At 56.7% G+C, this 220614-nt stretch carries 235 protein-coding genes, 4 tRNA genes and 2 riboswitches; of the genes, 158 read left to right on the top strand and 81 right to left on the bottom strand.

Annotated elements, in window-relative coordinates; translation table 11 throughout:
• Window positions 1-83: 83 nt before the first annotated feature.
• On the bottom strand, window positions 84-1136 hold the full coding sequence (locus EYQ49_06820; protein ID HIG25582.1) for a hypothetical protein: 1053 nt from the start codon (window positions 1134-1136) through the stop codon (window positions 84-86).
• A gap of 141 nt (window positions 1137-1277) precedes the next feature.
• On the opposite strand from EYQ49_06820, the gene EYQ49_06825 reads away from it, so the two are divergent.
• Window positions 1278-2504 carry a hypothetical protein gene (locus EYQ49_06825; protein HIG25583.1) on the top strand — a complete coding sequence of 409 codons (1227 nt, stop codon included), beginning with the start codon at window positions 1278-1280 and terminating at the stop codon, window positions 2502-2504.
• Window positions 2505-2507: 3 nt separating this feature from the next.
• Here the strand turns inward: EYQ49_06825 and EYQ49_06830 are convergent, their stop codons facing one another.
• From EYQ49_06830 to EYQ49_06870, 9 genes are all read right to left on the bottom strand, one after another.
• Window positions 2508-3011 carry a GNAT family N-acetyltransferase gene (locus EYQ49_06830; GenBank protein ID HIG25584.1) on the bottom strand — a complete coding sequence of 168 codons (504 nt, stop codon included), beginning with the start codon at window positions 3009-3011 and terminating at the stop codon, window positions 2508-2510.
• A complete protein-coding gene (locus tag EYQ49_06835; protein HIG25585.1) occupies window positions 2981-3382 on the bottom strand; it encodes a hypothetical protein in 402 nt (133 codons plus the stop codon). Before EYQ49_06835 ends, EYQ49_06830 begins: the two co-directional genes overlap by 31 nt.
• 72 nt (window positions 3383-3454) lie before the next feature.
• The gene (locus EYQ49_06840; protein HIG25586.1) at window positions 3455-4441 is read right to left on the bottom strand and encodes a hypothetical protein; all 987 of its coding nucleotides are present in this window, start codon (window positions 4439-4441) and stop codon (window positions 3455-3457) included.
• Complete coding sequence (locus EYQ49_06845) at window positions 4441-6060, bottom strand: thymidylate synthase (protein ID HIG25587.1); 1620 nt, start codon at window positions 6058-6060, stop codon at window positions 4441-4443. The genes EYQ49_06840 and EYQ49_06845 overlap by 1 nt, the downstream gene beginning before the upstream one ends.
• A gap of 11 nt (window positions 6061-6071) precedes the next feature.
• Complete coding sequence (locus tag EYQ49_06850) at window positions 6072-7283, bottom strand: M20 family peptidase (GenBank protein ID HIG25588.1); 1212 nt, start codon at window positions 7281-7283, stop codon at window positions 6072-6074.
• A gap of 17 nt (window positions 7284-7300) precedes the next feature.
• Window positions 7301-7912 (bottom strand): hypothetical protein, encoded by a 612-nt coding sequence (locus EYQ49_06855; protein HIG25589.1) that lies wholly within the window; start codon window positions 7910-7912, stop codon window positions 7301-7303.
• A complete protein-coding gene (locus EYQ49_06860; protein ID HIG25590.1) occupies window positions 7902-10385 on the bottom strand; it encodes a DEAD/DEAH box helicase in 2484 nt (827 codons plus the stop codon). The genes EYQ49_06855 and EYQ49_06860 overlap by 11 nt, the downstream gene beginning before the upstream one ends.
• 6 nt (window positions 10386-10391) lie before the next feature.
• Window positions 10392-11153 carry a twin-arginine translocase subunit TatC gene (tatC, locus tag EYQ49_06865; GenBank protein ID HIG25591.1) on the bottom strand — a complete coding sequence of 254 codons (762 nt, stop codon included), beginning with the start codon at window positions 11151-11153 and terminating at the stop codon, window positions 10392-10394.
• 2 nt (window positions 11154-11155) lie between these two features.
• Window positions 11156-11476: a hypothetical protein gene (locus EYQ49_06870; protein ID HIG25592.1), complete on the bottom strand. Its 321-nt coding sequence runs from the start codon at window positions 11474-11476 to the stop codon at window positions 11156-11158.
• Between EYQ49_06870 and EYQ49_06875 the strand changes: the two genes are divergently transcribed.
• Window positions 11475-12257, top strand: coding sequence for a glycerophosphodiester phosphodiesterase (locus EYQ49_06875; GenBank protein ID HIG25593.1), 783 nt, complete (start codon window positions 11475-11477; stop codon window positions 12255-12257). The genes EYQ49_06870 and EYQ49_06875 overlap by 2 nt on opposite strands.
• On the opposite strand, the gene lepB is transcribed toward EYQ49_06875, so the two are convergent.
• Window positions 12254-13939 carry a signal peptidase I gene (gene lepB, locus EYQ49_06880; protein HIG25594.1) on the bottom strand — a complete coding sequence of 562 codons (1686 nt, stop codon included), beginning with the start codon at window positions 13937-13939 and terminating at the stop codon, window positions 12254-12256. The two genes, EYQ49_06875 and lepB, sit on opposite strands and share 4 nt — an antisense overlap.
• A 285-nt stretch (window positions 13940-14224) precedes the next feature.
• On the opposite strand from lepB, the gene EYQ49_06885 reads away from it, so the two are divergent.
• The 37 genes from EYQ49_06885 (at window position 14225) to alr (ending at window position 38140) form a co-directional block, all read left to right on the top strand.
• Entirely contained in the window at window positions 14225-14869 is a 645-nt protein-coding gene (locus tag EYQ49_06885; GenBank protein ID HIG25595.1) for a 50S ribosomal protein L3, read from the top strand.
• On the top strand, window positions 14866-15492 hold the full coding sequence (gene rplD / locus EYQ49_06890; protein HIG25596.1) for a 50S ribosomal protein L4: 627 nt from the start codon (window positions 14866-14868) through the stop codon (window positions 15490-15492). The genes EYQ49_06885 and rplD overlap by 4 nt, the downstream gene beginning before the upstream one ends.
• Window positions 15492-15782 carry a 50S ribosomal protein L23 gene (locus tag EYQ49_06895; GenBank protein HIG25597.1) on the top strand — a complete coding sequence of 97 codons (291 nt, stop codon included), beginning with the start codon at window positions 15492-15494 and terminating at the stop codon, window positions 15780-15782. The genes rplD and EYQ49_06895 overlap by 1 nt, the downstream gene beginning before the upstream one ends.
• Window positions 15783-15784: 2 nt before the next feature.
• The gene (gene rplB, locus EYQ49_06900; protein HIG25598.1) at window positions 15785-16621 is read left to right on the top strand and encodes a 50S ribosomal protein L2; all 837 of its coding nucleotides are present in this window, start codon (window positions 15785-15787) and stop codon (window positions 16619-16621) included.
• 5 nt (window positions 16622-16626) lie between these two features.
• A complete protein-coding gene (gene rpsS, locus EYQ49_06905; GenBank protein HIG25599.1) occupies window positions 16627-16905 on the top strand; it encodes a 30S ribosomal protein S19 in 279 nt (92 codons plus the stop codon).
• Entirely contained in the window at window positions 16905-17621 is a 717-nt protein-coding gene (locus EYQ49_06910) for a 50S ribosomal protein L22 (GenBank protein ID HIG25600.1), read from the top strand. The genes rpsS and EYQ49_06910 overlap by 1 nt, the downstream gene beginning before the upstream one ends.
• Complete coding sequence (gene rpsC / locus EYQ49_06915; GenBank protein ID HIG25601.1) at window positions 17621-18553, top strand: 30S ribosomal protein S3; 933 nt, start codon at window positions 17621-17623, stop codon at window positions 18551-18553. Before EYQ49_06910 ends, rpsC begins: the two co-directional genes overlap by 1 nt.
• Before the next feature lie 2 nt (window positions 18554-18555).
• Window positions 18556-18972, top strand: coding sequence for a 50S ribosomal protein L16 (rplP, locus tag EYQ49_06920; protein HIG25602.1), 417 nt, complete (start codon window positions 18556-18558; stop codon window positions 18970-18972).
• Between the two features lie 2 nt (window positions 18973-18974).
• Window positions 18975-19208 (top strand): 50S ribosomal protein L29, encoded by a 234-nt coding sequence (locus EYQ49_06925; GenBank protein HIG25603.1) that lies wholly within the window; start codon window positions 18975-18977, stop codon window positions 19206-19208.
• Window positions 19208-19486, top strand: a complete 279-nt coding sequence (rpsQ, locus tag EYQ49_06930; protein ID HIG25604.1) for a 30S ribosomal protein S17 — start codon at window positions 19208-19210, stop codon at window positions 19484-19486. Before EYQ49_06925 ends, rpsQ begins: the two co-directional genes overlap by 1 nt.
• On the top strand, window positions 19487-19855 hold the full coding sequence (rplN, locus tag EYQ49_06935; GenBank protein HIG25605.1) for a 50S ribosomal protein L14: 369 nt from the start codon (window positions 19487-19489) through the stop codon (window positions 19853-19855). It abuts the gene before it with no gap.
• Window positions 19856-20170, top strand: a complete 315-nt coding sequence (locus tag EYQ49_06940) for a 50S ribosomal protein L24 (protein ID HIG25606.1) — start codon at window positions 19856-19858, stop codon at window positions 20168-20170.
• Window positions 20163-20732 carry a 50S ribosomal protein L5 gene (gene rplE / locus EYQ49_06945; protein HIG25607.1) on the top strand — a complete coding sequence of 190 codons (570 nt, stop codon included), beginning with the start codon at window positions 20163-20165 and terminating at the stop codon, window positions 20730-20732. The genes EYQ49_06940 and rplE overlap by 8 nt, the downstream gene beginning before the upstream one ends.
• Window positions 20732-20917 (top strand): type Z 30S ribosomal protein S14, encoded by a 186-nt coding sequence (locus EYQ49_06950; GenBank protein ID HIG25608.1) that lies wholly within the window; start codon window positions 20732-20734, stop codon window positions 20915-20917. The genes rplE and EYQ49_06950 overlap by 1 nt, the downstream gene beginning before the upstream one ends.
• Window positions 20918-20931: 14 nt before the next feature.
• Window positions 20932-21336 carry a 30S ribosomal protein S8 gene (gene rpsH / locus EYQ49_06955; protein ID HIG25609.1) on the top strand — a complete coding sequence of 135 codons (405 nt, stop codon included), beginning with the start codon at window positions 20932-20934 and terminating at the stop codon, window positions 21334-21336.
• A 9-nt stretch (window positions 21337-21345) separates the two neighbouring features.
• On the top strand, window positions 21346-21885 hold the full coding sequence (locus EYQ49_06960) for a 50S ribosomal protein L6 (protein ID HIG25610.1): 540 nt from the start codon (window positions 21346-21348) through the stop codon (window positions 21883-21885).
• Window positions 21882-22244, top strand: a complete 363-nt coding sequence (locus EYQ49_06965) for a 50S ribosomal protein L18 (GenBank protein ID HIG25611.1) — start codon at window positions 21882-21884, stop codon at window positions 22242-22244. The genes EYQ49_06960 and EYQ49_06965 overlap by 4 nt, the downstream gene beginning before the upstream one ends.
• The gene (locus EYQ49_06970) at window positions 22244-22834 is read left to right on the top strand and encodes a 30S ribosomal protein S5 (protein HIG25612.1); all 591 of its coding nucleotides are present in this window, start codon (window positions 22244-22246) and stop codon (window positions 22832-22834) included. Before EYQ49_06965 ends, EYQ49_06970 begins: the two co-directional genes overlap by 1 nt.
• Window positions 22835-22836: 2 nt before the next feature.
• Window positions 22837-23025, top strand: a complete 189-nt coding sequence (gene rpmD, locus EYQ49_06975; protein HIG25613.1) for a 50S ribosomal protein L30 — start codon at window positions 22837-22839, stop codon at window positions 23023-23025.
• Window positions 23025-23510: a 50S ribosomal protein L15 gene (locus EYQ49_06980; GenBank protein HIG25614.1), complete on the top strand. Its 486-nt coding sequence runs from the start codon at window positions 23025-23027 to the stop codon at window positions 23508-23510. Before rpmD ends, EYQ49_06980 begins: the two co-directional genes overlap by 1 nt.
• A 28-nt stretch (window positions 23511-23538) precedes the next feature.
• Entirely contained in the window at window positions 23539-24870 is a 1332-nt protein-coding gene (gene secY / locus EYQ49_06985; GenBank protein ID HIG25615.1) for a preprotein translocase subunit SecY, read from the top strand.
• A gap of 35 nt (window positions 24871-24905) precedes the next feature.
• Window positions 24906-25478, top strand: coding sequence for an adenylate kinase (locus tag EYQ49_06990; GenBank protein ID HIG25616.1), 573 nt, complete (start codon window positions 24906-24908; stop codon window positions 25476-25478).
• A 132-nt stretch (window positions 25479-25610) separates the two neighbouring features.
• A complete protein-coding gene (infA, locus tag EYQ49_06995) occupies window positions 25611-25835 on the top strand; it encodes a translation initiation factor IF-1 (protein HIG25617.1) in 225 nt (74 codons plus the stop codon).
• A gap of 16 nt (window positions 25836-25851) precedes the next feature.
• Window positions 25852-25965, top strand: a complete 114-nt coding sequence (gene rpmJ / locus EYQ49_07000) for a 50S ribosomal protein L36 (protein HIG25618.1) — start codon at window positions 25852-25854, stop codon at window positions 25963-25965.
• A gap of 8 nt (window positions 25966-25973) precedes the next feature.
• Window positions 25974-26351: a 30S ribosomal protein S13 gene (gene rpsM, locus EYQ49_07005; GenBank protein ID HIG25619.1), complete on the top strand. Its 378-nt coding sequence runs from the start codon at window positions 25974-25976 to the stop codon at window positions 26349-26351.
• Window positions 26351-26749 (top strand): 30S ribosomal protein S11, encoded by a 399-nt coding sequence (gene rpsK / locus EYQ49_07010; GenBank protein ID HIG25620.1) that lies wholly within the window; start codon window positions 26351-26353, stop codon window positions 26747-26749. Before rpsM ends, rpsK begins: the two co-directional genes overlap by 1 nt.
• Window positions 26749-27366: a 30S ribosomal protein S4 gene (gene rpsD, locus EYQ49_07015; GenBank protein HIG25621.1), complete on the top strand. Its 618-nt coding sequence runs from the start codon at window positions 26749-26751 to the stop codon at window positions 27364-27366. The genes rpsK and rpsD overlap by 1 nt, the downstream gene beginning before the upstream one ends.
• A gap of 51 nt (window positions 27367-27417) precedes the next feature.
• Window positions 27418-28356, top strand: coding sequence for a DNA-directed RNA polymerase subunit alpha (locus EYQ49_07020; GenBank protein ID HIG25622.1), 939 nt, complete (start codon window positions 27418-27420; stop codon window positions 28354-28356).
• 12 nt (window positions 28357-28368) lie between these two features.
• Window positions 28369-28722 (top strand): 50S ribosomal protein L17, encoded by a 354-nt coding sequence (locus EYQ49_07025; GenBank protein ID HIG25623.1) that lies wholly within the window; start codon window positions 28369-28371, stop codon window positions 28720-28722.
• An 11-nt stretch (window positions 28723-28733) separates the two neighbouring features.
• A complete protein-coding gene (truA, locus tag EYQ49_07030; protein ID HIG25624.1) occupies window positions 28734-29534 on the top strand; it encodes a tRNA pseudouridine(38-40) synthase TruA in 801 nt (266 codons plus the stop codon).
• A gap of 107 nt (window positions 29535-29641) precedes the next feature.
• Window positions 29642-30094, top strand: a complete 453-nt coding sequence (gene rplM / locus EYQ49_07035) for a 50S ribosomal protein L13 (GenBank protein ID HIG25625.1) — start codon at window positions 29642-29644, stop codon at window positions 30092-30094.
• Between the two features lie 14 nt (window positions 30095-30108).
• Entirely contained in the window at window positions 30109-30507 is a 399-nt protein-coding gene (gene rpsI / locus EYQ49_07040; GenBank protein ID HIG25626.1) for a 30S ribosomal protein S9, read from the top strand.
• Window positions 30508-30551: 44 nt separating this feature from the next.
• Complete coding sequence (gene glmM, locus EYQ49_07045; protein HIG25627.1) at window positions 30552-31886, top strand: phosphoglucosamine mutase; 1335 nt, start codon at window positions 30552-30554, stop codon at window positions 31884-31886.
• A 39-nt stretch (window positions 31887-31925) separates the two neighbouring features.
• On the top strand, window positions 31926-35327 hold the full coding sequence (locus EYQ49_07050; GenBank protein HIG25628.1) for an SIS domain-containing protein: 3402 nt from the start codon (window positions 31926-31928) through the stop codon (window positions 35325-35327).
• A complete protein-coding gene (locus EYQ49_07055) occupies window positions 35324-35689 on the top strand; it encodes a holo-ACP synthase (GenBank protein HIG25629.1) in 366 nt (121 codons plus the stop codon). Before EYQ49_07050 ends, EYQ49_07055 begins: the two co-directional genes overlap by 4 nt.
• Window positions 35690-35696: 7 nt before the next feature.
• Window positions 35697-37034, top strand: a complete 1338-nt coding sequence (locus tag EYQ49_07060) for an NAD(P)H-hydrate dehydratase (protein ID HIG25630.1) — start codon at window positions 35697-35699, stop codon at window positions 37032-37034.
• Window positions 37031-38140: an alanine racemase gene (alr, locus tag EYQ49_07065; protein ID HIG25631.1), complete on the top strand. Its 1110-nt coding sequence runs from the start codon at window positions 37031-37033 to the stop codon at window positions 38138-38140. Before EYQ49_07060 ends, alr begins: the two co-directional genes overlap by 4 nt.
• On the opposite strand, the gene EYQ49_07070 is transcribed toward alr, so the two are convergent.
• The gene (locus tag EYQ49_07070; protein HIG25632.1) at window positions 38121-38864 is read right to left on the bottom strand and encodes a class I SAM-dependent methyltransferase; all 744 of its coding nucleotides are present in this window, start codon (window positions 38862-38864) and stop codon (window positions 38121-38123) included. The genes alr and EYQ49_07070 overlap by 20 nt on opposite strands.
• Here EYQ49_07070 and EYQ49_07075 point away from each other — a divergent pair.
• The 17 genes from EYQ49_07075 to EYQ49_07155 all read left to right on the top strand — a co-directional run bounded on the left by EYQ49_07075 (window position 38863) and on the right by EYQ49_07155 (window position 57711).
• Window positions 38863-40104, top strand: coding sequence for a glycosyltransferase family 1 protein (locus tag EYQ49_07075; GenBank protein HIG25633.1), 1242 nt, complete (start codon window positions 38863-38865; stop codon window positions 40102-40104). The two genes, EYQ49_07070 and EYQ49_07075, sit on opposite strands and share 2 nt — an antisense overlap.
• The gene (locus tag EYQ49_07080) at window positions 40101-44357 is read left to right on the top strand and encodes a DUF3367 domain-containing protein (protein HIG25634.1); all 4257 of its coding nucleotides are present in this window, start codon (window positions 40101-40103) and stop codon (window positions 44355-44357) included. The genes EYQ49_07075 and EYQ49_07080 overlap by 4 nt, the downstream gene beginning before the upstream one ends.
• Complete coding sequence (locus EYQ49_07085; protein HIG25635.1) at window positions 44354-45466, top strand: DUF3524 domain-containing protein; 1113 nt, start codon at window positions 44354-44356, stop codon at window positions 45464-45466. The genes EYQ49_07080 and EYQ49_07085 overlap by 4 nt, the downstream gene beginning before the upstream one ends.
• Window positions 45463-46323 carry a peptidase S58 family protein gene (locus tag EYQ49_07090; GenBank protein ID HIG25636.1) on the top strand — a complete coding sequence of 287 codons (861 nt, stop codon included), beginning with the start codon at window positions 45463-45465 and terminating at the stop codon, window positions 46321-46323. The genes EYQ49_07085 and EYQ49_07090 overlap by 4 nt, the downstream gene beginning before the upstream one ends.
• 24 nt (window positions 46324-46347) lie before the next feature.
• A complete protein-coding gene (locus tag EYQ49_07095) occupies window positions 46348-46911 on the top strand; it encodes a uracil-DNA glycosylase (GenBank protein ID HIG25637.1) in 564 nt (187 codons plus the stop codon).
• Window positions 46905-47390, top strand: a complete 486-nt coding sequence (gene tsaE, locus EYQ49_07100; GenBank protein HIG25638.1) for a tRNA (adenosine(37)-N6)-threonylcarbamoyltransferase complex ATPase subunit type 1 TsaE — start codon at window positions 46905-46907, stop codon at window positions 47388-47390. Before EYQ49_07095 ends, tsaE begins: the two co-directional genes overlap by 7 nt.
• On the top strand, window positions 47384-48085 hold the full coding sequence (gene tsaB / locus EYQ49_07105) for a tRNA (adenosine(37)-N6)-threonylcarbamoyltransferase complex dimerization subunit type 1 TsaB (protein HIG25639.1): 702 nt from the start codon (window positions 47384-47386) through the stop codon (window positions 48083-48085). The genes tsaE and tsaB overlap by 7 nt, the downstream gene beginning before the upstream one ends.
• Window positions 48082-48600 carry a ribosomal-protein-alanine N-acetyltransferase gene (gene rimI / locus EYQ49_07110; GenBank protein ID HIG25640.1) on the top strand — a complete coding sequence of 173 codons (519 nt, stop codon included), beginning with the start codon at window positions 48082-48084 and terminating at the stop codon, window positions 48598-48600. The genes tsaB and rimI overlap by 4 nt, the downstream gene beginning before the upstream one ends.
• The gene (gene tsaD, locus EYQ49_07115) at window positions 48593-49624 is read left to right on the top strand and encodes a tRNA (adenosine(37)-N6)-threonylcarbamoyltransferase complex transferase subunit TsaD (GenBank protein HIG25641.1); all 1032 of its coding nucleotides are present in this window, start codon (window positions 48593-48595) and stop codon (window positions 49622-49624) included. The genes rimI and tsaD overlap by 8 nt, the downstream gene beginning before the upstream one ends.
• A gap of 134 nt (window positions 49625-49758) precedes the next feature.
• A complete protein-coding gene (locus tag EYQ49_07120; GenBank protein HIG25642.1) occupies window positions 49759-50049 on the top strand; it encodes a co-chaperone GroES in 291 nt (96 codons plus the stop codon).
• 8 nt (window positions 50050-50057) lie between these two features.
• Window positions 50058-51701 carry a chaperonin GroEL gene (gene groL / locus EYQ49_07125; GenBank protein HIG25643.1) on the top strand — a complete coding sequence of 548 codons (1644 nt, stop codon included), beginning with the start codon at window positions 50058-50060 and terminating at the stop codon, window positions 51699-51701.
• Window positions 51702-51780: 79 nt separating this feature from the next.
• The gene (locus EYQ49_07130) at window positions 51781-52053 is read left to right on the top strand and encodes a hypothetical protein (protein HIG25644.1); all 273 of its coding nucleotides are present in this window, start codon (window positions 51781-51783) and stop codon (window positions 52051-52053) included.
• Window positions 52050-52739 carry a CoA pyrophosphatase gene (locus EYQ49_07135; GenBank protein HIG25645.1) on the top strand — a complete coding sequence of 230 codons (690 nt, stop codon included), beginning with the start codon at window positions 52050-52052 and terminating at the stop codon, window positions 52737-52739. Before EYQ49_07130 ends, EYQ49_07135 begins: the two co-directional genes overlap by 4 nt.
• A 196-nt stretch (window positions 52740-52935) precedes the next feature.
• Window positions 52936-54327, top strand: coding sequence for an aspartate aminotransferase family protein (locus EYQ49_07140; GenBank protein ID HIG25646.1), 1392 nt, complete (start codon window positions 52936-52938; stop codon window positions 54325-54327).
• A 77-nt stretch (window positions 54328-54404) separates the two neighbouring features.
• A complete protein-coding gene (locus EYQ49_07145) occupies window positions 54405-55568 on the top strand; it encodes a GuaB3 family IMP dehydrogenase-related protein (GenBank protein HIG25647.1) in 1164 nt (387 codons plus the stop codon).
• Between the two features lie 12 nt (window positions 55569-55580).
• On the top strand, window positions 55581-57146 hold the full coding sequence (gene guaA / locus EYQ49_07150) for a glutamine-hydrolyzing GMP synthase (GenBank protein ID HIG25648.1): 1566 nt from the start codon (window positions 55581-55583) through the stop codon (window positions 57144-57146).
• A gap of 4 nt (window positions 57147-57150) precedes the next feature.
• Entirely contained in the window at window positions 57151-57711 is a 561-nt protein-coding gene (locus EYQ49_07155; protein ID HIG25649.1) for a TIGR03086 family protein, read from the top strand.
• A gap of 2 nt (window positions 57712-57713) precedes the next feature.
• Here EYQ49_07155 and EYQ49_07160 read toward each other — a convergent pair whose 3' ends face one another.
• The gene (locus EYQ49_07160) at window positions 57714-58646 is read right to left on the bottom strand and encodes a TIGR03621 family F420-dependent LLM class oxidoreductase (GenBank protein HIG25650.1); all 933 of its coding nucleotides are present in this window, start codon (window positions 58644-58646) and stop codon (window positions 57714-57716) included.
• A 61-nt stretch (window positions 58647-58707) separates the two neighbouring features.
• Here EYQ49_07160 and pcrA point away from each other — a divergent pair, with 61 nt between their 5' ends.
• The 15 genes from pcrA to lysS all read left to right on the top strand — a co-directional run bounded on the left by pcrA (window position 58708) and on the right by lysS (window position 72374).
• A complete protein-coding gene (gene pcrA, locus EYQ49_07165) occupies window positions 58708-61026 on the top strand; it encodes a DNA helicase PcrA (protein ID HIG25651.1) in 2319 nt (772 codons plus the stop codon).
• Between the two features lie 55 nt (window positions 61027-61081).
• A tRNA-Thr gene (locus tag EYQ49_07170) sits at window positions 61082-61154 on the top strand.
• 199 nt (window positions 61155-61353) lie between these two features.
• A complete protein-coding gene (locus tag EYQ49_07175; protein ID HIG25652.1) occupies window positions 61354-62403 on the top strand; it encodes a hypothetical protein in 1050 nt (349 codons plus the stop codon).
• Window positions 62370-63299, top strand: a complete 930-nt coding sequence (tilS, locus tag EYQ49_07180; GenBank protein ID HIG25653.1) for a tRNA lysidine(34) synthetase TilS — start codon at window positions 62370-62372, stop codon at window positions 63297-63299. The genes EYQ49_07175 and tilS overlap by 34 nt, the downstream gene beginning before the upstream one ends.
• Window positions 63300-63308: 9 nt before the next feature.
• Window positions 63309-63872: a hypoxanthine phosphoribosyltransferase gene (gene hpt, locus EYQ49_07185; protein HIG25654.1), complete on the top strand. Its 564-nt coding sequence runs from the start codon at window positions 63309-63311 to the stop codon at window positions 63870-63872.
• Window positions 63872-64453, top strand: a complete 582-nt coding sequence (folE, locus tag EYQ49_07190) for a GTP cyclohydrolase I FolE (protein ID HIG25655.1) — start codon at window positions 63872-63874, stop codon at window positions 64451-64453. The genes hpt and folE overlap by 1 nt, the downstream gene beginning before the upstream one ends.
• Before the next feature lie 28 nt (window positions 64454-64481).
• The gene (folP, locus tag EYQ49_07195) at window positions 64482-65255 is read left to right on the top strand and encodes a dihydropteroate synthase (protein HIG25656.1); all 774 of its coding nucleotides are present in this window, start codon (window positions 64482-64484) and stop codon (window positions 65253-65255) included.
• Window positions 65256-65348: 93 nt separating this feature from the next.
• Window positions 65349-65867 carry a hypothetical protein gene (locus EYQ49_07200; GenBank protein ID HIG25657.1) on the top strand — a complete coding sequence of 173 codons (519 nt, stop codon included), beginning with the start codon at window positions 65349-65351 and terminating at the stop codon, window positions 65865-65867.
• On the top strand, window positions 65857-66219 hold the full coding sequence (gene folB, locus EYQ49_07205) for a dihydroneopterin aldolase (protein HIG25658.1): 363 nt from the start codon (window positions 65857-65859) through the stop codon (window positions 66217-66219). Before EYQ49_07200 ends, folB begins: the two co-directional genes overlap by 11 nt.
• Window positions 66216-66689, top strand: coding sequence for a 2-amino-4-hydroxy-6-hydroxymethyldihydropteridine diphosphokinase (gene folK / locus EYQ49_07210; GenBank protein HIG25659.1), 474 nt, complete (start codon window positions 66216-66218; stop codon window positions 66687-66689). Before folB ends, folK begins: the two co-directional genes overlap by 4 nt.
• A gap of 3 nt (window positions 66690-66692) precedes the next feature.
• Window positions 66693-67580, top strand: coding sequence for a pantoate--beta-alanine ligase (locus EYQ49_07215; protein ID HIG25660.1), 888 nt, complete (start codon window positions 66693-66695; stop codon window positions 67578-67580).
• Window positions 67567-69141, top strand: coding sequence for an L-aspartate oxidase (gene nadB, locus EYQ49_07220; protein HIG25661.1), 1575 nt, complete (start codon window positions 67567-67569; stop codon window positions 69139-69141). The genes EYQ49_07215 and nadB overlap by 14 nt, the downstream gene beginning before the upstream one ends.
• Window positions 69142-69194: 53 nt before the next feature.
• Entirely contained in the window at window positions 69195-70052 is an 858-nt protein-coding gene (gene nadC, locus EYQ49_07225; protein ID HIG25662.1) for a carboxylating nicotinate-nucleotide diphosphorylase, read from the top strand.
• 106 nt (window positions 70053-70158) lie between these two features.
• Window positions 70159-70953 (top strand): type III pantothenate kinase, encoded by a 795-nt coding sequence (locus EYQ49_07230; GenBank protein HIG25663.1) that lies wholly within the window; start codon window positions 70159-70161, stop codon window positions 70951-70953.
• Window positions 70953-72374 (top strand): lysine--tRNA ligase, encoded by a 1422-nt coding sequence (gene lysS, locus EYQ49_07235; protein ID HIG25664.1) that lies wholly within the window; start codon window positions 70953-70955, stop codon window positions 72372-72374. Before EYQ49_07230 ends, lysS begins: the two co-directional genes overlap by 1 nt.
• Here lysS and EYQ49_07240 read toward each other — a convergent pair.
• Window positions 72371-73411, bottom strand: coding sequence for a polyprenyl synthetase family protein (locus EYQ49_07240; protein ID HIG25665.1), 1041 nt, complete (start codon window positions 73409-73411; stop codon window positions 72371-72373). The genes lysS and EYQ49_07240 overlap by 4 nt on opposite strands.
• 98 nt (window positions 73412-73509) lie before the next feature.
• On the opposite strand from EYQ49_07240, the gene EYQ49_07245 reads away from it, so the two are divergent.
• From EYQ49_07245 to EYQ49_07260, 4 genes are read left to right on the top strand one after another with little or no spacing between them, the layout of a single operon-like run.
• Window positions 73510-76041 (top strand): ATP-dependent Clp protease ATP-binding subunit, encoded by a 2532-nt coding sequence (locus tag EYQ49_07245; protein HIG25666.1) that lies wholly within the window; start codon window positions 73510-73512, stop codon window positions 76039-76041.
• Window positions 75935-77656 carry a hypothetical protein gene (locus EYQ49_07250; protein HIG25667.1) on the top strand — a complete coding sequence of 574 codons (1722 nt, stop codon included), beginning with the start codon at window positions 75935-75937 and terminating at the stop codon, window positions 77654-77656. The genes EYQ49_07245 and EYQ49_07250 overlap by 107 nt, the downstream gene beginning before the upstream one ends.
• A gap of 40 nt (window positions 77657-77696) precedes the next feature.
• Entirely contained in the window at window positions 77697-79106 is a 1410-nt protein-coding gene (radA, locus tag EYQ49_07255) for a DNA repair protein RadA (GenBank protein HIG25668.1), read from the top strand.
• 7 nt (window positions 79107-79113) lie between these two features.
• The gene (locus tag EYQ49_07260) at window positions 79114-79776 is read left to right on the top strand and encodes a hypothetical protein (GenBank protein ID HIG25669.1); all 663 of its coding nucleotides are present in this window, start codon (window positions 79114-79116) and stop codon (window positions 79774-79776) included.
• A gap of 10 nt (window positions 79777-79786) precedes the next feature.
• Here the strand turns inward: EYQ49_07260 and EYQ49_07265 are convergent, their stop codons facing one another.
• On the bottom strand, window positions 79787-80446 hold the full coding sequence (locus EYQ49_07265) for a Crp/Fnr family transcriptional regulator (GenBank protein HIG25670.1): 660 nt from the start codon (window positions 80444-80446) through the stop codon (window positions 79787-79789).
• A 23-nt stretch (window positions 80447-80469) separates the two neighbouring features.
• Between EYQ49_07265 and EYQ49_07270 the strand changes: the two genes are divergently transcribed.
• Genes EYQ49_07270 through rlmB form a run of 3 tightly spaced genes read left to right on the top strand, consistent with a single transcriptional unit; the run spans window position 80470 to window position 82593 of the window.
• Window positions 80470-81159 carry a 2-C-methyl-D-erythritol 4-phosphate cytidylyltransferase gene (locus EYQ49_07270; GenBank protein HIG25671.1) on the top strand — a complete coding sequence of 230 codons (690 nt, stop codon included), beginning with the start codon at window positions 80470-80472 and terminating at the stop codon, window positions 81157-81159.
• The gene (ispF, locus tag EYQ49_07275) at window positions 81152-81628 is read left to right on the top strand and encodes a 2-C-methyl-D-erythritol 2,4-cyclodiphosphate synthase (protein HIG25672.1); all 477 of its coding nucleotides are present in this window, start codon (window positions 81152-81154) and stop codon (window positions 81626-81628) included. Before EYQ49_07270 ends, ispF begins: the two co-directional genes overlap by 8 nt.
• A complete protein-coding gene (rlmB, locus tag EYQ49_07280) occupies window positions 81625-82593 on the top strand; it encodes a 23S rRNA (guanosine(2251)-2'-O)-methyltransferase RlmB (GenBank protein ID HIG25673.1) in 969 nt (322 codons plus the stop codon). The genes ispF and rlmB overlap by 4 nt, the downstream gene beginning before the upstream one ends.
• On the opposite strand, the gene EYQ49_07285 is transcribed toward rlmB, so the two are convergent.
• Window positions 82562-82635 (bottom strand) — tRNA-Thr (locus tag EYQ49_07285). The genes rlmB and EYQ49_07285 overlap by 32 nt on opposite strands.
• A 239-nt stretch (window positions 82636-82874) precedes the next feature.
• On the opposite strand from EYQ49_07285, the gene EYQ49_07290 reads away from it, so the two are divergent.
• From EYQ49_07290 to EYQ49_07345, 12 genes are all read left to right on the top strand, one after another.
• Entirely contained in the window at window positions 82875-84011 is a 1137-nt protein-coding gene (locus EYQ49_07290; GenBank protein ID HIG25674.1) for a hypothetical protein, read from the top strand.
• Complete coding sequence (locus EYQ49_07295) at window positions 83998-85077, top strand: DUF1679 domain-containing protein (protein HIG25675.1); 1080 nt, start codon at window positions 83998-84000, stop codon at window positions 85075-85077. Before EYQ49_07290 ends, EYQ49_07295 begins: the two co-directional genes overlap by 14 nt.
• Window positions 85078-85232: 155 nt before the next feature.
• Window positions 85233-85517: a DUF3263 domain-containing protein gene (locus tag EYQ49_07300; protein ID HIG25676.1), complete on the top strand. Its 285-nt coding sequence runs from the start codon at window positions 85233-85235 to the stop codon at window positions 85515-85517.
• Window positions 85514-86134 carry a LytR family transcriptional regulator gene (locus tag EYQ49_07305; protein ID HIG25677.1) on the top strand — a complete coding sequence of 207 codons (621 nt, stop codon included), beginning with the start codon at window positions 85514-85516 and terminating at the stop codon, window positions 86132-86134. The genes EYQ49_07300 and EYQ49_07305 overlap by 4 nt, the downstream gene beginning before the upstream one ends.
• 9 nt (window positions 86135-86143) lie before the next feature.
• Window positions 86144-87133, top strand: a complete 990-nt coding sequence (locus EYQ49_07310; protein HIG25678.1) for a glycerate kinase — start codon at window positions 86144-86146, stop codon at window positions 87131-87133.
• A gap of 80 nt (window positions 87134-87213) precedes the next feature.
• On the top strand, window positions 87214-87489 hold the full coding sequence (locus tag EYQ49_07315; protein HIG25679.1) for a MoaD/ThiS family protein: 276 nt from the start codon (window positions 87214-87216) through the stop codon (window positions 87487-87489).
• Window positions 87490-87637: 148 nt separating this feature from the next.
• Complete coding sequence (gene groL, locus EYQ49_07320) at window positions 87638-89257, top strand: chaperonin GroEL (GenBank protein HIG25680.1); 1620 nt, start codon at window positions 87638-87640, stop codon at window positions 89255-89257.
• A 109-nt stretch (window positions 89258-89366) separates the two neighbouring features.
• The gene (gene fdhD / locus EYQ49_07325; GenBank protein ID HIG25681.1) at window positions 89367-90152 is read left to right on the top strand and encodes a formate dehydrogenase accessory sulfurtransferase FdhD; all 786 of its coding nucleotides are present in this window, start codon (window positions 89367-89369) and stop codon (window positions 90150-90152) included.
• A gap of 45 nt (window positions 90153-90197) precedes the next feature.
• Window positions 90198-90881: a chlorite dismutase gene (locus tag EYQ49_07330; protein HIG25682.1), complete on the top strand. Its 684-nt coding sequence runs from the start codon at window positions 90198-90200 to the stop codon at window positions 90879-90881.
• Window positions 90882-90895: 14 nt separating this feature from the next.
• The gene (larE, locus tag EYQ49_07335; protein HIG25683.1) at window positions 90896-91699 is read left to right on the top strand and encodes an ATP-dependent sacrificial sulfur transferase LarE; all 804 of its coding nucleotides are present in this window, start codon (window positions 90896-90898) and stop codon (window positions 91697-91699) included.
• A gap of 1 nt (window position 91700) precedes the next feature.
• Window positions 91701-93992 (top strand): [protein-PII] uridylyltransferase, encoded by a 2292-nt coding sequence (locus EYQ49_07340; GenBank protein ID HIG25684.1) that lies wholly within the window; start codon window positions 91701-91703, stop codon window positions 93990-93992.
• Entirely contained in the window at window positions 93989-94723 is a 735-nt protein-coding gene (locus tag EYQ49_07345; protein HIG25685.1) for an NUDIX domain-containing protein, read from the top strand. The genes EYQ49_07340 and EYQ49_07345 overlap by 4 nt, the downstream gene beginning before the upstream one ends.
• Here the strand turns inward: EYQ49_07345 and EYQ49_07350 are convergent.
• Window positions 94720-95589 carry a PAC2 family protein gene (locus EYQ49_07350; protein HIG25686.1) on the bottom strand — a complete coding sequence of 290 codons (870 nt, stop codon included), beginning with the start codon at window positions 95587-95589 and terminating at the stop codon, window positions 94720-94722. The two genes, EYQ49_07345 and EYQ49_07350, sit on opposite strands and share 4 nt — an antisense overlap.
• A gap of 131 nt (window positions 95590-95720) precedes the next feature.
• Between EYQ49_07350 and EYQ49_07355 the strand changes: the two genes are divergently transcribed.
• The 3 genes from EYQ49_07355 to EYQ49_07365 all read left to right on the top strand — a co-directional run bounded on the left by EYQ49_07355 (window position 95721) and on the right by EYQ49_07365 (window position 97552).
• Window positions 95721-96104 carry a GNAT family N-acetyltransferase gene (locus EYQ49_07355; protein ID HIG25687.1) on the top strand — a complete coding sequence of 128 codons (384 nt, stop codon included), beginning with the start codon at window positions 95721-95723 and terminating at the stop codon, window positions 96102-96104.
• A 345-nt stretch (window positions 96105-96449) separates the two neighbouring features.
• The gene (locus EYQ49_07360; GenBank protein HIG25688.1) at window positions 96450-96920 is read left to right on the top strand and encodes a hypothetical protein; all 471 of its coding nucleotides are present in this window, start codon (window positions 96450-96452) and stop codon (window positions 96918-96920) included.
• Window positions 96921-96922: 2 nt separating this feature from the next.
• Window positions 96923-97552, top strand: a complete 630-nt coding sequence (locus EYQ49_07365; GenBank protein ID HIG25689.1) for a class I SAM-dependent methyltransferase — start codon at window positions 96923-96925, stop codon at window positions 97550-97552.
• Between the two features lie 3 nt (window positions 97553-97555).
• On the opposite strand, the gene EYQ49_07370 is transcribed toward EYQ49_07365, so the two are convergent.
• The 3 genes from EYQ49_07370 to EYQ49_07380 are packed head-to-tail and all read right to left on the bottom strand — an operon-like array spanning window position 97556 to window position 100652.
• Complete coding sequence (locus EYQ49_07370) at window positions 97556-98632, bottom strand: prenyltransferase (protein HIG25690.1); 1077 nt, start codon at window positions 98630-98632, stop codon at window positions 97556-97558.
• Window positions 98619-99365, bottom strand: a complete 747-nt coding sequence (locus EYQ49_07375) for a class I SAM-dependent methyltransferase (GenBank protein ID HIG25691.1) — start codon at window positions 99363-99365, stop codon at window positions 98619-98621. The genes EYQ49_07370 and EYQ49_07375 overlap by 14 nt, the downstream gene beginning before the upstream one ends.
• Window positions 99366-100652, bottom strand: coding sequence for a glycosyltransferase family 1 protein (locus tag EYQ49_07380; protein ID HIG25692.1), 1287 nt, complete (start codon window positions 100650-100652; stop codon window positions 99366-99368).
• Between the two features lie 61 nt (window positions 100653-100713).
• On the opposite strand from EYQ49_07380, the gene EYQ49_07385 reads away from it, so the two are divergent.
• Together EYQ49_07385 and EYQ49_07390 are read left to right on the top strand one after the other, a co-directional pair.
• The gene (locus EYQ49_07385; GenBank protein HIG25693.1) at window positions 100714-101151 is read left to right on the top strand and encodes a D-tyrosyl-tRNA(Tyr) deacylase; all 438 of its coding nucleotides are present in this window, start codon (window positions 100714-100716) and stop codon (window positions 101149-101151) included.
• Between the two features lies 1 nt (window position 101152).
• Window positions 101153-101932 carry a class I SAM-dependent methyltransferase gene (locus EYQ49_07390; GenBank protein HIG25694.1) on the top strand — a complete coding sequence of 260 codons (780 nt, stop codon included), beginning with the start codon at window positions 101153-101155 and terminating at the stop codon, window positions 101930-101932.
• Here the strand turns inward: EYQ49_07390 and lnt are convergent.
• The 5 genes from lnt to EYQ49_07415 all read right to left on the bottom strand — a co-directional run bounded on the left by lnt (window position 101907) and on the right by EYQ49_07415 (window position 107429).
• On the bottom strand, window positions 101907-103415 hold the full coding sequence (gene lnt / locus EYQ49_07395; GenBank protein HIG25695.1) for an apolipoprotein N-acyltransferase: 1509 nt from the start codon (window positions 103413-103415) through the stop codon (window positions 101907-101909). The genes EYQ49_07390 and lnt overlap by 26 nt on opposite strands.
• A 5-nt stretch (window positions 103416-103420) precedes the next feature.
• Window positions 103421-103999 (bottom strand): adenylate/guanylate cyclase domain-containing protein, encoded by a 579-nt coding sequence (locus tag EYQ49_07400; GenBank protein HIG25696.1) that lies wholly within the window; start codon window positions 103997-103999, stop codon window positions 103421-103423.
• A gap of 63 nt (window positions 104000-104062) precedes the next feature.
• Window positions 104063-105421, bottom strand: coding sequence for a protoporphyrinogen oxidase (hemG, locus tag EYQ49_07405; GenBank protein HIG25697.1), 1359 nt, complete (start codon window positions 105419-105421; stop codon window positions 104063-104065).
• Complete coding sequence (gene hemE, locus EYQ49_07410) at window positions 105418-106467, bottom strand: uroporphyrinogen decarboxylase (GenBank protein ID HIG25698.1); 1050 nt, start codon at window positions 106465-106467, stop codon at window positions 105418-105420. The genes hemG and hemE overlap by 4 nt, the downstream gene beginning before the upstream one ends.
• Complete coding sequence (locus EYQ49_07415) at window positions 106464-107429, bottom strand: hypothetical protein (protein HIG25699.1); 966 nt, start codon at window positions 107427-107429, stop codon at window positions 106464-106466. Before EYQ49_07415 ends, hemE begins: the two co-directional genes overlap by 4 nt.
• 142 nt (window positions 107430-107571) lie before the next feature.
• On the opposite strand from EYQ49_07415, the gene EYQ49_07420 reads away from it, so the two are divergent.
• Window positions 107572-109638: an AAA family ATPase gene (locus tag EYQ49_07420; protein ID HIG25700.1), complete on the top strand. Its 2067-nt coding sequence runs from the start codon at window positions 107572-107574 to the stop codon at window positions 109636-109638.
• Window positions 109639-109686: 48 nt separating this feature from the next.
• Here EYQ49_07420 and EYQ49_07425 read toward each other — a convergent pair whose 3' ends face one another.
• Both EYQ49_07425 and EYQ49_07430 read right to left on the bottom strand, forming a co-directional pair.
• Entirely contained in the window at window positions 109687-112389 is a 2703-nt protein-coding gene (locus EYQ49_07425) for an FtsX-like permease family protein (protein HIG25701.1), read from the bottom strand.
• Window positions 112390-112392: 3 nt separating this feature from the next.
• Window positions 112393-113136: an ABC transporter ATP-binding protein gene (locus tag EYQ49_07430; GenBank protein ID HIG25702.1), complete on the bottom strand. Its 744-nt coding sequence runs from the start codon at window positions 113134-113136 to the stop codon at window positions 112393-112395.
• A gap of 17 nt (window positions 113137-113153) precedes the next feature.
• Here EYQ49_07430 and EYQ49_07435 point away from each other — a divergent pair, with 17 nt between their 5' ends.
• The 4 genes from EYQ49_07435 to EYQ49_07450 all read left to right on the top strand — a co-directional run bounded on the left by EYQ49_07435 (window position 113154) and on the right by EYQ49_07450 (window position 115439).
• Window positions 113154-113351, top strand: a complete 198-nt coding sequence (locus EYQ49_07435) for a hypothetical protein (GenBank protein HIG25703.1) — start codon at window positions 113154-113156, stop codon at window positions 113349-113351.
• Complete coding sequence (locus tag EYQ49_07440) at window positions 113351-113683, top strand: GNAT family N-acetyltransferase (protein ID HIG25704.1); 333 nt, start codon at window positions 113351-113353, stop codon at window positions 113681-113683. The genes EYQ49_07435 and EYQ49_07440 overlap by 1 nt, the downstream gene beginning before the upstream one ends.
• A 391-nt stretch (window positions 113684-114074) precedes the next feature.
• A complete protein-coding gene (locus EYQ49_07445; protein HIG25705.1) occupies window positions 114075-114569 on the top strand; it encodes a peptidylprolyl isomerase in 495 nt (164 codons plus the stop codon).
• A complete protein-coding gene (locus EYQ49_07450) occupies window positions 114570-115439 on the top strand; it encodes a 3-hydroxybutyryl-CoA dehydrogenase (protein HIG25706.1) in 870 nt (289 codons plus the stop codon).
• On the opposite strand, the gene EYQ49_07455 is transcribed toward EYQ49_07450, so the two are convergent.
• Window positions 115436-116842, bottom strand: a complete 1407-nt coding sequence (locus tag EYQ49_07455) for an MFS transporter (protein HIG25707.1) — start codon at window positions 116840-116842, stop codon at window positions 115436-115438. The two genes, EYQ49_07450 and EYQ49_07455, sit on opposite strands and share 4 nt — an antisense overlap.
• Between EYQ49_07455 and EYQ49_07460 the strand changes: the two genes are divergently transcribed.
• Window positions 116790-117968, top strand: a complete 1179-nt coding sequence (locus tag EYQ49_07460) for a hypothetical protein (protein ID HIG25708.1) — start codon at window positions 116790-116792, stop codon at window positions 117966-117968. The two genes, EYQ49_07455 and EYQ49_07460, sit on opposite strands and share 53 nt — an antisense overlap.
• Here EYQ49_07460 and EYQ49_07465 read toward each other — a convergent pair.
• Window positions 117945-118652, bottom strand: a complete 708-nt coding sequence (locus tag EYQ49_07465; GenBank protein HIG25709.1) for an HAD family hydrolase — start codon at window positions 118650-118652, stop codon at window positions 117945-117947. The two genes, EYQ49_07460 and EYQ49_07465, sit on opposite strands and share 24 nt — an antisense overlap.
• 76 nt (window positions 118653-118728) lie before the next feature.
• Here EYQ49_07465 and EYQ49_07470 point away from each other — a divergent pair, with 76 nt between their 5' ends.
• The 3 genes from EYQ49_07470 to EYQ49_07480 are packed head-to-tail and all read left to right on the top strand — an operon-like array spanning window position 118729 to window position 122102.
• The gene (locus EYQ49_07470; GenBank protein HIG25710.1) at window positions 118729-119253 is read left to right on the top strand and encodes a DUF3499 family protein; all 525 of its coding nucleotides are present in this window, start codon (window positions 118729-118731) and stop codon (window positions 119251-119253) included.
• 23 nt (window positions 119254-119276) lie between these two features.
• On the top strand, window positions 119277-120845 hold the full coding sequence (locus EYQ49_07475) for a hypothetical protein (GenBank protein HIG25711.1): 1569 nt from the start codon (window positions 119277-119279) through the stop codon (window positions 120843-120845).
• A 48-nt stretch (window positions 120846-120893) separates the two neighbouring features.
• On the top strand, window positions 120894-122102 hold the full coding sequence (locus EYQ49_07480) for an acyl-CoA dehydrogenase (GenBank protein HIG25712.1): 1209 nt from the start codon (window positions 120894-120896) through the stop codon (window positions 122100-122102).
• 94 nt (window positions 122103-122196) lie between these two features.
• On the opposite strand, the gene EYQ49_07485 is transcribed toward EYQ49_07480, so the two are convergent.
• The 5 genes from EYQ49_07485 to EYQ49_07505 form a co-directional block, all read right to left on the bottom strand.
• Complete coding sequence (locus EYQ49_07485; GenBank protein HIG25713.1) at window positions 122197-123570, bottom strand: cysteine--tRNA ligase; 1374 nt, start codon at window positions 123568-123570, stop codon at window positions 122197-122199.
• A gap of 16 nt (window positions 123571-123586) precedes the next feature.
• On the bottom strand, window positions 123587-124765 hold the full coding sequence (locus tag EYQ49_07490) for a cysteine--tRNA ligase (GenBank protein HIG25714.1): 1179 nt from the start codon (window positions 124763-124765) through the stop codon (window positions 123587-123589).
• Window positions 124766-124802: 37 nt separating this feature from the next.
• Window positions 124803-124879 (bottom strand) — tRNA-Arg (locus EYQ49_07495).
• 30 nt (window positions 124880-124909) lie between these two features.
• A complete protein-coding gene (locus tag EYQ49_07500; protein ID HIG25715.1) occupies window positions 124910-125182 on the bottom strand; it encodes a DUF167 domain-containing protein in 273 nt (90 codons plus the stop codon).
• Window positions 125175-126158: an LLM class F420-dependent oxidoreductase gene (locus EYQ49_07505; GenBank protein ID HIG25716.1), complete on the bottom strand. Its 984-nt coding sequence runs from the start codon at window positions 126156-126158 to the stop codon at window positions 125175-125177. Before EYQ49_07505 ends, EYQ49_07500 begins: the two co-directional genes overlap by 8 nt.
• A gap of 94 nt (window positions 126159-126252) precedes the next feature.
• On the opposite strand from EYQ49_07505, the gene paaA reads away from it, so the two are divergent.
• From paaA to paaI, 4 genes are read left to right on the top strand one after another with little or no spacing between them, the layout of a single operon-like run.
• Entirely contained in the window at window positions 126253-127167 is a 915-nt protein-coding gene (gene paaA / locus EYQ49_07510) for a 1,2-phenylacetyl-CoA epoxidase subunit A (GenBank protein ID HIG25717.1), read from the top strand.
• Entirely contained in the window at window positions 127164-127631 is a 468-nt protein-coding gene (locus EYQ49_07515) for a DUF59 domain-containing protein (protein HIG25718.1), read from the top strand. Before paaA ends, EYQ49_07515 begins: the two co-directional genes overlap by 4 nt.
• Before the next feature lie 2 nt (window positions 127632-127633).
• A complete protein-coding gene (paaB, locus tag EYQ49_07520; protein HIG25719.1) occupies window positions 127634-127909 on the top strand; it encodes a 1,2-phenylacetyl-CoA epoxidase subunit B in 276 nt (91 codons plus the stop codon).
• Window positions 127906-128631, top strand: coding sequence for a phenylacetate-CoA oxygenase subunit PaaI (gene paaI / locus EYQ49_07525; protein ID HIG25720.1), 726 nt, complete (start codon window positions 127906-127908; stop codon window positions 128629-128631). Before paaB ends, paaI begins: the two co-directional genes overlap by 4 nt.
• Here paaI and EYQ49_07530 read toward each other — a convergent pair.
• From EYQ49_07530 to EYQ49_07550, 5 genes are read right to left on the bottom strand one after another with little or no spacing between them, the layout of a single operon-like run.
• On the bottom strand, window positions 128615-129775 hold the full coding sequence (locus EYQ49_07530; GenBank protein ID HIG25721.1) for a cytochrome P450: 1161 nt from the start codon (window positions 129773-129775) through the stop codon (window positions 128615-128617). The two genes, paaI and EYQ49_07530, sit on opposite strands and share 17 nt — an antisense overlap.
• Window positions 129769-130188: a hypothetical protein gene (locus EYQ49_07535; protein ID HIG25722.1), complete on the bottom strand. Its 420-nt coding sequence runs from the start codon at window positions 130186-130188 to the stop codon at window positions 129769-129771. Before EYQ49_07535 ends, EYQ49_07530 begins: the two co-directional genes overlap by 7 nt.
• A 2-nt stretch (window positions 130189-130190) precedes the next feature.
• A complete protein-coding gene (locus EYQ49_07540) occupies window positions 130191-131492 on the bottom strand; it encodes an FAD-binding oxidoreductase (protein ID HIG25723.1) in 1302 nt (433 codons plus the stop codon).
• Window positions 131493-131527: 35 nt separating this feature from the next.
• The gene (locus tag EYQ49_07545; protein ID HIG25724.1) at window positions 131528-132436 is read right to left on the bottom strand and encodes a DUF2236 domain-containing protein; all 909 of its coding nucleotides are present in this window, start codon (window positions 132434-132436) and stop codon (window positions 131528-131530) included.
• Window positions 132436-133332, bottom strand: coding sequence for a BON domain-containing protein (locus tag EYQ49_07550; GenBank protein ID HIG25725.1), 897 nt, complete (start codon window positions 133330-133332; stop codon window positions 132436-132438). Before EYQ49_07550 ends, EYQ49_07545 begins: the two co-directional genes overlap by 1 nt.
• A gap of 72 nt (window positions 133333-133404) precedes the next feature.
• On the opposite strand from EYQ49_07550, the gene EYQ49_07555 reads away from it, so the two are divergent.
• From EYQ49_07555 to EYQ49_07575, 5 genes are all read left to right on the top strand, one after another.
• A complete protein-coding gene (locus tag EYQ49_07555; protein ID HIG25726.1) occupies window positions 133405-134169 on the top strand; it encodes an HDIG domain-containing protein in 765 nt (254 codons plus the stop codon).
• Window positions 134170-134213: 44 nt separating this feature from the next.
• On the top strand, window positions 134214-136766 hold the full coding sequence (locus EYQ49_07560; protein HIG25727.1) for a beta-glucosidase: 2553 nt from the start codon (window positions 134214-134216) through the stop codon (window positions 136764-136766).
• Between the two features lie 10 nt (window positions 136767-136776).
• A riboswitch (TPP riboswitch) is annotated at window positions 136777-136911 on the top strand.
• Window positions 136899-137945 (top strand): thiamine ABC transporter substrate-binding protein, encoded by a 1047-nt coding sequence (locus EYQ49_07565; protein HIG25728.1) that lies wholly within the window; start codon window positions 136899-136901, stop codon window positions 137943-137945. (Overlaps the previous riboswitch by 13 nt.)
• Complete coding sequence (locus EYQ49_07570) at window positions 137945-139552, top strand: iron ABC transporter permease (protein ID HIG25729.1); 1608 nt, start codon at window positions 137945-137947, stop codon at window positions 139550-139552. Before EYQ49_07565 ends, EYQ49_07570 begins: the two co-directional genes overlap by 1 nt.
• Window positions 139552-140538: an ABC transporter ATP-binding protein gene (locus EYQ49_07575; protein HIG25730.1), complete on the top strand. Its 987-nt coding sequence runs from the start codon at window positions 139552-139554 to the stop codon at window positions 140536-140538. Before EYQ49_07570 ends, EYQ49_07575 begins: the two co-directional genes overlap by 1 nt.
• Here the strand turns inward: EYQ49_07575 and EYQ49_07580 are convergent.
• The 6 genes from EYQ49_07580 to EYQ49_07605 are packed head-to-tail and all read right to left on the bottom strand — an operon-like array spanning window position 140535 to window position 147784.
• Window positions 140535-142091, bottom strand: a complete 1557-nt coding sequence (locus tag EYQ49_07580; protein HIG25731.1) for a long-chain fatty acid--CoA ligase — start codon at window positions 142089-142091, stop codon at window positions 140535-140537. The genes EYQ49_07575 and EYQ49_07580 overlap by 4 nt on opposite strands.
• On the bottom strand, window positions 142088-143584 hold the full coding sequence (locus EYQ49_07585; protein HIG25732.1) for a carboxylesterase/lipase family protein: 1497 nt from the start codon (window positions 143582-143584) through the stop codon (window positions 142088-142090). Before EYQ49_07585 ends, EYQ49_07580 begins: the two co-directional genes overlap by 4 nt.
• Window positions 143584-144762 (bottom strand): acetyl-CoA C-acyltransferase, encoded by a 1179-nt coding sequence (locus tag EYQ49_07590; protein ID HIG25733.1) that lies wholly within the window; start codon window positions 144760-144762, stop codon window positions 143584-143586. The genes EYQ49_07585 and EYQ49_07590 overlap by 1 nt, the downstream gene beginning before the upstream one ends.
• A 42-nt stretch (window positions 144763-144804) precedes the next feature.
• Complete coding sequence (locus EYQ49_07595) at window positions 144805-146697, bottom strand: ABC transporter ATP-binding protein (GenBank protein HIG25734.1); 1893 nt, start codon at window positions 146695-146697, stop codon at window positions 144805-144807.
• Window positions 146698-146706: 9 nt separating this feature from the next.
• Window positions 146707-147381 (bottom strand): methyltransferase domain-containing protein, encoded by a 675-nt coding sequence (locus EYQ49_07600; GenBank protein ID HIG25735.1) that lies wholly within the window; start codon window positions 147379-147381, stop codon window positions 146707-146709.
• Entirely contained in the window at window positions 147320-147784 is a 465-nt protein-coding gene (locus tag EYQ49_07605) for a MaoC family dehydratase (protein HIG25736.1), read from the bottom strand. The genes EYQ49_07600 and EYQ49_07605 overlap by 62 nt, the downstream gene beginning before the upstream one ends.
• A 121-nt stretch (window positions 147785-147905) precedes the next feature.
• On the opposite strand from EYQ49_07605, the gene EYQ49_07610 reads away from it, so the two are divergent.
• Both EYQ49_07610 and EYQ49_07615 read left to right on the top strand, forming a co-directional pair.
• Complete coding sequence (locus EYQ49_07610) at window positions 147906-149651, top strand: AMP-dependent synthetase (protein ID HIG25737.1); 1746 nt, start codon at window positions 147906-147908, stop codon at window positions 149649-149651.
• On the top strand, window positions 149648-150280 hold the full coding sequence (locus EYQ49_07615) for a TIGR03085 family protein (protein HIG25738.1): 633 nt from the start codon (window positions 149648-149650) through the stop codon (window positions 150278-150280). The genes EYQ49_07610 and EYQ49_07615 overlap by 4 nt, the downstream gene beginning before the upstream one ends.
• On the opposite strand, the gene EYQ49_07620 is transcribed toward EYQ49_07615, so the two are convergent.
• Window positions 150274-151194, bottom strand: coding sequence for a hypothetical protein (locus EYQ49_07620; GenBank protein ID HIG25739.1), 921 nt, complete (start codon window positions 151192-151194; stop codon window positions 150274-150276). The genes EYQ49_07615 and EYQ49_07620 overlap by 7 nt on opposite strands.
• On the opposite strand from EYQ49_07620, the gene EYQ49_07625 reads away from it, so the two are divergent.
• Both EYQ49_07625 and EYQ49_07630 read left to right on the top strand, forming a co-directional pair.
• The gene (locus tag EYQ49_07625; GenBank protein ID HIG25740.1) at window positions 151172-151429 is read left to right on the top strand and encodes a hypothetical protein; all 258 of its coding nucleotides are present in this window, start codon (window positions 151172-151174) and stop codon (window positions 151427-151429) included. The genes EYQ49_07620 and EYQ49_07625 overlap by 23 nt on opposite strands.
• Before the next feature lie 29 nt (window positions 151430-151458).
• Window positions 151459-152568 (top strand): class I SAM-dependent RNA methyltransferase, encoded by a 1110-nt coding sequence (locus tag EYQ49_07630; protein ID HIG25741.1) that lies wholly within the window; start codon window positions 151459-151461, stop codon window positions 152566-152568.
• Between the two features lie 15 nt (window positions 152569-152583).
• On the opposite strand, the gene EYQ49_07635 is transcribed toward EYQ49_07630, so the two are convergent.
• The gene (locus EYQ49_07635) at window positions 152584-153978 is read right to left on the bottom strand and encodes a hypothetical protein (GenBank protein ID HIG25742.1); all 1395 of its coding nucleotides are present in this window, start codon (window positions 153976-153978) and stop codon (window positions 152584-152586) included.
• Entirely contained in the window at window positions 153975-155246 is a 1272-nt protein-coding gene (locus EYQ49_07640) for an LLM class flavin-dependent oxidoreductase (GenBank protein ID HIG25743.1), read from the bottom strand. Before EYQ49_07640 ends, EYQ49_07635 begins: the two co-directional genes overlap by 4 nt.
• Before the next feature lie 156 nt (window positions 155247-155402).
• Between EYQ49_07640 and EYQ49_07645 the strand changes: the two genes are divergently transcribed.
• Genes EYQ49_07645 through EYQ49_07665 form a run of 5 tightly spaced genes read left to right on the top strand, consistent with a single transcriptional unit; the run spans window position 155403 to window position 158393 of the window.
• Window positions 155403-156164: an EF-hand domain-containing protein gene (locus EYQ49_07645; protein HIG25744.1), complete on the top strand. Its 762-nt coding sequence runs from the start codon at window positions 155403-155405 to the stop codon at window positions 156162-156164.
• A 53-nt stretch (window positions 156165-156217) separates the two neighbouring features.
• Complete coding sequence (locus EYQ49_07650; protein HIG25745.1) at window positions 156218-157012, top strand: YceI family protein; 795 nt, start codon at window positions 156218-156220, stop codon at window positions 157010-157012.
• Between the two features lie 55 nt (window positions 157013-157067).
• Window positions 157068-157313, top strand: a complete 246-nt coding sequence (locus tag EYQ49_07655) for a hypothetical protein (protein HIG25746.1) — start codon at window positions 157068-157070, stop codon at window positions 157311-157313.
• A complete protein-coding gene (locus EYQ49_07660; protein ID HIG25747.1) occupies window positions 157313-157690 on the top strand; it encodes a CBS domain-containing protein in 378 nt (125 codons plus the stop codon). The genes EYQ49_07655 and EYQ49_07660 overlap by 1 nt, the downstream gene beginning before the upstream one ends.
• A gap of 22 nt (window positions 157691-157712) precedes the next feature.
• Complete coding sequence (locus EYQ49_07665) at window positions 157713-158393, top strand: 1-acyl-sn-glycerol-3-phosphate acyltransferase (GenBank protein ID HIG25748.1); 681 nt, start codon at window positions 157713-157715, stop codon at window positions 158391-158393.
• On the opposite strand, the gene EYQ49_07670 is transcribed toward EYQ49_07665, so the two are convergent.
• Window positions 158385-159098, bottom strand: coding sequence for a hypothetical protein (locus EYQ49_07670; GenBank protein HIG25749.1), 714 nt, complete (start codon window positions 159096-159098; stop codon window positions 158385-158387). The two genes, EYQ49_07665 and EYQ49_07670, sit on opposite strands and share 9 nt — an antisense overlap.
• Window positions 159099-159170: 72 nt before the next feature.
• Here EYQ49_07670 and EYQ49_07675 point away from each other — a divergent pair, with 72 nt between their 5' ends.
• Window positions 159171-160040 (top strand): DMT family transporter, encoded by an 870-nt coding sequence (locus EYQ49_07675; protein HIG25750.1) that lies wholly within the window; start codon window positions 159171-159173, stop codon window positions 160038-160040.
• A complete protein-coding gene (gene rarD, locus EYQ49_07680) occupies window positions 160037-160918 on the top strand; it encodes an EamA family transporter RarD (protein HIG25751.1) in 882 nt (293 codons plus the stop codon). The genes EYQ49_07675 and rarD overlap by 4 nt, the downstream gene beginning before the upstream one ends.
• Here the strand turns inward: rarD and EYQ49_07685 are convergent.
• Genes EYQ49_07685 through EYQ49_07705 form a run of 5 tightly spaced genes read right to left on the bottom strand, consistent with a single transcriptional unit; the run spans window position 160907 to window position 165673 of the window.
• The gene (locus EYQ49_07685) at window positions 160907-161329 is read right to left on the bottom strand and encodes a hypothetical protein (protein HIG25752.1); all 423 of its coding nucleotides are present in this window, start codon (window positions 161327-161329) and stop codon (window positions 160907-160909) included. The two genes, rarD and EYQ49_07685, sit on opposite strands and share 12 nt — an antisense overlap.
• Before the next feature lie 31 nt (window positions 161330-161360).
• The gene (locus EYQ49_07690) at window positions 161361-161921 is read right to left on the bottom strand and encodes a hypothetical protein (protein ID HIG25753.1); all 561 of its coding nucleotides are present in this window, start codon (window positions 161919-161921) and stop codon (window positions 161361-161363) included.
• A gap of 41 nt (window positions 161922-161962) precedes the next feature.
• Entirely contained in the window at window positions 161963-162784 is an 822-nt protein-coding gene (gene surE, locus EYQ49_07695; protein HIG25754.1) for a 5'/3'-nucleotidase SurE, read from the bottom strand.
• Window positions 162785-162821: 37 nt separating this feature from the next.
• Window positions 162822-164729 carry an ABC transporter ATP-binding protein gene (locus tag EYQ49_07700; protein HIG25755.1) on the bottom strand — a complete coding sequence of 636 codons (1908 nt, stop codon included), beginning with the start codon at window positions 164727-164729 and terminating at the stop codon, window positions 162822-162824.
• 8 nt (window positions 164730-164737) lie between these two features.
• Window positions 164738-165673, bottom strand: a complete 936-nt coding sequence (locus EYQ49_07705; protein HIG25756.1) for a ketoacyl-ACP synthase III — start codon at window positions 165671-165673, stop codon at window positions 164738-164740.
• A 68-nt stretch (window positions 165674-165741) separates the two neighbouring features.
• Between EYQ49_07705 and EYQ49_07710 the strand changes: the two genes are divergently transcribed.
• The 4 genes from EYQ49_07710 (at window position 165742) to EYQ49_07725 (ending at window position 169478) form a co-directional block, all read left to right on the top strand.
• Window positions 165742-166482, top strand: a complete 741-nt coding sequence (locus EYQ49_07710) for a 3'(2'),5'-bisphosphate nucleotidase CysQ (GenBank protein HIG25757.1) — start codon at window positions 165742-165744, stop codon at window positions 166480-166482.
• A riboswitch (cobalamin riboswitch) is annotated at window positions 166477-166623 on the top strand. (Overlaps the previous gene by 6 nt.)
• Window positions 166624-166691: 68 nt before the next feature.
• Entirely contained in the window at window positions 166692-167618 is a 927-nt protein-coding gene (locus tag EYQ49_07715) for an ABC transporter substrate-binding protein (protein ID HIG25758.1), read from the top strand.
• A gap of 37 nt (window positions 167619-167655) precedes the next feature.
• Window positions 167656-168699: an iron ABC transporter permease gene (locus EYQ49_07720; protein ID HIG25759.1), complete on the top strand. Its 1044-nt coding sequence runs from the start codon at window positions 167656-167658 to the stop codon at window positions 168697-168699.
• Window positions 168696-169478, top strand: coding sequence for an ABC transporter ATP-binding protein (locus EYQ49_07725; protein HIG25760.1), 783 nt, complete (start codon window positions 168696-168698; stop codon window positions 169476-169478). Before EYQ49_07720 ends, EYQ49_07725 begins: the two co-directional genes overlap by 4 nt.
• On the opposite strand, the gene EYQ49_07730 is transcribed toward EYQ49_07725, so the two are convergent.
• Complete coding sequence (locus EYQ49_07730; GenBank protein ID HIG25761.1) at window positions 169475-170242, bottom strand: hypothetical protein; 768 nt, start codon at window positions 170240-170242, stop codon at window positions 169475-169477. The two genes, EYQ49_07725 and EYQ49_07730, sit on opposite strands and share 4 nt — an antisense overlap.
• 95 nt (window positions 170243-170337) lie before the next feature.
• Between EYQ49_07730 and yqeC the strand changes: the two genes are divergently transcribed.
• Window positions 170338-171060: a putative selenium-dependent hydroxylase accessory protein YqeC gene (gene yqeC, locus EYQ49_07735; protein ID HIG25762.1), complete on the top strand. Its 723-nt coding sequence runs from the start codon at window positions 170338-170340 to the stop codon at window positions 171058-171060.
• On the opposite strand, the gene EYQ49_07740 is transcribed toward yqeC, so the two are convergent.
• Together EYQ49_07740 and EYQ49_07745 are read right to left on the bottom strand one after the other, a co-directional pair.
• Window positions 171057-172706, bottom strand: a complete 1650-nt coding sequence (locus tag EYQ49_07740) for a fumarate hydratase (protein HIG25763.1) — start codon at window positions 172704-172706, stop codon at window positions 171057-171059. The two genes, yqeC and EYQ49_07740, sit on opposite strands and share 4 nt — an antisense overlap.
• 39 nt (window positions 172707-172745) lie before the next feature.
• Entirely contained in the window at window positions 172746-173768 is a 1023-nt protein-coding gene (locus tag EYQ49_07745; protein HIG25764.1) for an LLM class F420-dependent oxidoreductase, read from the bottom strand.
• A 47-nt stretch (window positions 173769-173815) separates the two neighbouring features.
• Here EYQ49_07745 and EYQ49_07750 point away from each other — a divergent pair, with 47 nt between their 5' ends.
• Together EYQ49_07750 and EYQ49_07755 are read left to right on the top strand one after the other, a co-directional pair.
• The gene (locus tag EYQ49_07750; GenBank protein HIG25765.1) at window positions 173816-174433 is read left to right on the top strand and encodes a histidine phosphatase family protein; all 618 of its coding nucleotides are present in this window, start codon (window positions 173816-173818) and stop codon (window positions 174431-174433) included.
• 108 nt (window positions 174434-174541) lie between these two features.
• Window positions 174542-175420 carry a hypothetical protein gene (locus EYQ49_07755; GenBank protein HIG25766.1) on the top strand — a complete coding sequence of 293 codons (879 nt, stop codon included), beginning with the start codon at window positions 174542-174544 and terminating at the stop codon, window positions 175418-175420.
• On the opposite strand, the gene EYQ49_07760 is transcribed toward EYQ49_07755, so the two are convergent.
• Entirely contained in the window at window positions 175410-177350 is a 1941-nt protein-coding gene (locus EYQ49_07760; GenBank protein HIG25767.1) for an acetoacetate--CoA ligase, read from the bottom strand. The genes EYQ49_07755 and EYQ49_07760 overlap by 11 nt on opposite strands.
• Window positions 177351-177402: 52 nt before the next feature.
• On the opposite strand from EYQ49_07760, the gene EYQ49_07765 reads away from it, so the two are divergent.
• Genes EYQ49_07765 through EYQ49_07775 form a run of 3 tightly spaced genes read left to right on the top strand, consistent with a single transcriptional unit; the run spans window position 177403 to window position 178872 of the window.
• The gene (locus EYQ49_07765; protein ID HIG25768.1) at window positions 177403-177897 is read left to right on the top strand and encodes a MaoC family dehydratase; all 495 of its coding nucleotides are present in this window, start codon (window positions 177403-177405) and stop codon (window positions 177895-177897) included.
• 25 nt (window positions 177898-177922) lie between these two features.
• Window positions 177923-178381 carry a transcriptional repressor gene (locus tag EYQ49_07770; GenBank protein HIG25769.1) on the top strand — a complete coding sequence of 153 codons (459 nt, stop codon included), beginning with the start codon at window positions 177923-177925 and terminating at the stop codon, window positions 178379-178381.
• Entirely contained in the window at window positions 178378-178872 is a 495-nt protein-coding gene (locus EYQ49_07775) for an NUDIX domain-containing protein (protein HIG25770.1), read from the top strand. The genes EYQ49_07770 and EYQ49_07775 overlap by 4 nt, the downstream gene beginning before the upstream one ends.
• A gap of 28 nt (window positions 178873-178900) precedes the next feature.
• On the opposite strand, the gene EYQ49_07780 is transcribed toward EYQ49_07775, so the two are convergent.
• The 3 genes from EYQ49_07780 to EYQ49_07790 are packed head-to-tail and all read right to left on the bottom strand — an operon-like array spanning window position 178901 to window position 180868.
• Window positions 178901-179497, bottom strand: a complete 597-nt coding sequence (locus EYQ49_07780) for a TetR/AcrR family transcriptional regulator (GenBank protein HIG25771.1) — start codon at window positions 179495-179497, stop codon at window positions 178901-178903.
• Window positions 179498-179540: 43 nt separating this feature from the next.
• The gene (locus EYQ49_07785) at window positions 179541-179816 is read right to left on the bottom strand and encodes a hypothetical protein (GenBank protein HIG25772.1); all 276 of its coding nucleotides are present in this window, start codon (window positions 179814-179816) and stop codon (window positions 179541-179543) included.
• Complete coding sequence (locus EYQ49_07790; protein HIG25773.1) at window positions 179813-180868, bottom strand: glycosyltransferase; 1056 nt, start codon at window positions 180866-180868, stop codon at window positions 179813-179815. The genes EYQ49_07785 and EYQ49_07790 overlap by 4 nt, the downstream gene beginning before the upstream one ends.
• On the opposite strand from EYQ49_07790, the gene EYQ49_07795 reads away from it, so the two are divergent.
• On the top strand, window positions 180867-182021 hold the full coding sequence (locus EYQ49_07795) for a hypothetical protein (GenBank protein ID HIG25774.1): 1155 nt from the start codon (window positions 180867-180869) through the stop codon (window positions 182019-182021). The genes EYQ49_07790 and EYQ49_07795 overlap by 2 nt on opposite strands.
• Here the strand turns inward: EYQ49_07795 and EYQ49_07800 are convergent.
• Together EYQ49_07800 and EYQ49_07805 are read right to left on the bottom strand one after the other, a co-directional pair.
• Window positions 182004-183077: a nitronate monooxygenase gene (locus EYQ49_07800; GenBank protein ID HIG25775.1), complete on the bottom strand. Its 1074-nt coding sequence runs from the start codon at window positions 183075-183077 to the stop codon at window positions 182004-182006. The two genes, EYQ49_07795 and EYQ49_07800, sit on opposite strands and share 18 nt — an antisense overlap.
• A 52-nt stretch (window positions 183078-183129) precedes the next feature.
• A complete protein-coding gene (locus EYQ49_07805; GenBank protein HIG25776.1) occupies window positions 183130-183912 on the bottom strand; it encodes a hypothetical protein in 783 nt (260 codons plus the stop codon).
• Here EYQ49_07805 and ccmA point away from each other — a divergent pair.
• The 7 genes from ccmA to EYQ49_07840 all read left to right on the top strand — a co-directional run bounded on the left by ccmA (window position 183691) and on the right by EYQ49_07840 (window position 190233).
• A complete protein-coding gene (gene ccmA / locus EYQ49_07810) occupies window positions 183691-184395 on the top strand; it encodes a heme ABC exporter ATP-binding protein CcmA (GenBank protein HIG25777.1) in 705 nt (234 codons plus the stop codon). The two genes, EYQ49_07805 and ccmA, sit on opposite strands and share 222 nt — an antisense overlap.
• Complete coding sequence (locus EYQ49_07815) at window positions 184392-185066, top strand: hypothetical protein (GenBank protein HIG25778.1); 675 nt, start codon at window positions 184392-184394, stop codon at window positions 185064-185066. The genes ccmA and EYQ49_07815 overlap by 4 nt, the downstream gene beginning before the upstream one ends.
• On the top strand, window positions 184975-185874 hold the full coding sequence (locus EYQ49_07820; protein ID HIG25779.1) for a heme transporter HemC: 900 nt from the start codon (window positions 184975-184977) through the stop codon (window positions 185872-185874). The genes EYQ49_07815 and EYQ49_07820 overlap by 92 nt, the downstream gene beginning before the upstream one ends.
• A gap of 147 nt (window positions 185875-186021) precedes the next feature.
• Complete coding sequence (locus EYQ49_07825; protein ID HIG25780.1) at window positions 186022-186540, top strand: hypothetical protein; 519 nt, start codon at window positions 186022-186024, stop codon at window positions 186538-186540.
• On the top strand, window positions 186537-188483 hold the full coding sequence (locus EYQ49_07830; protein HIG25781.1) for a heme lyase CcmF/NrfE family subunit: 1947 nt from the start codon (window positions 186537-186539) through the stop codon (window positions 188481-188483). Before EYQ49_07825 ends, EYQ49_07830 begins: the two co-directional genes overlap by 4 nt.
• Window positions 188480-189007, top strand: a complete 528-nt coding sequence (locus EYQ49_07835; protein HIG25782.1) for a TlpA family protein disulfide reductase — start codon at window positions 188480-188482, stop codon at window positions 189005-189007. The genes EYQ49_07830 and EYQ49_07835 overlap by 4 nt, the downstream gene beginning before the upstream one ends.
• Window positions 189004-190233, top strand: coding sequence for a hypothetical protein (locus tag EYQ49_07840; GenBank protein ID HIG25783.1), 1230 nt, complete (start codon window positions 189004-189006; stop codon window positions 190231-190233). The genes EYQ49_07835 and EYQ49_07840 overlap by 4 nt, the downstream gene beginning before the upstream one ends.
• Window positions 190234-190260: 27 nt before the next feature.
• Here EYQ49_07840 and EYQ49_07845 read toward each other — a convergent pair whose 3' ends face one another.
• Genes EYQ49_07845 through EYQ49_07855 form a run of 3 tightly spaced genes read right to left on the bottom strand, consistent with a single transcriptional unit; the run spans window position 190261 to window position 192588 of the window.
• Window positions 190261-190737 (bottom strand): hypothetical protein, encoded by a 477-nt coding sequence (locus EYQ49_07845; protein ID HIG25784.1) that lies wholly within the window; start codon window positions 190735-190737, stop codon window positions 190261-190263.
• Window positions 190734-191852: a cysteine desulfurase gene (locus tag EYQ49_07850; GenBank protein HIG25785.1), complete on the bottom strand. Its 1119-nt coding sequence runs from the start codon at window positions 191850-191852 to the stop codon at window positions 190734-190736. Before EYQ49_07850 ends, EYQ49_07845 begins: the two co-directional genes overlap by 4 nt.
• Before the next feature lie 13 nt (window positions 191853-191865).
• Window positions 191866-192588 carry a hypothetical protein gene (locus tag EYQ49_07855; GenBank protein HIG25786.1) on the bottom strand — a complete coding sequence of 241 codons (723 nt, stop codon included), beginning with the start codon at window positions 192586-192588 and terminating at the stop codon, window positions 191866-191868.
• 106 nt (window positions 192589-192694) lie between these two features.
• Here EYQ49_07855 and EYQ49_07860 point away from each other — a divergent pair, with 106 nt between their 5' ends.
• Genes EYQ49_07860 through EYQ49_07875 form a run of 4 tightly spaced genes read left to right on the top strand, consistent with a single transcriptional unit; the run spans window position 192695 to window position 196157 of the window.
• Window positions 192695-193573 carry an ATP-binding protein gene (locus EYQ49_07860; GenBank protein ID HIG25787.1) on the top strand — a complete coding sequence of 293 codons (879 nt, stop codon included), beginning with the start codon at window positions 192695-192697 and terminating at the stop codon, window positions 193571-193573.
• 51 nt (window positions 193574-193624) lie between these two features.
• A complete protein-coding gene (locus tag EYQ49_07865) occupies window positions 193625-193855 on the top strand; it encodes a DUF3107 domain-containing protein (GenBank protein HIG25788.1) in 231 nt (76 codons plus the stop codon).
• A 42-nt stretch (window positions 193856-193897) separates the two neighbouring features.
• Window positions 193898-195406 carry an ATPase gene (locus EYQ49_07870; protein ID HIG25789.1) on the top strand — a complete coding sequence of 503 codons (1509 nt, stop codon included), beginning with the start codon at window positions 193898-193900 and terminating at the stop codon, window positions 195404-195406.
• Window positions 195407-195434: 28 nt separating this feature from the next.
• Window positions 195435-196157, top strand: coding sequence for a glycerophosphodiester phosphodiesterase (locus tag EYQ49_07875; protein ID HIG25790.1), 723 nt, complete (start codon window positions 195435-195437; stop codon window positions 196155-196157).
• Between the two features lie 37 nt (window positions 196158-196194).
• Here the strand turns inward: EYQ49_07875 and EYQ49_07880 are convergent, their stop codons facing one another.
• Window positions 196195-197160, bottom strand: a complete 966-nt coding sequence (locus tag EYQ49_07880) for a diacylglycerol kinase family lipid kinase (protein HIG25791.1) — start codon at window positions 197158-197160, stop codon at window positions 196195-196197.
• A gap of 151 nt (window positions 197161-197311) precedes the next feature.
• On the opposite strand from EYQ49_07880, the gene EYQ49_07885 reads away from it, so the two are divergent.
• Window positions 197312-198091, top strand: coding sequence for an electron transfer flavoprotein subunit beta/FixA family protein (locus EYQ49_07885; GenBank protein HIG25792.1), 780 nt, complete (start codon window positions 197312-197314; stop codon window positions 198089-198091).
• 9 nt (window positions 198092-198100) lie between these two features.
• Window positions 198101-199069, top strand: a complete 969-nt coding sequence (locus EYQ49_07890) for an electron transfer flavoprotein subunit alpha/FixB family protein (GenBank protein HIG25793.1) — start codon at window positions 198101-198103, stop codon at window positions 199067-199069.
• Here EYQ49_07890 and EYQ49_07895 read toward each other — a convergent pair.
• From EYQ49_07895 to EYQ49_07910, 4 genes are all read right to left on the bottom strand, one after another.
• A complete protein-coding gene (locus tag EYQ49_07895) occupies window positions 199066-200064 on the bottom strand; it encodes a hypothetical protein (GenBank protein ID HIG25794.1) in 999 nt (332 codons plus the stop codon). The genes EYQ49_07890 and EYQ49_07895 overlap by 4 nt on opposite strands.
• On the bottom strand, window positions 200061-200702 hold the full coding sequence (locus EYQ49_07900) for an SCO1664 family protein (protein ID HIG25795.1): 642 nt from the start codon (window positions 200700-200702) through the stop codon (window positions 200061-200063). The genes EYQ49_07895 and EYQ49_07900 overlap by 4 nt, the downstream gene beginning before the upstream one ends.
• A gap of 112 nt (window positions 200703-200814) precedes the next feature.
• Window positions 200815-201315 (bottom strand): DUF3090 family protein, encoded by a 501-nt coding sequence (locus EYQ49_07905; protein ID HIG25796.1) that lies wholly within the window; start codon window positions 201313-201315, stop codon window positions 200815-200817.
• Window positions 201312-201968 carry a phosphoglycerate mutase gene (locus EYQ49_07910; GenBank protein ID HIG25797.1) on the bottom strand — a complete coding sequence of 219 codons (657 nt, stop codon included), beginning with the start codon at window positions 201966-201968 and terminating at the stop codon, window positions 201312-201314. The genes EYQ49_07905 and EYQ49_07910 overlap by 4 nt, the downstream gene beginning before the upstream one ends.
• A 25-nt stretch (window positions 201969-201993) precedes the next feature.
• On the opposite strand from EYQ49_07910, the gene EYQ49_07915 reads away from it, so the two are divergent.
• Both EYQ49_07915 and EYQ49_07920 read left to right on the top strand, forming a co-directional pair.
• Window positions 201994-202671 (top strand): uracil-DNA glycosylase, encoded by a 678-nt coding sequence (locus EYQ49_07915; protein ID HIG25798.1) that lies wholly within the window; start codon window positions 201994-201996, stop codon window positions 202669-202671.
• Between the two features lie 29 nt (window positions 202672-202700).
• On the top strand, window positions 202701-203039 hold the full coding sequence (locus EYQ49_07920; GenBank protein ID HIG25799.1) for a hypothetical protein: 339 nt from the start codon (window positions 202701-202703) through the stop codon (window positions 203037-203039).
• A 25-nt stretch (window positions 203040-203064) separates the two neighbouring features.
• On the opposite strand, the gene EYQ49_07925 is transcribed toward EYQ49_07920, so the two are convergent.
• The 9 genes from EYQ49_07925 to EYQ49_07965 form a co-directional block, all read right to left on the bottom strand.
• Window positions 203065-204219 carry an oxidoreductase gene (locus EYQ49_07925; protein HIG25800.1) on the bottom strand — a complete coding sequence of 385 codons (1155 nt, stop codon included), beginning with the start codon at window positions 204217-204219 and terminating at the stop codon, window positions 203065-203067.
• 64 nt (window positions 204220-204283) lie between these two features.
• Window positions 204284-204358: transfer RNA gene (locus EYQ49_07930), tRNA-Arg, on the bottom strand.
• A 231-nt stretch (window positions 204359-204589) separates the two neighbouring features.
• Window positions 204590-204976, bottom strand: a complete 387-nt coding sequence (locus EYQ49_07935) for a PPOX class F420-dependent oxidoreductase (GenBank protein ID HIG25801.1) — start codon at window positions 204974-204976, stop codon at window positions 204590-204592.
• Window positions 204973-205923: an ROK family protein gene (locus EYQ49_07940; GenBank protein HIG25802.1), complete on the bottom strand. Its 951-nt coding sequence runs from the start codon at window positions 205921-205923 to the stop codon at window positions 204973-204975. The genes EYQ49_07935 and EYQ49_07940 overlap by 4 nt, the downstream gene beginning before the upstream one ends.
• A 37-nt stretch (window positions 205924-205960) precedes the next feature.
• Window positions 205961-206812: a phosphonate ABC transporter, permease protein PhnE gene (gene phnE, locus EYQ49_07945; protein HIG25803.1), complete on the bottom strand. Its 852-nt coding sequence runs from the start codon at window positions 206810-206812 to the stop codon at window positions 205961-205963.
• A 1-nt stretch (window position 206813) separates the two neighbouring features.
• Window positions 206814-207617: a phosphonate ABC transporter, permease protein PhnE gene (gene phnE / locus EYQ49_07950; GenBank protein ID HIG25804.1), complete on the bottom strand. Its 804-nt coding sequence runs from the start codon at window positions 207615-207617 to the stop codon at window positions 206814-206816.
• On the bottom strand, window positions 207605-208381 hold the full coding sequence (gene phnC, locus EYQ49_07955) for a phosphonate ABC transporter ATP-binding protein (protein ID HIG25805.1): 777 nt from the start codon (window positions 208379-208381) through the stop codon (window positions 207605-207607). Before phnC ends, phnE (EYQ49_07950) begins: the two co-directional genes overlap by 13 nt.
• A 34-nt stretch (window positions 208382-208415) precedes the next feature.
• Complete coding sequence (locus EYQ49_07960; protein ID HIG25806.1) at window positions 208416-209597, bottom strand: phosphate/phosphite/phosphonate ABC transporter substrate-binding protein; 1182 nt, start codon at window positions 209595-209597, stop codon at window positions 208416-208418.
• 46 nt (window positions 209598-209643) lie between these two features.
• On the bottom strand, window positions 209644-210216 hold the full coding sequence (locus EYQ49_07965) for a hypothetical protein (GenBank protein HIG25807.1): 573 nt from the start codon (window positions 210214-210216) through the stop codon (window positions 209644-209646).
• A 37-nt stretch (window positions 210217-210253) separates the two neighbouring features.
• Here EYQ49_07965 and EYQ49_07970 point away from each other — a divergent pair, with 37 nt between their 5' ends.
• From EYQ49_07970 to EYQ49_08005, 8 genes are all read left to right on the top strand, one after another.
• The gene (locus EYQ49_07970) at window positions 210254-211141 is read left to right on the top strand and encodes a DMT family transporter (protein ID HIG25808.1); all 888 of its coding nucleotides are present in this window, start codon (window positions 210254-210256) and stop codon (window positions 211139-211141) included.
• Between the two features lie 111 nt (window positions 211142-211252).
• The gene (locus EYQ49_07975) at window positions 211253-211549 is read left to right on the top strand and encodes a hypothetical protein (GenBank protein ID HIG25809.1); all 297 of its coding nucleotides are present in this window, start codon (window positions 211253-211255) and stop codon (window positions 211547-211549) included.
• The gene (locus tag EYQ49_07980) at window positions 211549-211869 is read left to right on the top strand and encodes a YbjQ family protein (protein ID HIG25810.1); all 321 of its coding nucleotides are present in this window, start codon (window positions 211549-211551) and stop codon (window positions 211867-211869) included. The genes EYQ49_07975 and EYQ49_07980 overlap by 1 nt, the downstream gene beginning before the upstream one ends.
• A 329-nt stretch (window positions 211870-212198) precedes the next feature.
• Entirely contained in the window at window positions 212199-213833 is a 1635-nt protein-coding gene (locus EYQ49_07985; GenBank protein ID HIG25811.1) for an arginine--tRNA ligase, read from the top strand.
• The gene (gene lysA, locus EYQ49_07990) at window positions 213833-215104 is read left to right on the top strand and encodes a diaminopimelate decarboxylase (GenBank protein HIG25812.1); all 1272 of its coding nucleotides are present in this window, start codon (window positions 213833-213835) and stop codon (window positions 215102-215104) included. The genes EYQ49_07985 and lysA overlap by 1 nt, the downstream gene beginning before the upstream one ends.
• A 42-nt stretch (window positions 215105-215146) precedes the next feature.
• The gene (locus EYQ49_07995; GenBank protein ID HIG25813.1) at window positions 215147-216445 is read left to right on the top strand and encodes a homoserine dehydrogenase; all 1299 of its coding nucleotides are present in this window, start codon (window positions 215147-215149) and stop codon (window positions 216443-216445) included.
• 1 nt (window position 216446) lies between these two features.
• Window positions 216447-217823, top strand: coding sequence for a threonine synthase (locus EYQ49_08000; protein HIG25814.1), 1377 nt, complete (start codon window positions 216447-216449; stop codon window positions 217821-217823).
• Window positions 217820-218965: a phosphoglycerate mutase gene (locus EYQ49_08005; GenBank protein ID HIG25815.1), complete on the top strand. Its 1146-nt coding sequence runs from the start codon at window positions 217820-217822 to the stop codon at window positions 218963-218965. The genes EYQ49_08000 and EYQ49_08005 overlap by 4 nt, the downstream gene beginning before the upstream one ends.
• 28 nt (window positions 218966-218993) lie before the next feature.
• Here EYQ49_08005 and EYQ49_08010 read toward each other — a convergent pair whose 3' ends face one another.
• Complete coding sequence (locus tag EYQ49_08010) at window positions 218994-219881, bottom strand: hypothetical protein (GenBank protein ID HIG25816.1); 888 nt, start codon at window positions 219879-219881, stop codon at window positions 218994-218996.
• Window positions 219882-220614: the final 733 nt, after the last annotated feature.

The raw sequence follows: 220614 nt of genomic DNA on the forward strand, positions 1-220614 counted from the left end.
TTCAAGCATAAAAACGACCGTCCGGTTGAAGTGACGATCCTCTAAAGCCGCCCCCGCCACCAGAAGTTTCCCCTTGGTATAAGTCATTGGTCGATTTCTTTTACTATTTGCGCAACTAGGTTGTTTGCTTCTGATTTTTTGATGCTTTTAAGCAAGTCAACGGACGCCATATCTGTGTACACACCAGTTGTTTTTATGCTGGCGTGACCAAGGAGACTTTGAATTTCCGCCATTCGTACGCCCTTTGATGCCCACTGCACACCGGCAGTATGACGAAGAGAATGGAGCGACCGATTCTTGAGGCCCGCCAATTTATTTAGCCTGAGAACCCAGTAGCGGAGCCTGGGATAATTCAGTCGCTTTGCACCATTTCTAGTCACGAATAGAGGGTCATCCGGATTTGGCTCACCGAATCGCTCTGACCTGGCTCGCTTCCACACCTCAAGGATGTCGATCAGTTCCTCTGAAAGCGGCAGCCTTCTCATTTTATTCCCCTTCCCCTCCACTCTGATAACAGCTCGCTTCGAACTTTCTAGCCCGTCAAATATCACCCAAGAACAATCCGCGTCTATTACTTCTGAAACCCTGAGCCCAAGTCCAGCAAACAGCGAAAGCATCGCACAGTCTCGCTCAGGCCAGCGAACGTTGTCCCCGGTTTTTTTAGCGTCAACATCCATGAGCGCCGCATCAAAGAGACGCTTGAGTTCACCGATGGTGTAGTACTCAGGCTCTGGTTGTTCAACGGCCAGTTTTGAAACTTTACGAATAAGAGACACATTTGGCACTTCTTTTACTAAACCGTCTGTAATGCAAAAGTCTAAGAATGATTTCATTGCGGCCATGCTTTGGCTTAGCGTCGCTGGTTTAAACTCGCGAATAGTCTTTCCTGGGTTTTTGGGATCAGGTTTCTCTGAAACCTTCATTGTTCGCGCAATATCTGTCAACTCTCTTTGCGAAAATGAATCTGCAGAAAAATCATCAGGCTTAATTTCAGCAAAACACACAACGCGTCTAACTCCTTGGTTGTATGCCCGAACCGTGGTGGCTGGTTTGTCTTCCAGCGACGACAGCCAGAACAGCCATTCATGGAAGACGGCGGGCATTTCCTCTGGGTTAGGTAGTTTTCGGTGAGCCATTGATTTTCTCGGGTGTTTTACGTACGAATAGATGATAACATCCGTTATCTACAAAAGCAAGCCATTAACGCTGTGGTTTCTTTTGCCACTTCTGGCGGTTCGTGGTCGCTTCCCTACTTCATTCGGCTAGCGTTGCTCACTATGCCACGGATAGAAATTGAACTCACCAGCACGCGCGACGACGGTACCTGGACATGGCGGGCCGCCGGAGCAAAATTACCCAAAGGTTCGCTCGACGGAGCCCTGCTTAACGGCGGTGAATCTGTAGGAGATGTCCTCAAAGTTGAGACCGAACAGTTTGTCGACGGCATCACCGTCACCTCAGTTTTGACCACCCGTGCACCGCGATCCGCACCGGAACTCTTAGAGATGCTTGGCAGCGGCAAAGAAACGCCATTGGTCACCAGCACCCTGGCCTCCAAAAAAGGACGCCGCGGCGACAATGACCGACGTGACGACAACCGCCGAAACAAAAAAGACGGCGATCGCCGTGGTCCCCGCAACCGCACCGATCGCAAACCGCGACGCGAAAACAAAGACGGCGACCGCAAAGACAGCCGCAAGCCTCGCCAAGATCGCCCACAGCGGACTGCTCCCCCACGAGCCAAACGTCTGCGCCCTCGTCACACCCATCGTGACGCCGCGGTGGCTGCCCTTCCTGAAGAACTTCAACTCTTGGGCCGCCAACTTTCTCGCAACGGCGTCCCCGGGCTGCGCACCGAAATCGCTAAACAAAACGCCGCAGCTGAAGCAGCCGGCGAACCAGCCGTCCCCGAAGCCCTCTTGTTGAAACTGGCCGAACGCATTCAACCATCCTTGCGCACCGCCGACTGGCAGGACCGGGCCGAAGCAGCCCTCAAAGGCGTTGCCGACCTCGACCTTCGTGACCTGCGCTCGGTGGTAGTGGCCGCCGAGACAGCCGCCAAAACCGATGACACCCGAGAACTCGCCGAGCAACTCCGTACAGAACTAACCGGTCGTGTTGACCGTGAGCACGCCAAATGGCAAGCCGAAGTAGCGAGCACTCTGGCCGATGGCCGCATGGTGCGAGCCCTTCGCCTGAGCTCCCGCCCCCCTAAGGCCGGCGCACCTCTCCCTGGTGACCTGTTAGAAAAACTCGCCCAAGGCGCCGCCGAAGGGCTCAGCAGCGACACCGGCCAAGACCGTTGGGGTACCGTGCTTGACGCCGTAGCCCTCTCCCCTGTTCGCGGACGAGTAGTCCCCGCCGGCATCCCGGCCGAACCCAACAAAGAACTTCTGGAGTTAGTGACCCGCCTGTCTATGCAGGTTCCGGCCATTGCCGCACTCTTCGGCATCGCCCCCACCGCTCCGCCACGAAACAAACGCCGCCGCGGCCCCCGCTCGTAAGCGTTAAATCAGCGAGCGCTGCACCACGATTGCTCGAGCCACCATTTTTTGGCTCTCAAAAAAGTTTTTGGTCATTCGGTCCCCCGGGAGAGCCAGCGCATCAATGGCCACCGCTCCCCTACTTTTGGACCACGCAATAAGTTCATTTACTACCGCTTCGCCAACCCCCACCGACCGCGCTTCTGGCTCCACAAAAATCGCTTCAATGGTGGCCTGCAGTTGTTGATCGGCCGCGGTATAAACCCGAACCAACCCGTAGGCCACCGGCGTGTCTTCGTAGCAACCCAACACCACCAAGCGTTGAGCATCAGCGAGCGCTTGACGCATCTCCCCCGCCACATCAAGGCGAAACGGGTCTAACCGGTCAAGGGTGTCTCCGCCTCGTTTTTCCACCATTTCCTGGCGAGCTCGTTGACCGAGGTCAACTAACGCCGCAAGGTCGTCCGCCGTTGCTTTTCGGGCGGATTCCATGGCGCCTATGAAATAGGGCCACCACAGTGGCCGCATTCACCGGTCTCAGCAACAGTTTTTGCCTCCACCAGTAAAAAGCAATGAGGGCAATGCATTTCGGTCTTTTGGCGTTCTTGCACATCGTCAGTTGGCTTAGCCACCACCGCGACTACGCCGTCTTCGCCGTCTTCGTCGTCTTCGTCGGCGGCGATACGGTCACGCAAAATGGCTTCAAGGTCGGCTTCAACCTCGTCGTCGTCAAGGTCCTCGTCGTCAGCATCATCTGACGTCTCTTGCCCTTTTTCATCGTCATCGTCATCGTCATCTGCGTTGACGTCTTCGCCTTCACCGTCGACTTCTTCGTCGGTGTCGCCGTCGAATTCCTCGTCGGCTCCTTCTTCAAGTTCTTCTTCTGTTTCTTCGCTCATTTGATCCTCAATAATATTAAATCGTTCGCCGCCGGATCATAGACACACCAGCGGCCATCACCACGTCTTTTCTTACAAAGGTGACTTCATGGGTAATTTAAGTAAGGGGTTTTCCAGTATGCCTACCACAGCGGGGTCCGTTTGTCGGAGATCATCAGGGGTACAGGGGCGCCATTCGTGAGAAATCTCTTGACACCGTTCCGGCCCCACTGCGACCTGTAACCCAAGTAACGTGGTGTGTGCCCAATAAAAGTATTCAGTAACCATGCACCCGTAGTCACAGGTTCGGTCGTCATAGCTGTACCAGGCGGCAGATGGGTAAGGGTTTGGTACCGAAGTGAAGTGCCCGCCCCGAGCAATATCCATGGCCTCCGACAGCGCAGAGCCTTCTCGAGCAAAATACTCGGGGTAAACCACCGCCCAACCTCGGTCATAAATCAAGTGGTGCACTTCTTCTAAAGCAAAATCAAAAGAACCCGGTTGCGCTGTTTCGTTGGCATACAACTCTTGAAAGGGAGAAAAACCTGCCTCTTCGAGTTCTCCGAAGGCTTCCCAAATTTCGTCTCGATCTATGTCCTGGTTTGATGCCCCCATCATCACTCCCGAACGGGCGTCCAAGAGAGCAGAAAGAACCGCTGGGTCATCTACATTGCCGTCTTGATCGTTATCTAAATAGCCACGCAGTACTTGTGCAGCATGCAGAATCTTCGCCGGGTCAGTGGCGGGGGTCGCCACGATGGGCACGCCGAAGACGCTTACATGCTGGGCAAAGAGCCCATCTAGCGCTCCAAAATTACTAGGCAAAACAGTCACCACCATAGGTTCAAGCGGTGGATGGGTGACCGGCACGGCATTCGGCTCTTCGCTAGGTGCCCCGGTCAGCGAAGTGGTTATGCCATCAGGCAAGGCCGTTGGAGTCACCGTTTCCTCAGAAGAAACAGTGACATCAGGGCCTTGCCCCAAAACTACCGTCGTTGTCGAGGGTCGGGCTTCGCTGCCAGAGCAAGCCCCCAAGAGCAGGACGCCAGCCAAACAAAAACCGACCGATGCTGCCCTCACTAGCGTGCCTGGTCCCGTTGGGTCCGTTTCTGTTCGGCACGACGCTCAGACTCCAAGCGTTCTAAATCAAGTTCTGAAGAATGATCCACGAAGGTCATCATTTCGGCAATAGCTCGGTGGCCGGCCACGTCAGAAATCAAGTGATGCATTTGCTGGCCGACTTCTCGGTAAGCCGGATGCCCCTGCGGGCTAGTGCGCAACTCTAAAAGGTGCATGGCCTCTCGAGCATTCATGTGCATGAGGTAACGCACCCGGTAAGCCAACGACACGGCGTACGAGGCCTGGTCAGGAAACGGGCCCTCAAGAGCCTGATGCAGGTTCGCCGAACGTTCCATAACCGCATCAAACTGGTCGCTTAGCCCCGCCTCATCAATATCTGGAGGCCGTACAAAACCGTGAGCCGCCGAGAGGCGCTGCCACTCAATGGTCAACATGCGGTGACGTTGCAGATCTCGAAAAGCGCCGTAGTCCGACAAAACATCAAAGCGGTAAGATGGCCTTTCCAGCGCACGGCCCGGTCGGTGGCGCCGGTTGCCCCGCTCCCCCACCATGGCCCGTAAAACACTCACCCGCTCATCCACCGTCATCATATGTACCCGTTGTTCAACCACTCGGTCGCTGTGCTGGGTATGTGGGTACAGCGCCGAGGCCACCAATTTTATTTCTGCATCTGGGTCGAAGTCAGTTAAATCAACCAACGGAGCAGCAGCAATGGTTTGCGTCTCGGGGAAAAATCCTTCGGCGAGTTCTTCTAAACGTTGACGGTTTTCGTCTTGATACTCGCCTATCGCTTCACCACGGTCGGGCAGGTCAACCCGCGTTAAAAACGAGGGCACGACTTTACGTAATTCTTTAAGAATCAACTCGGCGTAGGAACGAGCCTCTGGCAATGGATGCGACCGCATACGAATAAGCAGCGCTTCGTAGGCCTGACCGGTCCCATAAATACCCACGTTAGAAAGTGATGCCGCCGGCAGCACGCCCCGCACCGCATCAAACGATTTAGCCGAAAGGGCCTGTCGATAAATGAAGTCAGAGTCATCCGGTCCTTGCGGCACATTGCGTCGATAAAACTCACGCATACTGCCCACCATGGACGAGTAGGCCTCAAACTGCCGATCCAAATCGGCGATGTAACGCGCCCCCAAAGCAGACGACAACACCTCGGGGTCTCGGTAATAACGGAAACGCCCACCAGGCCGATCGTCGTAAGCGATGTACCGGGTTGACTGTTCAAGGTAAGCCATCAAACGGCCCCACTCAAGAATTTTTGTCAACACATTTGACGACTGTTCGCAGGCCAGATGCACCCCGCCCAGTTGAGCCACGCTGTCATCGCCGAATTCAAAAAACACTTTGTCATAAAGTTCTTCGGCCCGACGCAACCCCATGGTGGCGTCAATCGTTTCATCACCGCTGACATCTAACTCGCCCACAAACTCATCAAGAAAAAGCCGACGCAAACTAAGTGATGTGCGCGAGTAACGAGCAAACAACGCTCCTTTGACCACCTCGGGCAAGTTGACCAAGGCAAAGACTGGTTCATCCAAGTTCGTGAAATAGCGTCGAAGAACATCAGACTCTTCGGTGGTAAATTCTTCCGCGGTATAGGGGGTCACAAAAGGTGAGGCTAGGTGGTCGCAAAGCCTGAAGCGCGGACACCGCCCGCAGCAAGAAACGCTGTTTCAGCGTCCGCTAAAATCTCTGGCTTCGTCCAACAATCAATAACCGTCATGGCCATGGCTTTCGCCCCGTCAATGACCCCCTGGTCGCCTTGAGGCCCGCCAGCGCATTGCTCAAAATCCACAGTGTGGATAGCGGTTTCTTCGGGAGCCACTTTGATCATGGGGTGTATTGAGGGCACGGCATAACTCACGTTGCCCATATCGGTACTCCCCACAATGGCGGTTTCGCTCTCGGGGCGTGGGTCTCGACCGAGAGACTGCGCATTGGCGATGTAAGCCTCCAGCAACGGGCGGCTATCAATGACATCGTCGTAAGGACGCTCGACCCAGGTGTGTTCCATGGTGCAACCCGCAGCCAAAGCGCCCGCTTCTAAACAGCGCACCACCCGATCTTTCAAAGCCGCTAACCCGACTCGGGTAGGCGAACGCATATACCAGTTCGCTCCAGCATGATGAGGAACAATGTTTGCTTTGGCCGGGCCATCAGTAAAGATTCCGTGGATGCGTTCGTCGGGGGCAATGTGTTGACGTAACGCAGCAATGTTGTTGTAGCCCAACACCGCGCCGTCGAGTGCATTAATACCTTTTTCGGGGGCCGCGGCGGCGTGCGAAGCTTTACCGGTGTAACGCACCTCGAGTTGTTCGATGGCCAAACTGGTGATGCGCTCCACCTCAGACCCAGCCGGGTGCACCATCATGGCGGCGTCGACATCAACAAAAGCCCCACGCTGCAACATCAACACTTTGCCGCCACCGCCTTCTTCGGCCGGCGTGCCTAAAACCCGTAGTTGCCCACCTAATTGTTCAGCCAACGGAGCCAAAGCTAAACCAGCACCCAATCCAGCAGTAGCGATGACGTTGTGGCCACAAGCATGGCCAATGTCTGGCAGGGCGTCGTATTCGCAGAGCACAGCAATCACCGGGCCCTGAGAGCCCGCCCGGGCTTCAAAGGCCGTGTCAAGCCCGTAGGCCGCTCGTTGAGTTTCTAGCCCATTGCTTTCCAGTACCGAGGTCAAGAGGTCATGGGCATGGTGTTCTTTAAAATTTAACTCTGGGTTGGCGTGAATTTCGTGTGAAGCATTGATCAATACTTCGGCTAAAGCATCAATAGAAGCGCAAGCTTGTTTTTTGGCGGCCGAAGCATCAAAGTTGGTCATGGGAAGGACTTTAGTTCTTAGATCACCACATGGAGGGCTTCGGGCTCAAGACGAACCGAAAGGTCTCGGGCCTCCCCCACCGGTTGGCCATCTAACCAAAGACCAGTGCCGGGCGCCAAAGTGATTTGCATCGCCGCAACGCGACGCACCGTAAGTCCGGAATGAGGTAAATGGGTGCCGGAAGCTAAACGCGATCGGGCCTTTATCCGCTGCCCCAAAGGGAGGTTTCCTGAGATGACGTCCAGCAGTCCATCACCCGGGTGGGCTCGCGGCGCCAGATTCCAGTTGCCATGGTGTGCAGCATTTGCGGCCAGCCAAACCTGTCCCCGCCACCAGCTTTTTCGAGCGACCGCATGGGCCACAAACCAATGGATTTTTCCGTCCACCAACACCGACCCCACATCAATTTTTAGGTGTTGCGCTTCTGCTGTTTGCAATCGTGACTGCTGCTTGGTGCCGCCCAGGGTTCGCCAAAGGTCGCCACCCGCTAAGCCCACCGTGGGCAATTCTTGGTTACCGCGTCGGCAATCTTCGACCAACTTCTGCAGTTCGGCATTGTTGTGAACTACCACCCCATCAGCAGGCAGGGGGCCGTTTTGCCCCCAATCTTGGCCTCGCTTAATGCTCATCTGCTTCCTCAGGCGGTTCTTCTTCGCCCTCGTCTGGTGTCTCTTCTTCGCCTTCATCAGTGCCCAAAGCGGCCGAAATGCTTACCACGCCGCGCTCCAATGCTTCGATCGCTTCGGCAGCCGTGCGTTGCAAGGCCGGTGGCCCCACTTTGCGTAGTTGCCCAATGAGGTCAACGACCAGCCGTACGTTACGCACAAATTCGCCGCCATTTATTTCTTGGTCAAGAACTTGGTCAAGGTCGCCCCCGGCCGCCCAGCCATGAATCACCTCAGCAAAACCGTGGTCCGGTTCAGAAACCGAGGGCAACCCATAGCGCTCTTCGACCTCCGCTATCTCTTCCCAAAGCGCCGCAATGCTGTGCAGTCGCTCTGCCATGGGGCCGCTCAGTCTTAACGGTCCAGACTCCCCTGGGCCACGATGCCCGTAAGTAAGGGTTGACACTACGCCCGCCAACTCTGCCGGGTTCAAACCATCAAAAAGCCCGTTGTTTAAAGCCTCGACAACCACCAGGTCGGCTTCGTTATAGATGCGGGTCAAGGGGAGCCCTGCGTCCGTCAATGCCCAGCCATCGGCCAAACCTCGTTCCTCTAACACCCCGGTGGTGGCCGCCATACGGGCCACCAGACTTTCCCCTTCTGCCTGTTTTTGCATGCGTTTAATATCTCGTTTCAAACGAAAGATGCGCCGCTGGCGTTTACCGTCGTCGCTGGCATCGCCTCGCACATACGGCGACAACAGCGCAGCCACTTCTCGCCGGTGCAAACGAATAGAAGGGTCCGGCACTTTGGGGATAAATATGGTGTCCAACAAGCGGGGTTCCAAATTTAGGTCTTGCGCTTCTCGTGTCTCCAACTTGTTTTTCTCATTGATGGTGCGCAATTTGACGCGCCCACCTTTGCGGTTAGCCACCGAGATCACGCCGTGTACTAACCCATTGTCGAGGACCACCACATCGCCGGGCCGCAAGGAAGCCATCGGGCAAGCTTTGCCCCGTTTCTCAGGATTACGAGGGGTTATCGCCTGGAGTTCTTCAAGCTCTCTTTGTGCTACTTCTTGACGCCCCGATGAAAGAGCCGATTGCCGATCTACCTGGAACTGGCCAAAGGAGCGCCCCAAGAGAAGCTCTGCTTCGCTCTGCGAACGGCTATGCATCAAGTTGGCCACCATGTTGTAGGTGGGGCGAAAAGCGGAACGCAAAACAAAGTCGCTGCTCATAGTCAACCCCGCAACCTGAGGAAAGCGCACAAAGGGCGACCACAGCACCAAAGCATGACCGATGGTGTCGAGGCCGCGCCGCCCCGCCCGCCCGGTTAACTGGGTGAACTGGCCCGGGGTCAGCATTTCGTGACCATCGCCGGTGAATTTGGTGAGTTTGTCTATAACCACTGATCGGGCGGGCAAGTTAACCCCCAAGGCCAGAGTTTCGGTGGCGTAAACCATTTTCAGTAGGCCGGCGATAAAGAGTTCTTCAGTTATTTCTTTAAAGAGCGGGACCAAACCTGCATGGTGCGAGGCCACCCCACGGCAGAGACCCGCCGCCCATTGGTCCACCTCAAGGGCCAAGAGGTCATCGGCATCCACCTGAGCCAAACGCTCTTGCAAAAGTGCTTCGACGGCGGCCGTTTCTTCGGGCGTGTTTAGCGAAATACCCGACTGCAAAACCCGATCACGCGCCTCGTCGCACCCGGCCCGACTAAAAATAAAATGAATGCTGGGCAGCAACTCTTGCTTTTGTAGTTCCTCGAGTACCTCGTCGCGGCGGGGCGTGGCGTAATCGGATCGCTGGCCATGATGTCCGCCTCGTTGCCCCTCAGAGTCGAAACGGCGCCCTTGTGGGTTGGCTTGGTTCTCTACCAGCACCGGTAGGCGGTGCAAACGCCGGTATTTGCGTCGCTCGGTGACCATGTAATGCACCTTTAGCGGGACCGGTCGTTTGCGTTCTACGACCACTTCAATTTCACCGCGAACGGCTCTCAGCCAGTCGCCCAGCTCATCGGCATTCGAAACAGTGGCCGAAAGCGCCACCACCCCCACCGAGCGATCCAACCCTAAAATTACCTCTTCCCAAACCGGGCCACGGTAGGGGTCTTCTAAAAAATGCACTTCATCAAGCACTACCCAGCCCAAGTCGTTCACCGCGGAAGAGCCGGCATACAACATGTTGCGCAGCACCTCGGTGGTCATCACCACTACCGGAGCATCGCCGTTAATGTTGTTGTCTCCGGTAAGCAGCCCTACTTTGTCCCAGCCCAACCTTTGCCCCAGGTCACGGAACTTTTGGTTAGAGAGAGCTTTGATGGGCGTGGTGTAAAAAGTACGTTTTCCCGCTTTCAGAGCACAATCAATAGCGTGTTCGGCCACCAAAGTTTTACCGCTTGAGGTAGGGGCAGAAACCAAAACGGAACGACCAGCATCAATAGCTTCCATTGCTTCGAGTTGAAAACGGTCAAGATCAAACGGGTGGTCGGTCATTGCGGTCTACTCGTCTACTCGTCGTTGACGGCGGTCTCTAAGACGCCCAAACAAAATGGCTGCTTCGTAAAAAATTATCATGGGCACCGACAAAACCAACAAAGTAAACGGGTCCCCGCTGGGGGTCAGTACCGCCACCAACGCCACAATTCCCACAATGGCGAAGCGGCGATTTTTTCTCAAAACCTTATTGCTTAAAATGCCAACCATTTGCAACATGATGAGCACCAAAGGAAACTCAAAGCCGATGCCAAAAGCAATGGTCATCTTGACCACGAACCCTAAATATTTGGCCGGGGAAAACACGCTCACTAGGTCGGGGCCACCAATACTGACCAGAAAATCCAACGCACGCGGGATACTCCAATAAGCCAAAGCCATTCCCGAAACAAAAAGCACCATCCCAGAAAGAACAAAAGGCACCGCCCAGCGCCGCTCTTTGGGGTACAAACCCGGGGCGACAAAACGCCAAAGTTGCCACAAAATAACCGGCATAGCCAGAGCTACCCCTCCGTAGCCAGCCACAGTCATTCTTACCCCAAACGGCTCCAAGGGGTCGGTGACCAAGAGTTCACAACTTTGACCAAAAACAGAACTACTGGGCATAGTCAGACGAACCTGACAGTACGGGCGAAGAAGAAAATCAAGAATCTGGGGGTAAAAAATCCAACAAACGATTGCCCCGAGCACCACCGCTCCCGCCACCACCAATAAGCGGCGGCGTAGTTCCTCCAGGTGAGAAACAAGAGTCATTTGGCTACTTTTCATGGCTACAGGTTCACGGAGTCCAAATCGTCTGGATGCTCTTGTTCAGATAGCTCTTCTGGGGCCTCGGACCGCGGCGAAATATTCTCTTCTGTTTGCGCTTTTTCTTCGGCTACTAACTCATCTCCACGAGCTCGTGCTTGCAGTTCAGCTACCGGGTCGTCAATTGCTGCCTGCAGTTCGGCTTGAAATCCTCGAGTAACCTGACGCACCTGCTGGAGCGCTTTACCAATTTGGCGGGTCACTTCGGGAAGACGGGTCGGGCCTAGAACCATCAATGCCAGAAGCAAAATAACCATTACTTCACCGCCACCAAGATTTCCCATGAGGCGACTCTACCAGCGCCATAATGCCCCCTACCCAGATATATCGGCCATGATGGTAGGTATGCCGTCTTATTTGCCACCGCCCTCCCAGCGGCCCATTCTGTTTGCCCATCGCGGCGGCAAGGCCCATGGCCCAGAAAACACTTTGCCTACCTTCCAAACGGCCCTCTCCATGGGAGCCACCGGGCTAGAGAGCGATGCCTGGCTGACCTCCGACGGACAGGTGGTTCTTGACCACCGGGGGCACCTCGGCCCCTTCTTTCGCAAACGCCGACTCTCTCAAATGAATCTGACCGACCTCCCCGATCACCTCCCTACGTTGAATGCCCTCTATGAGTCGGTGGGTAGCAATTTTGATCTTTCCCTTGACGTCAAGGACCCGGCGGCCTTCACCGCCATTTCAAAAATCGCCGCTTCGTTTCAAGCCACCTCTCGTCTCTGGCTTTGTTTTCCCCATTGGGAAACCGCCGCCACATGGAGAGAACACAACCAAGAGTTTCACCTAGTCGATTCCCCCACTCAAGATTTGCTCACCGGTCAACACGAACGACGAGCGGTACAACTTTCTTCCGCCGGCTTTGATGCCATAAACATGCCCGAGCCCTCCTGGACGGCCGGTCACGTCGCTTTATTTCACCGCTTCGGCTTGCGGTGTTTGGCTTGGGACGCCCAGCAACCGCGGCAAATCAATCGATTGCTCAAAATTGGCGTAGACGGCATTTATGGCGACCATGTAGAACGTCTGGTAACTGCCGAACAACGATTCTTTAAGGCCCGCTAAAGGCGTCCGAAACGCCCCAACGGCCAGACCCGTAAAAAGGCTCGGCCTTCTATGGAATCCACGGGTATCGGGCCAAAAACTCGACTGTCATTAGAATTAGGGCGGTTGTCGCCCATGACAAAGACGTAGCCGTCGGCCACCGTGCACTGGTCCGGTGCATCGTTGATGCCCACACACCCCGGAGGTTTACGAAACGAGCCGGTAATATCTTGAGCGGCCAAGTAGGGCTCGAGCAGCAAAATTTTATCAATGTAGACCCGCCCCCCTTGCACCTGAACGGTTTCTCCTGGTAACCCCACCACGCGCTTGATGAGATCTTCAACACCCCTCGAAGCGCCCTCAGGGTTTTTGAAGACAATGACGTCTCCCCGGTTTACATCGTGCAGTTGGTAGCTAAGTTTATTTACGATTATCCGGTCGCTAATTTCCAACGTGGCTTCCATGGAAGGCGACGGAATGTAATAGGCCTGGAATAAGAATGTTTTTACCACCAGGGCAAACACGAACGCTCCGGCAATCACTCCAACCCACTCCAGTACTCCGCGCACCGTGGTAGCAAAAGCCCCTCGCCGGGGACGCTCTTTGCGGCCGCGCCGGGCCCGGCTTTCTTTTAACGTCTCTTCGTCTACCTCATAACGCTCAGCGGTGGCCGAAATAACGGCTTGCAGGGTGGCCGCAAAAGGCAGCGCCAACAAGGCCCCAACTACCCCCAACAACGCATTGCCGGCAATAACCGACCCGAAAGCCACCGCCGGATGGATTTCCATAGTGTGAGCGGTGATACGGGGAGCAAAGAAGTAGTTTTCGAGTTGCTGGTAAACAACAATGATGACCAAGGCCCATAAACCAGTCGAGGGTTCGTCAAGCAAACCAACCACTACCGGCAACACCCCAGCGATATAGGTGCCGATAACCGGAATGAACTGCGACACCACGCCCACCCAAAGGGCTAACGCCAACGCGGAGGGAAGGTTAATGAATTCGAAGGCCACCCAATGGACCACCCCAGCGATAATGGCCAAAGCAGCACGGGACAAAATGTAACCACCGGTTTTAGCAATGGCTAAATCCCACACCACTAACACTCGGCGAGCTTTTTGCGCAGAAAGCAGCGAACAAACCGAACGCCGAAGCTTTGGACCCTCGGCCACCAGGTAAAAAGTAAAAAGGCCGATGGTGAAAAGCTGGAATAACACGTTGACCACCGTGGAACCAAAGCGCGCAAGGTCGTCAGCAAAAGAACCGAGGTAACTGGCTATGGCCCCATCTTCATAGTTGGTTCTCAGGTCAGCAGTAGCCTCTTCGACCCCGAACTGGTCTTCAAGAAAAGTATCAATATCGGCTAAATAGGTAGGAATATTGTCGGAAAATTCGGTGAGCTGTTCGGCTAACAACGCTCCCACCGCTACCCCGAATCCTCCTATGGCCCCCAGAATAAGAAGAAACATTATTCCCGTCGCCACACCGCGCCGCACTCTGAGGTTCTCCATGCGGTTGACGGCCGGTTCGATGGCAAACGACAAGAAAAGAGAAACCAACAAAATAATGAATAACGAGCGCAGCGAGGAGATCATGCTCAGCACGTAACCGAGCAAGCCGTACCCGATGAGGGCAACCAGTATTGACTGTATGACCCAACGAGGAGGGCGAGAAAGCGCAGGGGAGGCGGAAGAATCATTCACTATTCGGCGACGGTAGTGGCGCGACGATGGCTCTTGAGGGATACCTCTGCCTCTCGCGTTGTGGTGGAGCGCGTTTACCTTATAGTATTGTCCTTCTGCGTCTATTGGGAGGGTCCCAAGGCGTGTCAATTGACGTTCGGATAGGCCTGAAACGTTTCGCAAGAAGCGCTAAGGAACCAGACGACACAACCGAATCTCCGCTCCGTCGGGCACCATGCCTGCACGGAGCGTCCGCTTGAGTGCCCAACAGGGGTGCTCATGATGACAAAACTCGCAGGAGCCATCATGGCCAACAAAGCAATCGTCGGCGAAAAGGTCGGCATGACACAGGTGTGGGACGAAGACAATCGCGTCGTCCCCGTTACTGTGCTTCGTGTTCGCACCAACCGCGTCGTCCAAGTAAAAACCCAAGAACGAGATGGGTACAGCGCTCTCCAAGTGACCTACGGTCAACGAGACGCCGCCAAACTCACCCAGCCAGAAGCCGGACACTTTGCCGGCGCCGGCGTAGAAGCTGGCCTCGAACTGGTAGAACTCCGCATCGACGATGTGAGTGGCTACGAAGTCGGCCAAGAAATCACCGTCGACATGTTGGCCGAATCTGGTCTGGTTGACGTCACTGCGGTAAGCCGCGGTAAAGGCTTTGCTGGCGCTATGAAACGCCACGGCTTCGCCGGTTTGTCTGCTTCCCACGGCGTGCACAAAGCGCACCGTAAACCTGGAGCAATTGGCCAATGCGCCACGCCTTCTCGCGTTTTCAAAGGAAAGCGCATGCCAGGTCGCATGGGTAACCAAAAAACCACCACCTTGAACTTACAAGTCGTAGAAGCTGACGCTGAGCGCGAAATTCTTTTGGTACGAGGTTCTGTACCGGGGCCACGAGGCGCAACGGTTCTCATACGCAACGCCGTTAAGGGAGGCCAGTCATGACTAGCGTGACCTTGCACGATTGTCACGGCGCCTCAACCGGCTCCGTTGATCTTGATGAAACCACTTTTGGCATTGAACCCAACATGGCGGTAATGCACCAAGTAGTAACCGCCCAGTTGGCTGCACGCCGACGCGGCACTCAAAGCACCAAAACCCGAGCCGAGGTTCGCGGTGGTGGTGCTAAGCCTTGGGCCCAAAAAGGTACTGGTCGAGCCCGTCAAGGCTCCATCCGGTCGCCACAATGGCGCGGTGGTGGTGTAGCCCTTGGCCCTAAGCCTCGTAGCTATGCCCAAAAAACCCCCAAGAAAATGATCGGCTTAGCTCTGCGCTCTGCATTGTCCGACCGAGCAAGCGATAACAAGGTTCTCGTACTCGACACTTGGGGCTTTGATGCACCAAGCACCAAGGCCGCCATTGCGGCACTGTCCAATTTGGGTGTTGAAGGACGTTCGCTGGTTGTTTTGGACCGCGACGACAAGAACGCATGGAAAAGCTTCTCCAACCTTCCCCAGGTGCATGTAATTAGCTCTGGAGAACTGAACGCCTACGACGTGTTGGTAAGCGATTGGGTGATCTTCACTCAAGCCACCTTGCCCACCACGGCGCAGAAAGAAGACGCATAATGAAAGACCCACGCGACGTCATTATCAAGCCGGTGGTCTCAGAAAAGTCCTACGGCCTTTTAGAAGACAACGTGTACGCCTTTGTGGTTCACAAGTCAGCTTCTAAACCTGAAATTCGTGACGCTATTGAAACAGTGTTCGACGTAAAAGTACTCAAGGTCAACACCTTGAACCGAAAAGGCAAGCGCAAACGTAACCGCCGCACCGGCACCTTCGGCAAACGAGCCGACGTTAAGCGAGCCTATGTCACCCTGGTAGAGGGCGACTCCATCGAATTGTTTGAGGTCTAACCATGGCGCAGCGTAAACGTAAGCCCACCAGTCCTGGTCGCCGATTCCAGACCGTCTCCGATTTCTCTGAAATCACCAAGACCCGTCCCGAACGCTCATTGACCGAATCCCAGATCTCCACCGGTGGCCGCAACAACTACGGTCGTAAAACAGCTCGTCACCGTGGTGGCGGCCACAAACAGCAGTACCGCATTATCGATTTCCGTCGCAACAAGGACGGCATTCCCGCAAAAGTGGCGGCCGTTGAATACGACCCCAACCGCAGTTGCCGCATTTTGCTCTTGCACTACCATGACGGCGAAAAGCGTTACATCTTGGCCCCTAAAGGTGTCAAAGTCGGCGAAACCTTGTTCTCCGGCCAAGGTTCAGAAATAAAACCAGGCAACGCACTTCCTTTGCGTTACATCCCCGTCGGTACCACGGTGCACAACATCGAGATGTACCCCATGGGTGGCGGCAAAATGGCTCGTAGCGCTGGCGCCAGCGTGCAGTTAGTAGCTAAGGAAGGCGATTACGCCACCTTGCGTCTGCCCAGCACCGAAATGCGCCGTGTCCCCATTGATTGCCGAGCCACCGTTGGCGAAGTCGGTAACCAAGAACACGAACTCACCAAGATCGGTAAAGCCGGCCGTAACCGCTGGAAGGGCGTTCGCCCACAAACCCGTGGTGTAGCCATGAACCCGGTCGACCACCCTCACGGTGGTGGTGAAGGAAAGACCTCCGGTGGTCGTCACCCGGTCTCTCCTTGGGGTAAGCCAGAAGGCCGTACCCGTTCACGCAAGAAGCCATCAGACAAGTTGATCGTGCGTCGTCGTCGACGTCGTGGATCGCGAAGGTAGGAACCATGCCACGCAGCCTAAAAAAAGGTCCCTTTGTGGACGACCATCTCCTCAAAAAGGTAGATGTGTTAAATGAATCTGGCGACAAAAAAGTCATCAAGACTTGGTCCCGTCGCTCCACCATTATCCCCGACATGATCGGCCACACCGTGGCCGTACATGACGGCCGTAAGCATGTTCCGGTATTCATTACCGAAGCCATGATCGGTCACAAACTCGGTGAGTTTGCCCCTACCCGTACCTTCCGGCACCACGCTGGACAAGAAAAGAGCGTGGAACGCTAATGGTCGCTACCAAAACCAACGAACGCCCCGGGACCCGGGCAGTTGTCCGTCACGTGCGGGTTTCTGCTTCAAAAGCCCGTGCAGTACTTGACTTGATTCGTGGCCAGTCCTACGGAGCGGCTGCCGAAATTTTGGCTTTCTCCGAACGCAGCGTGGCGGAAATAATCGCCAAAGGCTTGGACTCCGCAGTGGCTAACGCCGAGCACAACGACGGCATCCCCGCAGAAGAACTCTTTGTTTCTTCTTGCTACGCCGACGTTGGGCCCACCTTAAAGCGGTGGCGCCCTCGAGCACGCGGCCGGGCTACCCCGATTCGCAAGCGCACCTGCCACATCACCATCATCGTGGGCCGCTACACCCCTGAACAAATAGCCGAACAGCAAGAACGTAACGAAGCACGCGGTCGTTCTGGCGCCAGCAACCAGGCCGCCGAAGCTCGCCGCCAGCGGGTAGAACGCAGCCGAGCCTCCGCAGAAGCAGAAGCAGAAGCCGCTGCTGCGGCAGAAGCTGAAGCAGAAGCCGCCGAGGCCGAAGGCACAGAGACCGAAGAAAACGAAGAAGTTGTTTCTCAAGAAGTGGTTGAAGAAGTAGCAGCCGAAGAAGAGGCCGCTGAAACCACTGAAGAAGCAGACGACTCGGCAGAAGCCGAAGCGGAAGAAATCGAAGACACCGAAGCCAGCGAAGAGGCATCGGATACCGAGGAAGAGGCCAAATAATGGGCCAGAAGGTAAACCCCTACGGCTTTCGCTTGGGCATCACCACGGACTGGAAGTCTCGTTGGTTCGCAACCCGCCAAGAGTACGCCGACAACGTCATTGAAGACTGGAAAATTCGTGAATACTTGCTTGAGGAATTGCCCCATGCGGCAATTAGTCGAGTAGAAGTTGAACGAACCCGCGACAAGATTCGGGTGGACGTACATACCGCACGCCCCGGCATCGTGATCGGCCGTAAAGGTGCCGAAGCGGACCGTTTGCGCGGCGGTTTGGGCAAAATAACCGGCAACAACCGGGTAGCCCTCAACATTCAAGAAATCAAAGAACCAGAGATGGACGCCACCTTGATCGCCCAAGGCGTGGCCGACCAACTGGTAGGACGTATCGCCTTTCGCCGGGCTATGAAACGAGCAGTACAAAACGCACAAAAAGCTGGCGCCTTGGGTATCCGTATCCAATGCTCTGGTCGATTGGGCGGCGCAGAAATGGCTCGTACCGAGTGGTACCGCGAAGGCCGAGTGCCGTTGCACACCTTACGAGCCGACATCGACTACGGCTTCCGCGAAGCCCGCACCACCTACGGGCGCATCGGAGTAAAAGTATGGATTTACAAGGGAGACATTCTGCCTTACAAAGCAGTGGCCGACGATAAAGCCACCCGCGAAGCAGCAATGGCTGTGGGCGACGCCGCAACCCCCAATACTCCACGCACCGTTGTTTCATCGGCCGCCGCTGCTCGCCGCCGCCCTGACGCAACAAGCGAAGCAGAAACCACCGAGGCCGAAGAAACCGCCAAGATTATTGAAGCGACCCCACTGGTCAAAGAAGGCGACGCTGCTTTTGAAAAGCTCCTGGCTGAAGAAGAGGCCATTGAGCTTTCGACTCAAGAACAAAACGAAACGCCGAACTTTCGTCCCGGAGATAGTGACTGATCATGTTGATGCCTAAGAAAGTTGCCCACCGCAAACACCACCGAGGTCGTACTCGTGGGTTGAGCAAGGGAATGACCGAAATCACTTTCGGCGAATACGGAATCCAAGCTTTGGAACCAGGGTGGATTACCGCTCGACAAATCGAAGCGGCCCGTATCGCCATGACCCGTCACATCAAGCGTGGCGGCAAGGTCTGGATCAACGTATTCCCCGACAAGCCAGTAACGCAAAAACCTGCGGAAACCCGGATGGGTTCCGGCAAGGGCAACGTTGAAGGCTGGGTAGCTGTTGTTAAGCCGGGTCGCATACTTTTTGAGCTGTCCTACAGCGACGAAACGGTAGCCCGTGAGGCTATGGACCGGGCCATTCAAAAATTGCCCATTAAAGCACGCTTCCTTAAGCGTGAGGAGGGCTTTTAATCATGGCTCGCAAAAAATCTTTAGCCGATCTTGGCGAAACCGACCTTATCGAACAGCTTGGTGAAGCAAAAGAAGAACTCTTTAACCTGCGCTTTCAGTTGGTCACCGGCCAATTAGAAAACTACGCCCGCTTGGGCGAGGTTAAAAAAAGTGTTGCTCGAGTCATGACTGAACTCCGAGCCCGAGAAATTGTAGCAGCCGAAGAAATGGCTGCTGACCAGGAGGTAGCCAACTAATGGCTGAGAACGAGACAACAGAAGCACGGTTTAATGCTCGCAAAATTCGCGAGGGAGTGGTCGTTTCTGACGGCTCTGACAAAACCGCAGTAGTAAAGATCACCGACCGAGTACGGCACCGCCGCTACTCCAAAACGGTACAACGGTCGAAGAAACTGCATGTCCATGATGAAGCCAACGAACTAAAGACTGGTGACCGAGTGCGGGTACAAGAAACCCGCCCGCTCTCCAAGTTGAAGCGTTGGCGCCTGCTTGAAATTTTGGAGAGGGCTAAGTAAATGATCCAGCAAGAATCCCGCCTTCGGGTGGCTGACAACTCCGGCGCTCGCGAAGTGCTGTGCATCAAGGTGTTAGGTGGCTCACGCCGCCGTTACGCCGGCATTGGTGACGTTTTCGTAGCGACCGTAAAAGACGCCAACCCAGGCGCCGCCGTAAAAAAGGGTGAAGTAGTGAAGTGCGTTGTTGTTCGTACCAAAAAAGAACGCCGTCGTGCTGACGGTTCTTACATTCGGTTCGACGAAAACGCCGCCGTACTTATCAACGATCAAATGCAGCCCCGTGGCACCCGAATCTTCGGCCCCGTGGGTCGTGAACTTCGCGACAAGAAGTTCATGCGCATCGTTTCTTTGGCCCCGGAGGTGCTCTAAATGAGAATCCGTAAAGGCGACAAAGTGCGTGTTTTGTCGGGTAAAGATCGTGGCCGTGAAGGCTCGGTTACGCAAGCTTTCCCTACTGAAGACAAAGTACTCATCGAAGGGGTAAACATGGCCAAGCGTCATCAAAAACCCACTTCGGCCACCATGCAAGGCGGCATCATTGACAAGGCCATGCCGATCCACGTGTCAAACGTGGCGGTACTAAGCCCCAGCGACGGCCAGCCCACCCGCATCGGCTACCGCTTCACCGACACCGGTGACAAAGTACGAGTATGCCGACGAACAGGAGTTGATCTCGATGGTTGAGGCACTTACAACCGCAGAACGTTTGAGCGACCGTTTTCAAAAGGAACTTCGCCCACAACTACAAACCGATCTTGGCCTAGTCAACATCATGCAGGTACCCAAGTTGACAAAAATTGTCATCAACATGGGCGTCGGCGAAGCAACCCAGCAATCCAAGTTGATTGACGGTGCTGTTTCGGACCTCACAACCATCTCAGGCCAAAAGCCTTTGATTACCAAAGCCAAAGTATCGATCTCTAACTTCCGCTTACGCGAAGGTCAGGCCATCGGTACCAAAGTCACCTTACGAGGCGAACGAATGTACGAATTCTTCGACCGTTTGATGACCCTGGCCATCCCCCGCATCCGCGACTTCCGAGGCCTAAACCCTCGGTCATTCGACGGCCACGGAAACTACACGTTCGGGGTAACCGAACAATTGATCTTCCCCGAAATCGACTACGACAAAGTAGACCGAACCCGAGGAATGGACATCACCATCGTGACGACCGCCAACACAGATGAAGAAGGACGGGCGCTGCTTGATGCGTTCAAGTTCCCCTTCCGACAAGAGGTGAAGTAATGGCCAAAAAAGCACTGGTCAACAAACAACAAAAGACCCCCAAGTTTAAAGTTCGGGCTTACACGCGGTGTCGCCGCTGTGGCCGCCCCCGCTCGGTTTACCGTGCCTTTAACTTGTGTCGCATTTGCTTGCGGGAAATGGCCCATAAGGGCGAAATCCCCGGGCTTACTAAGTCGAGCTGGTAGAGGAGGCAACTGATATGACTATGACCGATCCAGTAGCCGACATGCTCACCCGCATTCGTAACGCCAATACGGCGATGCACGCCGGGGTGTCCATGCCGTCATCTAAACAAAAAGTGGCCCTGGCCACCATGCTCAAAGAAGAGGGATATATCGTCGGCTTCGACGTCGCCGATAGCTCCGAAGGCCCCGGCCAGAAACTCTCCATCACCATGAAATACTCCGCAGACCGCGAACGGGTCATTAGCGGAGTAAAACGAGTATCAACTCCCGGTCTACGGGTGTACTCAAAGTCCACTGAAATTCCCCGTGTTTTGGGTGGTCTCGGCGTTGCCGTGATCAGCACCAGCAAGGGCCTGATGAGCGACCGAGAGGCCCGCCGCCGCCGAATGGGTGGCGAGGTCCTCTGCTTCGTCTGGTAGGAGAACCACATGTCACGTATTGGTAAAGCCCCCATTGTTATCCCTTCAGGGGTTGACGTTGGTGTTGATGGTCGCAAAATCGAAGTCAAAGGCCCTAAAGGCGCCTTAGACATCGAAGTACCCGGCGCCATTACCGTCCGCAAAGAAGGCGAAGAGGTTCTTGTTGAACGCCCCGACGACGAACGCACCAACCGTGCGCTTCACGGGTTAACCCGCTCTTTGATCAACAACATGGTCATCGGGGTAACCGAGGGTTATTCAAAAGAACTACAGATTATTGGCGTTGGTTACCGTGCGCTTCCCAAAGGCGATAGTGCCCTTGAGTTGCAACTCGGTTTTAGCCATCCCATCGCGGTGAAGGCCCCTGACGGCATCACCTTTGATATTCCTGAACCGACACGGATCATTATCTCGGGCATCGACAAGCAATTGGTCGGTCAAGTAGCCGCAGATATTCGTTCGTATCGCAAGCCTGAGCCTTACAAAGGCAAAGGGGTGCGGTACCTCGGTGAGCATGTAGTCCGCAAGGCCGGAAAGGCAGCCAAGTGAGCGCACAAACTATTGACCGGCGGGCGGCGCGTTTGCGTCGCCATCGTCGAATTCGTAAATCCGTTTCGGGCACCTCGCAGCGCCCACGTTTGGCGGTATTTCGGTCGGCTTCAAATATTTCAGCTCAGGTCATCGACGACCAGGCTGGACATACCTTGGTAGCGGCCTCCAGCCAACAAGTAGGGGTTGCCGATGGCATCACCGGGGTTGCTGCAGCCCAAGAAGTAGGACGCATCATTGCCGAACGAGCCAAAGAAGCAGGAATAGACACTGTGGTATTTGATCGTGGCGGTTACATCTATCATGGTCGGGTCGCCGCATTGGCCGACGCCGCTCGTCAAGCTGGACTGGAGTTCTAGTGGCTACACAATCCCCTAAAATCGATGATTCCGGACTCCGTGAATCACGAGTCATTCACATCAACCGAGTAGCCAAAGTAGTAAAGGGCGGTCGACGCTTTTCTTTTACTGCTTTGGTAGTTATCGGTGATGGTGCGGGCCAAGTAGGTTTGGGCTACGGCAAAGCAAAAGAAGTGCCGTTGGCTATTCAAAAAGGTACCGAAGAAGCGAAACGCAACTTGGCTACCGTCGCTATGGCCGGCTCAACCATCGTGCATAAAGTGTTGGGTATTTCTGGCGGCGGACGGGTGCTTTTGCAACCCGCCGCTCCAGGTACCGGCGTAATCGCTGGTGGTGCTGCACGGGCCATTTTGGAAGAAGCAGGCATCCACGATGTTTTGTGTAAATCATTGGGTTCCCCTAACCACATCAACGTGGCTCGAGCCACCATTGCTGGTTTAGCTGCGCTACGCCGCCCTGACGAAATCGCTCGTTTGCGAGGCCTAGACCCAGAAACTTTCGTACCAGGTGCTTTGTTGGAGGCTTACCGCCGCACCGAAGCCGGTATCGACGCCCCCCAATCGTCTGATGACGAAGACGAGGAAGCCTAGTCATGGCAGAAAAAGAAATCCGGGTGACCCAAGTGCGGTCAGCCATCGGTTCTAAACCCAAACAGCGGGGTACCCTGCGCGCTTTGGGCATCGGAAAAATCGGTCAAAGTAACACCCTTCCTGATCGAGGCGAAATTCGCGGCATGATTGCTCGCGTTCCACACCTCATCAAGGTTGAGGAGGTCAACTAATGAAGGTTCATGATCTCACCCCAGCACCTGGTTCGCGCAAACGCCGCAAACGGGTCGCACGCGGTATTGGCGGCAAGGGCGGTAAAACTGCCGGCCGTGGCTCCAAGGGCCAACGGGCTCGCAGCAAGGTACGCGTTGGTTTCGAAGGCGGTCAACAACCGTTGCACCAGCGCATTCCGAAGTTGCGTGGTTTCAAAAACCCCTTCCGTGTTGAATACCAAGCAGTAAACCTTGACACCATTGAAGAGTCAGGGCTTACCGAAGCCACCCCCGAAGCCTTGTTGGCCCAAGGGTTGGTAAGCAAAGGCGCACTCATCAAGGTCTTAGGCCGTGGTGAAATCACCCGTGCGGTGACCGTGCATGCCCACGCTTGGTCTGCTTCTGCTGAAGCAGCCATTACCGCCGCTGGCGGTTCGCTTGAAAAACTTCCTCTGCCGTTCTCCGTGCGTCCGCCTTCCAGCGGCAATGCGCACATGAACCGCTAACCCAACCACTTAAGACAAGGAGACCAACGTGCTGGCCAGCATGCTGAACATGTTCCGGGTTGCCGATCTGCGTAAGCGGATTTTGTTTACCTTGCTCATGATTGTGCTGTACCGGGTGGGTGCGTTCATTCCCGCCCCCGGCATTGACGTCGAACAGGTCCAGTTGCTCCGTGACCGGGCCAACCAGGGCGGCGTTTTGGCCTTCTTGCAGTTGTTTTCTGGTGGTTCTCTTACCACCTTTGCCGTTTTTGCTTTAGGGGTAACCCCGTACATCACCGCCTCCATCATCATGCAGGTGCTGGGAGTGGTGGTTCCTAAAATTGAGCAATGGCAGCAACAAGGAGCAGTCGGTCAACGCAAAATCACGCAATGGACTCGTTACTTAACCGTTTCCATTGCCGTTATTCAGGCCACCAGCTTTGCTTTCTTGTTCAACGATGGCGGAAACTCCATCAGCGGCCAATCGGGCGCCAACCTGTTGCCGAACTTCCATATCGGTACGGTCTCTATGGTGGTGCTTACCTTGGCCGCCGGAACCGCATTGCTTATGTGGATGGGGGAGTTGATCACCCAAAAGGGCATCGGTAACGGTATGTCGCTGCTCATTATGATTTCGGTAATTAGCGGGTTCCCGGCGCAGGGATCGCTGATTCATGCCGAAAATGGCGTGTGGGCGCTGCTTATCGTTTTGGCCGTGTTAATGGCGCTAATCGCCGCTATTACCTTCGTCGAACAAGGCCAACGCCGCATCCCCGTACAGTTCGCTAAGCGTGTAGTGGGGCGCCGCATGTACGGCGGGCAAAACACTTACATCCCGTTGAAGGTAAACCAAGCAGGGGTAATCCCCATTATCTTCGCCACCTCGGTGCTGTACCTGCCGGTACTTATCGCTGCTGCGTTGCCGTGGGAAGGTTTCCGCTCATGGATAAACAACAACTTGGCCCAACCCGATAATGTTTTCTACTTCACCATTACCGGGGTCATGGTGGTGGGTTTTGCTTACTTCTATACGGCCATCACCTTTGACCCGGCGAAACAAGCCGACACCATTCGCAAGCAAGGCGGGTTCGTGCCCGGTATTCGTCCTGGGTACCAGACCGAACGCTACTTAGCTAAAATCTTGGCCCGCATCACCCTGCCGGGGGCTTTGTTCTTGGCCGCCGTAGCGCTTATCCCCTCCATCTTGATTAACGTCTTCTTGGACACCAGCCAAGGGGTCGGTAGTTCTGGGGGCTCCGGTGCCGCCGGCTTTGGTTTCATCGGGATCTCTATTTTGATTGCCGCTGGCGTGGCTTTAGAAACCATGAAGCAGATCGATTCGCAACTCACCATGCGTAATTACGAAGGGTTCCTCAAGTAGCCCTGGGCTACGGCTGAGGCCTCTTAATGAGTCCAGTGCGTTTGGTCATTTTTGGCCGCCAAGGCTCTGGCAAAGGGACGCAGTGCGCCCGTTTGGTTGAAGCATTTGGCCCCGTTCATATCTCGACCGGTGACTTGCTGCGGGCTGCAGTGGCCGAAGGAACTGAATTTGGTCGCCGGGCACAAGAAGTAATGGATGCCGGCGATTTGGTTTCTGATGAAATCATCAACGGTATTGTGGCCGAAAGATTGGCTCTTCCTGATGTTGTCCAAAACGGATTTTTACTTGATGGTTTTCCTCGTACCCCGGCCCAAGCAACGGCCTTGGATGCCCTGCTAGAAGAAGCCGAGACCAGCCTCGATTTGGCCATCAACTTGGATGCACCGATTGAAGTGGTGACCGAGCGCATGGTTGCTCGGGGACGTGCGGACGATTCCCCTGAAGGGATTGCCCAACGTTTGTCACTTTATGAACAAGAAACGGCCCCTCTTTTTTCTTTGTTTGCCGACCAAGGTATTTTGAAAATAGTGGACGGTGACGGCACCGAAGACGAGGTAGCTGCCCGATTAGCCCATGTAGTAACAGAATCTCAAGGAAATAAGCAATGAAAAGCCTAAAAACACGTACCAAGGTGCGGTTCGCGGGTTGGGCATGTCCAAGGGCGGCGGTAGCGTTGTCTCTCGGCTCTGCCGCGCGGACTTTCTGTGCGTGTAGAACCCATTTTGACCTGGAGGTCAGTCCTGACGAAATCTAAAGAAGAAGCCATTGTTATGGAGGGAACGGTTCTTGAACCGTTGCCCGGTTCTGAATTTAAAGTGGAACTAGAGAATGGCCATCACGTTCTAGCTAAAATTTCTGGAAAAATGCGGATGCACTATATCCGCATTCTCCCCGGGGATCGAGTACAAGTAGAGCTCTCTCCCTACGACCTCCAACGAGGTCGAATCACCTACCGCTACAAGTAAAGCCAGAGAACACACTATGAAGGTTCGCACCAGCGTAAAAACAATTTGTGAAAAATGCCGGGTAATACGCCGGCACGGACGCGTGCAGGTTATCTGCAGCAACCCCCGCCATAAGCAGCGGCAGGGCTAGGAGTAAAAATGGCACGTATATCGGGCGTAGACGTCCCCCGCGATAAGCAAGTACAGATCTCCCTTACTTATGTTTTTGGGGTAGGTCGTACGAAGGCTGTTGAGATTTGTGAAGCTACCGGTATAGACCCGGTGGCTCGTGTGCGTGATTTGACTGACGAAGAGGTCACTAAAATCCGTGCGTTCATCGACGAGAACTACAAGGTCGAAGGCGACCTACGTCGTGAAATTTCGCAAAACATCAAACGTAAAATGGATATCGGTTGCTACCAGGGCATACGGCATCGCCGTGGTTTGCCTGTACATGGTCAGCGCACCCACACCAACGCTCGGACCCGTAAGGGGAAGCGCAAGACGGTGGCTAACAAGAAAAAGGTTCTTAAGTAATGGCTAATGCATCTGCTGGGGGCCGACGCCCTCGTAAAAAGGAACGCAAGAATGTGCCCCACGGCGTGGCGCACATTAAGAGTTCTTTCAACAACACCATCGTGACCATCACCGACCAGGGTGGCAACACCTTGGCTTGGGCTTCGGCGGGCAACGTGGGCTTCAAAGGCTCACGCAAATCCACTCCTTTCGCTGCTCAAATGGCTGCCGAAAAGTGTGCACGTCAAGCAATGGAACACGGTGTACGCAAAGTCGATGTTGTGGTTCGTGGCCCTGGCTCGGGTCGTGAAACCGCTATCCGCACTATTCAAACTACCGGTATCGAAGTAACCGGCATTAAAGACGTGACACCTGTTCCTCATAATGGATGTCGTTTATCGAAGCGAAAGAGGGCCTAATGTCCCGCTACACCGGTCCTAAGGCGCGGGTCTCTCGACGCTTAGGCACAAACATCTTTGGCACCAAAGGCGAAACTGTCGCTCTTGATAAGCGCCCTTACCCACCAGGGGAACACGGCCGTACCCGTCGTCGAGGCAACCCATCTGAATACTTGTTCCAAATGCAAGAAAAGCAGAAGGCTCGCTTCACCTACGGTTTGACCGAAAAACAGTTCCGCAAAATCTTCCAAGAAGCCAACCGTAAAGACGGGGTTACCGGCGAAATTATGCTCCAATACTTGGAGTTGCGTCTGGATAACATTGTTTACCGTGCGGGAATGGCGGCTACTCGCCCTCAGGCCCGTCAGTTGGTTAACCACGGGCACATTGACGTAAACGGTCGTCGGGTAGACATCCCCAGCTTCCGAGCCCGCAAAGGCGACGTCATCACCTTGCGCACCAAAGCTCGCAACATGGTGATTGTGCAATGGAACATTGATGTGCTCGATCGCCAATCGCCGGGCTGGCTAACCGTGGCCGATGGCGGACACGAAGCCACCGTAAAAGAAGTACCCGTGCGTGAACAAATTGATATTCCCGTGCGTGAACAGCTCATCGTTGAGCTGTACAGCAAGTAACCGTAACCCTTAGAGCTTTTTGCTCTCCCCCGAAGTAACAGAGGTAACCCCATGTTGGTAATTCAGCGACCAAGTGTTGAAGCAATAAGCGAAGCCGAAAGCAATCGGCAAGAGTTCGCCGTAGGACCGCTCGAGCCAGGCTTCGGCCACACGCTCGGCAACTCGCTGCGCCGTACCCTTTTGTCATCGATTCCCGGTGCCGCTATCACCCAAGTACGTTTTGATGACGCTGAACACGAGTTCAGCACCATCGGTGGCGTGATTGAAGATGTCTCAGACATCATTTTGAACCTTAAAGACGTTGTGGTGGCCTGCCACAGCGACGACCCAGTAACCGTGCGCCTTGATGCTCGGGGCCCCGGCGAAGTAACCGCGGTCGCCTTAGAGGGTCACACCGACCTAGAAATTTTGAACCCTGACTTCGTGTTGGCGACCTTGAACGACAGCGGCCGGTTGGCGGCTGAAGTCACCTTCGAACGGGGACGTGGTTTCTTAACCTCTAAGCGCCCCGCCGAAAGCGGCATCATTGGCGTTATCCCCATCGATGCTTTGTTCTCTCCGGTACGCCGAGTGAGCTTCGTTGTTGACCCAATGCAGGTTGCTCAATCAACTGACCATGACCGTTTGGTAATGGAAATTGAAACCGATGGTTCCATTTCTCCTCGTGAAGCATTGGCTTCTGCAGGCGGCACCTTGCGTGCTTTGGTCCAACTGGTCGAAGAAATGAGTGATGAACCTCAAGGCCTTGAATTGGCCGAGGCTGCTCCTATCGGCGGCACTTCGCCCGATATGGACCTTCCCATCGAAGACCTTGACCTCTCCGAACGCCCGCGCAACTGCTTGAAGCGTGGCCAGGTTGACACCATCGGGCAACTCTTGGGAAAGACCTACGATGACCTTTTGGCCATCACCAACTTCGGTCAGAAATCTTTGGACGAAGTTATTGAAAAACTTGACGAGCGGGGACTTTCGCTCGCCACCCGGGACTAAAAGGACCACATTATGCCCGCAACCCCGAAAAAAGGCCGTCGCTTTGGCGGTAGTGCTGCACATCAGAAATCAATGATGGCCAATTTGGTGGCTTCGCTGATCGCCGCTGAGGCCATCGTAACCACCGAAGCAAAAGCTAAAGCTTTGCGCCCTATTGCTGAAAAAATGATCACCAAAGCGAAAAAGGGTGGTTTGCATAACCACCGCCAAGTTGTTTCGTTTATGCGTGACAAAGAAATGACGGCCAAACTGTTTGATGAAATCGGCCCTCGTTACGCCGATCGTTCAGGTGGTTACACCCGTATCTTGAAAATCGGCCCTCGCCACGGTGATAAAGCACCGATGGCTCGGATCGAACTGGTCTGACCCCACCCGGCATGCGGGTAAGAGGAACCGTTGCTTATGACGGGTCTTCTTTTCACGGTTTTGCTATAAATCAAGACGTTCGCACGGTAGCGGGTGACCTCACAGCGAATCTTTCTCAAATTCTGGGCCAAGAAATCACCTTGACCTGTGCCGGTCGCACCGACCGGGGGGTACATGCGGTAGGTCAGGTCATTAGTTTTGACGCCCCTGACGATGCGAACTTAAAAAAACTCCGCCATTCGTTGAACCGACTTTGCCAGCCCTCCATCGCCCTCACCGAACTAGTCGAAGCCCCCAAAGATTTTGATGCACGTTTTTCGGCCAACGGCCGGTGTTATCGCTACCGCATATTGAACCGACCCGACCCGGATCCTTTTTTAGCCAACACGGCGTGGCATGTTTCGACGCCTTTGCGTATTGACTTGATGGAAAAAGCAGCAGCCCATCTCGTGGGTTTACATAATTTTTCTTCATTTTGTAAACGCACACCACCAAAGCCTGGGTACCAAGAGCGCAGTTTGATTCGCCACGTAGAAGAAGTCTCTTGGCGATCTTTAGAAAATAATGTGGTGGAGTTTGAGATAGCGGCGTCATCTTTTTGCCACCAAATGGTGCGTGCGGTGGTGGGTACTTTGGTAGATGTAGGGCGAGGCAGAACCGCCGAACGTCGCATTCCGGAAATTTTAGCGGCCCAAGACCGACAATTTGCTGGGCCACTGGCCCCTCCGCATGGCCTGACCCTCTGGTCGGTGCGTTATCCAAGTTTTGAGGTTGATGAGGCGCGGGTTGCCGAGGGTGAACCACCGGCGTAGCCTTACCTGCTGGCCCTCAGACGCGGATAGACACGTTTCTCCACGTTGAAAGAGTCACAAAAGTCTAGTTATTTCATCGCTTACGAATCAAAGAAAAAGGTAATTCCGTGTCTACGTACACTCCAAAAGCCAGCGAAATTGAACGTGCCTGGCACGTTGTTGACGCTGAGGGTCTCATCTTGGGTCGCTTGGCCACCGAGGTAGCTTCGGTGCTGCGCGGCAAGCACAAGCCAATCTTCACCCCGCACCTCGATACCGGCGATCATGTGATCATCATCAACGCCGACAAAGTAGTGCTTACCGGTGCTAAAGCCGAAGACAAAAAAGTTTATGACCACTCCGGTTTCCCCGGTGGTTTGCGTACCCGCAGCTACGGTGACTTCTTAGCCGACAAGCCAGAAGAAGCCGTTCGTCGGACGATAAGCGGCATGATCCCCAAGAACCGTTTAGGCCGTCAAATGTTGACCAAACTTAAGGTCTACCGAGGCAGCGAACACCCCCACGAGGCGCAAGCACCTCAAACCATGACCATCGAACACGCCCGTGCGCGTAAAGCCTGAGCGAGGAACCTTTTATGTCAAAACCTCTTACCCAAAACACCGGACGTCGCAAGCAAGCGGTAGCCCGAGTGCGCCTTCGCCCCGTTGACGGCGAATCCACGGTGACCGTAAACGGTCGCACCATGGAAGATTACTTCCCAACCGAAAGCCATCGCTTGCAGTTCCTGGAGCCTTTGCGGGTTACCGGTACCGAAGGTCAATACGACATTGACGCCACCCTGCACGGTGGCGGCATGGCCGGCCAAGCCGGTGCGCTTTGCTTAGGCATTGCTCGTGCTTTGGAAACCCTCGAGCCAGAACGTCGCCCTGCTTTGAAACAAGCCGGCCTGCTGACTCGTGATGACCGGAAGAAAGAATCCAAAAAGTACGGTCTCAAAAAAGCTCGCAAGGCACCGCAGTACTCCAAGCGGTAACCGGCACCGATGCGGAACAAATCACCGCATCTTGTTGTCATCTTATGACGAATCAGGCTCTGCATTTCGGTACCGATGGGGTACGTGGACGAGCAGACACCGAACTCACTGTCCCAGTGGTGCGCGCTCTCGGACAGGCCGCCGCCCAGCATCTTGACGCCCCCCAAGTAATCATTGGGAGCGATACGCGTGTCTCTAGCCCAGCTTTGGCGCAAGCATTGGCCGAAGGTTTTGCCGCCGGCGGCGTGACTCCACTTTTGCTGGGAGTTGCCCCTACCCCCGCGGTGGCGTACCTCGCAGCCCAAGAGGGAATGGCCGGCGCCGTGGTTTCCGCTTCCCATAACCCCTGGCATGACAACGGCATAAAGCTTTTTGCCGCCGGAGGGCACAAACTCGACGACGCCACCCAACGCGCCATAGAAGAAAGTTGGCACAGCACGCCTCAACAAGAAAGCCTCGACCCCGGGCAGTGGGCTGACCGCCCCGATGCCCGCTATTTTGAGGCCATGGTGGCTTCGGTTGAGCCTCAAGCACTGGCCGGCCTGCACCTTGTTTTAGATTGCGCCCATGGGGCCATGAGTGCGGTAGCCCCTGAAGTTTTTATGCAACTGGGCGCTCAAGTAACGGTGCTACATGCTCAACCCGATGGGCGCAACATCAACGAAAGGTGTGGCTCCAACCACCCAGAGGCATTACAAAAAGCAGTAGTAGAGCATCAAGCCGACGCCGGGCTGGCCTTTGACGGAGATGGCGACCGGGTAGTGGCCGTAGCGGCCGACGGTTCGCTACTCGACGGGGACTTCTTGCTGGCCCTCAGTGCGATCGACCTTTTGGAACAAGACCGCCTCGCTGGAGACACCCTGGTGGTCACGGTTATGGCCAACTTGGGCCTCCGCCAAGCCATGAACCAAGCCGGTATCAGTATTTACGAAACCCCGGTGGGAGACCGCCACGTCTTGGCCGCCCTAAACAAAAACGGGTGGACCTTGGGTGGGGAACAATCAGGTCACATTATTTTTGCTGATCGCGCCACCACCGGCGACGGATTACTCACCGGTATCCAAGTGATGGATGCGGTGCGCCGGCACAAAAAAAACTTAGGCACCTGGGCCCAAGAAATCATGCAAAAGGCCCCGCAGGTTTTGCTTAACATCGCGGTACAGAACCCCGGCGAAGTTTTGGTAGCCGAGTTAGGCGAATCAATCGAAGCCGCTCAAAAGAAGCTTGGTCAAGCGGGCCGGGTAGTGGTGCGTCCTTCCGGAACCGAACCTTTGGTACGGGTCATGGTGGAAGCTCTGGACCAAGGAGCAGCGCTCACCGTGGCGAAAAGTTTAGCGACTGAGGTAAAGCGCCGAGACGCTGACCGTTCAAGCCTCTAGAATCATATTTATTGACCCGTCTCTGGAGAGGAGTAAAACATGTGTGGAATAATCGCCGTGTTGCGTCGCCCTTCAACGCGGGCCATCCCTGAGGCTTCAGAAATACTGACCTTGGTGGGCCAAGCCCAAGAACTGCTTAAAAAAGGTGACCTGCCGTCGCTGGCCGAAGCCACCGGGTTGCTCAAAGAGGCTGATCACCTTTTGCGAGGTGGCCCCGGTTTGCTGGCTTTTTTCTCGGCCCCCGAGTTAGCCGACCACCTTTACGACCGACTGATGCTGTTGACGGGGGACCTGTCGCCGATAGAAGAATCACTAGTCGCCGCAGAAAAAGACCCCGAAGCGGTCAACCATGCAGTAACCGAAATGCGTGATGCCTTATGGGCGCTCGGTCGAGACCGCATCGGAACCTACCGCGGGGTGTGTTCGTTGGCCTCCGCAGACTTTCCGCCTAGCCCCGCCGGGTTAACGGTGCTGCTTTCCGTGGAACAAGCTTTACGGTCCTTAGATCGGCTTGAAGTTCGGGGCCGAGATTCGGCTGGCTTGCAAATCACCCTCTGGGGGCATCAAAGCGCCGATTTAACCAACGCTCCTGATGCCCTTTACCGTTCAGGAGCCACCCACGAAACTGCCCAAGGGGTACAGATCTGGGTGGTGAAAGAAGCAGCAGAGATCGGCGAACTGGGCGACAACACCGCCGTTTTACGAAAAGCATTAAAAGCCGACCAAGAACTGGCCCAAGCGCTTACTTCCTTGGAAGTACAAGGCACCATTTTGGGCCAGACTCGGTGGGCCAGCATGGGGGTAGTTTCCCAAGCCAACGCGCATCCCCTTGACTCTGGCCGGGCCGACGACCAGATCACCCCACTGGTGACGGCAGTACAAAACGGTGACGTTGACAACCATGCTGATCTGAGAGAACAAAACAACCTGTCTATTGCCGCCGGCATCACCACCGATGCCAAAGTGGTTCCCGCCTTGTGTGCCGCTCAACTGGCCCAAGGGGTAGCCCCGGCAGAAGCTTTTCGCCGTACCGTGCAATCGTTTGAAGGTTCGCTGGCCATCGCCGCTTCATTGGCCGACGACCCCGGGCGCTTGTATCTCTCGCTGCGAGGAAGCGGACAAGCGCTTTATCTTGGACTTGGCGAAGACGTCACCGTGGTGGCCAGCGAACCCTACGGGCTGGTAGAGGTCACGGCCGAATATCTTCGCATGGAAGGCGACCTTCCTGCCGACCCCGACCACCCAGTGGTCAGTCGGGGCCAAGTTATAGAGATCGATACGGCAACCGCCGGCACACTTGAAGGGATAGCGCGTCGTTCGTTTGACGAGCGGTCGCTGCCGGTAACGCCCGAAGAACTGGTGACCGCCGAGATCACCACCCGAGATATTGACCGGGGAGACCACCCGCATTACTTACTCAAAGAAGTCGGCGAAGCCCCGACCTCTATTCGCACAACCCTGCGCGGGCATTTAATAAACGACCCACAAGAAGGGTGGGCGGTTCGTTTATCCTCCAGCACCCTCAACGATTCGTTACGAGCGGACCTGGCCAGCGGAAGCATTAAACGCATAACGGTTATTGGGCAAGGCACGGCCGCCATCGCCGCCCAGTCAATAGCAGAATCAATAAAAACTGAAGTGGCCGGTACCGGAGTAATGGTCGAAGCACAGTTGGCCAGTGAGTTATCGGGCTTCGGTTTGCGCCCCGACATGGCCGACACCTTCGTGGTGGCCATCAGCCAATCGGGGACCACCACCGATACCAACCGCACCGTGGACCTCGCTCGGTCCCGAGGGGCTCGCGTGGTGGCTATCGTCAACCGTCGCAACAGCGACCTCACCGACCGAGCCGACGGGGTGCTTTACACCTCCAACGGACGAGACGTAGAGATGAGCGTGGCCTCCACCAAAGCGTTCTATGCCCAGATCGCCGCGGGGTTTTTGCTCGCGGTGGGTTTGGCTGACGCTCTCGGCGCCCCCGGGGCCGCTGACCGGTCAGCAGTTTTGTCGAGCCTCAATGAGCTCCCTGAAGCCATGGAACAAGTATTAGCCGGGCGCCAGCACATCGCTGAGGTAGCGCAACGCCACGCCCCGCCGCGCCGCCACTGGGCCATCGTAGGAAGCGGCAGCAACCTGATTGCGGCGCGAGAAATTCGCATCAAACTTTCTGAACTGTGTTACAAATCAATCGCTAGCGACTCCACCGAAGACAAAAAACACATTGACCTTTCTTCGGAACCCATGATCTTGGTATGCGCTGCGGGTTTGGTGGGCTCCAACGCAGACGACGTTGCCAAAGAAGTAGCGATCTACCAAGCTCACCGGGCCGCCCCCATCGTGATCTGCGATACCCAAGCCCGCCAATACGGAGACGGCCCGGACCTTATTCGTGTGCCCTCGGTGCATCCCCGTTTAGCATTTGTGCTTTCCACCATGGTGGGGCACCTCTTTGGTTACGAAGCGGCCCGCGCCATTGATGCTCAAGCCGACCCATTGCGTCAGGCCCATGCCGCCATAGAAAAAGTAGCGGTCCAACTCAACGACCAAGACCCCACCGAAGAACTGCTGGCCGACCTCAGCCAAGTGTTAGCGACCTCCGAAGCAAGTTTTTCCTCTGAATTGCGTTCGGGTCGCCTCAACGGACACCTCGAAGCTTCAACTGCCGTACGGTTAGCGGGGCTCTTTCGCTACGCCTTAGGGGACGTACCGCTCGAGGCCTACCAAAGCCAATACGGTCAAGTCGGCACCCCCGGTTTAGTACTAGATGATCTCGCCGGTGCATTGACGACCGCCATAGAAGAACTGACGCGACCCATTGATGCCATCAAACATCAAGCCAAAACGGTAACGGTAGGTATTTCTCGCACCGACGAAACGCTTCTCGAAGCCCGCTTGGCCCAAGCAGTTATGGCCGCCGGCACTCCCCGAGACTCGCTGAGTTACCGCACCCTGCGTTTATTGGGATCCCTAGACCCTGCGGTAGTTGAAGTAGTTGGGTTTACCCGTTACCACTTGCAGGGCTTAGCCACCGAAACCCCTACTTTGTCCATCGTGGACCGTGGTGGGGTCTCAACATCTATAGCCTCACGAACCGACACTGACCCCGTGCTGCGAGGTACCAAACACCGGGTAGCGGTTGAACGAGAGGTCTTAGTAACCCGAGGCGCCCGAGATGACCGCACCCTAGTTTTGGTGCCCGAAGTAAAAGATGCGGAAACCGTCGGGCTGACCTTGCTTCACGTTGAAATGATCGATCATCTGGATCAAGAATCCTTACGAGGGGTGCTGCGGGGTTACCACGATCGCTACGACGCCATCGAAGATGCGGTGTGTGAAACCGAATCAGAGTTGCCTCAAGGTTTGCTGGCCGCCTTACCGGTAACGGATCTCCTCATTGACCCCATAGGTTCACTTGCTGAACGGTTGCGCTCTTCGTTGTGATTGGCATCGGTACTGACCTCGTAGAAATTGACCGATTTCGCCGATCGTTGGCTCGTACCCCGGGGCTCCGTACTCGCCTTTTTCGGCCCGGCGAACAAGAATACGCCGACCGGCGAAACGACCCTACGGAACGCTACGCGGCGCGCTTTGCCGCCAAAGAGGCGGTGCTAAAAGCTCTTGGTTTGGGTCTCGGGGCCATTGCCCTCTACGACATTGAGGTGATAAAAGCCGAATTCGGAGCCCCCGAGTTGTTGCTCCACGGTACGGCTCAACAAGCGGCTCACCAGGCCGGGGTGCAACGTTGGTTATTGACCCTCAGCCATACCGAACACACCGCTATGGCTATCGCAGTGGCTCTTTGAGGCTGTTTTGATCACGGTTGTTACTCCGCAAGAAATGGTGGCCATTGATGCGGCCGCCCAAGAGACTCAAGAAGAACTTATTGAACGAGCCGGTGCCGCAGTAGCGCAACAAGCAAGAAAAATGCTGCCGGCCGGCCAGGCCCACCAGGTAATGGTCATGGTGGGGCCGGGGGCCAACGGTGCCGATGGGCGAGTAGCGGCCCGGCACCTCACGGCCGATGGTCAAAACGTCACGGTGACCGAAGCGCACTTAGTACCTTCACAGGTTTCTGGTTTTGCATTGGTTATTGATGCTGCTTTTGGAACCGGTCTTCGCCGCCCGCACCAAGGGCCGACCACCGATGCACCGGTACTGGCCGTGGATTTGCCTTCAGGCCTCGACGGGCTGACCGGTGAAACCTTAGGGAAGCCGACCCCGGCGCAATGCACCATCACCTTTGCCGCCGCCAAACCAGGGCATTTTTTAGGGCAAGGCCCCGCCTTGTGCGGCGACCTTGTGGTGGCCGATATAGGGCTTGATGTGTCTTGGGCAAACTGTTGGTTTGCTCAGGTAGACGACGTGGCGGGGCTTATCCCGTCTCGCCCTTCAGACGCCCACAAGTGGCAAAGCGCCTGTTGGGTCATTGCTGGCCACCAGGGCATGGAAGGGGCGGCTTATCTGGCCGCCCGGGCTGCTCAAAGGTCAGGAGCCGGCTACGTACGGCTCAGCGTGCCGGGGGAAACAAACCCTCCGGCCCCGTTAGAGGTTGTGGTATCTCCGTTAAATCTTGCTGACCCGCTTGAAGACCATGAGCGTTTTGCTGCCTTAGTTTTGGGCCCCGGCTTGGGCCCGAGCGAAGAAACCAGCCACGCCGTACAGCGCTGGATAAAACAAGCCGACCAACCAATGGTGGTCGACGGGGATGGTTTGCGTGCTTTGGTTCTTGCTGACCGCCCGGTGTTGCGTAATGTTCCTTTGGTGATGACTCCCCACGACGGCGAATACCGCATGTTGACCGGCCAACCCCCGGTCTCCGATCGTTTAAAAGCGGCCCGTACCTTGGCCCAACAATACGAATCCGTGGTGTTGCTCAAAGGCCCCACCACGGTTATTGCCGATACCACCGGCGCAACGTATTTGGTGCGGTCTGGCGATCAACGATTGGCTACGGCAGGAACCGGCGATGTGCTTTCGGGCATTATTGGCGGTTTTTTAGCCCGCGGAGCGCAGCCTTGGGCCGCCGCAGTTGGGGGAGTACTGGTCCACGGTGCTTTGCTTGATGCCTTGCCCAATACCGGGGTGGTGGCTGGGGACCTCGACGCACATTTGCCGGCAGTTCTCAGTCGCTTAGGGGTCGACGCATGACCAAGCGGCCCACAAACTTTCAGGTTTCGTTAAGCGATCTCCGCCACAACGTTGAGGTGCTGCGGGGTTTAGCGCCGGGGTCTCTCTTTTGTGCGGTCCTCAAAGCGGACGCTTATGGGCACGGAGCGGTGACCATCGCTCAAACGGTGCTGGAGGCCGGCGCCGACTGGTTAGCGGTGGCCCTCACTGACGAAGCGGTGGAACTCCGCGCCGCCGGCATCACCGCCCCACTGTTGATTCTTTCTGAACCCGCTCCGGACGAAATGGCTACCGTGGCTGGGCTGGCTGAGGTGCGCCCAACGGTGTACACCAAGGCAGGTATTGAGGCGTTCGCTGCCGTGGCCCCGGGAGCTCCGGTGCATTTGAAAATAGAAACCGGGCTTCATCGGGTAGGGGTCCCGGCCGATGAAGCGGTAGCCGCCGCGGAACATTTGCAATCTTGCGGGCTTTTCTTAGAGGGGGCGTTTACTCATTTTGCTATGGCCGCTGAGCCAGAAAGCCCACTCACCCAAAGACAACACCAACGGTTCGACACGGCACTTGAAGATTTAACAACAGCCGGGCACCGCCCACAATTGGTTCATGCCGCGAACTCGGCGGCCACCATGGCTTTTCCGCAAACCCATTATTCTCTGGTTCGTTGCGGTATTGCTCTTTACGGAGCCGACCCCTCACCAGAACTACGCCCCCGCATGGACGAACTGGGCTTGCGGCCGATTGGGTCACTGGTCAGCGTGGTGGCTCACCGGCACCGCATTGAGCCCGGCGAAACGGTGTCGTACGGGCAGCGCTGGCAGGCTACAGAAACTACCGAATTGGCCACCTTGCCTTTGGGGTACGCCGATGGGTTGATGCGCTCTTGGGGAGACGCCGGACAGGTACTTATCAACGGTCGGCGATACCCGATTCGAGGCGCCATCACCATGGACCAAACAATGGTCGAGGTCGACCAGACGGTCAAGGTCGGTGATCAGGTGGTGCTGTTAGGCAGGCAAGGAAACGAAACGATTACCGCCGGCGACATGGGCGATGTGCTGGGCACCATCAGTTACGAGTTGCTGGCAAAACTCGGGCGGCGCTTGCCGATTAAATATCTTGACGAGTAAAGCGAACGAGGCAATTCCAAGTGAACACTTCACGTACTAAAGGAATGGCGGTAATGGGCCGAGCCCACGGCCAATAGCGCGGCTCCACCCGGTGCACGTTGATCTGTGGATGGTTGCGCATGAAACGCAAGGTCGGCCCGATGTGAACGGCAAAGAGTTCTTTGCCGAATCGGTTGTCGGGGGGCGGACCATGGCGCTTCTCATAAAGCCGAGGACCCCAACGGGGGCCTAAATATTGGTAGGGGTTCATGTGGTGTCCGCCGTGTGGCGAGTACCAATTGGTCCAGGAAAGGTAGCCCCAACCGCCCGGCCGAAGCACTCGGGCCATTTCGTCAATAACTGCTTCGGGGTCGCTGACGTGTTCAAGCATGTTTGAACAAAAAACCCCATCAAACGAAGCATCCGGAAAAGCCAAACAGGTAGCGTCGCCAATAGATAAACCAGTAATTGGTGGGTTGGCTCGGGTAAGCGCTTCAACGCTCCCATCGATACCGACCACGGTGGCTTGGTGTTGACGCAGTGCCTCGGCGTACCAACCCGGGCCGCAACCGATGTCCAAAACGTTGGTTTGCGCCAACCCGTACCGCTGGTTGAGGTCAAGGGCAGACTCGGCGGCTAAGGCTCGATAGAAGGGTTCAGGGTTTTGGCGCTCGTCTCGAAAAAGCTTCCAAAGCAACCGCAAACGAGCGATACCAGCGCCGTTGGGAGTCTCCGTTGAAGTCATGATGGCCAGAGTACCGGAAAGCCGTGCTGGGACTGCTAAACCAGAGTCAATGAACTCGCCTAATTTGTTTGACCAAAAGACGCCATCGCTCGCTGCGGTGGTGGAAAGAGCGGGCCAGTTGGGCGTTCACCAGGTAGCGGTGGTGGCTTGGCGTGACCTTGACGCTCCGGACGCTGGTGGAGCCGAGGTGCATTTAGCCGAGGTGACCCGTCGGTGGGTAGAAGCGGGTCTTGGTGTGAGTTTGCGTACGGCGGCGGTACCTGAGGGCCCAGAAAAATTACGCCGTAACGGGGTTGAGGTGCAGCGTTCCGGGGGCCGGGTTTCGATTTTTCCGGGAGCAGCATTGGGGGTTTTGCGGGGGGAACTCGGGGCAGCCGACGGGGTGGTAGACGTTTTTCAGGGCATGCCTTTCCTCTCTCCTTTGTGGGCGCATCGCCCAAGGGTGGGCGTTATTCACCATTGCCATATGGGGACCTGGGGCGATCTTGCTCCGCCCGGTCTGGCTCAATTGGGGTACTTGATTGAACGCTTTGGGGTGCGGGTGCTGTATCGCAAGACCCCGCTGGTTACCTTGTCGCCTTCGTCGGCCGAAGAGATTTCAATCCGCATGGGAATTGATCGGTCCCGGTTGAGGGTCGGCCCGGTAGGGGTGGCGGAAGATTTTTGTTTAGACAAAACTGTGCAGAAATCGTTAGCCCCTTCCGTGGTGGCGGGGGGTCGGTTTATGCCGCCCAAAGCTTTCGACCGTTTGGTTGAGGTGCTGGTTGAGGTACGGCAACAGGTGCCTGACCTTACGGCCACTATTTTTGGGGATGGACCAGGCCGCCAATCGGTAGCGGCACAAGTAGCGGCTCATGGTGCTGCGGAATGGTTGCGGTTGCCGGGTTTTGTTTCGCAAGAAGAAAAGGTCCGGTTATATCAAGAAGCTTGGGTGCTGGCGGCTCCCTCTCGCCGGGAGGGATGGAATATGACGGTTACCGAGGCAGCGGCTTGTGGCACACCGGCAGTTGCTACCGATATCCCCGGTCACCGAGATGCAGTGGCGGAACAAAAAACTGGGATTTTGGTTGAAGGACGTCCGGCCATGGCCGATGCGCTGGTGCATTTGCTGACCGACACCAACCAGCGCCAATCTTTTGCCGATGCGGCGGTAGAGCGCAGTAAACAATTTCGTTGGGAGCACACCGCGGCGGTCATCCTCAACGCATTGTGCGACGATGCGCAACGCAGGAAATCATGAAGCTCTTGCGCTCCCGGTGGCGGGAACTGGTGTTGGTGGCGGTGGCCTATGGGCCGCTGATGCTGACTCGCCCTGGGGTGGTCAATGCGGATATCAAGCAGTACCTCCACCTTGACGCAGGGGCATTGTTGGCCAGCGCCTCGCAACTTTGGAACCCGGATTTCGGTTTAGGCACGGTGACCCATCAGAACATTGGTTACTTGTTTCCTGCCGGGCCTTTTTATTGGTTGGGGCAAACCCTGGGGTTGGCTGATTGGCTGATCCAGCGCTTGTGGTACGGGTCGATCTTGGTGATGGCGGGCCTTGGGGTGCTGGCGTTGTTGCGTCGGGTGGCACCTGATCACCCCACCCATTTGACCGGGGCCATGGTCTACATGTTGAGCCCATTTTTGCTGGGCCATCTGACCGGCCAGTCAGCGCTGCTCCTTCCGTTTTCTCTTTTTCCTTGGCTGGTGTTGGCTATGGCCGCCGCGGTAGCCACTGATCGTTGGCGTTGGCCAGCAATTTTTGCTTTGTTGGTCACGGTGGCCGGGTCAATAAATGGGAGTTCAATATTTTTTGTGGTGCTAGGGGCGGTCTTGTGGGCTCCGGTAGCGGCGTGGTCGGATCCGGCAATTTCGCAGATCCAGGCGGGGCGAGCGGTCTTGCGGGCCGGGATTTTGACTTTGGCTACCCAACTCTGGTGGATGGTGGCTTTGGCCATTGGAGGTTGGCACGGCCTACCAATTTTGTCGCTTACCGAAACTTTGACCTCTACCAACAACACCACCAGTTCTTTTGAAGTGTTGCGGGGCTTGGGTTACTGGTTTTTCTATGGCCGCGACCCGGGTGGCCTGTGGCTGGCCGGTTTAGCGGACCCCTACATGGAGCGCCTGTGGTTGTTGACGGTTTCTTTCGGCCTGGCCGGTCTTTGTCTTTTGGGCTTGGCGTTGGTGCGCTGGCAGCATCGGGCTTATTTCGCTTTGATTTCTGTGGTGGGTTTAGTGATTTCGGTGGGTTCGTTTCGCCATGGCGGCCGGTCACCTTATGGGTCGTTCTTTAATTGGGCTGCGGGTTCTTCGGACTTAGTGTTCAGTTTGCGTAACACGCAACGAGCAGCGCCCTTGCTGGTGTTGGGCATGGCGGTGTTTGCGGCTGCTGCTTTGCAAGCAGGGTGGGTTCGTTTTCCTCGTTTGGCTTGGGGAAGCAACATTTTGGTTTTGGTTTTGGTGGTGGTCAACCTGCCGGGGCTATGGAACGGCTCGCTTATCGCCGAGCGGTTCCATCGAGAAGAGATCCCAGATTATTGGCAGGACGCAGCAGCAGACCTCAACACCGGCGACCGGCAAAGCAGGGTTATGGAAATACCCGGGGTGGATTTTGCTTCTTACCGGTGGGGCCACACCTTGGACCCCATTACGCCGGGGCTTATCGAACGCCCTTATGTGGCTCGTGAGTTATTGCCTCACGGTGACCAGTCGGGGGCCAACCTATTGGTGGCTTTTGATCGGAGCCTGCAAGAAGGCTGGTTTGAACCAGCGGCGCTGCCAGAGATCGCTCAATTGTTGGGGGTAGGCGAGGTGGTGCTCCGAAGCGATTTGGAATACGAGCGCTACCGCACAGCGCGACCTCGGCCCCTTTGGGCGATGTTGGTTGATCCACCGGAGGGGTTGGCGGTGCCGCGGGCTTTTGGTGAGCCGGTTCCTAACGTGGCCGGTGATGAGCACCCCATGTTTGATGAACTTGAGTTGGGGATACCCCTCAATGCGGTTGACCCGCCTCCGGTAGCTATTTTTGCGGTGGAAGATTCTTTAGGGATGGTGCGGGCCCGGCCGGTGGATTCTTCTTTGGTGGTCTCGGGAGATGGTGAGGGTTTGGTGGCCTTAGCGTCCGCCGGATTGTTGGAACCTGCCCAGGGCTTGGTGCGTTACGCCGCTTCGGTTGAGTCGCTAAGCCCCACCGATCGTTTAGCGGTGACCGACACCAACCGGGAGCGGGCGGAACGCTGGTACGCCATGAATGCCAACGTGGGCTACACCGAACCGCTGGGAACTACTTCGTTGTTTCCTGATGTGAGTGATGTGCGTATACGCCCCGTGGATGGCGCACCAACCACCCATGCCGAGTATCGGGTAGCGAGCGCGGCGGGTCAAGATTTAGGTTTTGCTTCGGTGGAGGCCACCGGTTACGGCAACCGAGTTTTTTTGAATCCGGAGTTTCGTCCGGTTAATGCTTTTGATGGCGACCCGTTGACCTCGTGGCGTATTGAGGAATACGGCGAAGCGGTGACGCCAGAGTTGGTGTTGTCGTTGTCGGCTCCGGTAACCCTTAGCGAGATCACCTTTACCCAACCTTTGGTGGGGCCACAAGATCGTCGGGTGCGCACCTTGTCGGTGGTTCTTGACGGCGAACCAGAGTTTTTGGTTGAACTTGATGCCCGCTCATATGTTTTGGGCGGCCAAACGGTGATCATTGGGGAGCGTTCGATGCAAACGGCTTCGTTTGCTTTTGTTGATGGACTTGGGCCGCCGGGGCCCGCCGGCTTTGCCGAAATTGATTTAGGACTGGTGGTTGATGAGGTGCTGCGGGTGCCTACCGAGGTGCTGTCGGCTGCCAACGACGTGGACCATGATGTAGTTGTGGTGTTGTCCCGGCACCGCACCAACCCGGCCGAACCGGTGCGCCCCGACCCGGAACGCATTATTGACCGGGTGTTGGACCTTCCATCGGAGCGGTCTTGGTGGGGGGAGGCCACGGTGCGGTTGGCTGACTGGGCGCCCGACCAGATGCTTGACGAAATATTGGGGGTACCGAGCGCTGACCAAGGCGGGGTAACGGCCCGCTCTAGCGATCGCCTTTCTGGCGATTTACGGGCCCGTGCTTTAGCGGCTATTGACGGCGACCCGGCGACTCATTGGAGTCCAGAGTTTCTTGAACAAACCGGTCAATGGGTGTCTTACACGGTGGCTGAAGAAATCACCGTTGAGGGCCTCGAACTGTTAGTGGTGGCTGATCCGCACCACAGTATTCCTACCCGCCTCACCGTGGCCGTTGATGGTCAAGAAGTTTCCCTTGACCTTCCTTTCATTGCTCCCGGTGAAACGTTGGGCCATGTGGTAGCGGTGCCGCTTGTTTTGCCGCAACCCTTAACCGGCCGTACCGTTACGGTCACCATCGCGGCGGTGAGCGAAAAAGAAACCGACAACTGGTACACCGGGAGCGAGGTGGTTATGCCGGTGGCTTTAGCCGAAATAGGAATCTCCTCGTTGGTGGCGCCGCCGGTCCCCGATGTTTTTGATTCTGGTTGCCGTACCGACCTGATGGCCATAAACGGTCAACCGGTGGGCTTGCGGGTAACCGGTGACCGAACAACCGCCTTAGCCGGGCAAGGTTTGCTGGCCGTGTTTTGCGACCAGTCGCTGGTGCTTCCGGCGGGCGACACTCGAGTGCAAACGGTTGATGGGCGCTTTACCGGGTTCAATATTGATCGGGTGGTTTTGCGTTCCGGGGTGGGTGGCGCTGCCGCTGGGCAGTGGAGTAACCCGGCCGGCGAGTTGTCTGCTCAAGTAACGGTTACCCACCAAGGGCGCTCTAAGTTGTCGGCCCAAATAAGCCAAACCGGCGAGTCTTTTTGGTTGGTTTTGGGGCAAAGTTTTAACGAAGGTTGGGCAGCCAGCGTAAACGGTGAAGATTTAGGAACCCCGCAGTTGGTAGATGGGTTCGCTAACGGTTGGCTGGTCAACTCGAGTGAACCTGGTGAACTTTTGGTGGAGTTTCGCTGGGCGCCTCAACGGTCGGTCAACTTTGGTTTAGGGGTTTCTGCGGCAGCGGTGTTGTTGTGTCTTGTTTTGGCTTGGCGAGGGCGTCGCTTTTCGGTGGCTAGCGTCAAGGCAGCGGTACCGGAATTTTTAGACCTTCGATCCCGGAAGATGCTGAGCCAAGCCACGTCAGGGCAGGTGGCGTTAAGTATGGGGTTGGTGGCTTTGCTGGTTTCTCGCCCTTGGGTTGGGTTGGTGGTGGCTTTGGTTAGTTGGTTGAGCGCCCGTTACCCGAAGTGGCGTTTTGTTCCGCTGGCTCTGGCGACCGTGGCTTATGGCGGTGGGGTGGCTTATATTATTTTCTTGCAAATCCGTTGGGGGTATGAGCCGTCGTTTGCTTGGCCATCTTGGGGTCGATCGGCGCACCATTTTGGTCTGTTGGCTGTTTTGTTGCTGATGGCCGATGTGGTGGTGCGCTCTTTGGTTGAGCGAGTAACGGCTAAGGACTGTTTATGAGTCGGGTATTTTTAGTGGAGCCTTTTTGCGGGGGATCTCATGCGGCTTGGGCACAAGGTTTCGCTCAGCATTCTCAGCATGAGGTGGTCGTTATTAGTCACCCGGGGAGTTTTTGGCGTTGGCGTTTTCGTGGCGGATCGGTCACGCTGGCTGAAGCAACCCAGAAGGCGGTTGAGCAGTTTGGCCAACCTGATCTGGTGTTGGTTTCTTCCATGGTGGATCTCTCGGCCTGGCTGGGTTTAACCCGCCGGTTTTTGGGCGACCCTCCGGTGGTTTTGTATATGCACGAAAACCAGTTGGGTTACCCCTTGAGTCCGCAACAGAAAGCGAACGACGAGTTCCCGTTGGCTAATTGGCGTTCGGTGGTGGCCGCTGACCAAGTGTGGTTTAACTCAGCGTTTCATCAACAGTCTTGGTGGGCGGCTTTGCCGGCCTTGCTCGACCGGGCTCCCGACCAGCCGCACCACGCTTTGCTGGCTGCAGCAAAAGCAAAGAGCCGGGTCATGCCGGTGGGGGTGGAGTTGGGGGATGTTCCTGTAGCAGACCAACCCAACGACCCGCCGTTGGTGTTATGGAACCAGCGTTGGGACTACGACAAGAACCCCCACGAGGTGATGGATGCCTTGGTGGCCTTGGCTGAAGAAGGCGCAAGTTTCTCGGTGGCTTTGGTGGGAGAAAACGTGCGAGAAAACCCTCGAGAGATTGAGGAGGCGAAAGAGAAATTGGCCGACCGGGTGGCGGCCTACGGGTTTTTACCTCGAGAAGAGTATGTGCATTTGTTGGGGCAAGCCGCTGTGGTGATCAGTGCGGCGCATCACGAATTTTTTGGCATTGCCGTAGTGGAAGCATTAGCGGCGGGGGCAGTGCCGGTGCTGCCGGCTCATCAGAGTTACCCCGAGTTGATTCCCAAGGAGTGGCATGAGGCCGCGCTTTACCCTCCCGGCCAGTTGGTTGACCGGCTGCGTTTGGTGTTGAGCGATTTTTCAAGTTGGCACCAAAAATCTGAGGGCTTGGCTTTTGAAATGCGCCGGTTCTCGTGGGTTTCGGTAGCTGCCGACTACGACAGCCAAATAGATGACCTGTTGACCCGCTACGGTCAAGGCTCATGAGGTTCCCCATTGATGGAGTAAAAGTCGGGCACTGGGATGATCAGGTGGCGCGCACCGGTTGCACGGTGGTTTTGTTGCCCGAAGGCACGGTGGCTTCGGGCGAGGTACGGGGCGGTGCTCCGGCCACTCGAGATTTTTCTTTGTTGGCCCCGGAGCGACAGGTAACGCAAGTAAATGCCGTATTGATGACCGGGGGGTCGGTTTTTGGTTTAGCGGCCGCCGATGGGGTGGTGGGTTTTTTAGAAGAACAAGGCGTGGGGTTCCCTACCGGAGCAGGACCTATACCCATCGTGGTGGGTATGGGGTTGTTTGACTTGCTGGCCGGGGAACCTGGGGTACGCCCGGGGCCAGAGCAGGGCCGGGCGGCTGTTGAGTCAGCCAGCGAAGAATTTTTAACCGGCGTGGTGGGGGCAGGTACCGGAGCCACGGTGGGTAAATGGGCGGGCCGTGACAAAGCGCTACCCGGTGGCCTGGGTCTTGGGGTAACTCAAAAAGGCGAGGTGATGGTGGCAGCTTTGGCGGCGGTCAACGCTTTGGGCCAGCCTGATGACGGCACCCAGTCTGCTGCGGTGTCTAACGGCACTTTTACCGCGTGGCCAACGAGGCGTGACCATTTTCAAGAAAACACCACGTTGATTACCGTGGTCACCAATGCGGTGCTCAGCAAAATGGATTGTTTTTTGTTGGCTCAATCTGGCCACGACGGGTTGGCTCGAGCGATCTTTCCGCCGCACTTGGGTTCAGACGGCGATGCGGTGGTGGCAGCCGCAACCGGCAAAGTTGAGGCCGACTCTGTAGACGTGGTACGGGCTTTGGTAGTGGCTGCTGTTGAACAAGCGGTGCATCAGGCTTGCTAAGAGCCGGGCCGGTATCCTGCGTGGGTGCCGACTTCGTTAAAAACTCTTGCCGCACAAGCGGCTGCATGCAAAAAGTGCGACCTGGCGCGAACGCGGACCCAGGTGGTTTTCGGGGACGGCAATCCGAAGGCCGCTGTCTTTTTTGTTGGCGAAGGGCCGGGAGCCACCGAAGACCTCGAAGGGGTTCCTTTTATTGGTCGCTCAGGAAAGCTTTTGCAGCGCTTGATTGAAGAAGAACTCGGTTTGTCTCGCCAAGACTGTTACATCGCCAACGTAGTCAAGTGCCGTCCACCAGAAAACCGTGACCCTAAGTCAGAAGAAATCGAAGCTTGCCAGCCTTATTTGTTGGCCCAAATTGAAGCCATTAACCCCACGGTGATCGTGCCTTTAGGAAACTTCGCTTCACGTTTGTTGCTGGAAACCCGTACCGGAATCACCAAACTGCGGGGCCAAAACTACCAGTACCTCGGCCGCCATTTGGTGCCGACCTTTCATCCGGCAGCAGCCCTGCGTGGTGGGGTTAAAGTGTTAGATCACATGCGCGAAGATTTTGTCCGAATAAAAGAGTTGGTGGAGGCACCATGTTGAGGGTGAACACCAGCAGAGTGGAAGAAACCCAAGCGTTGGCCGCCGGTTTGGCAGGGTTGGCTCAAGCCGGCGACATGATCGTACTGTGCGGCGACCTAGGGGCCGGCAAAACAGCGTTTACGCAAGGTTTCGGCCGAGCCATGGGGGTTACTCAACCTATTACCTCACCTACTTTTACTTTGGCCAACCAGTACGCCGGAGACCTCATCATTAATCATCTTGATGTTTACCGTTTGGCCCATATTGACGAGGTGCGTGACCTCGCTTTGCCGGAGATAGTTGATGACCAATCGGTGACCCTCATCGAGTGGGGAGATGCCATCGCTGGAGCTTTACCGGGCGGGTATTTAGAAGTGCATTTAAGCCTGGGGCAAGGCCTTGACGACCGGCAGGTAACGTTTCGCCTTGTGGGCAACGAATGGCAAGAGCGGGCAGAAGCGTTGGCGAATTTATGCACCGGAGAGGGCGCCTCATGTTGATCTTGGGTATTGAAAGTGCGGGTTCGCAAGTTGGGTGTGCCATTGGCGGCCACGAGGGAGTGTTGGCGTCTGCCCACACGGGCCGAGGCCGACGCCATGCCGAATCGTTAACGCCGCAAATGGATTTTGTACGCAAACAAGCCGGCATTGAGTTTTCTGACCTGGGAGCCATTGCTGTTGATGTTGGACCGGGTCTTTACACCGGGTTGCGGGTAGGGATTACCGCCGGGGTGTCTTTGGCGCATGCTTTGGGGGTGCCCATGATTGGGGTGTGCAGCCTGGACCTTTTGGCTTTTCCGGCTCGTTGGACCAACCGGCTTATTGTCACGGCCCTAGATGCGCGCCGCGGCGAACTGTTTACCGCTCTGTTCCGTAAGGTCCCGGGGGGTGTCCAACGGGTTCGTGAAGCCCAAGTGTGCACGCCAGAGGAACTGGCCACCGAACTCATGGACCTCGACGAGCCTTCATTGCTGGTGGGCGACGGCGCTTTACGTTACGCCGACACCTTTGCTTCGGTGAAAAAAATAGAAATGGCCGAACAAGGTTTGGCTAGCCCGAGTGCTCGTTCGTTGGTGCAGTTGGCTCATGCCCGAGCCATGCGAGAAGAGTTCGTTCAATCATGGGAACTCAAACCGGTGTACTTGCGGCAACCGGATGCCGAAATTAATTGGGTGACCCGAGGTGATCAGTCGTGATGACCGCTACTGCTTGCTGCCTCCGCCCTATGGTCGAAGCTGACATTGGCCCGGCGTTGGCTGTTGACGAACTGGTTTACCCTTCGGCGTGGTCGCCGAGCTTTTTGCGCCAACAACTTTCTTTGGCCGGTTCGCGAGTCAATTTGGTGGCGGAACGAGACGGGCAACTGGTGGGCCATGGGGCCCTGATGGTGGTGGCCGATGAAGGCCACGTGACCTCGGTTGCCGTGCATCCTGATCAGCAGCGCCGAGGTATTGGGGCACAGATTTTGGCTGCCCTGTGCCGAGCGTCGGTGGAGCGAGGATTAAAATCAATGACCCTTGAGGTGCGTTGCAGCAATGAAGCGGCCATTGGCTTGTACCAACGGTTTGGTTTTGCTCCGGCCGGGGTGCGGGTGGGTTATTACGTCGACACCGGCGAAGACGCGCTCATCATGTGGGTCCACGACATTGAACAGCCAGAGTTTTTGGGACGGGTAGCGGTTGCAGAAAAAAGGAAAGAGCACCATGGGTGACTTAATTTTAGGAATCGAAACTTCTTGCGATGAGACAGCGGCCGCCGTGGTGGAGCGTGCCGCCACCGTGCGTTCATCGGTGGTCAACAGCCAAGTCGAGCAACATGCCCGTTTTGGAGGGGTGGTGCCCGAAGTGGCCAGCCGAGCTCATGTGGATTTGATGGTGCCGGTGGTGGCTGAGGCCCTGTTGGCTGCTGGTTTAGAGGGGCCAGAGGTTGATGCGGTGGCCGCTACGACCGGCCCGGGCCTGGTGGGCTCGTTGCTGGTGGGGGTAACGGCCGCCAAGTCGTTGGCTTTGGTGTGGGACGTCCCCTTTGTTTCGGTGAACCATCTTGAAGCGCACCTGTACGCCGCTTTTTTAGAAGAGCCTGATTTGGAGCTTCCTTTGGTGGTGTTGTTGGTTTCTGGCGGCCACACCATGTTGGTCTTGATGGAAGGGCACGGACAATATCGCTTGTTGGGGTCCACCTTGGATGACGCCGCCGGCGAAGCCTTCGACAAGGTGGCCCGTTACTTGGGTTTGGATTACCCCGGTGGCCCGGCTATTGATGCTTTGGCTATGGAAGGGGATGCTTCGGCTTTTAAGTACCCCCGAGCGTTGGTGCAAGAAAACCCCGCCACTTTGCCCGACGAACGGCGTTTTGCTTTTTCGTTTTCCGGGTTGAAAACGGCGGTAGTTAACCATGTGCGTAACGAACCTGATGTGGCGGCTGCCGATGTGGCGGCTTCGTTTCAAGAAGCAGTGGTTGATGCTTTGGTGACCAAGGCTCGTTGGGCCGTGGAAGCCACCGGGGCTAAGGGTCTGTGTTTGGGTGGTGGGGTGGCCGCCAACTCGCGTCTCCGGGAGCGTTTTTTAGATGTTTGTATGGAAACTGGGGTGCGCGCTTTCTTGCCTAGCCGAGCTATGTGTACCGATAATGCGGCCATGGTGGCCGCTGCTGGTTGGTGGCGTTTGCAAAGCGATGGGCCCAGTCCGTTGGATACGGGAGCGAACCCCAACTGGGCGCTTCCTTTATTACCGTAATTTTTGCTTAAATCGGGGCCGGTGACGTTGTAACCGGAGGGGGCAAGTCCGTACCATTAGCACTCGTCCATTGAGACTGCCAATCGTTCTTTAACCAACCGGGTTAAGGAACATGTTTGAAAAGGAACCCTTAAATGAACCTTCAACCGCTTGAGGACCGCATTGTGGTCCGTCCCAGCGAGTCTGAGGAAACCACCGCCAGCGGCTTGGTTATCCCCGACACCGCAAAAGAAAAGCCCCAACAGGGCGAGGTCTTGGCCGTAGGCCCTGGTCGACGCTCCGAACAAACCGGTGAACTTGTACCCATGGAAATAGCCGCTGGCGACACCGTGGTCTACAGCAAGTACGGCGGTACCGAGATCAGCAACGCTGGTCAAGACCTTTTGATCCTCAACGCCCGCGACGTGCTGGCCATAGTTAAGTAGGAAAACACATGGCAAAAATCCTTAAGTTCGACGAAGAGGCCCGCCGCGGCCTAGAGGCTGGCGTAAACAAGCTGGCCGACGCGGTAAAAGTGACCCTCGGCCCACGAGGCCGCAACGTGGTTATCGATAAAAAATTCGGTGCCCCTACCATTACCAACGATGGTGTTTCCATTGCTCGCGAAATTGAACTCGAAGACCCCTTCGAGAACATGGGTGCGCAGTTGGTTAAAGAGGTAGCTACCAAAACCAACGATGTTGCTGGTGACGGAACTACCACCGCTACCGTTTTGGCTCAAGCATTGGTTCGTGAAGGCCTGCGTAACGTAGCGGCCGGCGCCAACCCAATGGAACTCAAGCGAGGCATGGAAAAAGCAGTGAAAGCTGCCGTTGCTTCCATCGCTGACCAAGCGGTTCAGGTAGATGACTCCAAAGAGCAAATCGCCAACGTGGCTTCCATTTCAGCTGCTGACGAGACCATCGGTCAAGTTATTGCTGACGCCATCGACAAGGTTGGTAAAGACGGCGTAGTAACCGTTGAAGAATCCAACACCTTCGGTATGGATCTTGACTTCGTAGAAGGCATGCAGTTCGACAAGGGCTACCTGTCTCCTTACTTCGTCACCGACCCAGAGCGTCAAGAAGCCGTTTTGGAAGACCCATACATTTTGTTCAACTCGGGCAAAATCACTTCGGTACAGGAATTGCTTCCCGTGCTGGAAAAAGTGATGCAGTCGGGCCGTCCTTTGCTCATTGTGGCAGAAGACATCGAAGGCGAAGCGTTGGCCACCTTGGTGGTTAACAAGATTCGCGGCACCTTTAACTCCATTGCGGTTAAGGCCCCGGGGTTTGGTGAACGACGCAAGTCCATGATGCAAGACATGGCCATCCTCACCGGTGGTCAAGTAGTTGCGGAAGAAGTCGGCCTCAAGCTTGACGGTGTCACCGTTGAAATGATGGGTACGGCTCGCAAAGTAATCATCACCAAGGACGAAACCACCATCATCGAAGGCGCCGGCGACGCCGCCGACGTTAACGGTCGTGTTGGTCAGATCAAGCGTGAAATTGAAGAAACCGATTCCGATTGGGATCGTGAAAAGCTTCAAGAACGTTTGGCTAAATTGGCCGGCGGCGTAGCCGTTGTTCAAGTTGGTGCTGCTACTGAAGTAGAGCTCAAAGAAAAGAAGCACCGTATTGAAGATGCTCTTTCTGCCACTCGGGCTGCTATTGAAGAAGGCGTAGTAGCAGGCGGCGGTACCGCTCTGTTGCGCTCTCGTGCATCAGTGACCGAAGTTGTGGACTCGCTTTCTGGCGACGAAGCTACCGGCGCTCGCATTATTTACGCAGCTTTGGAAGCTCCAGCCCGGCTTATCGCCGACAACGCTGGTCTTGAAGGCGCCGTGATGGTACGCGAGATTGAAAACGCTTCGGGCTCCACCGGCCTGAACGCAGCAACCGGTGAAATGGTTGACCTCATCAAGGCTGGTGTCATTGACCCGGCCAAGGTGACCCGCGCTGGTTTACAAAACGCTGCTTCTATTGCTGCGTTGTTGCTGACCACCGAGGTTGCCGTTGCCGACAAGCCTGAACCAGCGGGCGCTATGCCTCCTGGTGGCGGCATGGACCCCATGGGTGGCATGGGTGGCATGATGTAACCATTCCTTAGGGAATGTGCGATGAGCCGGGCCTTCGGGCCCGGCTCTCGTCGTTTCATGGGGGCGGTACCCTGCAACTATGGATTTCACCGATCACCCCGCCCCTGACCCACAAAGACTCCTCGGCCAATTTGATGAATGGTCTCGCGGCGAAACGCTGCCCGGCCGCATGTTGGCCAATTTGAAAACCGGCCGCCTGCCGGAGGTGCTTGATGCTTTGGGTGAATCAGCTCAAGGGCTCGCTGACTGGTGGGACAAGTGGGAAAAAGGCACGGCGCTGCCGGATGAAGTAACTGCTGCTTTGGCCGAGGGCGGTCTACGCAAACAACTTGAGGCCCTTGTCGCTTCGTGAGCTTTCGCCCTGCACAACCGCGAGGCGGCCCGCAAATAATCCCCCGCCCTGCACAGTGGCGTTTGGGTGGCCCGGCCCCTTGGGCGCATTTAGTTGACCGGTCGCTGTCTTTAAGCCAAGTGGTGGATGCCCTAGCGGGCCAAGAGGACTTTGTGGTGCCCGACCTTCCCGTGGTTGATCACCGCCCGGCCGGGGTGTTGGTGGCCTTATACGAAGAGCAAGGCGAGGCCCATGTGGTGTTAACCCGTCGGTCACCCGATATGGCATCGCACCCGCATCAGGTGAGCTTTCCCGGGGGTCGCCAAGATGTCGAAGATGCTGACCTGTGGGTCACTGCTTGCCGAGAGGCCCATGAGGAGGTGGCTTTAGACCCGATTTTGCCTCGCTTGGTGGGGGAACTGCCACCAATGACCACCATCGGCCGACCCAGTTTGATCCACCCCTTTGTGGCCGTCTTGCCAGAACGCCCGACCCTAGTGGCCAACCCGGCGGAGGTGGAAACCATTCGCCACGTGGCTTTAGCCGAGTTGCTTAGCGATGAGGTGTGGCGTGAAGAACACTGGCAACGAGATGGTCAAGAAATAGCTATCACTTTTTTCGAACTCCCCGGCGACACCATTTGGGGCGTCACCGGCACCCTCTTGCGGCAACTTCTTACTCTCGGGCTCGGCCTTAGTTTGCACTGATCAAATTAGTCCAGCAACCGTATGGAGGAGTGCAGAATTGTTTGGCAACGCTTTTGATGGTCGCGGACAAAGGCAAGATATGAGACTAAAGATGACTGGCAAGGTGGGTTCGATGCGAGCAGGGAAAAAATTGTGGCCTTTTGCGGTATGGGCTTAGGATTGGCCCATGACCGAATCGCTGGAAACGCCGCCGCACATGACCCCCGAAGAGTTTCGGCAAGCGGGCTATGCGGCCATCGACTGGTTGGTTGACCACATGGAAGGAGTGGACCAGCGCCCGGTAACCCCGCCCACGCAACCCGGTGACGTGCGGGCCGCCTTGCCGGCCACTGCTCCGCAAACCGGCGAGCCTTTCGCCGACCTGCTGGCCGACATGGATCGCATCATCACCCCTCACCTGACCCAGTGGCAGCACCCCGGGTTCTACGGCTACTTCCCCGCTAACTCCTCGCCCCCGGCCGTTCTCGGCGAACTGCTTTCGGCCGGTCTCGGCGTGCAAGGCATGCTGTGGTCCACCGGCCCGGCCATCACCGAACTCGAAACCCACCTACTGGACTGGATGGTTGACCTGTGCGGGCTACCCGAAAGTTTTTTAAGCACCGGCCTCGGCGGAGGGGTTATTCAAGACTCCGCCTCCTCGGCCACCCTGTGCGCCATTTTGGCGGCCCGCCATCGAGCCGGCGGCGCGGCGGCACTCCCAAACTTAAGGGCCTATACCTCGGCCCAAGCACACTCTTCGGCCGAAAAAGGCTGCCTAGTGGCTGGCTTAGCCGCCGACCAACTGCGGCTCATCGACACCGACGAAAACTTTGCCATGAACCCCCAAGCCTTGTCGGCCGCCATAGCTCAAGATCAATCCGACGGACTGGTGCCATTTTTTGTCATGGCCACCGTGGGCACCACCTCGTCGGGAGCGGTTGACCCCTTGCCAAAAATAGCCCCCCTAGCCAAGGCCGCCGGGGCCTGGCTGCACGTAGACGCCGCCTGGGCCGGATCGGCCGGCGTATGCCCCGAATACCGTGAGATCTTCACCGGCCTTGACCAAGCCGACAGTTATGTCTTTAACCCGCACAAATGGTTGCTCACCAACTTTGACTGCTCGCTGTTTTGGGTCGCCGACGCTGGGCCGCTCACCGAAGCGCTATCTATCGTGCCCGAATACCTGCGCAACCCAGCCAGCGAGGCCGGTGCCGTCATTGACTACCGAGACTGGCAAGTGCCACTTGGCCGTCGCTTCCGGTCGCTAAAACTATGGTTTGTGCTGCGCAGTTACGGGGTAGAAGGCCTGCAAGCGCACATTCGTCGCCACGTAGACGCTGCCCAAGACTTAGCCCGACAAGTGGCCCAACACCCGAAGCTGGAATTAGTTGCCCCACCTACCTTGGCCCTAGTGTGTTTTCGCCATCTTGATGGAGACCAAGCCTCAGAAGATCTTCTCCAAGCCCTCAACGCCACCGGAGAGGTGCTGCTGACCCACACCAAACTCAATGACCATTACACCCTGCGGGTCGCCGTGGGAGCCACCCAGACCACCCAAAGCCACGTTCAGCACCTAATGGACCTCATCGCAGAGCAACTTTCTTCTTAAGTCTTTAGTGTCCCCCTAAGAAGAGAAATAGCACGGTAAACTCAGCGCTTCTACTCACTAAAAAGGGGTTTGTACCCATGGCAGAGATCGAAATCGGCATGGGCAAGAGTGGTCGCCGAGCCTACGGGTTTGACGACATCGCCATCGTGCCCAGCCGACGCACCCGCGACCCAGAAGATGTAGACATTTCTTGGAAGATAGACGCCTACCAATTTGACCTGCCCCTCATGGCCTCGGCCATGGACGGAGTAGTTAGCCCCGCAACGGCCATTGAAGTTGGTCGCTTGGGTGGCGTCGGAGTATTAAACCTCGAAGGGCTGTGGTGCCGTTACCAAGATGCCGACGCCGTGTTGGCCGAAATCGCCGAACTGCCGGTAGAAAAAGCCACCCGCCGCATGCAAGAGCTTTACCAAGAGCCGCTGAAGCTCGAGTTAGTGTCCCAACGCATTGCCGAAATAAAGGCCGCTGGGGTGGTTTCCTGCGCCTCGGTAACCCCTCAACGCACCGAAGCATTGCTGCCCGCCATTTTAGAAGGCGACCTAGACATGCTGGTTATTCAAGGCACCGTGGTTTCTGCCGAACACGTATCGAGCACCGTGGAACCTTTGAACCTCAAAACGTTTATTCGCAAACTCGATATGCCGGTCATCGTGGGAGGCTGCGCCACCTACCGTGCCGCTTTGCACCTCATGCGCACCGGCGCCGCCGGCATTTTGGTAGGGGTAGGCCCCGGCCATGCTTGTACCACCCGCGGCGTGTTGGGCTTAGGCGTGCCCCAAGCCACGGCCATTGCTGATGTGCGCGCCGCCCGGATGCGCCACCTCGACGAAACCGGCGTCTACTGCCAGGTCATCGCCGACGGCGGCATGGCTACCGGCGGAGACATTTCTAAAGCCATCGTGTGTGGCGCCGATGCGGTAATGATCGGCTCACCATTAGCGGCCGCTGCGGAAGCCCCGGGACGCGGCCACCACTGGGGTATGGCCACCTTTCATCCCACCTTGCCTCGTGGCGCCCGGGTTACTACGGCGGTACGCGGCACCTTAGAAGAAGTACTGCTGGGCCCAGCCAACGAAAACGACGGGAAACTCAACCTCTTTGGTGGCCTACGCACCTCTATGGCTACCTGCGGTTACCTCGATATCAAAGAGTTTCAAAAAGCCGAAGTCATGGTGGCTCCCGCTTTGCAAACCGAAGGCAAGTCGCTGCAAAAAGCTCAAGGCGTAGGTATGGGTCACTAGGCCCAAAACTCCATGGCTGAAGAAACACCCGGAGGCGCTGCCGGATCCACCGACCGAGTGCTGGTGGTGGACTTCGGGGCGCAATACGCTCAACTCATTGCTCGCCGGGTACGTGAATGCCGGGTCTACAGCGAGATCGTGCCCCACAATCTTTCGGCTCAAGAGTTTGCTGACCGAAAACCTACGGCCATTATTTTTAGCGGCGGCCCGGCTTCGGTGCACGTAGACGGAGCACCAAAAATAGACCCCGGGGTGTACGACCTTGGGGTACCGATTTTGGGTATTTGTTATGGAGCGCAAATGGTGGCCCAACAATGTGGTGGCATGGTGGGCCGCAACGAACGGGGAGAATACGGCCGCACCGAGTTGACCATCACCGACCCCGGAACCTTGCTGGTCGATGTTGAGCCCGGCCCCCAAAGCGTGTGGATGAGCCACTTTGATGCCATCACCGAACCGCCCACCGGAGCCTTAACCACCGCTTCATCCCCTGATGCCCCGGTCGCAGCCTTTGAGGCGCCAGAGCGAGGCCTCTACGGCGTGCAATTCCACCCCGAGGTGCTCCACACCCCTTGCGGCCCTGACCTGCTGAAACGCTTTCTCATTGATGTCTGTGGCTGCGCTGGGGATTGGACCATGACCTCAGTAATCGAGTCATCGGTGGCAGCCATTCAGGCCCAAGTGGGTTCCGGCCGAGCCATTTGTGGCCTCTCGGGCGGGGTGGATTCCGCCGTAGCCGCCGCGCTGGTTCATAAAGCCATTGGCGACCAGTTGACCTGCGTGTTTGTGGACACTGGTTTGATGCGCTCCGGCGAAGGCGAACAGGTAGTAGAAACCTTCGACCGCCACCAAGGCATTGAGCTCATCCACGTAAAAGCCGCTGACCGTTTCTTCACCGCTCTGGCGGGCCTCACCGAACCGGAAGCCAAACGCAAAGCCATCGGCGAACTGTTCATTCGGGTGTTCGAAGACGCTGAGCGCGAAATCGAAGACGCCGCATTCTTGGTGCAAGGCACCTTGTACCCCGACGTCATTGAGTCGGGCACCAAAGATGCCGCCAAAATAAAAAGCCACCACAACGTGGGTGGCCTGCCCGACGACATGGAGTTCGCCCTCGTCGAACCGCTACGCAACTTGTTTAAAGACGAAGTGCGGGCCGTCGGTTCAGAACTGGGCCTCCCCGACGAAATCGTGTGGCGCCAACCCTTCCCCGGGCCCGGCCTTGGGGTGCGCATCATCGGCGAAGTAACTCCGGACAAGGTGGCCACCTTGCAAGCAGCCGACCTGATCGTGCGCCAAGAAATACACGATGCAGGCCTGGATCGAGAAATTTGGCAAGCCTTCGCCGTGCTGCCTGACATTCGCTCGGTGGGGGTCATGGGCGATGAACGCACCTACGGGTGGCCCATTATTATTCGTGCGGTAACTAGCGAAGATGCCATGACCGCCGACTGGGCCCGCCTGCCTTACGACCTTTTAGAAACCATGTCGAGTCGCATCATCAACGAAGTAGACGGCGTAAATCGGGTGGCCTACGACATAACGTCGAAGCCTCCGGGCACCATTGAGTGGGAATAACGGTATGCCGACCCACGAAGATTACGTAACAGCCAGCACGCTTTTTGGCCGCCAACTCATGGAACTCACTGACGAGCAGTGGTACGCCGCCACCCCGTGCGACGAATGGGACGTACAAGCGTTAGTGGCCCACCTGGTGCTCGGGGAAGCCATGATGCTGGACTTGTTGTCTGGTAATCGGATAGAACCGGTGACCGAAATGGATGTCTCGATCCTAGGCCCCAACCCACTTGCTACTTGGCGAGGCACGGCCATTGCCGCTATGGAAGCCGCCTCCGCTCAAGAGGTGGAAGAAAAAATCTATACCCACCCCATGGGCGAAGTACCGGGGTCCATAGTTTTGGGTTTCCGCATAACCGAAAACCTTATTCACGCATGGGACTTAGCCCAAGCGCGTAACCAACCGCTGGAACTGCCCGACGACCTGGCTGAACGATGTCTGGAGTTCTGGCTACCGTTGGCCGACTCACTGGTAGCCAGCGGCATGGTGGGGGCGCCGGTTCACCCACCAGAAGACGCAGCGGCTGGGGTACGCCTGCTGGCCCTCTTCGGCCGGACTGTTTAGCGCTAAACCCCGGCCAGCGCTTCGACTACCGGAGCAAAATCTACCAACGAGTCTTCGTTGATGCCGATGTAAGTAATGCCCCAACGTTCTCGCCAAGCCAACAACGTTTCGACACATTCGCCTACCGAACCGACCAGCACATGAGGCGAAGCCAAGGCCTCTTCGGCGCTTAGCCCCAAAGCGGGGGCCATCAACTCAGCGATGCCCATGGGGTCGTTGGTGATGGCCGACATGTGCACCCTGGTTTGCAATTCCAAGCCGCTAAAACGGTCGCCCGCCGCCTCGCGAATCCAAGAAAGTTTTAAATCGGTGGCGTCAGCGGTGGCCGACGCTCCGGCCCGCTGATCGATAATCCCGGCGGCCATGCTGGCGTTGACCCCCACGATGTCGCCCTGTTGGGCAGCCAAGGTCAACATTTTTTTGCCGCCTCCGCCCAAAATAAGCGGAGGATGAGGGTTTTGTAGGCAACTTGGTTGCCCATCAAGATCTTTAATGGTGTAGAACTCGCCGTCAAAGCTAAAAGGTCCTTCGGCAAAGCAGCCTTTAAGCACGGTGATGGCTTCCGCTAAGCGGGCAATGCGGATGCTCGGCGAGTCAAAAGAAATACCGGAGTGGTGGTAGTCGCTGGATTTCCAGCCCGCGCCGATGCCCAGTTCTAACCGGCCTTCAGAAAGTAAGTCGAGGGTGGCTGCCTCTTTGGCTAAAAATACTGGGTGGCGAAAATCGTTGCCTAATACCAAGGTAGCTAAGCGGAGTTCACGGGTTACTTCGGCAATAACGGTTAGGGCCACAAAAGGTGCCATCTCTGCATCTAGGTGATCGGAAACACTCAACGTGGAATAACCCAGATCTTCGATACGGCGCCCTAATTCGCGCCACTCGGTGACCGGTCGAGGAGCGTTGGCGGTGATGCTGAAACGAAAAGGATTTTGCATAGGGGGCGAACAATAGCCCAGACCCCGAGGCCCGTCACACCTCAGCGGTAGGGTGAACGCAATGGCTTCCTCTCAAGAACATTCACTGTTTTCTCCCCCCGAAAATCAACTCGCCGACCTGGGCCTCAACCCGGCGCAAGAAGACGCCGTAATCCACCCTGTCGGCCCGCTTTTAGTAGTAGCCGGGGCTGGGTCGGGAAAAACCCGGGTACTGACTCGCCGCATCGCCCATTTAATTACCGAAGGCCAAGTCTCGCCTTTCGAAATATTGGCCATCACGTTCACTAACAAAGCGGCCGCCGAAATGAAACACCGGGTAGGTGAATTAGTGGGGCCGGTAGCCCAAAAAATGTGGGTCTCAACCTTCCACTCGGCCTGTGTACGCATCTTGCGTCGTGACGCTGAACGCTTAGGGTTCCCCTCGCAATTCAGTATCTACGATCAAAGCGATGCGGTGCGTCTCACCGGCTATGTCATCAAAGACCTCAACTTGGACATCAAACGCTTTCCCCCGCGGTCCATTCATGCCTCAATTTCGGCCGCCAAGAATGAAGGAAAATCAGCTGCTCAATATGAAGAAGAAGCCGTAGGGCCTTTTCAAAAACGTATCGCCACGGTTTTTCATGAATACCAAAACCGGTTATTCAAAGCCGGCGCCATGGACTTCGACGACCTCTTGGGCAACACGGTGACCTTGTTTAAAAAACACCCCGATGTGCTGGCCTCTTACCGTCAACGTTTTAAACATGTACTGGTTGACGAATATCAAGACACCAACCCGGTACAAAACGAGTTGGTTATGTTGCTCTCCCAAGAGCACCGCAACATTTGCGTGGTCGGTGACAGCGACCAATCCATCTACCAATTTCGGGGCGCCGACGTGCGCAACATCTTGGGTTTCGAAAAAACGTTCCCCGACGCCACCGTGGTGGTGCTTGACCAAAACTACCGATCAACGCAAACTATTTTAGATGCGGCCAATGCGGTGATTTCTCGCAATAAGGGGCGCCGGCCCAAAGAACTCTGGACCGCCGAAGGCCCGGGCGACCCCATAACCCGCTACCAAGCCGAAGACGAAATCGATGAGGCCCGCTGGGTAGTGGACCGTTTAGCCACCTTGCACGACGGTGGCCACCACCAATGGGCCGACATGGCAGTTTTTTACCGCACCAATGCGCAAAGCCGAGCGGTGGAAGAACAGCTGGTACGCCGCGGCGTGCCCTACCGGGTACTGGGAGGCACTCGGTTCTACGATCGCCGTGAAGTACGTGATGCGCTGGCTTACCTACGTTTAGCTGCCAACCCCATCGATGAAGTAGCGGCCAAACGGGTGCTCAACGTGCCCAAACGAGGCATCGGAGCTACCTCGATCAGCAAAATAGATGCTTGGGCCACCCACGCCGGTACAGGATTCATGGTGGCGCTATCACAAGCCGAAGAAGCCGGGGTGGGGGGCCGTGCTTTGCCCGGCATACGGGGTTTCCTTGACCTCCACGACACCTTGCGCGGCGACATAGACAACGGCCCCGGCCCGGTATTAGAAACCGCTCTTGAAGCTTCGGGCTATTTAGAAGAACTCCGGGCAGAACGCACCATCGAATCAGAGGGCCGTTTAGAAAACTTGGCCGAACTGATCGGGGTAGCGGACGAGTTCAACACCGTGGACGAATTTTTAGAACAAGTAGGCCTGGTGGCCGACACCGATGCGTTGCCCGACCCAGCGGCGGAAGAAGCCGGCATGGTCACCTTGATGACCTTGCATGCCGCTAAAGGTTTGGAGTTCCCGGTGGTGTTCTTGCTGGGGCTCGAAGACGGGGTGTTTCCTCATGTGCGTTCTTTGGGCGATGAAACCCAGTTAGAAGAAGAACGCCGCTTGGCTTACGTGGGCATTACCCGAGCTCGAGAAAAACTTTTTGTTACCCACGCTTGGTGTCGCATGTTGCATGGCACCACCCAGTACAACCCGCCGAGCCGTTTCCTCGACGAAATACCGGAAGACCTGTTGAGCGAAGCGGAGGACAGTAGAAAGCATCGCCCTCGCCGTGACGCCGGATGGGGCTCCAGTACCCGCAGCGAATCGTGGGCCAGTAAAAAACCAGCAGGGTCAGAAAGCGGCTGGTTCCCCTCTACTCCCTCCTCGGACCACGAACCGGCCGGCTCGGTAATCGGCACCGGAAAGAAAAAAGACTCCACCCCGCCGGGTCACGGTGCTCATCTACTCAACCTGCAACCCGGTGAAGAAGTAATGCATGCTGCATGGGGCCCGGGAACCGTGCTGGAAGTATCAGGAGAAGGCGACCGTGCCGAAGCGGTAGTGCGCTTCACCCAAAAAGGCGAAAAACGCTTGTTGCTGGCCTGGGCACCCATAGAACGCCCCTGAACATGGCCAAAAAGGTTCGTGCCTTGAGAGTAGGCCGCTACGCTTGCCCCGCACCGCCCGTGTAGCTCAGTTGGAAGAGCAGCTCATTCGTAATGAGCAGGTCCGGGGTTCAATTCCCCGCGCGGGCTCATTATTTAAAGAAATAAAAGAAAACCACAACCTCAACCCTCTAGGATCAACCCCATGAACGTGCTTTCAGGAGTCATCTGGCATTACTGGCTTGCCGTACCTTTGGTAGGCGGCGGCGTGGCTCTTTGCGTGGCCACCATGGTGGGGTACTTTACAAAAGTATCCTCCACCCGTTACCCAAAGAAGTAACGCAACCCCGTGGGGCCCACCGCAGTCGATTGGGCCTTGGCCGAACGAGTAGCAGTAAAGGTCGCCCAACGGGCCCCTTTTGCTGACGCTCACCTCCACGGCAACCTGATTGAAGAGTTCACAGAACACACGGCGCTGGCCGAAGGTTTGGTAGCCGCCACCACCGGTTTGGCCTCTGACCAAGGCTCCGCCCGGGCCCGAGTAGTAGACCGCTCCGACTGGATTCGCGCCAACCTGGCTTCGCTGCAACGCCTGCTGCGTCCGCTATTTGAGCGCATGGGCGATCAACCAGAAACCGCTTGGACCAAAGTAACGGCCCAAGTAACGGCGGTTGAGATGGGTGCCGTGTTGGGCTGGATGTCTACCCGAGTGCTGGGCCAATACGACCTCCTGGTTATTGAAGACGAACAAGCCGAAGACCAAGATTTGGTGTACTACGTCGGCCCCAACATCGTGGCCCTAGAACGCCGCTCAGCGTTTCCCCCCACTGACTTTCGTCTCTGGCTGGCCCTCCACGAAGTAACCCACCGGGCGCAGTTCACCGGAGTGCCATGGATGCGCGGCCACTACCTGGGTTTAGTAGAAACCTTGTTAGATCAAGCCGAACCAGAACCCCAACAGTTGGCCGACCGCCTGCGGTCTTTCACCAAAGGCAAAAGCGACAACAACGATTCCATGCTCTCTGCCATAGCTACCCCCGAACAAAAACTCGCTCTTGATGGGATCGCCGGTTTAATGAGCCTGCTCGAAGGCCACGGCGACGTCACCATGGACCGGGCCGGTATCGGCCTGGTAGAACACGCCGACCGCTACGCACGGGTTATGCGCCATCGCCGCCAGTCGGCCACCGGCCTTACCCGGTTGATTCAAAAAGCCATTGGTCTCGAAGCCAAGTTGGCGCAGTACATCCAAGGCGAAGAATTTATTGCGGCCGTAGAAACCGCCGGAGGCGCCGACCTCTTTAACCGTGTGTGGGAAAAACCAGCGCACTTACCAAGTTCAGCCGAGATTCAAGACCCTCAACTGTGGGTGACTCGCATGACCGAACCGGCGGCATGATCGAAATCTCGCTTTCAGAACTCTTGGAGCGATGCAACTTCCCTTCGCCCGGAACCCCCATAGATTGCGCTGTTTCTGGAGGCGCCGACTCGTTAGCGTTGCTGGTACTGGCCATACAAGCAGGTTGCACGGTGACGGCTTGGCACGTGGACCACGGCTTGCGCCAAGGCTCCGACCAAGAAGGGGCAGCGGTGGCCCAAGTAGCGACCAGCCTCGGGGCCAGCGTCGAGTTGGTGACCGCCTCGGTAAACCCTGGCCCCAACCTTGAAGCCCGAGCACGTCAGGCCCGTCGCGAGCTATTGCCTGCTGGGGTGCTCACCGGCCACACCGCAGACGACCAAGCAGAAACAGTGCTACTTAATTTGCTTCGCGGCGCTGGTTTGCCCGGGGTGGCAGGCATTGGAAGCCCTCAACGGCGACCCATCTTGAACCTACGCCGCCACGAAACCCAATGGGTATGCCAAAACCAAGGCCTTGAGCCGCTGGATGATCCCATGAATGCTGACCCACGGTTCACTCGTAACCGGGTGCGGCACGAAGTACTGCCGCTACTCGCTGAAGTATTCCAACGCGACCCGGTGCCTCTATTAGCCCGCCACGCCGAACACGCCGGACAAGGGGTGGCTTTGTTGCAAGAGTTGCTAGCTGACCTTGACCCCACCGATACCCGAACCCTGGCCCAACAAGATCCCGCCCTGATGCGGCTCAGCGTGCACCGTTGGCTCACCGAACAACGAAATGGGTTAGCCCCCGACGCCGCAGCGGTAGATCGGGTGTGTGCGGTGGTCGCTCACTCCAGCCAAGCGGCCGAAGTGGGCGGAGGCGACCGAGTAGAACGCACCGATGGACGCCTGCGTTTTTTGCCGGGTCGCCAACCAACCAAATCATCCCGCTAAGGTCAGGTCATGAGCGCTTACCAGTCAAACAACCCAGACATCCCCGCCCCCGGAAGGGTTTTGGTTTCGGCTGAAGACCTCGCCAAACGAGTAACGGTTTTAGGTCGAGAGATCACCGCCGACTACGCCGGCCGTTCCCCGTTGCTGGTCGGCGTGCTCAAAGGGGCGTTCATGTTTATGAGCGATCTGGCACGAGCCATCGACCTACCGGTAGAACTCGACTTCATGGCGGTGTCTTCTTATGGGCATTCCACCCGGTCCTCTGGGGTGGTGCGCATCGTTAAAGACCTCGACCTTGACCTCGCCGGGCGCGACGTGATCATTGTTGAAGACATCGTAGATAGCGGCCTGACCTTGAGTTATCTGCGCAAAAACCTTTTGGCCCGCAACCCGGCCAGCCTCGAAGTTTGCGCCTTGTTAGTGCATAACGACCACCAACTTGATGAGTCAATCCTGCGCTACGAAGGCTTTCGTATCCCCCCAGAATTTGTGGTCGGCTACGGCCTTGATGTAGCCCAGCACTACCGCAACCTCTCCGATATTCGGGTTATCGAAACCGAAACCGACGAGTAATGAGCGAACCAGTAGACCTTCCGCGTATCGAAGCAGCGGTAAAAGAAATTTTGGCCGCGCTGGGCGAAGACCCACAGCGCGACGGGCTTATCGACACCCCGGCCCGCGTGGCTTGCATGTATGCCGAAGTGTGTAAAGGCATCGCCGAAAACCCGGCCGACCAGCTAAGCAAAACCTTCGACGTAGACCACGACGAAATGGTCATGGTTAAAGACATTCCATTTTACTCGCTGTGCGAACACCACATGGTTCCCTTTTTTGGGAACGCCCACGTGGCTTACATCCCGAAAAAAGAAGGACGCATCGCTGGGCTGTCTAAGTTGGCTCGCTTAGTAGACGGTTTCGCCAGCCGCCTTCAAGTACAAGAACGCTTAACTTCGCAAATAGCGGAAGCCATTCAAACAACGCTGGACCCCCAAGGGACTCTGGTAGTCATTGAAGCCGAACATTTATGTATGTCTATGCGAGGCGTAAAAAAACCAGGAGCGGTGACCGTAACGTCGGCAGTACGAGGAATATTCCGCACCGACATGGCGACCCGCTCCGAAGCGATGCGTTTTATTGAGCCTTTGCGGCGCTGACGGTCATCGCTCAGGTATTGAGATACGCATGACCAAAGTAATGGGAGTAGTGAACGTAACCCCGGATTCTTTTTCTGACGGCGGACAGTTCCTGGATCACCAGGCCGCTCTTTCTCATGCCAAAAAACTTGTTGCAGAAGGAGCCGACATTATTGACGTAGGCGGAGAGTCCACCCGCCCGGGCGCTAACCCGGTAGGGGCCGACGAAGAAATAAAACGCGTGTTACCGGTCATCGCCGGACTGGTTAGCCAAGTAAAAGTGTCGGTCGATACCCGTCATAGCGAGGTGGCGCGAGCCGCTGTGGATGCTGGAGCGACGCTCATTAACGATGTCAGCGCCTCTTTAGGTGAGCTCGCAGGCCAACTAAAAGTGGGCTGGGTAGCCATGCACATGCAGGGCGACCCACGCACCATGCAGAAAGAACCGCAATACGACGATGTGGTGCAAGAAGTAAGGGACTACCTAGTGCAGCGAGCCGAGGCGGCGCAAGCGGCCGGAGCCACCGAAGTTTGGATCGACCCCGGTTTGGGTTTCGGCAAAACAACCGCCCACAACCTGACCTTGCTGGCTCACCTTGACTGTTTGGTAGAAACCGGTTGGCCAGTGGTGGTAGGAGCCAGCAGAAAACGCTTCTTAGGAGAAATCTTAGGAAAGAGCGACGGCCTTCTCGGCCCGACCGAACCAGCTGATCGAAAAGAAGGATCGGTAGCGGTCGCTACCTGGGCCTTCCATAAAGGGGCAGCCATGGTGCGGGCCCATGAGGTAGCAATCACTGTTCAAGCAGCAAAAATGGTTGGTTAAGTTGCCGTACGGGTTTTGTTGGTACAAGATGGGCGAGATAATTCATGGCTTCTGGTATTTGCCGGAATCCCCGTCTGAACGAGGGAGGAACCAATGAGAGGTAAATGGGCACAAGGCATTGTGCCACGCGGCTTTTGCTGGATCATTAAAGACCACCTCGCGGTTTGTGAACGCCCCGGAGGGTGCGGGGTAAGCCATAGAAAAGTGCGTCGCCAAGAAGAAATTATTTGGATACGCGAAAATGATTTTGACGTTGTGGTGTCGTTGTTGTCCAGCGAACACAACTTGCATAACTACGATGATTTGGTAGTGCGCTGGGCCCACGAACCTTTTGGTGGGGCCGAAGAAGGCATTGGCCGTTTGCTTCAGGTCATCAACCGCTTGGCCACCTTAACGGCCAACGGGGGACGCATTTTGGTGCACCGGGAAGAACTCAACGAAACGGTCTGTGGCCTTATGGCCGCTTACCTGTTGGCCACCAAACTGATGACCACCGGCCCCCATGCCATCGGGGTGATCGAACAGATCATGGAACGGCCATTAGGTACCCCAGGCCGTCGTATCGTTGACCTTATTGTCCAGCATCTTGACGAGAATCAAGATGCTGAATGACCGTATTGAGTTACGGGGATTAACCATGCTGGCCCTTTGTGGGCTTCTCCCTGAAGAACTCAAACGGCGCCAACCGTTGTCGTTTGACCTAGATGTATACCTCGATTTAGCAGCCGCTTCTTTAACCGACGACCTTCACGACACAGTGAACTATGGGGCTCTTTGTGAACTAGTGGAGAGCATTATCAAAGCCGAACGCTTTGACCTGCTTGAGCGTTGCGCCGGGCGCGTCGCCGAAAAAATTCTAGAATTTGAGCAAGTAAAAGAGGTCACGGTGACGGTGCATAAACTTCGCCCTCCGGTGCCTCAAGATCTCGCCACCAGCGGGGTGAGAATTCACCGACCGCTATGAAAAGGTTCGCCTACCTGGGTTTAGGGTCAAACCTTGGGGACCGGGCGGCTTTTCTTCAAGAAGCGGTGGCTGGCTTGCCCGATGTGGCAGGGGTTTCTGCGATTTACGAAACGGCTCCGGTAGGCGGACCCGAACAGGGCCCGTACCTAAACTGTGTGGCACAGTTGCTGACCGAACTCACCCCTCGGCAACTTTTGCAACTTTGCCAAGAAAGCGAAAAGGCCGCTCAGCGCGTGCGAGACGAACGCTGGGGCCCCCGCACCCTCGACGTTGATTTACTGTGGGTAGACGGCGAAGAAGTCAACGAACCCGACTTGGTAGTGCCGCACCCTCGGATGCATCAACGAGCTTTTGTGTTGATTCCCTTTTGTGACGTGGCCCCAGAAGTGGTGGCGTCACTGCCCGGGGCGGCAGAGGTTATGGCTGCTGATGCGGCCCAAGTGGTGGCCATCGGCCCGGTAAACCCTTAGGTAATGATGGCTGAAGAAACCCCGGTGGCCACGGTCACCACCGCCGAGGACCTTCAAGTGCAACTTGTTTTGGCCCGCCAAGAGGGCCAAAAAGTGGGTTTTGTGCCCACCATGGGAGGTTTGCACGCTGGGCACAGTTCGTTGATGAGAGCCTCTGTAGCGGCCTGTGACTTCACCGTAGTTTCGATCTACGTCAACCCGTTGCAGTTTGCCCCGAGTGAAGATCTCGCTACTTACCCAAGAGACTTTGCGGCAGATTCGGTTTTGTGCGCCACTCAAGGAGTTGATCTAATTTTTTGTCCCTCGGTTGAGGAAATGCAAAAAGCGCTCCTCGACACGTCGGCTCCGGCAAGTGAGATGGCTGGGCTTTGGGAAGGAGTAACCCGTCCCGACCATTTTGCAGGGGTCACTACCGTGGTGGCCGCTCTTTTTTCTTTGGTGGGCTCCTGCCAAGCATTTTTTGGAGAAAAAGATTTTCAACAACTGGCCGTGGTGCATCAATTAGTGCAAGATCTCAACCTCCCGGTGTCGGTAGTGGGCTGCCCCACCTGGCGAGAAATAGATGGGTTGGCGCTCTCCAGCCGCAACGTTTACCTCACGGCGGCCCAACGAGCACAAGCCCCGGTTCTTTATCAAGCGTTAAAAGTGGGGGCTGATTTAATAACCAGCGGCGCAACGAAACGGCTCAAAGTAGAAGCGGCCATGACCGAGATCTTGAAAACCGCTGATGCGTTGGTTGTTGATTACTGTGCAGTGGTGGACCCACAGTCATTGCAGCCCGTCGAGGCCTTTAAAACAGATACTCGTTTGTTGGTGGCCGGGCGTTTTGGGGCAACCCGGCTGTTGGATAATCGTGCTGTTCAAGAAGGGGAGCGTTATGGCTCCTGTTGAGCAACCACTTGATTTATTGGTGATAGGAAGCGGAGTAGCGGGCCTCTCGGCGGCAATATTGGCCGCCGATCTAGGTTTAGCCGTCGGGGTGGTAACCAAAGGGCAATTAGAACAAACCACCACCCGTTGGGCGCAAGGAGGGGTAGCAGCCGTTTTGAGTGGCGACCCTGACTCCACCGACCTCCACCTGGCAGACACCCTGGCCGCCGGGGTCGGGCTATGTGACGAAAAAGCAGTCAGGATTTTAGTTGACGAAGGGCCCGGTCGGGTACTGGACCTCATCGCCCGAGGCGCAGTGTTCGACCGTGACGAAACAGGAAAACTTCTACTGGCCCAAGAGGGCGGGCACTCCACGGCCCGGGTGGTTCACGCGGGAGGAGCCGCCACCGGAGTAGAGATTGAACGAGCGCTGGTAGCGGCCGTCAAAGCCACCGCTACCGAATTACGCGAAAACCATTTCGTTACCGACTTGATTGTGGAAGACGGCCGGTGCGTGGGAGTACAAGTTCTTGACCAGCACGGAGAAAACCACCAGGTGAGGGCTCCTCAAGTTTTGTTAGCGGCCGGCGGGGCAGGGCAACTGTTCGCCGTCACCACCAACCCTTTGGAAGCCACCGGCGACGGGGTCGCTATGGCCCTTCGAGCAGGGGTGGCGGTGGCCGACGTAGAGTTTGTGCAGTTCCACCCCACGGCGCTTCACCACGACCGCATGCCGCGACCCTTGCTTTCTGAAGCACTGCGGGGCCACGGAGCACTGTTGCGAGACCGTGACGGAGAGTCGTTCGTCGACGAATTGGCGCCCCGAGATGTGGTGTCTCGGGCCATGACCCAGCGCATGTTTGACCAAGAAGTAGAACACCTCTGGCTAGACGCCACCGGGCTGGCCTCTTTTTCAACCCGTTTCCCGACCATTGCGGACGATCTCGAAAAACTCGGTTTAGACCCGGCAAAAGATTGGTTACCGGTGGCCCCGGCCGCGCATTACCTGTGTGGCGGGGTGTTAACCGATTTGCAAGGAGCCTCAAGCCTGCCCGGTCTTTGGGCGGCAGGCGAGGTGGCTTGCGTGGGGGTACACGGGGCAAACCGCTTGGCCTCAAACTCGCTACTGGACGGGATGGTTTATGGAGCCCGGGTCGTGGAGGCCGTGGCTGCCGGAAAAGGCGGCCCGGAAGCTACGGGCCCACTGGCCGCTCTTCTGACGCCCGAAGAGACGACTCGCCCCGGGGTAAAAAAATTGTCGGTGTGTTTTCCGGCCATGACGGGAAGCGACGACCCGCAAGGTCTACGAAAAGAACTACAACAAACCATGACCCGCTATGCCGGGGTAGTTCGTAACGAGAACTCACTGACCGAAGCAGTTTCCCGCATTAACGCTTTGGCTGTCCGTTGCCCCAAAGCCACCGACAGCCCGGCGGCCGCAGAAACAACAAACCTCATCACCTTGGCCACGGCTCTGGTGGCGGCCGCTTTGGCCCGCCAAGAATCACGAGGTGCCCACACCAGGCAAGATTTTTTGGCCACTGACCCCGCATTTACCCTCCGTTTAGTGGTCAACGCATGACCGGGTTGAAGGCCCGTGTTGGCAGCGGTGGCCGAGGGCGGCAGGCTTAGGGCATGGTTTTGTACTTGCACCCCCCACAGATCGAAGTAGAGGCCTCGGTGCGTCGCGCCCTGCAAGAAGATCTCACTCCCTTAGGCGACCTCACGGCTGCCTTAGTGCCCGCCGAAGCAAAAGCCCGCGGCGTCCTGGCGGCCCGCCAAGATGGAGTACTGGCCGGAACCGCTTGCGCCACCGAAGCGTTCCGTCAAATTGACGCCACCATTGCGGTGACCTGGGAAGTTGCCGAAGGTGACAAAATAGAAGTCGGCCAAGTGTTGGCTCGCCTCGAAGGCCCGCTGGCTACCGTGCTTACCGCCGAACGGACCGCACTGAACTATCTCAGTCACCTCTCAGGTATCGCCACCGTGGTGGCCCGCTGGGTAGCCGAAGCGGCAGGCGGCGCCGTGGTGTGGGACACCCGTAAAACCACCCCAGGGTTACGGGCACTAGAAAAAGCCGCAGTGCGAGCCGGCGGGGGAGCCAACCACCGAGCCAACCTCAGCGACTGGGTGATGCTTAAAGACAACCACCTCACCGGGACCGATATTTCGTCAGCGGTGGCCCAAGCCAAACAAAAATGGCCCGGACGGACGGTGCACGTGGAATGCGATTCTCCAGAACAGGCGCAAGAGGCGACGGCGGCCGGGGCCGACGCTTTGCTCCTAGACAACATGACTCCAGCGGTGGTGAAAGAATGTGTGGCCGCCGCTCAAGCCTTTGAACAACAGCACGGAAGGCGCCCACTTCTTGAAGCCTCCGGGGGAATCACCTTTGATGTTCTGGCCAACTACGCCGCCACCGGAGTGGACTGTATTTCCAGCGGGGCTTTAACCAACAGCGCCCCGGCTTTAGATATTGGGCTAGATCTTTAAAGTGGCCCGGAAGAAGCGTTCTGTCCGTCTAACCTCTTGGTATCCAACTGCTTAGTATCCAACCGCTTAGGCGGCCCCATTTTTCGACACGGCAAGGAGAACGTTGATGCTTTTGACCATTGACGTCGGCAACACCCAAACGGTCATCGGCCTCTACCAAGACGACGATGCTTCGGGCAACGGTGCCGGGGCGGGTTTGCTCGACCACTGGCGTATCGCCACCGATGCAGACCGCACCGCTGACGAACATGCAGTAATTATCCGCAACCTTTTAGAGGCATCGGACTTCGCCTTCGATGTAGATCACGTCGCCATGTGCGCCGGGGTGCCCCGAGTGTTGGCCAGTTTGCGCCAAATGATAGAACGCCACGGAAATCAAGAACCAGTGGTTATCGAACCCGGAGTACGCACCGGGATGCCCATCCTTTACGACAACCCTCGAGAAGTAGGAGCCGACCGTATTGCCAATGCGGTGGCCGCCTTCGACTTGTACGGCGGCCCACTGGTGGTGGTGGACTTCGGCACCGGCAACAACTTTGACGTGATTTCTGCCAAAGGTGAGTTCATGGGCGGCGCTATTGCCCCCGGTATTGAAATCAGTCTGGACGCCTTGTTCGGCAAGGCCGCTGCTCTGGGAGCTATTGAGTTGGTAGAGCCTCGAAACGTGATTGGGAAAAGCACCAAAGAGTCGCTGCAGTCGGGTGCCATTTACGGTTTCGCCGCACAAATAGATGGCATGGTGGAGCGCTTTCGGGCCGAACTTGACACCTGCACGGTGGTAGCTACCGGCGGCTTGGCTCATTTGATCGCTCCGGTGGCCCGCACTATTGAACACGTAGAACCATTTTTGACCCTGCATGGGCTGCGTCTCGTGTATCAACGCAACCAGGAGCTGAGTTGATGAGCGAACAAGCCATTCCGCACCGTTTTGACCCCACCGACCATGCGGGGGATTTACAAAAAACTTACGCCGAGTTGGCCGATGGAGAAAGCACCGGAGTAGAGGTCACGGTGGCCGGGCGGCTCATGCTTAAACGCGATCAAGGGCGCTTAGTTTTTGGCACCCTGCAAGACGCCACGGGACGCATTCAACTTTTCGCTCAAGAAAAAACCACTCCAGAGTTTCCTGACTTCAGTGCGCTGCATTTAGGTGACTGGGTGGGGGTGACCGGTGAGGTCATTAAAACCCGACGGGGAGAACTTTCGGTAAGGGTGGCCCAATGGGTGCGCCTCGCAGAGGCCCGTCGATCGTTCCCCGACAAGTGGCATGGCATTTCAGATACCGACACCCGTTACCGCCAACGCTACGTAGACCTGTGGGTGACCGAAGAGGCCCGCCAGACTTTTTTATTGCGCAGCAAAGTGATGTCGCTGACTCGCCGCTGGCTAGAAGAAAAAGATTTCTTAGAAGTAGAAACCCCAGTATTTCACCCCATCCCCGGGGGTGCGTTAGCGCGACCTTTTACCACTCATCACAACGCGTTAGATCTGGACCTTTACTTGCGCATCGCCCCCGAGCTTTACCTAAAGCGCCTGGTGGTGGGCGGCTTTGAACGAGTTTTTGAGATCGCTCGGGTTTTTCGCAACGAAGGACTCTCTACCCGACACAACCCTGAGTTCACCATGTTGGAGCTCTACCAGGCGTACGCCGACTACACCGACATCATGGTGCTGGTCGAAGAGTTGGTAGCCCACTTGGCCCAAGAAATTTTAGGAACCACCAGCCTCACCTACGACGGGCAAGAGCTTGACCTCTCTGTTCCCTGGCGACGAGCCACCATGCGAGAACTACTTTTAGAACATGCCGGCCTTGATGTTGATTTAGCTACCCCACGTGAAGAGTTGGTGGCTATGTGCGAGCAGCATGAGGTGCCAGTAAAAGATCATTACGGATCGGGCAAACTAATTTTGGAACTCTACGAAAAAACCACCGAGGCCAAGTTATGGGGCCCTATTTTTGTTACCGACTACCCGCAAGAAGTATCACCGCTGTCCCGAGACCACCGAGACCAACCCGGTTGGGTAGAACGCTTTGAAGGCATCGTGGCTGGGCGAGAACTCTGCAACGCTTTTAGCGAGTTAGTGGACCCCGAGGAACAACGCAACCGCTTCTCGGCCCAAGAATCAGAAAAAGCAGCCGGCGACGCCGAAGCCATGGTGGTCGACGAAGACTATTTGCGAGCTTTGGACTACGGCCTGCCTCCCACCGGTGGGTTAGGTATCGGCATGGACCGTTTGGTCATGTTGCTGGCCGACACTACCGCTATTCGCGACGTGATTCTTTTTCCTACGTTGCGGCCCGAACAGGGTCTCGCTGACTAAAAATGGGTGCCGGCCACGTCGTTGGCGCGATCAAGCAAGAGGTCACAGGTCATCTGCAACGTAGCGAGCGCCGGGGTGGGCGAGAGGTCGTTGAGCGCCGAACGGGCCCGGTTGGTGTAGTCCACTGCGGTAGCCATCGCTGAGCCCATGGCTTCATCTTGACGGACCAAGTCTCGGGCTTGGTCGCGAGCGGCTGCGTCAAGAGGACCACCCAAGAGGTGGCGGAGTTGTTGGCCCGCAGGCCCAGTCAGCGCACGGATAACCGGCAAAGTGTAAACCCCTTCAACAAGGTCGTTGCCTGCTGGTTTACCCAGTTGCTCATCGGTGGCCACCACGTCAAGTACGTCATCGATTACTTGGAAGGCCATCCCGTAGAAATGTCCAAAGGAGGTCACGGCCTCAATCAAGTGGCGGGGATGATCGGCCACGAGGGCTCCTACACGGCCCGCAGCAGCCAACAGCACCGCGGTTTTGCCGGAAATTGATTGAAAGTAGGCCTCTTCGCTGCGGTCAACATCGAAGGTGTGTTGCAGCTCACGGACTTGGCCTTCACAAAGCGAGGCAATGGTGTCAGCGAGCAACCCGGCGACCTCGGTGCCTAAATCGGCGGCGATCCCCGAAGCGCGAGCCAACAAAAAGTCGCCCGATAAAATGGCTTCTCGGTTTCCCCATTTGGCGTTGACGCTCTGCACATTGCGGCGCGTTTCAGCACCATCCATAACATCGTCGTGGTAAAGCGAACCTTGATGCACGAGCTCAATGGCTACCCCACCACGAATAACGTCGTGGTCGGCGGGCCCCGGGTCGCTGCTGGGCAAAAGTGAAGTAGTGATGGCTAAGGCAGGGCGCACCCGTTTGCCCCCGGCGCTTATGAGATGCAAAGCCACCTCCGTCAAAAAGGCATCCGGTGATTGCACCGACCGGCGAAGCTCATCGTTTACGCGCTCAATGTCTCCGGCCATGCCGGGAAGCGCCAAGAGAGGTGAAGGAGAGGCCACGGGGTGAGGATACGCCCACATCTGGCCGCGAAAAACCATTATTTAGTTCAGAGCAGAAAAAATCTGAGAAAGGCTGCCCGTGGGTCGTCACAGTAGAGCGGTACACTTAGGAACTACAAGATTCAGAGGAGAACCGGTTGTTCGAACGTTTTACTGACAGGGCCCGCAGGGTGGTGGTGTTAGCGCAAGAAGAGGCGCGCACCCTTAACCACAATTACATCGGAACCGAGCATATTTTGCTTGGTTTGATACATGAAGGCGAAGGGGTAGCAGCGCGTTCGCTGGACTCTCTTGGTGTGTCCCTTGAAGCAGTACGCGAACAGGTTGAAGAGATCATTGGCCAAGGCGGCCAAGCGCCCAGCGGCCACATCCCGTTTACTCCGCGAGCAAAAAAAGTTTTAGAACTTTCGTTGCGTGAAGCCCTTCAATTGGGCCACAACTACATCGGCACCGAACATATTTTGTTGGGCCTTATTCGCGAAGGCGAAGGGGTAGCCGCTCAGGTACTCAGCAAACTCGGCGCTGACCTTTCTCGGGTGCGCCAACAAGTTATTCAACTTTTGTCAGGATATTCCGGCAGCGGGAGCGGCCCGGGTTCCGATGCGCAAGAAAAAAGTGGCGCAACTTCTGGTGGCAGTGGCGGCGATGCTTCGTCAGGATCGGTCATCCTGGATCAATTCGGCCGCAACATGACGCAGCTGGCTCGCGACAATAAACTTGACCCGGTCATTGGCCGATCGCGTGAATCTGAGCGGATCATGCAAGTGCTTTCTCGACGTACAAAAAATAACCCAGTGCTGATTGGTGAACCAGGGGTCGGCAAGACAGCAATCGTGGAGGGCTTGGCGCAACTCATCGCTAACGATGAGGTCCCTGAAACCATTCACAACAAACAGCTCTACACCCTTGATTTAGGCGCCCTGGTAGCCGGAAGCCGCTACCGCGGAGACTTCGAAGAGCGGTTGAAGAAAGTATTGAAAGAAATCACCACCCGCGGCGACATCATTTTGTTCATCGACGAAATCCATACTTTGGTGGGCGCCGGTGCGGCTGAAGGAGCCATCGACGCAGCGTCCATTTTGAAGCCCATGTTGGCACGCGGAGAATTGCAAACCATCGGGGCCACCACTCTAGATGAATACCGTAAACATTTTGAAAAAGACGCCGCTCTGGAACGTCGTTTTCAACCGGTCAAGGTAGATGAACCTTCGGTGGCTCACACCATCGAAATTCTTAAAGGCCTGCGGGAACGTTACGAAAGCCATCATCGGGTAACCATTACCGATCAAGCGTTGGTGGCGGCCGCCAACTTGGCTGATCGCTATATTTCTGACCGCTTTTTGCCCGATAAGGCCATTGACCTTATTGATGAAGCAGGCTCACGTATGCGCATTAAGCGCATGCGTACCCCAGAAGACTTACGAGAACTTGAAAGCTCCCTCGCTGAGGTTACGCAGAAAAAGAAATCAGCGGTCGAAGCGCAAGACTTTGAAGAAGCAGGCCAACTCCGTGACCGCGAAAAAGAACTCCAAGCAGAAAAAGAAGAACGAGAAGGAGAAATTCGTGAAACCGGCGTCGACTTATTTGACGAGGTAGACGAAGAATCTATTGCAGAAGTTCTTTCCGTATGGACTGGCATACCGGTGTACAAGTTGACCGAAGAAGAGACACAGAAACTTCTTCGCATGGAAGACGAACTACATAAACGAGTCATCGGTCAAGAAGATGCCATTAAGGCAGTTAGCCAAGCGATCCGCCGCACTCGAGCGGGGTTAAAAGATCCGAAACGGCCTTCTGGTTCGTTTATTTTCTTAGGCCCTTCCGGGGTAGGCAAAACTGAGTTGTCTAAAGCATTGGCAGAGTTTTTGTTCGGCGATGAAACGGCCCTTATTGCGCTCGACATGTCGGAATACATGGAAAAACACACGGTAAGCCGTTTGGTTGGTTCCCCTCCGGGTTACGTGGGTTACGACGAAGGCGGCCAGTTGACCGAAGCGGTGCGCCGCCGCCCCTTCTCGGTGGTGTTGTTCGACGAGGTAGAAAAAGCTCACCCCGATGTGTTCAACACGCTGTTGCAGATCCTCGAAGAAGGCCGACTTACCGATGCGCAAGGAAGGTCGGTGGACTTCCGCAACACGGTACTCATCATGACCTCTAACTTGGGTACGGCCGACTTGCGCAAAGCCAACTTGGGCTTTACCAAAAATGATGAAGCGGTGAGCTACGAACGAATGAAAGCCAAAGTGCAAGATGCTTTGAAAGATCACTTCCGGCCAGAGTTCTTAAACCGTATTGACGACACCATTGTTTTCCATGAACTCAGCGTTGAAGAAGTCACCCGCATTGTGGACCTCATGGTCAAGCGTTTAGCCAAGCAATTGGCGGGCCAGGGCATGGGCCTTGAACTCACCGACGCCGCTAAAGCGCACTTGGCTGTCCAAGGCTATGACCCCTCAATGGGAGCCCGCCCCTTGCGGCGTGCTCTGCAACGATTGGTCGAGGACCCGCTCTCGGAGCGCCTTTTGCATAAAGAGTTCAGGGCCGGAGAAATAGTGATCGTCGATGTCGAAGATGACGAAGAAAACGCCGGTAAACAAAAAATCGCCTTCCGTACCATCGAAGGCTTCGAGCCCCCAACGGTCGAGATGGCAGTTGAGGGAGCGGAATAACCCCTCGGTGGATGTTCTGCCGAGGCAACCCCTCGTTGGTGATCTAGCGTTACTCATTATGCGACGCCTTCTTCCTCTCTGGATTTTTGGGGCCTTGCTGGGTTTAACGGCATGCCAAGTGGACACCACGGTGACCATCAACGTGACCCCCGATGGTTCGGGCGTCGTTGAGGTAGCGGTGGCCCTTGATGAAGAAGCGCTTCAAGTCGTAGGGAATCTTGAAGACCAGTTGCGGTTGAGCGATTTAACCGACGCCGGGTGGACCATAGAGGGACCCGAACAAGCAGCAACAGGCGGGACGACCCGACTGTACGCCAGTAAACCCTTTGCTGTGCCTGAGCGGCTTCCTGCGGTGCTGCGTGATATTGCCGGTCCGGGAGTATTTACCGACGTGACCTTGACCAGAGAGCGCTCGTTTGCGCGCACCTCTTGGGCACTAACCGGGTCGGTGGACCTCACCACAGGGCTGGCTTTGTTTAGCGATGCTGAACTTGATGCCACGCTGTCGGGGCTTACCCTGGGGCACACCGAAGAAGAAATCCGTGAGTTAACGGGCTGTGCAGAAGAAAATTGTTCTGCCGAAGATGCCTTTGCTTTTGACCTTCAGGTGGTTCTACCAGAAACCGGGGCCACCAACGGGTTAATGCAAGATGGGGTGGCCCACTGGGAATTAGGTTTAGGCGAAGAACTCGCTGAGCCGTTTACTTTGTCTTGGACACTTGAAGACCGAACACCGCGTATGTGGCGAACCGTGGCGGCGATAGCGGCCGCGCTTTTTGTGTTGGTGGTGGTTTTGCAAATCGTGCGACTGGTGATGGGCCGCCAAGCGGGTCCGACACTTCCTAGACCTTCGGTACCCACCCGTCGAGCAAAAAAAGGCACGCCACTTCCCGTGGCGGAACCACAGGAATCTGGGGAGCGCACCCTAGAGCTTTTGGTGCTGGGCGGAGTTGGGGTCATTTGGGACGTGGGTACCGACCCTGAAGGTTTGTTAGTGCCTTTCGTGCGCCAACGTGGCGGGATCGCCAACCCTCAAGAAATCGCTGAGCGCTATCGGGCGGCAAGTTTAGGACACGTTTCTGCTAACGATTTTTGGTCCTCGGTGGGGATCACCGGGATAGAAGCCGACTTGGATGCGGAATATCTTTCGCAGGTAGGAATTCGCTCGGATGTCGTACCTTTCTTGGACCGTATGAAAGAGCGCAACCTTCAGGTGGCTTGTTTGACCAATGCGGTTTTGCCGTGGTCGGTGCAGCTAAAGAACCGTTTCGGGCTCGATGACTTGATTCAACATTGGGTGGTCAGCGGCGAAGTAGGGGCGCGTAAACCTAGCCAAGCAATGTTCGAAGCATTACGCCGCATGACCGGTGTTTCGTTTCACAATATGTTGTTGATTGATTCTGATTCAGCCACGCTAGAAGCAGCGCGCGGCATGGGGTTATCTACGGTTTTGTTACGCGGCACGGCACTTATTCCTGAAGGTTTCCCTCACCCGGTAATAGATGGGTTCGCCGAGTTGTTCAAGCCCAGCACTCCCGCCCCGCCCCCAGAGCCGACTCCTATTGAAGCCGATGTGCTCCCTGATGAGCCGCCAGAAGAGTCGGCCGATTCTTAGCTCCTTTGGGACTGTCACAGGTCACGCCTAAGGTCTCCCTATGGCTTCATCTACATCACTTGGTTCGGCTCGCCCTCGGCGGGTATATGTATGTTCATCGTGTGGGCACTCCTACCCCAAGTGGACAGGAAATTGCGCACAGTGTCGCGAGTGGAACACCCTTGAAGAAACGGTGGTAGCGGGAGGTAACGCTTCCGTCCAGGTGGTGGTCTCCCGAGGAAAAGCAGTACCGCTAACCGAGGTAGAGCGGGTCACCGCTACCGCCCAAACTACCGGGGTGGCAGAACTCGACCGAGCACTGTCAGGTGGTTTAGTGCCCGGGTCGGTCACCTTGTTGGGTGGCGAGCCAGGTATCGGCAAATCTACGTTGACCATGCAACTGGCCGCCTCGTGGGCCAGCCAAGGGCGCCGAGTGTTGTTGGTGAGCGCAGAAGAATCAGCGGCTCAAGTAGGGCAAAGGGCAGAACGTCTCAACGCTTTACATGACGACCTTTGGCTCGCTACCGATGCGGCGGTAGAAGCGGTAGTAGAGCAACTCGACGAACTGGCTCCCGAGTTGCTGATCGTGGACTCTATCCAGACGGTGCATATCGAAGGAGCGGGGGCCACCCCGGGCACACCCGGGCAAGTACGCGCTTGTGCCCACCGGTTGGTGGCTGAAGCCAAAACAAGAAACATGGCCACTATTTTGGTGGGGCACTTGGTGAAAGACGGGTCGCTAGCCGGGCCCAAAGTCCTCGAACACGTTGTAGATACGGTGGTGGAGCTTTCTGGCGATCGCCACCATGCCTTACGACTGTTGCGGGTGGCCAAAAATCGTTTTGGTCCCACCGACGCTTTGGGGGTGTTCGAAATGAGCATGGAGGGTTTGAGTTCCGTAAAAGACCCCAGCCGACTCTTTTTGGTTGATCGGGCCACCGAATCACCGGGGTCGGTGGTTTTCCCTGCTTTAGAGGGCCACCGCCCGCTGCTCGTTGAGTTGCAAGCCTTGGTGGTACCTTCAACCACCCCGCATCCGCGACGCTCCTCACAGGGGATCGACGCTCGTCGGTTGGCGTTGTTGTTGGCTGTGTTAGAGCGGTGGGCCGGGCTGCCTTTAGGTTCGGTAGATGTTTTTGTGGGAGCGGTAGGCGGAGTAGCGGTCACCGAGCCCGGGGCCGATCTGCCGTTGGCTTTGGCGGTGGCTTCTGCGGCCACCGGCCGGCCGCTTAACCCGGACACGGTGGCTTGTGGCGAGGTCGGCCTGGGCGGAGAAATTCGTCAAGTAAGCCGTAGTGAGCAACGTTTAGGAGAAGCCCACCGGTTGGGGTTTCGTACCGCAGTGATTCCTCTGTCGGCCCCCGAACCGCCGGAAGGCATGCGGGCGATTCGGGTAGCCACGGTGGCCGAAGCAGTAAAAGTCGCTCTACAAGCAGACCGCTCTTTCCCCGAAGAGATTTCTCGGCAATAATGGCTTTATGAAAATTGAACTTCCCTCGGGGACTCTCGCTGAACTTGCCCATCCAAAGACGGGCCCCGCTAAGCGAGGTGTGGTGTTAATCCCCGACATCATGGGCATGCGCCCGTTGTTTGTTGACTTGGTGGCTGACTTGGCACAAAAATACCAGTGGTCGGTTTGTGCTTTTGAGCTGTACCCCGGCCAGGAACACCTTGAGGTGGCTGACCGTTTGACGGCCGGAAACCTGCTTACCGACCAAAGGGTATTAGGTGATGCCGTGGCGGCGGCCGAGGCCACCGGCGTCGAACCAGTAGGTATTCTCGGCTTCTGCATGGGCGGAATGTATGCCCTCAAGGCAGTGGCTACCGGACGTTTTGATCGCCATTGCCCGTTCTACGGGATGATCCAAGTTCCTGAACAATGGAAAAACAACGACTCTCTTGAACCATTGGCGGCGTTAAATCAAGGTGACGCCGCCTCGGTGTTGGCCATTGTGGGGTCGCTTGATTCGTGGACACCCGAAGATGAAGTAAAATTGTTGGCCGCTACCGGTGCCCAGGTAGTGCGCTACCCCGAAGCAGATCACGGGTTTGTTCACGATGCTTCGCGGCCTGCCCATCGACCCGATGATGCCGCCGATGCATGGCAACGGGTAGCGCAATGGATGGAAATAAGCGACTAAAACCGAGTGGCTAGTGAGAGCGAATGACCAGTTGTTCGCGGTTAGTAATGCGGTAGGTGCGGTCAATCTGTTCAATCCACCCCAAACGAATAAACGAGGCAATGGCTTTGTTGACCCGTTCGCGTGAGGCCCCTACCATGCCCGCTAATTCTTCTTGAGTAATGGGGAGAGAAAACTCATCACTTTGGCCAGCTAATTCCAACAAGCGTTTTGCGGTACGACCGGTGACATCTAAAAACACAGAATCCGCTAAGGCTTCGTCCATGTTGCGTAGTCGCCCGGCCAGCATGTCAACCACTCGCCACAAAAGGCGGGGATCATTTTCGTAGAGGGCCCGCACCGGGGCGTAAGGAATGCAGGTCACGATAGAGGTCTCAAGGGCCCGAGCTTCCGCAGACCGTCCATGGCCATCGAAGAGGCCCATTTCTCCGAAAAGGTCACCCGATTCCATTAATGCCACCATTGATTCCCGTCCATCAATGGACTTATTGGCAATGGCAATGCGCCCAGAATGAACAATGTAGAGCTCGTCGGGTTTGTCATTTTCGCGAAAAATCACGTCGCCGCGAAGCAGCTCGCGGTCAACTGACTGGTCAACAATCGGTGCGAGCGCGGACGGGTCAAGTCCAGCGAACAGCAAAGTCTCTTGGAAAAAGGTGGTGTCTGGCATATTCAACGACCATGCTAGTTGATATGAGTGGTAGCCATGCCGGATACGGCCCTTTGTCTTCGTTGAATGTTTGGACCGTGGTGGTATCTGCGGGCCACGGGGAGCGCTTTGGTGCCGACAAGTCGGTGGCCTCTTTGGGCGGAAAAACGGTACTTGAGCATTCGGTGGCCGCCGCCCAGACCGTGGGAACGGTGGTGGTGGTGACGGCCGCTGATCGTTGCCAGGCAGTGGAACACCTGCTTGAGGGTTTTGAAAAAGTAGCAGCGGTGGTGGCCGGGGGAGCAACACGATCGGCTTCAGTACGGGCTGGGCTGGCTGCTGTGCCGACTAGCGCAGAGATTTTGTTAGTCCACGATGGGGCCCGCCCGCTGGCTTCACCCGCTCTTTTTGCTGCGGTAGTTGAAGCAGTGCGTCAAGGAGCAGATGCGGTGGTCCCGGGTCTCACGGCCACTGATTCGCTGCGTTGGCGGCAAGGCGGAGCGCTGGATCGCCAGCAAGTGGTCATAGTGCAAACTCCTCAAGGTTTTTCTGCTCAAGCGTTGCGCCAGGCGCATAAAGAACAGGGGGAAACGACCGACGATGCCTCGCTGGTGGAAGCTCATGGGGGCCAAGTAGAGGTAGTGGCCGGGGAAACTGGCAATATAAAGGTCACCCATGTGGAAGATTTAGCCATACTCAACCACCATCTGAAATTAAGGAACACCGATGCCTGAAATAAGAGTAGGTCAAGGCTTTGATGTGCATCCTTTTAGCAAAGACGCAGAGCGGGTCATGATTTTGGGGGGCGTACGTTTTGATGGTCCGGGTTTGGCGGGCCACAGCGATGCCGACGTTATTGCTCATGCTTGCATTGATGCATTACTCGGGGCGGCGGGTTTGGGCGATATTGGGGAGCGCTACCCAGACACCGAAGTAAAATGGGCCGGAGCGGACAGCATGGCTTTGCTTAGCGACACCGTGGAGGCGGTAAACGCTGCGCAGTGGAAAGTGGCTAACGTGGACTGCACAGTGATTCTAGAAACCCCCCACTTGGCCCCCCACCGAGCAGAAATGCAAAAAAAATTAACTGCGGCAATTGGCGCACCGGTAACGGTGAAAGGTCGTCGCGCCGAAGGCCTGGGGGCCTTAGGCCGCCAAGAAGGCGTGGCCTGTTTTGCCGTAACACTATTGGAGCGAACATGAGTCGAACATCAGGTGGCAATCAACGCAAGGGAAAGCCGTCTCGCGGCAGACCGGCGGAACGCACCGGTAAAGGTGGGCGGGGCGGCCCGGCGCGCCGCAATAGCAACGCCAAAGGTCGCGGCTCAAGCCAGCGGGGAGCCACCCCAGTGCGCCGCCGTAGCGAGGGTGCGGTTAAGGGGCTCGGTGGCGACCAAGTAGAAGGTCGCCAAGCAGTGCGCGAGTTGCTCTTAGCGGGGCACCGCCGTACTCGTGAAGTAGTGCTGGCCGGCGATCTGGACCCAGCAGCAATCTTGGACGACATTATTGATCTGGCCGATGAAGCACGGGTGACTATCCGAGAGGTGCCGCGGGGCAAGTTTGAGTCCATGGCCAAAACTGAGGCCCCTCAAGGGGTGCTCGCTTTGGCTGCCCCGTTGCAGGACTATGAACTCGAAGACCTCTTGATCCCGGGCCCTAAAGGCGAGTTGCCTTTTTTATTGATGCTCGACGGGGTCACCGACCCAGGAAACTTAGGAGCCATCTTGCGTTCTGCAGAATGCGCCGGAGTCACCGGGGTCATTTTGCCTAAGCATCGTGCGGCACGCATTACTGCTACCGCCGCCAAGTCGGCCGCCGGATCTATTGAACACTTGCGTCTTTGCACAGTGTCGGGGCTACCTAAAGCTTTGAGGCGACTTGCTGAAGTGGGAGTTTGGTCGGTGGGTTTGGATGCTGGTGGGCAAGCGGCTATCGGTGACGTCCGGGTCGAAGATGGTGGTGTGGCTTTGGTGATGGGAGCAGAAGGCACCGGGCTTTCTCGCCTGGTTTCTGAGCGCTGTGACACCTTGGCCTACATTCCCATGCAAGGGGTTTTGGCCTCCATGAACGTGTCGGCCGCTGCGGCAGTAGCGCTCTTTGATGTAGCGGGGCGCCGAACGTTGATTGGAAAAAGCGAGCCCGAGGTCGGATTCGAACCGACGACCTGACGCTTACAAGGCGCCTGCTCTGGCCAACTGAGCTACTCGGGCGGGCGGTGTTTGTGGCAAAAGCTACGAGACACAATCCCAGTAACTCTAAGGTTAGCGAGGCGACCCACCTGGCCGGTCATGAAAAGCCTGACAGTTTTACGCATCGCAGTATTTATAAGGGAAGCGACGCGAGCCACAGGTTGAGTAGCGAATCTAAATGTTAAGCGAACGCTGCTCAACGGTGCTGGTCATGCCATACTCTGGCTCACGGCAAGAACCCAATGGCTGCATTTTGGAAAATGAGGGACCCGATGCTCAACTTGTTCGACGACTACCCGATTCATCAGACGCCCGAACCGTTGGCCTACCCGGGAACTTCTGACCCGAACTTTTATGACCGATCGTGGTTCAATGGGTACAATCAAGATGCTTCCTGCTATTTCAGTTTCGGCATGGCGGTGTACCCCCACCGAGGGATCATTGATGGTGCCTTTAGCGTGGTAGAGGCCGGTGGCCGCCAGCATTGCTTCTACGGGTCGGGTCGAGCCCCTCAAGAACGCACCAACACGAGCGTTGGGCCGTTGCGGCTTGAAATTATCGAACCCTTACGTCGGGCTCGAATCATTCTTGACGAAAACGACTCCGGCCTAGCTTGTGATTTAACTTTTTCGGCACGGACTTCGGCCATTGAAGAGGCACGACAAACGATCTGGACCGGGACGCGGCGGTTTATGGATGCCACTCGGTTTGATCAGTTTGGGCGCTGGACCGGAACGGTAAGCCACCCCGACGGTGAGTTCAAAGTTAATGAAGAGTCCTGGCTGGGCACCAAGGATCGCTCTTGGGGTGTTCGACGGGTAGGTGAGCGGGTTCCCCTTGGTGCTCCCGGCCCAAGCCCAAGTTTGTTTTTTCTGTGGGCTCCGCTTATTTGGGAAGATCACATCACCCATGCAATATTTTTTGATGGACCCGAAGGTGAAGCCTTGGTTCGTGAGGGGTTGGTTTCCCCGCTCTATGCCTCAGAGGCAGACATACCCGACGAACTCGATTTAACCGCTACTCGCATGGCCACGGCGGTACATCGAGTGGACTACCACCCCGAGACCCGGTTGGCCGCACGGGCCGCCCTCGACTTGATTGACCTTTATGGTCAGGTACGCACTATTGAACTTGAACCACAACTTAGATTCCAGATGAAGGGTCTCGGCTACGGGCATCAGGAGTGGGGGCAGGGAGTATGGAAAGGTGAGTTGGCGTTAGGTGGAGAAAGCTTTGACCCAGCAGGCCTCGACCTTTTGGCCCCAGATAACGTGCACGTCCAGCAAGTGGTGGTGGCCTCTGATGGCCAGCACCAGGGCATAGGTGTCTTAGAGCAACTCGTGTTTGGGCCTTATGGGCCGGCCGGATTTCGCAGTTTGCTAGATGGCGCCCGATGAGAAGGTCAAGACCATAAACCCGGACCATGTGAGTAAAAGTTGGTTAACCGACCGCCTTCAGGCCTGTGGAGCGGCTGCTGAGTCGGCGACGGTCACCGGGTTTACCACTCAGCCCATCGGTGCGGGAAAAATGGGAGACACTTTTCGCTATCAACTCACTTGGGGCGGGCCACCGGGGCCGGCCACCGTGGTAGGAAAGTTTGCCTCCGCCGACGAAGAGAGTCGTGCTGCGGCTCTCCTCACCGGTATTTATCAGCGTGAAGTTAATTTTTTTAGTGAGTTAGCGAGTCATGTAGACATTCGGATTCCTAACTGTCATTACTCCGAGATAGATGCCAAAACTGGTGAGTTTGTCGTGTTAATGGCAGATCTTGCGCCGGCCACCGTGGGAGACCAGATCACTGGCTGTTCACCAGATGAAGCAAACGCTGCCTTGAAAGAGTTGGTCGGGCTTCACGGGGTAGAAATTCCCGGTTTGGCTTCCCGGGATTGGTTGGGTTCCAAATGCCCAGAGGCTGCTGAAAATATGGGGCTGGTGTACGCAACCCTCCTCCCAACTTTTCTTGAGCGGTACGCAGATCGACTGCCCGCTGAAACGATTCGCGTCGCAGAACGGTTCGAGGGGTGTGCCAAGAAATGGCTGACTCTGTCCTCTGCCCCCTACCGGCTTCTTCATGGCGATTACCGCCTGGACAACCTAATGTTTGGCCCTGAGGGGGTCACTGCGGTGGATTGGCAGACCGTCTGCTACGGGCCTCCGGTAGCAGACGTTTCTTATTTTTGTGGTGCGGGGCTTTTAACCGAAGACCGTCGGGTCCACGAAGAGGATCTGGTGCGTTCCTACCATGAGCAACTTGAACACCGCTCCGGTGGATTGATCTCGTGGGACCGTTGCTGGGCAGATTACCGACTGCATGCGGTCGCTGGTTTACATATGGCGGTGGTGGCCGCGGCGCTAGTAACTGAAGATGAACGCGGGATCGCTTTGTTTAGCGCTATGGCAGAACGTCACGCGGCCCATGTCGTTGACTTGGAGACGCTTGATCTTCTTGAATCCTGCAGTTAGAGAGCGCTTTGGGTGGACGCATAATCTGTGGCCGGTGCGGGTTGACCGGTGGCCAACAAAGCCTTATTTCTTCTTTGAAAACTGAAGAAAACATGACCTCAAGAGAGCTAAGAGAGGGGGTGCTTGAATCGCGGTCTTTGAGCGGGCAGACTCACATGGTGGAACTTACTGAACGTGACCGAGCGATATTAGATTTTGAACGATCCTGGTGGACTAACGATGCCCCCAAAGATCAACAGGTACAGGAGCGGTTTGAACTTTCCTTAACCCGCTACTACCAGTTGTTGGTTGAATTGTTAGACATGCCCGAGGCTGCGCTTTACGATCCGCTGGTGGTTCGTCGTTTGCAGCGGCAACGAGATCGGCGCCGCCAAGCCCGGCGTGAGTCAATGATTGATGAAACGGTGACCCCCACCGGGTCTACAGGAGATGAAACATGAGCAACGGTCGCCGAAGTAAAGGTGGGGGTTTAGGTCCCAGCAATGCGGCAGCTGCCCCGCGTGGGGTGCTGCTTATTGTGGTTGCCGTAGCACTAGGTGTGCTGCTGCTATGGAAAGGTCTCGGTGCTTCAGAGTTTGCCGTGGCCCCAACGCCGGAAGAAACAGCAACCACCACCACGGAGGGTGTCACCACCGACACGACGGATGGCCCCGAGGCACCGACCGAGACGGGCATTGATGGCGAGCCGCTGGACACCACCACCACTACTATTTTTCCGGTGGCCACCCTTCCGCCGAACGAGGTAACGGTGTTGGTGGCTAACGGGGCACGGATTTCTCGAGCGGCCACCAGCGTCACTGACCGCATTACGCCCGCCGGGTACACCCTTTTGGCACCGGCTAATGCTGACGTCACGACACAAACCACCATTTTTTACCGCAGTGGCTTTTTGAATGAGGCCAAAGGTTTGATGGACTTCTTGGAATTAGACGACCCCAACTTGCTGGTAAGCATGCCGGCACGCGGTTTGGCGGTGCCCGAGGGTTCGGTTGAACGAGTGGGTCAAGCGGACATCGTGGTTATTTTGGGCAGCGACGGCTTGATTATCTCTGAGTAGGAGAAGAGGGTGCGGGTAGTTGCCGCTCCAGACAAGTTTAGATCTTCGGCTTCGGCTCAAGAAGTTGCGGCGGCCATTGGTCGAGCGGTGGTTTCTTGGGGAGGCGATGTTGATTTAGCGCCGATGGCCGATGGGGGCGAAGGAACGCTCGAAGCCTTGGGGGGTGCAAACCGCACCATGGTGGTGCAGGGGCCATTAGGCGAACCGGTAGAGGCCGGGTGGCGCCTTAGCGGAGAAACCGCAGTGATCGAAATGGCCCAAGCGTCGGGCCTTTTGTTGGCCGGGGGAGCGGAAGGCAACGAACCCCTTGACGCTTCGACCGCAGGAACCGGACAACTTATTTTGCAAGCGGTTGAACAGGGAGCAAAAAAGATAATTGTGGCGGTGGGTGGATCGGCCACCACCGATGGCGGGCTTGGTGCCTTAGAAGCGATGGGCTCGCTGGTTCGTTACCGTGGGGTGGAGTTGTTGGTTGCTTGTGATGTGCGCACCCGTTTCGTGGATGCCGCATCGGTGTTTGGCCCGCAAAAGGGCGCTTCGTTGGCTCAGATTTCTTTGTTGAGCCGCCGCCTGAATCGTTTAGCGCAGGTCTACCAGGAGCGGTTTGGCTTCGATGTCTTGGCGCTTGATCGGGCCGGAGCGGCGGGCGGTTTAGCCGGTGCCTTGGCGGCGGTCGGCGGGCAACTGGTAGATGGCGCTGACCTGGTAGCGGATGAACTTTTGTTGGATGAGCTGCTGGTAGGGGCAGATTTACTGGTCACCGGCGAGGGTTGTTTAGATGAGTCTTCGTTTGAGGGGAAGGTGGTGGGCGGGGTAGCGGCCTATGCCGCTGCGGTAGGGGTAGGGCTTTTGGTGGTGGCTGGCCGCATTGACGAGAAGGTGGTGGGCCGAGTGCCCGCGGTTTCTTTGGTAAACGAGTTTGGGGAGGAAACAGCAATGGCGAAAACCGGGGAATGTGTAGAAGCGGTGGTGGGTTCCTACTTAAGAGAGCACTTTTAGCCCACTGGTTGCGTTAATCCCGACTACTTAGGTAGGCTTTTGAGGTTCTTGCGTTTATTCACCAGTCAGGAAGATCTCTCATGCCAGTTACCGTTCGAGTCCCCACCACCTTGCGCCCCCTAACCGGTGGCTCTCCCGACGTATCGGTAGAAGCCACGACCGTTGGGGAAGCCATGACGGCGCTGGAATCAGCCCACCCTGGATTCCGTGAACGCATTTTTGACGACCAAGGCGTACTACGCCGCTTTGTTAATGTTTTTGTGAGCGACGAAGACATTCGTTTTCTTGAAGGTCTTGACACCTCGGTACCCGAGGGTGCCACGGTGGCCATCATCCCCGCAGTCGCTGGCGGCTGATTTTCTTACCGCAGCGACGAGTAAATGCTAAATCTCGGGTTGTGATTTAAGGCCCACGCTGATTGGATTAGCACTCGGACACTTCGAGTGCCAAACATGTAAACATCGGTAACTCACCGGTGAACGCCCAAGAAAGGCAACCAATCTCATGGCGAAAATTATTAGTTTTAACGAAGAAGCACGACGCTCCTTAGAACGAGGAATGAACCAACTGGCGGACGCCGTTCGGGTAACCCTTGGCCCCAAAGGCCGCAACGTAGTGTTGGACAAAAAGTGGGGCGCCCCCACCATCACCAACGACGGTGTTTCCATTGCTAAAGAGATCGAGCTCGAAGACCCCTTTGAACGCATCGGTGCTGAATTAGTAAAAGAAGTGGCCAAAAAAACCGACGATGTGGCCGGCGATGGCACCACCACCGCCACCGTATTGGCCTCCGCCATGGTTACAGAAGGCCTCCGCAACGTAGCTGCCGGCGCCAACCCCATGGCCATCAAAAAAGGCATGGAAGCTGCGGTGGCAGCCAGCGTTGAATACATTTTGGACAACGCAATGGACGTCTCCAGCAATAAAGAACAAATTGCTAACGTGGCCGCTATTTCCTCAGCCGACCAAGAAATCGGAGTAATGATCTCCGAAGCCATCGAAAAAGTCGGCAAAGACGGCGTCATTACCGTTGAAGAAGGCCAAACCTTCGGTATGGAAATGGACCTCGTAGAAGGTATGCGCTTCGACAAGGGCTACACCTCTCCTTACTTCGTTACCGACCCTGACCGCATGGAAGCGGTGCTCGACGACCCTTACCTTTTGTTGGTAAGCGGAAAAATTTCAGCCATCCGTGACTTGGTTCCAGTGTTGGAAAAAGTTATGCAAACCTCACGCCCCATGGTCATCATCTCGGAAGACGTAGAAGGTGAAGCACTCTCCACCCTGGTGGTTAACAAAATTAGAGGAACCTTCACCTCGGTGGCCATTAAGGCCCCCGGCTTTGGAGATCGCCGTAAAGCCATGTTGCAAGACATCGCCATCTTGACCGGCGGGCAAGTTATTGCCGAAGAGGTAGGCCTCAAGATCGAAAACGTAACCCTAGAAATGTTGGGTCAAGCCCGCAAAGTAGTGGTCACCAAAGATGAAACATTGGTGGTCGAAGGGAGCGGCGAAGATGCTGAAATCTCGGGCCGCATTGCGCAAATCAAAGCCGAAATTGAAAGCACTGACTCTGACTACGACCAAGAAAAATTGCAAGAACGTTTAGCAAAACTCTCCGGAGGCGTAGCGGTCTTAAAAGTTGGCGCAGCAACCGAAGTTGAGCTTAAAGAAAAGAAACACCGCATTGAAGATGCGGTAAGCACCACCAAAGCGGCTATTGAAGAAGGTGTAGTAGCAGGGGGTGGCGTCACTTTGCTGCGGGCCCAAGCAGTAGCTGAAGCAGTGGGAGAAAGCCTCAACCATGATGAAGCAACCGGCGCCCGTATTGTGGCGAAAGCGCTAGAAGCACCCCTCAACCAGATCGCCGTAAACGCTGGCCTCGAAGGCGGCGTGGTCGTCGACAAAGTACGCAACCTTGAAGGAAGCAACGGGTTAAACGCGGCAAGTGGCGAGTACGAAGACCTTCTGGCTGTCGGTATTATCGATGCTGCCAAAGTAACTCGTTCAGCGTTACAAAACGCCGGCTCCATCGCCGCACTGTTCTTAACCACTGAAGCAGCAATCGTTGATGCTCCAGCAGAAGACGGTGCCGGTGGCGGTATGCCCGACATGGGCTTCTAGCCCACAAGTACGTTTTGGCCGGGGCGCCTTCGGGCGCCTCGACTGCGTTTAGGCCATTTTTTCTTCTAAAAGGTTGACTAATGAAGAAGAATGCGAAAGGTTTAACAACATGAGCCGAGGGCGAACCCAGCGAGTGCTAACTCGCCGCATTGATGCGGAAGGTAGTCGACGCATGCCCGACCAACTCATCGTAGAAGAGCCCATGTCGATCCGCCTCGACGGGACACTGGTCGCCACCACCATGCGCACCCCAGGCGAAGATTTTGAACTCGCGGTCGGCTTTTGTGTAACCGAAGGGCTCTTAGGGGAAGCCGAAGTACGGACCGTGCGTTACTGCGGCCAAGGTTCCGCTATGCAATCAGAATTCAACGATGTCACGGTAGAAACCGGTGGCCAGGCTCCGCCCCCAACCCCACGTTTGGGGCCAGCATCGTCATCTTGTGGCCTCTGCGGAACGGTAGCGATCGATACGCTGGCCGAACGCCTCTCGGTGCTCAACACCCAACCCTTTGACCCCGAGCAACTCATGGCGGTAGCTGCCGAAGTAGGGAGCGATCAAGCGCTGTTCGCCGCCACCGGGACCGTCCATGCGGCCATGGCTTTTGACCGAACCGGCCAAGCGTTGATAATGCGTGAAGACATCGGCCGCCATAATGCGGTTGACAAAATTGTGGGCCGGCTTTACCTCGATGGCCAACTGCCGGCCACCGACTTAGGGCTCTGGGTAAGCAGCAGGGCATCATTTGAAATGGTGCAAAAAGCATGGGCCGCGGGCTTTGCCTGTCTGATGGCAGTGAGCGGACCTTCCGCGCTGGCTGTCGAAACGGCGCAACGCTCAGGTCTGCAGCTGGCTGGGTTCGCTCGTGAGGGCCGGATAAACATTTACACCGATTGAGAGCGGCGTTCACGTCGGAGCAGAATGCTCCCTACACTTACCCCCATGACCGAACCAGTTTCCCCCAGCGACGGCCTCGCCGTTCTTCACCTCTTTTGTAAAATTTCCCCTGCTTCGCAAGGCCCAGCAATTCGTTCTGCGGTAGCCGGTGCACGAGAATCTGGAAACCAGGTAGTGACCGCCGCACTGCTGGGGCATAAAGCCGATATCGGGTTTATGATTTTAGGTCGAGACCTGTGGCAACTCCGAAACTTGCAGACTGCTTTAATGGGTGCCGGTCTTGAAATCGTTGACAGTTTTGTTTCGCTTACCGAGATCTCTGAATACGCCGCAGGGTTGCCTGAAGCGATGAAAGAAACCCGCCTCCGCCCCCAATTGCCGCCCGAAGGCAAACCCGCTTTCTGCTTCTACCCCATGTCGAAACGTCGTGGAGAAAAAGACAACTGGTTCACTTTGCCTGCTGATGAGCGGTCCGCTCTAATGCATGAACACGGAACATCCGGACGGGCTTTCGCCGGCCGCATCCTCCAAGTAATCACCGGCTCTACCGGGTTAGACGATTACGAATGGGGGGTAAGCCTTTTTGGCCAACACCCCGACGACCTTAAAGAAGTGGTCTACACCCTCCGGTTCGATCAGGCCTCAGCCGTTTACGCAGAATTCGGGCCCTTCTACGTAGGGATGATTGAAGATCTCGACGTGGTGTTGTCCCAACTGGGCTGCGGTTAGTAACCGGTTGGCCCATGCAAGAATCAACCAAACTCGCTCGCCTGCAAGAAAACCTGCAGAGCTATGAACGGGTGGTAGTTGCCTTCTCCGGAGGGGTCGACTCGTCCTTGCTGGCCCACGTGGCCCACGACACTCTCGGCCCCGAACGCTGCCATGTGGTCACCGCAGTGTCTCCATCGTTGGCTGGCCAAGAACGGCAAGAAGCTGGTGACCTCGCTACGGAATGGGGGCTGCGCTGGACCACCGTCGATACCGATGAGATGGACTCTGCTGCCTACCGAGCCAACGATGCCGACCGTTGTGGATATTGTAAAGATGCTTTGATGGATGCCCTTGACCCCTTGGCCAAAAGAGAAAAAGCTACCGTTTTGCTGGGAGTAAACGTTGATGACCTCGGCGATCACCGCCCGGGTCAAGAAGTTGCTGTCCAACGCGGGGCCCAGTTTCCTCTGGTTGATGCGGGGTTCACCAAAGAGACCGTACGCAGTATTTCTAAAAAACTCGGGCTGCGCACCTGGGATAAACCAGCCGCCGCCTGCCTGGCCTCGCGCTTGCCCTACGGGACCCCGGTTTCAGTAACCGTTCTTTCTTCGGTGGAGCGTGCCGAAGCAGCATTAAAAGAATTGGGTTTCGTCGACCTTCGGGTACGGCACTACGCCGATACGGCACGCTTAGAGATCCCGCTAAAGCAGTTACCTGAGGTATTGACTCAGCGAGAAGCGATCGTTGAGGCGCTCCATTACGTGGGCTACCGCTATGTGACCTTGGATCTTGAAGGATTTCGGTCGGGGAACCTTAACCAAGCCCTCGGAGACTGAGATGGCTACCCATGCGCAAGATGTTGTGGCCAACCAGTCGCTAATCGGTTGGGAACTCTGCGAAGCGTTAACGGCCCGCACTGATGCTTTTCTTGCGACATTGTTCGCCGATGCTCAGGCTCCAGACGGTACCGCTCTGCTGGCCGTGGGAGGGTACGGGCGTGGCGAACTCTGTCCGGAAAGCGATATTGATGTGGTGCTGGTCCACCACCCTGATGTTGAAGTAGCAGAGTTGGCGGAACACCTCTGGTACCCCCTTTGGGATGCCGGGCTAAAACTTGGTCAACAAGTTGGCACGGTGGAACAAATTTTAGAAGTCGGCCAAGAAAACCTTGAGGTGGCGACCAGTTTGTTGGCGGGCCGCTTGCTCGCTGGCCAAGAAACTCTTGCTGAGGAACTCGTTGACAGAGCACGGGAGCAATGGTCGGTCCGGGCCGATCACTATCTCAAAGAATTAGCCGAAGCGGTAGACGCTCGCCACCAAAAATTTGGTGAAGTGGCCTTTTTGTTGGAGCCCGATTTAAAAGAAGCACGAGGCGGGCTCCGTGACGTGCACACTTTGCAATGGGTAGAAAATACATCACCCATCTTGCGTGACTCCGAAGTAGAGGGGTTGTCGATGGCTTTCACCACCCTGCTAACGGTACGGGTAGAACTTCACCGCCTTACCGGACGCCATGCTGACCGGTTGTTGCTGGAACTCCAAGATGAGGTCGCCGACCGGCTTGGCTATAGAGATGCCGACCAATTGATGGCGTCGGTGGCCGCCGCCGCTCGAGTCATTGCTTGGACTGGTGATGGGGTACATCGAAGGATCTCTCGGGTGTTAGACGAGCGAAGCTCGCAAGCCGAGAAAACCCCTTTGCCTTCTCAAGAGTTAAGCCGAGGAGTTTCTCTGGTCGGTTCACGGATTGAGGTCTCTGCTGAGGCGCTTGATGACCCGATGGTGGTTTTACGCTGCGCTTTGTTGGCTGCCCAAAATGAAGCTTATTTAGATCGCCCATCGCTTGAATTGCTGGCCAAAGAAGCAATTGCTCTGCCCAATCCTTGGCCCGACGAGGCACGGCATTTGTTTGAAGAGATCTTGTTTACCGGCTGGCCTGCGGTCTCTGTTTTTGAAGATCTTGACCAAAGTGGGCTCTTAGTGGGGTTGATCTCTGAATGGGCGCCCTGCCAGTCGCGGCCCCAACGCAACGCTTACCACCGCTTTACCGTAGACCGCCATTTGCTAGAAACTGCTGCGCAGGCTGCCCAACTGGTGGGCCGGGTAGAACGCCCCGACCTCCTGGTGGTTGGGGCCATGCTGCACGATATTGGCAAGGGCTACCCCGGCGACCACACGGAGGTCGGCATTGACCTTATGGTGACCATCGCCGGGCGCATGGGTTACCCCACTGACGATGTGGCGATGTTGGTGTCAATGGTGGAACTTCACTTACTGCTTCCCGATGTGGCTACTCGCCGCGACCTTGATGATGACGGAACGATCCGTTCGGTAGCGGCCACCGCCGGCAGCACTCGCCTGTTGCATCTGCTGGGTGCCCTCACCGAAGCCGATTCCATCGCTACCGGCCCCTCCGCGTGGAGCTCTTGGAAAGCGGGGTTGGTTCATGAGTTGGTGATGCGGGCCTCTCACGTGCTGGAAGGCGGAGATGTTTTAGACGTCATCGGAGGGTCGTTCCCCAACCACGAACAACAAGACCTTTTGGCTTCTGATCAAGAAGTAGTGCGAGGAGAAGGCTCCACCCTTACCGTGGTAGCCAACAACCGGCCGGGGGCTTTTTCAAAGGTTGCGGGGGTTTTAGCTCTCAACGGGTTGGGGGTCTTTGGTGCCATGGCCCACACCGAAGGGCACCGAGCAATTTCGGTATTTCGCGTGGATCGAAAAGCCCAACAAGACATCGACTGGGATCGAATCGCTCAAGAAGTCAAACGAGCATTAAGCGGACGTTTGGCGGTCGCCGCTCGTCTCGGTGAACGCTCACGAACCGAACGAACGGTAACCACCACCGCTCGACCTGTCGCCCCACGGTTGACCGTAGATAATGAAACCTCACAGGCCTTAACGGTGCTTGAAGTCAGTTGCCCCGACGGCATAGGGGTGCTGTACCGCATAACCCGAGGGTTCGCCGAACTCGATCTTGACATCATGAGCGCTCGAGTGCAGACCTTAGGTTCTGATGTGATCGATGCGTTCTATGTTCGGGACTCTCAAGGAAACAAAATCATGGACCAAGAACATTTGGCAGAAATCGAATTAGCCGTGCTGCGCTGGATTCGAGTCGAACTATGAGCCAGGCTCCTTCTCAACGAGATTTGCTGCGCTGGGCGGAAGCTTTGGCGGGCACGGCCCGCACCGGTTTGGGGTTTACCGAGAGCCTGTACGAAAAAGAACGCTACGAAGAGATTCTTCACGTAGCGGCCGAAATCCGTCACCGAGCCGACCAACTTTCGGGTCATGATTTTGATGTGGAGACCCTGGTAAATGAATGGCTTGGGACGGTAGGCCAAGGGGTACCCGGTTACGTGACCCCCAAAGTGACGGTGGCGGCCGTAGTGGGTAACGAAGCGGGAGAACTGCTGCTGGTTCAACGAGCCGGCTCGGAGGTCTGGCTGTACCCCACGGGTTGGGCTGATGTGGGGTACTCGCCCGCCGAAGTAGTAGTAAAAGAAGTACAAGAAGAAACAGGAATTGAATGTGAGGTAGTGCGCCCCATCGCTATTTTGGATGGCATGCGGCTGGGTTTTACCGGAATCCCTTTATATTCACTGGTTTTCCATTGCCGCATGACCGGAGGGGAACTTCAAGCGCATCCTTTAGAGTGCGCCGACGTCGGATTTTTTGCGGAAGGACATTTACCAGCAAAGACCGCTCTTCCGGAGCAATGGGCTCAAGAGGCATTTGCGGCGATTCGTGAAGAAGACCTAGAAGTACGCTTCGATGCCCCGCGAGACCCGCTTTGGGAAGGTCAAGAAAATGTGCTGAGCTTTCTTGAAGACCCTGAAGAAAAAGAGTCGCCTTAGGGGCGCCCGTTTTGATCGCGTAGAAAGTCTTCTACCTCGGATACCAAGCGATCCGGGTCATCTTGAAAGTCTTGTTCTTGCGCATCAAAGTCTTCTTCGAGTTGCTCAACGTAGGTGGCAGTGCTTTCGTCTTCGGCCACGATGTCGCTGACCTGACGTTCGTAAGCCGCAGCAGATATTTCAAGGTCGGTGCAAGTAAATGAAGTATCAAAGGCTTGGCAGACTCGGTTAACCAGCGCTAAGGCCGCTTTGGGAGAAGGAGCATTCGACACGTAGGCCGGTACCCCTGCCCAAAAAGAAGCGGTGGGAATCCCGTGTTCGCGTAGGCGAGAAGCCAGCACCCCGACAATGCCGGTGGGCCCCTGGTATGCCGAAGGGGAAATGGCTAAGCGTTGAGCAAGTTCTTGGTCATCGCTGCTGCCATAAATTTGCACAGGGCGGGTGTGGGGGACATCAACCAGCAGCGAGCCCAAGGTAATGATCTGCACTGCCCCCAAGGCTTGTGCCGCTTCAAACACCTGGTCAGCAAAGGTGCGCCAACGTAACTGTGGTTCGTGGCCGATTAAGGTCACCAAGTCGTGGGTAGACCCGGCAATTTCTGCCACCGAAACAACCGTTGAGGGCCATTTGATGGTTCGTTTCTCTTGATGGTCTAACTGCACCATGGGGCGAGCCACGGTGAAGTCAAAAAAGTCTTCCGCATCAATGGTGGCCACCGGCCGGGCCTCGAAGTGATCACGCAAATACCGCACGGCGGTGCTGGATGCTTCGCCGGCATCGTTCCATCCTTCAAAAGCAGCCAGCAGAATCGGTGCCTTTAAGGTGGCCTTATCTGTCCAACGAAGATGCGGGGGAGGGGTGCTCATTAAGCCGAGGTTACCGGCGGACGCTCACAAGATGCGCTGCTGCCCCCAGCAGCGGTGCCTCGGGCCGTACACTCTGCAACGTGCTTGAAATACATGAGGCCGTGGAGGTCACCGACGAACTGGTAGCGGCCATGGAACGCTTGGTGCCCCAACTGTCACGGTCGAACCCGCCCCCCGACGCCACTGCTTTAACAGCCATTACGGTCAGCGACTCTTCGGTACTTTTTATGGCATCTCTCAATGGGTTGATGGTGGGAAGTTTGACCTTGGCGCTCTTTCGCATACCTACCGGGTTACGGGCCTGGATCGAAGACGTGGTGGTTGATGAGTCTGCTCGCGGCCAGGGGGTAGGCGCTGCTTTAAACGAAGCGGCTATTGACCGGGCTCGCCAAGAAGGTGCCACCACGGTGGATCTCACCTCTCGCCCGTCACGGGAGGCTGCCAACCGGCTTTATCAGCGCTTAGGTTTCGAAGAACGGTCCACCAACGTGTACCGGCTCAACCTCGGACACTAAGAGTCTTTAAGCCGTTCGGCGAGGCGTCGATCGTTGTGATCCACTGCGGCGCGGGCCGCCGTCATCATCAGTTGCACAGCCACAAAAATGGCCGACAAGGCCACCAGCACCGGCCAGTTAATAAGCCAACCAATGATCAAAGCGGCAATGCCGGTAAGGGTCATGATGAACATAAAGAGCACCCTAGAGCGGCTAGGCACCTCAGGGGTGTTAACTCCTACAGGATTTTAAGCAAAAATCTAAAAAATCTGTTCGTGCCTTGGTTCAGACGGTAAGCGTCTTAAGGGAATGTGACCCCGAACCGGCGGCATATACCGGTCAACTACCCCCTAACCGGTAGGCTGTATGTTTATGGCCGAGACCTTCTTTGCGCACTTGTCGCGCCTCCGTCGCCAGTACGGGCAAAAATTGTTGCGTTTCGCTGGGGTATCTATGGTCAACGTGTTGACCGGGCAAACGCTTCTGGTCATTTGCTTTGATTATTTTAAATGGCCCGGAATGTTGGCCAATGCGATGGCTGTGGTGGCCGGCAGCATCCCGTCGTACCTTTTGAGCCGTCACTTTGTGTGGGAGCGCGACAAAGGCGGCCACAAAGTAGTGAGCGAAATCGTGCCCTTCTGGGGGCTAGCTTTTGTTGGTCTGGTGTTGTCCACCATTTTTGTGGGTATCGCCGATAACTATTCCGACCACATCCTGGCTATGCAAGCCGGAAACGCTGCGGCCTTCGCTCTGCTCTGGATGGTGCGTTTCGCCGTACTAGAGCACTTGCTCTGGGGCAACAAAAGCGATGAAGAACTGGTTGGTTCCTCTTCCTGATTATGGAAGAACATCTTCTTAGCCAAGCAAAACTTGCCCGGGGTTTTATGCCGCCTGATGAAGGGCTAGCGCTCTATCAGCATGCATGTGCGGTGAGCATTGCGGGGCCTTTTCTCGAAGTAGGGAGTTACTGCGGTAAGTCAGCGATCTACCTTGGGGCAGCTGCGCAAAAGTCTGATCGGCTACTTTTTGCTTTAGACCACCATCGCGGGTCGGAAGAAAACCAGCCGGGCTGGGAATGGCACGAACCCGACCTCGTCGACCCCGACCTGGAGAAAATGGACACCCTCCCGCATTTTCGTCGAGCGGTGCATGATGCTGGTTTAGAAGGCACAGTGGTGGCATTGGTGGGAGAATCGGCACCGGTGGCTGCTGCTTGGCAAACCCCGTTGGCTTTGCTTTTTATTGACGGCGGGCATGGCAAAGAGCCCGCCCACCGCGATTATCAAGGATGGGTGCCTCAGGTGGCGCTCGGTGGGGTGTTGTTGATTCACGACGTGTTCCCAAACCCCGAAGACGGCGGCCGGCCACCTTTTGAAATCTGGGAGCGAGCGATGAACTCAGGGGCCTTTAAAGAAATAGGAGCCACCGGTTCGCTGCGAGCATTGCAACGCACGGGGCTGGGTATTTAACGTTTAATCGGAGCGGGGAACCGGTGCTTGGGTTTCGATGATGTCGGGCAGCCCAGCATGGTTTACGAACAGCGCCGATGCAGGGCTGGAACCAGAGAGCGCATCGGCGGCCAAAATGATGGCTGCAGCGGTGTAGGTGGAGCACTCTTGATCCGGGTAACTGATGTTGCCGGGTTGCACCAATCCGGTAAGGCAGTGGCCAGATTCTTGGCGTAGGCGCAAAGCTTCAGTGAAAAGTTTCAGGGCGGTGCTTTGGTCGCCGGCCAACTGGTAGGCCATAGCGCATTCACAGGTTTCGGCGGCCGTTACCCAATCTTGGTCGCTCACACAGCGCACTCCGTGGCCGGCCAAAATAAACTTGTCGGCTTGGCGGTCGAGGTGGGCACGCCCGTCTGCATAGTCGAAGGCCCCGGATAACACTGGGTAGTACCAGTCCATGGCCCATCGTTCTTTGGGGGCGAAGGCCCCTACCGGTTGGGTGCGTACGGCGTGGGCCAAGTTGGCTAAAGAAAGTTCCCACCCGGGGCGTTCGTGGCCCAACTCTTCGCCCACTGCCACGGCACAGCGCAGGCTGTGGCAAATACTTGACGACCCGGTAAGCAACGCATAATCAAAGGCAGTTCCGTCGGCTTGGCGCGCCCACTTAATGCCCCCGATAGGGGTTTGCAGTTGAAGAACAAAGGTGATGGCTGCTTCCACGGTGGGCCAAAGGGTTTCTAAAAATCCTCGGTCTCCGGTCATCAACCAGTGATGCCAAACTCCGGTAGCGATGTAGGCAATAACGTTGGCATCAAATTTAGGGTCCTCAACACCGTCGGCGAGGTAGTACTGGTGCCAACCTCCGGTTCCGGGTCCTTCTTGGTGTTGGGTGTCTATTAGCCACTGGTAGGCGGCTTCTGCCTGATCTAAGTTGCCGGTCGCCGCTAAGGCCATAGCGGCTTCAATATGGTTCCAGGGGTCGCTGTGGCCGCCGGGGAACCAAGGGATCATGCCATTAGGGAGTTGCCATTCTGCAATGGTTGATGCGGTGAGTTGAAGTTGATCAGCGCTTACTAATCCGGGGAGTTCAGGCAGCGACACGAGCGGCCTCCTCGGGGCGAGCGGCGTAGACCACTTGGCTTTTTCCCAGCACCGGGTTGAGTAAACGTTCGCTCCAACGGGTGAGTTTTGGGGCCTTGACGATATCCCAAGCCAGCAACCGGTGGTAAGCCCGGACTAGGCGGTGGTCGTCGATGGGGCGGTCGGGGCCCACGGCGCAACGGAGCCACCAGTAAGGGCTGTGCAAGGCATGCGCTCGGTGAGAACCGGTTGGTTGCAGGCCCGCGCTGCGCATTTTATTGGGGAGTTCTTGGCGGCCGTAAATGCGAACGTGCCCGCCGACCACGTGGGGGGCGTGGTATTCATCGGATAAAGCCCAGCAGACTTTTTCGGGGAGGCGAGCCGGAATGGTAATGGCCATAATCCCGCCCGGACGTAGCACGCGGGTTAGTTCGGCTAAAGCGGCTTCGTCATTTTCGATGTGTTCCATGACCTCCGAAGCGATGATGCGATCAAAGGAACCATCGGCGAAAGGCAGGCAGGTGGCGTCACCGACGGAGGTTTCCAGCATGGTGCCTTCGGGTATTTCTCCGTCGTCCCACATGACGGCACTGGTGCTGCGTACCTGCACGAGTTCGTCATGCCCGAGGTCGCAGGCCACCACATGGGCACCGCGGCGTAGTGCTTCGTAGGCATGGCGGCCAAACCCGCATCCCAAGTCAAGCACTCGGTCGCCGGGTTGGAGCCCCAGTTGGTCGTAGCGCACGGTAAGCATTTAACGACCTGGGTGTTCAGAAAGAAGGATGCGGTATTGCTCAACGGTGCGTTCGGCGGTGTGGCGCCAACTCCAGTGGTCAATTACCCGTTGGCGGCCTTGGTGGCCGATGCGGGCTCGGGCCGCCGGGTCGTCGAGGGCGGTGCGGATCATGGAGGCCAGCGCTTCGGAGTCTCCGGGTGGCACTTGAAAACAGGTCTCGTTGTGGGTGCCGGTTACCTCAGGTAGTGCCCCGCCGGTGGTGGCTATTAAGGGAACGCCGCAAGACATGGCTTCGATGGCTGGTAAAGAAAAACCTTCATAAAGTGAGGGCACTACGGCTAATTCGGCTTCGCTGTAGAGCTCAACGATGCGTTCGTCGGGCACCCCATGTACCCAGGTTACGCAGTCGGTGAGGCCGAGTTCTTCAAAGACGTTGACGCTGGCGCTGTCCTCTTTGGGTTTGCCAATGATGACCAGTTCAATGGGTCGTTCGGTGCGGAGTTTGGCCACGGCCTCTAAAAGGTATTTGAGGCCTTTCATAGCCACATCGGCGCTGGCTGTGGTGACGATACGACCCGGCACGCTTTGTACATGGTCTACCGGTTGAAAAAGTTCTGGGTCAACGCCTACCGGCACCACGTGGATGCGTGATGGGTCTACTTTGTGGTCGGCGGCAATGTCTGATTTCGAGGACTCTGAAACGGTCATTACTCGGGCCATGCGTTTCGCTACTTGGGTTTGCATGCGGGTAAAGGCGTACCACCGGCGTTTGCCGAGGCGCTCCATAATGGTGCGGGCGTGTTCAATCTCTAAGCGTCGATCCACGGTAATGGGGTGATGAATGGTGGAAAGTACCGGCAGTTTTAACCGGTTTTGCATGAGCAGCAGCCCCCAACCTAAACACTGGTTGTCGTGGACCAGATCAAATTCGTTCGGGCGTTGGGCGAGGTGGCTCCAGGCCCGCATGCTAAAAGCCATGGGTTCAGAGAAGTTTCCGGTGTTAAAGGACAGGGCTTCGGCGACATCCCATTTGGTTTTTAACTCCCAAATGCGGGCTTTACGCATAGGGAAGTGATCGTTGTAGAGGTCGAGGCTAGGGAGAGAAACCAAGGGAACTTCTGTGTCAAGTACCGGGTAAGGCTGGCCGGCCAGCACTTCAACATGGTGGCCTAAATCGGTTAAGGCTTTGGTGAGGTGGCGGGTGTAGACCCCTTGGCCTCCGCAGTGGGGCTTTCCTCGGTAAGCCAAAAAAGCGATACGCAGCGAAGCCTCGTCGCTATTTTTGGGGGCAGGTAAAGAAGTCATCCGTTAAGTGTGGCGGGACTTTGACCCGATTACTCCCCGGTAACTGGGTACCGTTGGTCACATGCGAGCATTAGTGCAACGGGTAGAACAAGCATCGGTCACGGTAGGTACTGAAATTGTGGGAGCCATCGAAGCGGGCCTCTGTGTCTTGGTGGGAGTAACCCACGATGATGGCCCAGACCAAGCAAACCGTTTGGTAGAGAAATTGGCTGGTTTACGTATTTTTGATGACCCGCAAGGGGTCATGAACCTTTCGGTTGTTGACACTCAAGGGGCGTTATTAGTGGTTAGTCAGTTCACCCTTTATGGCGATGTGCAAAAAGGAAAACGCCCTTCGTGGATGGCCGCCGCCCGGCCTGATCAAGCTGAACCATTAATTGAACAGGTGGTTGAGGGGCTCACTCAGCGAGGACTTGAGGTAGCGACCGGTCGGTTTCGGGCCGATATGAAGGTGGCGATTTTAAATAATGGTCCGGTTACTTTAATGATTGAGGTGTGAGATGCCGGGAGTAGATGGCGACCGTTTTGGACAAGCCGCAGATGACTATGTAAAATATCGAAAAGGTTTCCCCCCGGAAACTTTGACGGCCCTCGCTCAGACCGGAATTGGCGGGCCGGGGCAACGAGTGCTTGACGTGGGCTGTGGTACCGGTACGTTGGCTCGTCAGTTCGCCGCTCAGGGCTGTGTAGTCACCGGTTTAGATGTTGATCAACGCATGCTGGCCGCGGCGGCGCAACTGGCCCAAGAAGAGGGACTCTCCATCGATTGGGTTAACGCTTCGGCAGAAGACACCGGGCTAACCGAGGGGACTTTTACCACCGTTACTGCTGGACAATGCTGGCACTGGTTCGATGCACAAAGGGCCGGCGCCGAGGCCTATCGTTTGTTGCGGCCCGGGGGGCAACTCGCTATTTGTGGTTTTGACTGGTTGCCACAGGCCGACTCGGTATCCGGAGACACCGAGTCTTTGATCCAGACCCATAACCCGGCTTGGGATTTAGGCGGGGTCCGAGACTACGAGACCTCTATTCGCGAAATGTTCGCCGCCTCTGGGTTTGTTTTTGTCGACTCGTTTAGCTTTGACCTTGATGTAGTTTATGCTCCCGCATCGTGGCGTCGCCGGGTGGCGGCCAGCGCCGGGATTGTGAACCTCGCTGCAGAAGCAGCTGAGGAGTTCGACCAGCAACTGGCTACTTTACTGGCTGAGAAATACCCGGGCCCTCAGGTGGTAACTCCCCACCGGGTCTACGGATTTATTGCTCAGCGCCCGTCGGCGTAGCTTCTGGTTTTCGGTGCCCCCACAGAATCAAAAATACGCTCAAGATCAACAGAGGCCAGACCCCGACTTGAGTTGCCCAGGTTTGGCCTTGGCGAAGTTCCACCGTGGAATGGAGCACTGCTTGTTCAGACACTGCGGTGCGTTGCTGTACTTGGCCTTGCGGATTGATGATGGCGCTAAACCCAGTGGGAGCGGCTTGAAGAACCCACCGGCCGGTTTCTAAGGCCCGCAGTTGACTGGAGGCCACTTGTTGGGTTTGCACCAAGGTAAGCCAGTAACTGGCCCCGTTGGTGGGGTTCAACAAAATCTGGCCCCCGTTTCCTATAGCGTCACGGGCTCGGTGAGCGAAGAAAATTTCCCACGAAACAGAAATCCCCAAGCGACCCAGCGAGGTATCGAGAATTGCGGGGTCTCGGCCGGGGTGTACATCTCGGGTCGGCAACATGTTGGCTGCCAAGGGTTCAATGAGCGACCGGAGGGGCACGAATTCGCCAAAAGGTACGGTGCGAACTTTGTCGTATCGGTCGGCTATCGTCCCGTCGTTTTCTACGGCCGTGGAGTAATTCAAGTTGGCGTCTGGGCGGCCGGGGTCCTGGTGAAACCACCCCGGGATCAGCACCGCATTGAGGCGTTGCGCTTCGGCGGTTAGCGCTTGATGCGCTTCATCTTGGTAGAGCCGGCTGGCTAGGCGTGACCCGTCCCCAGGGTCGGGAGAAGGGTTCACCACGTTTTCTGGCCACAGCACTAAATCAACCGGGGTGGCGACTTGTTGGTTAGCGGCCAACTGATTGGCAAAAACCACCGCAGCACCGGTAGCGGTAGCTCTGGTGCGCTGCGGGCCTCCCCCCTGCACCACGGCTACTTCAATGGTTCGCAGCACCTCGCCCCGAGGAGCCAAGGCAGCCAAGGAGCCAACGAACAGCAGCGCACCAAAGGCCACCACTACGGTCAGGGCAGAACCCCGGGTTGCCTTTTTTCCATCAAAAAGAGAACTCAGGGCCACCCCAACAACGACCACTGTGGCTACCAGCAACAGCGATCCGCCCACCCGAACCACCGGGGCCAGCGGCCCGTTGGCTTGGCCAAGAGCCACGGTCGCTAACGGAACCCCACCAAAGGGGACGCTCCACCGAACGAATTCGGCCAAAGTGAATGCCCCGACCAAAGCAGGGCGTCGGCCTGACCCGGAAGGAACCACCAACGCAGCGACCCCAAACAAAGTGGCGTGCAAGCCAACCACCACCAGCCACCCACCGGGAGATAAATCCACCATCCATAACGTACCGATGGCTGTCCAAACAAGACCAAGAGCCAAGCCGCACCAGAAACGAACCCGCCTGGGTTGATTAGCGAGCAGTTGGTCAAAAAGCGCAAACCCGGCAAATGCTGCCGGCCACCAACCCCAGGGAGGGAGAGCAGCCACCACCAGCACCCCAGACAACAAACAAAAAAGGAGCCTCCGCCGCAATGAAAAAATGTCCATAGGACTTAGTTGGTTAACCCCAACCGTTGAATGCCGCCGACCGGCCCAACGCCCCGGATGTCCACTTCGATTTCTTCAATCACTCGAAGCCACGAAGGTAAATCGGCGACATCGCAGTGCGCTAAAATTTGGCCTGGTTCGGCAATGGCGCAAAGTTTGGCCGCCAAATTGACCGGTTCGCCGATGTAATCATCGCCTTCGTAGAGCAAAGCGGCGCCGGTAGCCAAGCCGATACGTACTTTGAAACCGGCGTCGGCAAAGTGTGCGATCAGGTGCCCGCCCCAAGCAATGGTTGGTGTGGGTTCGGTGCTGACCACCATGACCCCGTCACCCAACCATTTAGCTACTCGTACCCCGCGTTTGGCGGCCACATCTCGAGATATTTTGCGAAACTCGTCGAGCCATTCCACGGCAGCCAAGGGACCGTTATCTCGAGTAAATGCGGTAAACCCGGTGAGGTCAGCAAAACAAAAGGTGCGTTCAACACTCAGATACGAGGCATCGGGGAGTTGTCCTGGGGGCTCGGTGCCGCTTCCGGTGCGGAGCCCTGCCCATTCCCGGGCTGGGGTCATTTCTTGGTCCATAAGTCAATAGAACCACGCCGGTCACTGTTTCTGGCGGTTAAGCCAAGTTTTTCTTCAAAAAAGTTAAGAAATAAAATTTTTGGCTGCTTGAAAACCTGAATTAATACAAGCGGGTACCCCGACTCCGTGGTGAGCGGCCCCGGTAACCACCAGACCGGGGGCAGATTCCGCCAGGTCGCCGGCCAACTGCGCCATCTGATCGGCGTGACCAACCGGAAATTGCGGCAAAGAATCCGGCCAAGGTGAGCAGCGTGTTTCGCAAGGTGGAGCTTCGACCCCCAACGTGGTGGCCAGGTCTTTGCGCAACCCGTCGATGAGCGCTTGGTCGTCTAAAGCAAGATGTCGTTGGTCGTTGATGCGCCCGGCGGAGACACGCAAGATTTCTTTTTCCGGATGATGCAAATGCGCCCACTTGCTTCCTGAGTAGGAACAAGCGGTCATAAGCAGCCCGGCCGACTGAGGAACCAAAAAACCGCTTTGATCGACTGCTACCTGAAGGTCTCGCCGATGGTAAGCAAAGGTAACCAAGGTGGCTGAAGCGTGTTCAATGCCGGCCAAAGTTTGGGCACTGGGTTGATGCAAAGGAGCGACTAGAGGGGCCGCCGCAAAAGAAGGAACGGTGAGGATCACCCCATCAGCTCGAAAGTCTTCACCTGGGGTATGTATCGTCCATCCTTTATCACCGGCGGTGAGCGCCGTAACGGGGGTGCTGAGTCGTAAGCGATCACCAAGTTGATCCACCAACGCCGAAACCACCCGTTGCATGCCTTCGGGGTGAGCGTTAAAAACCGCAGCGCCTGGTTTTGCTTGGGCAAGTTGTTGGCGAAAACTGGCCAACATGCCTTCTGGGTGACGCCCCGCGACCAGCAACTGCGGTGCCATAGCGGCGCAACTCATGGCATCGGCTTCACCGGCGTTGATCCCCCCGAGCAAAGGGGCCACCAATCGTTCGAACACGGCATCGCCCACACAGGAGCGCACGACGGCACCGATGCTGAGATCGCCTTCGGGAAGGGGTTGGTCAGGCAGGCCAGGCCCCGACAAACGGGCTAAATCGTCGTCGGGTAGAATTCCCGGAGCCACCGCCTCGGGATCAAGAGGAACACCTAACACGTTGGGCGAAGGGATAGGCCGCAAGGCTTGGCCCAGCCATAACGAGGCGTGCCGGGCCGCCGGAGCCACCAGTTCATCTGCCAAGCCAAGTTCATTACACAACTGCGTACCCCACGGCACTCGCACTAAAAAAGAGTCGGCCCCTTCGTCTACCGGTAGCCCAGCGAATGTATTGGTTATGAGTTTGCCTCCGGCCCGGTCAGCAGTTTCTAAAACGGTGACCTCTACGTCGGGGGCGTCGTGAAGGAGGCGATGAGCAGCCGATAATCCGGTGATGCCAGCACCGACAATCACCACCCGGCGGGTCACGAGGCTACGGGCGGGTTCAAAGGAAAGCGATGCACCTGATCGATAACTCGCTCTAACACGGCGGGGTCGGTATCGGGCATAACCCCGTGACCTAAGTTAAAAATATGACCCGGGTGATGGTTGTTTTGTTCAAGGACTTCAGTGACCGCTTGTTCCACCACCTCTGGTGGGGCAAAACAAATTGCTGGGTCAAGGTTGCCTTGCAAAATAGATTGCGGTCCTAAACGCCGCCGAGCTTCGCCCAGCGGCACTCGCCAATCCACTCCCATTACGGTGGACCCGGCTTGAGCCATCAAAGGGAGGATCTCGCCGGTACCCACCCCAAAGTGAATGGTCGGCACATCAAGGTCGTCCAGGGCGGCAAAAACTCGTTTGCTGTAAGGCAAAACATGAGTCTGGTAATCCTTTGGGCTTAAGGCCCCGGCCCAACTGTCAAAGAGTTGGATGGCCGCGGCGCCCGCGTTTATCTGCGAGCGTAAAGAAACGACGGCGAGGTCTACCAAACGGCTCATGAGGGCATCCCAAAGGGCGGGTTGCCCCAGCATGAGCGCCTTGGTGCGGGTGTAGGTGCGGGAGGGGGCACCTTCGATGAGGTAAGAGGCCACGGTAAAGGGGGCACCAGCGAAGCCAATAAGCGGTACCGAAAGTTCTTCAACTAAAAGACGCACCGTTTCTAAAACATGAGGGGTGTCGGCTTCGGGGTCTAAGGGGCGCAGGCGTTGGAGGTCGCTTTCTGAAGCAAACGGTTGGGCCACCACGGGGCCTAAACCCGGTTGAACCTCTACCCCAAAACCGATGGCTTGGGCCGGTACCACAATGTCAGAATACAAAATGGCGGCGTCGGTGCCGTATCGGCGTACCGGCTGCAAGGTGATTTCGGCGGAGAGTTCCGGGTCGGCAATGGCCTCTAAAATGCTGCCCGGGCCCCGTACTTTCCGGTATTCGGGGAGCGACCGGCCGGCTTGACGCATGAACCACACCGGGGTATGGGCATGGGGTTCGCCACGGCAAGCGGCCAGAAATACTGAATCAGGGTAAGAGGTCATGATGAATGATTTTCTAAAAGCGTTCGCCCGGTGGCTGAACGAGGGTGAGCCAGATGGGCCAGAGTAGAGATACGGGCCGCCGAACAGACGGCCGCGGCATTATGGGTGGCTAAGTTGCTGGCTTCCCTTACCGCAAGGTCGTCAGCGGTGGGCTGAAAAACTAGTACCGGGGTGCCGCTGGCTCGAATAGCTTCAACCTCGCGGCGCAAGGTGCGGCTATGCCAAGCACGCCCTAACGGCCCGCCGGGCCACGACGACTGCTGCGCCACGGCGGTCATGGAAGAAGAAATGACGACTAGATCAAACCCCAAACCCGCCACCAGGCTGGCGTTGGTGGTTGAGTGCACCCCACCATCTACGTAACGCTGCCCGTTAATGACGGCGGGTTCGAAGTAACCCGGAATAGCAGAAGAGGCTTGAACAGCAGGTCCGAGGTCGGCCGAAATATCGTCCCGCCCAAAAACCACTCTTTGCCCAGACTTCAGGTTCACTGCGCAAATCCATGTAGCAGCATCCGGCCAAGGCTCGGGGTGCGACTCACTTACCCGAGCGGCTAAGGCCGAACCTTCAACGGTGCCTTCATGAAGTACCCCGGTTAAAGAAACTATGGGGCGTGGCCTGCCTCGCCCAAAAATGCCGCGTACCAGAAGGGTCGGGTTAGCGGGCCGTCGGTTGGTTGGCGGGGGAGGGTTTTCGGGGAGATCTAAACGAGTGGTGACTCGATCGCTTATGGCTTGACCTTGGGCGCTTAACGGCGTCTTGTTGTAGTAGGCGGCATGGTCGATAGCGGAAAGACCAGCACGCAAGGTGGCGGCGGTGCTGGCCCCTGCAGAGGTGCCCACCAGAAGGTCGGCGCTTCGAGCATCCCACCCAGTGGCCTCTTCTAAAGCCGCCAACACCCCGGCATGATGGGCTGCTCCGGAGGTTCCTCCGGCGCTTAAGACGAGTCCGATAGTGGTCATGTAAACATCGTGGCAGGACAAAACAAAAAAATGACGCCTCAGACACCGGATTGCCAAGATATTCCGCCGATAGACTCAATCTTCGGTCAAAACAGGTCTTCTTCGATGAAGAAATGCCGTTTATTTTCCGGTGAGAGGGCCCATGCATCCAGAACTCAAAGCAGAACAGGAGTACGTCGATGCGGCGTATCAACTCCTTGAAGCGGCGCGTCAACGGGCCTTGAAACTTACCGACATGGTTGAGGTAGGCCGAGGCGGCACAAACCAGGCTCGCTTTGAGCGAGAGTCAATTTGGGAGTCAGTGGCTAACCGACTGAACGAACTTGAGCTGGGCGAAGCGGCGCTAATTTTTGGCCGCATCGACCAAGAAGACGAAGCCGAACAGGGCCGTTTTTATATCGGCCGAGTCGGGGTATGGGATGAAAAACAAGATCCGATCGTGGTGGACTGGCGGGCCCCCATTGCTGAGGCTTTCTATCGAGCGACCGGCCCCACGCCTATGGGTTTGCAGCGCCGTCGGCATTTCATTAGCCGCCGCCGCCAGTTGCTGGGCATAGAGGACGAACTGTTTGGCGATTTAGAGCGGTTCCGTACCGACGACGGCCAAGGGTTACGGGGTGAAGGTGCGCTTATTGCCGCCTTAGAAACCGAGCGCACGGGCCGTTTGGGCGACATCGTAGGCACCATCCAAGCCGAACAAGACGCCATTATTCGCGCCCCTTTGCCAGGAGTGTTGGCCGTTCAAGGGGGCCCAGGTACCGGCAAAACGGTGGTGGCTCTGCATCGGGCGGCCTATTTGCTTTATACCCACCGGTTTCCTCTGGATGGCCAAGGGGTGCTGGTGGTGGGACCCAATCGGCTATTTTTGGCTTACATAGAACAAGTTTTGCCCTCCTTGGGGGAGGCCGGTATTGAAATGGCTTCGGTGGCCGACTTGGTGGGCCGCACTTGGGTAGACGACCGCCGAGACCCTGAAGCGGTGGCCTTACTCAAAGGCGACTTGCGGATGATTCGTTTTATTACTCGAGCGGTACGAACCCGCCAGCGCCCCTTAAGGACAGACCTTCGCTTGGGTTTTGGACTGCAATGGTTAACGGTTTCTGTTGAGCAGTCGGCGGCCATGGTGGCTGAAGCGCAGCGCCGTTTTCGCACCCATAACGCCGGACGGAAATACATAGTGGCCGAACTGTTTGCTGCGTTGGCGGCCAGCAGCAACGAGGACCTCGACCCGGAAGGTTTAGCGGAGCGTTTGGGATCCAACCTGTTGGTACGGGAAGCTTTGGAATGGATGTGGCCGGTGCTTACTCCGGCTCAATTATTGAACGATTGTTTCGGCTCCCGGGCTCTGATTCAAGCCGCCGATCGGCAACTCAATAAAGATCAAGTTGAAGCGCTGTTTTGTCCTCGCCGACCAAATGCAGCAGAGATCCGCTGGTCGGCTTCAGATGCGCCGCTACTTGACGAAGCCCGGGCTGCCCTTGGGCCTCGTCCGGGCCGTCGCTCTACAGATTCAGTTCGCACTTACGGGCACATTGTGGTCGATGAGGTGCAAGACCTTTCGCCAATGGATCTACGCATGTTGAAGCGGCGTTCGTTAAATGGGTCAATGACCGTGGTCGGCGACATTGCCCAGGCCACCGGAGCTTGGGCGCAAGATAATTGGGACAATATCTTGCAGCATTTGCCCAATAAAGAACCGGTGCGGCGCTATGAACTAACGGTGGGTTATCGCATTCCGGCGCCCCTTATGGAAATGCCCAACCGAGTATTAGCGGCCGTGGCCCCGAATTTATCCCTGCCTCGGGCGGTACGTAGTGAGGGTGCGCTCCCTCGGGTGATAGCGGCCCGGTTTGATGACCCGACGCAGGGTTTGGTGGCCACGGTGGCAGAGGAGTCTGCGGCAGCGGGGGCCGGCAACGTTGCGGTAATCGTGGCTGCTTCGCAGGTGGAGGAAGTTGAAGCCTTGCTTGAAGCGGCGGGGGTTTCGTTTGGCCGCCCGACTCGTCAGGGGCTGGATTCTTCGGTGGCCGTGGTGCCGGTTAATTTGGTAAAAGGCTTGGAAGTTGATGCTGCAGTAGTGGTGGAACCGGCTCGAATAGTGGCCGAACAAACCCAGGGCCTGCGGTCTCTATTTGTGGCGCTTACTCGAGCGACCCAACGAGTGGCTATTTTGCATGAAGAGCCGTTACCTGCCCCCCTTGGGAAATAGTTCTCTGGTGCTTGTCACATGGCCTGTTGCCCGTTAGCGGTGAGATATTTAGTGATGAGAGATGGCTTCCAGCACATTGAGACGAGCCGCTCGTCGAGCGGGCAAAATGGCGGCCAACAAGCCGAATACTGCGGCGATGACTAAGTATTGCAGGAGTTTGGCCATCGGCACCGACACCACGTCAACGAAGGTCTCGGGAATAGCGGCAATAGCGGCTAATCCAAAGAGCACACCCATCGCTACCCCCAGCACACCGCCGAAGAGAGCAATGATTACGGCTTCCCAGCGCACCATGCGTCGGAGTTGTCGGCGGGTCATGCCGACGGCCCGCAGTAACCCCAGTTCTCGGGTGCGTTCATAAACCGAGAGAGCCAAGGTGTTGGTGATGCCCAGCACCGCGATGAGCAACGAGAGACCTAAGAAAACGGTGATGATGGCCAAAAGTTGGTCAAGTTGGGCCTCCATGGATTGACGCAACTCCAAAGAGTTTTCTACGGTGGCTTGTGGAAACTCGTTGCTGATCGTCTCTACTGCAAAACGCGCCTGCTCAACATTGGCTACCTCGTTGAAGGCCACCGACATGGAGTTATCAATAGACCGAGGGAGGTATCGATCGAAAGTGCCGTTGTCGACCACCCAGTTGCCCAACATAGAGGAGTCTTCAAAAATGGCGCCCACCGAAAAAGTGACCGACCGTTCGCCAGGGAACTCTGCCACCACCAGAGAGCCTATTTCTAGGTTGAGGTCGCCCGCCGGGTCAACATGCACCAGCAGACTTTCGGTAGCCCCGTTTACCGGAGGGTTAGCGGAGAGTCCAGAAACAAGCTGTAAATCAAGGTGGTCATCCAAGTAGGCGAGGTCAGCACTAAAGACGTCTTTGACGCTGTCTTCTATGCTCATGGCCCCTATGCCGCCGCGGTAAACCACCAGCGAGTCAATGAGTTCTGGTTGGTTTTGGGTGAGGTCTCTAAGACCCAAAGCCAAGTTGTCGGGGAGACCCGACATTGGGTCAAAACTGCCGGTGTAAATAAAGAGGTCCGAGCGAACGCTTTCGTCCATTGCCCCCACGAAGGTGGCTTTCATGGAATCGCTGACCACGGCGGCCAAAGAAACAAGCGCTAAACCAACGGTGAGCGCTGCGGCGGTGGCGGCGGTGCGCCGTGGCGAACGGCGAGCGTTTTCTCGGGCTAAACGGCCCGGGATTTTGAAAAGTTTTTCAATAGGCCAACCCAGAAGGTCGGCAATAGGGCGAGCGATAACCGGGCTAAGCAGGTAAACGCCGAAAAAGATGCCCAATGCGCCGAGCCCCAAAGAAAGAAGCAGCGGACGAGTGGCAAGATCACCAGCCATGCCGAGCGCTAAAAGGGCCACCCCAGATAAGGCCATGAGTCCACCCACTTGCAGGCGGCGACGTAAACCAGTGGGGGTAAGGCGCACGTCGTCTCGTAGGGCGGCTACCGGCGAGATGGTGCGTACTTTACGGGAAGGCCCAATGGCGGAGCCTAAGGTAGCCCCGACCCCCACCAGGGTTGCCACCACGATGGTGCGGGGGCGAATCGGAAGGACCCCGGGGAGGTTGCCAAAATCTAAAGCGACCAAAAGAAACCGCAAGAAGGTAGCTAAGAAGTAACCAACGACCAGCCCGATAACGGTGGCGACAGCGCCGATAATCACCGCTTCACCACGTACCGACCGGCTGACTTGGCGGCCGGTGGCCCCTAGCGCTCGAAGTAACGCCAACTCCCGCACTCGTTGGCCCAAGACGATAGAAAAAGTGTTGTTGATGATGAAGGTTGAAACCACTACGGCGATGATGGCGAAGGCCAACAACACGCTAGAGATGATGGAGACAAACTGATCGAAGTCTTCTTGGGTTTCGTCAACGATGGTTTCGAAGGTGACTACCTCAAGGGTGGCGCCAAAATAAGGGGCTAAAAGTTCTTGGATTTCCGGTGAGTAGGTAGGTAGGTCAAGAAGGAATTGCCCCATGGCTTGGTCAAGTCCGGTTTGAATTTCGGCCATTACTTGGTGGGCGTCGGCGCCCTCATCAAGCAGAATGTCTACTTGGCTAAGCAAGCCTTCCATGTTGAGGAACTCTTGGGCGGTGCGCAGCTCAAAAGTGGAGATAGAGGCCCCAACAGTTTTGTTTTCGTCAGGGGCACCAAAGTTAAACTGCCCCACCAAGGTGAAGTCTCGGTTTCCGGTGGAACTACTTACCGAATAAACCTGCCCCAAAACCATGTTGTTTATGGTCACACTGCGGTTATCAAGAGCGAACTCTCCGATTAGCGTGGGGTCGTCTTTTAACGAACCCAACCATTGAGGAGCCCGGCCACCGGTGAGGTAGGTCTGCGTAAGTTCTGGTATTTCACCGTGGTTGCCGCCAAATTGTGGGCCGTTACCAGGAATGGGTGCGGCTACTCCGTCGACACCCACCACGATGGGTGCTACTTGTGGAACAAGAATTCCCGGGGATACAGCGGCTACTCCGTCTATGTCGGAGGTAACAAACTTCAGTACGCCTTCGGGCACCGGGAGGCGGTTCATGCGGCTGCCTTCACCGACCGAGGTGCGGATGGTTAGGTCACTTTTTCCACTAATGTCGCTAGCTAATTCGTCAAAGGTGTCGCGAATGTGGTCGGTCAGGAAAAAAGAAGTGGACAGAAAAGCCACCCCCAAAACCACGGCCAGCGTGGTGAGGGCGTAACGCAATTTGCGGCGCAAAATATTACGCAGGGTAAGACGAAACACGGGTTAACTCTCGAGGTCTTTGATCTTGTCAAAAATGGCGTCCGAGGTGGGGTTGGCCATTTCATCAACAATGCACCCATCGGCCAGAAACAGCACGCGGTCGGAGCGGCTGGCGGCTCCCGCATCGTGGGTCACCATGACCAGTGTTTGGCCCAGATCGTCTACCGCCGAACGCAAAAAGTTCAGCATTTCGGACCCAGTGGTGGAATCTAAATTGCCGGTCGGTTCGTCAGCAAAAATAATGGAAGGCTGAGAGACCAAAGCCCGAGCTACGGCCACCCGTTGTTGCTGCCCGCCGGAAAGTTGGTCAGGACGGTGATCTAGGCGGTCGCCGATGCTTACCGCTGAAATAACTTGTTCTAGCCACTCCGGGTCGGGTTTTTCCCCAGCCAGATCTAAAGGCAAAGTCAGGTTCTCTAGAGCATTAAGGGTGGGTAAAAGATTGAAAGATTGAAAAATGAAGCCCACCTCGTGGCGCCGCAACAAGGTCAACTGGCGTTCCGAAAGCGACCCTAAATCGGTGTCGCCTAAAAAGACTTGGCCGCTGGTCAAAGTGTCAAGACCGGCCACACAATGCATAAGGGTGGACTTCCCCGATCCCGACGGGCCCATGATGGCCGTGAATTGGCCGGTAGTGAAATCGACGGTCACCTCGTCAAGGGCACGCACCTCGGTGGTCCCATCGCCGTAAATTTTGGTACCGCCAACAACCCGAGCGGCTGACCGTTGATGTTCAGTTTCGTTCATAAGAGGAAGGTTACGAGATGAATAAAATAATAAATGCTGAGGCCGAGATAGTTTTACGCCCCGCCCCACCCACAGACCTCTTTGACGTGTTAGCTCTTAACAACGAAGCAGTCCCGGCTGTGAACCTTTTAGAAATCGCAGACCTGGAAAGGTTCGCCGAGGTTGCGCACACTTTTTTAGTAGGAGAAATCGAAAGCCGCATTCAGGGGTTTTAATTGGGTTGGAAGGCGCTGGCTTGGCTTATCCCAGCGCAAACTACCAATGGTTCAGCAGTCGTTACGACCGTTTCCTTTATGTCGATCGAGTGGTGGTGGCTCCACCAGCATTCGGGCGAGGCATGGGCCAAGCGTTCTATTGGGCATTTATTAACCAAGCCGCCGACCACCCGGTGCTTTGTGCGGAGGTAAATACCCGGCCCCGCAACGAACGGTCTCTGGCCTTTCACACCGCCTTCGGGTTTGAACCAGTGGGGAGCCAAGACACCGAAGGAGACACCAAAACGGTGCAAATGTTGGCGCGAGATTTAGCAGTGCCTAACAAGGAATAAGGCGTGTGCCAGACGGCCGGTGGCCTTGGATGCCGCACGACCAGCAGGGGTCACCAACATGGCCGCGCCATCTGACCTCGCAGGAACGGCAAGCTAGCCCAACCCAGTCGGCAGTGTCTTGAAAACCGGTCGGCGGGTTAGCGGCCCATTGGAGAGCCAAAACAGGTTGCGGTGCGGGCCAAGAAGCCATGATGGCACCCTAATAAAGCATTGAAGCCCATTGGGTGACCCTGAGGGTTTGGCTTGGCTTTTCGGCCTCTAGCCTCTTGGGTGCGCCGCTAAACGGTGGCGACGAGAATTTCAGGAGAATACTGTGAACGATCAGACCAGCGACATCCCAGAAGTAGACGGGTCCAGCCCACGACGAACCGACTTTGTCGGCCAGCCGCCCATGATCATTGATCCAGAAAAAACCTACACAGCAGAAATGGTGACCAACGCCGGCACCATGACCATTCACCTCAATGCAGCGTTGGCCCCCAAAACAGTAAACAACTTTGTTTACTTGGCTCGCTGGCATTACTACGACGGCATTATTTTTCACCGGGTAATCAACGGGTTCATGATTCAAGGTGGCGACCCCACTGGTACGGGCCGCGGCGGACCGGGCTACCAGTTTGCTGACGAACTCCCTGCACCAGGCCGCTACGAGATCGGTTCCCTCGCTATGGCTAACGCCGGGCCCAACACCAACGGCAGTCAATTCTTTATCGTGACCGGCGCGAGCGGTTGTGGCCTACCGCCGCAGTACTCCTTGTTTGGGCAAGTCCTCAAAGGGCTCGAAGTTGCCGAAGCCATTCAAAATGTAGCCACCGCTACCGGTGACCGCCCGTTGGCTGATGTGGTCATTGAATCCATAACCATCACTGAGTCCGAGGCTTCTTAAATGGCTGCAGCATTTGGCATTGAACGGGTCGGCGTCGTAGGCGGCGGCCAAATGGGCGGCGGCGTGGCTGAGGTTATGGCCAAAGCCGGGCTCCCTACCGTGGTGCGAGAAATCAGTGCCGAAGCTGCCGAAAAAAGCCAAGCAGGTATCGAACGTTCTTTAGCAAAAGCTTTAGAACGCGGAAAACTTGACGAAGATGCTCATGGGGCGACCCTGGCCAACTTGTCTTACACCACCGAAATGGCCGACCTCGCTCATTGTGATTTGGTAGTAGAGGCCGTGGTGGAATCTTTCGACCTCAAGGCGAAAATATTTGCTGACCTCGATGCGGTGCTGGCCTCGTCGGAAGCCATATTGGCTACCAACACTTCGTCAATACCCATTATCGATATTGCCATGAGTACGGCTCGCCCGGAACAAGTTATTGGGATGCATTTTTTCAACCCAGCTACCATCATGAAACTGGTAGAGGTTATTCCATCGGTGCGCACCGATGCTTCGGTGACCGAACGCATCACCGGCTTCACCACCGAGGTCATCAACAAAACGGTAGTGGCCGCCCAAGATCGGGCCGGTTTTGTGGTCAACATGTTGTTGGTCCCTTACCTGTTGGCGGCCATGAAAATGTACGAAGCGGGATACGCCACCGCCGAAGACATTGATGCCGGCATGAAACTCGGTGCAGCGCACCCGATGGGCCCCCTAGAACTCAGTGACATGATCGGCCTCGACACCATGATGCTGGTCGGAGAAACCTTGTTCGAAGAATACGGCGACGCCTCTTACCTTCCGCCACCATTGTTGAAACGCATGGTGGCTGCTGGGCATCTCGGACGAAAATCTGGCCAAGGGTTTTACGACTACCGCTAAACCGGTGTCGGTTGGTCCACGATACGGGTAGCGAGCAGAGCGGCCACGATGGCCACGGCCGCAGCACCCAGATGCAAAAATAAGAACCAAGTGCCATCTACGTGATCGCCCATGAGGGCGGTAAGCACGGTGATGCCTAAGGCAGCCCCCACTTGCTGCACCATATTGATGGTTCCCCCGGCGATGCCCAAGTCTTGGTCGCCCACTGCGGTGGTCACGGCGTTGGTAACAGCGGCTCGGATGTAACCGCTGCCTGCCCCGGCCAATGCGGCACCAGAAATAAAGAGAAAAAGCCAATGCTGTTGGGCGCCTATCCCGGCGATCACCATGGCTCCGGCAAAAACCAGCATGCCGGTGACCGCAACTTTTTTAGCGCCCCGTAGTGGGTCATGATGGCCCCCTAAGCGAGCTGCTAACGCAAAGGTGAGGGGGCGAGGCAGCATAAGTAATCCGATAATGGTGGGGCGAAACCCCCAAAGGCGCGCCAGTAAAAAAGGCGCCATAACCATGGCCCCCATGTAGCCCGCTTGCATAACTGCTTGAGACAAAATTGGGTAGGTGAAGTTGGGGCGGCGAAGGAATTCCGGGGGAAGCAACGGAGAAGAGGTGCGACGCTCAATGATGGTAAAAGCGGCGAGCGAAAGTGGAGCCACCACGAGGCAGGCCAACACGATGGGGTGCCCCCAGCCCCAGGCGATACCGCGGTTGATGCCTAAAAGTAGGCCGCTGACCCCAACGCCCAAAGCAAACGAGCCGGGGAGATCAAATCGCACACCGGGTCGCGTGGGGGTTTCTGGGACCACCAGCAGGGCTAAGCAGAGGGCAATCAGCACGGCGCTCCCTTGAACTACGAACAAGGCCCGCCACCCCAGCCATTCAATAAGTGGCCCGCCGGTGACTACGCCCACTGCGGGGGAAAGTGCCACCACGGCGGCCCATGTACCGAGTGCTTTCGAACGGTCGCGGCGAGGGAAAATACTGACGATCATGGCCATGGTGGAAGGCCCGGCCGAGGCCATGGCAGCTTGGGCCAGGGTACGTAAAACGATGAGCGAGGTAATGTCCCAAGCCAGTGAGGTGGCTAAAGAAAGCACGGCACCCAAGGAGAAGCTTAAAAGAAAAATACGACGGTGTCCGTAAAGGTCGCCAAGTTTGCCGGCGATGGGGGTGACGACGGCAAAAGCCAACAGGGGGGCGGCGATCACCCAAATGATGGTGTCATCGGTGGTGCCGATTTGGGTAGCGATACGGGGCAAGGACGCTGAAAGCACGGTGACCGGGTAGCTACCGGTAGCTGTGCTGAACAAAGCAACGTAAAGCACCCACTGCCGGTAGTTGGGTCGTTGTTTAATGTGGTTGCGGCGAGCGGTCAGTCCACGGCCGCCATGGTCGCCTTTATTCATGTGGGTTTACCTTAGATCAGCAAAGAATTTACTACAGCATGGGGCGTCCGGTCAGGTGTCACCGCGGAGAGCCTATTACGGTCAAGCTATGGAAAAAGATGGTCAAAAAAATGTTGCCCCTATCGGCTTGGTGGTTAACCCTCGGTCGGGGACAGATGTGCGGCGCGCTATCGCCGCTGCAGGAAGCGTCACGGTGGCCGACAAAGCCAACATTGTGCGACGGGTGGTGTTGGGGGCAGTTGAAACAGGAGCGCACCGTTTTGTTGTTCACGGTGACCCGCACGGCATTGTGCGCCGGGCTACCGAAACCATTAAAGGTCTTGACCTGGATTGGGTGGGTACGGAGTTGACGTTCACTGAACGCGACACCTACCACGCCGTGGAGTGGATGCGCAATGCTGGTTGTGCGGTGATTTTGGTACTGGGGGGCGATGGGACGAATCGGGTGGCCGCTCAATCCTGGCCGGATATCCCGGTGATCCCCGTATCTACTGGCACCAATAATGCTTTCCCGGTTTTTGTGGAAGCCACGGTGGCCGGTGCCGCCGCAGGGCATGTAGCAACCGGCCGAGTAGCTATCGGTGAGGTGGCGGGGCCGGCGAAGGTCGTTCGCCTAGATGTTTGGGATGACCAAGGGAACCTTGAAGAACCAGACTTGGCCTTAATCGATGCGGTGTCGGTAGATGACCGTTACGTCGGTTCGTTGGAGCTTTTTGACCCGAAAACTTTAGGGATTGCGGTGTTGACTCGAGCAGACCCGGCTTCGGTTGGTTTTGCGGGGGTTGGTGGATTGGTGGAAGAGATCACCGCCGACGACGATGCAGGGTTGTTGATTCGTTTTGCCCCGCCTGCAGCAAGCGAACGAGTATTGCGAGGTCCGACAGCCCCCGGCCATTACGACGACCTCGGGCTTCAGGAAGTGCGACGCCTCAAACTTGGTGAACGGGTGAGGGTAGAGGGCCCAATCTTGTTGGCTTTTGATGGCGAACGCAAAAGGCGTTTAGCGGAAGGCGCCCAGGCCGAATTATGGGTTGAACGCAACGGGCCTTGGGTCATTGATGTGGCAACCGCTATGCGCCAAGCGGCCGCTCAAGGTAGTTACCTAAGAAATAAATCGCTCGGCTAATAGGGCAGGGAGTTCACTAAAAGAGTCCAATACCGGAAAGTCCACTCCGACTAAAGATGCATCGTCGGCGTGTTCATGCCCCCAAGTGGTGTGGTGAGGTATATGTATGGCTTGGGCCCCCAAAGAAATAACCGGGAGTACATCGGAAGGCACGGAGTTGCCGACCATGGTGAACTGGTTGGGTTCAACTCGGTGTTGCCGCAAAAGAGCGCCATAGGTGTGAGGGTCTTTTTCTCGCACTACCTCAACAGCCCAAAAATGATCCACGATGCCGCTGTTTAAAATTTTGCGATGCTGGTCGGCGGGGTCTCCTTTGGTGATGAGCATCAAGCGGTGGCTTTCCCCAAGAAGGTGCAGGGTGTCGGCCACTGTCGGTAAAAGCTCAACCGGGTGATCAATGAGGGCTTGACCGGTAGACAATATTCGAGAAATCTGTTGGGCATCAATAGCGCCTTCGGTCAGGTTGATGGCCGTCTCGATGCAAGAAAGGGTGAAGCTTTTTACGCCGTACCCGTAGCGTTCAATATTGACTCGTTCAAGAGCGAGGAGAGAAGCATCAACTTGTTCTCCGTCGGCCCAAGGGGAAAGCAATTGACGAAATTCGCCTTGGGCCGTATCGAAACGTGCCTGGTTTTCCCAAAGGGTGTCGTCGGCATCGAGACCGAGTACGGGGCGGTTAATCATGCGCTGAGCATAGAGGGCGAAGGTGTGGGCTGGGGTGTCCCCGATTGAGGTCGGCGCCGAGGCTAGCGTTTCCCTTATGCGCCACCTATGTATGCGACCAGCTTGTAACGGCCCCGCCATTGTGTTGGTCATCATGAACCACAACAATTTGACTTTTACCGTTCGCGACCCGGGGGAAATTGACGGCCCGGGCCGGGTTGCTCTTTGTGAGGTCCATTTGGATCGTATGAAGGCCCCACAGGGTTGGGATATTTTGGATGAACGCCCGGGCGGCGATGTGGTGGCTTTTGTACGGCCTGCCTCGTCGGTGGGACGTCTGGTTGACCCGACACCAACTGCGCCTCGTCCGGTTGTTGAAGCCACCCACCCTTTGCGTAACCGTTTGACAGAAGAAAACGACGGCGAAACGCTTGACCCCGCTCCGGAGCCGACTCGTACCCCGTTACTGGCTCGAGCATTTTTGGGGGTAGATCGCCATCCAGCATCGCCCATTGGTTCGGCCGATGATTTTGATTGGGATCAACGAGATTTGCTTGGCGAAGACGACGACGAGCAAATGTCTTTAGATGATTTTGACCCCGATGGGTTAGACCTCGCTTAAGCTCTTGTGAGACGGCATTGATTATGCGCCGCATTTTTACGGTGCTGATGCTTCTGGCTGGGGCGGTGGTCGGAGTTGTTGGATTTTTAACAAGCGACGTTGATGAAGCAGCTATCGAGCCGCTTCCAGTTCTGTCCATTGCCACCAGTGCGCCGCCGACTACGAGTTCTCCGCCGCCGGTTCTTACCGTACCGGTGGTGCTCGCTACGACGACTACCACCACGCTGCCGCCTTTTTCTGGGTGGGTTGACCCGTTAAGTATCGGCCAACCGTGGGGCAACACGGTGTCGGGGGTCTTGACTTTTCGCGGTTCACCGACCCGTCGGTGGCATGGCGAGGGCCCGGTGCCTCAAGAGCCAGAAAGAGCGTGGCGTTTTCCTGCTGGTCAGGCCATGTGTTCAATGAGCAGCGTCTTTGGGGTAGATGAACAGTGGTGCGGTATGGGCTGGACTGGCCAACCGGCGATTTTTGAACGTGGGGAAATCACTTGGCTGGTTTTTGGGGCCTATGACGCCAAGGTGCATTTTTTGAATGCGGAAACCGGTGAGCGACTGCTGCCAGATTTCGTTACTGGGGACATAATTAAGGGTTCGGTAACTGTGGATCCGGATGGTTTTCCGCTGGTCTATACCGGTTCGCGAGACAACTATCTGCGTGTATTGGGTATCGAAGGGGACGAAGCGGTGGAGTTGTGGCGGTTGCATGCCTATGACGTGTCGCCCACCAAGTGGAACAACGACTGGGATTCTGCACCTTTGGTCATCGACGACTATTTATTTGCTGGGGGAGAGAACAGCCGGTTTCATATCATTAAGTTGAATCGGGGTTATGACGATTTGGGGCAGGTCACGGTGGAGCCAGAGTTGTTGTGGGATTTTGCTGGTTGGGATGAGCAGCTTCTTTCGGCGGTGGGATCCAACGTGTCTATCGAAATGTCGCCGTTGATTTTGGGCGATGTGCTTTACTTTGCTAATTCTGGTGGGTTGGTGCAGGGGTGGGACATCGGCGGGCTTAAAGATGGGGTGGAGCCGCATCGGGTGTTTCGTTTTTGGGCCGGCGACGATGTAGATGCCAGCATTGTTCCTGATGATGAAGGGTTTCTCTATGTAGGGGTGGAGTACGAGCGCAGCACCGAGAGGTCTAAAGAGGTGGGTCAGATCATAAAGTTGGATCCTGGCAACCCAGATGATCCGGTGGTGTGGTCGGTGCATGACCGGCCTTATGTGAATTCGGGGGTGTGGGCTACCCCGGCCATTTATGAGGATTTGGTTATTGTGCCTACTGACCAAGGGTTGGTTCATGGCATTGATCGGGCGACCGGGGAGATCCGTTGGTCGTTGGATTTGCCTGGTCCGACGTGGTCGTCGCCCACCATTGTGGATGGGGTAATGGTTATGGGCGATTGCTCGGGCAGGGTGCGCGCTTTTGATGTTTCGGATACGTCAGTAAGCCCGCCGGAGTTGTGGCAGGTGACGACGGGCGCTTGTGTGGAGTCTTCGGTAACGGTGTGGAAGGGCTCGGTTTATTCGGGTTCGCGAGATGGTTTTCTTTATGCGTGGCGCGATTTAGTTTTGGCTGACGAACCGGGCTAGGTTCTGTTCGGCTTGAGGCACCGTGTCTTGGGTTTAAGAGAGGTTGTTATGGCTGAAGTTACCGAAGCGGAGATTCGCGAGTTGACGGCCCAGTTTTTGGCTGAAGTTGACCACACGCAAGTCGACCAGTTCACTTTTCGCGGTGAGCAATTTGACCGAGGTTTGGCTTTGGTGCAGTTTCCTGAAGGCTTGGGGGGCTTGGGTTTGTCGAGTCGCCGGCTACAAACGGTGGTTGACGCTGAGTTGCGGGCCGCTGGGGTGCCTTACCACGATTTGTTGATCAACCCCATTGGTATCGGTATGGGTGGCCCGGTGGTGCTTACTTATGCGACGCCGGAGCAGCAAAAACGCTTGTTGCGACCCATGTTTACTGGCGAAGAAATTTGGTGTCAGATGTTTTCTGAGCCGGGGGCGGGGTCGGATGTGGCTGGTTTAGCCACTCGGGCGGTGCGTGATGGCGATGAATGGATTGTTAATGGGCAAAAAGTGTGGACTACTTTGGCTCATGTTTCGCGCTGGGGCATGTTGGTGGCTCGTAGCGACCCGGATCAGCCGAAGCACAAGGGTTTAACGTACTTCTTGTTGGATATGGAGTCTCCCGGGGTGGAGGTGCGTCCGTTACATCAAATTACCGGTGAGGCGGAGTTCAACGAAGTGTTTTTTGATGATGTGCGTATTCCTCATGACCGGGTGTTTGGCGAAGTGGGCGGCGGCTGGGCGGCGGCGGTCACGACGTTGATGAACGAGCGGGTTGCTTTGGGCGGCACGGTGCAAAAGGGTTCGGGCGCTATTGCTGACCTGATGCGTTTGTGGAAAGATCGGCGCGAAGCGTTGGCTTCTTCTGAAGCGGAAGTTATGCGCGACCGGGTGTCTGCTTTGTGGATTGAGGCTGAGGCGCTGCGTTTGACGAACTGGCGGGCTCGAGAGAATTCCAAGGCGGGGAATCCTGGGCCGGAAGGATCGGTGGGCAAGGTCAAGTCGGCTGAGCTGAATCAGCGTATTTACGAAACCTGTATGGATCTTTTGGGCGCTGAAGGTTTACTTTACGAAGAGGGCTATGAGCGCCGCCGTCCGGCTCATGGGGAACGCCATGATGCGACACGCACCCATTACGCCTTTTTGCGGGCTCGTGCCAACACCATCGAGGGCGGCACGTCTGAGGTGATGCGCAACATTTTGGGTGAACGGGTTTTGGGTCTTCCCGGTGATGTGCGGGTCGACAAAAAGATCCCTTGGATAGACGTTCCCCGTAACTAGATCTCCCCGAGATGAAACATGGGGCCAGGCCCTATGTTTCATCTCAAGGTTCGGGGATGTTCGATTCCACCAGAACGGTGAGTTTGATTTGGCGTTAGGAGCGGTGCCAGGTGGTGCCGGTGGTGCTGTCTTCTAACACGATGCCCAAGCTGGTGAGTTCTTTGCGGATCTGGTCGGCTAGGTCGTAATCTTTGGCTTCTTTGGCGGCGCTGCGGGCGGCTACCAGGGCGTCGACTTCTGCTCGGTCGCCTTGGTCGGGTCGGGCTTGGTCGCCCAGCTCAAGACCTAGAGCAGAGGTGAGTTCTAAAGCAGCGGCGGTTAAGGCAGCAGCCGAATCGTGGTCTTCGGCGTCGAGGGCTCGGTTAGCGTCACGCACGGCATCAAAGATGGCCGCTAATGCTCCGGCGGTGCCCAGGTCGTCGTCCATTGCGATGCGAAAGCGTTCCACGGTGGCCGGGTCGCTGGGGAGGTCGGGAAGGTCGGCGGTTTCCATGCGTCGAGTGAAAGCATCAAGGCGATCTAAGGCGGCGGCCGCCGTGGTTAACGTGATTTCGGTTATTTCCATGGTTTTGCGGTAATGAGTTTGCAAAACCAACAACCGTAAGGCCCGAGGGTCCCAGTTGTCTAAAAGGTCGGCCAAGGTTTGAAAGTTGCCCAACGATTTGGACATTTTTTCGCTGCCTACCTGCACCATGCCGTTGTGCACCCAGGTGCGGGCGAAGGGGCGGCCGCACCCCAAGCATTCGGCTCGTTCGTTTTCGTGGTGGGGGAACATTAGGTCGTCGCCGCCGCCGTGAATGTCAAAGTCTTCGCCCAGAAGGTCGAGTGCCATGGCCACGCATTCGATATGCCAGCCGGGGCGGCCCGGGCCCCAAGGGGAGTCCCAGGTGGGTTCACCCTCTTTGGCGGCTTTCCATAAGGCAAAGTCCAGTGGGTCTTTTTTGTCGCTGTCGACCTCCACGCGGGCGCCGGCGTTTTCTCGCAGTTGTTCGAGGTCTTGTTTTGCTAGTGCCCCGTAACCGTCGAGGTTATTGACGGCGTAGTAAACCCCGGAGTCGGTGGCGTAGGCCATGTCTCGAGAAACCAGGTCGCTAATGACGGCAATCATTTGGTCAATGTATTCGGTGGCTCGCGGGCGGTGGTCGGGGTGCAAGATGTTGAGGCGATCCATCTCGGACACAAATACTTCTTCGAAGCGTTGCGCTAATTCGGGTTCGGTGGTGCCTTCGGCGGCGGCCCGGTTGATGATCTTGTCGTCAATGTCGGTGACGTTCGACGCCGAGGTGACGTCGTAGCCCGACCACTTGAGGTAACGAACTAACACGTCAAAAGCCAGGGTGGAACGAGCGTGCCCCAGGTGGGGGGCGTCGTAGACGGTGGGCCCGCACCAGTAGACCGAGGCTTTGCCGGGGTCGCGGGGAGCGAAGTCTGTTTTTTGGCCGGTCAGGCTGTCAGTAAAGCGAAGCACCCGAACAGGATACGGGCTAAGGAGCGAGGTGGGTGAGGTGAATACCTAAAAGCTCGGCGGCTTGGGTTAAGCCGGCAGCCGCATCGGGGTGATCGCCGGTGCCGGCCAGTAGCCCGATAGCTAAGGCATCGAGAGCATTTCGAGCGGTGATGGTGTCTAAATCGTTGTCAAGGGCGGCCCGTACAGCAGCCAAGGTGGGGGCGGGGTCGGGGCCGAGTGGGCAATTCACGGCTCGTTCTAGTCGCTCTAACCGGGCTACCCCGTCTTCGATATCGCCATCGAACCATTCGAAGCCTTCGTGGTAATGGTGGGCCAGCAAAGCTAAGCGAGTGGCTCGTGGGTCGTATTGTTGGCGCAGGTCACGCACGAAAACCAGGTTGCCTAGCGACTTAGACATTTTGGTGCCTTGGTAGGCCACCATGCCCACATGCATCCAATGGTCGGCTAAAGGCTGGCCGGTGGCGGCTCGGCTTTGGGCGTCTTCGCATTCGTGGTGGGGGAACACCAGGTCGTTGCCACCGCCGTGCAGGTCGATGGTTTCGCCTAATTCGTCCATAACCATGGCAGAACATTCAATGTGCCACCCGGGCCGGCCGGGCCCAAAAGGGGAGTCCCAGGTGGGTTCGCCGTCGGCCGAGGGCTGCCACAGTACAAAGTCCAACGGGTTGCGTTGTCGTGGGTCGTCGGGGCGGCCGCCGCGTTCGGCGGCGTAGGCCTCCATGACCGAGGTGTCGTAGCCAGAGAGCGAGCCGAAACTGCTTTGGGTAGCCACATCAAAAAAGGTGATGCCTTCCACTTGGTAAGTGTGACCACCTGTTTCCAAGCGGCTTACCAGGTTGATGATGGCCGTAATGGATTCAGTGGCTCGTGGTTCGGCGACGGCCGGCCGCATATTAAGAGCCTCCATGTCGGCATCAAAGAAAGCCATTTCTTGGGCAGCTAACTCAAGGTAGTCAATGCCCAGTTCTTTAGCTTTGGGCAAGATGGAGTCGTCTACATCGGTGACGTTGCGCACCATGCGCACGTGGTGGCCGAGGTCTTCTAAGCGGCGGATGATCAGGTCAAAGGTGAGGTAGGTAAAGGCGTGGCCAAGGTGGGTGGCGTCGTAGGGGGTGATGCCGCAGACATACATGGTGACGTCGGGCCCGGGGGCAAAAGGCACTACGGCGCCTTTGGTGGTGTCAAAAAGGTGCATGGTTCCGGCGCTGGTCATTTGCTTACGGTACTCGCTTTGGTGCCCTCGGCAGGAATCGAACCTGCGGCCTACCACTTAGGAGGCGGTCGCTCTATCCAACTGAGCTACGAGGGCATGGCGCTTAGGCTACAAGGCCTCGGTCGGTCATCTACCAAGGCGAGCTAAGGCTTCAAGTTCGGTGAGCCCTTCGATGCGAAAACGTTTGTGTCGAGCGGTGGCTCCTGAAGCCAGAAGTACTTGACTTCGTTTTAGGCCTAGGGCTCGAGCCAGCGCCTGTCGGGCTGCTTCGGTGGCTCGACCATCTACGGGTGCTTCGGTTACGCGTATTTTGATTTCCCCGTTTTCGTAGTGCGCATCGGTCCGACTGGACCGGGGGGCTACCTTGACTTTGAGCAGACAGTGGGTTGGGTCAGTCACTGCTGAAAAGCGGGGCGAGGGTTTGGCCGGCTAAGGCCACTATTTCTGGGTGGTGGCCGTTGGCGGGCATGTTCAGGGTCAGACCGTCTATGCCGAGGGCAAGGATCTTTTGTACCTGTTGGCGTACTTCGTCGGGTCCGCCCATGATGATGCGGCGCATGAGTTTGGCTTGGAAGCCTTGGTCGAGGGAGTCCCAGTCGAAGCCGCGGCGAGCCAGTAGGGCGGTGCGTTCGGCTTCTGCCTCAGCCAGGGTGGGGGCAATGATTACCGTGCTTTGCCAGGACACGCTGATTTCGCTGCGTGCCCGCCCGAGTTGCTGGCAGTGTTGGTCGAGTGCGTCAAGTTTGCGTGAAATTTCGTCAGGATTACAGATCAGGTTGGAGGCATCGGCGTATTGGGCCACCATGCGGAGGGTTTTCTTTTCGCCGCCTCCGCCGATCATGAGGGGGATTTTTCCGATGGGAGGGGGTTGGTTGATGGCGTCGGTTACCGAGTAGTGCTGACCAGAAAAAGTGGGGCGTTGGCCGGCCAGCATGGGGGGAATGATTTGTAAGGCTTCTTCGAGTTTTTCGAAGCGTTCGGTGAAGGTGTTAAAAGTAAAACCTAGGGAGTCGTGTTCCAACTCAAACCATCCGGCTCCGATGCCTAAAATGGCTCGGCCTTGGGAGACGACGTCGAGGGTGGTGATAATTTTGGCCAGCAGGGCAGGGTTGCGGTAGGTGTTGCCGGTGACTAGCGAGCCCAGTTTTATGGTGGAGGTGCGGGCGGCCAGAGCGCCCAGCAGGGTGTAGCACTCCATCATGTAGTCCTCGGGGTCGCCGAGGCCGGGGAGTTGGTACAAGTGGTCCATGACCATCACCGTGTCGAAGCCATGGGCTTCGGCGGCTAGGGCTTGGGCGGCTACGCTTTCAAAAAGTGTTTCGGGGGTGCCGTTGGGGTAGGTAAAGAGAGGTATTTGGTAGCCAAGTTTGATCATGAGACGAGGATAGTCGCTGCGCTGAAACTTTAGGAAAGAAAATATTGACAAAGGTTTGATTATATTGCATAATAGAGGTTTACGAGGAGGCAACATGGGACGCACTTGGGCATCACTAGACGAGTTTGAAGTATTTCTTAACGAAGGCGGCATTGTTGAGCCCGACGATGCCATGCCCGATGAGTACCGCCAAGCAGTCTTTAACTTTTTAGAAATGCACGCCAACAGCGAACTCATGGGTGGCCTCACCGAACGTGACTGGATACCCATGGCCCCCGGACTGCGTTACAAAATGGCCGCCATCGCCAAAACCCAAGATGAAATCGGCCACGCCCACTTGCTCTACATGGTGGCCGCCGATTTGGGGCTTAAAACGCGACAAGAAATGATGGAAGACCTTTTCGCTGGGAAAAGCAAATTTCACAACGTCTTTCACTACCGCGTCAACTCCTGGGGCGACCAAGTAGCGATCGCTTTCCTGGTAGATGCCGCCGCCGTGGTGAGCCAACAAGCAGTATTTAAAAATTGTTCCTACGGGCCCTACAAACGCATTCTTAAGCGCATCATTGCCGAGGAAGGGTTCCACCTACGTTTTGGCGAAGAGTCAGTGTTGCGCATCTCCGAAGGCACCGATGTTCAGCGAGAAATGTTTCAAAAGTCCATTGATGCCTGGTGGTGGCCTGCGATGCAACTCTTCGGCCCTGACTCCAAACCTCACGATGTTCTTCTGCGGTGGCACATTAAATCCGAGCGCAACGAGGTGCTTCGTGACCGTTGGATACAAAAATTTGTGCCACTTATTCAAAGCTACGGGTTCACCATCCCCGATCCGGACCTGCGCTACGACGAAGAAACTCAGCGCTGGGAGATCGGCGAAATTGATTGGGAGCCTCTGAAAAAAACGCTGGCCATGGGCGGGCCAGACTCGTCTCGACGCATCGCTGATGCTGCAGGCAACTGGGAGCGCGCCCAGTGGGTACGCCAAGCACTTGACGAGGTAGCGGCATGATCGTCGCCACCTTGCCCACCCAACAAGATCTCCAGAATGCGGTAGCCACCGTAGATGACCCAGAATACCCCGGGGTGTCTATCGTGGATCTTGGCCTCTTTGAGGCCGCTCGCCTCAGCCCAGAAGGTGACGCTCAAATAGATTTGATCCCTACCTTTTCTGGTTGCCCCGCCTTGGCCATGATTGCTGATGAAGTGCAAAATGCCGTAGCCGCCCTCCCCGGGGTAAAGCAAGCACGAGTGCGTTGGTTGCCTGCCCCGGTATGGACCATTGAACGCGTAACCAATCAAGGACGTCAGGCGCTCGCCCAAGAGTTTACGGTGGCTGTACAAATTGGTTCCACCACCATTTGCCCCCGATGCGGTGAACCCACTACCGAAAAATCCCCCTTCGGGGCGAGCCGCTGTCGGGCTATCCACGTTTGTTCGGCTTGTGCCGAAGTCGTAGAAGTTCTGCGAGGTTAATCATGCGCATCTACGAAGTGTTCCTCAAGCGTGACGGCAAAGACGAGTTTCGCCACGCTGGCAGCATCGAAGCCGCCAACGACGAGTTGGCTTTAGTAATGGCGAGAGAAAATTACACCCGGCGAGCCGAAGGAAACCGCATGTGGTTGGTTGACCGAGAACACTTGGTGTTCGGCGACGATCAGTTCATCACCCCCAACGAAGACAAACCCCATCGCCACAACGACGGGAGCCGGGTGGCCACGCATCGGCGATCTCAACGAGAGGCGCAACAATGACCACCCCAGCCATCCATAATTACCTGCTGGCTCTGGCTGATGATGAACACTTCATGGGGCAGCAACACACCGAATGGATAGGCGTCGCCCCATTTTTAGAAGAAGACATGGCTTTCGCCAGCATCGGCCAAGACGAACTGGGCCACGCCGCACTGCTCTACGCTCTTATTGCCAACGACGAGAGTGCGGTGGATGATCTGGCTTTCCATCGCCTCCCCGGCGAGTACCGGTCTTGCCAGTTAGTAGAGGCAAACCTCACTGATTGGGCAGACACGCTTATTCGTCACTGGCTCTATGACCAAGCCGAAGAACTCCGGTGGTCAGTGCTGGCAGGATCTTCTTGGACAGAACTAGCGAATATCGCCGCTCGAGCTCAACGCGAAGAGGCCTACCACCTGCGTCATGCCGAAGCCTTGCTGGAGAGTTTGTTGCAAACCACAAAAGGGTCCGAGCGACTCGATGCTGCCTTAAAGCGTGTGATGCCGCTTACCGCCGGTCTTTTTGCCGCCCCCCAAGGCGAAGAAGAAGCCTTGGCGGCAGGGGTGGCCAGCGATTCTTTCGCCAACTTGTTCCCCCAGTGGCAGCAAAAGATAAGCGAACGCTTTCCCCAGGTGGAGTGGCCAGAAGACACTGCTCAGCGCACCGACCGCCACCCAGATTTCGCCGCGCTCCATAATCGCATTCGCACCGTGCTGGCCCTCGACCTCACGGCAGTTTGGTAGAACTTTCCCAGAGAGCGGTCACGGCGGCTGGTTTACGAAACACCAACCCTCGAGCGGGGGTGGAATTTTGTTGATCAAAAACTAAACCGGGTAAATGATCCAACACGGCGTTAAGAGCAATCTGTGTTTCTAAACGAGCGAGGTGCATGCCTAAACACCGGTGTGGGCCTTGCACAAAGGTGACGTGTTGGCGAAGGTTGTGGCGGTGAATATCAAACTGATCAGGGAGGTCAAACACGGCCGGGTCACGGTTAGCGGCCGCTAACGACACCGAGACGAGATCCCCCTCAGCAATAGCTACCCCGGCAAGTTCGGTAGCCGTAGTGGCGTAACGATCAACCAAAGTAACTGAGGGTTCTAGGCGTAAAGTTTCATCGATGGCTGCGCTCACCAACGAGCGGTCATTTTGTACTTGAGCTAGTTGTTCTGGGTGTTGCAGTAAATGCAGCAAGGTGCCGGCGGTGGTGCCTTCAGAGGTCTCAATAGCACCGAACATCATGACCGCTGCGTTGGCAAAAATCTCTTCTTCGGTAAGTGTTGTCACCGCTTGCCCGAGGAGAGAGTTTCCGTTTTGTACTGCCTCGTCAATATGGTGGCGAAGTTGCGCTAAAGACTGTTGGGCGGAGGCATCAACGGCTCTCCCGGCGTTTATGCCTTCAATGGCCTCTCCGATAAAGCGATACCACGCCAAGACCTCATCAACCTCGGCGTCAACCAACCCCAGCACCTCAATAATAGTGGCCACGGCTAGTGGGGCGGCTAAAGCACTGCGTAGTTCGGCCGTACCGTGGGGTTTGAAACTCTCAACCAGACGGCGAGCTTCAACGGCGATCCATTCACCAAAGTGCGGCCCCACTGCCGATGATTTAAAAGATTCCACAAAGGGTTCTCGGTGGCGACCGTGTTGTGCGCCATCAACGGACAGCATCGAAATACCTATTACTTGGGTGGTCGAAAACCGCGGGTCGTCAACGGTAAAGGTAGAAAAATCACGCATTACTGCCAGGGCGGTAGCGCGATCGGTCACCAACCAACCGCCTAAAGATTCGACCCAAGCCACTGGGTTTTTGCTGCGCAAGGCCGCCAGGTGTGGGTGCAAAGACCCCTCAAGGTCGGCCAGTGAAGGGGAAAGGGGGTCTAGCACCGCGCTCGACCGAAAGAGGCCAATGAATTGACGCCACCTTGCAGGCCACGAAGTTGGTGGTTGAGGATCTGTTGGGCCGACACCGGGAGTTCTTCAACGGCCACCCAATCAAATTGTTCGGCCTGAAGTGCTTGGGTTTCAACGGCGTGAAGGTAATCCCACACAGCCCCTTCTATTTGGCGAGGAGCCACCCGGGTAAGGTTGCGAGCCAAACTTACGTGACGCCCCCAAGAAATTTGGTTTGTTTCGGGAGAACTGCTGTTGTGGCTAAATCTCTGCGTGTTTAGATACATGGCGCAAAAAACCGCTTCGCTCTCGGCGGCCGTGGTGGTGTCGGGCGGAAGGTTTAACGAACTGGCGCTACAGGCGGCAAGTAACAAAACGGCAAAAACCCAAAGGCCGGTTTTGAACATAACTAACCCAACACCGTGCCGGTGCTTGAGATCGGCGTTCGGTTTCGTGAAAAAGTTCCGAGGTCGAGGGCCAAACCTGTTTGGATGCACGGAACCTGCACCGGTTCGTGGTCATGATTTTGTCCATTTTCACAAGCAGTAATTAAGGTCTCCATCATGATTCCAATGAGTGGAGCGTTTTTAAACTGATTTCCACTGGTGCCACAAGCTAAGTAAAAACCGTCAAGGCAGGTGCGGTCATAAATGGGTGTCCAGTCGGGGGTGACGTCATAGAGGCTAGCTAGCCCGACTGGCCGGTTGGGGACGGCCAACGAAGGAAGGCGTCGAGCAGATCGCCAAACTTGTGCTTCCCATAAATCAACGGTTGTGGTTTCAAGGAATTCATCTGGGTCGTCTACCCATACTTTAGGGTCACAGTCAGCCTCCACTCCGCCGACGATCATCGTGCCTCCGGATTGTGGACGCATGTAGAAACCAAGGTCAAGGTCAGCGACCATGAGCCCGTTATTTTCAAGTGAGAAATCGTCAGAAGCAGGCACGATATGCACCTCTTGGCGCAGCGCCTGAGGGGTCATCGCTACATCGTCACTTACCCCAGCTAAAAGGTTTATTTGCGAGCTCCAAGGGCCAGCGGCATTGACGACAACCGAAGAAGTAAGAGAAGTGCCATTGGCCAGCTTTACCCCAGTGACTTGGTTCCCCTGGCGCAGAATGCCGGCTACTTCACTACGCAGCCGAACAATGGTGCCGTGGCGACGAGCCGCATCCATAAGGTTGGAGGCTGCTAATTGAGGATCGTCAATAAAGCCAGCTTGGGGGGTGTAGAAGGCTCCCGTTAACCCGGCCGGGTCAGCAAAAAATTGGTCTTGGTCTGGGCGCACCGGTGGCCAAAAGCGTCCGGTCTCTAAGGAAGGGAACCGGTCCGCCAATGCTTGATTATCAAGTTCTTCGTAGTCGATGCCGAGGGCATCAAAGTTCTTTCGATACGGTGCCCGATCAAACTCTGGGGGTTCTATTAATAGCATCCCTGTCTGAAGAAAAGAAACTAAAGGGCCTTCAATAGGCCCTAAATGTTCAGCCCATTGTTTCCAAAGGTGTAGAGACTCCCAAGCGGCCACCACCCCAGAACGGGTGGAGTAGTTAAAGCGAATAAGCGCAGAACTTGCACTGGTTGATCCACCGCCGACCGCTTCACCTTTATCAACCACGGTGACTGATCGGCCCGCACGTTGCAACTCTAAAGCGATGGAAGCACCGACAACCCCTGCGCCGATAATCACTACATCTGGGTTACTTGGTTCCATGAAGGGAAATGTTACGTCCAATGGGCAAGTTTCCACTAACGGGTCACTCCCTCGGTGGAACGAATTCGTTTTCCTTTCACCCGGGGGTGTCCGCAGCGATCTAAGGCGGCTCCCCACGCTGGCGAATAGCCCATGGCTCGGCGGAGAACTTTAATGAGCATCCGGCCTACATTTTTGGCTCCTCGTCGCGGTGTCACCCCAATGGCTTGACAGATTTCCGGTGGCAAGGTCGCTACGGCTGCTTGGAATAAGACGCGGTACGCCAGCGCAGTAAAAAGCGGCAAAGGCGGGCGAGCGACAAAACGCAGTGCATCGCGGCCTGCCGGGGAGTCGCTTAGCGAAGGGTGGCTGGCTAGCCAGCGGCTGAGTTCATCCGCCGTGTCCGGTAAGGGACGGGCGTTCATCCGGTTACCCAACCGGGTTTGTTCGGCCACGTAGGCATCGGCTTGGGCCGGCGAAAGGGGCGCTGGTCCGTATGTTTGGTGTGCGACTAAAAACGAATCAATCAAAGCATTGTGCACCCAAGCAGCCATCTCTGGTGCGGCCGCCGAGTAGTGAAGGCCCCGGTGAGAAGTCCCAGAAACGGGCACGTGGGCTAGACGTACTGCGGAGAGCGCTTGATCAATTTCTGGCAACGCTCCGTAAGAAGTTGCGGTCACGTATGAAGCGGTTCGAGAGAGTCGCCCCAACGGGTCGGCGTGATAGTTGGAGTGGTCGCCTACCCCGGCGGCTACTTCCGGGTGAGCGGCTTGTACCAGCAACGAACGGATGCCTCCGATAAAGGTAGAGACATCGCTCATGATGGTCCAGGTCGGTGAGCCGGGGCCGAAGAGGCCCGGGTCGTCCGGATAGTTAAAGGTGCCGGACAGTGGGTCGGGGGCGTGGCTAAAGAGTTCCGCTGTTTGGTTGGTGACGCGTTCTCGCCAAATGGAGCGCTTTTTCATTACTCCCCAAGAGTGGTGGTGGCCGAGGGTTCGGTGGTGGTGGGGGCGGGCATGCCGTCGTTGCCTTCGGGGAGCACCAGAAATTCGATGCGCCGGTTGCGGGCTTTGCCGACTTGGGTGACGTTGTCGGCGATGGGGTCGTATTCACCCATGCCGAGAGGCAACAACCGTTCGGCATCTATTCCTCGGGCGATGAGTTGAGAGCGCACTGCCTCAGCCCGCAAAGTAGACAGGGTGAGGTTTTCTCCTTCGTCGCCTTCGCTATCGGTATGGCCAATAATTTGTACCCGTACCGCAGTGTTGCTGGTTAAAAAAGTAGCGATCATCTCCAAAACGGGTAGAGAATCTTCAGCCAGACGGTCGCTGCCGCTTTCGAACTGTATGGGGGTATAGGCCGCGGTGGCGCTCAGGCGGGCTTGCAACAGGAGGTCTTCCATAGCGGCGGGTAAGTCGGGTTGTTGCGAAATGTCGGTTTCAATTTCTACTGGTTCGGGGACAATAAGACGATTGTCTACACCGACGACCCCGTTTTGTGCTTGGGCAACTCGGGTGGCGGCTTCTTTTAGTTCGGTGGTGGCGATGCGGCCTTCTAAAACAATGGTCCAGTCAATGTTGCGCACTTCTACGGTGGGGAGCCCCGCTTGAACCATGGCGCCTTGCACGGTGGCGGCTAAACCGAGTTGTTCTTCTTCTGGGTTTTGCCGTCCGTCGGCTCCAAAGGCAATAACTATGAAAAATACCAGCACAACGAGACCGACGAGGAGTCCTCGGCGTTCGGCTATGAGGTCGCTAAAAAACCCACCACGCCGAGACGGCATTGGTTGGCGCGGGCCACCAAACGCTGGTCCGAAACTTTGTGATCCCTTTTGGCGTGGGTCGCGCATCCAGTTGTTCATCGAAACCTTAAGTATTGCTCTCTTGACGGTACACGCCACGGGCCGGCCCGGTTGATCTCTAGACTCAAGAACATGTCTGGAGCAGAACGTTTATCGGCCATTCTTTTAGAAAAAGACTGTGCGCCCGGTTTGTGGGCCTCGGTGGAGTCGGGAGAAATGGATCTCTTGGTACCTGAACTTCCTTTGTTGCTTATGGAGCAAGATCCGATTCATAAGCACAAAGATGTGTTGGCTCACACCATTGCGGTGGTTAATAAAACGGAGCCGGAGATTACTGTGCGCTTGGGGGCGCTTTTCCACGACATAGCGAAGCCCCGGACCCGGTCGTTTCAACACGGTGGGGTGACTTTTCGTCACCATGAGATTGTGGGGTCGCGTATGGCAGAGAAACGTTTGAAGGCTTTGGGGTACGAAGAACCTTTGGTGGAACAAGTTGTTGAGCTGGTGCGTTTATCGGGTCGTTTTAAGGGGTACGCCGATGGCTGGTCAGATACGGCGGTTCGTCGTTATGCCCGTGACGCTGGCCCGTTGTTGGGGAAACTGAATCACATGATTCGTTGCGACTGCACCACTCGCAATAAAGCAAAAGCAGCGGGGGTGCAAGCGGCCATGGATGATCTGGAGCACCGCATTGGGGTGTTGGCAGAACAAGACCGTAAGGCAGCCGAACGTCCTGGTATTGATGGTGCGGCGGTGATGATTCATCTTGATCTTTCTCCGGGCCCAGAGGTGGGCCAAGCTTTGGCATTTTTGTTGGCGTTAAAACGCACCGAGGGCGACCTTGGAACAGAAGAACTGCATGGGCGTCTTGATGCGTGGTGGGCGGAGCAAAACTAAACGCCGATAAGCGCCACGGTAACGAAGTGGGCCATGATGGAGAGATGAGTGAACGCACTGATTCTTTATTAACCGCTTTGACTTTGGAAGAGAAAGTTTCCCTCATGACGGGGGAAGGCTTGTGGCATGGCCATGGGGTCAAACGCCTGGGTATTCCGGGTTTGAAGGTGAGCGATGGCCCCAATGGGGCGCGTGGGTCTGGCTTGTTGGGTACGGGTATTCCTGCTTTGTGTATCCCGTGTGGCTCGGCGTTGGGCGCTACCTGGAACCCCATGCTGGTTGAACAATTGGGTGAAGTTTTGGCGCTCGAAACCCACGCTCGGGCTTGCCATGTGTTGCTGGCTCCTACGGTAAACATTCATCGGACTCCTTTGGGGGGTCGTAATTTTGAGTGCTATGCCGAAGACCCGTACCTGACTGGCCGTATAGCGGTGGGGTTTATTCGGGGCGTGCAAGGGGGTGGCGTGGGCACCACTATTAAGCATTTTGTGGCTAACGATTCTGAGTTTGAGCGCCACAGTATTGATGTGCAGGTGCCAGAGCGGGCCTTGCGGGAGATCTATTTACGGCCTTTCGAGATGGCGGTCGCGGAGGCTGAGCCTTGGGGAATCATGTCGGCTTATAACCAGATTAATGGGGAGTTTGCTGGGGAAAATAGTCGGCTACTTTCTGAAATTTTACGTAAAGAGTGGGGCTTCACGGGGGTGGTGGTCACCGATTGGTATGCGGCAAAGTCCACGGTGGCTATGGCTCATGCAGGGTTGGATTTAGAGATGCCTGGGCCAGGGATTTTTTATGGTGAAAAATTGGTGGCTGCCGTCCAGTCTGGCGAGGTACAAGAGTCGGTACTTGATGAAGCGGTGCAGCGTTTGCTTTTGTTGTTGGAACGCACCAATGCTTTTGAAAACCCGTTGGACCAACCCGAGGCAGAACTTGAGGTACCGGCGCACCGGGCCTTAGCGCGACGGGCGGCTACCGAAGCCATGGTGTTGCTGAAAAATGATGACGTGTTGCCGCTTGATATGACGACTATTTCTTCTCTGGCGGTGATTGGCCCGAATGCAGCAACGGCCATGTTGATGGGCGGTGGTTCGGCGGCGCTGGTGCCTCAGCGTGCGGTTACTCCGTTGGAGGCTTTGCAGACCCGTTTGGATGGTCGCTGCAGGGTACGTCACGAGGTGGGGGCGGTGACCGATCGCTCTACGCGGCCGGTGCCTCGACGGTTGTTGGTTGGTTCCGATGGCTCGCCGGGGTTTGAGGTCAAGTACTACAACGGCACCAATTGGGAGGGCGACCCGTATGTGGTTGCTGCGGGCAAAGGGGGCCGGTTGCTTACTCCGGAGGACCAGTCGGGTTCAGAGGAACCGGGGGTGTTTTCGTTTCGGGCGGTGGGGCAACTTACTGCTGAGTTGGATGGACCGCATGTGGTCACGCTTATTCAGGCTGGTGATGCGCGGGTGTTTATCAACGGCCAGGTGGTGCTCGATGGGGTGACGGAAACCTTGCCTCGGGGGGAAGCTTTTTTTGGTCGAGGCAGTATTGAGATTGAAGCCACCGTAGAGCTGACCGCTGGGCAGCCGGTGGAGATGGTGGTGGAGTTCGCTAGCGATAAGGGCTCTTTTTTACAGGGCGTGCAGGTTGGTTTGCGGCCCCCTCTGGTGGATGATTTGATGGAACGAGCGGTGGCCGTGGCTCAAGAGTGTGATGCCGTGGTGTTGGTGGTGGGTACGAACCTTGATTGGGAAACCGAAGGCCGGGACCGCGAGTTTATGGAACTCCCGGGGGCTCAACCTGAGTTGATTCGGCGGGTGTGTGCAGCTAACCCCAATACTGTGGTGGTGCTTAATACGGGTTCGGCGGTGACCACCGACTGGGCGGAGGATGCCCCGGCGGTGCTGCAAACCTGGTTTGGTGGCCAAGAGATGTCTGAGGCTTTGGTTGATGTGTTGGTGGGAGATAACGAGCCATCGGGTCGGCTGCCTAACTCGTGGCCTCACCGGTTGGAAGACACTCCGGCATTTTTGAACTATCCAGGTGAGGCCGGGGTAGTGCGTTACGGCGAAGGGGTGTTTGTGGGGTACCGCTGGTACCAAGCGAGAGACGTGCCGGTGGCTTTTCCGTTTGGGCATGGTTTGGGCTATACCGAATTTTCTTGGGGTGAAGCGGCATTGGGCAATACGATTTCTTTGGCCGATCTTGAAGCGGGTGCTTCGTTAACCGTGACGGTGCCCGTAACTAATGTTGGGGAGCGCCCGGGTTTTGAGGTGGTGCAGTGTTATGTGGCCTCGCAAGATCCTGAGTTGGCTCGCCCGCCGCAGGAACTCAAAGCTTTTGCCAAAGTGTGGTTAGCCCCCGGTGAAACAACCGAGGTGGCTTTGGTGTTGGATCACCGGGCGTTTGCTTATTACGACCCGGGTGACCCTACTTATGCTGAGCGTAATCATCGGGTACCGGTGGCTACTGGTGGGCATCATCGTGGGCATCGGGGTCAGCATGGTTGGTTTGTTGACCTCGGGGTTCATGAGATTCGTTTGGCTGTTTCGTCGGCGGTGGTTCGTCAAACTTTGACAGTGGACTTCGCGGGCTCTGAGGGTTAGTCTTTCAGTGATAACCAAACCGGGGAGCTCGGGCCTTGTGCCGGGCTGAGAGGGCAGAGGCTGTGGCGAGGCTGCAGGGGTACTGCCGACCCGCTAAACCTGAACTGGGTAATGCCAGCGGAGGGAGCGCTCATGAAACGTCTCATTTCTTTTTTCTTACTGGCTGGGTTAACGCTGGTGGCCTGTGGTGAAGAAGCATCTCAGCCCGTGCCGGAAGGTATCGATGGTCAAACTATTACCTTGCTAACTCACGGTTCTTTCTGGGTTTCTGAAGGAACCTTGCAGGCTTTCACTGATCAAACCGGAGTGCAGGTGGAGTTGTTGGAGGGCGGTGATGCGGGTGAAATGGTTGCTTCCGCTATTTTGACGGCTGGCAACCCGGTGGCCGATGTACTTTATGGTGTTGACAACACGTTTTTGCAAAGGGCGTTAGATGCCGATTTGTTCGAACCGTATGCGTCTCCGGCGTTAAGTAACGTCCCTTCGGCCTTGCAACTCGATGGCCAGCACCGGGTGACCCCTATTGATTTTGGTGATGTGTGTATCAACTATTGGGGTGATCGGTTTGACGAGACGTTGCCTCCGCCGGATTCCCTCGATGATTTGATTGATTCTCGTTACGCCGGTCAACTGGTGGTACAAAATCCGGAGACTTCTTCGCCGGGTCTGGCTTTTCTGTTGGCCACCATTGCCGAATATGGCGATGGGTGGGAAGAATATTGGGCGTCTTTGCGACGTAACGAGGTAGCGGTTACCACCGGTTGGGAGGAGGCCTACTATGGCCAGTTTGTTTCGGGTGGCGGTGACCGACCGTTGGTGGTTTCCTATGCTTCGAGCCCTCCGGCTGAGTTTATTTATGCCGATCCTCCAGTTGTGTCTCCGCCCACCGGGGTGTTGCTGGATACTTGTTTTCGACAAATTGAGTTTGCCGGGGTACTAAAGGGCACGCCTCATCAAGCGGCTGCCCAAGCACTTATTGACTTCATGTTGTCGGATACTTTTCAAGAGGATATTCCTTTGAACATGTTTGTTTTTCCTGCTTCTCAGACGGCGGCTTTGCCGGAAGCTTTTGTGAACTTTGCTCGTTTGGCAGAGGACCCGTATCAGCTTTCGCCGGCCGACATTGAGGCTCACCGCAATGAGTGGACTGAACGTTGGACACAGATCGTTTTACGTTGATGACCTTGCGCCGCCTCGCTTGGCCTGTGGTGGTACTGGTTCCTGTCGCCTTTTTGGGAGTGTTTTTTCTTTGGCCGGTGGCCAATATTTTGGTGAGAGGTTTTACTGGGGAGCGCCTTTGGGGCTTGCTTCGTGATGCGGTGTTTTGGCGGGTTTTGTGGTTCACGGTGTGGCAAGCGGCGGCTTCAACGGTGCTTGCTCTAGTTTTGGCTTTGCCGGGGGCGCATTTGTTGGCTCGCTTTCATTTTCGGGGGCGTTCTTTGTTGCGGGCTTTGGCTACGGTGCCGTTTGTTATGCCTACGGTGGTGGTGGCGGGTGCGTTCACTGCATTGTTTGAGCAGTTTGGGTTAAACGATGGGGCGTTTCGTATGCGTCACACGGTGTGGGCGTTGTTGGCCGCTCACGTATTTTTTAACTTAGCGATTGTTTTGCGTACCGTGGGGTCTTATTGGGAGGGTCTTGATGGTCGGGTTGAGGACCAGGCTCGGTTGTTGGGTGCTCGTCCGGGTCAAGTTTTTCTTCGGGTGACTTTGCCTCGTTTGGCGCCGGCGGTGGCTTCGGCCGCTTCGGTGGTTTTTCTTTTTTGTTTTACTTCGTTTGGGGTGATTTTACTTTTGGGTGGGCCTACCCGGGCGACGTTGGAAACAGAAATTTGGCGTCATGCGGTGTGGCGGGGCGATATGGCGTCGGCGTCGGCTTTGGCGGTGGTGCAGTTGGGGGCGGTGATGTCTTTGGTGTTGGTTAGTAACTTTTTGCAGCGTCGTCGGGGTGGCCGGGAGCAAACTCGTCTTGTTTCTCGTCCGGTGCCTTCTCGACGGTTGTTGGGAGCCAACTTGGGGTTGTTGTTGGTGGCGCTTGGGCTTCCGATGTTGGTGCTGGTGGAGCGGTCGCTGGCTACTGGTTACGGGTATTCGCTGGGCAACTACCGGGCGCTGACTGATCGGGTGACGTTACTTCCGGTTTCGGCCATGACTGCTTTGGGTAATTCGTTGCTTTTTGCTGTGGTGGCTACGGCGTTGGCTGTGGTGGTAGGTGGTTTTGCTTCGTTGGTGGTGGTGTATGGCCGCCGTTCTCTGAGTCATTTTTTTGATTTCGGCATGATGTTGCCTTTAGGGGTCTCGGCGGTGACTTTGGGTTTCGGCATGTTGGTGGCTCTTGATGCCCCTCCGTTGGATTTTCGGTCGTGGCGTTGGTTGGTGCCGGTGGCTCATGCTTTGATTGGTATTCCTTTTGTCTTGCGTACGGTGGTGCCTACTTTGCGTCGTATTGACCCCAAGGTGCGGGAGGCTGCCCGGTTGTTAGGTGCTTCGTCTTTTCAGGTGGGTCGTTTGGTGGATTTTCCTTTGGCGGGTCGGGCTTTGGCGGTGGGGGCGGCTTTTGCTTTTGCTGTTTCGGTGGGGGAGTTTGGGGCGACTTCTTTTTTGCCTCGCCATCCCGACCGTTTGACGGCGCCCTTGGCTCTTTTTCGGTTGTTGGGTACCCCGGGTGACGTGTTGCGGGGCCAGGCCATGGCTTTGGCGGTGGTTCTTATGGTGTTGACCGGTTTGGCGGTGCTGGTGATTGAAGGGCGTCCCCGTGGTCGAGGCGTGGTACGGGGTGATTTCTAATGCTGCGTCTTGAGGGAGTCAGCGTGTGTTTTGGTCGAAATCATGTGCTGAATCAAGTCGATTTGTCGGTGGCGGCGGGGGAAGTGTTGGTGTTGTTGGGTCCTTCGGGGTGCGGTAAGTCCACCTTGTTGCGCACCATTGCTGGGTTAGAAACGCCTAGCGAAGGCCAATTATTTTGGGGGGCGCAAGATTTAACCGGTTTGCCGGCGCATCAACGGGGTTTTGGCATGATGTTTCAAGATCATGCTTTGTTTGGCCATTTGTCGGTAGCCGACAACGTGGCTTTTGGTTTGCGTATTGCTGGTTGGGGGGCCGAACTGCGTCAGAAAAAGGTTGCTGAGTTGATGGCTTTAGTCGGTTTGGTCGGTTTTGAAGGCCGCTCGGTTGACGCTTTGTCGGGCGGGGAGGCTCAGCGGGTGGCTTTGGCTCGCTCTTTGGCTCCGGATCCTCGTTTGTTGATGCTGGATGAGCCGTTGGCTTCGTTGGATCGTGCTTTGCGGGATCGGCTGGTCAGCGACTTGGGCCAGCTTTTGCGTGAGTTGGGCCAGTCGGCTATTTACGTTACGCACGATCATGGTGAGGCGTTTGCTTTAGCGGATCGCATTGCGGTGATGGATGGTGGCCAGATTGCTCGTTGTGGCCGGCCGGTTGAGGTTTGGGCTGATCCGCGGACGGAAGCGGTGGCTCGCAGCATTGGTCATCAAAATATTTTGTCGCTTGATGATCAAGGCCATTGTGTGTTGGGGCGGTTGGGTGGCCAGGCTGGTTTGGTGTTGGTGCGTTCCGATGGCTTGCGTTTGGCGCCTACTGGGGTGGCGGCTCGGGTAGTTGGGTCGGTGTTTTCGCAAGGCCGCTACGATCTTCAAGTTGAAGCCGGTGGTCAACTTTTGCAGTTAAGCGCTGTTGAGTCGGTGGGTCTTGGCGACTTGGTGTATTTGGCTTGGTCTGATGATGCGGTGGTGCCGTTGAGGTCTTCGACTACTTAGTTAAAGAGTTCGGCCACCTGAGCGCGTATTACTTTGCCCATGGTGTTGCGTTCAAAGCGTTGAACAATGTGCCAAGCGTCGGGCACTTTGTAGGCGGCGAGTTTTTGGTGAGTGAACTTGGCCAGGTCGTCTAAGTCAAGGTCGGGATGGGCGACGAGGGCGGCGGCTACTCGTTGGCCGAGACGTTCATCGGGGAGGCCCAGCACGATTGCTTGGTTGACGCCCGGGTAGGTCAACAGCACACGTTCTACTTCGGAGGGGTACACGTTGGCGCCGCCGCGCAGAATCAGGTCGCTGCGTCGTCCCCGCAAGGTGAGGAGCCCGTCTTGGTCTAGGTAACCCAAGTCGCCGGTGTGGAGTAACCCGCCGCGTAAAGCTTGTTGGGTTGCTTGGGGTTGGTTCCAGTAGCCCAGCATGGGGGTCCATACTCCGGCCCAGGGGCCAGTGGTTTGTGGGCCGATACAAACTTCGCCAGTTTGGTCGGCGGCCAGCGGCAGGTCGTCTGGGTCCAGAATGTGCAAGACCACGGGGTCGAGGGCTTGGCCGGCACCGTTTTCGTCGGTTTGAGGGGCATCGTGGCGTTGGCGTACTACCCCTGAGGGGGCTTCAGAAAGCCCATAGCCCATGGTGCAGGGGAAGCCGAACTTGTCTTGCCAGGCTTGGCGTAGTTCTGGCGGGGTGGGCCCGGCGCCCACGATGACTTGGCTGAGTGAGGAGAGTTGTTTGGCAGTAATTTTTGGGTCGTGGACCATGTCGTGTATTTGGGTGGGCACCATGAGCATCCGGTTGACCTTGGTTTTTTCTATGGCTTGGGCGATGCTGGCGGTTGGGCCAGGGTTCAAAATGACGGTGGCGGTGCCGCGGACAAAGGCTGAGATGGGCCCCAAGATCATCATGTTGAGTACGGTTAGGGCCAGAGCGGTGCCGTTGCGTTCGTTGGACAGTGGGGGGTATAGGGTGCGGGTGCTGACCCCGGGCCATAACAGGTTGTGTTGGCTGTGTACTGCTCCTTTGGGGCGCCCGGTGGTGCCGCTGGTGTAGGCAATGGCCGCTGGTGCGTGGGGGTCGATAAGAGTTTCTGGTGCTGGGTGTCCGGCGGCCAGGAGGTCTTGCCACTCGGAGAGGTTCAGGTTGGGTCGGTTGCCTACGGGACGGTCGGGGTCGGTGAGAACTAGCGAGGCTCGGGCGTCGTCCATCATCCAGCAGGCTTCGTCGTCGCTAAGGTTGGGGTTTATGCCGAGCCATAGGGCGCCGAGTTGTTGGGTGGCTAAGAAGGCTTCAACGAGCGCTGGGCCGTTGGCTATGCGGGCTACCACTCGGTCGCCGGGGCGGATGCCCAGAGAGGCCAACCCACCGGCCGCCGCTTCGGCTTGGGCCGCTAAGGCTTGCCAAGAATATTCGATTTTGTCGTGTACGAGAGCCAGTCGCTCGGGGTGATGAGCCAACCCGTAGTTCAAGAGGCCGGCAGTGGTGAAGGGCCCTTGGGGGGCGGGGTTGGGGGCGGGGCGTACCACCAGTCCTCGGTGGTCCAGCGTGAGAGCCGGAGGGTTCATCGCAGATGCTGCCAGAGTTCACGTTCTTGTGGTTCGGGGTCGCTCAACAGGGTGTGTTGGTCATCGAACTCCATGACGTGGCGGTCTTGTGGGGTGTAGGTGGGCCAGGTGCCGAGGGTTTCCGTGGAGGGGTTTCCGGTGGCAATGAATGCCCCCCAGGCCTGGTGCATGGCTTGGGCTACGGCGTCGGGGCGTTCCACGTCGCCCAAAAAGTCGCTGACCCCGGGCCGGTCTAAGGTATTGAAGGTAAAAGGAATCTCTAAAGCGTGAGAGGCCCCTAAGAGGCCGTCGAGGGCTTGGGAGTCCCAGGAGAATTGGTACATAAAGGTGGTGGCTTGGTGGGCGTGCCGGTTGTCGGCTAAACGAATAGCGGGAATGCGGAAGACCCAGTCGGTCGAGATGGCGCACGCTAACCAGCCGGGGTCAAGGTGCCCTAAGCGTTGCCGGTAAATCGTTAAAAGATCTTCGGGGTTGTCCACCATGCGGCCTACATAGCGTTCGGCTTGGTTTTCGTCGAGGCTGGTAATGCCCCATAAAGCCATTTCGTCTTGGTTGGTGCCGATGAGCAGGGCAACGCCAGCGGCCGCTCCTTGCGCCAAGAGGTCTGCGGGGGGTTGAGGTAAGGCGGCGTTGCCCCACACGGGGTAAAAGGCGTCGACCCCCTGGGTTCGGTTGTGGTCGTTTTCGATTACTCGTTGTTGGGCTTCCAAAATGTCTAAAACGGGCAGGGTGCGTAATTCTTGGGCGGTGGGGTGGCCTAATTCGGTCAGCAGTTCACCGGCGATGGCCGTGCCGTCTTCTGGGGGGTGAATATGGTGGGCGGCTCCGCTTTGGGCAATGGCTTGATGAAAAAGTCCGGAGGTTTCCGGGGAGGCCATGAGGTTGCAGACGCTAAAAGCGCCGGCTGATTCTCCGCCGATGGTGACGCGGTTGGGGTCGCCGCCAAAGTTGGCGATGTTTTCTTTTACCCAACGCAGGGCGGCAATTTGGTCCAGTGTTCCGTTGAGGCCGGCGGTTGATAACTGAGGGTCTTGAGGAAAATGTGGTCCCAAATTACAAAAACCTAAGGCACCTAACCGGTAGTTAATGGTGACCACCACAATGTCGTTGGTCAACGCAAACGAAGTGCCGTCGTACCAGGGCACAGCACCTTGGCCATGGAGATAGCCGCCGCCGTGAATCCACACATAGACCGGTCGCTGCTGGTCATCTACTGCTGGGGTGACCACGTTGAGAGTGAGGCAGTCTTCGTCCCAGTCCACCGGTATGCGGTTGGTGAGTCCTTCGCCGGGGAGTTGCGGGGCAGCGGGCCCGGAGCGCCGAGCGTCTCGTTGACCGTCCCAAGGCTCGGGTGGGGCTGGCGGGGCGAAGCGCAGGTCACCCACTGGTGGGGCGGCGTAGGGCAGGCCTGAAAAACGGTGGACGCCATGGCGGGTACGGCCGACTACTTGGCCTTGGGCGGTGGTTGCTTGGGGGTTCTCGGTGGTTTCCATCAGACTTTTATTATCAAGGCTTCGCCTTGTCCTCCGCCGCCGCAGAGGGCGGCGGCTCCGAGGCCTCCGCCTTGGCGTTTGAGTTGGTAAGCCAAGGTCAGCGCTACCCGGGTTCCTGACATACCAATGGGGTGGCCTAAGGCTATGGCTCCTCCGTTTACGTTGACCACTGAATCGGGCACCCCGAGAGCCTCGGTAGAGGCAAGGGCCACGGCGGCGAACGCTTCGTTTATTTCAAAAAGGTCAAGGTCGGCGATGCTCAAGTCGGTGCTGGTGAGTGCTTTTTCTATGGCGTTGGAGGGCTGGTTTAACAAACTGGTGTCGGGGCCTGCTACTTGCCCGTGGGCCACGATTTCGGCCAGGGGCTCAATGCCTAATGCCTCGGCTCGTTCCATGGTGGTGACGATGACGGCGGCGGCTCCGTCAGATATTTGCGAGGCGTTGCCGGCGGTCAGGTTGCCGTCGGGGGAAAAAGCGGGGGCCAATCGACCCAAGGTTTCTTGGTCAATGTCAGGCCGAATACCTTCATCGTCGGTTACCAGCACGGGGTCGCCGCGTCGCTGGGCAATGCTGACCGGCACGATTTCTTGGGCCAGTAAACCAGCGGCTTGGGCGGCGGCTGCTCGTTGGTGTGAAGATACTGCGAGGGCATCTTGGGGGCTGCGTTCCATGCCGCGTTGGGCGGCGTAACGTTCGGTGGATTCACCCATGGCGCAGTGTTCAAGCGTGCAGGTCAGCCCGTCGTACATCATGGAGTCAACAAGTTTTCCGTCGCCGATGCGGTAGCCAGAACGGGCTTTGGTTAAGAGGTATGGGGCGTTGGTCATGGATTCCATCCCGCCGGCGATGATCATCTCTGCCTCACCGAGGCGAATCATTTGGCTGGCGAGGTGTATGGCGTGGAGGCCAGAGAGGCAGGCCCGGTTTAACAAGGTGGACGGGGTGGTCAGCGGGATTCCTGCGTCGGCGGCGGCTCGGCGGGCTGGTACTTGCCCTACGCCGGCTGCTACCACGTTGCCGAGGTAGGCGAAATCTATTTGCTCGGGGGTAACGCCTGCTCGCTTGAGGGCGCCTTTGATGGCCACCGCTCCGAGGTCGGTGGCGCTTTGGCTGGCTAGAGAGCCTTGGAGTTTGCCGATGGGGGTGCGGGCTCCGCTTAAAATTACTATGGGCGACATGGTTCTCCTTGATGGGTGGCCGGGTGCGGCGTGATGTTTAGGTTAATCGGTGGAATCCGTAGGGCTGTCGTCCGGGTCGGCTCCCACCAGGGTGGACCACAGGTCTTGGTAGAGGCCACCGGCTTTTCTGAGTTCTTGGTGGGTGCCGCGTTCAATTATTTGGCCTTGGTCGAGAACCACGATTTCGTCGGCGGCCATTACCGTAGAAAGACGGTGGGCGATAACTATGGAGGTTCGGTCGGCCAACACGTCAGCTAAAGCGGCTTGCACTAACGCCTCGTTTTCGGTATCGAGGTGGCTGGTTGCTTCGTCCAAAATAACGATGAGCGGGTCTTTAACCAGCAGGCGGGCAATAGCTAGGCGTTGTTTTTCTCCTCCGGAAAGCCGGTAGCCCCGTTCGCCTACCATGGTGTCAAACCCTTCGGGGAGGTCTTCAATGACGTGGAGAATACGAGCAGAACGGCAGGCCTCGATCAGGTCTTGATCGGTGGCTTCGGGGCGGGCGTAGCGCAGGTTTTCGCCTACTGATTCATGGAACAGGTGGGGGTCTTGGCTGACTACCCCGATGCGGGCTCGTAACCCGTCTTGAGTTAGCGACCGTACGTCATGCCCGTCGACGGTGATGGCTCCTTCGGTTACGTCGTACAGGCGAGGGATCAACGAGGCCATAGTGCTTTTACCGGCGCCTGAGGGGCCTACTATGGCTAACATTTTTCCGGGCTCGACCGAAATATTAATATTTTCCAGGACCAGTCGTTCTGGTTCGTTGGGGTCGGTCAGGATTTCAGTTTCTAGTGAGGCCACGGTGGTTTCCCCGGGTGAGGGGTAGCGAAACGACACGTTGTCAAAGCGTAGGCCGCCAGAGGTTAAGAGGTTTTGGGGGTCTTGGGCGTCGGGGGCGTCGGCTACTGGGTTTTGGGCGTCGAGTACTTCAAAGACTCGTTCAAACGAAACGAAGGCGGCCATGAGGTCAACGCGAGCGGTGGTGAGTTGGGTGAGGGGGCCAAAGAGTTGGGTAACCAGCACACCTAGCGAAGCGAGGGTGCCGATGGTGATGGCTCCTTCGATGGCCAGCGAGCCACCTAGCCAGTAAACGGCGGCGGTACCGAGGGCGCCTAGCAAGGTAAGAGCAATAACGAAGGTGCGGCTATAAAGAGCGTTACGGATGCCGATTTGTCGTACCCGGTCGGCCCGATTAGCGAACCCGTCGCGTTCTTCGTCGGGTCGGCCAAAGAGTTTGGCGAGCAGCGCACCGGACACGTTGAAGCGTTCGGTCATGGTGTTGTTCATGGAGGCATTGAGGTTCATGCCTTCTCGAGTGATGTCGGCCACTATTTGGCCAACTCTGCGGGCCGGGAAAACAAAAAGTGGCAGCATGACGAGCGCCAAAACGGTGATGCGCCATTCCAGGATCATCATGGTGGTGACGGTGACAATTGCGGTAATGGTGTTAGATACCACCGTGCCCAGCGTGCCGGTGAGCGCTCGTTGAGCGCCGATGACGTCGTTGTTGAGGCGGCTAACTAAGGCGCCGGTTTGGGTGCGGGTAAAAAAGGAGAGCGGCAAGCGTTGCACGTGGTCGAACAAAGCGACGCGTAGGTCAAAGATGAGTCCTTCGCCAATGGAGGCCGACCAGAATCGTTCCATGAAGGAAAGCACTGCTTGGGCAACGGCGGCTAGCACCACCATGCCGCCTAAAAAGGTGAGTTGGCGGCGGTCGCTGTTGGCGATGGCTCCGTCGATGATTTGGCGAAAGAGTAGTGGCGGTACTACCCCCAGTAAGGAAGCCGCTACCAGGGTGAGTAAAAACCCGGTGATGCGTGAGCGGTAGGGGCGGGCGAACCCCCACACTCGACGGCGGGTTTCTGGGCCGAGGTTTCCGGAGGCTGGTTGTTGATGCGCCATGGTGTGGAGCATGCGCATGGGTGAAGTCATGTGCGGAGCCTACGGAGTCAAAACGATGGCTACCCATCCATCTTGGTGGGTGCACTGAGTTTCGGTGAAGTGGCCGGAGTAAAGGGCCGTCGTGTTGTCGGCTTGGTCAGCCGGGATACCGCTTAGCACGAGGTGGCCTGAAACTAATCGACAAAGGTCGCTGGCAAATATTTTTTGTACGGAGGGCAAGACGTTGGCCACCACCAGATCAAAAGGTTTAGTGAAAGAAGAAAGAAGACAAGTGGAGGCCTCAACTTCTACTCGGTTGGCTTGGGCATTGAAATTGGCCCACGCCACCGCATCAGGGTCGTTGTCGATGCCGGTTACCGAGCCTGCTCCGGCGCAACTTGCGGCGATGCCCAGCACCCCTGAACCGCATCCGGCGTCTAACACTGTGTGCCCGGGTTTTATGAGACGATCTATTTCGGTCAACACCAACTGGGTGGTGGGGTGTGCGCCGTGGCCAAAGGTGGGCCCCGGGTCAATGCTCAGGGGAATCTCGCCCACCGGGTCACACCAAGGCGGTGAGACCCCGAAACGTCCTACTACCAAAGGTTTGAGGTGGGGGCGTTGGTTTTGCGCCCACTCGGGGAGGGCAGTGGGGCCGTCAACCACCGAAGGTTCAACCCTGGAAAAGGGTAAGGGAGTCGTAAAGCACCGAAGGCACCTCCACCCCTTCAACATGGATCGCTACTTGGGTGGCGATCAGGGTGCCCTTTTTGTGTTCGCGTACTTCTTTCATGCGGCTACGGGCTCGTAGTATCGACCCGGACGGTACGGGAGCCAGAAAGCGCAGGCCGTCGGCGCCGTAGTTAATGGCGTTGCGTACCCCGGTGAGTTTTACTGCGTCGTTGCGGTTAATGGAAGCCACCAAACTGAGGGTAAAAAACCCATGGGCGATGGTCCCACCGAAAGGGCCAGCGGCGGATTTTTCTTCGTCTACGTGAATCCATTGCTGATCACCGGTGAGGTCAGCGAAGGTATTAATTTTTTCTTGGGTCATGTGATATTCGGGTCCCCATTCGCCCCATTCTTCGGTGCAGGCGGCTTGTAATCCTTCAATATCGTTAAAAGCTATTTCGTTCATTGGTGGCTCCTTAGTAGCGGTTATCTCCTACGTTGCCCGCAAAACTGCCCGCCCGTCAAGGCGGGCGCCACATTTGCGCTCTATGGTCAAGGTTAACCGATCGAAAAAGAGGCAAATTTTTATGGCGAGCTCACCAGTTGACCAGCATTACCGTGCGGCATGGGACGAAATGACCGGGCCGGAAGGTCCCTTTGGTTGGTCAGTGACCGAGGTGCGTGGGGTGCCGACCCGGGTCTACAACAATGCGCCACCCAACATGGCCTTGGTTTGGGCGGGGTCAATTGCCCAAGGCGATAACGAATATCTGGTGTATGGCCAAGAGAGCCTGAGCTACGCCCAAGTGCATCAAAAGGTCGATGCTTTAGCGGCCCATCTTTCTTCGGTGGGGGTAGGCCACGGCGACCGGGTGGCGGTGTCCATGCGTAACTACCCAGAGTGGGTTGTTACCTATTGGGCCACCATAAAAATCGGTGCTGCTTTGGTCGGCATGAATGCTTGGTGGACCACCCCAGAAATGGAGTTCGGTATTGCCGACAGTACGCCGAAAGCTTTGGTAGTAGATGGTGAACGTTTGGAGCGAGTAGCGCCGGTGTTGAGTTCCTTGCGGGCTGAAAACCCGCTGCATGTGTTGGTGGTGCGTTCCGAAGGGGACCTCCCCGAAGACGCCCTCCATTGGGAAGTTGCCTTAGCGGCGGCCGCTGATTTGCCGCCTGCTCCGGCGCTGGATATTTCCCCCGAAGACGACATTTGTGTTTTTTACACTTCGGGTACTACGGGCCGCCCCAAGGGTGCGGTATTGACTCACCGGGGCGCCGTGTCGAACTTGATGAACTTGGCTTTCTGGCAAACTACGGCCGAGGCAGCGCAAAATAAAGCGGTAGCCGCCGGGGAAACTCCCGCTGGTTCACACAAAGAGCCCGGGGCGTCTGAGCCGGGCTCGGTGCTGGCTATCCCGTTGTTTCACGTAACGGGCTGCAACTGCTGTTTGCATCCGGTCACGGCGGTCGGAGGTCGGTTGATTCTGATGCACAAGTGGGATGCCGGGGTGGCGTTGGAACTCATTGAGCGCTATCGCCCCTCAACCTTTACTGGGGTACCCACCATGGCTCGAGAGATCATTAACCACCCAGATTTTGTTTCTCGGGATACGTCAAGCCTGGCGCATTTGGGCGGCGGCGGGGCACCGGTGCAGCCGGACCTGGTGCACAAAATTGAAGAGAAACTTGAGGGCCGCCCTTCTACGGGCTATGGCTTGACCGAGGTCAATGGGGTGATTTCTATGAACTCGGCTCATTTCTTTACCGCGCGGCCAGATTCGGCCGGCCCGGTGGTGCCGATTTTGGAATCACGCATTGTGGGCGAAGATGGCACCGACCAACCGGTTGGCGAACGGGGCGAACTCTGGGTGCGGGGCGGCAACGTGTTCCGCGGCTATTTAAACCGTCCAGAAGCCAACGCCGAGATCCTTACCGATGGTTGGTTCCATACCGGCGACATTGGTTACCTTGACGATGAAGGCTTTTTGTTTCTGGTGGATCGTGCCAAAGACATGGTTCTGCGGGGCGGAGAAAATGTGTATTCCGCCGAAGTAGAGGCCGCTATTTATGAGCACCCAGCTATTGCCGAGGCCGCCGTTTTTGCCGTGCCCGACGAACGATTGGGCGAAGCAGTGGGAGTAGCGATCTTGTTGCTGCCCGAGGCCACCCTTACCCCCGATGAGTTGCGGGACCATGTACGCGTTTTGATTGCCTCGTTTAAGGTGCCGGAACACATTTGGTTTATGGATGCTCCGTTGCCACGTAACGCCAACGGCAAGTTTGTTAAACGTGACCTCAAAGAAGCCCTCATCGGTACTCCTACCGCATGAACGCCGCACAGTGGGCGCAAGCAGAGCGCCAAGCCTTTGTTGACCTCGCACAAGAACTTGGCCCTGAGGCGGCTACTTTGTGTGAAGGGTGGACGGTCGCTGACTTGGCCGCTCATTTGGTGTTGCGGGAGCGGCACCCGTTGGCCATGCCGGGTATTTTGTTAGGCGGACCGTTCGCTCGCTATACCACTCGGGTTAATGATCGCTTGGCCACTGGCTCGTTTGATGAGTTGTTGCAAAAAATTCGTTCAGGCCCACCAAAGTTGCTGCGCCGTTTTGATGGCAAAATGAATGTGGCCGAGTTCGCTATCCACTTGGAAGACCTACGCCGGGCCAGACAAGGGTGGGAACCACGCACCGGTCTTGACGAACTCCAAGATTTACTGTGGGGCATACAAGGACGTTCGGCTCGTTTGATGACCCGCAAACTCAACGACATCAACTTAACGCTGGCCCGACCTTCCGGAGAAACCATTTCTGCCGGAAAAACCGGCCGGCCGGTGACCCTTACCGGGGAGCCCTTAGAGGTGGTGTTGTTTGTGGCCGGGCGCCGAGACCAAGCGCTGGTTGAACTAACCGGCGAACCGACCGCGGTCCAAGAAGTAAAAACCGGCCCTTTGGGTTATTGAGCATCGGCGATGGCCTTAGCGGTCACTTCAGGTCGGCCCGTGATGATGCCGTCTACACCGATAGTGAGCATTTCTGCATAAAAATCGGCTGCCTCTTGAGTGGTTTCGCTGGTCCAAACCCAGACCTCAACGGGCGCCAGGTTTGCGGCGTCGAAGAAGCTTTCGGTGAGTACCTCAATATCTCCGTAGAAAGGTGGCACTTGTACGACGAGGTGACCAACGAGAGGTTCGCCACCTAAGACCCATGCCACTAACTCGTCGGTTCCGGGGCTGGTGGCTACGTCGGGGGCGGCTGCTTTGAACTCGGCAATTATGTCGGAGGAAAATGAAGCAACAATGACCGAGTCTCGCCGGCCCAGGTCATCAAGGACAGTTATTAGGGCATCAATGGCTTGGGTGGCCAGCCCACCTTCGTCTTTGATTTCAATGTCTAGAGGCATTCCCGGAAAAGATTCGGCAATGGTTCGGAGCGTTTCAATACGAAAGTCGTCGGCGGTGTAACCCTCGGGTGGCGCTACTTCGCTGCTGCGTACCCCGCGGAAGGGGTATTGATCGTCGTCGAGTTCTCGACAAGGCCAGCAGGTGGGTGACCACCAGTAAGCGTTGTCGAGAGCCTGTAATTGGTCAAGGGTCAGGTCGGCCACGGTTTTTATGGACCCATCGGCCAAAGTGGTTTGGGTAATGGCTCCGCTCATTCCGGTGGTTCCTTCGGCGGTGGCATCGTGATGGACCACCAGTACTCCGTCAGCGGTGATGCGTACATCCATTTCCAACATGTCCGCCCCAGCGGCTACTGCTTGGGTAAAGGCGTACATGGTGGAGTGTGGGTAGTCCTGATCGCCACCGGCGTGGGCAATGTTGAGAGGCCGGTCCAGAGCTAAGAGTTCAACAATGGTGGGTGGCCGAGGCGGCAAAGTCGTGGTGGGCGCCACCGTAGTGGTGGGCGCTGCGGTGGTGGAAGGAGGAGCCGTGGTGGGTGCCGCGGTGGTGGAAGGAGGAGCCGTGGTGGGTGCCGCCGTGGTGGAAGGAGGAGCCGTGGTGGATGCTGTGGTTTGTGTGGCGTTACTGCTGGTGCTCTCTGATCCACAAGAAACACCCACCAATAAGAAACTAAGAAGAACGAAATATTTACTCATCTTCTTACCGTAGTAGGTCAGAGGCCCCCGTAACCTAAGAACATGGCTGAGTCACGATCTTCTTCACATGAGGTGCTGGTGGTATGCCCTCCCGGCCTAGAAGCTTTGGTAGTTGGTGAGCTCACCGACTTGGGGGTCAAACACACCCGCAGCGAAAAAGGCGGAGTGACCTGCTCGCTGACGACCCGCCAGTTGTATGCCGCTAACCGTTCGCTGCGCTGCGCTACCCGCATTTTGGTGCGGATTGCGCGGTTTACCGTACGGTCTTTCGCCGACTTGGAGCGCCGGGTAAACGAAATCGAATGGGATGACTACTTGCCGGCCGGTGTGCAAGCCCGATTTCGGGTAACGACCCGCCGATCAAAGTTGTGGCACGACAAAGCCGTTGAAGAACGTTTCATGCGGGCTTTTAAGCTGGTCAGCCCGCATGCTTCTGAACAACTTTTTGTGGTTCGTGGCAGCCACGATCGCTTTACGGTCAGCGTGGATTCCTCGGGAGCGCCGCTGCACGAACGAGGATGGCGTCAGGCCTTAGCCAAAGCTCCGCTACGTGAATCAGTAGCTGCCGGGTTATTAATGGCCTCCGAATGGGACCCCACGACACCTTTTATTGACCCATTTTGTGGGTCGGGGACGTTGGCTATTGAAGCAGCCTTGCGAGCCACCGGGCAGCCACCAGGAGGGCAGCGTCAGTTTGCTTTTAAACAATGGCCAGACTTCCAACCCGGCACTTGGGCCAGCGTTACCACGGCTCAGGCCGAGCCAACCTCGTCCGTACCAGCCATCGTGGCTACCGACCGAGACGCCGGAGCCATCGATGCAGCACAAGCGAACGCTGAGCGCGCCGGGGTGGCGGAACTCATTGATTTCCGGGTTGCCCCCATTGCTGATTTACAAACCCCAGAAGGTGGCCCCGGCCATTTGGTCACCAACCCGCCGTGGGGTGGGCGGGTTTCAGCGGAGCGAGACCTGCGTAATCTTTATGCCACCTTGGGCAATGTGGGCAAAAAAGAACTCAGGGGCTGGGGCTTGGGCGTGCTGCTCGCTGATCGAGATTTAGCTCGGCAAATACGGCCTGGATTAAATGAATCTTTGACTTTAGAATTGGGCGGCCAGCACGCTTGGTTTATGACGGGAAAGTTCGCCCAGTAGTTCGGTGGGTTGCGCCTAGTTGACGACCACGGTGGCTGTCATGTCGGGGTGCAAGACGCAAAACAGCGAGTAACTACCTGCTTGATCGGTGTTGAGTTGATAGTTGTCGCCGGGGCTCATAAAGCCAGAATCAAAAGACTCGAGGTCAGGAGCGTCGGCGGTGCCAGCGCTTACCGTATGAGGCACTGAGTCACTGTTGTTGAAGTAGACGCTTTGGCCGACTTTGGCTTCGATGACTGTTTCGAAAGCAAAGTTGGCAATGATGGACTGCCGGGCGCCTTCAGGGAAATCTGACCCCTGCACGTTGCGAGACGTGTAAATGTCGCCGCCGTTGGCCACCGGAGCGATGGTGGGGTTCCACATAGAGAACACCCCGAGTTGGCTGTCAAAGTCGGGAACAACCCAAGCGTGAAGCATCCAACCAATGGCGTCGCTCCAACTTCCGCCCGCCGCCGCACATTCGCCTTGGGTGACAAAAGAGTCGCTTCCGGTGTTTTTTCCTCGGCAAATATTGAAATGTGAATGCCAATTATCAAGGTCGCTGGCGTAGGCCTCTGGATGATCAAAACCAATCACCGAGGGGGGAATCACATAAGCGGTGCCGGTGAGGTAAACCGGAGGCCCGTTCCATACCCCATCCACGCACTGCCCTAAGGGCCCTTGGTGCAGTGACCCGTCGCTGGGGGCGTAAATAAGAACCTCTGGCCGGTCGGGAAAGAAGCCATCGTCTATCCAATCAGGGCGAAAGAGGTGAGAGCCCATGTTGGGGGTCTGAATTTGATCAGAGATAAAGCCCTCGGCGCAAGCGGTGTTCACGTCGGTGTGGTCGGCCGCAAATGCAGCGGTTTGGTTGAGTTGGTCAACCAGGGTGGCGAGTTCTTCGCTGGTCATGTTGAGGGCGTCGGGGATAGGTGCCCCAGAGGCCTGCAGTTCTACTAAATCAAGGTACGAGCAGGGGAGATCTGGTTTATCGCACCGGGTTTGCTTCCCCAACGGCCCTTCGATCAGCGAAGGGATTACTCCAGCGGAGGTTTCGCGAAACACGTAACGGGTGTAACCGGGGGCGCCACCGGCTTTGGGGTCAAGTTCCCCCGGGAGCAGCCAAGCCGCATCGGATTGGCTAAAAGATGCGGCTTGTGAAATGTAGGCCTCAAGTTGGGCGGTGGTTTTGATTGCTGAGGTATCCACCGTGGTGGTGGGGACTGCTGTGGTAGCTGGCGCAGATGTGGTGGTGGGTGCTGCTGAGGTATCCACCGTGGTGGTGGGGACTGCTGTGGTAGCTGGTGCAGATGTGGTGGTGGGTGCTGCTGTGGTAGCAGGGGATGCTTCTTGGTCTGACGGGTCGGTGGAACATGCGGCAGCAATTAAAGCTGCGGTCAAACCGAGGGCGATGGGGCGAAAGAGTTTCATGAAGAAAGCATAGGAGGAATGATGGTGTAACCCGAGTCGGCCCGTCGTGGAGTTAGTCGGCGCTGCAGTGCGGCAGCGATGGATTTTTCTAACCGAGCCGTTTTTTCTGCTTCTCGTTCGGTGTCACGCTGGGCAAATTCGGGCATGACTTCTTGGGCAAAGATTTCCATAGATTCACAAATGTGTTGATGCTGGTTGCGTCCTGCTTGGCTGACGAAAATAATTTGGTCAATGCCTGCTGCTTCGTATTGGCGCAGCAGTTTCCTTAACTGTTCAGGGGTGCCGATGGCGCCCCGCAGCGAGAGTCGTCCTTCCCCAATGGTGGCCGGGGTGCCTTCGAGACGGGCTCGTAGTTCCACCTCGGTTTGCGCAGCGGTAGCCCGGTCGAAACCGTAGGTGCTGCGGTTTTTTTCAAACTCGGCCCAAATGTCGGTAGTGCCGGGGTGGTGTTGACCAAAGGCGTAGTAGTGGCCTAGCGAGTAGCCGAAGAAGTGTGCCCCATCGATGCCCCGGTCAATGGCGGTGGCTTCGTCGTGGTGGCACATCATGGGGAGCACAGCAGCCACGTTGGCGTTAACGGCAAAACCTGCGGGCACGCATTCTGAAGAACCGATAATGCTGTAGTACTCGTCGACCCAATGCTTGGCTTCGTCGGCTTCTACGAAAGCAAAGGTTAAGGCTCCGACGCCTTTTTGGGCGGCTAACTGAATGGTTTCGCGTTGGCTGCAAGCTACCCAAAGCGGGGGGTGTGGTTTTTGGAAGGGTTTGGGCAGGATATTTCGGGGCGGCATCTTCAACCAGGGGCCGTCCCAACCGGCAAAGGGTTCTTCGACCATCATGGCGGTGGCTGCTTCAATGTGGTCTAGCCACTGGTCTCGCTTGGTTTCCCGCTCAACGCTGAAGGCTTCGAGTTCTGCGGTGGATGACGACTCACCGGTGCCGAAGTCCACCCGGCCGTCGGAAAGAATGTCCAGCGTGTTGAGGCGTTCAACTACTCGAGCGGTGTGGTTGTATTGGCCAGGGAGCAACACGATGCCGTGGCCGAGTCGTATTTGTTTGGTGCGTTGACTGGCTGCGGCGAGAAAGACTTCGGGGGCTGAGGAGTGGCTGTATTCCTCTAAAAAATGGTGTTCAACTTCCCAAATGTAGTCGTAGCCAAGGCGATCGGCCAACTCGATTTGATCAAGGGCGTCTTTAAATAAACGATGTTCGTCGCCGTCGTTCCAAGGGCGAGGCAGTTGATGCTCATAGAAGAAACCAAACTTCATGGCCCGAGGCTAGGGCCTTCGTTGTTGGGGCGACCCATCGGGCCAAACTTGTGTTTTGCTTTGTTAGTGTTTGATTAGGGTTGTTTATTTTGTTTTTTTCTAAAAATTTCTTCAGGAACGGTTTCGTTATGAAAAAAATTTGGAGCCTCAAAAAATATGACGGCCCGTTTCATGAGTTTGATGGTGGCGAGTGTTTTAGTTGCGAGCGCTTGTTCTGCCGAGACATTGACCACTGAGGTGGTACCCACCACTGTTGCGCCCACCAACACGGAGGCCGCAGCGGCCAGCGTTTTTTGTGAGGTGTTTGCCGGGATCCAAACCAGTACGGCTGAATCAGGCGGCGAGCTTTCTTCTGCAGCAGATTGGGAAACCAGAATTGGGTGGACAGCACAACTGGTCGCTGCTGCTCCTGAAGAGTTGGAAGACGAGGCAGTAATTTACTTGCAACTGGTAAAGGATCGAGCTGATTTGGTCGCCCCTTACGATTACGTGAGCGTTCAAGAACTTCCTCAAGAGGTGAAGTCAAGTTTCATAGCAGAAAATTTCGAGAACCAACAGGCTTCAAATAAATTGATTGACTACGCACATTCGTCTTGCGCCCTTGATGAAGGTGACGGTACCTCAGAGGCCAGCGTGCCTGCGGGCGATGAAGAGACAGATAGCCAAGCCCCCAACGGTTTGACGATTGAGGCGGCCATTTTTTCAAAGGCAGACCATGACGGCAACGCCCTAGTTTCTGTTGAGGAGATGATCCAACACATGGAAGAAAAGCGGGCCGCCGATGGAGAAGCACCGATGTCGGATCAAGTAGTGCAGCAGTTGAGTAACAAGTTTCTTGCCCACGATGAAGATGACAACGGCTCGTTACATTTTGAAGAATTTGAAGAATTTGAAGAGTTCGCAGCCTCATTCGGTTAACGAAATTTTTGTAAGGTCCTTTTCTGGATCAAGAAGAAAGGTATGGTTTGTTTATGAGGAAAAACGTAGTGATGGGCCTTGGTGGGCTTTTGGTGGCCGTTGTTGCTCTGTGGTTTTTTGTTCTACGTGATGATGCGCCTCCACCGCCGAGCGCTGCTTCGGCTGCTGCGGTAGCCATCGCTTCACAAAGCACCAGTGTTCCTCCAAGTACCACTGTCCCAAGCACCACAGCTCTAAGCACCACGGTGGCACCCACCACCACGTTGGCAACGACAACGACGGAAGCGCCTGCGGGCGTTTCTGGAATATGGGAAGCAGATCTCACTATTGGGTCGTTTGATGATTTCTCCAGTAGTTTCGTAGGTTTTCGGGTAAATGAAGAGTTGGGGCTCGGCATCGGCCACACCACAGCAGTAGGACGCACCCCGGAAGTAGCCGGTGAGTTCATCTTCGACGACTCTTCGTTGCTTTCTGCCACGGTTACGGCAGAACTTGGAGCAATAGTTACCGAGCAGACTCGGCGCGACGATGCGGTTTATGAAGCACTCGATGTCATCACCTACCCCGAGGCACTGTTTGTCCTACAGGGCCCGCTTCTTTTTGAAGCAGGAGCGGAAGGAGAGCAAACCCTCGCAACAACGGGAACGTTGACCATAAAAGGGGTAACGAACGAAGTCCAAATTGAGTTGGTTGCCCAACTCGTTGGAGAGGTCATAGCGGTGACTGGCCAATTCCCAGTGGTGTTTGCCGATTACGGCGTTGAAGTTCCGAGTGCGCCCATCGTGATTTCGGTTGAGGACGAAGGCATCGTTGAGATTCAACTCTTCCTTCGACGCCCTGCTGGGTAACCATTTGCGTAAAAGTAGAATCTGGGGGAGACTAGGAGGACACTAAGGAGTTCTCATGCCCCACGAAGCCTCAGAACGGCTGCTCGAAGCCATAGATGCGTTAGAAGACTTAGCGCGAGAAGTCACCCCAGGGCAAGCTGCCGATGATTTTGACGCATCGGTGTTGCAGACCTTTTGGCGAGAATGGCCACACGCCAGCGTGTGGGCGGGCACCCTTTGGCGCCAACTCAACCGAGATTTAGAACGCCCAGCTACTGCGTTGGCCGAAAATGGGTTAGATGAAACCGGCGGGGTGGGCTGATGGCCACCCTGCGAGACGTTATGTCAGACAACGTGGTCACCCTGGCTTCGGATTCCACCATGTGTGATGCCGCTCAAGTCATGGTGCGTGGCGGGTTCGGGTCGGTAGTGGTTATGCAGGGCCGCATGCTGGTAGGTATTTTGACCGAACGTGACGTGCTGCGATCGGCCGCCGAAGAAGCTGATTTGCGGGCCGCGGCGGTTGAGAAGTGGATGACCCCTGACCCCGATACGGCCAGCCCAGATTTAGACACTGAGGAAGCAGCGGGGCTCATGCTTTCTCGAGGCTTCCGGCACCTTCCAATAATGGAAAACGGTGAGTTGGTGGGCATGGTGAGTTTGCGTGATGTTTTGAGTGCCCGTATTGGGCAGCATTAGCTTTTCTCAATAAAGTTTCTTTATGGCTACCGACCTTCAGGAGCGAGCCCGGCGAACCAGCGCAGCATGGACGGCGGATCCTTTTTACGCTTTGGTGCGTACGTTGATCCGGTTTATTCTGTGGCCGTTTTTTCGGGTTAAAGCTTCGGGCCAACAAAATATTCCCGTGGGAGGGCCGGTTATTTTGGCCCCGGTGCATCGCTCGAACCTTGACTCGTTGTTGATGTCGCCTCTGACCAAACGGCCGATTCGTGCCTTAGCGAAAGAGAGCCTTTTTAAAATTCGCCCCTTGGGTTGGGCCTTGGCTTCCTTGGGGGCTTTCCCGGTGCGGCGTGGCGGTGCTGATCGAGAATCTATGCGGGTAGCGCGGGAACTTTTAAAAGAAGACAACATGGTGTTGGTGTTCCCCGAAGGCACCCGTCACCAGGGCAGCCAAATTGCTGAACTTTTTGACGGCACGGCTTACTTGGCTGCTAAGTCTGGTGCTCAAGTAGTGCCAGTAGGCATTGCCGGCACTGAAGAAGCCATGCCTTCGGGTTCGCGTTTTCCTCGCCCAAAACGGGTGCGGGTAGTAGTTGGTGCCCCCTTGGACCCGCCTGATCCGAAAGCGCCACGCAGTGCGTTGGCGGCTTGGACCGAGGCCTTAACGTTTAGTTTGCAACGAGTGCAAGATGCGGCTCAGGAAGTTAATCGTTCAAGCTGATCGGGTCAAAAAGGTTCGTATCCACGACCCGATGACTGACCGGTCGGAGTTTTTCGCCAACGACTTAGCCGCTTGAACCCGGGTAGTTTCATCGAAAAGGTGGCCCCATTCTTCATGGAGCTGGTGGGTGAAACCAGCGGAGAATTCTGGGTGGGGCTGCATACTCAGAAAATGATTGTCTATGGCCATCATGGCAAACGGACTGTGGTCAGCCTCAGCGATTGTTCTGCCGCCTGTAGGAAGTTGAGTTACTTCGTCGGTGTGGCAAAAAGAAATGATTGGTGCCTCGTGAAGAGGGTCCATCCACCATTCGGTGGCTTTTATTTCGGCGGGGAGCAGGCCGACGCCCCAATGGGCACGACGGCTTACTTGACCACCGAGGGCGTGGGCTATGGCTTGATGGCCGAAGCACACCCCGACGGTTGGTGCTTGTGCTGCGTTTAGGTTTTCAATGAAGCGAAAGAGGCCGGCCATCCAGGGCTCTGGTTCGGTGATTGAAGAACGAGACCCGCCGATGATCCACCCTTGTTGCTGGTCAGGGCTAGCGGGGAGTTGTCCGGCCGTCATATCGTAAACAGTGATCTCTGGCACAAAGTTTTCTGTGGTTAATAATGCGGTGAAGAGTTCTTGGTAACCACCAAAGTTTTGGTACAGCGCTCCATCAAACTCGTCGTTGCGAAGAAGGCCGATGCGCAGAGATGACATAGAGAGATCTTAGGTCCAAGGTTTCTCTCGGCGGGTAGTCAGGTGCGAGGTTCTTCGTGGCAGGGTGGGGGGATGGAACGGAAGGTAACGATCGGGCGGTCGGCGGCCGTGCTCTCGGTATTGATGTTGGCCACGGGTCCGAGCATCGTAAAGATTTCGGATTTACCCGAAATGACTTTTATTTTTTGGCGTTTGGCGGCGGCGGCTTTGGGCTACGCCGTTGCCTTGCGATTCAGCGGGAAACACTTTAGTTGGGAAGCCTGGCGCCGTTCGCTACTTGGTGGCTTAGTGTTTGGCGTCAACTTAGTATTTTTTGTTTTGAGTATGCGTCGTACCAGTGCTGCTAATGCGGTCATGATCGGTGCGCTGCAACCGGTGGTATTGATTGGGATTGCCGGGCCATTTTTTGGAGAACGACCGCGTCGTTCGATTTATCTTTGGTCGTTGGTTGCTATGGGTGGGGTGGCCCTCTCTATGGTTGCCTCCAGTGGCGATGGGGTGGCTAGTCGAACAGGAAACCTCTTGGCCCTCGCGGGCATGCTTTTGTTTAGCGCCTACTTTGTGGTCTCAAAAAAGGCTCGCCAAGTATTGGACTCCATGACCTACCAACTTGGCTTGACCCTGACGGCGGTGCTGGTGGTTATACCGTTTGCTTTGTTGATGGGCCAAAACTTGGCGCCCCCCTCGGGCGCCGAATGGGGGCCGGTGCTTTTAATGGCTGCTATCCCGGGGACCGGTCATTGGTTGACTAACTACGCCCACGGTCAGGTCACGCTGGTGGCGATTAGTTTGATTAATTTGCTTTTTACCGTGGTAGCCCCGTTGTATGCCTGGGTTTTGGTGGGTGAAAGTATCGGCGGTTGGCAAGCGGCCGGTATGGGGTTGGTTTTGGCGGCCTTAACCATGGTGGTTTCTCGCCCTATTGAGGCGGCTCCTCGATGAACCGTGGTATCGCAATGGGCATGACGGCCTACCTTTTTTGGGGGTTGGTTCCGGTTTTTTGGAAGCAACTTTCTCATCTGTCTTCGGTGGATGTGACCGGCCATCGCATGGTGTGGACGTTTCTTTTGCTGGCGGTTGTTCAAGCGGTCCGCCGCTCTTGGGGTGATTTTCGCCAGATGCTGGGTGACGGCCGCCAGCGGCGGTTGCAGTTGGCGGCCGCTGCTTTGCTGTCTAGCAACTGGCTGATTTTTGTATGGGCGATAGCCGATGATCGGGTGGTGGAAGCCAGTTTGGGTTACTTCATGAACCCATTGGTCAACGTGTTGTTGGGCGCAGTGTTTTTGGGTGAGACTTTCCGCCGGCTGCAAAAAGTTTCTATTGGCGTTGCTTTTGCCGGCGTGCTTTGGCTGGCGGTAGCAGTGGGGGCTGTGCCGGTGGTGTCGTTGTCTTTAGCTTTCACTTTTGCTTTTTATGGGTTAGTGAAAAAAACAGTGGGCCGCCCTGCCCTCGACACCTTGACCCTCGAGACCATGTTTATGGCTGTGCCGGCCTTGGGTTTTTTGGTGTGGCGTGCCGCAACCGGTCACGGGGTGATGGGAGTTTCTGTGCCGGGCGACAGTGTTTTGTTGATGGCCACGGCAGCGTTTACGGCAGCCCCGCTGTTGCTTTTTTCCGGGGCTGCGAAAAGAGTGACCTTAGGAACGTTAGGCATGATGCAGTATTTTGCCCCCACCCTGCAGTTGCTGTTGGGGGTACTGGTTTACGGCGAAACCATAAACGGTGGGCAACTGGTGGGCTACCTCGTGGTGTGGGTGGCGGTGCTTTTGTTCGCCGTCGACACGGTGGCGGTGATGCGCCGAAACCGTTTAAGCGTTTAAAGCAGCGAGAACGTCGGCGACAAAGGCGGGCGCTTCGGTTTCTAGATTGCGCCGGTTCATGGACCGAGCAGCAATGACGTCTGCGCCGTGTTCTTCGAGCAATGTAGAGAGTTTGTCGGCGGCTTTGCCGGGGTTGACGGCGTGGGTCATAAATGCGGCAACTTTTTTGTTCCAGAGTTTCGGGATGCTTTGTACTTTGCTGGGTTCTCCCGGGCGGTGACCAAAAAGTATTAATCCATCTACCCAGGTGCCAACAAATACGAGGTCAGCGGCGGCTAACTCAGTGAGATCAATGTTGGTTACCGGTCGCACGGCCACGGTGGCTCCGGTGGCTTCGGCGGCGCCCCCGAGGAGTTCGGCGGCTCGTTTAGTGTTGCCGGTGCGGCTTTGATGGATGATCACAATGTTCATGTAAACAGTGTGCCTTCTCTGGCGACAGATTTCACCTTGGGGTTTGATCTAAAGCATTGAGATGCTGGTTGATTTCAGCGGGGGTGCAGCCCATTTCGCTCATTCCGGTGGCCAATACTGCTCGATAGGCCGGTCCGGGTGGCCCAGGATCCGGCGGGTTGGTTGACCCGAGGGTTACTGCCGATATTCCGTTGAGGTCCTCAAGGCTAATTAGCAGGTCTATCCACCCTTCTAAGGTGGAGACGGCTTGGCCAGCCGGGGGAAAGTCATCAGGCAGGAAAACGTCGCTGGTTTCTTGCTGGTTTTCTTGAGCCACCACATCGGCCAACTGTCCACGGGTAATGCGCCAAGCCCGCCCTATGGGCGGGAGGTCTTGTGGGGCTAAGGATTGATGCGGACACCAAGCCACCCCGCCGCCCCAGCGTTGACTATCTCCGCCGAAGCGCACCGGGTGGGGCACGGCGATTCTTTGGTCGGCGCTGGGTGGGGTGGGGTTGGCGGCGCCACGTTGGAAGCCCCAAAGTGCGTCTTGTTCGGCCCCGCGCAGGTAGGCCAACATGCGTTCGGCGCACAGGTTGGATCCATAGGCCACGTACCAAACGGGTTGGTCTGGGTTGGTGGTATTTGGCAAAGCTAAGAAAAAAGTTGTTTAAGAGCGGCGGCGGCAGGGTCATCCGGCGGTGGTGGCTCGGTGGGGATAGCCCCCAACCAGGTCAGGCTCACGTACCCGTTCATTACAGCGCCACCGTCGGTTTCGGGGGGCAGGGGGGTGGGTTCGCCCCAGTTCATATCGACGCCGTAACTGCCAGCATGACCGGGTTTGGGGACCATGGTGGCTTGGGCCAGCGCCCGCATGGGTACAAAACCAACGGTGGTGTGGCGCCAACCGGCCATTTCTTCAACGGGCAAGTTGGGCACGTTGACGTTGAGTACCGAGGCTTTGTCTGGTGGGTTGGCGATCACGCCGGCGGTGACGGTGCGAGCCACCTCGGCGGCCGATGACCAAATTTGTTGGTCAAGTACGTCGCTGGCTGCTTGGCCTTCTACACCCCAGTCGGTTACCGCTTGGCTTATGGCAATACCGGTGATGCCCCCGTTTCGGGCGGTGAGGGCCGCTCCCACGGTGCCCGAATGGTAGACCGAGCGCCCTACGTTGGTGCCGGGGTTTATGCCCGCCACCACCAGGTCAAAGGGGTCACCGAAGAGCCCCAAGCGGGCATAAATAATGCAAAGCCCCGGTGGGCCACTGACCGACCATGAAGTATCGATGCCTGCTACCTGTGCTTCATGTACTTCGGGGCGGATGAGGTGTACTGCTCCGAGGGCGGCTCCGGCTCCGGAGTACTCTTGATCGGGGGCGACCACGGTTACTTCACCAAGGTCAGTGAGCGATCGGGCCAGTTCGTGGAGGCCTAAAGAGTCAATGCCGTCGTCGTTGGTTACCAAAATGCGCATAGCTTGACGGTAGCCGCCAGCAACGGGTGTCTAAGGGTCAGAGGTTGGCTAATTCTGTGCTGAGTCGTTCCCACTCGGCCATAAGGCGGGCTGCTTCGTCTTTTGCGGTGTCGTGGTCGGCTACGGAGGCGGCGGCTTTTTCGGGGTCTTGGTAGAGGTCGGGGTCGGCCAAAACTTCTTGGGTGGTTAACACGTGGGCTTCGGCGGTTTCCCAGTCTTGTTCGGCTCGTTTAAGCCGGCGCTGAAGTTTGGTGGCTGGGTTTTTTTGGTGGTTTTTTTTGGGTTCTTTGGTTTTGGATTTTTGCGCTGCTTGACGGGCTTTTGGGTCGCTGGAAAGGGTGGCGCTTTGGGCGGGGTAAAGCACTCGTTCGGGTACTCCTTCGTGCCAGGTGGCGTGGCCGTCGCGGATTTCAACCAGTGAGTCGGCTACCGAACGGATGAGGTGCCGGTCGTGAGTAATGAGTACCACGCTGCCTGGGTAAGCATGGAGGGCGTCTTCGAGCACGTCGCAACTGGGGAGATCAAGGTGGTTGGTGGGCTCATCTAAAATAAGCAAGTTGACGGGTACGGCCAATACTTTCGCGAGAGCTAAGCGGGTTTGTTCTCCCCCCGAAAGGTCACCTACTCGACGGTCTACGGCGTCGCCGCGAAAGCCAAAGGAAGCCAGATAGGTACGGGGGTTGCGCCCGTCGGCGTCTACGGTGGGGATGGTTTTGAACTCTTCAATGACCGTGCGGCGAGGGTCGAGTACTTCGGCTTGGAGTTGATCAAAACTGGAGATATCTACGTTGGTGCCGATGGTTACTTCGCCCTCTAAGGGGGCGAGTTTTTTGGTGATGAGTTTGACCAACGTGGTTTTTCCGGCGCCGTTGGGCCCTACTAAAGCCACGGTGTGGCCTCGTTCAACAGAAAAACTGACGTCGCGGAGAATGATGTCGTCGTCGTAGCCAGCGGTGACGTCTTTGAGTTGGGTTACTAAGCGTGAGGAACGGCGGGGAGCGGGAAAGCCAAAACGGGTGGCGGCGGCTTCGGGTTCGTCTACGACTAAGCGGTCGAGTTTGTCGAGGGATTTGACGCGGCTTTGTACCTGCCGGGCTTTGGTGGCTTTGTAGCGAAAGCGTTCAATGAAGCGTTCTGTTTGCGCAATTTTTTTCGATTGTTGTGCGGCGGCCGCTCGTTGAGCGATGAGTAGTTCTTCGCGGGCTAAAACAAAATCGGCGAACCCGCCGACATATTCGGTGACGCGCCCGCCAGCTAGTTCGATTATCCGGTTAGCGACTACGTCGATGAAGTCTCGGTCGTGGCTAACGAACAATAAGCCGCTGTGCCAGTCGGCGAGGTGTTGCTCGAGCCACGAAACCGAGTCAATGTCTAAGTGGTTGGTGGGTTCGTCCATGACCAACAGGTCGGGGGCAGAAAGTAGTAAGCGGGCTAAAGCCACCCGCATGCGCCAACCGCCGGACATTTCGTCCATGGGGCGGTCGTGGTCGCCGGGGTCAAACCCAAGGCCGGAGAGTATGCGGTGAGCATCGGCTTCTACGGCGTATCCGCCGAGTTGTTCAAACCGGGATTGAGCTTCGCCGAAAGCATCAAGGGCTCGAGTTTGTTCTTCGCCTGAAGTGGTGGCTAGGAGTTGGCCAAGGCGTTCGATTTCGCCAGCGAGGTGGGTGACTTGTTCGGCTCCCAACATGACTTGTTGAAAAACTGAGCGCCCGGTTTCTACGGGAAGTTCTTGAGGGAGGTACCCGATGCGCAGATCTTTGGGGCGATGTACCTTGCCGTGGTCGGGGGCTTGAAGGCCCACTAAAACTTCTAACAAAGTGGTTTTGCCGGTGCCGTTTCCGCCGATTAGGGCGGTACGACGCCCCGGGCCGAGTTGCAGGGAAGCATCGGTGAACAGGGTGCGGGGCCCAAAGGAGCGGGATAACCCCGTAGCGGTCAACATGGGAAAGGTTAGTTCTGGGGTGGGTCCCACCGCACTACGGCGGCGGCTGAAGACATGCCAGCGCCGAAGCCCACCATCAGGATGAGATCTCCGGGGTTTATCTGGCTGTGGTCTAAGGCATCGACCAGGGCAAGAGGGATAGAGGCGGCAGAAGTGTTGCCGGTGTGTTCTAACACCATGGCTGCTTTTTCAAAAGGGATGCCGAGTCTTTTTAGGGCTGTTTCGATGATGCGTACGTTGGCTTGGTGGGGGACGACCAGCGAGATATCTTCGGCGCTGACCCCGGCCCGTTGCATGGCGTTTAGCGAGGCGCTTTCCATGGCTAAAACTGCTTTACGGAAAACTTCTTTGCCCAGCATGATGATTTTGCCGCCGTGATCGCAGTACAACAGGTCGGCGGCATCGCCGTTAGACATTAAGTCCCACCCCAGCAGGGAGGGTTGGTCGGCGCTGCGCTCAAGCACTATGGCCCCGGCCCCATCACCAAAAAGGATGCAGGTACCACGGTCTTCCCAGTTGACCATAGGGCTTAAAGCGTCGCTGCCGATAAGCAACACGTGTTCGAGCCCACCTTCGATGAACTGCATAGCGGTTACTAAACCGTAGACAAAACCTGAGCAGGCGGCGTTGAGGTCGAAAGCACCACAGGTCAAGCCGAGGTTGTCTTGGATTACCGAAGCACTGGCCGGCATTTGTTGGTCGGGGCTGGTGGTGGCGAGTACCAGGAGGTCTATCTGGTCAGCGGTGACGCCAGCCATGGCCATAGCGGCTTCGGCGGCGATTGTTGACATTTCGGTGACCTTGCCCCCGATATGGCGTGTCTTGATGCCGGTACGGGCGGTGATCCATTCATCAGAGGTATCTACCATGCTCGACAGTTCGTCATTGGTTAGCACCTGTTCGGGAAGGTTGCTGGCCCAGCCAGTTATACGTCCATGTGCCATTAAAAGTTCCTCAAGTGTTGTTGGTCAACACGCTAGCGGGGCGCGGGGACCGCTAGGGTCGCTTTCCCATGGATGATCACGAAGTTGCCGGGTTGCTGGCTCGAGAAACTGGCGAATTGTTGGTGAAAACCCGCGAGGAGGCGCAAACTGCGGGCCGGTCGGGCCGTGAGGTGCAAGCGCTTGGCGATCGGGTGGCTCACGAGTTTTTAATAGAGCGGCTTTCTGCTTTGTGCCCGGGTGATGCGGTTCTCTCTGAAGAGGGAGCCGATGATGGGTTGCGTTTAGGGGCGGAACGCACCTGGATTATTGATCCGTTGGATGGGACCCATGATTATGGCCGCCCGGGGAGCAGCGAATGGGCAGTACATGTGGCTTTGGTGGTGGGGGGCACATCAACGGCTGCCGCGGTCTCGTTGCCGGTAGATAACCAGGTTTTTGGTACGAACCAGAGCCCGTTAGGGAGGCCTTCGCTTCGTCAACAGCCCGTGGTGATCACCAGCCGCAGCCAGTGGGGCGAAGCCGAAGAGGTAGCCCGAGCCATTGGCGGAGTGGTACGGGCGTGCGGTTCGGCGGGGTATAAGGCCATGGCGGTGGTTTCGGGTCTGGTAGATGTTTATGTGCACCCCAGTGGCCTTTACGAGTGGGATGCTTGTGCACCGGCGGCGGTGGCGCAAGCTGCGGGTTTGTCAGTTTCTGGAGTAGATGGACAACCCCTGCATTTTAATAAGAGGCGCCCGGTGGTAGCGGGGTTGTTGATTAGCCGCCCAGAGTTTGCCGAGGTATCTCGCCAAGCCTTGGCTTGGGAGTAGCAGCGTTTTCGTGGTGAGGGCGATAGTCTGACCCCACCTTGTGGCGAGGCGAAGCCGGTGAGATTCCGGCGCTGTCCCGCAACTGTATGTTCGGTTTTTCCGAATGAGCCAGGCCGACCGGCCACCGGGTATCGACATCAACTCTCGAGGAAGAGTGGTCGTCGGCAGGTTTCCTGTCTGCGCCGTACCTCGACAGACAGGAGATAATTATGAAAATTGTTGAGTCTCGTCGGCTTGTCCGGCACTCGGCCGTTTTGGCTGCCTTGATATTTTTTGGAGCGGCTTGTGGGTCATCTGAAGGTATTTCTGGTTTATCAGTTTCTGGGGTGACCACTACGGCCGCCCCGACCACTACGGAGGTTCCGGCTCCGGAGTTTCCTGTGGCCATAATTTCGTTGTCGCCCACTGCTACTGAAATCTTGTTTGCCATCGGCGCCGGTGACCAAGTGGTCGCCGTAGATGACCAATCCACTTACCCAGCCGATGCGCCAATGAGCGATTTGTCGGGTTTCACCCCGAACGTAGAAGCCATTGCTGAATACAACCCAGACTTGGTGATCATTTCTTATGACCCAGGTGACTTGGTTTCGGGCTTAGAGGCTTTAGGTATTACGGTGCTTAGCCAGAGTGCGGCTTACTCCCTTGAAGACACCTACGTTCAGATCGTTGAGTTGGGTGATCTGACCGGCCATGTTGATGAAGCAACGGCTGTCAATACAGAGATAAAAGTTGGTTTGCTTGCTTTGGCAGAAAGCCAAGTTGGTGCTGGCCTTACTTACTTCCATGAGATTGACAGCACGCTGTATACCGCTACGTCGGTGACTTTCGTGGGGCAACTTTATGCTTTGTTGGGGCTAGAGAACATTGCTGACCTGGCTGACGAAGAGGGTTGGGGATATCCGCAGCTTTCGCCGGAATACATTCTTGACGCCGACCCCGACGTCATTTTTCTTAATGATGCGCAGTGGGGGGAGTCGCTGGAAACTCTGGCCGCTCGCCCGGCGTGGGGTTCATTGTCGGCCGTAATCAACGGTCAGGTGATTGACCTTGATGAAACTGCTGGTCGTTGGGGTCCGCGAGTGGTGGACTTTTTGGCCGGGGTGGCTTCGGCCTTAGAAGGCTTGACTGCTGAGTAGAAAATTTGTGACCAACCAAGATCGGAGTTCCGAGGCAATGCACCGGCGGCAGCCGGCGGGGCTCCGATCGTGGTGGGTGGCTACCGGGGTGGCGGCGGTGGTCGCTGCTTCGTTGGCTGGTTTGGTCATGGGCCCCGCTTCTTTAGGGGTGGGCGAGGTACTGCGAGAACTCTTTGATGGCTTGCCATTAGTGGATGTGGATTCTGGGTTAGGGGTGCGGCAAAAAGCTATTATTTGGGAGATTCGTTTGCCCCGAGTGGTTTTGGGTTTGATGGTGGGAGCCATGTTGGGCACGGCGGGTGGCGCTTACCAGGGAGTGTTTCGTAACCCGTTGGCTGACCCTTATCTGTTGGGGGTGGCGGCCGGTGCCGGGTTCGGGGCTACTACGGCCATTGTGGCGGGGTTAGGTGATGGCATCGGGGTATTCGATGCAGTTCCCATGATGGCGTTTGCGGGCGCATTGACGGCGGTGGCGTTGACTTATTTGGTTGGTTCTGCTGGTGGCCGGCTCGACCCGGTAACCAGTTTGGTGTTGGCAGGGGTGGCGGTGGCCAGTTTTTTCACGGCGGTACAGACCTTTGTGCAGCAAAGAAACTCAGAGACTATTCGTCAGGTGTACTTTTTTGTTTTAGGTCAATTGCGTACGGCGGGTTGGAACGAGGTTTTGCTCATTACTCCGTATGTGGTGGTCTGCTTGACGGTCATTTTGTTGGTTCGCCGCCGCATGGATGCTTTGGGGGTGGGCGATGAGGAAGCGGGTTCGTTGGGCCTTGATGTGCGACGGGTGCGTTTGGTTACTGTGTTGGCTGCTTCGTTGGGTACGGCGGCCGTGGTGTCGGTTAGCGGGTTGATTGGTTTTGTGGGCATCATTGTCCCGCACACCATTCGCTTGTTGTTCGGTTCGAGTTACCGAGTGATTTTGCCGTTGACGGTGTTGTTCGGTGGGGCTTTTATGGTGGCTGCTGATTTGGTGGCTCGATTGGCTTTGCAGCCGGCGGAAATCCCCATCGGGGTGGTTACGGCTTTTCTTGGGGCGCCATTCTTTGTTTTGATTTTGCGTTCCACTCGGGGGACTCGATGACTGCTGTCGTTTGCCGTGGGCTGCGTGTCTCGTATTCGGGGGTTCCGGTGCTCGATGGTGTTGACCTAGAGGTCCCCGCTGGCGGGTGGGTTACGGTGGTGGGGCCAAACGGGGCGGGAAAAAGCACGTTGTTGCGAGCCGTTGGCGGTTTGGTGTCGGCTTCGGGCAAAGTAGAGGTGCTGGGAGAATCGGTTGACTCTTTGGCTCGCCGGGTTTTGGCTCGCCGGGTGGCGCTGGTGCCGCAAGAGCCGGTAATCCCGTCAGGCATGCTGGCTCTTGACTATGTGTTGTTGGGTCGCACTGCGCATTTAGGGTTTTTTGAAGCAGAGAAAGAAGCGGACATTGTTTTCGCTACCTCAGCGTTAGAAGATCTCGATGCGGGCCCTTTGGCGGGTCGAGTGGTAGAGACTCTGTCGGGCGGGGAGCGTCAACGGGTGGTGGTGGCTCGGGCTTTGGCTCAAGGGTCGCCGGTGCTGTTGCTAGATGAGCCGACTACGGCGCTAGATATTGGCCATCAGCAAGAGATGCTGGATTTGGTTGATCGCCTGCGTGCCGAACGTGGGTTAACGGTGTTGGCCACCATGCATGATTTGACGTTGGCTGGCCAGTACGCCGACCAACTGGTCATGCTTGATGCGGGCCAGGTGGTGGCTGCTGGTTCTGCCACAGAGGTTTTGACTAATGAAAACGTGGGGCGTTTTTATGGAGCCCAGGTACGGGTTATTGATGACCCATCGGGCCCCATTGTGGTGCCGGTGCGGCGGGGTAACCTTGCTTAAACTGCTGGGGTTATGAGCCCGTAGTGCCCGTCGAAGCGTCGGTAAAGTACTTGGCTTCTTCCTTTGGCTGTTTCGGCAAAGAAGACGAAGGGTTCGTTTCCGTGGTCGAGAAGACGTTCGGCGTCTAGCAGCGGCAGGTGGTTTAAGACCAGCGGGCCAGAGTAGATGGAGGGCCGGGTGTCTCCGGGGAGGTTCTCGCCGTCTACGGCAGGTGCGACATGGAGTTCACCGTCGCCGTTGCGGTAGATGACCCGGTCAATGTCGTGATCCACATCGAGATAGAGGTAGAAGTCGTGGTCCAACTGGTCCATTTCGTCGGCTGCTTCTTCAAGGCTGACCGGGCGCATGGCTAAAGTTTTGTGGCGCACTACGTCTCGTTCGTCGTGGGGACGCTCAACGTACCCCGGGGTGTGGCCTCGGTTTTCTGGTTCAGCGTCGTGGCGGCGGTCTTCGAAACGCTTGCGGCGGCGGCGAAGGCGTCGCCCAAGTTTGTCATCGAGCAGGTCGATGGCTTCACCGATGGTTTGGCCGGCGGCGTGGGCTCGCACCAGGTCGCCATTGAGGTTGAGCGAGGCTTCGGCAATGGAGGGAAGTTCCAGTGTGGCCTTGGGACGGACTTTTAGTTTTACCACGGCGTCTAAGACCGGTTCGTGGCCCAACTCGCAAAGGGCTCGAATCTTATTCAGGGCAAGTTCTCGGTCTTGGGAAGAAACTCTTCCGGTGACTCGAAGTTCAACTTCGCTGATGGCATGTGGCTTGACCAAGTGACTCTCCCGCTTGAAGTAGTTGGTTGTGTGCTTGCACTTTCATCTTCGCGCATTAAAAAGCATTTGTCAGGTAAATAGGGCAGAATCTTTTTATGGCAGGAATTTTTACGCAAGCTTTGGCACTCGGCGAGTATGAAATGGTCTGTGTCGTAGGTGGCGGGGGTAAGACCACCTTGGTGTTTGCTTTGGCTAAAGAGGCGGTAGCGGCGGGGCGTCCGGCGGTGGTGACTACCACTACCAAGATGGGAGCGGAAGAGACCGGTGGTTTGTTTACGGTGGAGGGGTCAGAGCAGTTGCCTAATGATTTGGTGTTGCGTTGGGTGGGCGAGGTGCAAGGCCACCGAGTGGTGGGGCGCACTCCTGAAGACATTGATGCTCGCTTTGCCGAACGGGCCGGATGGATGTTGGTAGAGGCGGATGGTGCACGTCGGCATCCGGTAAAGGCACCGGCCGTTCACGAACCGGTGATCCCTCAGGCCGCCACAGTGGTGGTGCTCAGCATGGGCCTGGATGCCTTGGGTAAATCTTTGGCGGAGGCGGCGCATCGCCCAGAGGTGACGGCTGCCTTGTTGGGGGTAAGCCAAGAGGCAACGGTAACGCCAGAGTTGCTGGCAGTTTTAGCCACCGATGCTTTTGGGGGGCGAAAATGTTTGCCACCTGAGGCCCGGTTTGTGGTGGCTTTGACCAAGATGACCGAGGAGCGGCGAGCAGAGGCTGGGCGGTTGGCTGACCTCTTGTTGGCGGCTGATGGTGCCCCGGAACGAGTGCTCCTGGTGCCGCCGCCCGGTGGGGTGGTTGAGGTTCGTCAGGGTTAGCGAAGGGTGACGGCGGTGGTGACTTCGTTGTAGAAGTCGCCACCTTTGTCATCAACCACGATGAAGGCCGGAAAGTCTTCTACTTCGATGCGCCAAACGGCTTCCATGCCTAATTCTGGGTATTCCAGGACTTCTACTTTTTTGATGCAGTCTTTGGCGAGGCGGGCGGCGGGGCCACCGATAGAGCCGAGGTAGAAACCGCCGTAGCGGGCGCAGGCTTCGGTTACTTGGGCTGAGCGGTTGCCTTTGGCCAACATGACCAGGCTGCCTCCGGCGGCTTGAAAGCGTTCTACGTAGGCGTCCATGCGTCCGGCGGTGGTGGGGCCAAAGGAGCCTGAGGCGTATCCTGCGGGGGTTTTGGCGGGGCCGGCGTAATACACGGGATGGTTTTTTAGGTAGTCGGGCATGGGTTGGCCGTCTTCGAGGAGTTCAGAAATTTTGGCGTGGGCGATGTCGCGGGCCACGACCAAAGTGCCGGTTAGGGCGAGCCGGGTGGTTACGGGGTGGCGGGAGAGTTCGGCTCGAATGTCTTCCATTGGTTGGTCAAGGTTGATGGCCACTACTTGACTGGTCAGGTCTTGTTCGGTTACTTCGGGCAGGTAGTGGGCGGGGTTTTCTTCGAGTTGTTCAAGAAAGACGCCTTGGGCGGTGATTTTGCCCAGCACTTGGCGGTCGGCGGAGCATGACACGGCGATGGCTACCGGGTTGGAGGCGCCGTGGCGGGGTAGGCGAACTACCCGTACGTCGTGGCAGAAGTATTTGCCGCCGAATTGGGCACCGATGCCGAAGTTGTGGGTCATTTCTAATATGCGTTCTTCCCAGTCCAGGTCGCGGAAGGCGTGCCCGCTTTCGCTGCCTTGGGTGGGCAGGTGGTCGAGGTAATGGGTGGAAGCGTATTTGGCGGTTTTTAGGGTGTGTTCGGCTGAGGTGCCGCCGATTACTACGGCCAGGTGGTAGGGCGGGCAGGCAGAGGTGCCGAGGCTTTTGAGTTTTTCATCTAAAAACTTTTCTAGGTTTTCGGGGTTGAGGAGCGCTTTGGTTTCTTGGTAGAGAAAGCTTTTGTTGGCGGAGCCGCCGCCTTTGGCGATGAAAAGAAACTTGTAGGCCTCGCCGGGGACTGCTTCTATTTCTATTTGGGCGGGCAGATTGTTACTGGTGTTGCGTTCGGTGAACATGTCGAGGGGGGCCAACTGGGAGTAGCGCAAGTTGGAGGTTTGGTAGGTGTCGTAGACCCCGTGGGAGATGGCTTTTTTGTCGTCGCCGGTGGTGAGTATTTGTTGGCCTTTTTTGGCAGAGACAATGGCTGTACCGGTGTCTTGGCAAGAGGGGAGCACTCCGCCGGCGGCGATGCAGGCATTTTGGAGGAGTTCGGTGGCGACGAATCGATCGTTGGTGGAGGCTTCGGGGTCGGCGAGGATGGCCGCTACTTGGGCCAGGTGGGCAGGGCGCAGCAGGTGGGCCATGTCGCGCATGGCGGTGGCGGTGAGGAATCGTATGGCTTCGTCGTCTACTTCGAGGAAAGTGCGCCCGTTGGGGCCGGTTACTTGACGCACCCCGTCGGTGGTGAGTTGACGAAAGTTGGTGGTGTCGTAGGGGTCTACGTCGAGGGGTAAGAGGTCGGCGTAGTCAAAGGGGGCATCGCTCATAGTCTTTACGGTACCGCACCTTTTGGCGGGCCGGGGTGGTTAGTTGGTGAGGTCGTCCAAGATGGGTGCCCAAAATTCGTGGTCTTGAAAACTGCCGGCTTGGTAAAAGGACATGCGGTCAACGCAGTCGCCCCAGCGGGCGTTTATTTTGTCGGCTATTTGGTGGGGTTCGCCGACGATGGCAAAGGTGTCGAGCATTTCGTCGTCAATGAGTGCCCCCATCTCTGCCCATTGGCCGCGTTTGGTCATGGTGTTGAGTTCGCTTTGCAGGTCGCCCCATCCGTGCATTTCGAGTACGGGCCGATAAGCCGGGGTGGAGGCGTAGAAAGCGATTTGTCGGCGAACGCCTGTGGCGGATTTGTTTATTTCTTCTTCGTTTCGGCCGGTGACGACGAACCCGGGGCCCGATATTTCAAAGTCGGCGAGGCTGCGGCCGGCGGTGTCGAGGCCGCGTTGTAGGGCGGGGAGGGTGACTTGTCGGAGGTAGGCCTCGGTGGTGAAGGAGTGGCAGATGATGCCGTCGCAGACTTCGCCTGCTACTTCGGTCATGAGGGGTCCTACGGCGGAAATAAATATTTTGGGCGACCCGTAGGGGTTGGGGCCGGGATCAAAGAAGGGGGTCATGAGGGTGTGTTGGTAGAATTCGCCGCGAAATTTTAGGGGGGTGTTGTTGTCCCAACTTTCCCATATGGCTCGGATAGCTAAAACCATTTCGCGCATGCGGGCGGCGGGTCGGGACCATTCCATGGAGAAGCGTTTGGTGATGTGAGGTTTTATTTGGGTGCCGAGGCCCAGGATGAAGCGTCCTTGACTGTAGCGCTGAAGGTCGTGGCCAAGGTTGGCTAGCAGCATGGGGTTGCGGGCAAAACCGACGGCGATGGAGGTGCCGAGTTCGATGCGTTCGGTGTGTTCGGCGGCGATGGTGTGGGGGAGGAAGGGGTCGTGGGCTACTTCGGCGGTCCATGCGCCGGCGTAGCCGGAGGCCTCGATGGCTTGGGCGTCGCGGGCGATGTCTTGGAGGTCGCCGGGGTTATTTATGTTGATTCCGCTGTCTATTTTCATGCTGCGGATGTTAGTCCGGTAGTTCGGGGCGACTAGCGTTGGCGACTATGGAACTTTTGTTGGTGCGTCATGGTTTGCCGCTTCGAGTAGATAATTCGGCTTCTGGTTTGGAGGCTGACCCGGCGTTGTCGGTGTTGGGGGAGCGTCAGGCGGAGGCTTTGGCCGACTGGTTGGTTGGTGGTCCGGCGGCAACTCCTATTGCGGCGGTTTATGCCAGTCCGAAGTTGCGGGCGCAGGGCACGGTGGCTCCGTTGGCGCAACGTTTGGGTTTAGAAGTGATCATTGAGCCGCGGGTTATTGAGTATGACGTGGGGGAAAATGAGTACATCCCTATTGAGGAGTTGAAGGGCACGCCGGCTTGGGCAGAGATGTTGGCGGCTGGTATTCCGGATCCGGAGGTTTTTCAGGCGCAGGTGGTGGCGGGCATGGAGGCGATTATTGCGGCTCATCCGGGTGGCCGTGTGGTGGTGGGTTGCCATGGTGGGGTGGTGGCGGCTTATTTGGCGCATTTGTTGGGTATCTCTGAGCCCATGTTTTTTGAGGCGCATTACACCTCGGTGAATCGGGTGATGGCTGCTTCGTCGGGTCAGCGCAGCGTGGTTTCTATGAACGAACTTGCGCACCTTCAGGTAGCTAAAGTCCCCCTCTCCGATTACCAAAAATAACCACACTGGTTACTATCGCCTCTCACTTAACCTGCTTACCTCGGGTCTGACCCCAGGTAAGCAGGTTGGCTAATTAGGGCTGTCACACCCCTGGCGTAAGTTGACGGCATGGCCCGGAGATTTCGACATGATGCAGCAGGATTCATCCATCATGTGGTTAATCGCGGAGCATCCCGGGAGAATGTTTTTTGGGATCGCGAGGATCGGCTGCTTTTTTTGGGTTTGTTGGCTGGCTTGTCTAAAAAGCATGGCATTGACACCCTTGCCTATTGTCTTATGGGTAATCACTATCACCTAGTGTTGAGGTGCCCTTTGGGGAACTTGTCTGTGGGCGTTAAGTGGTTCGCCAGCATCTATTCTCAACGTTTTAATACAAACCATGGTTTTGATGGTTCGCCATTTCGTGGCCGGTTTCAGTCCAAACTTATTGACACCGACGCCTACTTGCTAAATGCCGTTCGTTATGTGCATAAAAATCCGTTGGCTCATGGTTTTGTCCCGTCTTTAAACGGTTTTGAGTGGTCAAGCCATGCCGCCTATTTAGGAGAGGCCCAAACTCCATCTTGGTTAGATAATCAAATGGTTTTAGGGATGGTTCATTCCGGTGGCGAGCAATATTCAACGTTTATAGATCAAACAGGCGAGGACCTTGACGAAAGTTACGAGTTTTCGCGCGAAAAAAATCTGGTTCCTATTGAACTTGTCGAGGCGGCAGTTCTGGTGGCAACCGGCGGCCAGTACGATAATTTTTTCCACTCAACTAATGGGGTAAGAAATAACGACCGGGCTTTACTCTTTTTAAATGCTCATGAAATGTCTGGGCTAAGGGACCGGCAGGTTGCTGAGCGTTATGGGGTGGCGAACGCTCCGACGGTAAAAGACATTCGGCGCCGAGCTCGCCTTAGTTTGGAACGCGACGAGTCTTTTAGGTTGGGTTTTGAGAGCGTGCAGACGGCCTTGACCTGCTTACCTGGGGTCAGACCCTAGGGGGGTGGGGTTGAAGGGCGGGGAGGTTTTGGAAGTGGGCGAGGGCTTCGGGGTTGGCGAGTGCTTGGGCGTTGGTTACGGGCCGATTTTCGACCACGTTGCGTACTGCCAGTTCGACCAGTTTGCCTGACCGAGTGTGAGGTAGGTCGGGTACTGCAATGACCACGGCGGGTACGTGACGGGGGGAGGCTCCGGTGCGTACCGCTGTCCGAAGCCGTTGAATCAGGTCGTCGTCCAAGGTTGCCTGGTTGGCGGTGACCACAAAGAGCACTACCCGTACATCGCCTTCCCATTGCTGGCCGATGACCAGGCTTTCGGTCACTTCGGTGAAGGCCTCTACGATGCGGTAGATCTCTGCGGTGCCCATGCGTACCCCGCCGGGGTTCAAGGTGGCGTCGGAGCGGCCGTGAATAATGAACCCGCCTTGAGGGGTTTGTTCGGCGAAGTCTCCCTGGTGCCAGTACCCCGGGAAACGGGCGAAATAGGTTTCGTGGTAACGCAGGTTTTCCGGGTCGTCCCAAAACCCCAGTGGCATGGTGGGAAACGGCGACCGGCAGACCAGTTCGCCTTGCTGTCCGGGAGCCACGCTGTGGCCTTCTTGGTCGACCACGGCCATGTCTTGGCCTAATACTGCTCCTTGGATTTGCCCAGCGAACACCGGGGCCGCGGGGTTGCCGCCGACCAGACAGCCGCAAAGGTCGGTGCCGCCCGAAATAGAGGCCACATGCAGGTCGGGTTTCCAGTCGGTATAAACGTGGCGGAACCCTTCGGCAGAAAGTGGGCTGCCGGTGGAGCAAACGGTGCGCAAAGATTCCAAACGGTGGGTAGTAATAGGCCGCAACTCGGCGCTGTTTACTGAGTCAATGAACTTGGCCGATACCCCGAGCAAGGTGATTTGGTGGGCGTCTACTAAGTCAAAAAGCCGTTGCCCGTCGGGGTAGAAAGGCGACCCGTCGTACAAAATTAAGGTCGCGTGGGCCGCTAACCCGGCGGCTAGCCAGTTCCACATCATCCACCCAGTGGTGGTGAAGTAAAAGACTCGGTCCAAGGGGCGCACATCGCAATGCAGTCGGTGCTCAACCAAGTGTTTTAACAAAAGGCCGCCCGCTCGGTGGATTATGCATTTGGGGGCGCCGGTGGTACCCGAGGAGTAGAGGATGTAGAGCGGGTGGTCGAAAGGTAGCGGGGTGAATGCCACTTCTTGGGCCGGGTGCGCTGCACAAAAATCGTCAAACGACAAGGCTTCTGCGGGAAGGTCACCTTGCGTGTCGGCCACCATCACTACCTGTCGCAGGCTGGGCAAGGCCGCTATTACTTGGCTTACTTTGTCGGTTACGTCGAAGCGTTTGCCTCCGTATTGGTAGCCGTTGGTGCAAAAAATCACTTTTGGTTCAATCTGCCCAAATCGGTCAATTACCGCATCGGTGCCAAAGTCGGGCGAGACCGAAGAGAACACGGCGCCCAGTGAAGCGCAGGCCAACATGACGGCGTAGGCCTCAGGAATGTTGGGTAGCCAGGCCGCTACTCGGTCACCTGGTTTTACCCCGGCGGCCGCTAACCCTTGTTGCAACTGTGACACCAGGTGGTGGAGTTGCGCCCAGGTAAGGGTGCGGGTGGCGTTGTCTTCGCCGCAAAAAATAAGTGCGGGGTGGTGGTCGTTGCGTTGCAACAGGTTTTCTGCGTAGTTCAAGGTGGCGTCGGGAAAAAACGTGGTGGCCGCTAGATCTGACTCAACCTGAATCATTGCGGGCCCGTCACCTCGGTGGCCCACTATGCCAAAGTGGCTCCACACTAAGTCCCAGAAGTCTTCTTGGTGGTTAACGGACCATTGGTGAAGTTCGTCAAGAGGGCATCCAGCGGCATCAGCGAAGGCCGCCATTTGGGTGGCGTGAGCTTGGCTGGGCGAGGGTGTCCAAAGAGGTGGTTCCATTGGTGAGGAGCGTAGCCAAGGTAAAGGCCCTCCGGTAAGACACAATGGGTATATGGACGAGACAACTTCTTCGACAACCGGTGGCCGATGGTTTGAACAACTTCCGGTGGGCTTGGTAATCAAACACGACTTGTTGCGCACTATCACCGAAGCCGATAACGAAGATTTTTGCGCTATGACCCATAACCCGCAGCCGCTGCATCTGGATGCCGAGTTTGCGGCGACCACGGTTTTTGGTCAACGTTTGGTGAACAGTTTGTTGACGCTTGGTTTGGCGGTGGGGGTTAGCGTGGCCGACACCACGTTGGGTACCACGGTGGCCAACCTAGGTTTTGAAGAAACGGATTTTCCGGCGCCGGTGTTTTTGAATGACACCTTGTCTTTTGAAACGGAGGTCGCGGCGGCTCGGCTTTCTGCATCAATGCCGGCCACGGGAATCGTTACTTTTGAGCATCGGGTACACAACCAGGATGGCGTGTTGGTGTGCCGGTGTCGAAGGAATGCTTTGATGCACCGAGATCCAAATCTTCTCACTGATTCTCAGTAAGGATTTTGGGTTAGGCTCTCTGGTTATGGGTCATCAGCATGCCACGGGCGAAGAACTTCATACCACGGTTGGTCGGCGTTTACGTGCGGCACAGATGCGTTATAGCCGGTCGCGTCATGCGGTGGTCGAGGTGCTAGCTGCTGCTGCTCGCCCGTTGACTTTGCCCGAAGTTTTGTCGGCGGGGCAACAACAAGATTTGGCACAAAGTTCGGCTTACCGCAACCTAAATGAACTCGCCGAAGCTGGTGTGGTGCGCCGAGTGACCGCAGGTGACGACCACACCCGGTTTGAACTTCACGAGTCGCTAACCGGGCATCATCATCATTTGGAATGCACGGCGTGTGGTCGCCTAGATGATTTTGAGGTGTCCGATGAGTTTGAGGCAGGCATCGAGGCACTGGTTGTTTCGGCTGCTCAAAGGGGTTTTGTAGTCGATGCTCACCGCTTCGATTTGTTGGGTCGTTGCGTGGCGTGTGCCCAATGATGGGCCGTAAACGCCCGGCTGCTCGGGTGGTGTTGCTAAACCGGTCGAACGAGATTTTTTTGGTCAACGCCGAAGACCCTTTGGATCCTTTTAAGCCGTCGTGGTGGGAAATCCCCGGGGGTGGTATTGATCTGGGTGAAGATTCAGCAGTGGCGGCGGCCCGAGAACTTTGGGAAGAAACCGGTATCGAAGCCGAAATGGGCCCGGTGGTGTGGACCCAACAAGTGCAGTTCACTTTTGGCGGGTACTTTTTTGATAGCGATGAGAAAATTCATGTGGCGTGGTGCGATGGTGGGGAGTATCGGCCGCAACATTTAGAAGCCTTAGAGGCGGCGGCTTTTTTGGGCGCCCGCTGGTGGGGGGTCGACGAGTTGTTGGCCAGTGATGTGCCGGTGTTGCCTACTCGGTTAAGAGAGTTTTTGCCCGAGGTGGCCGCCAACAACTTGCCAAACCCGCCGTTAGATATTTCGCCCCACCCGGAGGTCGGTTGACTAGGGGGGTAGTGCTGGCTGCTGAGGCTTAAGCCAAGCTTTTCATGCCGTCCCAAGCTAAGCGGGTGGCGAGGGCGGCCATTTCTTCGGCGCTGCGGCGGCGACCGTCGTGCATCCAGTTGCGAATCAGTCCTTCGATAAGACCGTTGAGGCCCCAAGCCATGATGATGGCTTCTTCGTGGTCTACCTCACTTATAAAGGTGGCCATACGGGCGGCAAATTCTTCTTGCACCCGCTGGGCGACGTGGCGGAGCTCTTGATCGTGGCCCAAGCTCGGCCCGTAAAGCACCGAAAAAGCGTCGGGTACGGCATCGAAGAAGCGGAAAAACCCGAGGTAGCCGGCTTCAATTTTGCTTCGAGTGTCTTCTGCCCCGAGGTCAAGGCGGGTTTGGGTAATGGCATCGGCTAAACGGTCGGCGGTAACCCGCAACAGGTCGGAATACATTTCTCGTTTTGAGGCGAAGTGTTGGTAGAGCACCGGTTTGGTTACCCCGGCTTCGTTGGCCACGGCGTTCATGGAGGTTTCGTGGTAACCCTGCCGAGCAAAGACCCGTAGTGCGGTGTCTAAGAGTTGTTTGCGGCGTTCAGGGCCCGGCAAACGGGGTGCGGTTATTACTTCGGTCATGGCTTCACCCTAGTAAACACTGCCCCTTGGGCTGGTATCGGGGTTAGGCGGAGTTTTCTGCGTCGAGGTCGTCGGCGGCTTTGACGGCATGGTGGAGCACGATAGATGGAGCTAAAATTATTGACCCGCAGATCAGCAGCGCTAATAAAATGGTGGCCACAGCGTCGGTAAAGCGGCCGATCATCCCGGCGGCGAAGAGAGCGAGCGCTACGCCGAAAGCCAGGTAACCAGAGCGTTGTCCGAGGCTAGCTAAGCGGCGCATCCGTTCTCGTTGTACCAGCACGGGGTCTTTAGCCGGGGTCTCCGATGAGTCACTCATGGTCGCCATCCTGCCTCAACAATGAAGTTCTCCAAACGTCGACCCATGCGTTCTATAGATAATTCGTTTTTGGCTACTTGTTGATTGTGGTCAAGCAGGGGGGCCAGCCCGCTGGGGTCGTCAAGGCGTTCGGCCATGGCATCGGTGTCTTGTGGCGCAAACCAGTGAAAGCCCAGGCCGCGTAGTTCGTCGGCTACCGGGTAGTGGCCGACGAATACGGGTTTGCGGTAGAGGGCGGCTTCTACCGGGGGGTTGCCGAAACCTTCCCAAGTGGAGGGGAAGGCCACCAGGTCGGCGGCCGCATAAATGTCGGCTCGGTTGGCGGCCGGGGCGTGGATTACTGGGCATCGGGCAGCGGCCAATTCGGTAGCCAGTTGTGGCCCGTAACCGTCTTCGGCCGGACCCAATAGCCAGTAGATGCCGCCTAAAGCGGTGGTTACTTCGAGGGCTTGAGTGATGTTTTTACGTTCTATAGCGCGCACCGGGTGGGCGACCAGCAGGGTGTGGTCGTCTACGCCTAGTCGGCGGCGTGTCGTCAAGCGGTTTCCGGTGGGCGGGTTGGGGTCAAAACCGTTGTAAATAGTTTCTGCGTAAATGCCTCGCTCGGCCATTTCTTTTTTGGTCAGGTCGTTGATGGTGACGTGGCGCCAGGCTGGGTCGTCGGCTGGGAGTTCGGTTAGGTGGGCAAAGCGTTTCCTTTGCCATGGCGGGTCGTGGTGATGTATTAACGCTGGTCGTCCGTTGAGCAAAGAAGCCACGGTTCGCGAAGCCGCCAAGTTGAGTGGGATGGAGAGCAGGTTTTCTACCACCACCAGGTCTTGGTCGGCGAGAGCGGATTCAAGTTGGTTGGGGTCGGGGGGTGCGGTGGCGTTGATGTTCAGCCCGGCCACTACGGTGGTTCTTCCGGGGGCATCCCACCCGGGTTCGAAGGCGCCCGCTACCCAAGACACGGTAAAGCCTTGTTTGGTCAGCATGCGGGCCCAGTTGCGGGCCACGACCGATACCCCGTCGGTGGGGCCGAAGCGAAAGGAGAGGAAGGTGCAGGTTGGCATGGGTCTAAGGCAAGAGGGTGCAGGGTTTGAGTCGGCGGTGGCTCAGATGATGAACAACCATTGGCAGCCTGAAGGTTATGCCGCTCCGAACGCTGTGGTCTATCCGTGGCAGTGGTTGTGGGATTCTTGTTTTCATGTGTTGATTTGGTTGTCTTTGAAAAACGTGGAGCGGGCGCAGGCTGAGTTGGCGCAGTTGTTTGGTCCGCAGTTGCCGTCGGGGTTTGTGCCGCACATCAACTATGTGCGCCAACCGGGTTTTCACCGAGAATTGTGGGGTAGTGATTTGGGTTCGTCGTTGACCCAACCGCCTATGTACGGCCATGCGGTGGCGGCGCTTTGCCGGGCCGGGCAGGCCCCGCCGGCGAGGGTTATAGAAGCGGCGGAAGCGGGTTTGTGGTTTTTGTTAAACGATCGCCGGCGTGATGCGGCGGGTCTTGTTTTGTTGGCTCATCCGTGGGAGTCGGGTGCTGATAACAGCCCGCGCTGGGATGATTTTTGCCCGGGAGGTTTTGCGGAAAACCAGTGGGTGGACGAAAAGAATCGTCTGGTGTCTACGGTGGAGCGAGGCCCGGATGGCGCTGCTTTGGCTAACCCGGAGTTTGTGGTGGGTTCGGTGGGGTTTAATGCGTTGGTGGCTTTCAATGCGCGAGAGATGGCCACAGTGACCGGCGATGAATCCATGGCTGAAGCGGCGAATCAGTTAGTAGCAGCGTTGGATCTCCGGTGGGTTGAGCCTTTGGCAACGTGGGTGGACACCGGGGCGGCGGTTGAGGGCTCAGGCCGGTGCCGTACTGCTGATGCGTTGTTGCCGTTGCTGGTAACCGAGGATGCATCTGTAGCGGCGCAAGCGTTAGCGCAGTTGGTGAATCCCAAGGCTTTGGGCAGCGAGTTTGGCTTGTGTGGGGTGCATCGGGGTGAACCTGTCTTTGATCCGGCGGCTTATTGGCGAGGCCCGGTGTGGCCTCAGTTGGCTTACTTGTTGACGTTGGCTGCCTCTCGGTTTGATGCTTTGGTGGCTCAACGTTTGCAGGTTGCTACTCGACGGGGAGCACAATGTTCGGGTTTAGCCGAATATTGGCACCCAGATTCTGGTCAGGGGTTGGGGGCTATCCCGCAATCATGGGCGGGGCTTTCGCTACTTGAGGCCGTTTAGCGTGTGCTCGGCTTCGGCCAGTAGTTGGCTCATTATGTCGGCGACTGTTTCTTGATTTTGTAGGTAGGCCACCCCTTGACCAGCCCCTTCGTGAAGGAGTGGCTCTATTTCGTGGCGCAGTATTTGCCCTAAGAGGTCGCCGATGAGGATGTCTTGGTGAGGCATTTTGAGTGGTTTGGGGGCATCGGCGGCGGACCATTCGTCACTCCATGCGGAGCGCAGCATGCGGAGGGTTTTTCCGCTTACGGAACGACTTATGACGGTGTCAGCGGCCTGGGCGGCGATAAGTTTTTTTAGCAAACCGGGGCTGGGTGCGGCTTCTGTGGAGCCTAAGAATGCGGTGCCTAACCAGACGCCTTGGGCTCCGAGGGCCAGTGAGGCGGTGAGGTGTCGTCCGGTAGCAACGCCGCCTGCGGCGAGTACGGGAACGCCTTGAGCCAGGTCAACTATTTGGGGTACCAGCGAGAAGGTTCCGATGCTTCCGGTGTGCCCTCCGGCGTCGGATCCCTGGGCGACTAAAATGTCGGCTCCGGCCCGTAGGGCGCTTTCGGCATGCCGGGGTTGACCCACCAAACTAAGGATGAGCGACCCATGCTCGTGGGCTTTTTCTACAGCCCAGGTTGGTGAGCCGATACCCAAAGCCAACACAGGTATTTGATGGTCCATGACCACGTTGAGTTGGGCGCGTGCGGTCTCTTCGCTCCGTACAAACCGTGAGCGGTATCCGGGGAGGCCGTCGTCGGGTACCCCGTATTTTTGTCGAAGCCCATCAACGAATCTGACGTGCTCTTCAGGCAGTTGGGCTTCGATGGTTTCTCGGTTGTTGTCTTCGGGCATTCCGTTGGGAATAACCAGGTCGACGCCCCAGGGGAGGTCACCGAGTTCTTTTTTCATTCGGGTGATCCCGGCTTCGATTTCGTCGGGGGTTCGGCGGGTGCATCCCCATACCCCTACGCCTCCGGCTTTTGATACGGCGATGGCTACGTCGGGTTCCCACCAACTGAAACCAAATATTGGGTTGGCATTTCCGAGTAGTTCGCGTAGTTGCTTGGCCATTTAATGAGGTTAGCCGAAGGCCTGTGACGACAAAAAGTGGGGCTTCGCTGGTTTAGCGTTGCGACCCACGTGATGACCCGATGAGTTCGCCGCCTTGGTCAAGGTAGAGGTAGCAGTGCACGCCGCGGAATTGCGCTATTTCGTGTTCGAAGTTTGAGCGGTTGGGGGTCAGGTAGTCGAGTTCCAGTTCGGAGAGTTCGTAGATGAGTCCTACGAATCCTTCGAAACTTTCGTAGCACTGGCTTATTGCGAAGGCCACCATTTCTTCGTCGCCAGGCCAGGGGGCGCCGTTGCGGGCCGGGTGTTGTACCAGTTTGTAAATTTCAAACTGGTGGGGGGCTTGGCAAGGCACTTTGGTGCTGAGTTCAATTTGCCGATCTTCGGTGGCCCAGGAGTATTGGTTGAAGCAGTCGCCGGCTTTGAGGTCGTGTAGGTTGACTGGTTCGCCTACCCAGTCTGGGGCATTTTCTTCGACCAAGGTGGGCCGGGTTTCTACCAGGGTGGTGGGGGCGACGGTGTCGGTGGTGGCGAGGTCTTCGGTGTCTTGGCTGCCGCAGGCGTTGGCCAGCAGAGCTAAAGCGAGGAAGGAAAAAAGTATTCGACGGCGGGCCACATGGTCAGGGTAGGCGGTAGACGCCGGTACCGTTACGGGGTGCCGGTAATTCAACTCTGTGACGTAGTGGCTCTGCTGGGCCGGTTTCCTGCTTTGGCGGGCGCCAGTTTGTCGGTAGAAGCCGGAGAAACGGTGTTGTTGCAGGGCCCTAACGGCGCTGGAAAGACCACGTTGTTGCGGTTGTGTGCGGGTTTGGTACGTCCCGAGTCGGGTCAGGCTCAAGTGTTGGGCCACGATTTAAGTGTAGATGGGCGGCCCGTCCGGAGGCAGGTGGCCATGTTGGGTCACGCCACGGGGCTTTACGAAGATTTGTCGGTGGCTGAAAACGTGAGTTTTTGGGCGCAGGCGGCCGGGCTCGATAAGTCGCTGGCCGCCCAACGGGCGACTGGTGCCTTGGGCCGCATGGGTTTGGATGAACGTTTGTTGTCTTTGCCGGTTTCTCGTTTGTCGGCGGGGCAGCGCCGGCGTACTTCGTTGGCTGTTTTGGCGGTGCGTCGACCTCAGTTGTGGTTGCTTGATGAACCGCATGCTGGTTTGGACCAGACGGGCCGCGATGTGGTTGATGAACTTATTTCGGATGCGGTGGCGGCGGGGGCCACGGTGCTGGTGGCTTCTCACGAACTGGATCGGGTGCGTTCTTTGAACCCTCGGGTGGTAACGGTGGCGGGCGGTTTGGTTGTTAAGGACACGGGGGGCCCGAAGTGAAATCTTTGTTGAGTGAAGCTTGGTTGGTGGCGAGTAAAGATTTGCGTATTGAGGCGCGTTCTCGGGTTTTGACCAACCAGGTGGCGCCTTTTGCTGTACTGGTGTTGGTGCTTTTCGGGTTTGCGTTAGATGCTGATCAGCGCACTTTGCGTATGTTCGCGCCGGGGCTTTTTTGGGTAGCGGTGTTGTTGTGTTTGTTGTTGGCGGTGCAGCGTTCGTCGGCGGTGGAGTCCGCTGATGATGCGGCCACTGGGTTACGTATGGCTGGTTTAGCACCGGTTGCCGTGTTTTTAGGAAAATCGGCAGCCATTTTTGTGCAGTTGTTGGTGCTGGAGTTGTTGCTGACGGCGGGCATTATTGTGTTTTATGGTTCCTCGGTGAAGAACTTGTTTTTGTGGCTAATTGCTGGGCTGGTGACGGCGTTGGCGGTGGCGGCTACCGGTACGCTCTATGGTGCGCTGGCCTCTGGGTTGGGGGTACGAGAAACGCTGTTGCCGATCTTGTTGCTTCCAGTTTTGGCTCCGGTGCTTATTGGTGCCACTCGGGCTTACGACGATGCTTTGGGTGCTGCTGCGGTAGATGGTTGGGCCTGGACGGGCTTGTTGGCCATGTTTGCTGTGGTGGCTTCAACGTTGGGTGCGTTGGCTTACGGCGCATTGGTTGAGGATTAAAAATATTATGACGAACCCCACTTCTTCTGTAGCGACCACCGGATCTCCGGGTTCGCGCGCTTTAGGTTTGGCTACGTTGCTGGGTTTGGTCGGGTTGTTGGTGTTGGCTTTTGTGTTGACCGAACCTGATGTGCGTATTCACCCCAGCACGGGCCAGGAGATTGGCCAGTTTGATGCGGTACGGCTTTTGTATTTGCATGTGCCCATGGCGGTTATTACTTATGTTGCTTATAGTTTGGCGGCTTTTGCGTCGGCGGGGTATTTGATTAAACGAACTCCTTGGTGGGATGTAACGGCTCATGCGGCGGCCGAGGTGGGCACAGTGTTTTGTTTCTTGGTGTTGGTTACGGGCTCTATTTGGGGCCGCCCGGTGTGGAACACCTGGTGGGAGTGGGGCGATGTGCGCTTAATGACCACGTTGATCTTATTTTTGATGTTTGTGGGTTACTTGGCTTTGCGTCGCACAGCGGCTGACCCGCGGGTGCAAGCTCGGCGGGCGGCGGTGGTGGCCTTGGTAGCTATTGTGGATTTGCCTTTGGTTAACCGTTCGGTGGAATGGTGGGAGAACCGCACCCTGCATCAGAAGTCCACGTTGGGTGAATTAAAAATTGAGGACCTCACTTTGTTTACGTTGATGGTTGGGTTTTTAGTATTTTTGATGGTTTTTGCTTGGTTGTTGTTGCACCGTTTTCGGGTGGGTTGGTTGACCTTGGCGGCTGGTGAGCATCAGGTGGCGGCCGCAATCAAGGAGCGTCGAGCGGAAGCCGATGGTTCAGAGGTGGCTTCCGCGGTGGGAGAAACTTCATGACGCATCTTGGTTATTTGCTGGGCGGTTGGGGAGTAGCGGCCGTGCTTTTGACGGTTTATGCCGTCTCGGTGGTACGTCGAGGCCGGGCGTTGAGTGTTTCGGTGCCCGAAGATCAGCGCCGGTGGTTGACTTCTCAGAACCCGACCGATGGCTGAGGACCTCACCCCGCAACCCAGTCGACCGCCGCGCCCGCCGCGCCGCCGTGGGTCGGTAGCGATCATTGTTTTGGTTTTGGCGGCTTTGATAGCGGTGTTGGCCGTTACTTTGGGTGACGCCACGCTGGTTTTTTATGAAGTTGATGAAGCAGTAGAAGAACGCCCTGAGTTGTTGGCCAGCCGCTTTCGGGTGGTAGGTACGCCGTTGCCGGGTTTGGTCGAAACTCGCCTTGATGGTGAGGCGGTGGTGGTCTTTACTTTTTGTGCTTCGGGGGTGTTTGCCGATGTAGCCCATGTGGGTGACCCGGCGGAGTTGTTTCAGCCGGGGGTGCCGGTGGTGTTGCAGGGTTCCTGGCAAGCGGGGAGCCCGCCGGGTTTAGCTGGCTTGCCGGCGGCCGCTAACGATGGATGGTTTTTGCGCACTGATCACATGGTGGTCAAGCACGACAATGATTACCGCACTGACGAGGAACGCACCGCCGATATTGATGCTTGCGGGGTTACTGGGTGAATGCTTCGTTAGGGGCTTTGTTTGTTGCCTTGGGTTTAGCGGCTTCGCTTTTGGGGGTTTTTTCGCTGGTTCGGGGGTTGGCTACCGGCGATGAGCGGTTTTTGTGGCGGGTGCGTTGGTTTGTAGCCGCGGTGTTGGTGGCCGCCGTGGGCCAGTTTGCGGTTATGGAACGGGCGCTTATTACTCGAGATTTTACGGTGGCTTTTGTGGCCGAACATGGCAGTCACCGCACACCGGCTTTGTTTAATTTCGCTACTTTGTGGTCGGCCCTTGAGGGTTCCATTTTGTTGTGGGTACTGATTTTGGCGGGCTATGTAGGCATGGTTGCTTGGCGTTTTCGCCAGCGCTTGAATGACAAAATGGTGGCTTGGGCGTTGCTGGTTTTGTTGGTGGTTTGTGTGTTCTTTTTCTTGTTGCTGGCCGGCCCGGCTTTTCCTTTTGCCAAGTTTGCGCCGTGGGCGGGTTATGACGGCCCGGGGCCCAACCCGTTGTTACAGAACCATTTGTTGATGGCCTTTCACCCACCGGTGCTTTATTTGGGCTATGTGGGTTTTACGGTGCCTTTTGCTTTCGCTTTGGCTTCGCTGATCACCGGCCGGTTGGGCGAGGGTTGGTTGTTAGAGACCCGCCGGTGGACGCTCATTGCTTGGGGTTGTTTGAGCGTGGGGATTTTGTTGGGGGCTTGGTGGGCCTATGAGGTGTTGGGGTGGGGCGGTTATTGGGGGTGGGACCCGGTGGAGAATGCTTCGTTGTTGCCTTGGCTGACTGGCACGGCGTATTTGCATTCGGTGATGGTCCAAGAGCGCCAGGGCATGTTGCGGGTGTGGAATCTTTCGTTGCTGTGCGCCACTTTTGCTTTGACTATTTTGGGTACGTTCCTTACCCGGTCGGGGGTTATTGAGTCGGTGCATGCTTTTACCGAGTCGGCCATCGGCCCTATGTTTTTGGCTTTCTTTGCCTTGATTGTGGTGGTAACGGTGGGTCTTATTGCTTGGCGGGGCGATGTTTTGCGGTCTGAGGGTCATATTGATTCTGTGGTGTCGCGCACTGGGGCTTTTTTAGTCAACAATTTGTTGTTTGCTGGTTTTGCTTTTGTGGTGTTGCTGGGCACTTTGTACCCCTTGTTGGTGGAGGCCGCCAACGGTGATCGCATTTCGGTAGGCAACCCTTATTTTGAACGCATGACCATGCCCATTGGTTTCATGTTGTTGTTTTTGATGGCTATGGCTCCGGCTTTGCCGTGGGGCCGTGCCGGGGCTGAGGTGCTTTCTCGCCGTTTGTGGTGGCCAGCGGTTACTGGGGTCACGGTTATGGTGACTGGAGTGGTGTTGGGGTTGCGTGGTTGGGCCCCGACGTTGGCTATTGGGCTGGCGGGGTTTGCTACCGGCGGGGCGCTGCGCCCATTGATTTTGGCGGTGCGTTCCCGGGGTTGGCGTGGTTTGGTGGGGCGAGCCAGCGGCGGCATGGTGGTCCACGTTGGGGTGGCCATTGTGGCGGTGGCCTTGGCCATATCGTCGTCGTACGTACGCCAAGCAGAGTTTAGTTTTGACGAACTTGGTCAAGAGGTTTCGTTTTCGGGGCACACGCTAACTTTCGAAGGGGTTGAGGTGCGGCAGTTGCCCGAGAAAACACAAACCCTGGTGCGTGTAGGTATCGATGGTCAAATTTTTACCCCGTCCATAAATATTTTTCCGTTTGGAGGGCAGCGTATTGGTACCCCTACTACTCGGTCTACCTGGTGGGACGATGTTCAGCTCTACGTGTTGAGGGTTCCTGACGAAGTTGACTCAACTACTTCGATTTGGGTCACCGTGCAGCCTTTGGTGTGGTGGCTTTGGGTAGGGGGAGCGGTCATGGCGGTCGGCACTTTGTTGGCCGTCGTACCAGAGGGTCGTCGTAAAAAAGACGAGCATCTTGCCGCATTGGTGGAGGCTTCGTCATGAGGTCGGTGAGGGTTAAAGCACTCTTGGTGGGGGCGGTGTTGTTGGTACTGGTGGGGGTGATGGCCACACGAGAGTCGGGCCTTGACCGCATGACTACCCATTTGGTGGGCCAAGGGGCGCCGCCCATTGAGGACACCACCATTGATGGTCAAGATTGGAGTTTGTCTTTGCAGCGAGGCCGTTGGGTGGTGGTGAACTTTTTTTCTACCACCTGTGTGCCTTGTGTGCGTGAGCACCCCGAGTTGGTGGCTTTTGCTGAGGCCCATGCGGCGGCCGACGATGTACGGGTGGTGACGGTGGCTTTCGCCGATTCGCCCAGTGCGGTGGAAGAGTTTTTCCGCACCAACGGGGGTGACTGGCCGGTGCTGGCCACCGACACGGGCCGCATTGCTGTGGATTGGGGCGTGGTGGCGGTTCCGGAGTCTTACCTGGTGTCGCCCGCTGGTTTCGTGGCCGCCAAGATTATTGGCGGAGTGGTAAAGGCCGATCTTGAAGCCATGTTGGCGGAGGCCCGAGGCACATGAAGCATTTTCGCTGGCTGGTTTTGGTGGCCCTCGTTCTTGGGGCGTTGGTGATTTCTGAGGTAGCCACGCAACCGGTGTTGACTAACGCCGATCGGGCGCACCAGTTGGCCGAGAATTTTGCTTGTCCGGTTTGTTCTGGTCAGTCGGTGGCGGAGTCTGATGTGCCTATTGCTCGGGCCATTCGCACCGAGATTGCTCGCATGGTCGACCAAGGAGCCACCGATGCCATGGTGCGCACCGAGTTGGTGGAGCGTTTTGGTGAAGACATTGACTACACCCCACAGGGTTCGGGTTTAACCGGGCTGGTGTGGGTTTTGCCGGTGCTGGTGGTGACGGCGGCGGGCACCGGATTGGTTTTGGCTTTGCGGCGCTGGTCGGGAGCAGGTTCTGGGGGTGGGGCGAGCGGGAAGTCTTCTAAAAAACTTTCTCGCCCCTTGGTGTTGGTAGGTATAGCGGTTCTGGCGCTGGGTGCTGGTTTGTTGGTGGCCCAAACATCGGGCAGTCGAGGCGCTGGCGAGACAGGGTCGGGGGAGATCCGCTCGTCGACGCGCACCTTGCTGGCCCAAGCAGGGGTGGCTGCACCACAAGAGGCCATTGATCTTTACACCGAGGTGTTGGAGCTTCAGCCATCTAACGTCGAGGCCTTGACTTACCGAGGTTGGGCGTTGTGGCGTTCGGGCGGTCAGGTGTTGGCTCGGTTGGATGTGAACGCGGCAGTGGAGTTTGACCCGGCATACCCTGATGCCCGCGTGTTCAGGGCTTCCATGTTGTTCGCTGATGGCGAGTCGGCTGCTGCGGCCGATGATTTGATGGTGCTCGACACGTTGGCCGCCCCCCCTATTGTGGACGATTTACTGGCGGCCAGCCATTTACGTGAACGCATTGCTGCAGATTTGGCGGCCCAAGGTGAGTTGTTGGCCGCCTTGACGTTGTTGGATTCCGGCATTGAGGTAACCGGCCAACCGGCACCGTTGTTGGCGGAACGCGGGTGGTTGTTGGCCGTTACCTTCGAACCGGATTTACTGGGTTTAGCACTTGAAGCGCTTGATGAAGCCTTGGCTTTAGACCCAGAACACCCTAATGCTTTGGCTTATCGGGCCTTGGTGCGCAGCGTGTTGTTAGATGACGCCGAAGGTGCGGCAGTTGATGCGGCGGCCTTCGCCACCTTGACTGACCCTCCGGAGGCCCTTGTTGAACTCTTGATCGCGGAAGGTTTGTTGGGTTAGTTCCTCTTTGAGAATGTTTAACGGAGGTTAAACCTGAAACTCGGCTGCCGTGGCGTAATAGTGGCCAGCGATGAGCTGGCCTTTGGTGGGGCTGAGCGCCCAGAGGGAAGCTTTGGCGCAGCCTCGACCACCGGAGATTTTTAACCCACCCATAATGAGGTCACGCAGTACTTCAGGGATGACATCGCCGTGGCTGCACAAAACGACCTGGTGGTTTTGGTCGACGGCCAAGTTTTTGACCAAGGCCGTGGCAGATTGATGAGCCCCTTCAAACAGGTCGGGCTCCACCCCGATGGTTAACCCGAGTTGATTGGCTAGTTGGCCTACCGTTTCTTGGCAACGTACGGCTCGGCTAGAAAGCACTTGGGTTATGGGCTGGCCACCTAGTGCCTCTGCTAAATCGGCGGCCTGTTGCTGGCCGCGGTCATCTAAGGGGCGGTCAACGTCGTCGCCGTCCCAGCGGTAACGGTCGCCGGCTGAGGCGTGGCGTATCAGGTAGATCATGGGCGTAACGCCCGGAGTTCGGCCAGCACCTGAGGTACGGCTTCCAAAACGTCCTCAACATCGTCGTCGGTGGTGGTCCACCCCACCGAAAGGCGCAGCGACCGGTGGGCATCGACCCCCATGGCTTCAAGCACCGGCGAGGGCTCGAGCCCTTCGGAGGCACAAGCGCTTCCCGAGTGGGCGGCAATACCTAAGCGGTCTAAGCCCAGTAACACCGCTTGAGGTTCAACGCCGTCAATGCCTAAACAAACCAGATGCGGCAACCGATAGTCGGGGTGGCCGTAAAGGGTGACCCCGTCAAGCGCCGATAATCCGGTAGCGAGCCGAATCGTTTGTTGGCGGGCCAGGGTTTCTTCGCTGGCCAGAACTTCGGGGGTCAAGGCGGCACAGACGGCTCCAAAACCGGCGATGGCCGGGGTGTTTTCTAACCCGGCGCGTCGGGCCCGTTCTTGCTCGCCGCCTAACAGCAAGGGAGCCAAGCGCAGGCCACGGCGAATAAGTAAAGCGCCGACTCCTCTCGGGCCACCAAACTTGTGGGCGCTCACCGAGACCAGGTCGGCGCCCAAGTTGGCAAAATCTAGGGCCATGCGGCCTCCGGCTTGGGCAGCATCAACGTGCAACAACACGTTGTGTTGACGGCAGGCTGCGACCACCGGGGTCAAGTCCTGGAGGGTGCCCACCTCGTGGTTTCCTAACTGCAAGTGCACGATGGCCGGTTGCTGGCTGAAGGTGGCCAAAAGTTGGTCAAGGTCTACTCGGCCCGTTTCATCAACAGAGATCAACTTCACGGGGCCATGGCGTTGGGCGTTGAGCCGCACCGCCGAATGTTCCATAGCGGAAAGCACGCTGGGTGCCCCCGGGTTGCGTTGGGCGACACCGAAACAAACCGCAGCGATAGATTCCGTAGCACCCGAAGTAAAAATAACTTCCCGACTGCGGGCCCCAAAAAAGTCGACGACTTGTTGGCGGGCTACTTCTACGGTGTGGCGACAGGCCATGCCTTCGCTATGAATGCGCCCCGGGTCGCCGGTTAAATCTAGGGCCTCGTTGAGGGCCGCTCGCCCAACGGGCCGCAGCGGAGAGGTTGAAGCATGATCAAAGTAGTGGCGGGTCATGGCGGGGTACTTGTCAAGCGGTGATGTCGGTAATGCACACTTCGTCACCCTTGGGTCGTGACGAAGATTGGTCGGTGGTGGTTTCGCCGTAAAGAGCAATCAGCATGCCTTTAACCAAGCCACGGTCTACCGCACAAATAACCGGGTGTTCAATGGCTGCCCCGCCAAATGGGCAGTGTTCGGCCACGATGCGCAAACCAGATGAGGTGTTGGACTGTTCAGCCCGGGCAGCAAACCCGTGGGCCGTCAGCGCATCAGCGACCATCTGCATGGAGGATTGAAAAGAATGCTGCACCTCGTCGGGGCTGATGGCCTCGGCCATGGCTTGGCCGACTTCTCGCCCGACTTCTTCTGCCATTTTTTCGGCCTGGTCGTTGGGTAACAAAGCCAAGGCTCGGCCCAGCAAACTGACCAGCACTGAATCTTGGCGAATGGGAAGTTCTAGGGGGGTGTTGGGGTCAGTTACTCGGTAGTGCTTGGAGGGCCGGCCAGCGCTGGCGCCTGCCGGGCGTTCAACGGCCACTTCGAGATACCCGCCGGCGGCCAGTTTGTCAAGGTGGTGGCGGGCCACGTTGGGGTGCAAGCCAAATTCTTGGGCGGCTGTGCTGGCGGTAACCCCTTGGTCGCTTTGGCGAGCCAGCAAATAGATGTCGCGGCGCGTGGGATCCCCGAAGGCGCCGGTTATCGCCGTAACAGCCGAGGCAAACTCGGTCGGCGTGAGGGGTGACCCATCCACACCGACAGCCTAGCCAACCGGACCTCGCTGCTTACGAAATATCGGCCAGAGTAGTAATCTTTGTTTTTTTAAGGGGGTTGATGAGAGAGAGGTAGACTCCGCCAAGATGAACGACCAGCAGGAAAAATCAGGACCATCCGGCATTTCGGTTCAAGCCGAAAGCCAAACGCCACCGACTTCGGGGGTGCCTTTTGGACGGCCCGGCAACAACACCCGGGTGCTGCTTATCGCCTCTGGCAAAGGTGGGGTAGGCAAGTCTTCGATAACCGCCAACCTTGCGGTGGCCTTAGCCCAGCGAGGAAAAGACGTTGCCGTGGTAGACGCCGACGTGTGGGGGTTCTCTATCCCGCGCATGCTGGGCATCGCTGAACCACCCACGGTGATCGACGACATGTTGATTCCGCCCGAAGCCCACGGGGTGCGTTGTATCTCTATGGGGTTTTTCGCTGATGAGGACCAACCGGTGGTGTGGCGAGGCCCCATGTTGCACAAGGCGTTAGAACAGTTTTTGACCGATGTTTCCTGGGGTGAACCGGACTACTTACTGGTTGATTTACCTCCCGGCACTGGTGACATTTCGATTTCGTTGGCCGGATTTTTACCAACCGCCGAAATGTTGGTGGTCACTACCCCGCAAGCCGTTGCTCAAAAAGTGGCGCAGCGAGCGGCCTACATGGCGGAAAAAATGAACATTGCCGTCACCGGGGTTATCGAAAACATGTCGTGGTTTATTGGCGACGACGGCACACGATACGAACTCTTTGGGGCAGGCGGCGGCCAAGCTTTGGCGACGCAACTCGAAGTACCTCTGGTTGGTCAAGTGCCGCTGTTGCCTGTTTTGCGGGTAGGTGCCGACACCGGAAACCCTGTTGCGGTTGATCAAACCAGTGAAGCCGGAACAATATTTGCCGCTATGGCCCGGGTCGTAGATGAAGACCTCAAACCCACCAAACGCTCCCACCCAGAACTCAACCTGGTGGACTAAGTTCATCAATAATCCGCAGCAACGCTGAAGAATCTAAGAGAAAGAAAAATCATGGACGTACGTATAGGGGTTTCGAATACTCCCAAAGAGATCACTTTGGAAATGCCAGAAGGCACCGATCACGAAGCCTTGCAAGCCGAAATTGAGGCAGCGCTCACCGGTGAGTCTGCCATGTTGTGGCTGACTGATGCCAAAGGCCGCCGGGTAGGGGTACCTACTGACAAGGTGGCGTACGTTGACTTGGGCAGCGAAGAGTTGGCGAGCCCGATGGGTTTTAATTAACCGAAATAACGGTCAACGGGCTGGTTGTTCTAGGCTTTTACTATGGCTACGTTGAGCGAACTTTGTCGTGAACACACGGCAATGGGTGAAGCAGAGATAGAGCATCTGCAAAACCTCACCAGTTTGTGGGGGTTGCTGGCCGACTTGTCGTTTGCTGACCTATTGCTTTACGCCCCCAAGGCTGGGGAGGCGCAAGCTGGTTTGGTGCTGTTGGGGCACATGCGCCCCACCACTGGTATGACCTTGTATCGCGCTGACTTGGTGGGGCAAACGTTTTCTTCTGATCGCCGCCCGGTAGTGGATGAGTGTTTTACTAACGGGGCCATAACCGAAGGTTTGGTGCAAATTGGTACGGACCGTGAGGTTTCTATTCGGGCGGTTCCGGTGCGGGTAGATGGCGAGATTGTGGCGGTGCTGGCGCGGGAGCGTTTGTTTAGCGAGGATCGTCCGGCCACGGTGCAGGAACGTACCTATCGTCGAGTGTTTCGCCGCTTTGTTGACATGATTGATCGGGGGGATTTTCCCTATCAAGAAGAGGAGCGCTTGCGTCACCGGACGCCACGGGTAGGGGACGGCTTGTTGTTGGTCGATAGCGAGGGGCGCATTGAGTTTGCTTCGCCTAATGCGGTGTCGGCTTTGCATCGTTTGGGTATGCGAAGGGCTGTGGTGGGTTCGCGCTTAGAAGACACCGGCTTGGAGGCCGTAATGCTGCGTCAAGCTTTTGCGCGCCGTGCGGCCGTTATCAGCGAGCCTGATGAGGGCCACGAGGTGGATTTGGTGTCCCATTGTTTTCCGTTGCTTGATGGCCGCACCGCTACGGGGGCCATTGTGTTGGTGCGCGATGTGACGGACCTGCGTCGCCGGGATCGCCAGTTGGTATCTAAGGACGCCACTATTCGTGAGGTCCATCACCGGGTAAAAAATAATTTGCAAACTATTTCGTCGCTGCTGCGTTTGCAGGGCCGCCGTTTGAAGTCGGTGGAGGCTCGAGCAGCTTTGGAGGAGTCGGTGCGCCGGGTGGCCGCTATTGCGGTGGTGCACGAAACGTTGGCCCAAAGTCCGGATGATGATGTGGCGTTTACTGATTTGGTGCGGCCGTTGGTGCGGGTCGTGGAGGAAAGTGTTTCGTCGCCGGAGCGGCCGTTGTCGTTTACGGTGGAGGGTGAGGCGGGGGTGTTGCCGTCGCAGATGACCACTACTTTGGCGGTGGTGCTCACCGAGTTATTACAAAATGCGGTGGATCATGCTTACCGGGGGGCGGCGGTTCCAGAAAGCGGTGAACCGGGGCGAGTGAACATTGTGTTGGACCGGCGTAGCGACAGGTTGTTGGTGCGGGTCACCGATGATGGGGTGGGTTTGCCTGAGGGGTTCAACCTGGCGGAGTCTGATGGTTTGGGTCTCACCATTGTGCGTACTTTTGTAGAAAGCCAGTTGGGGGGCACCATTACGTTGTCACCGGTGCAGCGAGGGACGGGCACGGTGGCTGAGGTGCGTATCCCGAGCAATCGTTTATCGGGGCCTTGGGATGACGCACAGGAGCCGGTTGCTTAGCCATCGGCTAGGTTCTCTCTAGATTCTTATGACTGATACTTCTTTGAACGCTTCTCCAGGACGGCCGTTGGTGATTGCTCACCGGGGGGCGTCTGCGGATCATCAGGAAAACACGTTGGAGGCTTTTGCGGGGGCGCTCCAGCAAGGTGCCGATTGGGTTGAGTTGGATGTGCGGCGTTCGGCTGATGGGGTGTTGATGGTGCACCATGATGCCCATTTGGCTGACGGCCAGCTTATTCGAGAGTTGGATGCAGAGGCGTTGCCGGGTTACATCCCGAGTTTGGCTGAGGCTTTTGAGGCGTTTGATGGCCTGGGGGTAAATATTGAGATTAAGAGTTTGCCTGGCGAGCCAGATCATGAGGACATGGTGATGGTGTGTGAGGCGGTGGTGGGTTTAGCTGCGGCGTATCGTCCGCCGGAGTTGGTGCGGGTGTCGTCGTTTAATATTGGTGCCGTTGACCGTATTCGTGAAACGGACCCCAATTTGCCGACCGGCTGGTTGACGGTGGAACGCATCGGTTCGCATTTGATTTTGGATCGCACGGTGGCTCATGGCCATGGGGCGGTGCATCCGTGGGACGAGTTGGTGGATCAATCTTTGGTGGATGATGCGCATCAGCGGGGGTTAAAGGTTTTGGTGTGGACGGTGGATGACGAGGACCGTATTGCTGAGTTGGCGTCTTGGAGCGTTGACGGCATTATCACCAATCGGCCGGGTGTAGCCCGCCGGATACTCGACGAGTTGGCCTGATCTCCGGATGTTGCAAGCCCTGAGTGATGCTTGTTAGCTAAACAGTTTGGCTGTTGCCGAGGGGTATAACTAAGTCCAGCACATCGGGTTCGTGGCGTAGATGAAATTCTTCGGCTTGACCGAGGTAGTCGCCGTCGACTTGCCAGGGCACGGGGTGGTAGGCGGTGATGGTGGCTTGGGTGACGTCGGTGTGGTGGTCTATGAACCCACTGTCGGCTACTTGGCCGCGGCCGAAACCTAGGGCGTTGGCAAATACTGGGCCGAGTCGGGTGGGCGACAGGGAGCGGAAGGTGACTACGGCTAGCGGGGTGTCGAGGGTGGTTTGGGGGGCGAAGGAGATGCCGCGGGTGCCGAGGTAGGTGTAGGGGTCGGTGTTGAGGCATACGGTGAACATGCCATCCACGCTGGGTTTTTCTTCTGGTTGATGGTCGCCTTCTTTTTGGTCAATGGTGACTTTGAATCCGGGGCGTCGGTGGTCGTAGTGGCGGAGCCAGGTGTTGAGGGTGGCGGCGACAAACAGTGGGTGCCCGGCGAAGCGTTTGAGTAACCCGCCACGGCGTTCTACTTGTTCGACTACGGCGGCGTCGAAACCGATGCCGGCGTTAAAGAGGAAGTAGCGGTCGTTGATGTTTCCGAGGCCGATGCGTTTGGTGGAGCCGGCTTCGATGGCGTCGAGGAGGGCGCCGGTGGCCTCGACGGGGTCGTCGGGGAGGCCGATGGTGCGGGCGAATACGTTGGTGGATCCTCCGGGGAGGGCGGCGAGGGCGGTTTCGCTGCCGGCGAGGCCGTTGGCTGCTTCGTTGAGGGTGCCGTCACCGCCGAGGACTACCACCATGTCGAAACCGTCGTTGGCGGCGCTTTGTGCCAGTCGGGTGGCGTGGCCGCGGCGGCTAGTGGCGGCGACTTCGAGCCGGTGGTCGGCCGATAATGCTTTTTGAATAACAATGCGCGTTCGTGCCGTTACCGACGACGCCGAAGGGTTCACCACAAGAAGCAATTTCATAACCCCCAAAGACTACCTCACCCCAAAGTCCGTGACGTGGGGCAGACCCCACGTCACGAAGTAGGGCGAGGGTTGGGGTGACGGATGACCGGGGGAGAAAAAGTGGGCTGAATTTGTTGGGAAAGGGTTAAGGGAAGGCAGAATACGAACCATGAACATAGTCGTATGTGTAAAACAGATTCCCGACCCAGCTGACCCTGGTGCTCTGGACCCCGAAACAAAAACCCTCAAGCGTGATGTCAAACTCATTCTGGACGAATCAGATTCGTACGGAGTAGAGATGGCTCTACAGCTCCTCGACGGATCCGACGAAGGCGAAGTGCGCTTGGTCTCCATGGCTCCCAATAACGAGGTCGGTGGTTTACGCACCGCTCTGGCCATGGGTGCGGCAAGCGCCGTGTTGGTAAGCGACGAAGCCCTAGCTGGCTCCGACTCCTTGTCTACCGCCAAAGTGCTGGTCGAAGCCATCAAACGCAGCGAACCGACTTTGATTTTGACCGCTACAGAATCCAGCGACGGCTACACCGGTACCGTCCCTGTGCAAATTGCTGAGCTGCTTGACCTGCCTTCGGTTACTTTCGCCAAGGAGATCACCATTAACGGCGACACGGTAACGGTAAAACGTCAAACCGAAGATGGCTACGACGAAGTTGAATGCCCACTGCCTTGCGTGGTGTCGGTAACTGCTGGTGTAGTTGAACCCCGCTACCCGTCTTTCAAAGGCATCATGGCCGCCAAAAACAAGCCAGTCGAAGAACTTGACTTGGCTGGTTTAGGGATTGACGTCAGCACTGTTGGTTGGGCTGGTGCTCGCCAAGAAATCACTGAGGTGACCGAGGCTGCGGCCCGGGAAGCCGGAGAAATTATTGTCGACGAAGGTGACGCTCACGAACGCATTGTGGCGTTCCTGGACGACCTCAAGGTTCTTTAGGAGATCATCATGGGAATTTCAACTATCTGGATTTACGGCGAAGCCGCCAACGGGTCTGCTTCGAGCACCACCCTTGAGTTACTGACCAAGGCCCGTGAGTTGGCCGACACCGTAGAGGTAATCGTTCACGGCGATGCCGCCGCTTTAGCGACTGAACTTGGTGCTCATGGAGCAACCAGTGTGCAATCCATCGGCGATCTGGCCGGCGGCTTAGCCGGTCCACAAATCGCTTCGGCTATTGCCGGAGCAATCGCTGCTGGCACCGGCCCTGACGTCGTGTTGTGTGCCACCACCTACGACGGGCGTGATATCGCCGGTCGTTTGTCGGCTAAACTTGATGCCCCAGTTGTTACCAACGTGGTTGACTTGGTTGCTGACGGTGACCGTTTGTTGGGTGTCGAACCAGTGTTTGGTGGCGTAGTAAACGTAACCACCGGCTTTACCAGTGACAGCACCGCAATTTTCTTGGTACGCCCCAAGTCGTTCGAAGCATCCTCTACCGGTGGCGCAGCGGCCGCCGTGGGCTCTTTGGCCGCCGGCGACACCGGCAACACCGGCACTTCGGTGGTTAAAGACCGTTTCGTAGAAGAAACCAGCGGCCCCAAACTTGATGAAGCAGCGGTTGTTGTTTCGGGCGGGCGTGGCCTGGGCGAAGCCGAAAAATACGAGATGATCGAAAGTCTGGCCAAACTTCTCAAAGGCGCCCCCGGCGCTTCTCGAGCAGTGGTGGACTCCGGTTGGGTGCCTTACTCCTACCAGGTCGGTCAAACCGGCAAGGTTGTAAAGCCAACCGTTTATTTGGCTTGCGGCATTTCTGGTGCCACCCAGCATTTGGTTGGGATGAAAGGCAGCGCCAACATCATCGCCATCAACAAAGACGAAGAAGCACCCATTTTTGGGGTAGCGGATCTCGGCATTGTGGGCGACGTGCACAAGGTGTTGCCCAAGCTGATTGAAGCACTCGAAGCCCGAGGCTAATCTCGCAGGTCGTGAGCGGCCAGGGCCCAAGCCAAACCATGGCTGGGGTCTTCGATTACCAAGTTGAGTTGCCACCCAGCTGTTTGTTGAGCGGTTTTCCATGTGCCCCAACGGAGTTCTTCTAAAGCCGTCCCTAATTCTTCTGGTTCGGGCGGCCAAGGGTCTTCGTCTTCGTTGAGCCCGGTAAGCGCTGCGGCGCACCACCAAGTGTCGAAACGTCCCCGAGCGCAACCGGGGCGCCGACCGTGGGCTCCTCCAGAGGCGGCGGCCCACGACATGGCTGTCCACGCTTGAGCCGCGGTGAGCCAAGATAGTTGCACTTGGTCGATGCCTAAGGCGGCGAGCGCCTCAGCGGCCGTGCCCGCGACGGTTACTGCTTTTGAGGCGCCGTTAGAATGGTCGGTCCAGATGCGCACCAGATCGCGTAGAGCCTCCGTTGCCGAGTCACTGCTTGCGGTACCCGATTCCGGCAAGGCCACGGTTTCAAACGCTCCGAAACTGGGTGCAGGGTCGTCAAGATCGTAGGCCTTGATGGTGGGCCCTTCGGTGGCTGGTTCCCACGAAGCGAGCTTGAGGGCAAGCCCTAACGGGTCGCCCGGAAGGTCAACTCCGGTGAGGTCTTGGCCACGGGCGATGCACTCATGAGCAACGAGGGCCCGCAAAGGGCCGGCGGGCAAATGAGGGTCCAGTTCTACCCAAAAGTGTTCCGAGGCTGTCACTTCGGCTAACGAAGCTATGCCGAAGCGTTGCTGGTCACGTAGTACGGCTCGGGCCGCAAACTCGGCGGGCCCTTGCTTGGCTAAGCGGTGTTCGGCGTGGTCGGCGGCGGGCCAAAGTTGGTGGCCTCGTTCGGTGGCTTGGCGGGCTCGTTGTGCGAGCGCCTCCAACGCTTCCCATTGGCCTTCGTCGCAAGTGTCGTCAATGAGTCGCAGTAACCCATCGAGGTCGCCGCTGTTGAGAAGGTCGTCTAAGCGCTGTTTTTGTGGATGGTTCATAGCAGCGGCCAGGGTACGGAACGCCCGCCGGTGTCGTGGGGAAGGCACCCGTTGGTAGCGAGGGCTCGTGACCGGGTGATCAAAGCATCGGTTTCGAAAGGGTCGAGTAAGGAGGCCAACGCTGGTGAAGGCCCGTCACCCACCAGGCGCCACAGATCGTTTAGGAGTTCTTCACTGAGGGGTTGGCCGGCCCAATCCCATATGACGGTGCGTACTTTGAATTGTTGATGGAAACTTAAAGCGTTATCTATGGCCCACATTTTTCCGTCGTCTCCGGCAAGGACATGCCCGCCTTTTCGGTCGGTGTTGTTGGACACGAGGTCAAAAGCGGCGAGTCGTTGTAGGGCCGAGTGGTGGTCGGGGTTTTCTCGCAGAGTAAAAAAGTGCTGTGCGTAGTCGCAGGGAATATAAAGCTGTACTGAGCCTTCGCCGTGCGGACCGTCACGCAAAACGGTGGGAGGAATCAACCCCCAACCCAGTTGTTTGGTGAGTTCCCAAGCAGCAACCTCACGCCGGTAGATGCCGAGGGGAAAGTCGTGGAGGGGGCGTTCGCCTTGGGCGGGTTTGTATACGCCCTGAATCAAAAGACCATCGTAAGAAATATCTACCAGGCAAGTGGCGTTTGATGACCAAGGCATTTGCCCTAACACGGTGAGGTCGCCGTGGGTGAGGGCGTTGAGCGCCCGGTCATCTTCTAAAGGCGCCCGGGGCCGAAACGGGCTTTCTGGTTCTGTGGGGTAACTGGTTTGCTCAGTTGGCACAGGGGCACCAACCGTCGTTGGTGGCTTCTAACGGTTCGTGACAAAGGGGGCAGGGAGGTCGGCCTTCAGAGACTAATTGCCGTGCTTGTTCAACAAATGCTACGACTTGGTGGCGGCTTAGGGGAAAGCGTGCTTGGGCGGGTTCGGTGTCTTCGTCTCGTATGAGTTCTTCGACAAAAAGTACGAGACGATCGGTGCTTTGTTGGTAGGTGACGCCCAGGCTGCCGATGACCCAAGCGGGTTCGCCGGGTTCGGTAAACGAGGCAGCAAGGCTCGTGGGGTCGGTTTCGGGTTGTTCAGCGGGCGGCAGGTCGTCGAGCATGCGGTTTAAAAATTCGGCGAGACCGGCCACTTGTTGTTTTTCCAGTTTGAGCGAAACGAGGTCGCTTGCTCGTTGGGCTTGGAGGTAAAAAACTCGTCTCCCTGAGGGCCCGGTGGTGCCGGTGGCGAAGACGTCGGTGTCGTCCCAGTTGATTTCTGGCCGGTTCATGAGAGGTTTAACCCGGTGAGTGGCCCGGAGTTGTTGATGGTGAGCACTACGGGTTTTTCGGCGGTGTAAAGCACAGCGCTTACCGAGCAGGGCCCTACCACGATGCGTTGAAAGAGGTCGAGGGGGGTGCCTAAGGCGGCGGCTAGGGCGGCTTTGATGGGGTCGGCATGAGAGACACAAACAATGGTTTGGCCGGGGTGTTGGGCCACTAAGTCGGCTACTTGGCCGGTTATGCGGGCTTGCATTTCGGCGAAAGATTCGCCGTCCGGAAAGCGAAACACGCTGGGTTGGCGTTGCACGGTGGCCCAGGCTTTGAGGCGAAAGAGTTCTTTTAAGCGCCGGCCGGTCCATTTGCCGAAGTCGCATTCGTTGAGGCCGGGTGCTTTGCGTACTCGTAGTTTGAGGGCTCGAGCAATGGGGGCGGCGGTTTCTTGGGTGCGTTCCATGGGCGAGGCGTAAACGGCGGCTACTGCTTTTTTGGATTTGCTGGTGGCGAGGCCGGCCAGGTGTTGGGCTGCTGTTTCGGCTTGGGCGGTTCCTTCGGCGGCGAGGTGCAGTCCGGGGGCTCGGCCGGGCAGGGTGGTGCCGGTGGTGGGGGTGCGTCCGTGGCGAACGTAAAGCACCAGGGTTGGTTGGGTAAAGGTGGAGGCCATGGGTTATTTAATCTACCCTGCCGGGATGGATGCTACGAGAACGCTGAAGGTGATTCATGACGAAGTGGTGGGTTGCCGGGCTTGTCCGCGTCTGGTGGCGTGGCGTGAACAAATTGCTTTAGAAAAACGGGCAGCTTACCGGGACCAAGATTATTGGGGTAAAGGGGTACCGGGGTTTGGTGATCCGCTAGCCAGTATTTTGGTGGTGGGGTTGGCTCCGGCGGCTCATGGGGCCAATCGCACGGGTCGGGTTTTTACTGGTGACCGGTCGGGGGATTTTCTTTTTGCTGCTTTGCATCGGGTGGGTTTGGCGAACCAACCGGAAGCCACCCACCGGGGTGATGGTTTGGCTTTGACTGATGTTTTTGTGACGGCGCCAGTTAAATGTGCGCCGCCGGCCAATAAACCTACGCCGGACGAGCGGTCTGCTTGCCGACCGTTTTTTGAACGTGAGGTGGCGGCGTTGAGCGAGGTGCGGGTGGTGGTGGTGTTGGGCCAGATTGGTTATCAGGCCACGGCGCAAGAGTTTGGTTTGTCGCCTCGGCCCAAGTTTGGCCATGGGGTGGAGGCTTTGTTGCCAGATGGACGCACTATTTTGTGTTCGTACCATGTGAGTCAGCAGAATACTTTTACGGGCCGTTTGACCGAACCCATGTTTGATGAGGTGTTGGAACGGGCCAAGGTTTTGGCTAGCCAACGCTGATTCGGTTTCAGACGATAACCTCACCGGTTGTGAAGAACTCTCGTACCTCTCGTCTGGTTGCTCTTTTGGCGGCCTTCATGTTGTTAGCCGGTTGCGCTAATTCGTCTACCCCTAATGGGTGGGACGAACAAGATGCTTTGGCGGAACGCAACTTTGTTGAATCTTGTGTTGAGGCCAACCCTGACTTGTCTTCGGCGCAAGGTGAAGCAATGTGCGGCTGCATTTTGCAAGGCATTCAAGATGCGGTTACTTATGAAGATTTCAAAGCGTTGGATAATCACATTCGTGAGAACGCCGGCGAACTTAGCGAAACGGGTTTAGCCGATGGGTTTAGTTGGTACACCGATGCAGTGGCTTCTTGCCAGTAGTCGAGTTCTCAGCGGTCGTTTTTAACTAACCGGCTTTTACTTCGATGCCTTGGCGGGCACTTTTGTTGGCCCAATCGGGCCAGCGGGCTCGACTTTTGGCCGCCAGTTTGTTCATCAGGGCAATGGCTCCAGGGTCGCTGTCGCCGGGCCGACCTTCGATGACGCCTTCTTCCAGCATTTTCATGATGATTTGCCGGCCCAGTTCGGTGCGCACGATGGTTAGTGTCCAGTCTTTGTTTTCGCCGATGCCTCCGGTGGAGATGTCGGCGTGTTCGGCGGCGAAGTCGGGGCAGTGGTGGCAGCCTTCTCTGGTCCAGGCGTGGCATTCTTTGAGATTTATTTCGTGGTAGTCGCCGTTACGCATCCAAATTTGGAACACCCCTTTGATGTTCATTTTGGTCATGTCGGCTTTGGCGAGCCCGTATTTGGCTTCGAAGAGTTCTTCAAATATTGAGTCGTCGAATGATTTGGAGCACAGCAGGCCGATGTTGAGCTTGATGGGTTTTCCGGCTTTGCCGACTTTGCGATGCCACATGACGGGGCCGATGGAGGTTTGGCAACTCATGCCTACCAGGGCTAAAGATTCGAGGTCTTGTTCTTTGGCTTTTTTTATGGCCAGGGTGTTGGCCGAATAGGTGTAGCGGCTGCCTGCTCCGGCGAGCACGCCGGCTCGGTCGGTGGCTAAAGCGGGGATGGCTTTCCAACTGGTGACCCCGTCTTCGGCGGGGGCTTCGAGGTGTGAGGTCAGGGCGCCGTCGATGATGTTGTTTTCGAGGCACCAAATCAAAATGGCGGAAACCAGCCCGCCGTCTTGCCCCATTTGGTGCACTGTTTTGTCGGAGGCTCGGGTAAGCAAAATGTCTTTGTAGATGCCGGAGAGTTCGTCGGGTTGGCGGGTTCGTGCGAAGAGGTGCTGGTCGGCTTCGGCTTCCCAGTCGCGGAACCGGGGGCAGGCTCGGGTGCAGGAGGTGCAGCCTTTTTGCCCGTGGCCACAGTCGTCTAAACCGAGTTCGCCTTCAAGGTGAAAGGGTTTGTATTGGCCGGGGGCGTGTTTGTAGCCGATTACGTCGTGGGGGCAGGCAATGACGCAGCCCGCACAGCCGGTGCAAAGACCGGAGGTGATGACCTCGTCGTAGAGTTCCTTCCATTGGAAGGTCCACTTCTTTTTGGTTGCTGCCATGGGGTAAACCTAGTCGCATGCCGCCGACTTAACGTTTTGTGCTGCTCTTTTTGCTGATGATTTGTAGCGCCCCTGGCAGGACTCGAACCTGCGCTCACGGCTCCGGAAGCCGATGCTCTATCCACTGAGCTACAGAGGCTGAACGGGGTAAGACTACCGGTTTCGGGTGCTGACTGTTTGCTGCTTTTTGGCGCCAAAGTTCTTATGACTACTTTCACTACGGGAAGGGTTTTTAGTTCTGCATTCTTGTAGTGCCATGATGCCAAGCAATAGCAGTACCAAGCTGCTTTCTTGGCTGATGAAGAGGCCAGCGAGGGTTAGGGCGGCGAGGGCTGAGCCAGCCATCCAGAGGCGAGGGAGGGAGGAATGATTAGTCCTGCAGGGTGATGATGATGGCGCAGTCGGAAGGCCCGCCGCCTCCAAAGAGTGTTTTTAACCAGACCAGTAGGCGAATCAATGTGACTTCGAACCCGTATTTGGCTTGAATGGCTTTGCGTACGCGAACAAAGTCAGCGTCGTAGGCAATGATTGCGGTGCCGGTGAGTGGTTCTGAACCTTCGTTTATGTGGCCACGGGTGTCGCTTGCTTGCAGTTCGACACGGGGGTCGTTGGTAAGGCGTTTGGCTTTCCATGATCCTGACCATGTGGTGAATCCGCAGGTGCCGTCGCCGAGGTCGGCGAGCCATATGGGCAAGGTTTTGGCTTCGCCGCTACGGGTGTAGGTGGTGAGGCGAGCGTATTTTTCGTCGGTAATCATTGGGGGTCTTTCTTGGAGGCGTCTTGGTTTTGGGCGATAAGTGCGGCACCGAGCGCTCCGGCGTCGGGGCCTTGTTGGGCTAAGCAAACTTCTACTTCTGGACGGTGGAAGGCCCCGAATAACATGGTGGGAAGCCGATCAGCCACGCTACTGCGTAGGGGTTCGCCAATGGCTGCGAGCCCGCCGCCTAAGACGATGCGTTCTAAGTCCAGCAGGGTGGCCAGGCTGGCGGCACCTCGAGCAATTTCTTGACAGTAGTGGTCAAAGATTTCTAAGGCTTGTGGGTCGCGGGCGGCTACGGCGGTTGAAACATGTTGGCCGGTGATGGCTTGGGCTGAGCCGGCGGCGGCTAACCCGTGGGCGAAGTTTCCGGCGGCGGCGGCTTCTTGGCCAAGTCGGCCGAGGGCGTTACCGGAGGCGAAGTATTCCCAAGGCCCGGGTTGGCCGGTGACGTGGGTGGGGCCTTGGGCGTTGATGGTCATGTGTCCGGCTTCTCCGGCAAACCCGTGGGCGCCAAGTACCAGTTGTCCGTTGAGAACGAAGCCAGCACCGATGCCGGTGCCTAGGGCGACGAAAGCAAAGTTGTCGCAGTGTTGGCCGGCGCCGAGGCGGGCTTCGGCCCAGGTTCCGGCAGTGGCATCGTTGCTGACCGCTACCGGGAGGCCGCAGTCTTTTTGCAGTTCGGGGCCGATGGGGTAGTCCAAAAGCCCGGGCAGGTGGGGGGAGTAGTGCACGGTTCCGGTGCGGTTTACTAACCCGGCGATGGCGAGGCCTACGGCGGTGGTTTCGCTGGTTCGTAATTGGTTGATCAAGCCGGTCAAGGCAGTGACTAACTCGGGGCCGGTTCCGACGCTGAGGGTTTGGCAGCGGTCTTTTATCTGGCCGGAGTCTGGGTCGATGAGGAGCGCTCGAGCGTTCGTGCCGCCGACGTCTATGCCAATGATCATGGCTTCAGGTTAGGGAGGTTTTCTGGCAGATAGGGGCTTAGTGCTTTAAGCCGGTGAGGTCGGCGGTGGCTTCTTGGTTCCGGTTTTTGGTGGGGCCGCCACCGGTGATGATGCGTCGGCGCACAAAAGCAGAGAGTGCGTCGATGCTGAGCACTACGGCCACGGTGATGGCCAGTACTGCGCCGACGGCCGGGAAGTTTCGGAAAACAAGTTGAGAGACCAGTTCGGCGCCTACTCCGCCGGCTCCGATCATCCCTAAGACGGCGGAGGCGCGAACGTTAATTTCAAAACGGAAAAGCCAGTACGAGGTTATGACGGGCATTACTTGGGGCAGTACTCCCCACCGCATGCCCGAAACCCATACGCCGCCGCAAGCTTCAACTGCTTCGACGGGGCCGTGGTCGCTGTTTTCGATTGCTTCGCAGGCCCATTTGCCTAAGGTGCCGACGGAGTGGATGCCGATAGCCAGCGCACCGGCCCATGGCCCGAGGCCGGTAATGGGGATAAGAATGACGGCCAAAATAAGTTCGGGGACGGCCCGTACGGCATTAAATATTTGTCGTATAGGAGTGCGTATCCAGCGGGGGCTGACGTTGGTGGCGGCTAAAAAAGCGAAGGGTAGTGAAACGACGGCCCCGATGATGGTGCCGATCCAAGCGATGTAAACCGATTCAAATACTTTGCCCACTACGCCGCGTTGGTAGACCTCGTTGAAAGCAGGTGGAAACATGCGGTGCAAAATATTCCAAGCATCCGCTGGAGCGCCGAGCAGCCGGGCCAGGGTGACGTCAAGGCCAGCTATTGACCAGGTAGCCCCGGCCACGAAAATAAAAGCAATAATCCAGTTGCGGCCTGCAGTACGAGGGCGAGGTGGGGCGGCGACTGGCATGTCAGACCAAACGCTTTCTTAAAGCCACGCTTATTTGTTCAATGACAATCACGATGACGAAGATGATGAGCAATATCCCCAACACCCGGTCAAAGCGAAAGTATTGCCGTTGAGCTTCTACCACTCGACCGATGCCGCCTGCACCGACTAACCCCAACACGATGGAGGCGCGAATATTTAGCTCAAACACGTAGAGCGAGTAGGCCACATAAGACGGGAACACGGTGGGGAGCACTCCGGTGCGTACCGCAGGGGTGTGTCGGCCTCCGGCGGCTCGGGCGGCTTCTAGGGGGCGGGGGTCGGCGCTGTCGACGGTTTCTGAAAAAAGTTTGACCATTACGGCGAGTGAGAAAATTGAGAGCGCCCACGACCCAGCGAATGCGCCAATGCCTACTGCGGTAACGAGAAGTTTTGCCCAAAACAAGTCAGGGACGGCCCGCACTACATTCATGATGCCTTTGGCTACCAGATAGGTGGGTTTATTTGGGGTGGTAAGCGGCGAGATGATGAAAGAAAGGGGGAGCGCTAGCCCGCAGCCAATCAGGGTTGAAATTATGGCGATTTGAAAGGTCTCGATGAGCGGGTCAATCACATTGCTACGATCAAATACCCATTCCCATGGCACCGGCCAAAACTTTTCCCAAAGTGGATTACTCCATACCTCCCAAAAAGTAGAGATGGTAAAGCCCACTTGTCGCCCCGAATAAATGGTGAAAAGAAGTACTAACCCAGCGGTAAGAAACGTGCGGAGTTTAAGGCGGGGGCGAGTGGGCCGCCCATCTTCGGGTGTGGTCACTCTGTTGATTTCAGGGCCAACAGGTCAGTGTCGGCAATGGAGCGGCCGTAGATTTCTTGAAAAGTTTCGTCGGTAACGTCAGCGATGTTGCCGTCAAACACCAGTTGCCCTTCGCGTAAACCGATGAGGCGCTGCCCGTATTCTCGGGCGAGGTCTAAAAAGTGAAGGTTGATGAGGGTGGTGATACCGAGGTCTTGATTGATGCGCTGCAGGTCGCCCATGACTTGGCGACTGGTGACGGGATCTAAGGCGGCTACGGGTTCGTCGGCCAGCATGACCGTAGGTTCTTGGGCAAGTGCTCGGGCGATGCCGACGCGTTGTTGCTGCCCTCCAGAGAGGTCAGAGGCCCGTACGTAAGCTTTTTCTACGATGCCTACTCGTTCGAGAGATTGCATGGCTTTTTCGCGTTCTTGGGCGGGCCAAAAACCGAAAGTTGAGCGCCATGAGGGCACGGCAGACAGCCTCCCCATAAGCACGTTGTTCAATACGGTGGTGCGGTTAACCAGGTTGAAGGTTTGAAAGATCATGCCGATGTTTGATCGGACTTGGCGCAGGGTTGCTGCGGAGGCCCCCACGACCTCGACTCCGTCCACGGTGATTGATCCTTCCGTGGCGGGGACGAGGCCGTTGAGGGCCCGCAATAGGGTGGACTTTCCGGCACCAGATAACCCGACAATGACCACAAATTCGCCGTCGTCGATGTTCAGGTCAAGGTTGCGAAGCGCTTTTACGCCGCCGCGGTAGGTCACCGAGACATTGTTGAAACGAATCATACGCTACCTACTTTTCTTTGGTGTCGGAAGGTCATCAACCGGGAGGGTCAGAGATGCCGAGGGCTGCTGCTGCTTCGCGCACGACGTCGAAATCTGATTCGGTGGCACGACGAATATCAGTCCAGCCGTAGATTTCGTCAAACATTGCTTCACCCTCGTCGGTGGCCAAATACTCTTCAATTGCGGAGTAGATGGCTTCTTTTAGGTCATTAGGCAGGTCAGCGCTTACCGCCACCACGTCGTTGGGGATTTCTGCGGTGATGTTAAACACGATCACCTTTTCACCAACGTCAATGTTTTCTTTACGCATGGTGCGTCGAGCGTCGTCGAAAGAGATGCCGATGTCTGCATCACCGTTGTAGACGGCCACTACGGCTGCATCGTGCCCACCGGTGAAGATGGGGGTGATGTCGCTGGCTGGGTCTACGCCGGCGTTGATGAGTTGCAAGGCGGGGAACAAGTAGCCCGAGGTGGAGCTTTCTGAGGTGAAGGCCACTGTTTTGCCAGCAATCGATTCAAGCGATGCGGTGCAGGAACTCCCGGGGGAGACATCGCCTGCATCAACAGTTTCGCCGAGGGCTTTGCCGCTGTCACCGAAGTACACGCCTACCTGTAGGGCCACGGCGTCGAGGGCGCCTACTTGAACGATGCCGTCGGCGGAGTTTTCTAACGCCGTTGCCGGTACAGGGGTTTCGTCACAGATTGACGGGTCGTTGGTGAACCATTGGCCGTGGTAGGTGGCGGCGCCGTAACGCACTGATTGAATCAGCGGCTCTAAGTTGCCGAAGTTGTCTTGGGCCAAGGTGTAGCCGAAGGGACCAAAGGCGCCAAGGTCGGCTTGGCCGGTTCCCATGGCGGTTACTAACCCGGTGTAGTCGGTGGTTACGATGCCTTCAACGTCTATTCCGAGGGCGCTTTCAAGAACGTCAATAAACGGCTGAATGTCGTCTTGGAGCGTGTCTTGTTCTTGGCTGGGAACAAAACCGAAGGTTATTTTGTCGGGCCATCCATTGCCTTCGTCGGGGGCCGCGGTGGTAGGTGCCGCGGTGGTAGCGGGGGCCGCGGTGGTAGGTGCCGCGGTGGTAGCGGGGGCCGCGGTGGTAGGTGCCGCGGTGGTAGCGGGGGCAGCGTCTTGGGCATCGTCGCCACAAGATGAAGCCACCAGGCTCAGGGTAAGTGCGGTGGCGACTAGCCACAGCGAACGGGTACGTAACATGTTGATGCTCCTCATAATTGGTTGGAAAATTGACCTTAGCGCGTTGTCAAGCGGTGGGCGAGATTGGGAGGGCGTTTACGTAGGTTTCGAATTCGGCCCAGGTTTCGATGTCGTGAGCGCCGGGGGTGGGGCTGTTCCAGGGGCGTATGTAGCGGCAGACTCGAACATCGGGTCGGTGGGTGGTTACTGCTTGGAGGTTGTGGTCGGCGTCGTCGAGTAACACATCAATTTCCACGGTGGTTTTGTCATCCACGATGTGTACTTCGGCGGCGGGTACCTCGTGTTGGTCGAGCCAGGCGTAGGTGTCGTCGATGGCAAAATCGGGTTTGGTGGTGACGATGATTATGTGGTGTTCTTCGGCGAGTCGGTGCAGCGTTTCGACCGCACCGGGGTAGGTAGGAAGCACCCGGAACAGCGAGTTACCGTCGCCACAGTCGCGAGCCCAGTCCCAAAACATGTCCATATGGTCAAAATCGGTCAAGAAAAGCGGGGCATCCCATTCCACAATGTCGTCGGGGTGCAGCGCGGTGTTGAAGTCGCGGTTGTAGCAATCGACCCACCCTTGGTTGAAATCGGCAACAACGCCGTCGAGGTCAATGCCGAGTCGTAGTTTCCGCATGGGTTTGAGTGTGCCGTGCCTCTAGCGTTATGCCTCCATGGAGAGAACAAGTTTTTTGCACGCTAATTCTGGCCGGTTAGCGGCCAGTGTGGCGGTGGTGTTTTGGGCGGCCGGCAATGTCATGGTGGCTTCGTTTGATTTGCCGGGTATGCAGATTGCTTTTTGGCGCTTGCTGCTGGGGGCGGTGGTCTATGGCGTGGTGATGGCGGCTACGGGCCGAAGGGTTACTTGGGCCACGGTACGTTTGGTGGCGCTGCCGGCCATGACCATTGGTTTAGAGATCGCTATTTTCTTTACCGCTTTGCAAAACACGACGGTGGCCAACGCCACCATTATCGGTACTTTGCAGCCCATTGTTTTGTTGGCAGTGGCTTCTCGTCGTTTTCAAGAGCAGATCACAGGTTGGTTGTTTGGTGCTTCGTTGGTGGCTTTGGGCGGGGTGGCTTTGGTTATTTTGGGGGCGTCGAGCGAGATGGTGTGGAGCCCCTGGGGCGATTTTTTAGCTTTGGTGGCCATGTTTTTGTTTTCTGCGTATTTTGTGTTTGTTAAAAACGTGCGGGGTCGGGTTGACACGTTGACGTTGCAGACGGTGTCTATGGCTATTGGGGCGGCCACGGTGTTTCCTTTGGCAGCTATTGATGCGGGTACTTTGGCGGTGCCGTTTCCTTCGTGGGGTAATTGGCTGTTTCTGTTTGCTTTGTTGATGGTGCCGGGCACGGGCCACTTTTTAATGAATTGGGCGCATTTGCATGTGTCGTTGTCGCTTGCTGGCTTGTTGACGTTGTCTATTCCGGTGGTTTCTGGTTTGGGGGCGTGGCTGGCGGTAGACCAAAAAGTGACCCCGGTGCAAGGGTTGGGCATGGTGGTGGTGATAGCGGTCTTAGTTCTTGTGGTGCGCCGCGACGCTCGTTTGGCGGCTCACTAAAGGTGCGCAGGTCGGTGGCTGAAAAGATTGGGTGGGGAGGGGTCGTCGAGGGGAGAGTAAGCTCCACTCACATCTAGAGTAGGCTGTACCCACATCTACTGAGGAGTAAAAATGAGTCTTGATGGAACTTGGAATGTGATTTTGCAAACACCGATGGGTGCTCAGTCGGGCACGCTGACTTTCGCTACCGACGGTGACGTGTTGACTGGTTCAATGTCGGGGCCCCAGGGGTCTATTGACATGGAAAACGGTGTGGTCGGTGACGGGGTTTATTCCTGGACGGTCAACATGACTTCGCCGATGCCGATGACCATTGAGTCAACGGCCACCGTGGAGGGCGATGTGATTTCCGGGGAGTCCAAGTTGGGTCCGTTTGGTACCGCTTCGTTCAAAGGAGAGCGTGCATAATGTATATTTCTACGACTGATTCCATCCCCGGGCGACGCACCACCGGCCTCTGTGGGGTTGCTATGGGTTCAACCGTCCGTACCAAAAATGTGGGCAAAGACATTGGGGCCAGTTTGAAGTCTTTGGTGGGTGGCGAGTTGAAAAGCTACTCCGACATGTTGGTAGATGCCCGAGCCCAAGCCATGGCTCGCATGGAGACTCAAGCAGCCGAAATGGGCGCCGATGCCATTGTGAACCTTCGCTTGACTACCTCTCAGGTGGTGGGTGGAGCGGCCGAGTTACTGGCTTACGGTACGGCAGTTACTACCGAGGCTGAATAGTTTTGATGCTGGGTGTAGCAGGCCAGTAGGCGTTTGTGGACTGGTAGTGGGAGTGGCGAGAGAAGTGGTGGGGGCGCAGCGAGCGATTGGTCGCTAAAAGTTGGGCACGGTCCGCCACTACAGGACCCAAGCAACGCGGCAGCCAAAAGAGGGCTACTGGTTCGCTTTAGGAAACTCAAGCCAAGATTTTATCCGGTGTAGCTAGGGGTGCGTTTAAAACGGGTTGTGCTTTGCGAAGGAAAAGAGAAAATAGACCCGGCCTGGTAAAGGCCAGGCGGTAGCATCGCAGAGGTGACTAACCGGTCGCTTTTAATCTTCGGGAACCCGCTATGGATGTACGCCAAAGTCTTATCGAAGCCATCCAGGATGCTTTAGTGGCGCTGGGGGTTGATCCTCTGCCGACCAGCATCCAAATTGAGCGCCCCGCTAACCCCGACCATGGTGATTGGTCAACTAATGTGGCCTTAGCTACCGCTAAAAATGCTGGCCGCAACCCCCGTGAGTTGGCCGCTGAGTTGGCCGAAGCCCTCCAAGCCAACCCGCCAACTCATGTATCTGGTGTAGAAATCGCCGGCCCAGGTTTTGTAAACTTTCGCCTAGCCGACACTTGGCTCCACGAGGTGTTAACCCAAGTAGTGACCGCAGGGGAAACCGATTGGGCTCGCCACACCAACGGCGCAGACACCAAAGTAATCGTGGAGTTTGTGAGCGCTAACCCCACTGGGCCTTTGCACGCTGGCCATGGTCGAGGCGCTTGCTACGGCGACTCGGTGGCTCGCCTCTATGAACGCTGCGGTTACACCGTGGAGCGTGAGTTCTACATCAACGATCGAGGCACACAAATGCAGCTTTATGCCGCATCGTTAGCCGCTCGAGCGGCGGATCAACCGGTGCCCGAAGGCGGCTATCACGGTCAATACATTATTGATTGGGCGGCCGAAATGCTGGCCGATGCTGACCCTTTTGCTTGGGGTTACGCCCGAGCTCTGGCCGCTCACCGTGCTGTGCTCGAAGACCTTGACATTCACTTTGACACTTGGTTTTCGGAACGCTCCATGATTGACTCTGGCGCTATTAACGCCACCCTTAAAGACCTCGCCGTGGCCGAAGCGTCGTTTGAAGATGACGGAGCTACTTGGCTGCGGTCCACCAACTGGGGCGACGACAAAGACCGAGTGCTGGTTAAATCAGACGGCCAATTCACCTACCTGCTGCCCGACGTGGCCTACCACCGCGACAAGTTTGCTCGTGCTGACCTGCTGGTAAACGTGTGGGGCGCCGATCACCACGGCTATGTGCCCCGCATGCACGCCGCCATGGCTGCTTTAGGCCATCAATCCGCCGACCTTGAAGTGGCCATAACTCAAATGGTCAACCTGCAACGCGATGGTGTAGAGGTCAAGCTTTCAAAACGTACCGGTGAAATAGTTGAACTCGCAGAGGTAGTAGCCGAAGTTGGCGCCGACGCCACCCGATTTACCTACCTGTTGCTAACCATCGACTCGCCGCAAACCTTTGACTTGGAGTTAGTGGCTCGGCAAGTAAATGAAAACCCCGTGTTTTATGTGCAATATGCTCACGCCCGCATTCACTCTTTGGTGGAGCGGGCCGCCCAAGAAGGCTTCAACCGACTGACTTTGACCGATGCTGACCTTAGCTTGCTTAGCCACCCTCGAGAACTCGCTCTGCTACGGGCTTTGCATGAACTGCCCGACACGGTGTTACGGGCCGCCAACGACCAAGCCCCCCATCAAATAACTACTTGGGTGCGCGACTTCGCTGCTTTGTTCCACGGTTTTTATCACGACTGTCGCCTCACGGGTGAGGGCATAGACCCTGCTACCACGGTGGCCCGGCTCTGGCTGGCCGAAGCAACTCGTATTGGCTTGGTGGTGGCTCTGGACCTTCTCGGAGTGAGCGCTCCGCAAGAAATGTGGCGAGACAACCCCGAGGAGCAAAACTAATGGCCGGCCCCATCCAACAACGCCTGTTGCCCGACACGGCGGCCATTGACACCGACGGTCAAGCCACAGTAGGCGGTTGCCGCCTAACCGACTTGGCCGACCAATTTGGCACCCCGCTGTTTGTCTACGACGAAGAACATTTGCGGGCCCGCTGCCGAGAAGCCGTTGCGGCCTTTGGCCCCGGCGTGTCGTATGCCTCTAAAGCGTTTCTTTGCGGCGCCATGGCCCGTTTAGTGGTTGAAGAAGGCATGCATGTCGATGTATCTACCGGCGGAGAACTCTACATGGCTTGCCACGCCGGAGTTCCCGGCGAAAAACTGATTATGCACGGCAACAACAAAAGCGAACTCGAACTCCGCATGGCCATAGACGAAGGGGTGCGCCGCATTGTGGTCGACTCATTCGATGAGTTGGATCGCCTTGAAGCTCTGCACGCTGAAACCGGGTCCACCCCAAAAATCTTGCTGCGCATCACCCCCGGGGTCGAAGCCCACACCCACGAGTTTATTTCTACCGGCCAAGACGACTCTAAATTTGGTTTCACGGTGTCTACCGGCCTTGCTGCGGTTGCCGTAGAGCGTGCTGTGGTTTCGCCAGCGGTAGAACTCATGGGCGTGCATTGCCACATCGGCAGCCAAGTTTTCGAAGTGGGGTCCTTTGCCCGCACCGTAGAAATCATGGCCCAGTTTTCAGCGCCCCTCGGTTTGCCTGACCTCTCTATCGGTGGCGGCCTCGGGGTGGCTTACCTTGAAGAAGACCAAGCCTCTACCATTACCCAATGGGGTGAAGTCGTGCAAGCAGGTTGCGCCGCTGCTGGGGTGACCGCCCAAGTAACCGCCGAACCCGGTCGAGCCATTGCCGCGGCGGCCGCTATCACCTTGTACCGGGTGGGCACCATAAAAGAACTCCCGGGCCTCCGTACTTACGTGGCGGTAGACGGCGGCATGAGCGACAACCCGCGCCCGGTTTTGTACGGCTCGGGCTACGAAACCTTTTTGCCACGAGTGGTTGGGCAAGAACGTTCGCAGTCGGTGCGGGTAGTGGGTAAACACTGCGAGTCGGGCGACCTATTGGTGCGTGAAGGCTGGGTGCCGGACGACCTGGCCGTCGGCGACGTGTTGGCCACCCCGGTAACCGGCGCTTACGGTCACTCCATGGGGTCAAACTACAATCAAGTATTGCGGCCCGCCGTGGTTTTTGTTAAAGACGGCCAAGCCACCGAAGTGGTAGCCCGCGAGACGTTCGCCGATTTAGTGCGGCGCGAGCGTTAAACGGTTGCCCACCAACAACCACTAACCGCTAGCGTTAAGGCTATGGAATCTTCCTCAGTAAAGGTCGGTCTTTTGGGCTGCGGCACGGTCGGTGCTGCGTTGGCGCATCTGATTGTTGAACAACACGACGTGGTGGCTCGACGCACTGGTCTTGACCTCACGGTGGAAGCCGTGGTGGTGCGTGACTTGACGGTAGAGCGCCAAGTGCCGGTGTCCGCTGAAGCATTCAGTAGCGACCCGGCTGCTGTGGTGGCCAACCCCAACATTGACGTGGTGGTAGAGGTGATGGGCGGTTTGGAGCCAGCCCGGCAAATGATTCTTGACTCGTTGGCGGCTGGCCAACCGGTAATAACCGCCAATAAAGAACTCTTGGCCGCCCACGGGCCCGAACTTTACGCGGCCGCTGAATCTGCTGGCGTGGACTTGTTGTTTGAAGCCGCCGTGGCGGGAGCTATCCCCATTATGCGGCCTCTGCGAGAGTCGCTGGCCGGTGAGCCAGTAACCCGAGTCATGGGCATCATTAACGGCACCACTAACTTTATTTTGAGCCGCATGACCGACGACGGCGCTTCATTTGCGGACGCTCTGGCCGAAGCTCAAGACTTGGGTTACGCCGAAGCCGACCCCACCGCCGATGTTGAGGGCTACGACGCGGGCGCCAAAGTAGCGGTCATCGCCACCCTAGCTTTTGGCGCCCGGGTGTCGTCGGCCGATGTGCATCACGAAGGCATCACCGGTATCACCACCGAAGATATTGCTTTTGCTAGTCGGCTGGGGCACTGCATAAAACTTTTGGCGGTAGCCGATCGCAGTATTAATGCGGCGGGTAACCAAGAAATAGGGGTTCGCGTACACCCAGCATTAGTGCCACTAAGCCACCCCCTGGCGGCGGTAAATGGCAGCTTTAACGCCGTGTTTGTAGAGGGCGACGCCATAGGGCAACTCATGTTCTACGGTCCGGGGGCCGGGGGCCGGCCCACCGCATCAGCAGTATTCGGCGACCTGATTGATGCTGCCGGTAATCATCAACGCAGCCACGGGGCACGTATTGGCGACCTGCAAGAAGCCCACATCGCCTCGTTGGATGATTTGAGTTCGGCCTTCTACCTAAACCTCGAAGTTGAGGACCAACCCGGCGTGCTGTCACAAGTGGCTGACGTTTTTGCTCAACACGGGGTGTCTATCCAATCTATGGAACAAGAAGGCTTAGGCAGCGAAGCCCGGCTGACTTTTATCACTCACCAAACCCGAGAAGCCGATTTACAGGCCACGCTTAACGACCTCAGTAACTTGGCCGCAGTGCGCTGCGTGGGCAGCGTGTTGCGGGTAATAGGAGAATAACGTGCGCTACGTAAGCACCCGGGGGTCGGCCCCGGTTCTGGAGTTCGGCGATGCCTTGTTGGCTGGTTTGGCCGACGATGGCGGTCTTTATGTGCCCGAAACCTGGCCGCAACTGGGCCCCGCCGGCAACGGTGACTACTGCGCTACCGCCGTTGAGGTAATGGCTCCCTTTGTTGGTGATGCAATGACGCCCGACGAGTTGGCTGCCATGGTGGCCGAAAGCTACGCCTCCTTCGCTACCGAAGAAGTCACCCCTTTGGTTGATTTGGGCGACGGCCTGCACCTTTTAGAGTTGTTTCATGGCCCCACGCTGGCCTTTAAAGATGTGGCTTTGCAAATGGTGGGGCGCCTTTTTGACCATGAACTCACCCGCCGTGGCGAAAAAGTAACCATTGTGGGCGCCACCTCGGGCGACACTGGTTCGGCGGCTATTGAAGCCTGCCGTGACCGAGGCAACATCGAGATCATCATCTTGCACCCCGCCGGCCGGGTCTCTGAGGTGCAGCGTCGTCAAATGACCACCGTGGATGCCCCCAACGTGCACAACGTGGCCATTGATGGGTCTTTCGATGACTGCCAAGACATGGTCAAAGCCATGTTTGCCGATGCGGCGTTTCGTCAACGGGTGCGTTTGTCGGCCGTGAACTCCATTAACTGGGCCCGAGTAATGGCTCAAGTGGTTTATTACGTGGTGGCCGTCGACCGTCTGGGGGGCCGGCATAACCCAGTGTCTTTTGCGGTGCCTACCGGCAACTTTGGCAATGTGTTCGCTGGCCAAGTGGCCCGCCTTGGTGGCCTCAATGTGCCGCAGTTCGTGGTGGGCTCGAACGCCAACAACATTTTGACCCAGTTTTTTACTACCGGCACCATGACCATGGGTGAAGTAACGCCCACCAGTTCGCCCAGCATGGATATTCAAGTGTCATCAAACTTGGAGCGCTTGTTGTTTGAAATGTTGGGCCGTGATGGGGGAGCGGTAGCCGACCTGTTGCACCGTTTCCGCTCGGAAGGAACCATCAGCCTCAATGCAGAGATTATGGCCGCCCTCGGCCAACAATGGTCGGGTGCTTGCTTTGACGATGATGCCGTACAGCGCTGCATTGCTGAAGAGGCCGAACGCTCTGGTGTGGTACTCGACCCCCATAGTGCGGTTGGGGTTTTGGCGGCCCGGCAATGCCGTCGTGACCCTTCAATTCCCATGGTGGCGCTGGCTACCGCTCACCCGGCCAAGTTTCCTGACGCCGTGGAGGCAGCCACCGGGCAACGCCCACCGCTGCCGCCTCACCTGGCTGACCTATTTGAACGCCCCGAGCGGTGCTCATCGCTACCCAACGATCTCGCTACCGTGCAGGCCTTTGTTGAGGAGAAAATCGCATGAAATACGTGATTTGTATCCCCGACGGTTGCGCCGACCTGCCGGTGCCAGAACTCAACGGCCGTACCCCTTTAGAAGTGGCGCACACCCCGCACCTTGATGCCTTGGCCGCTCGGGCTGTGGTGGGCCGTGCCGGGGTGATCCCCGAAGGCATGGCTCCGGGCAGCGACGTGGGCAATATGTCTATTTTTGGGGCCGACCCGTCAAAGTTTCACACTGGTCGGGCCCCCATTGAGGCGGCCGCTATTGGCCTTACCCTGCGAGAAGACCAGATTGCTTTTCGCTGCAACCTAGTGACGGTCCCCGACGGCATCATGAGAGATTTCACTGGAGGCAGCCCCGAAACCGCAACCGCCGCAGTGGTTATCGAAGCCTTGCAAGATGCTTTAGGAACCGACGAAGTGTCGTTTCATACTGGTATTGGTTTTCGCCATTCGGTAGTGACCCCGGCGAGTTGGCTCGATGCTTATATTGAGCCGCCGCATGACCTGACCGGTGACCCGGTGGTGGAACCCACCGGCCCGGCGGCCAGTAAGATCGCTGCCCTCATGGAAGCCTCTAAAGAAGTATTGGCTGCTTCAGACCTTGAAGCCACCCAAGTGTGGCTTTGGGGACAAGGCCATATGCCGGTGTTGGACTCCCTGCCCGAAACTTACGGTATTTCGGCTGGTTTAGTAACAGCGGTGGACTTGTTGCGTGGCGTGGCGTTGCTCAGCGGCGTCGAAATACACGACATTGACGGTGCTACTGGCGAATGCGACACTGATTACGAAGGCAAACGAGACATCGCTTTAGAAAAATTGGCCGATGGCCATGACTTGTTTATTGTTCATGTGGAGGCCACCGATATGGCGGGCCACGCCGGTGATGTAGCGGCCAAAGTGCAAGCGCTGGAAGATTGGGATTCCCGTATTTTGGCCGGGCTAATCCCTGGGTTAGATGCGATGGGCCCGTGGCGTTTACTGATGTTGCCTGACCATGCCACGCCGTTAACTACCCGTACCCACACCCCAGACCCGGTGCCTTATTTGCTGGCGGATTCCCGAACCGACGGCCCGGGGGGCGTGTTCACCGAAAACGGCGTAGCCGACGCCCCGCTCGTAAAAGGCCACCTACTGTTGCCGCAGTTGTTGGAGCGCACGTAGCGGTTTTTGCGAGATCTTGGCGCCCTCTCTATAGATTGGGTCGCAGAAGAAGAAGTTCTTCCCATTCTTTCTGATCCGGTGCTTTCAATTTTGGCCATCCGTCAGGGTCCGTGGCTAAATCAACACCAACGACTCGCACGATGGTCACTATGTCTGATTCCAGCCAAACATTCAAGGTGGCAGTGGGCACGGTTAGTTCTTCGTTGGTAAAAAGTGCGGGAAGTGAGGCAGTGAACCGGATTGATGGTTCGGTGACCAGAGGGTCAGATGCTCCGTCAAACCACCATTGGAGTATTTGCATATGTTGGGCGTTGCCCTCAAAGCGGGCGACTACCACCGACTTCTGCCAGTCTTGATCTTGGGAGGGGGCTGAAACATAGGAGATAACAAAGCCATCAGTCTGGTTGGGAACTTGAGCAGAGCCGATTCCCGGGACCGGACTATCGGCGAGGCTGGTTAGCAATTGAATGGATGGATGCTCGGCAACTGAACCAAGGTTGCGGTAAATCGCTTGCCTTTGGTCAGTTGATAGGTCACGACTGACCACGACTATTCTCATATTGTTAAGGCTGAGGCCACCGTAGCCTTGGAGGCCTGCTGGGCCAACTGCCCCTAGGTCAGTAGCTTCAACGGCAGTTTGCCCAGTATTGCTTGGGGTCTGAAGAACCGCAAAAACACCTAGAGGTAGTTCTTGGCCTTCAACGGTGGCTGCGCTGGTTATTTGGTAAAGGTCAAGAGCGACGGGGTTTTCGTTTTCTGGGAGGTCTTGAGGGAGAAGGAGCGCTACGGATTGACTGATTTCTGCTGGGATTTCAGAAAGTACGGCCACCACGCTTGGTGAGTCTGTGTTGTTGCTGCAAGAAGAAACGAGGGCAAAAAGAAAAGCCCAGAGCAGTAATTTATTTAAAGGATTCATGTCGCCAAAAGTGTAGATGACTCCCTATCCGTAACGGCTTATGCTCGTCCAAGTGGAGGTAGCCATATGGGTTAAAGAACAGGTTCGGGATTGAGTAAACTGCCCATAGCGAGATCCGTTTGGGTAGGTCTTATTGTAGTTGTAGAGGTAAAAATTTTGGCCCACCTGAAGGTTGCACCAAAGGAAGTCACTATGGAAACTTCCAAAAGCTTTTGCCCGCCGACTGATTGTTGAGTAGCCAGATTGCCACCATAACTCACCGTGCGATGTAACGTGATTCCAAGGCATTCCTGCCGTCGCCGAGGTCCATCGGTCTGGTTTGAACGTGGTGTAACAACCATTCCATTTCCGATCCGTGTGATAACGAAGCCTGGCAATATCTACGGTAATGAGATCTTGCAAGGTAGAAGAGCTGGGAAGATCACTTTTTTTAGCGTGATGACCCAAATTGGGGCATGTTCACAAAGCCCACCCTGCACAGGAACGAGTAATAATCTTCACACGGCACTTTCCCAGATAAACAGTGCAGCCAATTCGCATACGCACACTTATGTTGGCGCAGTTCTTGGGGGGACAGACATTCGATGGAAATAGTGATAAAGAATGGAATGAAGGGAAGTAAATTATGCTATTAAAAATTATGTCATTAAAGGGTAAGCGGTCAATAGTTTTTATGGCCTCGTTGTTGCTGCTTGCTGGATTTTTGCTTGTCTCATGGGGGTCTGAGGACTCG

The organism is Acidimicrobiia bacterium (assembly GCA_012959995.1).
Classification (GTDB): Bacteria; Actinomycetota; Acidimicrobiia; order Acidimicrobiales; family MedAcidi-G1; genus MedAcidi-G2B.

Bases quoted from the DNA above. Each gene is read 5' to 3' on its own strand.
- EYQ49_07230 (HIG25663.1), top strand. From the start codon at position 70,159: ATGCTTTTGACCATTGACGTCGGCAACACCCAAACGGTCATCGGCCTC.
- EYQ49_07535 (HIG25722.1), bottom strand. From the start codon at position 130,188: ATGTTCAAAACCGGCCTTTGGGTTTTTGCCGTTTTGTTACTTGCCGCC.
- EYQ49_07645 (HIG25744.1), top strand. From the start codon at position 155,403: ATGACGGCCCGTTTCATGAGTTTGATGGTGGCGAGTGTTTTAGTTGCG.
- rpsC (HIG25601.1), top strand. From the start codon at position 17,621: ATGGGCCAGAAGGTAAACCCCTACGGCTTTCGCTTGGGCATCACCACG.
- EYQ49_07565 (HIG25728.1), top strand. From the start codon at position 136,899: ATGAAACGTCTCATTTCTTTTTTCTTACTGGCTGGGTTAACGCTGGTG.
- EYQ49_07725 (HIG25760.1), top strand. From the start codon at position 168,696: ATGACTGCTGTCGTTTGCCGTGGGCTGCGTGTCTCGTATTCGGGGGTT.
- paaI (HIG25720.1), top strand. From the start codon at position 127,906: ATGACCACCCCAGCCATCCATAATTACCTGCTGGCTCTGGCTGATGAT.
- tatC (HIG25591.1), bottom strand. From the start codon at position 11,153: ATGAAAAGTAGCCAAATGACTCTTGTTTCTCACCTGGAGGAACTACGC.
- EYQ49_07850 (HIG25785.1), bottom strand. From the start codon at position 191,852: ATGACCCGCCACTACTTTGATCATGCTTCAACCTCTCCGCTGCGGCCC.
- EYQ49_07770 (HIG25769.1), top strand. From the start codon at position 177,923: ATGGGTCATCAGCATGCCACGGGCGAAGAACTTCATACCACGGTTGGT.
- ispF (HIG25672.1), top strand. From the start codon at position 81,152: ATGCCTGAAATAAGAGTAGGTCAAGGCTTTGATGTGCATCCTTTTAGC.
- EYQ49_07300 (HIG25676.1), top strand. From the start codon at position 85,233: ATGGTGGAACTTACTGAACGTGACCGAGCGATATTAGATTTTGAACGA.
- EYQ49_07475 (HIG25711.1), top strand. From the start codon at position 119,277: ATGCGCCGCATTTTTACGGTGCTGATGCTTCTGGCTGGGGCGGTGGTC.
- EYQ49_07200 (HIG25657.1), top strand. From the start codon at position 65,349: ATGAGAGGTAAATGGGCACAAGGCATTGTGCCACGCGGCTTTTGCTGG.
- EYQ49_07860 (HIG25787.1), top strand. From the start codon at position 192,695: ATGAACGACCAGCAGGAAAAATCAGGACCATCCGGCATTTCGGTTCAA.
- EYQ49_07900 (HIG25795.1), bottom strand. From the start codon at position 200,702: ATGCCTTGGTCATCAAACGCCACTTGCCTGGTAGATATTTCTTACGAT.
- EYQ49_06825 (HIG25583.1), top strand. From the start codon at position 1,278: ATGCCACGGATAGAAATTGAACTCACCAGCACGCGCGACGACGGTACC.
- EYQ49_07215 (HIG25660.1), top strand. From the start codon at position 66,693: ATGATGGCTGAAGAAACCCCGGTGGCCACGGTCACCACCGCCGAGGAC.
- EYQ49_07265 (HIG25670.1), bottom strand. From the start codon at position 80,446: ATGCCAGACACCACCTTTTTCCAAGAGACTTTGCTGTTCGCTGGACTT.
- EYQ49_07765 (HIG25768.1), top strand. From the start codon at position 177,403: ATGGACGAGACAACTTCTTCGACAACCGGTGGCCGATGGTTTGAACAA.
- EYQ49_07340 (HIG25684.1), top strand. From the start codon at position 91,701: ATGGCTACCCATGCGCAAGATGTTGTGGCCAACCAGTCGCTAATCGGT.
- EYQ49_07160 (HIG25650.1), bottom strand. From the start codon at position 58,646: ATGCAAAATCCTTTTCGTTTCAGCATCACCGCCAACGCTCCTCGACCG.
- EYQ49_07085 (HIG25635.1), top strand. From the start codon at position 44,354: ATGAGTCGGGTATTTTTAGTGGAGCCTTTTTGCGGGGGATCTCATGCG.
- EYQ49_07835 (HIG25782.1), top strand. From the start codon at position 188,480: ATGAGGTCGGTGAGGGTTAAAGCACTCTTGGTGGGGGCGGTGTTGTTG.
- EYQ49_07070 (HIG25632.1), bottom strand. From the start codon at position 38,864: ATGACTTCAACGGAGACTCCCAACGGCGCTGGTATCGCTCGTTTGCGG.
- guaA (HIG25648.1), top strand. From the start codon at position 55,581: ATGGCTGAAGAAACACCCGGAGGCGCTGCCGGATCCACCGACCGAGTG.
- EYQ49_07965 (HIG25807.1), bottom strand. From the start codon at position 210,216: ATGCGGAAACTACGACTCGGCATTGACCTCGACGGCGTTGTTGCCGAT.
- EYQ49_07980 (HIG25810.1), top strand. From the start codon at position 211,549: ATGTATATTTCTACGACTGATTCCATCCCCGGGCGACGCACCACCGGC.
- EYQ49_07540 (HIG25723.1), bottom strand. From the start codon at position 131,492: ATGGAACCAAGTAACCCAGATGTAGTGATTATCGGCGCAGGGGTTGTC.
- pcrA (HIG25651.1), top strand. From the start codon at position 58,708: ATGGCTTCCTCTCAAGAACATTCACTGTTTTCTCCCCCCGAAAATCAA.
- EYQ49_07755 (HIG25766.1), top strand. From the start codon at position 174,542: ATGGCCCGGAGATTTCGACATGATGCAGCAGGATTCATCCATCATGTG.
- rpsI (HIG25626.1), top strand. From the start codon at position 30,109: ATGTCAAAACCTCTTACCCAAAACACCGGACGTCGCAAGCAAGCGGTA.
- hemE (HIG25698.1), bottom strand. From the start codon at position 106,467: ATGACCTCTTACCCTGATTCAGTATTTCTGGCCGCTTGCCGTGGCGAA.
- lysS (HIG25664.1), top strand. From the start codon at position 70,953: ATGAGCGAACAAGCCATTCCGCACCGTTTTGACCCCACCGACCATGCG.
- EYQ49_07780 (HIG25771.1), bottom strand. From the start codon at position 179,497: ATGACCGAAGTAATAACCGCACCCCGTTTGCCGGGCCCTGAACGCCGC.
- EYQ49_06860 (HIG25590.1), bottom strand. From the start codon at position 10,385: ATGACCGACCACCCGTTTGATCTTGACCGTTTTCAACTCGAAGCAATG.
- EYQ49_07845 (HIG25784.1), bottom strand. From the start codon at position 190,737: ATGATCTACCTGATACGCCACGCCTCAGCCGGCGACCGTTACCGCTGG.
- EYQ49_07020 (HIG25622.1), top strand. From the start codon at position 27,418: ATGTTGGTAATTCAGCGACCAAGTGTTGAAGCAATAAGCGAAGCCGAA.
- EYQ49_07935 (HIG25801.1), bottom strand. From the start codon at position 204,976: ATGATTACCGACGAAAAATACGCTCGCCTCACCACCTACACCCGTAGC.
- EYQ49_07925 (HIG25800.1), bottom strand. From the start codon at position 204,219: ATGGCAGCAACCAAAAAGAAGTGGACCTTCCAATGGAAGGAACTCTAC.
- EYQ49_07315 (HIG25679.1), top strand. From the start codon at position 87,214: ATGCCAGTTACCGTTCGAGTCCCCACCACCTTGCGCCCCCTAACCGGT.
- EYQ49_07570 (HIG25729.1), top strand. From the start codon at position 137,945: ATGACCTTGCGCCGCCTCGCTTGGCCTGTGGTGGTACTGGTTCCTGTC.
- larE (HIG25683.1), top strand. From the start codon at position 90,896: ATGCAAGAATCAACCAAACTCGCTCGCCTGCAAGAAAACCTGCAGAGC.
- EYQ49_07505 (HIG25716.1), bottom strand. From the start codon at position 126,158: ATGATCAAACTTGGCTACCAAATACCTCTCTTTACCTACCCCAACGGC.
- EYQ49_07555 (HIG25726.1), top strand. From the start codon at position 133,405: ATGTCTGGAGCAGAACGTTTATCGGCCATTCTTTTAGAAAAAGACTGT.
- rplP (HIG25602.1), top strand. From the start codon at position 18,556: ATGTTGATGCCTAAGAAAGTTGCCCACCGCAAACACCACCGAGGTCGT.
- EYQ49_07590 (HIG25733.1), bottom strand. From the start codon at position 144,762: ATGTCGCCCATAGTAATTTTAAGCGGAGCCCGCACCCCCATCGGCAAA.
- phnE (HIG25803.1), bottom strand. From the start codon at position 206,812: ATGCCAGTCGCCGCCCCACCTCGCCCTCGTACTGCAGGCCGCAACTGG.
- EYQ49_07380 (HIG25692.1), bottom strand. From the start codon at position 100,652: ATGACTTCTTTACCTGCCCCCAAAAATAGCGACGAGGCTTCGCTGCGT.
- EYQ49_08010 (HIG25816.1), bottom strand. From the start codon at position 219,881: ATGAATCCTTTAAATAAATTACTGCTCTGGGCTTTTCTTTTTGCCCTC.
- fdhD (HIG25681.1), top strand. From the start codon at position 89,367: ATGAGCCGAGGGCGAACCCAGCGAGTGCTAACTCGCCGCATTGATGCG.
- EYQ49_07480 (HIG25712.1), top strand. From the start codon at position 120,894: ATGGCTGAAGTTACCGAAGCGGAGATTCGCGAGTTGACGGCCCAGTTT.
- EYQ49_07270 (HIG25671.1), top strand. From the start codon at position 80,470: ATGAGTGGTAGCCATGCCGGATACGGCCCTTTGTCTTCGTTGAATGTT.
- folB (HIG25658.1), top strand. From the start codon at position 65,857: ATGCTGAATGACCGTATTGAGTTACGGGGATTAACCATGCTGGCCCTT.
- nadB (HIG25661.1), top strand. From the start codon at position 67,567: ATGGCTCCTGTTGAGCAACCACTTGATTTATTGGTGATAGGAAGCGGA.
- EYQ49_08005 (HIG25815.1), top strand. From the start codon at position 217,820: ATGAAATACGTGATTTGTATCCCCGACGGTTGCGCCGACCTGCCGGTG.
- glmM (HIG25627.1), top strand. From the start codon at position 30,552: ATGACGAATCAGGCTCTGCATTTCGGTACCGATGGGGTACGTGGACGA.
- alr (HIG25631.1), top strand. From the start codon at position 37,031: ATGACCAAGCGGCCCACAAACTTTCAGGTTTCGTTAAGCGATCTCCGC.
- EYQ49_07385 (HIG25693.1), top strand. From the start codon at position 100,714: ATGCGAGCATTAGTGCAACGGGTAGAACAAGCATCGGTCACGGTAGGT.
- EYQ49_07840 (HIG25783.1), top strand. From the start codon at position 189,004: ATGAAGCATTTTCGCTGGCTGGTTTTGGTGGCCCTCGTTCTTGGGGCG.
- rpsQ (HIG25604.1), top strand. From the start codon at position 19,208: ATGGCTGAGAACGAGACAACAGAAGCACGGTTTAATGCTCGCAAAATT.
- EYQ49_07080 (HIG25634.1), top strand. From the start codon at position 40,101: ATGAAGCTCTTGCGCTCCCGGTGGCGGGAACTGGTGTTGGTGGCGGTG.
- phnC (HIG25805.1), bottom strand. From the start codon at position 208,381: ATGATTCGTTTCAACAATGTCTCGGTGACCTACCGCGGCGGCGTAAAA.
- EYQ49_07795 (HIG25774.1), top strand. From the start codon at position 180,867: ATGGGTCTAAGGCAAGAGGGTGCAGGGTTTGAGTCGGCGGTGGCTCAG.
- EYQ49_06940 (HIG25606.1), top strand. From the start codon at position 19,856: ATGAGAATCCGTAAAGGCGACAAAGTGCGTGTTTTGTCGGGTAAAGAT.
- EYQ49_07375 (HIG25691.1), bottom strand. From the start codon at position 99,365: ATGCTTACCGTGCGCTACGACCAACTGGGGCTCCAACCCGGCGACCGA.
- EYQ49_07075 (HIG25633.1), top strand. From the start codon at position 38,863: ATGATGGCCAGAGTACCGGAAAGCCGTGCTGGGACTGCTAAACCAGAG.
- EYQ49_07545 (HIG25724.1), bottom strand. From the start codon at position 132,436: ATGAAAAAGCGCTCCATTTGGCGAGAACGCGTCACCAACCAAACAGCG.
- EYQ49_07470 (HIG25710.1), top strand. From the start codon at position 118,729: ATGCGCCACCTATGTATGCGACCAGCTTGTAACGGCCCCGCCATTGTG.
- EYQ49_07665 (HIG25748.1), top strand. From the start codon at position 157,713: ATGGCTACCGACCTTCAGGAGCGAGCCCGGCGAACCAGCGCAGCATGG.
- EYQ49_07580 (HIG25731.1), bottom strand. From the start codon at position 142,091: ATGAACCCTCCGGCTCTCACGCTGGACCACCGAGGACTGGTGGTACGC.
- radA (HIG25668.1), top strand. From the start codon at position 77,697: ATGGCTTCATCTACATCACTTGGTTCGGCTCGCCCTCGGCGGGTATAT.
- EYQ49_07595 (HIG25734.1), bottom strand. From the start codon at position 146,697: ATGACTTCACCCATGCGCATGCTCCACACCATGGCGCATCAACAACCA.
- EYQ49_07240 (HIG25665.1), bottom strand. From the start codon at position 73,411: ATGGTTTTTCGCGGCCAGATGTGGGCGTATCCTCACCCCGTGGCCTCT.
- EYQ49_07940 (HIG25802.1), bottom strand. From the start codon at position 205,923: ATGATCATTGGCATAGACGTCGGCGGCACGAACGCTCGAGCGCTCCTC.
- EYQ49_07740 (HIG25763.1), bottom strand. From the start codon at position 172,706: ATGAGCGATGCCCCCTTTGACTACGCCGACCTCTTACCCCTCGACGTA.
- EYQ49_07750 (HIG25765.1), top strand. From the start codon at position 173,816: ATGGAACTTTTGTTGGTGCGTCATGGTTTGCCGCTTCGAGTAGATAAT.
- tsaD (HIG25641.1), top strand. From the start codon at position 48,593: ATGGGTGACTTAATTTTAGGAATCGAAACTTCTTGCGATGAGACAGCG.
- lysA (HIG25812.1), top strand. From the start codon at position 213,833: ATGGCCGGCCCCATCCAACAACGCCTGTTGCCCGACACGGCGGCCATT.
- nadC (HIG25662.1), top strand. From the start codon at position 69,195: ATGGTTTTGTACTTGCACCCCCCACAGATCGAAGTAGAGGCCTCGGTG.
- EYQ49_07910 (HIG25797.1), bottom strand. From the start codon at position 201,968: ATGGCCTCCACCTTTACCCAACCAACCCTGGTGCTTTACGTTCGCCAC.
- rplB (HIG25598.1), top strand. From the start codon at position 15,785: ATGGCGCAGCGTAAACGTAAGCCCACCAGTCCTGGTCGCCGATTCCAG.
- EYQ49_07960 (HIG25806.1), bottom strand. From the start codon at position 209,597: ATGTTACGTACCCGTTCGCTGTGGCTAGTCGCCACCGCACTTACCCTG.
- folE (HIG25655.1), top strand. From the start codon at position 63,872: ATGAGCGAACCAGTAGACCTTCCGCGTATCGAAGCAGCGGTAAAAGAA.
- EYQ49_07875 (HIG25790.1), top strand. From the start codon at position 195,435: ATGACTGATACTTCTTTGAACGCTTCTCCAGGACGGCCGTTGGTGATT.
- rarD (HIG25751.1), top strand. From the start codon at position 160,037: ATGAACCGTGGTATCGCAATGGGCATGACGGCCTACCTTTTTTGGGGG.
- EYQ49_07790 (HIG25773.1), bottom strand. From the start codon at position 180,868: ATGCCAACCTGCACCTTCCTCTCCTTTCGCTTCGGCCCCACCGACGGG.
- EYQ49_07895 (HIG25794.1), bottom strand. From the start codon at position 200,064: ATGAACCATCCACAAAAACAGCGCTTAGACGACCTTCTCAACAGCGGC.
- EYQ49_07415 (HIG25699.1), bottom strand. From the start codon at position 107,429: ATGACCACTATCGGACTCGTCTTAAGCGCCGGAGGAACCTCCGGAGCA.
- EYQ49_07985 (HIG25811.1), top strand. From the start codon at position 212,199: ATGGATGTACGCCAAAGTCTTATCGAAGCCATCCAGGATGCTTTAGTG.
- EYQ49_07465 (HIG25709.1), bottom strand. From the start codon at position 118,652: ATGATTAACCGCCCCGTACTCGGTCTCGATGCCGACGACACCCTTTGG.
- rpsD (HIG25621.1), top strand. From the start codon at position 26,749: ATGTCCCGCTACACCGGTCCTAAGGCGCGGGTCTCTCGACGCTTAGGC.
- groL (HIG25680.1), top strand. From the start codon at position 87,638: ATGGCGAAAATTATTAGTTTTAACGAAGAAGCACGACGCTCCTTAGAA.
- EYQ49_07120 (HIG25642.1), top strand. From the start codon at position 49,759: ATGAACCTTCAACCGCTTGAGGACCGCATTGTGGTCCGTCCCAGCGAG.
- EYQ49_07635 (HIG25742.1), bottom strand. From the start codon at position 153,978: ATGAAACTCTTTCGCCCCATCGCCCTCGGTTTGACCGCAGCTTTAATT.
- paaB (HIG25719.1), top strand. From the start codon at position 127,634: ATGCGCATCTACGAAGTGTTCCTCAAGCGTGACGGCAAAGACGAGTTT.
- EYQ49_07775 (HIG25770.1), top strand. From the start codon at position 178,378: ATGATGGGCCGTAAACGCCCGGCTGCTCGGGTGGTGTTGCTAAACCGG.
- EYQ49_07050 (HIG25628.1), top strand. From the start codon at position 31,926: ATGTGTGGAATAATCGCCGTGTTGCGTCGCCCTTCAACGCGGGCCATC.
- EYQ49_07640 (HIG25743.1), bottom strand. From the start codon at position 155,246: ATGAAGTTTGGTTTCTTCTATGAGCATCAACTGCCTCGCCCTTGGAAC.
- EYQ49_06885 (HIG25595.1), top strand. From the start codon at position 14,225: ATGGCCAACAAAGCAATCGTCGGCGAAAAGGTCGGCATGACACAGGTG.
- EYQ49_07610 (HIG25737.1), top strand. From the start codon at position 147,906: ATGGCGAGCTCACCAGTTGACCAGCATTACCGTGCGGCATGGGACGAA.
- EYQ49_07905 (HIG25796.1), bottom strand. From the start codon at position 201,315: ATGAACCGGCCAGAAATCAACTGGGACGACACCGACGTCTTCGCCACC.
- EYQ49_07660 (HIG25747.1), top strand. From the start codon at position 157,313: ATGGCCACCCTGCGAGACGTTATGTCAGACAACGTGGTCACCCTGGCT.
- rpmD (HIG25613.1), top strand. From the start codon at position 22,837: ATGGCAGAAAAAGAAATCCGGGTGACCCAAGTGCGGTCAGCCATCGGT.
- surE (HIG25754.1), bottom strand. From the start codon at position 162,784: ATGCGCATTTTGGTAACCAACGACGACGGCATTGACTCTTTAGGCCTC.
- EYQ49_07140 (HIG25646.1), top strand. From the start codon at position 52,936: ATGACCCCCGAAGAGTTTCGGCAAGCGGGCTATGCGGCCATCGACTGG.
- EYQ49_06835 (HIG25585.1), bottom strand. From the start codon at position 3,382: ATGAGCGAAGAAACAGAAGAAGAACTTGAAGAAGGAGCCGACGAGGAA.
- EYQ49_06980 (HIG25614.1), top strand. From the start codon at position 23,025: ATGAAGGTTCATGATCTCACCCCAGCACCTGGTTCGCGCAAACGCCGC.
- EYQ49_07605 (HIG25736.1), bottom strand. From the start codon at position 147,784: ATGAACGAAATAGCTTTTAACGATATTGAAGGATTACAAGCCGCCTGC.
- EYQ49_07675 (HIG25750.1), top strand. From the start codon at position 159,171: ATGGAACGGAAGGTAACGATCGGGCGGTCGGCGGCCGTGCTCTCGGTA.
- tsaB (HIG25639.1), top strand. From the start codon at position 47,384: ATGTTGATCTTGGGTATTGAAAGTGCGGGTTCGCAAGTTGGGTGTGCC.
- folK (HIG25659.1), top strand. From the start codon at position 66,216: ATGAAAAGGTTCGCCTACCTGGGTTTAGGGTCAAACCTTGGGGACCGG.
- EYQ49_07025 (HIG25623.1), top strand. From the start codon at position 28,369: ATGCCCGCAACCCCGAAAAAAGGCCGTCGCTTTGGCGGTAGTGCTGCA.
- EYQ49_07290 (HIG25674.1), top strand. From the start codon at position 82,875: ATGAGGGACCCGATGCTCAACTTGTTCGACGACTACCCGATTCATCAG.
- lnt (HIG25695.1), bottom strand. From the start codon at position 103,415: ATGGACATTTTTTCATTGCGGCGGAGGCTCCTTTTTTGTTTGTTGTCT.
- rpmJ (HIG25618.1), top strand. From the start codon at position 25,852: ATGAAGGTTCGCACCAGCGTAAAAACAATTTGTGAAAAATGCCGGGTA.
- EYQ49_07455 (HIG25707.1), bottom strand. From the start codon at position 116,842: ATGAATAAAGGCGACCATGGCGGCCGTGGACTGACCGCTCGCCGCAAC.
- EYQ49_07745 (HIG25764.1), bottom strand. From the start codon at position 173,768: ATGAAAATAGACAGCGGAATCAACATAAATAACCCCGGCGACCTCCAA.
- EYQ49_07400 (HIG25696.1), bottom strand. From the start codon at position 103,999: ATGGACCAAGAAATGACCCCAGCCCGGGAATGGGCAGGGCTCCGCACC.
- EYQ49_07460 (HIG25708.1), top strand. From the start codon at position 116,790: ATGTGGTTGCGGCGAGCGGTCAGTCCACGGCCGCCATGGTCGCCTTTA.
- EYQ49_07720 (HIG25759.1), top strand. From the start codon at position 167,656: ATGCACCGGCGGCAGCCGGCGGGGCTCCGATCGTGGTGGGTGGCTACC.
- EYQ49_07630 (HIG25741.1), top strand. From the start codon at position 151,459: ATGGCTGAGTCACGATCTTCTTCACATGAGGTGCTGGTGGTATGCCCT.
- EYQ49_07625 (HIG25740.1), top strand. From the start codon at position 151,172: ATGGTGGGTGGCCGAGGCGGCAAAGTCGTGGTGGGCGCCACCGTAGTG.
- groL (HIG25643.1), top strand. From the start codon at position 50,058: ATGGCAAAAATCCTTAAGTTCGACGAAGAGGCCCGCCGCGGCCTAGAG.
- EYQ49_07685 (HIG25752.1), bottom strand. From the start codon at position 161,329: ATGAACATTGTGATCATCCATCAAAGCCGCACCGGCAACACTAAACGA.
- EYQ49_07295 (HIG25675.1), top strand. From the start codon at position 83,998: ATGGCGCCCGATGAGAAGGTCAAGACCATAAACCCGGACCATGTGAGT.
- EYQ49_06850 (HIG25588.1), bottom strand. From the start codon at position 7,283: ATGACCAACTTTGATGCTTCGGCCGCCAAAAAACAAGCTTGCGCTTCT.
- EYQ49_07090 (HIG25636.1), top strand. From the start codon at position 45,463: ATGAGGTTCCCCATTGATGGAGTAAAAGTCGGGCACTGGGATGATCAG.
- rplE (HIG25607.1), top strand. From the start codon at position 20,163: ATGGTTGAGGCACTTACAACCGCAGAACGTTTGAGCGACCGTTTTCAA.
- rplD (HIG25596.1), top strand. From the start codon at position 14,866: ATGACTAGCGTGACCTTGCACGATTGTCACGGCGCCTCAACCGGCTCC.
- EYQ49_06960 (HIG25610.1), top strand. From the start codon at position 21,346: ATGTCACGTATTGGTAAAGCCCCCATTGTTATCCCTTCAGGGGTTGAC.
- EYQ49_06950 (HIG25608.1), top strand. From the start codon at position 20,732: ATGGCCAAAAAAGCACTGGTCAACAAACAACAAAAGACCCCCAAGTTT.
- rplN (HIG25605.1), top strand. From the start codon at position 19,487: ATGATCCAGCAAGAATCCCGCCTTCGGGTGGCTGACAACTCCGGCGCT.
- EYQ49_07390 (HIG25694.1), top strand. From the start codon at position 101,153: ATGCCGGGAGTAGATGGCGACCGTTTTGGACAAGCCGCAGATGACTAT.
- EYQ49_06895 (HIG25597.1), top strand. From the start codon at position 15,492: ATGAAAGACCCACGCGACGTCATTATCAAGCCGGTGGTCTCAGAAAAG.
- paaA (HIG25717.1), top strand. From the start codon at position 126,253: ATGGGACGCACTTGGGCATCACTAGACGAGTTTGAAGTATTTCTTAAC.
- EYQ49_07445 (HIG25705.1), top strand. From the start codon at position 114,075: ATGATCATTGATCCAGAAAAAACCTACACAGCAGAAATGGTGACCAAC.
- EYQ49_07550 (HIG25725.1), bottom strand. From the start codon at position 133,332: ATGAACAACTGGATGCGCGACCCACGCCAAAAGGGATCACAAAGTTTC.
- EYQ49_07615 (HIG25738.1), top strand. From the start codon at position 149,648: ATGAACGCCGCACAGTGGGCGCAAGCAGAGCGCCAAGCCTTTGTTGAC.
- EYQ49_07760 (HIG25767.1), bottom strand. From the start codon at position 177,350: ATGGAACCACCTCTTTGGACACCCTCGCCCAGCCAAGCTCACGCCACC.
- EYQ49_06875 (HIG25593.1), top strand. From the start codon at position 11,475: ATGAGGCGACTCTACCAGCGCCATAATGCCCCCTACCCAGATATATCG.
- EYQ49_07885 (HIG25792.1), top strand. From the start codon at position 197,312: ATGAACATAGTCGTATGTGTAAAACAGATTCCCGACCCAGCTGACCCT.
- EYQ49_06830 (HIG25584.1), bottom strand. From the start codon at position 3,011: ATGCGGCCACTGTGGTGGCCCTATTTCATAGGCGCCATGGAATCCGCC.
- EYQ49_07345 (HIG25685.1), top strand. From the start codon at position 93,989: ATGAGCCAGGCTCCTTCTCAACGAGATTTGCTGCGCTGGGCGGAAGCT.
- EYQ49_06870 (HIG25592.1), bottom strand. From the start codon at position 11,476: ATGGGAAATCTTGGTGGCGGTGAAGTAATGGTTATTTTGCTTCTGGCA.
- EYQ49_07430 (HIG25702.1), bottom strand. From the start codon at position 113,136: ATGAACGAAACTGAACATCAACGGTCAGCCGCTCGGGTTGTTGGCGGT.
- EYQ49_07360 (HIG25688.1), top strand. From the start codon at position 96,450: ATGTTTATGGCCGAGACCTTCTTTGCGCACTTGTCGCGCCTCCGTCGC.
- EYQ49_07785 (HIG25772.1), bottom strand. From the start codon at position 179,816: ATGAGTGACTCATCGGAGACCCCGGCTAAAGACCCCGTGCTGGTACAA.
- EYQ49_07865 (HIG25788.1), top strand. From the start codon at position 193,625: ATGGACGTACGTATAGGGGTTTCGAATACTCCCAAAGAGATCACTTTG.
- EYQ49_07155 (HIG25649.1), top strand. From the start codon at position 57,151: ATGCCGACCCACGAAGATTACGTAACAGCCAGCACGCTTTTTGGCCGC.
- EYQ49_06855 (HIG25589.1), bottom strand. From the start codon at position 7,912: ATGAGCATTAAGCGAGGCCAAGATTGGGGGCAAAACGGCCCCCTGCCT.
- EYQ49_07880 (HIG25791.1), bottom strand. From the start codon at position 197,160: ATGAAATTGCTTCTTGTGGTGAACCCTTCGGCGTCGTCGGTAACGGCA.
- EYQ49_06925 (HIG25603.1), top strand. From the start codon at position 18,975: ATGGCTCGCAAAAAATCTTTAGCCGATCTTGGCGAAACCGACCTTATC.
- yqeC (HIG25762.1), top strand. From the start codon at position 170,338: ATGGCAGGAATTTTTACGCAAGCTTTGGCACTCGGCGAGTATGAAATG.
- rpsK (HIG25620.1), top strand. From the start codon at position 26,351: ATGGCTAATGCATCTGCTGGGGGCCGACGCCCTCGTAAAAAGGAACGC.
- EYQ49_07825 (HIG25780.1), top strand. From the start codon at position 186,022: ATGGCTGAGGACCTCACCCCGCAACCCAGTCGACCGCCGCGCCCGCCG.
- EYQ49_07715 (HIG25758.1), top strand. From the start codon at position 166,692: ATGAAAATTGTTGAGTCTCGTCGGCTTGTCCGGCACTCGGCCGTTTTG.
- EYQ49_07585 (HIG25732.1), bottom strand. From the start codon at position 143,584: ATGGAAACCACCGAGAACCCCCAAGCAACCACCGCCCAAGGCCAAGTA.
- rpsS (HIG25599.1), top strand. From the start codon at position 16,627: ATGCCACGCAGCCTAAAAAAAGGTCCCTTTGTGGACGACCATCTCCTC.
- EYQ49_07490 (HIG25714.1), bottom strand. From the start codon at position 124,765: ATGCACCTTTTTGACACCACCAAAGGCGCCGTAGTGCCTTTTGCCCCC.
- EYQ49_07800 (HIG25775.1), bottom strand. From the start codon at position 183,077: ATGGCCAAGCAACTACGCGAACTACTCGGAAATGCCAACCCAATATTT.
- EYQ49_07355 (HIG25687.1), top strand. From the start codon at position 95,721: ATGGAACGCTTGGTGCCCCAACTGTCACGGTCGAACCCGCCCCCCGAC.
- EYQ49_07420 (HIG25700.1), top strand. From the start codon at position 107,572: ATGCATCCAGAACTCAAAGCAGAACAGGAGTACGTCGATGCGGCGTAT.
- EYQ49_07450 (HIG25706.1), top strand. From the start codon at position 114,570: ATGGCTGCAGCATTTGGCATTGAACGGGTCGGCGTCGTAGGCGGCGGC.
- EYQ49_07870 (HIG25789.1), top strand. From the start codon at position 193,898: ATGGCTACGTTGAGCGAACTTTGTCGTGAACACACGGCAATGGGTGAA.
- EYQ49_07575 (HIG25730.1), top strand. From the start codon at position 139,552: ATGCTGCGTCTTGAGGGAGTCAGCGTGTGTTTTGGTCGAAATCATGTG.
- EYQ49_07130 (HIG25644.1), top strand. From the start codon at position 51,781: ATGGATTTCACCGATCACCCCGCCCCTGACCCACAAAGACTCCTCGGC.
- EYQ49_07670 (HIG25749.1), bottom strand. From the start codon at position 159,098: ATGTCATCTCTGCGCATCGGCCTTCTTCGCAACGACGAGTTTGATGGA.
- EYQ49_07515 (HIG25718.1), top strand. From the start codon at position 127,164: ATGATCGTCGCCACCTTGCCCACCCAACAAGATCTCCAGAATGCGGTA.
- EYQ49_07260 (HIG25669.1), top strand. From the start codon at position 79,114: ATGAAAATTGAACTTCCCTCGGGGACTCTCGCTGAACTTGCCCATCCA.
- EYQ49_07705 (HIG25756.1), bottom strand. From the start codon at position 165,673: ATGGCACATGGACGTATAACTGGCTGGGCCAGCAACCTTCCCGAACAG.
- EYQ49_07655 (HIG25746.1), top strand. From the start codon at position 157,068: ATGCCCCACGAAGCCTCAGAACGGCTGCTCGAAGCCATAGATGCGTTA.
- truA (HIG25624.1), top strand. From the start codon at position 28,734: ATGCGGGTAAGAGGAACCGTTGCTTATGACGGGTCTTCTTTTCACGGT.
- ccmA (HIG25777.1), top strand. From the start codon at position 183,691: ATGGTCAGGGTAGGCGGTAGACGCCGGTACCGTTACGGGGTGCCGGTA.
- EYQ49_07975 (HIG25809.1), top strand. From the start codon at position 211,253: ATGAGTCTTGATGGAACTTGGAATGTGATTTTGCAAACACCGATGGGT.
- EYQ49_07970 (HIG25808.1), top strand. From the start codon at position 210,254: ATGGAGAGAACAAGTTTTTTGCACGCTAATTCTGGCCGGTTAGCGGCC.
- EYQ49_07305 (HIG25677.1), top strand. From the start codon at position 85,514: ATGAGCAACGGTCGCCGAAGTAAAGGTGGGGGTTTAGGTCCCAGCAAT.
- EYQ49_07820 (HIG25779.1), top strand. From the start codon at position 184,975: ATGGTTGGGCCTGGACGGGCTTGTTGGCCATGTTTGCTGTGGTGGCTT.
- EYQ49_07560 (HIG25727.1), top strand. From the start codon at position 134,214: ATGAGTGAACGCACTGATTCTTTATTAACCGCTTTGACTTTGGAAGAG.
- rlmB (HIG25673.1), top strand. From the start codon at position 81,625: ATGAGTCGAACATCAGGTGGCAATCAACGCAAGGGAAAGCCGTCTCGC.
- EYQ49_07710 (HIG25757.1), top strand. From the start codon at position 165,742: ATGGATGATCACGAAGTTGCCGGGTTGCTGGCTCGAGAAACTGGCGAA.
- EYQ49_07250 (HIG25667.1), top strand. From the start codon at position 75,935: ATGTCGAAGATGACGAAGAAAACGCCGGTAAACAAAAAATCGCCTTCC.
- EYQ49_06910 (HIG25600.1), top strand. From the start codon at position 16,905: ATGGTCGCTACCAAAACCAACGAACGCCCCGGGACCCGGGCAGTTGTC.
- tsaE (HIG25638.1), top strand. From the start codon at position 46,905: ATGTTGAGGGTGAACACCAGCAGAGTGGAAGAAACCCAAGCGTTGGCC.
- EYQ49_07600 (HIG25735.1), bottom strand. From the start codon at position 147,381: ATGTTGAAGGGGTGGAGGTGCCTTCGGTGCTTTACGACTCCCTTACCC.
- EYQ49_07145 (HIG25647.1), top strand. From the start codon at position 54,405: ATGGCAGAGATCGAAATCGGCATGGGCAAGAGTGGTCGCCGAGCCTAC.
- EYQ49_07995 (HIG25813.1), top strand. From the start codon at position 215,147: ATGGAATCTTCCTCAGTAAAGGTCGGTCTTTTGGGCTGCGGCACGGTC.
- EYQ49_07365 (HIG25689.1), top strand. From the start codon at position 96,923: ATGGAAGAACATCTTCTTAGCCAAGCAAAACTTGCCCGGGGTTTTATG.
- EYQ49_07890 (HIG25793.1), top strand. From the start codon at position 198,101: ATGGGAATTTCAACTATCTGGATTTACGGCGAAGCCGCCAACGGGTCT.
- EYQ49_07350 (HIG25686.1), bottom strand. From the start codon at position 95,589: ATGAGCACCCCTCCCCCGCATCTTCGTTGGACAGATAAGGCCACCTTA.
- EYQ49_06820 (HIG25582.1), bottom strand. From the start codon at position 1,136: ATGGCTCACCGAAAACTACCTAACCCAGAGGAAATGCCCGCCGTCTTC.
- folP (HIG25656.1), top strand. From the start codon at position 64,482: ATGACCAAAGTAATGGGAGTAGTGAACGTAACCCCGGATTCTTTTTCT.
- EYQ49_07700 (HIG25755.1), bottom strand. From the start codon at position 164,729: ATGTTGACCGCTACGGGGTTATCCCGCTCCTTTGGGCCCCGCACCCTG.
- EYQ49_07330 (HIG25682.1), top strand. From the start codon at position 90,198: ATGACCGAACCAGTTTCCCCCAGCGACGGCCTCGCCGTTCTTCACCTC.
- EYQ49_07915 (HIG25798.1), top strand. From the start codon at position 201,994: ATGGATGCTACGAGAACGCTGAAGGTGATTCATGACGAAGTGGTGGGT.
- hpt (HIG25654.1), top strand. From the start codon at position 63,309: ATGAGCGCTTACCAGTCAAACAACCCAGACATCCCCGCCCCCGGAAGG.
- rpsH (HIG25609.1), top strand. From the start codon at position 20,932: ATGACTATGACCGATCCAGTAGCCGACATGCTCACCCGCATTCGTAAC.
- rpsM (HIG25619.1), top strand. From the start codon at position 25,974: ATGGCACGTATATCGGGCGTAGACGTCCCCCGCGATAAGCAAGTACAG.
- EYQ49_07650 (HIG25745.1), top strand. From the start codon at position 156,218: ATGAGGAAAAACGTAGTGATGGGCCTTGGTGGGCTTTTGGTGGCCGTT.
- EYQ49_07435 (HIG25703.1), top strand. From the start codon at position 113,154: ATGAATAAAATAATAAATGCTGAGGCCGAGATAGTTTTACGCCCCGCC.